Here is a 222,780-nt window from a genome sequence, read left to right as displayed (position 1 = left end):
CACGCTCCCGGTGCTGTGCCTCGGGCTGTTCGCGGCCGTCGCGCCGGTGGCCGCGCGGCGGTTCGGCGCCGAGGTCGCCATCGCCGGTTCGCTGGTGATGATCACGCTTGGGATCGTCCTGCGGGTGGTGCAGTCGCCCGTCTCGCTGTTCGTTGGAACGGTCCTGGCCGGTGCGGGGATCGCGATGGGCAACGTGCTCATGCCGGCGGTCATCAAGCGCGCGTTCCCGTCCCGCGTGGGCTCGCTCACCGGGCTCGCGATGATGCTGATGGCGGCCAGCGGCGCGGTCGCCGCCGGGCTCGCGGTGCCGCTGTCCGAGGCCGGCGACTGGCGGCTCGCCCTCGCGGTCTGGGCCGTCCCCTCGTTGGTCGCCGTGCTCGTGTGGGGTCCGCTCGCGCTTCGCGGCCGCCGGGCCCCGACCGCCCCCGTCTCGGCCCCGCGTGCCGAGGGCTCCCTGCTGCGCTCCCCGACCGCCTGGTTCGTCGCCGCCTTCATGGGGCTGGCGTCGCTGATGTTCTACGTCCTCATGTCGTGGCTGCCGGAGATCATGCAGGACGCCGGGTACCCGCCCGCGGCGGCCGGGATGATGGTCTCCACCATGATGATCGTCGGGATTCCGCTGGGCTTCCTCGTCCCGGTGTTCGCCGCCCGCATCCGCGACCAGCGTCCCCTCGTCGTCGCGGTCGTGGCCACCATGGTCGTCGGCCTCACCGGGCTGCTGCTCGCGCCGTCCGCCGGCTGGACCTGGGTCCTCGTCCTCGGGACCGGCACGGGAAGCGCGTTCCCGCTGGCCTACACCCTCCTCAGCCTGCGGTCCCCCAGCCCGTCCGTGGCGGCGAGCCTGTCCGGCATGGCGCAGACGGGCGGCTATCTCCTCGCCGCGGCCGGTCCGTTCGCGGTCGGCGTCCTGCACGGCGCCACCGGCGGCTGGAACGTTCCCATCGTCCTGCTGCTGGCCCTGGTCGTGCCGGAGGCGCTGTTCGGGCTGCTGGCGGCGCGCCCCGGGTTCGTCCGGCCGTCCCGCCCGCAGCCGCCGCTCGTCGAGGCGAAGGCGCTCACCGCCCCGGTCTCCGCCCGCGCCCGCTGATCAGGTCAGGTCGACGGCGTCCAGGTCGAGGACGCGCGCGTGCAGAACGAGCCGCTGGTGCAGCGCCGCCCGGAGCGCCCGGTGCAGGCCGTCCTCCAGATAGAGCTCGCCCTGCCACTGGACCACATGGGGGAACAGATCGCCGTAGAACGTGGAGTCCTTTGAGAGCAGGGACTGCAGGTCCATCTCCCGCTTGGTGCTGACGAGCTGGTCGAGGCGGACCTGGCGGGGCGGGATCTTGGCCCAGTCCCGGGACGAGAGGCCGTGCTCCGGATAGGGCCTTCCTTCACCTACCGCCTTGAAGATCACCCTTCGAGTCTACGGCGTCGGCACTACCCGGAGAAGGCAACGCAACAACATGCGTCACTCGACTTTCCCGAACCGGTAAAACAGTTACGGCGCAGGTCAACAGGTGCGTGACTAAGTACCGGCCGTCCGTCGACGGGATTCCGGTCGCGTCACGACCGGTGATCGGACCAGGTGTACGCGCCGGGAAGCAGGTCGGCGATCGGGACGGTCCGGAGTGCGTCGTCCGTGCCGATGATGACGCCGATGGACGGGAAATAGTCGAAGAGGACCTGGCGGCAGCGTCCACAAGGCGGCATCACACCACGGTCGCCCGAGCCCACCGCGACGATCGTGTCCAGGTGGTGGGCGCCCATGGCGGCCGCGGTCCCGATGACGGCCAGTTCCGCGCAGGGTCCTCCGGTGAAGTGGTAGACGTTCATCGCGGTGAGGACCCGGCCGTCCCGGGCGCGAGCGGCGGCGGCCACCGTGTGCTCGTCGCCGCGGCTGTGTTCGGCCGCGACACGGGCGGCCGCCTGGACGAGTTCGTGGTCGACGCTCATGCTCTCCTCTGCCGCACCCTGGGGACACCGGTCACCGACATCATCGCCGAGTACAGGGTGGTCGTCGCGGTGATGAACATGCGGTTGTTCTTGGGGCCGCCGAAGGTGATGTTGGAGACCGGCTCGGGGACGCGGATACGGCCGATGAGGGTGGCGTCAGGGTCGTAGCAGTGCACGCCGTCCTCCAGGGCCGCCGCCCAGAGCCGGCCGCCGTCGTCGAAACGGATGTTGTCGAAGCGGGCCCCGTCCCGGGCCTCGGCGAAGACCTCGCCGTCCGAGAGCGTGCCGTCGTCCCGGACGTCGAAGACCCGGATGTGGCCGGCACGGGTGTCGGAGACGTAGAGGCGGCGTTCGTCCAGGGAGAAGACGAGGCCGTTCGGGCCGGCGAAGCCGTCCGCGACGAGGCGGACCGCCCCGGTCACCGGATCGGCCCGGTAGACGTTGCAGGCGCCGATCTCGCTATCGGTGCGGTGGCCCTCGTAGTCGCTGGTGATGCCGAAGTCGGGGTCGGAGAACCAGATCGATCCGTCGGAACGCACGACCGCGTCGTTGGGGCTGTTGAAGCGCCTGCCCTCGTGGCGGTCGGCGATGACGGTGATGCTCCCGTCCGGCTCGGTCCTGGTCACCCGCCGGTTCCCCTGCTCGCAGGTGACCAGCCGGCCCTGCCCGTCGAGGGTGTTGCCGTTGCTGTGGCCGGCCGGGGCGCGGAAGAGCGAGACGGCGCCGGTCACCTCGTCCCAGCGCAGCATGCGGTCATTGGGGATGTCGCTCCAGATGAGCTGCCGCCAGGCGGGGAGGTAGAGCGGGCCCTCGGCCCAGCGGGCGTCCTCGTGGAGGCGTTCGAGGCGCTGGTCGCCGTGGCAGCATCGTCCGGTGCGGAAGCGCTCGTCCAGGACCTCGTATATCCCATATGCTGCTTCCTTGGGCATTGTTCCCCCATGGATGGCTCCTGCTGAACAAGGTTCAACATAGCTCGTCGACGACCGTACGCGATACAGTCTCCTGGTGAAGAACGTGGACGACATCGATCGCCGCCTGCTGGAACTGCTCCAGCAGGACGCCACCCGGTCCTACGCGGCGCTGGGGACCGCCGTCGGCCTGTCGGCCGGGGCCGTCCACGAACGGGTCCGGAAGCTGCGCGAACGCGGCGTCATCCGGCGGACGAGCGTTGACGTCGAGCCGGCGGCGCTGGGGCAGGGGGTCCTGGCCTTCATCATGATCGACGCGTCGACCTGGATGGGGGAACGTGCGGCCGACTTCGCCGCCATCCCGGAGGTCCAGGAGGCCCACGTCGTCGCGGGCAGCGCGTCCGTACTCGTCAAGGTCCGCACGTCGACGACCACGCGGCTGCAGGACGTCCTGCGGCGGCTGTACGACATCCAGGGCGTGAGCGGAACCCGCGCCACAGTCGTCCTAGAGACCTTCTTCGAACGCCCGGTATCGCCCATGGGCCAATGACGGCCCGCGAAGTGACCAGCCGCCACACATGACGGTGGGGGCCCGGAACCGGACCCCCACCGCACGTTCGCCCTAGGCGTCAGCGACTAGCCGTCGCCGAGGGCCTTCTCGGAACCGTCGGTGCCGTTGTCCGAACCGGCGGCGCGCTTGTCACGCCGCCCGGCGAGGAAAACGACGACCGAGCCACAGCAGCAGCCGGTTGCCTGAGCCATGCCGGTGGCGAGATCTCCGCCGTACAGCCCGGCGCCGGCGATGATCAGGAAGATGGCAGTGTCCAGGATGACGACGTAGCGCAGGCTGTGCCCCTTGGACAGGTGCCATTCACCCATCCAGGTGCCGAGGACGGCCAACAGAGCGGCGTAGCAGCCGGTCTGTGCGACGCGGTTCGCGAACTCACCGGTCTCCGGCACGGCTTCGTGCCCGAGGGCAGCCGTGACGGCGAAGGCGAGGCCGCCGAGCAAGCCGCCTCCGCCGATGGCCGCGATGGCCACGCGATTGGTGGAAGATTCCACGGATCTCCTCCGATCTGGTTTTGACCCCCGTTCCTCGTGAACGGGTTCGGAGAAGACCATGCGGACCCACGGCACGACCGCAATGAAGCCGGCGCATCGCGCGGACGACGAGAAGCACCTCGTCCCTTGCCGGGCGAGGGGAGCGTGGCGGCGGTGCCGCGTAGGGTGTGTCGCCCGAAAACCAGGTGCGCGATCAGATCATCCAGAACCGGGTGGCGGTCGGGGACGATCACGAAGACGCCAATCTTCACGCTGAACACTGGGAGAACTAGCCCCAGTTGCAAGCACTTCTGAATAACCAACCCACCTGCGTTAGCAGGAGGGTTGGGTCCTTTCAGTGGTTGCGTCCAGACGACCGCAACCATTCGGCAAGAGATGTGACCTGATTGATTCTTGTTTTCTTAGTCAAGCATCAAGAAACGAGCGAAAGACGCCCAAGCAGGATTGTTGCACTTTCTGGCGAGTCGCGCTGGTGAGGACGACGCGACTGAAAGTCGATGATTGCGGCCGAGCAAGCGGAGTTGGAGCGCGGGGGGCGCAGGTGGCGATCTCGATTCCGCCACCCGGACGTGCAGGCCCGCGTCGTCGCGGGCAGCGCGTCCGTGCTCGTCAAGGTCCGCACGTCGACGACCACGCGGCTGCAGGACGTCCTGCGGCGGTTGTACGACATCCAGGGCGTGAGCGGAACGCGTGCCACGGTCGTCCTGGAGACGTTCTTCGAACGACCGGTGTCGCCCATGGGTCAAATGACAGCGGCCGCCTGGCACGCGACAGGCCGTTGCCCGTGGGCCCATGTCACCCGCTTAGGGCAGTGGGAATGAGTTGAAGGTGATCAACCGCCGAATTAAGAACGGCTCCCGTCAGGGAGCCGTGGACTGTTGCGGGGCAACACCTCGATCAGCTCGAGGTATCACCTCACTTGTCGTTTTTACCCAGGACCTTGTCGGGGTCGAACCCTCCGAGATCCAGCGCTTCCCTCAGCTCCTCCTCGGACGCCTCGTCGCCCTCGGGGTTGTTTCGTAAAAAGAGATTCCTCATTCTAGGAACACCTCCATAATTTAGGACTGCGCAGCAAGTTGTCGCGTGTTGCGCCGTCCGAACCTGTTTGTATAACCGCAATAAAGACGGTCCGTGGGTGCCAGGGAGTGTCAAGCGCGAGCCGAACGCGTTTGTTCTGGTTCGATCCAGCGCGTTTGAGAAGATCGGTGCCTGCGGCCCGAGCCTCCCTCAACCCGGGGCTCTGGGACTCGGCGTGGCGCCCGACGCCATTCGGACCAGCATCCCTTCGGCCGCCCGAAGCGACTCCACCAGGTGGCGCCGCCTGCTGCCTGTTCTGCCTGGTCGGGCTTGGCGGAGGATGCACGATTCGAACTCGCGAGCGCTTGCAAGCAACGCGCTTGCCAGAACTGAGACTACGGAGCGGCCGGTTCTCACTGGTCACGACGTCCGGCCGCTGGATCTGCCCGACGACCGCCGGACGGCCTGCGGCGAGCCGCGGGGCGAGCGATCCGGTTCTGTTCGCGGACGCCGCCACTGACCACGTCCCCGGACTCCAAGCTTGCGGCTCGCCGTAGCGGTGGAAGTCCGGGGCCGGAACCGGTGTGATCATCTTTTCGTCAGAACCGGTATGACCGATATCGATCCGTCGGCCGTTCCGGATTCACCCGACGCCTGGCGCGCCCTCGCCACCGACTGGGCCAAGACCTCAGGCGTCAACTCGCGGCGGTATACGGACCTCATGCAGGGAGCGGCCGCCCACCTGGGTGCCACCCCGGAGGGCCCGCACACCCTGGCGTGGGCGCTGGGCGTCCTCACACTGTCGGCCTGTCTAGAGGGAAGGGCTCTGCCCGATGCGGCACCCGTCGTGGCTGCCCTGACCGCGGCGGCAGAGCGACTGGACGGCGCGCCCTGCAACCACGCCGACCACCCGTATCTGACGGATTTCGACGCCGAAGATCTCACCTGGAAGTTCCGGCCGGAGGAGATGGCCCTGCGGGCAGTGGACGCCGGACCGCCCCTGGACGATCCCGGCCGGTGGAATTGCCCGCGCAATGTCGCCGGGTTCGCGCGGGCGGCGGCCGAGGCGGTGTCCCCCGGCACAGTCGACGACGTCCCTGTTCAGGCCCCCGCGAGTGTCGGGCGGGGCCTGGAGTACCTCTCCGACGTGATCTATGACCACCCCTACGGTGACCCGTACGAGACCCTCGTCGGCGAGGCCCGCGACCTGCTGGAGGCCGCGCGCCGGGACACGCCCGAGCTGCCGGGCCTGGTGGTCACCAACTGCGCGCTGCTCTGGTACGCCGTCTCCGAACGGGTCGACTCCGTCGAGGTCCTGGACGAGATCATCGCCGCCCACGAAGCCGCCGCGCGACGTTGCGAGGAGACTCCGGTGTGCGACCACGCCACCCATCCGGACCTCTCTGACTTCGAGAACTACCGCAGAGACGCCGAACTGATGCTCACCCCCGGAGGACGGCGCGCCTACCGATGGCGGCAACGATCGCTGGGCGGTCTCCCACTGGAAGCCTGGACCTGCCGCCACTACTTCGGCATCGAAGCCGAAATCGCGCTGGACGAGCTCCGCGAAGCCCGCGCGGAGGTGACCGCCGAAGCCGGACAAGCCGACGAAGAGGGTTAGGAGCTCCTGACAGGATGCGCGCAGGTGCCGACCACTCGCACCAGCCGCATCCGAACGCCGGACGGCGATGACCCGCACCTCCGGGCGGCCCGCTATCGCCGTTGGCCCAGTTCGGTTGCTGCGCGGATGCTGGCCTGGGCTTTTCGTCACGCTGGTTCGCTCCGGCCACAGCCAGTGCCGGGCTGGCCGGACAAAGCGCAAGCTCAGTGATGCTTGCGCGCTGGCATACGCGCAAATCAGCGTGATAACAGTTCTATGGCCAGGTTACGGTCACTTGCTCGCCGGGTGTGTCCCGCAGGTGAAACCGGGGTCTGAGAGACTCGGGCCCGTGAAGAGCCCTGGTTGTTCAGGGGCCGCTCTACTGCTGGGCTGCCGAGTGGAATGCCTCAGCAGGGACCAGAGAGAGTCGACTGCGACTAGAAGTACTGAAAAGGGCGGCACCCGTGGGTGCCGCCCTCGACGTGTTGTGCCTGGTGAGGCTGGCGGAGGATGCGAGATTCGAACTCGCGAGCGCTTGCACGCAACCCTTCCAAGTCTGCGGATCTCTGTACGCCCATGATCGGCGGAGTACTCCGCACTCGCTCAAGCCGTAGTCAGCCCCGTGCGGAACCAACCGCCATCCGTGGCCAGACGGCCATGAACGGGCCTGAACGAACCCCGGACGGCGACTAACTGAGACTAGAAGTGAGACTGATCGACGCCCGCTCCCAGCCAGGATGAGCTAAGCCAACGGATTTGCAGTCCCCCGCCGGACTCCCCTGACCTGCCCGCCGCCGTAGCCGCTGACCTGCACCGCCTCGTCCTGCTCGGAACGACGAGTGCACCCGATCATCCGAGGGCAAGCGGATCCGAAGCTCACGGCCACGGCCTGAGCATCGAAAGTCGCGCGGCAGCGATCGCCCCCACCACGCAACCACCTCAACCACGCTGTGGCGATCGTAGGGCGTAACCGTCGCCGTCTGGTCCGCAGCAAGATGAGCGACGTCCGGGCTCGTCCCCCTACGTCTTCTGCCAGGCTTGGCGCCACCCGCCCGCCCACACCCGTCCGGGGTCATCCGTTCCTGTCCGTTAGTACCGCCGTTAGCCGCCGCACCGTTCCATTGGGTGCGCCTTTCGGACGGTGAGGCGCTGGGGCAGGACTGTCCGCGGGGGCGAGTCTCCTGACCGCCGAGGGTCCGGGCGCGGTGAGGCCAGCAGTGAGAGTGCAACGCTCCTGATTCGCCGGACAGTCCAAGCTGAGAGCCGTCCTGCCGTTCACAAGCGGGACACAACAACCAAGAGCCGTTCGGCCGCTCACGGGCCGGACGCAACAAATGAGAGGTATCACGATCATGCCTGAACTGGCGACTGTGACACTGAACCTTTCGAAGCCGACGTGCCGCAAGGACTGGGTCCAGGTCACACTGCGGCCTGGTGTGATCGACGACCAGGCAATTGAAGTGTTCGGCTTCAGTCTGTGCGCTCAGCTGGCCTGCGCCCTCCACGAGGAGACCGGCTGGCCGATGCTAGGGGTCGAAAACCAGTTCTCCACTGGTCGAAGGGCCGTGGGGAGCCGATTCTCAGTGCGTAGCGTTCTTAGGCGGCGACGCCCGGGTGATTACTGGCTCTGGAGTCACGTTGGAGTACAGACCCCGTGTGGCCGGTTCCTGGACATCCAGGGCGCACGCACCTGTGCTGAGGTACAGCGTGAGTGGTCCGCGCTCGAGAATGGCGCACCGAGCCGCACGGTGGTGCTGCCGACCTTCGCCGACCTTCGCCGCTGGACACAACTGCCCTCCGGCACTCCGGACTCGTGGTGGGAGGAGGATTGGGTTTCCGACTTCCATGTTTCCGTGGCCGACGGACTTGCCCCGTTCGCGTCCGTGCTCGTGGACGCTTACCAGGCACAAACGGACGTAGCGGGCTGAAATTGGCCGCCACGCCCCAAGCACGAACTAGAAGCGTCCCTGACCAGGGGACGGTTTCCGAGGAGACGGCCCCCGGTGGGGGGCCGTTCTTATCTTTACTTAGAGCGCGTCCTACGTGGTGATCTGAGTCAGCTTCTTGTAGCAGATCAGGGCTGCAGCGAGGGTCAGGAATGCGGTGAACAGGTGGCCGTGGCGTTCGTAGCGGACGGTCAGGCGGCGATATCCCAGCAACCAGGCGATCGTGCGCTCGATCTTCCACCGGTGTCGCCCGAGCCGTTCAGAGGAGTCGACGCCACGGCGTGCGATACGCGGGACGACGCCTCGTCTGCGGAGCCATTGCCGCAGGTCGGCGGAGTCGTAGGCTTTGTCGGCCCGTGCCTTGGCCGGTCGCCGGCGGCGTGGACCGCGGCGGGAGCGGATGGGCGGGATGGCGATGAACAGCGGCTTGAACGCCTCGATGTCCGCGACGTTGGCGGCCGAGACTCCCACGACAAGCGGCAGGCCCCCGGCATCGGACAGGACGTGGAGTTTGCTGCCCTTCTTGGCGCGATCGACCGGATTGGGGCCGGTCAGTGTGCCCCCTTTTTCGCGCGGACGGCGGCGGCGTCCACGATCGCGCTGCTCCAATCGACCATGCCGCAGCCGCCCAGCTCGTCCAGCACGGCCCGATGCAGCCGAGGCCACAGCCCCGCGGCGGTCCAGGCGGCAAACCGGCGATGCGCCGTCGAACGGGTGACGCCGAACTCACCAGGCAACTGCCGCCAGGTACACCCGCTGGTCAGGACGTACACGATCGCGGTGAACACGAGCCGCTCGTCCAACGACGCCGTCCCACCGCCCTGCGGCCTCGGCGAGAACCCCGGGATCAAGGGCTCGGCGATCTCCCACAACTCATCGGGCACCAACCGACGCGCAAGCTCTGACAACACCACAGTCCGAGATCATCCCGGCTGATCACCCATAAACCACGTAGGACACGCTCTTAACCTGAAACCCTGGTGCTCGGACGCCGACGCTCCGGGATGCTCGTTCGCGCGAACGGGGCGCACCATTCGCGCCGTTCCGGAGTCCGTTCCGGCACAGTGGACGTCTGAACTACGGCATCTCGTCAGTCAGCCGCGCCGATAAGGACTCCCGCCAGCGAGAGGTCCGCCGATGGTTGTCTGTAGGTACTGCGGAAAGCCTCTGCGTCGTTCGTCGTATGCAAGTCTGGCCTTCTGGGTTCATGAGGACGGCGACGTCGCTTGCCATTGGGTTATGGATCACGAGCCTGTACGGGACGAATACCGATCCGGTACAAGCTCCGGAGCCTCAAGCGCCCGTAGAATCCACAGAGCGGCACAGATACGGACTGAGCAGGTAGTCACAGGGCAGTTACCAACATGCCCACTTGCGGAAGGGGCCGTACCCTGGACGGTCATAATTGCGCGTCTGTACTCGGGCAGGTGCGTTAAACAATCCGGGTCTCGTGCCCCCATCCAGGGTGGGGCGCAACCCAAACGAGAGGAGAGCGGCTATGACCCGCATCGACTTCAGCGGATACGGCCTCGACGAGCACGACCTCAAACTCTTCGACGTCGACTACGACATCGTCGTCCGCGAGGGCGAGGTCGCCAACCTTGGCGTCATCAGCTGCAGGATCGCCGTTCTCAACGGCGGCTTTCTGCGGGTGGGGACCGTCTGCGGCGGCGGCCATGTCGTCGTCTTCGACGGCGGTCTCGCCATGGTCGGCGAGGTTCGAGACGGCACCACGGCCCCCAAGGTGATCAGTACGGTCGATGTTCTCGGCCAGGCCAACATCACCACGGTCTGTACCTTTGCCCACGTCCATGTTCGCGAGGAGGGCCGGGGCTTCATCAACGAGGTCTTCGACTATGCCAAGGTCTTCGTTGCCGGCCGGGTCACCGTCGGGAAGGTCTTCGACGAGGGCGGCGTGAGCCTCTGGAAGTCCTCCGGAGGCCACGCCGACATCGGCGAGGTGTCCAAGAGGAGCCACGTCGATGTCATGGAAGGCTGCACGGCCACCATGACCAAGGTCGTCGAGGAGGCCTCGGCGGTAGTCCGCGGTGCAGCCATCATCGGCGAGCTGTCCAGGGACAGCCGCGTGAGGGTGTCCGGGAAGACCACCATCGGCAAGGTCGCCGACCGGAACTCCGTCGTCTGTGAAGGCGGCACGATGGTCACCTTGGTCGGGGCCGCCTAGGACCAGCACCACCACTTCCGGGGATCGACTTTGGTCCCGGGCAGCGGTCAGAACATCCGGTGCGTGCACCGGAGGTAGCGATCGGCCACAACGATCGCTTCCACCTGAGGGCCCGGCAACCACCGGGCCCTTCTCCTTGCCCCACCACCTGAACCACCGAGCATGGGCCGAGACGGGTCATGCGGGTGCGGAAACTCGAAGGAGGAGCCCGAGCGGCTCCCTCAGCGATGGGTGCTCATCTCGGTGGCCTCCATCCTGGTCGCCTTCATCGTCACGATGGCTACCACCGTTGCGGTCGGCGTGCCCGCTGGGCTGGTGGTCTCTTTCGGCCTGCCCAACGTCGTGAAGTGACGTAGTGGGCGCTGGACCTCCTTGCCAGCGCTAGGCATGTGAGGTCGCAAGCACCGGCGCGGGCCAGCTCGCACCGCTGCACTGAGACCAGAAAGCGCTGAGGGCGGGACCATGGGTCCCGCCCTCTCAGCGTTTGGCCTGGTGAGGCTGGCGGAGGATGCGAGATTCGAACTCGCGAGCGCTTGCACGCAACACGCTTTCCAACTGTCCGCATGGCCGTACGGGGACGTTCATGGGGGTTCGCCGAGCAGGTCAGAGGGGGTGTCCGTACGGCGGTGAACGACGGCGACCGGCGGCGTACTGGACAAAGACCAGGACAACGAACAAAGAGAACACCGTCTCACTGTGATCACGGCGCTGACCTACGGCGGAACATCCTCCCTACCCATCCCGCGCGTGCTCCGGTCCCCTCTATGCCCCGTGAACCAGGACTCAGGGCTTGTTACGCCAGCTGGCGCGCGGCTGGAGATGAGCACCCTGCGGCCCCCGTCCACGGCGCCCCCGGTGTGTACTGGTGGAACGCAACCCGAGGATGTAGCGGCCCGTCCGCTCGGCGTGGCTCCCTAGGCCATCTTCCGCGCGAGGGGTGTCCCGCTATTCCGTTAGGTCCGTCTTCTTGGCAGCAGGACCGACTTCGACATCGTGCCCCGCGTCCAACACGTCTCGGTGTTCGCCGAATTTAAGCCCAATATTGCGGACGGCTTTTGCTCGTTGCAGCGCGAAGCGACGGCTTGCGGCACCGAGATGATGCATGCCTTTGTTGCGAGTGGTCTGGCCTGAATGTTGTCGGTACAGCCAAGTGACGCCGTCGAAGTTGTAGCCGTCACACATCTCTGACAGGGCGGCGAACATGGCGATGTCTTCGTCAAACGGAAGGTCGATCCAACCGCCCAGGGCGCGAAGCGGTGTCACTCGGAGCATGAGGCCAGCGCAATGGATTGGCCAATTTGCTCCATGTTCCTCTGCCCACTCGTTCACCATGCCTGCTGCGATTCTCCCGTATGGGAGTGCCGACGGCCATGGGACCCTGCTTCCGTCCGGCATCAGGTCGTCCGCTTGGCCCACTGCCCAATGGATCGTCGAATCCTCAAACTTGGGGATCAGCGATGCCAGGGCGTTGGGCAATAGGATGTCGTCCGAGTCGAGGACTTGCACGAGTTCCCCAGTGGCTCGCGTCAGCGCCCGATTCCGTGTCGAAGCAGCGCCGAGTTGAGCGTCATTCGCTTCGTAGTGGGCATAGGAAATGCCCTTAAAGTGCTCGGCCAGGCATGGGGCCTCCCCGTCTTCCTGGACGATCCACTCAAGCTGCCAGCCTTCGGGAAGCGTCTGCTGCTCGACTCCGCTTATCGTCTCTGCCAGGTACTCGGAACTCGGTGCGTAGGCCGCCGTGATGATGGACACAGTAGGCATTATCGGGGCCTCTCTTCTAGTGGCGATTCGGGGCTGTGCGGCTTGTCCCATCGGCGTAGCTGATGTGCGAAACTGATCTGCGTTCGATCAGCCGGGTAAGTTGAGTCAGATATTTCTACCGTTCTCCCTAGCGTGTCGATGGAGCGACTTCTCAAACATAGAAGTGGCACACCGGGAGGCATGTCCCAGTCTTGGCGCTGACGCGTTGTTGGCTGCATCGCGACGATCGTGTTTTCTAGACGGTCGATCTCGATGCCTACAGTGTACAACTGATGCCAATGCCCGCCCGGCCACGGCTCATTCTCCGGATTGAAGAGTTCCGGATTACCTTCTATCAAGGCCACTGGGATATATGAGGTGCTGGAGAGGGCGAGCTTCTGAGTGTCCTTGAAGACTGTTCTGTAGGATCGTTGCAGGATTTCCGTTCCTGGGTCTATAGAGAACTCTCCGCCGAGGTCAACTCCTGCGGGAACCCTTTCGTAAGAGACGGAAAATTCCGTTTGTTCGATCGGCGTGCCGATCGTCAACTCTGTTGCGCCGACAGCCTCTCGTTCCTCTCGTGGACGAAGGGCGAGGTCTTTTTGCGTTTGCTTGGGAGTGGAGTCGAACGAGATTGCCAGAGACTTCCGCTCGGGCGGCGTTCGTACACGAGCTGGCGCGCCCCGACTGCTGGTGATGCGGCCCTCCTGAAGAAGGACCCCGTACGCCTCCCTCACGGGGCCATCGGAGCAACCCCACCGCTCCCTTAGGACGCGGACTGACGGCAGCCGGTCTCCGGGCTTGAACTCTCCGGCCGCGATGCGTGCTCGGAGATCGTCGGCGATCTGGTGATGGAGCGGGACGACTCCCGCGGTCCGCTCTGAGGTCATGACACCGCACCCTACCAGCGACTTTGCAACTTCGGTAGCGAAGTCTCTTGCGCTCGGCTGCGAAGTCGGTCTATGGTCCTTCCAAGTTCGCTAGCGAAGTACCGAAGTAGCGAAGCACTCGGAAGGCGATTCGACGGGATCGTGCGCCGACGCAGCAGGAACAGCCTCGACTGACGGGTCGAGCGCACTCGAAACCTGAGAACTCCATATGGGTCGCCGCCTCCCCCCGAATAAGGCGGTTTGCGCAGGTCATGACCTGCGCACCTGATCTTTCGATCGCCGAACCCATACGGGGTCCGGGGACGGCTCTGCCCGCCAGGGACGCGAGCCGTCCCTGGGTTCTCTCGTCTCCTGACCCACGGAGAAGCCGTGATCCTTGCAGTCTCTTCCGGACCCGCCGCTTCGGCTCCGGCTCCCGCTCAGGTGGGGGCGACGGGGTTCTACGTCGCGGTGCGGACCGGTGCCCGGGCCCATGCCGCGCTCGCGCTGGGGCCCTATGACAGCCACCGGGCCGCGCGCCTTGAGGTGGACCGTGTCCGCGAGTTCGTCACCGACGGCTGCCGTGAGGCCGGTTGGTGGCTTTACGAGACCACCCGCGTTACCGCTCAGCCCGGTCAGGCGCTGCCGACCGGCACCCTCAACGCCCTGCTGGCCTCTGGCCAGAAGGCCGCCTGACGTTCGGCGACAGCCCCCCGGCCGCAGGCGCCCGCCTGCCGGTCAACGAAGCGCCCACCGATGCAAGGAGATCTCACCATGCCGCAGCCCAAGAAGATCTGGCCGATGTTCATGGCGGTCGCCGGTTTCGCGTACGCGATCAACCACCCGGAGAAGGCCGCCGCGCTGGTCAACAAGGTGATCTACGCGATCACGACGTTCACGGGCTCGCTGGGCTGACGCCCTGTGATGACCGCTCCACCGATCACCGTTCCCTCGCTCACCAACCCCAACGAGGTGCCCGTGTCCCGCTCCCTGACCCCGTTCGCCGCGCTGGCCGATGTGGACCTGCGGGGCAAGCCCACCACCGGTGCGCAGTGCCGGTTCGACCCCGAGTTGCACACCGGCCCGGACGACACCGAGTCGCCGGACGAACGCGCCGCCCGCGAGCTGGTGGCCGCCGAGGTGTGCGAGTCCTGCCCGCTGCGCGCCCAGTGCCTCGACCTGGCGATGCAGATCCGCCCCAAGTGCGGGGTGTGGGCCGGTTTCACCGCAGCCGAACTCGCAACCCTCACCGACCTGTCCGACCTCGACCCGTTCGCCTCCGACCTCGGCGAGGTGGCCTGACATGGCGCTCACCTCGGCCGAGATCGCCGCCGAACTCACCCAGATCACCGACCGCATCGCCGCCTGCTTCGACGAGGCGGCTGACAAGCACACCACCGACCGGCAGCTGACGCTCGAAGACGTCGAACAGCGGCTGTTCGCGCTGATGGACCGCATGAAGGAGCCCACCCGATGATGACCCGTACCCTCACCGCGACCCGGCCCGGGCCGGTGGCCCTGTCGGTCGATCTGCCCGCCGGTGACATCCGCGTCATCACCGACCCTGACCGGATGGTCGCCGAGATCACGGTGACCACCCTCGGCGATGACCCCGCCGTCGATGACGCCGTCCGCGGCGCCTTCCTGCACAACAACGAACCGGCCGGTGAGCTGACCGTCCGGGTTCGCCCGCCCTCAGGTGGCGTCACCATCGTGGGCGGCACCCAGACCGTGATCGGCAACCGCGGCGCCATGGTTGTGCAGTCGTTCGGTGACATCGGCGCCGGGGTGACCGCCAACGGCGCCGTGATCAGCGGCGACGGCATCGTCAGCATCGGTGACCGCGTCGGTGGCCGTGTCGTGGTCAACGGTGTGGAGGTCACCGGCGGCGGGATCGTCGGTGGCCACGTCCAGATCACCGCGCAGCTTCCCGAAGGTTCCTCGGTGGCCGCAGTCACCAGGTCGGCGCCGCTGAGGTGTGAGGGTGAGCTCGCCGCGGTCGCGTTCACCTCGACCTCGGGTGACCTGTCGGCCGGCGGTGTGGCCGCGCTGCGCGCCAAGACCACCTCCGGTGACATCGACGCGGACGTAGTGGACGGCGCCGCGGTGCTGGAGTCGGTGTCGGGTGATGTGCGGCTGGGCCGCGCCGACGACATACGCGCCGCCACCACGTCCGGGCACGTCACAGTGAACGACTTCGGCGGGGACGCCGAGGTGACGACCGTGTCCGGCGGGGTGCGGGTGCACGCCGCCGAGGGCGGCACCATCACCGCCCGATCGATCTCCGGGCACGTCACGGTGACCGCGACCGGCACCGCGCTGGCCGAGGGACTGACCGTCCACGCCACCTCCCGCATCGGCCACGTCACCACCCCCACCGATACCCCGCCCGGTTCCGCGTCCACGTCCCGTGTCCGTCGGCCGCGCCGCACCTCCGGAGGCGCCTGATGCTCGCTTTCTTCGCCCTGTGTCTGCTGGTCGCGGCCCTGGCGGTCGCGCTGATCTGGAGCCGCTGAGATGACCATGTTCGCCGCTGACCCGACCGTGTTCCCGGCCGCGTTCGCCGCGCTGTACGCCGCGCACGAGGTGGGCGACCACTGGTTGCAGACACACGGGCAGGCGTGCGGCAAGGGCGCGCCCGGCTGGCGTGGCCGGATCCTGTGCGCCCGGCACGTGGCCACGCTGACCGCCGTCAAGGCCGCCGCGCTCGCCCTGGCCGCGCTTGTGCTGGGCCTGGCGGTCAACCCCTACGCCGTCACGGTCGCGCTGGCGGTGGACGCGGTCTCGCACTATTGGGCCGACCGGCGCACCACGCTGCTGGCGCTGGCCGACTGGCTGGGCCGCACGGTCCTGCCCGGCAAGGGCGAGTTCGCCCGGCTCGGGGACGGCGCCGCCGCCCCGACCGGCACCGGCGCCTACGCCCTTGACCAGTCCTGGCACGTCGGCTGGCTGTTCGCCGCGGCGCTGCTGTCCTCCCTGGGAGTGAGCTGACCATGAGGAACTACACCCATCCCGACGTGTTCACCATCGGCGTCGCCGAGGGCTGGGCCGACCCGGAGACCGACCCGACCCGTATCGACTGGAAGGCGCGTCAGGCGTCGGCCGCGATCCCGTTCGAGGTGATCGACGGGCGCCCGGTCAACCCGTGTGAGAAGACCGCGGTGCGCTACGGCCGCAACGAGCTGGGGCACTGGGGCGAGGCGCTGGCCGCCGACGCGCTGGTGTCGGTGACCGACCCGGCCGGCCGCCGGTGGATCCTCATGGTGGAGCGCGACGACGGTCACGGCTGGGCACTGCCCGGCGGCCACGTCGACCCCGGCGAGACCCCGACCGCCGCCGCCGTGCGGGAACTGGAGGAAGAGACCGGGCTGGCGCTGCCCGCCTCGTACTGCACGGCCACCACGCCGCGGTACGTGCCCGACCCCCGCGCCTCCGATGAGGCATGGATGGTCACCGTGCTGAGCACGGCCCACCTGGGACGCTTCGACCGCCTGGACTTCCCGCGGGTGGCCGGCGCCGATGACGCCCGCCGCGCGGAGTGGGTACCGGCCTCCTCCTACAACGTCCTTACCGCCGTGCTGACCGAGGTCTACGGCGGCCAGGTGTTCCCCGCGCACGTCGCCATGCTCCGCACGATGCTGGGGGTGGCCTGATGCTCGGCGCTGACCCGATCGTCTTCCCGGCCGCGTTCGCCGCGCTGTACGCCGCGCACGAGGTGGGCGACCACTGGTTGCAGACACACGGGCAGGCGTGCGGCAAGGGCGCGCCCGGCTGGTCCGGCCGGATCCTGTGCGCCCGGCACGTCGCCACCCTGACCGCGCTCAAGGCCGCCGCGCTCACCCTGACCGCGGTGGTTCTGGGGCTGCCGGTCAACCCCTGGACCGTGGCTGCCGCCCTGGGCATCGACGCGGTGTCGCACTACTGGGCCGACCGGCGCACCACGCTGCTGGCGCTGGCCGACTGGCTGGGCCGCACGGTCCTGCCCGGCAAGGGCAAGTTCGCCCGACTCGGGAACGACGCCGCCGCCCCGACCGGCACCGGCGCCTACGCCCTCGATCAGTCCTGGCACATCGGCTGGCTGTTCGCTGCGGCGCTGCTGGCCTCTCTGGGGGTGTCGTAATGAGCACTGGACGGTGGATCCGGTTCGTGGCGTGGTGCCTGCTGATCAGCAACGTCGCGACCATGCTGATCGCCTTCGCCCCGACCGTGGCCGGGGGGCGGTGATGAAGATCCGCCTGACCGGGCGGCCCGCCGAGGTCGACACCGCCGCCGCCCGCATCGCTGGCGTGGTCACGGTGCTGGAGACCTCCCGGCCCTACCCGCGCCGCGGAACCTCGGCGCTGGTCTCGCTCTACCTCGACGTCACCCTCGACGCGCCGCAGACCGGCACGTCCGGCGGTCCCGGCCTGGGAACCGCCTCCACTCACCCGCACGGAAGGAGGTAACCGAACCCAGGAAGAGGCGCCACCGGGGACGGCCATTCCGGACAAGAACAGTGCCGCCCCCGGGGCCTCCTGCCCTCACCAACAGCAAGGACGGAGATCCCATCATGACGCACCTGCGTTTCCTCTGCCACGTGTCGGACGTGGTGACGGCTCAGAACTGCCACTACTGCGGCGGCGCCAAGAAGATCGGCTCCACCAACCGGACGTGCCCGGTGTGCTCGGGCACCGGCAAGTGCCCCGGCGGGAGGTGACCGCGGTGAGCACCTGGAACGAGTGCCCCAAGTGCGGGACCGCCTACGACACCCCGGCCGAGGCCGCGCGCTGCCGGGAGAGTCACTGACATGGCCGCGCAGATATCCGGGTGCTGCGGCGCGCCGGTGAAGGCGACCATGACCAGCGTCCGATGCTCCAAGTGCGAGCGGCGGATCACGCCGCTCCGGCTGATCGACGCTCCCGGGCGGTAGCGATGCCTGCCGCCGCGAGCGTCGCGTTCATGGACCCGGCCGGGGACCGCTGGGGTATCCCGACGTGGTCGTGGGGCCAGGCGCCCGCTCACCTGCTCACCCGGGCACAGCTACGCAAGCGTGGGCTGTGCCCGGGTGGGCAGCCGGTAGCGGGCCAGATCCTTTGGCGCTCACGGCGAATGGCCCGGGACGGATGGATCCGCGCGGCGTACCTGTACGACGTGCGCCTGGCTAAGCCCCGCCGCCCCGCCACCCCCGCCCAACTGCGTGCGCTGGCCAAAGCCTTGGCCGCGCGCCGCACCTGCCCGCGCTGCGGACGCGACGCCGGATACGTCCTGCCCCAACGCATCGGGGCGTGCCTGACCTGCGCGGACCGGTGGGAAATCGACCGCGCCTGACCGAAAGGAATCCCGTGATGAGTACCGCGCAGATGGTGCGGCGCACGGGTGTGCTCCCTTTGCTGGCCGCGCTGCTGCTGGTGCTGGCCGTGGCCGCGCTGCGGCTGGTGTCCCTGACCGCGGTGGTCATCGCCGCCGCTGTTGATGGTGTCGCCGAGTTGGCCACCGACGCGCTGGTGTCGGTGGCCGGGGCGTCCGGGCCGGTGGCCCACGAAAGGAGGTAGACGATGACCGCGCAGGCTTCGACGCCCGACCCCGACGAGGTCGGGCAGGGAATCAACGCCCTAGAGGCGTACCTGGCCGCCCAACAGCCCACCCAGCCGCCCGCCCAGGAGGCGACGGAGACCACCGCGCCGCGGTCCGCCGGACAGACCCGGCGTGTCCGCAAGCTGGCGGGAGAGGTCGACGAGGCGTACCACCTGGCCGCGCTGCAAGAGGACGACACGCCGCTCCTGCTGGACTCGGGCAAGGTCCGCAAGCGCCGCAAGAAGGCGCACGAGGCGGCCCGACTCCACAAGCTCGGGCAAGACCCGGCGATGCGGGCATGGCAGGCCGCGCGGATGCGGCGGCTGCTGGTGGCCGCGGGCATGGTGGCGCTGACGCTGGCGCTCGCTTGGTCGACCGCGGGAGTTCAGGCGTTCGCCGCCGGTGACGCCAAGGCGTGGTCACCCGCGTGGGTGTTCGCGTGGCTGGTGGAGCCGTTCATGTCGCTGGCGCTGCTGACCGTGGTGGGCGCCAAGGCATACCTGGGCACCCGCGGGCAGCCGATCAAGTCCGCCAAGCTCGACCGGATCGAGTACGGGTTCCTGGGCCTGACGCTGACGATGAACGCCTGGCCCTACCTGCCCGGTGTCGCCGACGCCTTCGACCTGTCCCGGCTGGTGCTGCACATCCTTGGGCCGATCGTCGCGGTGGCGGTGGTGACCGCGCTGCCGATCATCCTGGAGGCGTTCGCCCGCCTCGACCATCGCGTTACCGGGCCCCTTACTGCCCCGTCGTACAGCGAAAACACCGGCGCCGACCGGCCCGCCGGTAACCCCCCGAGCCACGGTGTGGACCGGGTCGACGTGGCCGCACTGACCGCCCGCGCCCGGCGCCTGATCGCCTCGGGTGACCTGCCCGCCGCACCATCGGCCAACGCCCTACGCCAAGCCCTGCGGTGCGGGATGGACACCGCCCGGCAGGTCCGCGACGAGCTACGCGGCGGTGTCCGAGATGAGTGACCCCGAACGCCACGACGCCGCACCGGAGCGGGCCGCCCCGCCGCCGAGTTTCGGTGCCGCCTCCTCCTCCCCGCGGTGGGAGGAGGAGGCGGCCGACCCGCTGGTGGTGTGGGTGCGCTGGCACCTGGTGGAACTGGCCGGTGTGGGCGTGCCACTCGGCCTGGCCGTGACGACGACGTGGTGGTTTGTGCTGCTGGCGGCCGGGGTTGCCGCCGTGTGGGCGGCGCAGGAAACCCGCCAAGCCCGCACGCACCGCCAATTGGGCGCGGCCGGAACGACGGCCATCGACGCAAGCAGTGAGGAGACCAAGTGATGGACGACGCCAACGACACGGGCACGACCGGCGCCACTGTGGTGCGGCTGCCGGTGAACAAGCACGACCAGCCCGGGGACTCTGACCAGTCTGGGGAGGCTGGGGCGGTGTCGGGGCGGGTGCTGACCGCCGCCGAGTACGCGCGGATGTTCAGCCAGCGTGAGCAGGCGTTCGCGCGGTGGCGCGGCTACCGCGACGATGCGGTGTGGCTGGCCCGCACGCTGCGGCGGCTGGCCGCCGACGACCGGACCAAGTTCGTCGCCCGTAACGCCTGGTATGTGCCGGTCGGGGCGGGTGTGGTGGTCCGGCGGGTGTGGGAGGCCAAGACCAACTCCCGCTATGAGCGGATGATGCGCGCGGCTGAGGCGGCCGGGGACTTTGAGGCCGTTGCCGACTGGGAGCAGCGTGCCGAGCAGGCCCGGCAGCGTCGTCACCAGCGGGTGATGGACTGGATCACCAATCCCGTCCAGTTCGCCAAGACCGCCGCCGTCAGCGTCGGCACCAGCGTTGGTGCGCTGCTGGGGCTGGGTGTGGCGATGGCGGTGTCTGAGCACGATGCCTCCCAGGTGGGCGACCCGCTGATGGCCGCCGCCGCGGTCGTGCATGGCGCAGCGCTCGCGGTGGAGGCGACGTGGGAACCGGCGGTGGCGGCTGCGCCGTGGCTGACGGTGGCGTGGCTGTGGAACGAGGGGCGGCGCCGCGGCACCGGTGTGCCGGGCTGGCTGGCCGCACCCGCCGAGGAAGGCGCCGACACCCACATGGTGGTCACCGCCGACACCATCGTGCTGGCGTTGCAGCACCTGAAGATCCCCGAGCTGAAGAAGGCGTTCAAGGACGGGTGGGTGCCGACGTTCGACCCGCAGCCTGTGCGCGACGGGCGCGGCTACCACACGGTGTTCACCCTCCCGCTGGGGGTGACCGCCGAAATGGTCGCCGACCTGCGCGCCGTGCTGGCCCGCAACCTGCACCGCGCCGAGATCGAGGTGTGGCCGGCCGACGCCGACAAGACCGGGACCGGCAAGGCCGGATCGGTCGATCTGTGGGTCGCCGACGCCGGAGCCATCTCCCGCAACGCACCCGAATACCCGCTGCTGCACGAGGGCACCGCGGACGTGTTCACCGGCGTCCCGGCCGGGGTATCGCCGCGCGGCGACGCCATCACCGTGCCGGTCGTGGCCAACAACTTCGTCGGCGGCGGGCAGATGGGGCAAGGCAAGTCCAACGCCTGCCGCGTCGTCATGCTCGGTGCCGCGCTGGACCCTTTGGCCCAGCTGGATGTGTTCGTGTTCGCCAACAACGGCGACTTCGACTCCTACGCCCCCCGCCTGGCCCGCTACCGCAAGGGCGTCGACGACGAAACCGCCGCCGCCGCGCTGGCCCGGCTGCACGAGCTGTACGCCGAGGTCGGCCGCCGCGAGAACCGGCTCGCCGAGCTGGGCGCCAAGAAGGTCACCCGGGGCCTGGCCGAGCAGCACCGCGACCTGCGCCCGATCGTGGCGCTGTTCTCCGAATGCCACGAGCTGTTCTCACACCGCGACTTCGGTGAGCAGGCCGCCGAGGTGGCCACCAAGACCGCCAAACGCGCCCGCAAGGCCGCGATCACGCTGATGTTCGACACCCAGTCGTCGCGTAAGGAGGCCATCCCGCCCAAGCTCGTCGAACTCGTGAGCGTGAACGCGTGCTTCTACGTCAAGACCTGGCGGTCCAACGACGGGTTCCTGGGCGACGGTTCGTTCGCCGCCGGGATCCGCGCCACCGAACTGCGCCCCGGCCGCGACCGCGGAACCTCCCTGATCACCGGGGTGTCCGACGCGCCGTTTGAGCTGCTGCGCTGGTACTTCGTCGAAGTCGACGACGACACCGGTTACGACGCCGCCGCCGACGTCATCGCCCGCGCCATGGCCCAGGTCGACCCCGCCACCCCGGTGGAGGCCACCACCGACCCGGTCAAGGTCGAAAACCGTGACCTGCTGGACGACCTCGACGAGGTTCTCGGCACCGAACGCGTCCGCCTCGCCGACGTGCCCGCGCTGCTGCGCGACCTGGCCCCCGCCTGGGGCCCCTACCTCGCCCTGACCGGCGCGCAGCTTCGCGAGCGGCTCACCGAGCTGGGGGTCAAGACCACCAACAAGGGCAACGTCCCCCGCCTTGACCCTGCCGACCTCCGCCGCGTCGTCGCCGAGAAGGCCACCGCCGACCTCGACGACGACGAGTGAGTTAGACGGCCGTCACCCTCCCCAAAGCCCCTCTCAGGGCCCTAGGAGGGGCGGTCGTCTAACCCGCCTAACCCGCCTAACCCGCCTAACTTTCCGCAGGTCACCTGCCAAGTGAGACGCGGGCGGGCGGCAGGTGAGAAAACTAACCCGCCCACCCGCCAACTAACCCCGAAACACCCCGCCGCACAGCGCCGCGGCAGCGACCGCGCAGCGCTGTCACCCACCCTCACCCCGGACCGGGACGCCCCGGCCCTGCCGCCCCATGCCCCGCACGGGAACCACAACGGGAGCACCCATGCCCGAAAGCCGCTGGACCATCCCACCCACCGACCCAGACACCAGCCTGCCGACCGACCGCCCCGCCGACTGGACCGCCACCACCCCCTGGGCGGCGCTGGACGGCCCCGACTGCCCGACCTGCCAGACCAGCAACACCGCATGGGACGGCATCAGCGCCGACTCCCTCGGCGACTGGTGGACCTGCGACCACGACCACCGCTTCCTACTGACCCCCGAAGGCCAGGCCATCCCCGCCGAGGACGCTGCATGACCCCGGTGTTTTTCCTCGGCGCGCACCAACCGCACTGGCTGTGGACCGCACGGTTCCCGCTGTTCGTCTCCCACCGCCAGCTCGCACGCAAGGCCCGGTTGCGGCCCGCGCTGTGCCGGTGGGCGCTGGACTCGGGCGGGTTCACCGAACTGTCCCTGCACGGCCGGTGGACCATCACGCCCGGCCAGTACGCCGAAGCCGCCGCCCGCTACGCCGAACACCTCGGCATGCCCGACTTCCTGTCACAGCAAGACCTGATGTGCGAGCCGTTCATGATCGAGCGGACCGGCCTGAGCGTCCGGGCGCACCAGGAACTCACCGTGTCCAACTTCCTCGACCTTCGGGCACTCGCCCCGCATCTGCCGTGGCTGCCGGTCGTTCAGGGCTGGACGCTGCCGGACTACCTGCGGTGCGTCGAGCTGTACACCTCCGCCGGTGTGGACCTGGCCACTCTGCCGCGCGTCGGGCTGGGCTCAGTCTGCCGGAGACAGTCAACCGCCGAGATCGGCCACATCGTGGCCACCCTCGCCGGACTCGGCCTCAAGCTGCACGGGTTCGGCGTCAAGACCGGCGGCTTGCACCGCTACGGCCACCAACTCGCGTCCGCCGACTCCATGGCATGGAGCTACAACGCCCGCCGACTCCCGCCCCTGCCCGGATGCCGCAGCCACAAGAACTGTGCCAACTGCCTGACCTACGCCACCGGGTGGCGCACCCGCCTCCTGACCGGCCTGGCCGCCCGCGGCCATCAAACCGACCTGTTCGCCCTGCCGACGCTGCACGAGGAGACCGCAGCATGACCACCGGAACAATCCCGGACGCCAGTCACCTGCGCACCGCGCTGGACCTTGCGGCGGCCGGTGTGCCGCCGCTGCCCCTGCGGGCAGGCAAGGTGCCGTTCGGGAACTGCCGCGCGTGCGCGGACGGCGCCTGCGGCGGACGCCCGAACATGAAGATCCCGGGGCCTTGCCAGTGCCCCACCCCCTGCCACGCGTGGGCCGCGGCCACCCTCGACCCGCACGTCCTCACCTCGCCCGCGTGGGCGGCGGCATGGCGGCAGGCCGCAGCGGTCGCCTACCACCCCGGCGGCGCCGGGCTGACCGTGGTCGACCTCGACAACCCGGCCGCCGTCGCATGGGCCCGCGCGACCCTGCCCGCCACCCGCACCGTCCCGACCACGCGCGGACAGCACTGGATCTACCGGGGCGTCACGCAGTCGGCGAACGAGGTGCGGCCCGGCGTCGACCTCAAGTCGCTCATGTCTTACGCGCGGTGGCGCGGCCGGGGAACCGGCACCATGACCGACCTGCCCGCCGCCGTCCGCGAGCTGGCCGCCACCAAGCCCCGCACGGTCTCACCCGCCCAGGCCGCCGCCACCGCGCCCGGCGGGGGCGGGCAGTGCCCTCACCGCACACCCGCCTACCTTGAGCGCGGCATCGCCATGGCAGAGCAGCGCATCACCGACGCCCAAAGCGCGGTCCACACCACCGTGTACCGCACGTTCCTGGCCGTGCTGGCCGCCCACGGCCGGTGCGGCTGCCTCACCGACGCACACATCACCAGGCTGTTCACCGCCGCGCAGGCCAAGGGCGAAACCCCGCGGCACTGCAATGACGCGTGGACCAACGCCCGCACCAGGTTGGGACTGTAGCCATGGCCGACGACGACAAGACACCGGCCCGCCAGGTCATCACCGACTACGCCCAAGCGCACTTCCGGTACTTCCGCACCGCCGACGGGACCGTGTTCGCCCAGCAGAACGGCCACCCCGTGGCGCGTCCGATCCGCTCCCAGGGCACCTCGGGCAGCCACCGCCAGGAACTTATGGTCGGCCTGTTCAACGACGGGTGCGGCACGTTCAGCGGAACCGCCCTCAAAGAAGCACTCGACCTGATCGAGGCGCTCGCGGTGACACAGGACGTCCAGCCCGTCCACATCCGCGTCGCACCCGGATTCGACGGCGCCACCTGGTTGGACCTGGGCCGCAGCGACGGGCAGTCGGTCCGCATCCACCCCACCGGGTGGGACGTCCGCACCCCCGACCCGCAAGAGGTGTGCTGGCGCCGCACCCAACTCACCGGCGAACTTCCCCTGCCGGACACCGACACCAACGGCAAGGGCATCGATCAGCTGCTCAGCCTGTGCAACTTCGCCAACGCCCAGACCGAAAGCCTGGCTATCGCCTGGCTGATCGGCTGCCTGGGCCCGTCGGTGCCCGTGCCGGCGCCCTTCCTCACCGGCCCCCAAGGAGCGGGCAAGTCCACCGGCGGCCGGATGCTCGTGCGGATCATCGAGGGCATGAGCGGGGACCTGCGGCGCCCTCCCAAAGATGAAGAGAACCTGATCGCCGCCGTGGCGGCCGGATGGGTCACCGCGCTGGACAACCTGTCCCACCTGGCCCCCGACCTGTCCGACCTCATGTGCTGCATCGTCACCGGCGCCGAAACCATCAAACGCGGCCTGTACACCGACTTCGATGTGGTCCGCGCCCGCTACCGGCGCCCCTTGCTGCTGACCGGCATCGACGTGGGCGTCATCCGGCCCGACCTCGCCGAACGCCTCCTCCCGCTCCGACTGGAACGCCCCCGTGTCCGCCGCACCGAGGCCGAACTGTGGCGCGACTACGAAGACGCGCTCCCCGCCATCCTCGGGTCCCTGCTCGACCTCACCGTCAAAGTCCGCGCCGCCGAAGCCGACATCCCCACCGACCTGCGCATGGCCGACTTCGCGCACCTGTGCGCCCAACTCGACGCCGCGACCGGACTTCAAGCGCTCAACGCCTACCGCACCAGCCTCGACGACCTCAACGACGACGTCATCGAAGGTGACCTCCTCGCACAAACCGTCCTCAAACACGCCGCCGACCTCACCGACGGCGACCCGACGCGGATGACCTCCACCGAATGGCTACACCGCCTCACTGGCCTCTACAACGGCGACGACTACCGCCCCCTACCCAAGGGCTGGCCCACCACCGGCAAAGTCCTCTCCGACCGCCTAAAACGCCTCCAACCCACCCTTGCCGCGCGCGGCGTCCTGATCGACTGGGGCCGCACCCCAGACAGCCGCTACATCGAAATGACCCGACGCCCCGCCCCACCACCACACCAGCAAGAGCCGATGCTCTGACGGCGTCGGTGGGGCAAGCAAGAAGAGCACCCCGGGCGCGTCGCGCACGGGAGACGGACGGGGTGCTCTTCTTTCAAGCGTTCGCGCCGAGCGCACATCAACAGACACCCCTTCTCTTTTCCTAAGAGAAGGAACGCTGCGTCATCTGCGTCATGCAGGGACGCAAACCGGCCCCTGACCTGCCGCTACAGCGATGACGCAGAACGGCCCCGGCTGCGTCATCTGCGTCATCTGCGTCATCTGGTGACGCAGCCTGCGTCACCAGATGACGCACCCCGAAACCTCTGCGTCACTCAAACCCGCAGGTCAGAGACACAAATGACGCGGGTGACGCGATGACGCAGAAATCCGCACCTAGGAAAGCCTGCCCATCGAAAGGGATCCCTTCATGGACACGGACGACCTCGCCGCCGTTGATTCCACCCTCGTCCTACTCACCGTCGAAGAGGCCGCCCGCCGACTCCGCATCGGCCGGACCACATGCTTCGCACTCATCCGCGCCGGAGAGCTGGAGTCCATCGACGTTGGCCGTCTCCGTCGCGTCCCCGTCGACGCACCAGCCGAATACGTCGCCCGCCGACGCGCGGCCAAACGAGCTGCTTAACGACGCCCGTGGCGGTGGGCTGTCCCGAACAGGACAGCCCACCGCCGCGCGCTCATCCCGACACCAGGAAACAGGAGCGTGCCTGTGGCAGAAAACAAGAAGAAGCGCACCCGCCGCGCCAACGGCGAATCCGCGATCTACTTCGGAAAGGACGGTCGTTGGCACGCCCGGGTGCCGATGGGCTACAAGGACAATGGGGAGCCATACCGCCGCCACGTGACGCGCCCGACACGCGACGAACTGGTTGAGGAAGTCCGGCGGCTTGAGAACGAGCGCGACGCGGGTTCGGCGCGTCAGCCCGGCAAGCCGTGGACAGTTGAGAAATGGCTTTGGCACTGGGTCGAGAACATCGCCAAACCGACCGTCAGCGAGAACACATACGACGGCTACGAGGTCGCCGTCCGCGTGCACCTCGTTCCCGGTATTGGCAAGCATCGCCTTGACCGCTTGCAGCCCGAGCACCTGGAAAGCCTGTACCGCCGAATGCAGGCGAACGGCGAGCGCAAGGCCGGTACAGCTCACCAGGCCCACCGCACCGCCCGAACCGCCCTAGGGGAGGCGGTCCGGCGCGGCTATGCGGCGAAGAACGCCGCCGCGTTGGCAAAGCCGCCACGGATGGAAGAGGACGAATCCGAGGTAGAGCCCTACTCCGTAGAAGAGGTTCAGCGCCTGTTGCTCGAAGCCAACAAGCGCCGAAACAGCGCCCGTTGGATGCTGGCGCTGGCGCTCGGACTGCGTCAGGGCGAGACGCTCGGACTGCGCTGGTCTGACGTCGACCTCGCCAACGAGTACCTCAAACTGCGCCGAAACCGTCTCCGTCCCAGGTACAAGCACGGGTGCCCGGACGCCTCACCCTGCGGCCGGAAGCCGGGGTACTGCCGAGACAAGGTTCAGGTCCGGCGCGAGACCAAGAACACCAAGTCGCGAGCGGGACGACGTGCCGTGCCTCTGCCCGGCCCGCTGGTCTCGATGCTTCGTGCGCATCGTGAGGCCCAAGCGCGCGAACGCAAGGCGGCCGGCAACCTGTGGGCCGAGTCGGACTATGTGTTCACCAAGCCGCTGGGTGGCCCGCTGAGCCCCAACACGGACTACCACGACTGGAAACGGCTGCTGGAAGACGCGGGGGTTCGGAACGCTCGGCTGCACGACGCCCGGCACACGGCCGCCACCGTGCTCATGCTGCTCGGTGTCCCGGACCGCGTCATCGATCAGATCATGGGGTGGGAGCCGGGCACCTCCGCGAGCATGCGTGCGCGGTACCTCCACGTGCCTGACGCCATGCTCAAGGACGTGGCCCGGAAGATCGCCGATGCCATCTGGGGACCACCGGAAACGCTCCCTGTGGACAAAAACCAGGACAACGGGGGCTGAGGACAACAACAAGAGGGCCCGCTGATCTTCAGCGGGCCCTTCGTTTGGCCTGGTGAGGCTGGCGGAGGATGCGAGATTCGAACTCGCGAGCGCTTGCACGCAACACGCTTTCCAAGCGTGCGCCCTAGGCCACTAGGCGAATCCTCCATAGGAGAGCCTACCGGTTCTCGGGGAGTGACCTGACATCAATTACGGCGCGGATGGGGACCGGGCCGTACACGTGAGGAAAGAGCTCGCCACCGGCGGGTTCGTACCGGACGGGCGCGTCCAGGAGGGCCACGTCGATGGTCAGCAGGACCAGGCCGTCTCGGTCGATGCCGGTGTAGAAGCGGCCGAGGACGCCGTCCACCTGGTCCATGTCGGACGAGCAGTGGATGAAGCCCTCCTCGTCCAGCGTCCGGCCCAGGGTCGACATGGTGTACGACACGCCCGTGTCCCGGGCGGATTCCCAGTGGGTTCGTTCGGCGATGTGCAGGAGCGTGCCCTGGGGTGACGGGGACATGAGCCGGAGACTACGCGGGAAGCGTGGCGTTCCGGGGTGGGGGATGCCATAGACTTTGGGCAGACCCCTCGCACGGCGTCACCCTGTGAACCTCCCCAGGGCCGGAAGGCAGCAAGGATAAGCAGGCTCTGGCGGGTGTGCGGGGGGTCCCTTTGGTTTGACGGCGACGATCTGCTTCCGACGCTCTGCTTCTCGAGGGAGGGCGGACCCCCGATGAGTCTGGCTCTGTACCGCAAGTACCGGCCAGCGACGTTCGCCGAGCTGAAGGGGCAGGAACATGTCGCCGAGCCCCTGCAGCAGGCGCTGCGCAACGGCCGGATCAACCACGCGTACCTGTTCAGCGGTCCGCGCGGCTGCGGTAAGACGTCCAGCGCCCGGATCCTCGCCCGCTCGCTGAACTGCGAGCAGGGGCCGACCCCCGACCCGTGCGGCAAGTGCGACTCATGCGTCGCGCTCGGGCCGTCCGGGACGGGGCACATCGACGTGATCGAGATCGACGCCGCCTCCCACGGTGGTGTCGACGACGCCCGCGATCTGCGGGAACGTGCCTTCTTCGCCCCGGTTTCGGCGCGCTTCAAGGTGTACATCATCGACGAGGCGCACATGGTGACCCGGGAGGGCTTCAACGCGCTGCTGAAGCTCGTCGAGGAGCCGCCGCCGCACCTGAAGTTCGTGTTCGCGACGACCGAGCCGGAGAAGGTCATCGGGACGATCCGGTCCCGGACCCACCACTACCCGTTCCGGCTGATTCCGCCGGGTGTGCTGCAGGAGCTCGTCGAGGAGATCCTGCGGAGCGAGGACGTCCCGTACGAGGCGTCGGCGCTGCCGCTGGCCGTCCGGGCCGGGGCCGGTTCCGCGCGCGACACGCTGTCGATCCTGGATCAGCTGCTCGCCGGGTCGGACGAGAAGGGCATCACGTACACGCGGGCCGTCTCGCTCCTCGGATACACCGACTCCGCGCTGCTGGACGAGGTCATCGCGGCCTTCGCGGCCCGGGACGGCGCCGCCGTGTTCGCCGCCGTCGACAGGGTGATCGAGAGCGGCCAGGACCCGCGCCGTTTCACCGCCGACCTGCTGGAACGCATCCGGGACCTGGTGATCCTTTCGAACGTCCCGGAGGCCGCGGGTTCGGGGCTGCTGAACGCCCCGCCGGACGAGCTGGAGCAGATGCGGCGCCAGGCGTCCTCGATGGGCCCCGGGGAGCTGACCCGCGCGGCCGATCTGCTGCACACCGGCCTCACCGAGATGCGCGGCGCCACGTCTCCGCGGCTGCTGCTGGAGCTGATCTGCGCCCGGATCCTCCTGCCGGCCGCGTACGAGGACGAGGCGTCCATGTTCGCCCGCCTCGACCGCCTGGAGCGCCAGGCTGCCGGCGGCGGCCCCGGCGGCGGCCAGGGCGGCGCCGGCGGCGCGGACCGCCTGTCGCAGGCATTCAGTGCCGCACCCCCCGCCGCGCAGCCGGGCCCCGCGCAGCCGGGCCCCGCGAGGGGGGCGTCCGCGCAGGAAACGCCGAGGCAGGAAGCCCCCGCGCAGGGAAGCCCTGGGCAGGCAGAGCGCGATGGCGGTTCTCAATCTCGCGGAGACAACTCCCCGCCCTCCCAGGGGGGCGACCCCACTTCCAGTGTCAACCCCCGCCCCACCACCGCACCATCAGAACAGCGTTCTGTGGATAACCGCGGCGCCACGCCCGCGCCGAGCCCTCCGGCGCCCGCGCCGAGCCCTCCGGCGCCCGCCTCCGGCGGGGGGACGGACTTCGCCACCATCCAGCGGCTCTGGCCGGATGTCGTGGAGGCCGTGAAGCAGAAGAGCCGCGCGACCTGGATGGTCATCATGTCCGGGGTGCAGCCGGTGTCACTCGAGGGCAAGGTCCTCACGCTCGGCTTCGACGCGGAGGGACGCCGTCTGGGCTTCGTCAACGGCGGACGCGACACCGTCCTCCGCGAGGTCTTCAAGGAGCGGATGGGCGTCGACTGGCGGATCGAGACCGTCGTCGGCGGAGCGTCCGGCGGGCCTCCACCGGGGAGGCCGGGCCCTAGCGGTGGGTTCGGTGGGGCGGCCACACCGAACCCGGCCCCGCAACCGCGGCCGCCCGTCCAGCCCCCTGCGCCCAGGGCCGAACCGGTCCCGGAACCGCCGCCCCCGCCGCCGGACGAGCCTCCGCCGCCGCCCGAGCCGCCACCGGTGGACGAGAGCGACGAGGTCGACCCCGAAGGCGACGCGGACGCCGAGGGCACAGAGGCCGAGATGAACGGGATGGCGCTCATCCAGCGCGAGCTCGGCGGCCAGATCATCCGCGAGATCGACAACTCCTGACCTGCCCGGTCCCGGCATGAGCGGGCACGCCGAGGCGACCGTCCGCGGTACCGCCTCCGCCATGCCGCAATCCAGGATCAAATAACCGTTCGATCACGGATCCGGGACGCGGGGAAAGCGATTCGGCCTTCCGGACAAGCAATCGGTAGAGGCCGTGATCGCGCGGCCCGCTCCCGCAGAGAGGACGGCACGTGAAGGCAGGACTCCGTATGGTCATCACCGCCGGTATCGTCACCGCGACGACACTGGCTCCGGCGGCCGCGACGGTCACCGGGGCTTCGGCCGCCGGCAAGGTCACAGTCAAGATCTCCAAGGCCAACGTGGAGTACGCCCGCGTCGAGGTGAAGAACGGGACCGACAAGACCCTCAAGGACGTGGAGGTCGACCTGTGTTACGACGGGGGGCCCTGCAAGAAGCTGAACCGGTGGCTCGACACGATCAAGCCGGGGGACACCGTCGCCTACACCGGCACGTGCACCCGGCACAAGAAGATCTACGGCCTGGTCCAGTACCCCAGTGACCACGGCGAGCACTCGGGCACCATCACCTGCTGAGGCGAACGCGGCAAGCCCCGGCCCACGGCCGGGGCTTGCCGCATGAGTGCCTGCACACGGGAGACACGGTGCAGCGGTCCCCTGGCGAATCGGCACACCGGCGACTGCACTTACGGGAGGGTGTCGCGAACCCGTAGTCTCGTGGGACGGACGTCCGGTGGCTGGCGGAGCGCCAGGAATAGGGCCCTCGGGGGCCGGAAGAGGGAGTGCACCGTGGAACCCGGTGGTCAGCTGAACATGCAGGAACTGCTCCAGCAGGCGCAGGCCATGCAGGAGCAGCTCTTCAACGCGCAGCGTGAGCTCGCGGAGGCCGAGGTGAAGGGCACCGCCGGCGGCGGGCTCGTCACCGCGACGGTCAACGGGCAGGGCGAGGTCACGGGGCTGTCGATCGACCCGAAGGCCATCGACCCCGACGACCCGGCCGACACCGCGGAGACCATCGCCGACCTCGTGCTGGCCGCGATCCGCGACGCCGCCCGCGAGGCGCAGGAGCTCCAGCAGGAGAAGATGGGGCCGCTCGCGCAGGGCCTCGGCGGCGGCATCCCCGGCCTCGGCGGCGGAGGCGGAGCCGGCGGCGGTCTGCCCGGCGGTTTCCCCGGGCTCGGCGGCTGAGCGGGCGACGACTCAGGAAAGGAGGGGTCCGTTGTACGAAGGGGTGGTTCAGAACCTCATCGACGAGCTGGGCAGGCTGCCCGGCGTCGGCCCCAAGAGCGCGCAGCGGATCGCCTTCCACCTCCTCGCCGCCGATCCGGCCGACGTCGAACGCCTCGGCAAGGCGCTCAAGGAGGTCAAGGACAAGGTCCGCTTCTGCAAGACGTGCGGGAACGTCGCGGAAGAAGAGGAATGCCGGATCTGCCGTGACGCGCGCCGCGACCCCCACGTCATCTGCGTGGTGGAGGAGTCCAAGGACGTCGTCGCGATCGAGAAGACCCGCGAGTTCCGCGGCCGCTACCACGTCCTCGGCGGCGCGATCAGCCCGATCGAGGGCGTCGGACCGGACGACCTGCGCATCCGCGAGCTGATGCAGCGCCTCGCGGACGGGACGGTGACCGAGCTGATCCTCGCCACCGACCCCAATCTGGAAGGCGAGGCGACGGCGACGTACCTCGCCCGGCTCGTCAAGCCCATGGGCATCACCGTCACCCGTCTGGCCAGCGGCCTGCCGGTCGGTGGCGATCTTGAGTACGCAGACGAGGTGACGCTTGGCCGCGCATTCGAAGGACGGAGGCTGCTCGATGTCTGACGCCAACAGCCCGCAGGACTGGAACGCCCTCGCCGAACGCGTGGCGTGCCACGTCGACAACTACCTGAACGGACTGGAGGCGGTCGCCCGCGGCGACGGCGGGACGCACACCATCCCGCTCCTCCTCCTCGAAGTGTCGCAGGTCATCCTGGCCGGCGCGCAGCTCGGCGCCAGCGCCGACGTGATCCTTCCGGACAACTGGGAACCCGAGGTCGGCGACGACCCCGACCTCGACTCGATCCGGCAGGGCCTCTGCGAGCGGCTCGAAGCGCTGGACGAGTACGTCGAGGTCTTCGACCCCTACAAGGACACCGAGCCGACCTCGTACCGCCTGTCGGACGACCTCGTGGACGTCGCCAGCGATCTCGTCCACGGGCTCCGCCACTACAACCAGGACCGGCCGCTGGAGGCCCTCTGGTGGTGGCAGTACTCCTACTTCAACCACTGGGGCAACCACGCGGGCGCCGCCCTGCGCGCCCTGCACGCCTTCGTCGCCAACGCCCGTCTGGACGTCTCGACGGAAGTGGCCAGGGCCTAGTCGCCTAACCGGACGCGCCGAAACTCACCGACGCGCCTAACGCCCACGCGACCAGTTCGGCCGCCTTCTCCACGTCCGAGCCGATCTGTCCGCCCGTCTCGGACGCCCACGCGTACTGGCGCAGATCGTCGTCCCAGACGATGGTCGCCTCCTGTCCCCGGTACGCGACGGACAGCACGCCCCGGTCGTCGTCCGGCCGCGTTGCCGACACCTGCGGCGCCCGCCGCCGCAGGGCCGCGTACAGCGAATGAAGCGGCCCCCTGGGCACTCGCGGCAAGTCCTCGAACGCGGCCATCGACTCTCCCATCGGCTCGGTCACGACAGCGGACGCCCGCCAGGCCGGCGCCCGCCGTTACATAGACGCTTTGCCCCGCTTTCGGGTGGTCCACCGAGAAGATCTCATCACACCGCGGCCGTGTCGTCTCCGGCCGTGTCGTCTTCATTCGCGCCGTCTCCGTCCGTGGAAGCGGTGCGGGCGCCGTAGAGGTGGCCTTCGGCGGCGCGGGTGGCCATGACGGCCACATCGCCCACGTCCATCGACGCGAGGGGCTCGATGCCCAGCAGGTAGCGGCAGTAGGCGATGCCGAGGGTCTGGCTCAGCAGGAGGGCGGCGCGCTCGCGGACGTCCGGGTCGTCCGGCAGGGCCTTCCGCAGGGCGGGGACGATCTCCTTGTCGAAGATGGCCTGGACGCGGGCCGCGGCATCGGGGTGGGTGGGCGCCGTGCGCAGCAGGACGGCCTCGGCGGCGTTATCGCCGGCCTCCCAGCGGGCCAGGAACGCCCGCACGTAGGCGGCGGCCGCGTCCCCGGCGTCGCCGAGGTCGGGAACGGCGAGGTCGATGGCCGAGGCGGCGGCGTAGAGGTCGGCCTTGCTGCCGAAGTACCGGATGACCATGGACGGGTCGATGCCGGCGTCCGCGGCGATGGCGCGGATCGTCGCCCGCTCGTAGCCGTCGCCCGCGAACCGCCGCCGGGCCGCACTCAGGATCGCGGTCCTGGTCGCCGCGGAGCGCTCGGTGAAAGCCATGCCCGCCAACATATGCCATCACGCGTTGGCAAACGCCGGTTCGACGGTCTAGAGTCCATCACGTGTTGGCCATCAAACGTTGGCAAACAGGCATTGGTATAGGAGTCGACCATGCAGGCTCTCCCGCAGTCCGCCGACGTGCTCGTCATCGGCGCAGGTCCCGTCGGGTTGTCGCTCGCCACCTCGCTCCGGCAGCACGGTGTGGACGCGGTCCTGCTGGACCGGGCGGCCGAAGGCGCGAACACCTCCCGGGCGGCCGTCGTCCATGCCCGCACGCTGGAAGTGCTGCGCGACATCAAGGTCACCGACGAGCTGATCGAGCGCGGCCTCGTCGTGCCGCGCTTCACCGTCCGTGAACGGGACCGCGTCCTGCTCACCGTCGAGTTCGGCGAGCTGCCGACCGACTTCCCCTACACGCTGCTCGTCCCCCAGAACATCACCGAAGAGATCCTGCTTCGCCGCCTGGAGGCGGTCGGCGGGCAGGTGAACCGGCCCTTCGAGGTGACCGGGCTGACACAGGACGAGGACGGCGTGACGGCCGCTCTCGCCGGTGGCGAGCGGCTCCAGGCCCGCTACGTGGTCGGGGCGGACGGGATGCACAGCATCGTCCGCGAGCACACCGGGATCGCCTTCGAGGGCGACGCCTACCCGGAGTCCTTCGTGCTGGCGGACGTGCACCTGGACTGGGCCGGCGCCGGAGACGAGGTCATGCTGTTCTTCTCCCCGGAAGGCGTGACGGTGGTCGCTCCGCTGCCCGGAGGACGGCACCGCATCGTCGCGACCGTCAACGAGGCCCCCAAGGAGCCGACCGCCGCCGATGTCCAGGCGCTCCTGGACGGCCGGGGCCCGAAGGAGCACCCGGCGGTGGTCCGGGACGTCGTGTGGAGTTCACGCTTCCGCGTCCACCACAGGCTGGCCGCGCACTACCGCTCGGGACGCGTCTTCCTGGCCGGAGACTCCGCCCACGTCCACAGCCCCGCGGGCGGGCAGGGCATGAACACCGGCATCCAGGACGCCCTCGTGCTCGCGGACAAGCTCGCCGCCGTCCTCAACGACGGCGCGCCCGACGGCACGCTGGACGCTTACGAGACGGAACGCCGTCCCATCGCCGAGCACGTCGTCTCCTTCACCGACAAGATGACGCATGTCGCGACGGTCGGCAGCCCGGTCCTCCGCGGCATGCGCAACACCCTGCTGCGCGCTCTCGACTGGGTCCCGGCCGTTCACCGCACGATGGCTATGAACCTCTCCGAACTCTCCACCGACCCCGCCCGGCACCGCTGAGGCGTCCGGTGGCCCGCTAATCCGGTTGCCTCCCGCGGCCGCGGCATCGGACCATGCGGGGGTGCGGTTTTCGATCAACATTCCGAATTTCGGGGACTTCGCGGACCCGCGGACGGTGGCCCGGGTCGCGGCGGCGGCGGAGCAGGCGGGCTGGGACGGGCTGTTCGTCTGGGACCACGTCGTCCATGTGAAGAGCCACCGCAAGGCCTTCGGGGACCCGTGGATGCTGCTCACCGCGGCGGCGCTGGCGACCGACCGGATCAGGCTCGGCACCCTCGTCACCCCGGTCCCGCGGCGGCGGCCGCAGCAGCTCGCCCGCCAGGTCGCGACCCTCGACGTCCTCAGCGGCGGACGGGTGATCTTCGCGGCGGGCCTGGGCGGGCCGGTCGAGGACGAGTACGGAGCCTTCGGGGAGCCCACCGACAAGGCGGTGCTGGCCGAGCGGCTGGACGAGGGGCTCGGCCTGCTCGAACGGTACTGGTCCGGGGAGCCGGTGACGCACCACGGGCGGCACTACCAGGTGGATGACGTGGCGCTGCTGCCCGCCACCGCGCAGCGTCCCCGTCCGCCCGTGTGGGTCGCGGGGTTCTGGCCGAACCGGCGGCCGATGCTCCGGGCCGCCCGCTGGGACGGCGCGGTCCCGCTGTTCGGCCCCGGCTCGCACGGATACGCCCCCGCCGCCGAGGACGTCCGCGACCTGGCCGCCTTCGTGCGGCGGCATCGCGAAGGGGACGGGCCGTTCGAGATCGTGGTGGGCGGTGCCAGCCCCGCCGACGCGCGCGACCTCGTCGGTCCGCTCATGGACGCGGGTGCCACCTGGTGGGACGAGCGCCGCCGCATCGACAGCGTGGAGAACGAGCGGCTCGGACCCGTCCTGCGCCGCATCGAGGAGGGCCCGCCGGCCCTGTGATCATGCCATTGAGCGGGCGTGCCTCGACCGGCACGCCCGCTCAATGGCAGCGCTCACGACGTCAGGTGATCGGCGCCTTCCAGGTCGCCTCCCACGTCTTCGGGCCGACGATGCCGTCGACACTCAGCCCCTTCTCCTTCTGGAAGGCCCTGCAGACCTCCTCCGAGTGGGTGCCGTAGATGCCGTCCACCACGAGGCTCGTCCAGCCGCGCTTGCGCATCTTGTCCTGCCAGGTACGCACGTCGTCACCTTTCATCAAGGTGAGGAATCGACCTGGCCAGGGCGGACCCTGTACGGATTGTTGCTTAGCGCTTTGCTGGGTCTGGGTCATGCCTATCGCCTCCTTGCGGTCGTTGCTCCTTCCTCTGCTCACTCTCCAAAGTGGGGCATCAAGGAAACAACGCCCATGCGGGAAGCGTTCGGCAAAAATCGGGCCGCGTGCCGCCGGGCCTCCGCGAAGCGGAATCGAAATGGTGAAAGTTTCAATTCTTCGTGTTCGCGGGCCGCCCTTCACCGTCCCCGCTCGGCACCGGCACCGGCAGCGGCGCGGAGGCCGTCGCCGTCGCCTCCGCGTTGGCGATCTCCCGCGCCGCCTTCGGATCGGCGGTCCCGTGCACGCCGTCCAGCACCTCCCGGCCCTGCCTGTCCACGAAGTTGGTGAACAGCTCCTGCGAGTAGCCGAGGACGACCGCCCAGGCGATGATCTGGCCCGACGTGTCGAGGGCGCTCAGCCCCGGGATGAACTCGCCGCGCAGGAGAATGATGCCGAGCACGGCCACGATCGCCCCGGTGGGCAGTTTTAGGAGGGCCAGCGCGACGGGGATCCCGAAGGCGGTCGAGGTCCCCCGGACCTTCCGCAGGGCGGCGGCGGCCGCGATGCAGGCCGCCGTCATCCCGGCGATCTCGACGATGACGTAGTCCCCGGGAGAGGCCGTCCGGCCGGCCATCTGCCCCGCCGAGGCACCGGACGGCAGGCTGACGGACCTGCTCGGGCAGACGACACCGAACTCCTGCCGGGAACCGTTGGCGAGCGTGAAGCACAGTGGCACGGCCGACTTCCAGATGGCCCCGAGCACGGCGATGGCGATCGCGAGGCCGAACAGCAGGGCCGTCACCCAGCGCACGAGCCGTGCGAAATTCGCGGCGCGCAGTTTCTCCTTCATCGAGGCCTCTCGCGCGGCGTCGACCGCGTCCAGCACGGTCGACATCGCCTCGGACGACGGCGTGGCATGCCCGGAGGCGCGCGCCCCTATCCATCGGTGGCGACGGCCGTCCGCGGCTTGGGCGGCATGGCTCGCCAGCTGCGCCTGCTGCATGTTCCGCGCCACGTCCTCGGCGGCGATCCTGCGCGTGTCGTTCGCAGGAAGGTGCTGCTTGATGATGGCGAACAGGTCCGGCAGGTGCGGTGCGAGATCCTCGGGAGGAAGCGTCTTCCACCACAAGGTGCGCGCGGAATTGACGTGCATCTGCGCTGCGGACACATGGGACGCTGTCGGGCCCCGCCGATGCACATCGACGTCGATGACGCGGAGCGCGCTGCGCACGGCATGCCGGGCGTTGGACAGGAGTTGTGCGTGCTCGGCGGAACCCGGGTCGGAAGCCCGGGCCTCCAACGCGGCGTCCAATTCCCGGGCGTTCGCGCGAACTCCTTCGCAGAGGACCCAGGAAGCTCGCTCGTGGGTCCATTCGGAGAATCTGGACACGAACGGTATTCGCGATGGCCGGCGCCCCATATGCACAGGTCCCCTCGGTAGGTGACATGCCCGTGCATCGTCTTGCGGCCGGCATCCAGCCTAATTGCGTGCCGGTCCACGCAAATACATCACCTGGTACATTGTCGGCCATTTCGCCTGACGGGATCGCGCGGCGGGCCGGGCGATCCCGTCGCCTCGCACTCCGCGACCGGGCGGCCCGGCGGCCGCCTCCTCCTCACCCTGTGCGACCGGGCGGTAGTTACCTGGTCGTGATCCATGGGCGTGGGCTCGGTAGACTCGTCGTCCGGTACGCCTGACCCCGATCCGAGGAGCGCCCACCCGTGGCTCTTGTCGTGCAGAAGTACGGTGGCTCCTCCGTCGCCGACGCCGAAGGCGTCAAGCGGGTCGCCCAGCGCATCGTCGCGACGAAGAAGGCGGGCAACGACGTGGTCGTCGTGGTCTCCGCCATGGGCGACACGACGGATGACCTCATCGATATGGCCAAGCAGGTCAGTCCCCTGCCGCCGGGCCGTGAGCTGGACATGCTGCTCACCGCGGGCGAGCGGATCTCGATGGCCCTGCTGGCCATGGCCATCGCCAACCTGGGCCATGAGGCCCGCTCGTTCACCGGCTCCCAGGCGGGAGTGATCACCGACGGCTCGCACGGCCGAGCCAAGATCATCGACGTGACGCCGGGACGGATCCGGACCGCTCTGGACGAGGGCTCGATCTGCATCGTGGCCGGGTTCCAGGGCGTCTCGCAGGGTACGAAGGACATCACCACGCTCGGCCGGGGCGGATCCGACACGACGGCCGTCGCGCTCGCGGCGGCGCTGGACGCCGACGTCTGCGAGATCTACTCCGACGTCGACGGGGTCTTCACCGCCGACCCGCGCATCGTGCCCGCCGCGCGCAAGATCCCGAAGATCTCCTACGAGGAGATGCTGGAGATGGCGGCGAGCGGCGCGAAGATCCTGCATCTGCGCTGCGTGGAGTACGCGCGCCGGTACAACATCCCCATCCACGTGCGATCCTCCTTCAGCCAGAAGGAGGGCACGTGGGTCATCGACAGCAGTGAGATCGAGGGACAGGACATGGAGCAGGCGATCATCTCCGGCGTCGCGCACGACCGGAGCGAGGCCAAGATCACCGTGGTGGGGGTCCCGGACAAGGTCGGTGAGGCCGCCACGATCTTCACGGTGCTGTCCGACGCCGAGATCAACATCGACATGATCGTGCAGAACGTGTCGGCGGCGTCCACCGGACGGACCGACATCTCGTTCACGCTGCCGTCCACCGACGGGCAGAGCGCGCTGACCGCACTCAACAAGCTGAAGGAGCGGATCGGGTTCGAGTCGCTCCGCTACGACGACCGCATCGGCAAGGTGTCGCTGATCGGCGCCGGGATGCGGTCGCACCCCGGCGTCACCGCGACGCTGTTCGGCGCGATCGCCGACGCGGGAGTGAACATCGAGATGATCTCCACCTCGGAGATCCGGATCTCGGTCGTCGTCGCCCAGGACGACATCGACACTTCGGTCGCCGCCGCGCACCGCGCGTTCGACCTCGACTCCGACCAGGTCGAGGCCGTCGTCTACGGAGGCACCGGCCGCTGACGTCCCGGAGGGCCGCGCGGGACGTCCCGCGCGGCCTTCTGCGTCGCGGGACGCATTCGCACGTGGCGGGGCGTGGCAGCATCCGTCCGGGAACCGGTCGCGGACCGCGGTAGTTCTGAGGATGTGAGTGCGACGATGGACTCTGCTTCCGGCCTGCCCACCCTCGCGGTCGCCGGCGCGGCCGGGGCGGTCGGATCGGTGCTGCTCGACCTGCTGTCCACCCGCCGGAACCTGTACGGGGAGATCCGGCTCGCCGACTCGGAACGGTCCGCCGGGCGGACGCTCCGGGTGCGCGGTGAGGACGTCGGGGTGTCGGCACTCGCCCCGGAGGTCTTCGAGGGCGCCGACGTGGCGATGTTCGCCGTGCCGGACGCGGTCGCCGCGCAGTGGGCGCCGGTCGCCGCGGCGGGCGGAGCCGTGGTGATCGACGGTTCCCGGGCGTTCCGGACGAGGCCGGACGTCCCGCTCGTCGTCCCCGAGGTCAACCCCGAGCGGGTCCGGGACCGTCCCCGGAGCATCGTCGCGGGCCCCGGCTGCGCGACGCTGTCGATGATCGTGGCGATCGGCGCGCTGCACCGGCGGTACGGGCTGAAGGAGCTGGTGGTCGCGTCCTACCAGGCGGCCTCCGGGGTGGGGCTGGACGGCATCGACACCCTGTACACGCAGCTGGAGAAGGTCGGCGGCGACCGCGCGCTCGGCAACCGGGCGGGCGACATCCGGGGTGTGGTCGGCGAGCTCGGCCCGTTCCCGGCGCCGCTCGCGATGAACGTCGTCCCGTGGACCGGGACGCACGCCGAGGGCGGCTGGACGTCCGACGAGGCCGGCCTCCGGGACGAGACCCGCAAGATCCTCGGGTTGCCCGAGCTGAAGGTGTCGGCGACCTGTGTCCGCGTCCCGGTGCTCGTCGGTCACTCGATGGCCGTGCACGCGGTGTTCGAGGGGCGCACCGGCCGCCGCGAAGCGCAGGACGTGCTCGCCCGGTCGCCCGGTGTCGTCCTGTGCGACAACCCCGAGATGCGCGAGTTCCCGACCCCGTCCGACGTGGCCGGCACCGATCCGACCTGGGCGGGCCGCGTGCGGTGCTCCCCCGACGACCCGCACGCGCTCGACCTGTTCCTATGCGGCGACAACCTCCGCAAGGGCGCGGCCCTCAACACCGTCCAGACGGCCGAACTGATCACCGCGGACCTGACCGGCTGAGCCCTGCGAGGACGGGACGTCGCGCTCGGGCTTTAGGGTGGCATGCGTGACCGAGACGAAGGCCGTGAAGTCCGAGCAGACGCGCGCCATGATCGTCGAGACGGCGCTGCGCCTGTTCCGGGAGCGCGGGTACGAGGCGACGACGATGCGGGCGATCGCCAAGGAGGCGGGCGTCTCGGTCGGCAACGCCTACTACTACTTCGGATCCAAGGAAGAGCTGATCCAGGCGTACTACGACGAGCTGCAGGACGAGCACGTCGCCGCCTGCCGGGCCGTCCTCGGCTCCGAGACCGAGTTCGCGCCCCGGCTGCTGGGCGTTCTGAAGGCGCGGGTCGACACGATGATCCCGTACCACGAGTTCGCCGGGAAGTTCTTCAAGTTCGCCGCGGAGCCGACCAGCCCGCTCAATCCGTTCAGCGCCGAGTCGGGCCCGGCCCGCGACTCCGCGGTGGCGATCTACCGGGAGGTCGTCGAGGGCTCCGACCTCAAGATCGACCGGGAGTTCCGGGCGGAGCTGCCCGAGCTGCTGTGGATCTACTCGATGGGCATCGTCCTGTACTGGGTGCACGACGACTCGCCGGGCTGCCGCAAGACCTACCTCCTCGTCGAGCGGACGGTCCCGCTGGTCAACCGCATGGTGGCGATGTCGCGCATCCCCGGCTTCAAGTCGGTGACCCGCGAGCTCGTCGGGATCATCCGCGAGGTCCGCGCCTGACTCAGCGGAACGTGATGTCCCAGTGGTCCTTCTCGCGGGCGAAGACGGTGCCGTCCGGTGAGCGGTGGAGCCGTGCCCCGTCGCCCCGGACACCGGTGGACGGGTACCGCTCGATCATGCGGTCGACGCAGTCGCCCGTCGCGATGTCGAGCTTGTAGCCGTTCCCGTGGCCGTAGGTGCCGCCCGCGTGACCGTGCTCGGTGCCGCCGGTCACGGTGATCTCGCAGCCGCTCTCCTTGGCGAAGTCGATCAGGCCCTTGATCGTCCCCCACCGGACGCCCTCGAACGACGTGCAGGCCGCGACCGCCCGGTTCGAGCATTGACCGGTCGACCGCCATCCGATCCCGTTCGCGCGCAGCGTGTATTTGGCGAACTGCTGTTCCAGGCGCAGCGACTTCGGTAATTCCGGCGGCTCGTCCCGCGGAGGCGCCACGGATGCGGACGCCACGTTGAGCAGGCGCACCACGCTGGAAGCGGGCGCGGGGCCGGGCGGGCGCGCGTCTCCCATGGAGCTTCGGGCGGCGGATGCGTGCGGGGACGCGGCGGCGAGCATCGCCGCGGCGACGGTAAGGGCCGCGACCATGGCGGCCAGGCGGAAGGCCGGATGATGAGGCAGCGCATGGGCGTGGTGCGGCCGTGGCATGTGAGATCCCCCCGATCGGTGTGTCCGGGGGGCGGGCCGGTCCGTACCGGGCCGGCCTTGCCTGGTGGCTGATCGGAGAGGTGCCCGGGGGTCGATCTTGTAAAACCCCGGGGGACGGGCGAGGTGCGCCCGCCCCCCGGAAAGATCAGGACATGCCGAGGTGTTTGCGGGCGAAACCCATCTCGGCCGCCATCTGGTTGATCCGCTCCTCCACCACCAGGGAGCCGTGGCCCGCGTCGTAGCGGTAGACCTCGTGCGGGTGTCCCTGCTCGTCGAGCCGGGCGAGGTAGTTGTCGATCTGCCGGATGGGGCAGCGCGGGTCGTTCTCCCCCGCCAGGATCAGGACGGGCGCCTTCACCTGCGCGACGTAGGTGATCGGGGACGACTCGCGGTAGCGGTCCGGGACCTCGTCCGGGGAGCCGCCGAACAGGGACCGGTCGAACGCCTGCAGGCCCTCCATCTCGTCCTCGTACGCGGCGACGTAGTCGGCGACGGGGACGGCCGCGACGGCGACGCTCCAGTCGTCCGGCCGGGTGCCGATGCCGAGCAGGGTGAGGAACCCGCCCCACGAGCCGCCGGTGAGGACCAGCCGCGCCGGGTCGGCGAGACCCGACGCCACCGCCCAGTCGCGGACGGCCTTGACGTCCTCCAGTTCGGTGAGGCCGACGCGCTGCTCGATGGCGTCGCGCCACTCGGAGCCGTAGCCGGTCGATCCCCGGTAGTTGACCCGGACGACCGCGAAGCCGTGGTCGATCCAGGCGGCGGCCGTCGGGACGAACGAGTCGTCGTCCTGCGCGGTCGGCCCGCCGTGGACATCGAACACCGTCGGGTAGGGGCGGTCGCCCTCCGGCCTGCTGACCAGGGCGTGGATGCGCCCGCCGGGGCCGTCCACCCACACGTCCTCGACCGGGACGGACGGCGGCGCCGCCGGCCCCGGAGGCGTGAGGACGACCGCGCCGGACGTGGAGCGGATCACCGGCGGCTCGGCGGCGGACGACCAGGAGAACTCGACCGCCCCGTCCGGCCGTACGTCCGCCCCGCCGATCACCCCGCGCGGTGTGTCGATCTTGGTGAGCGAACCGTCCGACAGGTCGTACCGGTAGAGCTCGTCGCGGGCCTCGTGCGAGTGGGAGATCAGCAGCGCCGTCCCGTCCGGGTACCAGTCGGCGCCGATCTCGCCGGGCAGATCGAGGACGATCTCCTGCTCGGTGCCCGCGACCGGGTCCCAGATGAGCATCTCCTCCCGGCCGCGCCGCTCATGGTTGACCAGCAGGCGCGTGTCGCCCTCGACCGGCGCGAACCCGGCGCCGTAGACGCCTTTGCCTGGGCCGTCCCAGAGGTCGGCGACCGTGGAGCCGTCGGGACGCACGACGCGCAACGCCATGTGCCGGCTGTCGCCGTGCTCACTGTGCCCTATCGCGATCAGGGTTTCGTCCCGGGAGAGGGCGGCGACGTGCGCGTCCTCTGCGTGGTGGTAGAGCACGTCTGGGGCCGAACCAGGCCGGCAGAAATGGATCGTGTTTCCCTGGTCGGTCGTTCGTCCGACTACGGCGAGACCACTGCGGCCTAGGGACAGCCCAGACGGATACGACGGTTCCAGTTCGGGAACGGCCGGAACGCTCTGCGTGCCGTCGAACGGGATGCGCTGCCAGACACCGAACTCGTCTCCGTCCGTGTCGGCGAACCACCACACCCATTCACCTGACGGGTCGACGGTCCCCATCCACGTGCCGTTGGGACGTTCCGTCACCTGGCGCTGCGCGCCGGTGTCGCGGTCCCACGTGTAGATCTCCCAGGTCCCGGTCGCGTTCGACCGGTAGATGCTACGGCTCGGGGCGTCACGCGCCCATCGGGGCAGGCTCATCCGGGCAGCCCGGAAACGCGCCTTCCAGCGCTCGTCGTCGACCATGCCCCCAGTATCGCCACCGGCCGGGGTCATCGCGTGGGGCGACTCCGGGCCCGGTCAGACACCGGGGGGCACGGAGCCGTCCGAGGTCTCCCACGTCTCGTTCGGGATGCTCCGGTCGGTCATCGGGCGTTTCGCCTGGTTCAGCGTGCGGTGGACGGCTCGCGCGACGCGTTCGGTCGTCTCCACCCCGTACGCCATGGACGGCGTGTCCCTGGTGAGCACCACGATCATGTAGTCCGCACCGTGTCGGTCGAGATCGTGCCCGTCGAACGCGCCGATGCTGTGCACGCGCCAGTACCGGTTGTGGCGCGGCAGCCAGCCGTTCTTCACATGCCAGGTGATTCCGGTGGGACGCCCTGCCGGAGTACCCCAGCGCTGGGACGGGACGACCTCGTGCATCAGCCCGAGCGCGTACGCGCGGGCCTTGTCCGGCAGCAGGGCGTTGTGGGAGGTGAAGTGTTCGAGCAGCTTGACCTCGTCGTTCGCGGTGATCTGCGTCAGTCCCCAGCGTCCGCCGGGATCGAGCGCCGTGTGGGTCATCCCGGCCCGGTCGAGGAACCGTGCGATGCGGGCCGGGCCGACGGAACGCCACAGGGACGATGCCGCGCCGTTGTCCGACCGGGTGATCATCTTGCGGGCCCGGGATCTCTCGGACGCCGTCAGCGGGCGCCGCTCGTCCGCCGCCTTCCGCAGCAGCGCGGCCAGGATCGTCGCCTTGACGACGCTCGCCGAGTCGTAGTGCCGTCCGCCCGCGACGGCGCAGCGGATGCCGCGCTCGCGGTCGTACACGGCGACCGACTCGACGCCGGCCCGCTCGTCCAGGGACCGCTCGATCCGCGCGCCGAGCCGCTCGGCGATGTGCGGATGCGCGGACGAGGCGCAGGGGCCGTCCGAGGCGGCGGCCTCGGCGGGCACGGTGACCGGCAGGAGAACGAGCGCGAACACGGCGGCGCGGCGTGACATTCCAGTCACGCTAACGATCATGCGGGCCGGGGCGCCGGATCCCTCGCCCGCGATCGGGTCAAACGCGGCTCAGGGTGTGGTCAGCCGGCCGAGGAGCTGGTCGATCTCGGCGCGGACACGCCGGTCCATGGCCCGCGCGAAGCCCGCCTCGACCGTGACCTGGGCGCCGGGACGCAGCCGGGCGAGGGTCTCGGTGAGCTCCCCGAGGTGCCGGTCGCCGACGTCCTGGTCGTCGAGGCGCCCGACGACGTGGGCGGCGATCAGCCGGACGAACATCGCGGCGAGGTCGTCCATGCTGCGCTGGAGCTCCAGGCCGGCCGACAGCACGGCGTCCAGCGGCACTCCCGCCCGGACGAACGTCACCGTCGCGTCCAGCTGGCGGCGGCTCCAGTGGGTGACGCGGTCGCCGTCCACCTCGATGTGGCCGAGGGCGACGGCCCGCTCGACCGACTCCGGGCCGACCTCTCCGGGGAACAGCGCCGCCAGCTCGTCCAGCGTCATCGTCACCGGGATCTCGTTCGAGAACGGCGTCGTGACCGCCTTCTCGACCCCGAGGACGGTGCCGATGTCGCGGCCCTGCTCCCACGCCGACAGCAGCTCGCGGATGCCCTCCAGGGTGTGCCCGCGGTCCAGCAGGTTCCCGATCATGCGGAGACGGGCCAGATGGTCCTCGGAGTAAAGCCCGATGCGTCCCTCGCGGCGCGGCGGGGGCAGCAGCTTGCGTTCCTGGTAGTAGCGCAGCGTCCGGACCGGGACACCGGCGGCCTTGGCGAGTTCGCCGATGCGGTACTCGCGGCCTCCGCCGCCTGGACGGCCGCCCTGTTCCTCCGTCGGCTCTTCGCTCACGGCCGCCAGCATAGTTCGCGCCCGGAACCGGTCACATCCGGTGCCGTCCGGCGGCGGAACGCCATCGCCGCCGCGCACGTCAGACCCAGGTCATCGTCACCAGGTCGCTGACACCCCCTGCCAGAAAGAGGCGAAAGATGCTGAGAACCCGTTCCGTGGCCCTTGCGCTGACCGGCCTGGTCGCCGCGTTCGGGTTGACCGCCTGCGGACAGGACCGGTGGTGCGAGCACGACGCGACCGACACGAAGGTGAGCGACCGCTTCTGCAAGAACAACACGCCCGGCTACGAGTGGGAGTCGGACGGCGGCGGCAGTCACAAGAAGCACTCGAACAAGCACAAGACGAGCAAGAAGTCCAAGACGCGCCACTGACCCCGCGGGGCGGGGCCGGTGACGCGATCGCTAGGTGACGCGCCGGACGATCCTGGTCCGGCGTTGTCGGCGCCGGGGCGTTTCGTTCGCGGCCTGTGACGCCTCGGTGGCCAGCAGGTCGCGAAGCGAACGAGGGACGATGTCCTGGGGCCGGTCGATGAACGGTGAACGCATCTGTTCCTCCTCAGGCGGCCTTGGCCAGGCCGGGGTAGGCGGTGGAAACGCTGGTGAGCGCCCAGCGCATCCGGGCGAGATAGGTCTCCGGGTGGTCGCCCGCCTCCTGGGCGACGACGGCGACGCAGGCGGAGCTGTCTCCGCCGCAGGCTCCGAACCGGTCGTGGATCGCCGTGCGGACCTGCTCGGCGGAGGGGTGGTCGGACTCCTGCAGCCGGGAGGCGAACAGGATCTCGGCGAGTTCGGAGGCGGTCATCGAGGTGAAGCTCGGCGTGTTCGACATGGGGAGTGCCTTCTTCCTGCGGAGGGTCGCTCGTCCCCTTCTCCTAGTACGACTCTGCCCCCCGCGCGATTTCATCGCTATAGGGGAAAACCCCCAACCAGGGTGGAGTAATCCCCCTAGGGGACCCGGGGCATTTCGGAAACAGCCGACAAATCTGGCCTACGCGCCGGTAACATAGCCCCACCGCATCCGCCGGATCGAGGGGGGACGCGCCATGCAGCCCGCTCTGGACCAGTTCCTCACCGACCGAATCGACGAGATCACCGCCGAGGTCGTCGGCGAGATCACCACGTGCGTCCCCGCCTACACGCACCTGCGGCCGGGCGAGATCCTCTCCCTCGTCAGGGACGCCCTCGCCGTCTACACCGGGGCGCTGGAGGCGAGCGCCGTGCTCGCCGCGTTCCGCGACCTCGGCGTCGGCGAGGCCCTCGCCGGGCAGGACGTCCGCCACTTCGAGTCGGCGCTGCGCACCGGCGCCCGCGTGCTCGTCCGCCGGACGGCCGACGCCGCGGCCCGCCTCTACCCGCCCACGAGCGAGTTCATCGCGGTCATGGAGACCGCCTTCACCGCCGAGCACGCCATCGTCGGCGCCGCGGTCGACGCCCACCACCGCGCCGCGCGCCCCGAGGTGACCCGCCGCCTCTACAGCCTCCTCAGCAAGAACTGACCGCCCCGCCGAGGGCGGCGGTGAGGTCGTCCAGGTGTCGCGAGACCGGGCCCAGCGTGATCAGGCCGCTGCCCGCACCGGCCAGTTCGCCGGCCGCCGGGGCCAGCGCGTTGTGCGCGCGCCGCATCATCGGGCGGTCGTTCACGGCGATCGCGGCCTGCGCGGTCAGGCACCACAGGGCCTCGAACAGCAGGTCGCGCGGCGGTTCGGGGACGTTCCGGAGCGCCGCGGCGGCCTCGCCCGGCCGGTCGCGCGCCACCAGCACCAGCGGGTCCGCCCAGGGCCGGTAGGGCCCCCAGTCGTCAGGCTCGACCTGGGCGGGGCACCGGTGCTGGACGCGCAGGCAGAGAAGCGCGAGCGGCAGCAGGCCGTTCTCGACCCCGGGCATGCCGGAGCCCTGCGTGCCCGCGGCGGCGTTCCGGTAGGCGGCCTCCACCTCGGCCATCGGGGCGTCGGCCGCGGCGAGCCGCAGCGCTCGGTACCAGGTCGTGAACACGGCGACCAGCGGACGCTCGTCCCGCTCGGCCAGCCGGTCCGCGGCGGCCGCGTGCTCGTCGGCCCCGGCGAAGTCCGCGAGCGCGCTCCGGGCCTGGAGCCGGACGAGATGCCCGAGGACCTCGTAGGCCGCCAGATCGTTCCGCGCCGACAGCTCCACCAGCTCGGCGCCGATCCGGTCCCTTCGCGACGCCAGACCCGCGCGGTCGAAGGACTGCATGAACACGCCGTTCAGCACGAAGGCCAGGAGGGCCGGATCGTCCAGGCTTCGGGCGATCTGTTCCGCTTCCTTGGCGGCCTCGCGGCCCCGGACGCCGCGCGAACCCCGTGACTCCAGGGCGATCGTGGCCAGCAGCCGCGTCCGCGCGGCCTGGTGCCCGCGCGGCAGCCCGGCCAGGGCCCGCTCGGCCGCCGCGACGACCTGGGCGGCCTGGTGCGGGTCGTCGGACCGGGTCCAGATCGCCGGGACGTCGAACGCGCCGATCACCCGGGCGGTCAGCTCGGCGTCGCCCAGCTCCTCGGCGGCCGTGACCGCCGCCATGCGCTGCTCGCGGGCCGCCGTCAGGCCCCCGCCGCCGGTCAGCGCGAGGTTCCGCAGGATGCCGACCGTCGATTCCAGGCGGGCCCGCGCGCCGGACGCCACGGTGCGGTCGTACGCCTCGGCCGCCTGCGCCCACACTCGCGACGCCGCGTCCTGCCCCTTTTCCAGGTGCTCCGCTTGGCGGAGGATGTCCTTCTCTAGACGGCGCAAGGCCGGGCTGGGGTCCAGCCCCAGTTGCTCCACCAGCAGGCCGCGTGCGCGCTGGAGCACCGCCAGCGCGTCGCCCTGGCGGCCGGTGCGGTAGAGGGCGAGCGCCAGCAGACGCCAGGCGTCCTCGCGCCAGGGATGCTCGGCGACATGCGCTTCCAGATCCGGTATCGCCTCGGCGGCCATGCCGAGCGCCAGCCGCGCCTCGGCCTTCCGCTCGACGGCGCGCAGCCGCAGCTCGGCCAGCCGGGAACGTTCGCCGTCGGCCCACGGCTCGCCGGCGAACTCGGCGTAGGCGGGGCCGCGCCACCAGCCCAGCGCCTCGTCCAGCGTTCCGACCAGTTCGGCGGGTGGACGCGTCGCCGCGACGGCCTGTTCGAAACGCCAGGCGTCCACTCCGTCCGGCCCGGTGCGAAGCGCATACCCCGGCCCTTCGGTGACCAGCACCCGGGGCGGCGTTCTCGGCGGACGGTCGGGCTCCAGGACGCGCCGCAGCGCCGCCACGAAGGTGCGGACGGCCCCGACCGCGTCCGAAGGCGGATCGGCCCACAGATCGTCCACCAGCCTCGACACCGGGACCACGCGCCCGCGCGCGACGATCAGGCGGGCCAGGACGGCGCGGTGCCGCGGGCCCTTCAGGGCGATCGCGTTCCCGGACCCGTCCCAGGCGGTCACCGGCCCCAGCACCCCGAACAGGACCTCCACGGCACCACGGTATAGCGCTCATCGGATGCTCATTCGCGCCCGGCAACCTGAAGCTATGCCGACCATCACCGACTTCGACTACCGCCGGGTGCCCGTCGCCGAGGGCGTGTCGCTCAACGTGGCCACCGGGGGTTCGGGCTCCCCGATCGTCCTCCTGCACGGCTTCCCGCAGACCCACCTGATGTGGCGGCACGTCGCCGCCGACCTTGCCGCCGATCACACGGTCATCGTCCCTGACCTGCGCGGATATGGGGACAGCGACAAACCGTCCGGCGGCTACTCCAAGCGTGTCATGGCGGCCGACATCGTCGCCGCCGCCCGCGCCCTCGGCCACGACCGGTTCGCCCTCGCCGGCCACGACCGCGGCGCGCTCGTCGCCTTCCGCGCCGGGCTCGACCACCCCGCCACGATCACCCACCTGGCCTGCCTGGACGTTCTGCCGACCCTGGACATGTGGGACGTCATGCGCGGCATCACCGCCGCCGTCGGCTTCCACCTGTATCTGATGGCCCAGCCGCCCGGCCTGCCCGAGCAGTTGATCGCCGGGGCGCCGGACGCGTTCTTCGGGCACTTCCTGGACCTGTGGGCGAACGACCCGTCCGCGATCCCGCCGGGCATCCGCACCGCCTACCTGGACGCCTGCCGCGCCGCGATCCCGTCGATCGTCGCCGACTACCGCGCATCCGCCGGTGCCGACGTCGAGCACGACACGATCGACCGCGAGGCCGGGAACCGGCTGCGGATGCCCGTGACCGTCCTGCAGCAGGACTGGGGCGCCGCCCTGGGCTTCGACGCGGCCGCGCTGTGGCGCGCCTGGGCGTCCGACCTCGAACACGAGACCGTCACCTGCGGCCACTTCATGGCGGAAGAGGCGCCGGGGGAGGTGGCGAAGTCCCTCAGAGCCCTCCTGGCCCGTTAGATCGGCGGCCCGCCCCGGATCACCAGGGCGGGCCGCCCTGCGTCGCGGCCCACACCCACACGTAGATGATGAATCCGGTCGTCGCCAGCCCCAGCAGCATCTCCCAGTTGAGCGGCGGCGCCCTTCGTCCACCCCTGCCGGCCATGCCGTCCCCCGTTCGCCCGACAACAGCGTCGATTCGACATGTAGCCGGACGCTCTCCCCCTAATCCCTCCGGGGGGCAAACAAGGTCACCCGAGGTAGTTCTCGAAGCCCTTCACCAGGGATTCGGCCATGCGCTGCCGGAACGCGCCGCTCGCCATCTTGGCCGCGTCACCCGGGTTCTGCATGTTGCCGCACTCGATGAACGCGACCGGCACCGTGGACATGTTCAGCCCGCCCAGGTCACTGCGCGTGTCCAGGCCGTCCTTCCCCACGTAGGTGGAGGATGGGATGCCCGTCCCGGACCGGTACGCGTCACGGATCGCGACGCCCAGCCGGCCGGACGCCGCGACGATCCCGGCGTTCTTGCCCACCGGCTTCGGGACGATCACATGGAAGCCATGCCCGGACGGCGCCGCACCGTCGCCGTGAATCGACAGCGCCGCGTCGGCGTGCAGCCGGTTCCCGATCGCCGCCCGCTCTGTGACGCACGGCCCCACCCCTGTGTCGTTCTTCCGCGTAAGCGTGACCTTGGCGCCCGCGGCCCGCAGCAGCTTCGCCAGCCGGTTGGACACATCCCAGGTGAAGGCGTGCTCGCTGTAACCGTCCGGGGTGCTCGTACCGGTCGTGTTGCACGCCTTGTGGCCGTTCCCGATGAAGACCTGCTTGTTGATCTCGTCCGGATGGGACGCGTTACCGCCGTTGTGACCGGGATCGACCACGATCACCTTCCCGCTCAGCGGCGCCCCCGGAGAACTCGCGCCCTGCGTGACCGGCGGCGGATTACGGCTGGTGGCCGGCGAACCGCCATCGGACGAACCGTCACAGGCGGCCAGCAAGCCCAGGCAGCAGACCACCCCGGCGGCCACCAGACCCGGAAACACCCCCACAGGCCCGCCTCCCCCAGACGACGCCCTCACCCCTAACAGTCTGCACACCCACCCACACCGTTAAACGAGGCCGTCAGGCGCGGAGGTGGGGGAGGTGGCGGTCGAGGCGGCGAGGGAGCCACCAGTTGGCCTCTCCCATCAGGACCATCAGCGCGGGGACGAGGACGAGGCGCACGATCGTCGCGTCGAGGATGACGCTGATCGCCAGGCCCAGGGCGAGCATCTTGACGACGACCGTGGGCGTCGCGGTGAAGGCCAGGAACACCACGGTCATGATCAGGGCGGCGCTGGAGATGACCCGGCCGGTGATGGAGAGCCCCGTGCCGACGGCCTTGGTGTTGTCGTGGGACGACTTCCAGGCCGCCGAGATGCGGGAGAGCAGGAAGATCTCGTAGTCCATGGACAGGCCGAAGACGATCGCGAACATCATCATCGGCACATAGGACTCGATCGGGACGGGTTCGGGCAGGCCCAGCAGCTCGTCCCCCCAGCCCCACTGGAAGACCGCGACGAGCGCGCCGTAGGACGCGCCGGTCGTGAGCAGGTTGAGGGCGACGGCCTTGAGCGGGATCAGCAGGCTCCGGAACACGACCATCAGCAGCAGGAACGCGGCCACGAGCACGATCCCGATGATGATCGGCAGCCGTTCCTTGACGGTGTCGCGGAAGTCGAGCTGGCCCGCGGTGGTGCCGGTGACGTACCCCTTGGCCCCGGTGCCGGCGAGGGCGTCCGGAAGCGTGTGCCCGGTCAGCGTGGAGAACAGGTCGCTGGTGGCCGCGGTCTGCGGGCCGGTCGTGGGGGTGACCGTCGTGATCAGGACGTTCTTGTCCGAAGTGGCCGCGACCGGGGTGAAACTGGCGATCCCCTGGGTGCCCTGGAGGGCGTGGTCGACGTCGTCGGTGATCCGGCCGGTGGACGTGGTGGCGTGGCGGGCGTCGATCACGACGGTGAAGGTCCCGTTCGCGCCCGGCCCGAACCCCTGCCCGCTCCCGTCGGCGATCCAGTCGTAGGCCGTGCGGGTCTTGCTGCCTTTGGGGTCGGCGCCGTCGGCGACGTGGCCGAGCCGCATCGAGAACAGCGGCACGGCGATCAGCACGAGCAGCCCGGCGCCCACGACGAGGAACGGCCACGGCCGGCGCGAGATCAGCATGGCGTACCGGTGCCAGCTGTCGTGCCCGCCGGAGGTCTCGGCGACGGGACGGCGCACGCGGAGCCGGTCGATGTGGCGTCCGGTGAGCGCCAGTACCGCGGGTACCAGCGTCAGCGCCGCGCTGGCCGCCACGGCGACCGCGACGGAGCCGGCGAACCCGAGCTTCCCGATGAAGGTCAGCCCGCAGGCGTACAGGCTGAGCAGTGCCACGGCAACGGTGATCGCCGCGACCAGGACGGCGTGCCCCGCTGATCCCGTGGCTCTCGTGGCCGCCTCCCAGGGCCGGCCGCTGTCGATCAGGTCCTGCCGGAAGCGCGTGGTCAGGAACACCGCGTAGTCGATCCCGACGCCCAGCCCGATCATGATCGCCAGCGTCGGCGCCGAGGTCCCGAACGTCACGAGGCCCGCGATCATGCCGACCACGCCGATGCCCACGCCGACGCCGACCAGCGCGCAGCCCACCGGCACCAGCGCCGCCGCGACGCTGCCGAAGGCGATGAGCAGGATCAGCACGGCCGCGCCGATGCCGATGGATTCGCTGAGGGTCTCGTCGGGAGGCGTCCGGACGACCTGGTCCAGGTCCCCGCCGTAGGCGACCTGGACGCCGTCGGCGCGGGCGGGTTCGGTGGCCTCGTCGAGCCGGCCGGTGTAGCCGTGACCGAGCGTCTTCAGCTGCACGTCGAAGATCACGGTGATCACGGCGGTGCGCCCGTCCGCGCTGGTCACGGGATTCGACGCGCTCACGACGTGCGGCAGGGTCTTCAGGTCGGCGATGGTCGCGCCGACCGCCTGCTCATGGTCGGAGACGGCGCCGGACCCGACATGCAGGACGACCTTCCCGTTCGGCTGCCCGGCCATCGGATCCGCGCTCTGGAGCAGCCCGGCCCCGGTGTTCGACTGCGTCCCGGGCAGGCTGATCTGATCGCTGAAGGTGGCGTCCACGGCCTTCCGCCCGCCCAGCGCCGCCACCAGCAGGACGAGCCAGACCGCGATCACCCACTTCGGATGGCGCGCGCAGAACGCCCCGGCGCGGGCCAGTCCCGTTGCCGAACCGACCGGCGCAGCGGAATGCACGAGACCCCCAGGAAGCGAACACGGCTACTTGCAGTAAAGCCCCAGGGCTCGCCGTCCCGTCCCGCCCAGAGGTCTTATTGGAAGATCGCTGCACGTCCCATGACCTGCGTGAACCCTGGAGCTTCGGCCGGGGTGTCAGCGTCCGGTCGCGGTCCGGACGCGCGGTGCGCCGAGGAGGGTCGCGAGGCGGGGAGCGGTGTCGGCGCCGTCCGCCGCGAGGACGGTCCCGGCGGGATCGGTGACGACGGCGTACGGCGGCCACGGGATGTCGTTGGCGTCGTAGACGTCCGGGTCGATGACGAGCGGCAGCCCGATGCCGTGGGCGGCGAGATGGGCGCGGACCTCGCCGGGGGGCCCCGCGCTCACGAGGACGACGCGCATCCGCTCCGCGGCCTCGGTGAACGCCGGGAGCATGGTGGTGCAGAGACCGCACGCGGGCGAGACGAGCGCGAACAGCGTCGGCCCCTCGGCCGCGGTCATCGTCTCCGGGCCGTCCGCCAGCGCGAAGCGCGTGCCCGGACGCGGACCCGGCGGACCGGAGGTCTCGGCGGGGGTCGGCCGCGCGGGCCGGAACATCCGCGGCATCGCCACGACCAGGGCGAGGGCGAGCACCGACAGGGGAGGCTGGACGGCGGAGAAGCCGGCCGGTCCGGCGACCGCGGCCGCCACCGCCAGGAGCAGCAGCAGCCCGGTCCGCGCGACCTCGGCCGCGCCGACCGCCGCCGGCCGGCGCGCCGAGCCGAAACACCCGCATTCGACGCGCATCCCGCGCCGAAGCACGGAGGCCATGGCGGCCAGGAACGCGGCGAACAGCGCCGCGGCCAGGAGGGCGCCCCAGCGGCGGGTGACGGGCACCGCGAGCAGCAGGACCGCGCCCGTCTCGGCGGCGAGGACCAGGACCGCGGCCGGGACCGCGAGACGGTCCGGCAGGATCCGGTAGCCGGCGACGACCGTCCCGAAACCGCGGACGTCGCGGACCTTGCCCGCCACCGCGGCCGCCAGGACGACGATCAGCACCGGCCAGGCCGCCGCGAGCACGGTCACGGCACCTCCTGCCCGACGCCCGCCTGCCCGATTCCCGCCTGCCCGGCGCCGTCCGCGGGGACCAGGTCGCCGGCGTCCGCTGCGCGCTGGTACGCCGACGCCTGCAGCAGGTACAGATCGGCGTACAGGCCGCCGCGCTCCAGCAGTTCAGCGTGCGTGCCGTGCTCGGCGACGCGGCCGTGGTCGAGGACGTAGATGCGGTCCGCGAAGCGGACGCTGGCGAGGCGATGGGTGATGAGGACCACGGTGCGCCCGTCGGCGTGCCGCCGGATCCGCTCGAACAGCGCGTGCTCGGCGCGGGCGTCCAGCGCCGACGTCGGCTCGTCGAAGATCACCAGGTCGGCGTCCCGGTAGAAGCCGCGGGCGGCGGCGATCCGCTGCCACTGCCCGCCCGACAGGTCGTGACCGCCCCGGAAGCGGCGGTCGAGGAGCGCGTCGTAGCCGTCGGACAGCCCGGCGACCACGCTGTCGGCACCGGCGGCCGCGACCGCGGCCTCGAGCCGGTCCGCCTCGGCGGGACGGCCCATCACGATGTTCTCCCGGACGGTCAGCGGCCACCGGGTGTGGTCCTGGGCGATCACCGAGATCCGCTGCCGAAGCGCCTCGCCGTCGATGCCCGCGAGGTCGGTCCCGTCCCAGTGGATCGTCCCCGCGGCCGGGTTGTACAGGCCCGCGAGCAGCTTGGCCAGCGTCGTCTTGCCCGACCCGTTCTCGCCGACCAGTGCGATGACCTCGCCCCGGGCGACGGTGACGCTCACCTCCGACAGCGCGGGCGCGTCCGCCTCCGGGTAGGTGAACGAGACGCGGTCGGCGGTGAGCCGGTGGAACCCGGCGGGCGGCGCGGCCCCGGCGGGCGGCGGGACGCGGTGCCCGGCCAGCTCGCAGAACTCCAGGTAATCGCCGAAGTAGAGGCCGGCCTCGTACAGCCGGTTGACGCTCTGGACGAGCGCGGTGAGCGACGTCTGCCCCGCCCTGATCGCCAGGACGGCCGCCCCCGCGACCGCCAGCGGGATCACCCCGGCCGACAGCAGGCCGCCGAGCGCGCAGTACGCGGCGACGTTCGCGACGCCGGTGAGCAGGTCCCCCGCCGCCTTGGTGCGGGTCTGGTCGCGGGCGACGTCCAGCTGGACCCGCTGTTCCAGGTCGGCAACCCGGCCGTACTCGCCGAGCAGGAACCCGCGCAGCGTGAACGCCCGCACCTCGGCGGCGGGCAGCCGGCGAACAGCGAGGCGAGCACTTCGGACGTGGCGAGCAGCCCGAACGCGGTGAACACCCCGGCCAGTACGTTGCCGCCGAGTGCGACCGCGGTGTCCCGGCGGTTCGCCCGCCAGGCGAGCCGCAGCGCTGCGCCCACGAGCGCGGGCAACTGCCGGAGCATCGTGCCGAGACCGGCGGAGATCAGGTCCGCGGCGTGGGTCTCCCAGTAGCGGGTCTCCAGGCCGGTCCGGTCGTCGGCGGGCGGGTCCGGCGGGCGGCGCCGCCCGCGCGGCGGCCTCAGCCGCATCCGGACGATCCCCGCCCGGGCGGCCCCGGCCGGGACCATCCGCACTTCATGATCACCGAGCCAAGGTAGGTCATCCGGAATCGGATGTAAATGCCTGAAGGGGGTGACAGATGAGTGGCTGGACAGTGTGCCCGCGGTCTGCTCATAATGCGTCCAGCATGATCATCCGGCGCTCGCCGAGACGGCTCCGCCGGACGGTCGATCGCGGGGAACAACGCCCACCCGGCGCCGTTTCCCGGCTCATGTCCCCCGCCGGCCGCCAACAGCGGCCCAAAGGAAGGAGCCCCACCATGTCCGTGCTCGCGATCGAGCCCCGTGACGCCGGCGTCCTCGATGTCGAAGACCTCGACGTCGAATTCGAGATGGAGCTGATGGAACTGCTCCACGGCCCCCAGGCCTGCGTGGACACCTGCAAGCGGACGGTGTGCTCGGTCTTCCCCTGCTGCCCCTCGATCGTCTGACCCGCCCTTGACGCGGCGCCGGCCCTGCGCCTCGCGGGCGTCGCCGCGCACCGCGCCGAAAAGGCCACCGGCCTGGCCGGTGGCCTTTCTCGGTCATTGTGCAGCGCGCTGAGACCAGGGGAGAACGAATGGCGATATCCCGTCCCGATACTTCGGGCACTCCGGTTCTCGATGTGCTGGAGCGGCTCACGGAAATATCCCATGAGAATGGTAGGGAAATCGTCGCGGACGACACCTGGGTCAGCGTCCACGACCCGCGTTTCGAGACCCCGGCCCAGCGTTGGAAGCTGCACGTCTCGGCACGTCCGGGCACCCTGGCCGCGACCCTCGACCGCGTGCTCCCCGTGCTGTTCGGCACTTCCTGCGACTTCAAGGCGGCGCGCTCCACGGACGTCCTCGGCGACCTGAACTCGGGCGACGGCGACGCGGGCGCGGTCGGGAAGGCCGTCACCGTCTACCCGGCGCAGGACGAGGTCGCCGCCCTCGGGCACGCCCTGGCCGAAGCGCTCGCCGGGCTGGCCGGGCCGCGCATCGTCAGCGACCGGCGGGTCCGCCGCGACGCGCCGGTCTACTACCGGTACGCCCCGTTCCTGCCGCAGTACAAGGTGGATGAGAACGGCGATTTCGCCTTGGTCGTCGTCGGCCCGGACGGTGAGACCCTGCCCGGCGCGGCGGGCGTCGAGTACACCTGCCCGCCCTGGGCGTCCGACCCGTTCCGCCGCCCGTCTCCCGGCGCCGCCGGTGGGCCCACTGGCGGGGCGGCCCAAGGCGGCCGGCTGATCGGCGGGCGCTACCGGGTCACGACCGGGGTGATGCGCGGACCGCGTGGCAACGTCTACCGGGCCGAGGCCCCCGACGGGCGGCCGGTCGTGGTGAAGGAGGCCCGTGCCTACGTCGGCGAGCGCGCCGACGGCTTCGACCTGCGCATGTACCTCCGCAACGAGTTGCGCGTCCTGCGCGCGCTGACCGGGGTCCAGGGCGTGCCGGAGCCGCTCGACCACTTCCGGCACGGCGAGGACGAGTACCTGGCCATGACCGACGCGGGGTCCACCGACCTCAACCGCCATGTCGCCGAGACCGGCGCGTTCACCGGCGACGGTGCGGCACCCGGACGCGACCTGGCCGTTCTGGCGTCCGGGATCCTGGAGGTCCTGGACGCGGTGCACGCGCGCGGCGTGGTCGTCCGCGACCTGTCCCCCAAGAACATCGTGCTCGGCGAGGACGGCCGCTGCACGCTCATCGACTTCGGCACCAGCAGGTACGAGGACCTGCAGATGCCAGGCTGGAGCCGCGGCTTCAGCGTCCCGGACCAGCGGACCGGGCGCCCGTCCACCCCGGCCGACGACTACTTCTCCCTCGGCGCGACGCTCTTCTACGCCGCCACCGGGCTGAATCCCGTCATCGTCGACCCCGATCCGGTGCGCGGCGTGGAGCGGACGCTCCAGTGCCTCTCCCGGATCTTCCCCGGCGGGGGGACGGGCACGATCGCGCTACTGCCCGGCCTGTTCAGCCTGGACCCGGCGGAGCGGACGTCCGCCGCCGCCGAGATCAGGACCGGCCGGGCCGCACCTCCACCGGCCTGCGCCGCGCCCCCGGTGCGCCTGACCGGTGACCTGCTGTCGGCGGCGCTCACCCACACGACCCGCGAGGTCGTCCGGTACGCGGAACGCCTGATGGAGGGCCCGGCCGATGCCCGGCGGTCCGCGCCACCGGTCACCAACGTCTACAGCGGCTCCGCGGGCTTGGGCATGGAGTTGCTCCAGCACCCGGAGGCCCACGCGATGGGCACCGACCTCGCGCGCTGGACGGCGGCGTGCCTGCCGCCCGCGAACCTCCCGCCGTCGCTGTACTTCGGCCTCACCGGAACCGCCGTCTTCCTGGCCGCTGCCGGCGCCGACTCGGCCCTTGAGCCCGTCCTGCTCACCGGGGACGAGCGCGCCGACCAGGCGCACGGCCTCGCGGGCATCGGCACCGGACACCTGATCCTCGCGTCCCTCGATCCTGAGGGGGACCACCTGGCGACGGCCACGAGGTGCGCGCGCCGCCTGCTCGCCGGTGACGTCACCGAGCCGGAGGCCCTGCCCGAGAAGCTCCTGGCCCTCGAACCGTCCGGTACCGGGCTCGATGTCGACACCGCCTACGCGCACGGGGACGCCGGCGTCGCCGACTTCCTCCTCGCCCACCACCTGACCACGGGCGACGCCGAAACGGGCGAGGCCGCGCGGGAGCGTTTCGCCGCGGTGGCCAAGGCGGCCGAGAGCTTGGTCAGCGAACTGGCCTCCCCGTCGGGCCGGCCGATGGGCGCGTCCTGGTGCCAGGGCATGTCGGGCGTGGCGACCGCTCTGCTGCACGCGGGCCTGGCTTACGACGACGCCTGTCTCGACCTGGCCGCCCGGACCGCCCACGCCTGCACGCTCGTAGCACCCCGCGCCTGGGTCACCTCCCAGTGCTGCGGCCTCGCCGGCATAGGCGAGGCCCTGATCGACGTGGCCCAGGCGACGGGCGACGACGCCTACTGGCGCCAGGCGGAGGAAACGGCCGAGCTGATGCTGATCCGCGCCGGCGGTCCCCACGACCGCCCGATCTTCCCGGGCAACGACCTGGACGGCCAAGCCTTCAGCTGGGGGACGGGGACCGCGGGCGTCCTGTCATTCCTGCGCCGCCTGAACGACCGCACCGCCCCCCGGCTGTGGACACCCTCCCTGTTCAGCGGCGGGCTGCGTCGAGGATGACGGCGTCGGGCTCGGACGCGAACGTCAAGCCTTGCCGGTGGCGGGGCTGCGCTGGAGCTGCCTCCGCGACGTGATGCCGAGCTTGCCGAAGGTCTTGCGCAGGTGCCACTCGACGGTGCGCGGGCTGATGAAGAGCCGGGCCCCGATCTCGGGGTTGGTCAGGCCCTCGCGGACGAGCCGGACGATCTGCGCCTCCTGAGGGGTGAGCTCGCTGCCGGCCTCGTCGGCGCGTTTGCGGATGTGCTCGCCGGTGGCCAGCAGCTCCTGCTCGGCCCGCCGGGCGAAGGCGTTCATGCCCATGGCGGTGAACGACCCGTGGGCGATGCGCAGCTGCTCGCGGGCGGCCCGCTGGCGGCGCGCGCGGCGCAGCCATTCGCCGTAGAGGAGATGGGCCCGGGCCAGTTCACCGCCGACACCGGCGCGGCCGAGGAGCTCGATCGCGTCACGGTGGTGGCCCTCCGCAGCCGTGCCGGTGCTCATGAGGGCCTGCGAGCGCGCCTGGATGCCGAGCGCCCAGTCCGTGCCGGCCGGGAGCGTCGCCTCGGTGAGCCGCTGGAGGGCGACGGCGGCGCGCTCGGGTGTGCCGCTCCGGGCCGCCGCCTCGATGTACTCCGCCAGCGCCCAGGGCGCGTTCCCCACCTCCACCGGACGATCGTCACCGGCCTCGGGGATGGTGGCCAGTGCCTCCTCGTAGCGGCCGAGGGCGTTGCACAGCAGGGCGGTGGCGAACGCGCTGATGCCCAGCCCGTTCCCCTCGCCCCGGCGGGTCGCCTCCGCGGCGACGCTCCGCCGCAGCGCGGCGCCTTCGTCCTCGCGGCCCCGCCAGGCGGTCAGCAGCAGGGCGGCGTACGGCGGCACGGGGGTCCCGATCGCCTCGGAGATCGTCGTGATCTCTTCGACCAGCGTCTCGGCGGCGTCCAGATCGCCGGCGAACACGTCCACGGAGACCTGCTGGGTCAGCGCGAGCGGGAGCGCGCTGACCTGCCCGGACTCCCTGGCGAGCCGGACGTGCCGGGCGGCGGTCACCCGCCAGGCCTCGTGATCCCACAGCGCCGCGGCCGTCACCCCGGCCAGCCAGAGCCAGCGCAGCCCGTCCTCCTCGGACAGGTCCGGGCCGCGGAAGACGCGCACCGCGGACTTCAGCGCCGGCACGCCGGCGGCGTAGCCCTCGGTGATCCGCAGCGCCAGGCCGTCGAGCAGCAGGTCGGCCGGGCGCGGCTCGTCCGGGGGCGGCGCGGACCGCGCGGCCTCGGCCGCCTCGACCTCCCCGGCGTCGCCCATCACACCGGCGAAGAGCGCCGCGCTGATCGCCTCCAGATACGTTTCGCGCGCCAGCGCCGGATCCCGCGGCGCGAGCCGCCGGGCCGCGTCAAGTAGGAGACGCGGGGCCTCGCGGCCGCGGCCCACGGTGAACGCGATCTGGGCGCGCAGCAGCTCGACCTGCGCGCGCCGGCTCTGGTCGAGGGGGCCCGCCTCCGCGATCGACAGCAGCCGCAGCGCGGTGTCGGGCGACCCGGCCTGGTGCGTCGCCCGCGCGGCGGCCAGCGCACGCTGCTGCCGCCGGACGTGGTCGGGGGTCAGCTCCGCCGAGCGCGCCAGGAACGCCGCCGCCGCGGCCACTCCGCCGCGCGAGCGCGCACGTCCGGCCGAGCGCTCCAGCTCCGCCGCGATGTCCTCGTCCGGGGTCCGCGCGCCCTGAGCCGCGTGCCAGGCGCGCCGGTCGGGATCGGTCTCCGGGTCGATGACCTCGGCGAGCACGCGATGCGTGGCGCACCGGTCGTCGGGCGACGCCGCCCAGTACACGGCGGCGCGCACCAGCGGATGGTGGAACCGCACCTGGTCGCCGATCTCGACGAGCCCGGCCGAGACGGCGGGCGCGTCCGCCCCCACGCCGATCCCCAGCCGGTCGGCGGCACGCCACATCAGGACCGGTTCACCGGCCGGCTCCGCCGCCGCGACCAGCAGCAGCCGGCGCGTCTCCGGCGGCAGCCCGGCCACCCTCCGGCGGTAGATCTCCTCGATCCGGCCGGCGAGCGTACGCCCGCCCGGCACGCGGAAGCCGCCGGCGATGTCCGCCGGCGTCGTCTCCTTCGGCAGTTCCAGCAGGGCCAGCGGGTTGCCGCGGGTCTCGGCGACGAACCGGTCGAGAACCCGCTCGTCCCACCGGCCCGGGAGGGCGGTGCGGACGAGTTCCCGCGCGTCCTCGTCCGGCAGGCCCCCGACCGGCATCTCCGGAAGCCCGGTCATCTCCGGCGTGTCCTCCGACACCCGGGTCGCGAAGACGATGGCCACCGACTCCGCGTCCAGCCTCCGGGCCGCGAACGCCAGCGCCTGCACCGACGCCTGGTCGAGCCACTGCACGTCGTCCACGAGGCAGACGAGCGGACGGTCCCGCGCCGTCTCGGCGAGCAGGCCCAGGATGGCCAGGCCGACGAGGAAGCGGTCGGGCGCCCGGCCGGAACTCAGCCCGAGCGCCGCGCGCAGCGCCTCCTGCTGGGGCGCGGGGAGGGCGGGAAGCCGGTCCGACAGCGGCGTGCAGAGCCGGTGCAGGCCGGCGAAGGCCAGTTCCGTCTCGGACTGCACCCCGGTGATCCGCATCGTCCGGAAGCCCCGCGCCCGCTCGGCCAGGTACTCCAGCAGGGCGGTCTTGCCCATGCCGGGCTCGCCCCGCACCACCAGCGCGCGGCTCTCACCGCCGCGGACGGCCTCCAGCAGGCCGTCCAGCGTCGCGCACTCGCCGTGTCGGCCTCGCAACAACTGCCACCACCGCCACCCGGTAGTCACCGACATACCCTGCGCGATGGGTGCATTCCCCCCGATCACGCCTGCATCGTCAGCCTACGAGACGGTGACGTGGTCCACCTCAACGAGATGGCCCGGGGCCCGGGCCAGACCCCGTGACCCGGCCAGTGACTCACCCTGGTTTCCTTCGCGCCTCCACCGGCGAGGGTGGTCGGTATCGGCCTCGAAGCCGAGATCGGAGGGGAGATCACGCTCATGAGCAGGAACATCCTGGAACCCGCCGCGCAGGAGTTCGCCGACGCGGCGGCCGAACCGCCGTTCCTCTACGAACTGGGTACGGAGGGCGCCCGCAAGGTCCTGGACGACATCCAGGCCGCCCCCGTCGACATGCCCGACGTGGATGAGAAGTGGATCACCGTACCGGCCGCCGCCGGCGACGTACGGGTGCGGATCGTCAAGGCCGCCGGGACATCCGGCGTCCTGCCCGTCGTCCTGTACGTCCACGGGGGCGGATGGGTGCTCGGCGACGCCGGAACGCATGACCGGCTCGTCCGCGAACTCGCCGTCGGCGCGCGGGCCGCGGTCGCGTTCGTCGAATACGACCGCTCGCCCGAGGCCCGCTACCCGGTCGCGATCGAGCAGGCGTACGCCACCGCGCAGTGGATCATCCGGAACGGGCCCGCGGAAGGGCTCGACGCGTCCCGCATGGCGATCGCCGGCGACTCGGTCGGCGGCAACATGACCGCCGCCCTGACCATCCTCGCCAAACGGCGCGGAGACGTGACGTTCGTGCACCAGTCGCTGTACTACCCGGTCACCGACGCCGCCCAGGACACCGCCAGCTACCGCGAGTTCGCCGACGGCCCGCACCTGACGGCCAAGGCCATGGCCTGGTTCTGGGACGCCTACACGACCGACCCGGAACAGCGCGCGGAGGCCACCGCGTCGCCGCTGCGCGCCACCCTGGACGACCTGGCCGGCCTGCCGCCCGCCCTCGTCATCGTCGACGAGAACGACGTGCTGCGCGACGAGGGCGAGGCCTACGCCCGGCGGCTCACCGAGGCCGGCGTCCCGACCACCAGCGTCCGCTACAACGGCACCCTGCACGACTTCATGATGCTCAACCCGGTCCGCGGCACCGACGCCGCGAGGGCCGCCACCGCCCAGGCCGTCCAGGTCCTGGCCGACGTCCTGAACACCCGGCCGGCCCGCTGACCGAGCGGACGGCCCACCTCTCGGCAACCCGCATGCCGGGTACGGCATGAGAAGAATCCCGCTGGAGCCGTCACAGGTGGGAGGACCACCCGGTCCCTTCCCGTGACGGCACCCGCATGACCTGGCGAAAGAAAGGCACGCACATGAAGATCGTTGTCATCGGCGGCACCGGCCTGATCGGGTCGAAGGTCGTCGCGAACCTCGCCGAGCACGGCCACGAGGCGGTCGCCGCGGCACCGAACACCGGGGTCAACACCCTCACGGGCGAAGGACTCGCGGAGGTCCTGACCGGCGCGTCGGTCGTGGTCGACGTGTCGAACTCCCCGTCGTTCGAGGACGCCGCCGTCCTGAAGTTCTTCGAGACCTCGACCGGCAACCTGCTGGCCGCGGAGGAGAAGGCGGGCGTCGGGCACCACGTCGCACTGTCGATCGTGGGGGTCGAGCGGCCGCCGGAGCGCGGCTACTTCCGCGCGAAGATCGCCCAGGAGGCCCTGATCGAGAAGTCGCCGATCCCGTACTCGATCGTCCACGCGACGCAGTTCTTCGAGTTCACCAGGGCCATCGCCGACGAGGCCACCGCCGACGGCAAGGTCCGGATGGCGCCGGTGTTCTACCAGCCCATGGCCAGCGACGACGTGGCCGAGCAGGTCGCCAAGGCCGCGGCCGGGTCGCCGCTCAACGGCCGGATCGAGACCGCCGGGCCCGAGCGGTTCCGGATGGACGAGTTCTTCCGCGACGCACTGGCGTTCTGGGACGACCCGCGCGAAGTCGTCACGGACCCGACGGCGCACTACTTCGGGGCCGGGCTGGAGGAGCAGAGCCTGATCCCCCTCGGCGACGCCGTCCTCGGGAAGATCCACTACAGCACCTGGCCCGGCCGGATCCCGCCCGCGAAGTAGCGGCCGCGGCCCGCTGGAGGTCGTCGTCCGGAGCCCGCTCGTTTCGCGGGCTCCGGGCGGCAACCACCGGACCGACCGCGCGTACGCCCTGACGGCTCGCCGGAGCGCGCTTCACCTGGCTGTTCTCCGCCATCGAGAGATCTCGACCCGGCTGATCCACGCGGTCAGCCGAACCACGCAGGGAGAGAAGATGAACAAGCCCCCCGATGACGACTTCGAGATCGAGATGGAGATCGAGGTCGAGGCGGAGATCACCATGGTCGAGTCGAGCCGGGCGGAGGAGGCCACGGACCGGCCGGTGTCCGAATGGCTCTTCGACCCGGTGGACGCCGAACGCGACGAGGTCGGCCTCCGCAACCTCCTCGGCGCCGTCGAGGCACTGGAAGAGGACCGCGCTCTTGGCGGCGCCGACGAGAAGAACCCTTGATGAACCGTTCCGCACGGATCACCACGCTCGACGGCCTTCGCGAACATTTGCAGTGGGCGATCGAACTGGAACACGCGACGTTGCCGCCGTACCTGTGCGCGCTCTATTCGCTGGATCCGGAACGCAACCCCGACGCTGTGGAGGTGGTGGGTGGTGTGTTCATCGAGGAGATGCTGCATCTGGCGCTGGCTGCGAACCTGCTGAACGCGGTCGGCGGACGTCCGGTGCTGGACGCCCCGCAGATGCTGCCGCCGCACCCCCGGCCACTGCCGCACGGCGACCGCTCGCTGGAGTTGTCGCTGCTTCCGTTCGGCGCGGAGGCGATCGAGATGTTCCTGCGGCTGGAGCGGCCGACGCCGCCCGGCGCCCCGGCGGAAGGTGACGACTACGAGACGATCGGGCAGTTCTACGCCGCCATCGAAGACGGAATGCGCCACCTGTGCGCCTCGCTCGGCGAGGAGGAAGTGTTCAGCGGCGACCCGGCCCGCCAGCTGCACGCGGGGCATTTCCAGCACAGCGGCGGCCGCCTGGTCGCGGTCGACGACCTGGACACGGCCCTGGCCGCGCTGGAGGAGATCGTCGAACAGGGCGAGGGCATGGGCCGTGGCGAGGTGTGGGACGGGGACCACGACGTCCACCACCCCGACCGCGAAGAGGTCGCGCACTACTACCGGTTCGAGGAGCTCAGGTCGGGACGGCGGTACAGACCCGGCGACACGGGCCGGTCCGGGCCAACCGGCGAGACGATCGGCGTGGACTTCGACGGCGTCCAGCCGATGCGGCACAACCCGCGCCTGGACGACCACCCGCCCGGCAGCGAGATCCGCACGGCCCAGGAGGAGTTCAACCACACCTACTGCGCCGTGCTGCACCTGCTGGAGCAGGCGTTCAACGGCAGCCCCCGGCTTCTGTCCGTCGCGACCGGCACCATGTACGCGCTCAAGGCCCAAGCCCAAGCCCTGATGGGGATGCCTGATGGGGACGGTCAGACCGCCGGTCCCACGTTCGAGTACGTACCACCCGAGCTGCGCCGGTGGAGCATCGGCGACCAGCAGCGGATCGTCGTCCTGGCCGATGGGCCGTACGTGGTGTACGGGCGGGTACCGCTTCGCCGCAAACACAAGATCGTCTCCGACACGGGCCATGCGCTGACCTGGCAGACCGGCGACGCCGTGGAGACCGAGGACACCTACGCACTGTGCCGCTGCGGCCGGTCAAGCTCGAAACCGTTCTGCGACGGCACCCACGCCGTGGTCGGGTTCGACGGGACCGAGGCCGCACCTGGGCAGCCGTACGCAGAGTTGCAGCACGTCCACGACGGGGTGGGCATCTCCGCCCAGCGGGTCGGTGAGCTGTGCATCCACGCCGCCTTCTGCATCGGGCGCACCCGGCCGATCGCCGCGATGCTGGCCGATACCGACGACAGCGATGTGCGTTCCAACATCATGGGCCGTATCGACCACTGCCCCTCGGGCTCTTACAGCTACGCCCTGGAGCGCGGCGAGGAGACGATCGAGGCCGACCTGCCGCCGGCCATCTCGGTCCTGGAAGAGGAGAACGGTCTGGCCAGCGCGCTGTGGGTCACCGGCGGCGTGGCGGTCCTGCGCGCGGACGGCGAGCCGCTGGAGACCCGCAACCGGATGACGCTGTGCCGCTGCGGCCACTCGTCCGGCAAACCCCTCTGCGACGGCACCCACCGGAAGATCGACTTCCGGGAGTAGGGACTTCCATGAGCCAGACCCCGCCACCAGGCCGGATCCGAATCCGGATGACCGCGCGCCCGATCGACGAGCCGCACCGGACCGCAAGCCCGCTGGAGTTGCTGTTCGACCTGACGTTCGTGGTCGCCGTCGCGGCGGTCACCGCGCAGCTCGCCCACGACATCGCCGACGGCCACGGCGTGGACGGGCTCGTCCCGTTCCTCCAGGTCTTCTTCGCGATCTGGTGGGCCTGGATGAACTTCACCTGGTTCGCCTCGTCCTACGACACCGACGACGTCCTCTACCGGCTGCTGACCATGGTGCAGATGGCGGGCGTCCTGGTGCTCGCCGCCGGCGTCCCGGCTGCGGCCGACCACCTGGACTACAGGGCCGTCACATTCGGCTACATGATCATGCGGATCGGCCTGGTCGGCCACTGGTTGCGGGCGTGCGCCGAGGACCCGGCCCGCCGCCGCACCGCCCTGCGCTACGCCGTCGGCGTCTCCGCCCTCCAGGTGCTGTGGCTGCTTCGTCTCCTGTTCACCGAGACGGGTGCCATGCCCTCGTCCGCCCAGGTCCCGGTCTTCGTGGCACTGGCCGCGCTGGAACTCGCGGTGCCCTTGTGGGCGGAACGAACCGCGCGGACCACATGGCACCCGCACCACATCGCCGAACGCTACGGCCTCTTCACCCTCATCCTGCTCGGCGAAAGCGTCCTCGCCGCCACCAGAGGCGTGTCAGGAGCGCTCGAAGAATCCGAGATCAGCAGTCCCTTCATCATCATCGCCGTATCGGGCCTGGTCATACTCTTCGCCATCTGGTGGCTCTACTTCCTGGTCCCTGCCGGCCAAGGACTGAGCGACCGCCGCCACCTCTCCTACCTGTGGGGATACGGCCACTACGGAATCTTCGCGGGCTTGGCCGCCCTAGGCGCCGGCCTAGAGGTAGCGGTCGAACAGACGGGACACCACATCGAGGCATCCCCAACAGCGATCTGCTACGCCGTAGCGATTCCGGTCAGCGTGGTCCTAGCCCTCCTCTGGCTGGTCCACGCGCCCATAGTCACCGAACGCCACATCCGTCCCACCGCCCAACTGGTCGCCGTAACCGCGGTCCTCCTGACCCCGCTGGCAGCCGCCCAAACGGGGGTGGCCGCAGTACTCGCCACAATCGCCACAGCTTGCGTCCTGCTAACCGCCACCACCCTCACCCTCCAGTGATCCAAATGTGTCCCGCGTCCAGCTCCGCCTCAAGGGGGCGAGGGTACGCGCGACGTCCGCGAAGGCGCGGACCCGTGCGTTCTCATGGGAGGTCCACCAGATGAGCCCGAGCGGCACCGGTGGTAGGTCACGGATTGGCAGGAACACGATCCCGTCGTTTCCGAGGCCTTGCATCGTCGCAGTAGGCAGCACCACAAGGCCCCGGGCGATGAGGCTGGCCACCTCGCCCGCGGTGCGCACTGGCGTCGGGTGCACCTGGACGGCGCGCCCAGAGGGAGTCCGCGCCGGGATCATCGCTCGTCGGAGGCGGTCCGCCAAGCCCTGGTAGTCGAAGTTCGGCACCGGATGGTCGGCGAGCACCTCGACCGACACACTCCGCTCGCGGGCGAGCGGATGATCGGCGGCGACGGCCAGCAATCGTGGGTACCGGGCGATCTCGGGACCGATGGTGAGGCCGGGATGGTCGAGGACGAGCCAGCACACCAGCACGTCGATCGCGCCGGACCGCAGCGGGGCGAACGAATCGGAGAGAGTCACCTCCCGCAGCGAAACGCTGCAGTCGGGACGCGCCCGCTCGAACGCCACGATCACCTGATCGAGGGCGGGCCCGGCCGTCGTCGCCGCGAAACCGAGGCGCAGCACCCCGGCCGGGGAGCGGGCGGCGGTACGAGCGTCTGCCAACGCCGTGTTCAGCTGCTCGTAGGCGGGAGCAAGCCGTTCGCGCAACCCCGCGCCGACGGGGGTCAGGGTGACCCTCCGGCTGGTGCGCTCGAACAGCGTGCCTCCGATCTCGCACTCCAGGGCGGCGATGAGACGGCTGATCCTCGGCTGGTACACGTACAGGCGCTCGGCCGTCCGCCCGAAGTGCAGTTCCTCGCAGAGGACCAGGAACGCCTCGATCTGAGCGAGCTCCAACCCGATCGCCCCTCTCTGCGGCCTTTCTCGTGCATCGATGCGCTCGGGTGTCGTGCCATGGTCGCCGCTGGCGGGCGGGGTGCTCACAGGCAAGTACCACCGCTCCGATCTGGAAAGCAGCTCCGCCGGGGGAGGCCGGTCCAGCCGTAAGGAGGTCGCCGCGGGGAACAGGTTCCTCACCGCGCGAGCACTGGACATCGCCGCGGTCGTGAAGGACATCGCCGCCGAGATCGGCACCACGCCCTCCCGGGTCGCTCTCGCCTGGACGCTGATCAATCCTGCCGTCGTGGCGTCACTCGTGGGCGCTCGAACCCTCGCTCAACTCGACGACAACCTCGGATCGCTCCAGGTCGAGCTCACCCCTGAGCAGCGGGCACGGCTGGCGGAGGCCAGCGCCGTCGATCTGGGCTTCCCCCACGAAACCCTCCGCCGACTCAGCTCTTCGCGTTAGCGGAAGGCGCCGCCATGGACATCGGCATCGGTCTCCCGTCCACCATCCCCGGCATTCCCGGGCGGCTGATCCTCGACTGGGCCGCCGCGGCCGAGCAGGCCGGCTTCTCGACCCTGGCGACCATCGACCGTGTCGTCTACCCCAATCTCGAGACGGTGCCGACCCTGGCCGCCGCGGCGGCCGTGACCGAGCGGATCGGTCTGACGACCGCGGTCCTCATCGCCCCGTTCAGGGGCAACGGCGCGCTGCTGGCCAAGCAGTTGGCCACGGTGGACACCATCTCCGGCGGCCGGCTGCGCGTGGGTGTCGCAGTAGGCCCGCGCGAAGACGACTACGCGCGACGGGATCGTCGTTCCCGGGACCGGGGACGCATCTTGGATCAGCAACTCGCCGAACTGCGCGCGGTCTGGGCCCAGCGGCCCCGGGGCCATGCCGTACCGATCGGACCGGCTCCGGTGCGGCCGGGCGGTCCACCACTGTTCATCGGTGGCAATGTCGCCGCGACGTTCCGGCGGATCGCCGAGTTCGGCACCGGCTGGATCTTCGGAGGCGGCGGTCCCGAGCCGTTCGCGGCGGGCGCGGACCAGGTCGGCCGGGCTTGGCGCGAGGCGGGCCGCGCTGGAGAACCCCGCCTGGTCGTCAACGCCTACGTCAGTCTCGGGCCCGACGCCGAGTACCACGCCCGGCGCTACCTCGGCGACTACTACGGCTTCACCGGCGACTTCGCCGAGCAGATCGTGGCCGGTGCGCTCACCTCGCCGAAGGCCGTCACCGACGTGATGACCGCCTACGAAGACGCGGGCTGCGACGAAATGATCCTCTTCCCCTGCAACCCGGACCTCGCGCAGATCTCACTCATCGTCGAAGCCGCCCGCGCCGACCGGCACAGGAAGACGCCCTAGAAGACTGCTGAAGATCTTGGGTTCTGGCCCGGCGGCGTGAGCGGCGGGGCCAGACTCCTGTTGTGGCGATGGGGGAATGGGCCGGGGAGCCGATCGGACCGGATGTGTGGGAGACCTGCCGGGATCTGATCCCGGCAGGGAGCATGTTTGCGTTCTTGGCCGAGCACCGCGAGGCACTGTTCCCGGCGGCGATGTTCGACGACATGTATCCCTCGGCCAACGGCCGCCCCAGCATGCCTCCGCAGATCCTGGCCACAACGATCACTTTGCAGTCCCTGCACGGTCTGTCCGACTTCGAGACGGTCCAGGAACTGCGCTGTGACCTGCGCTTGAAGGCCGCTTGCGGGCTCGGCCTGCACGACACGGCGTTCGATGCGTCGCTGTTGACCTACTTTCGCCGGCGACTGGCCCGCTCCGCCCGCCCCAACCGGGTGTTCGAGACGGTCCAGGAGGTCGTGAAGGCCACCGGCGTGCTCAAACGCAGGCACCGCCGGGCGCTGGATTCCACCGTGCTGGACGACGCCGTCGCCACCCAGGACACCGTGACCCAGCTGATCTCCGCCATCCGCGCCGTGATCGGTGAAGTTCCCGGCGCCGACGCGATCGCAGCCCTGCAGTGCACCGCGCATGACTACGGCGACCCGGGCAAGCCCCGCATCGCCTGGAACGATCAGCAGGCCCGGGCCGATCTGGTGGACGCCCTGGTCGGCGACGCGCTCCGGCTGCTGGGTCACCTGCCCGACCAGCAACTGGGCGAGAAGGCCGCCAACGCGGTCGGGCTGCTGGCCCTGGTCGCCGGGCAGGACGTCGAGCCCGCCGACGACTCCGACGGCCGGGACGGCCGCTGGCGCATCACCCGCGCCACCGCCCCGGACCGGGTCGTGTCCACCGTCGACCCCGATGCCCGGCACGTCCACAAGACCCGCAGCCACTACCAGGACGGCTACAAGGCCCATCTGGCCATTGAGCCCGAGACCGGCCTGTTCACCGCCGTCGCCCTCACCCCCGGCAGCGGCAGCGAGCACCATGAGGCGACCGTCGCCCTCGATCTGCTCGCCGACCAGGACGAACCGGTGGAGGTGTTCGGCGACACCGCCTACTCCACCGGCCCCACCCACCAGGCACTGCAGGAGCAGGGACATCGGCTGTTCTGCAAGCCCGCCCCGCTGAAGACCGCCGTCCCCGGCGGGTTCAGCCTCGACGACTTCGCCATCGACACCGCGCGCGGCATGGTGACCTGCCCGGCCGACCGCACCGTCCCCCTGTCGAAACCATCAGGGCAGAAGATGCAGCGCAAAGCATTCTTCACCGACCAGTGCACCGGCTGCCGGTTACGCCCGCGATGCACCACCGCCAAAGCCGGACGGATCATCACCATCCGTCCGCACCACGACCTGCTGGCCGCCGCCCGCCACCAGGCCGCAACCGACCCCGACTGGCAGGCCGCCTACCGGCGGTGGAGACCACCCGTCGAACGCGCCGTCGCCTGGCTCGTCGCCCACGGCAACCGGCGACTACGCCACATCGGCACGATCAAGAACAACGCCTGGCTCCACACCCGCGCCGCAGCCCTCAACCTGCGAACCCTCATCAACCTCGGACTCGACCACAACGGAGACACCTGGCACATCCGGGCCACCACCTGACGCCGGTAGCCGGCACCACACCAAGATCTTCAGCAGTCTTCTAGGGGCCGCGGCAGGGCGGTTTCCGTGTAGGCAGCGAGACAGGCGGCATCGTCCAGGCGTCGTTTTCGCGGGGTCGGCGGTAGAGCAGGACTGGGGCCGGTGAAGCCCACGCCGCGGGCGATTCGGTGAGAGGATGACCCTTCTCGTCAGCAAAGGAGAAGTGCAGCCCATGTCCCGTTGGCCGCAGCTCAGCCCGTCCGAACAACAGGAAAAGCTCGACCAGATCACTGCGCAGGTGGTGCCGACCCTGCCGGACGGCTGGCAGCGCCTGGTGGTGCGCGTCCAGATGATCGGTAAGCACAGCGAAATGTCGTCCGGTGTGCTGATGCCCGACCGCTCAACACGCGGTTGGAGCTTCCCGCCGGAGGTCTGGCGTCAGTTCATGCAACTTCGCAAGGGCATGTACTCCGAGGGCGCAGGGAGTTGGGTGGGGTTCGAGTACATCATCGACCTGCCCGGCAGATTCACGATCAGCTATAACCGTGATGCCGAACCGACCTTCGAGGCCGCGCCGACCGCAGAGGATTTCGCCCTTGAGAACCGCCGGTTCCCGCGCTCAGAAGACACCATGCCCGACTGGTTCCGGCGGGGCCTGAAAGACGCAGGATAAAATCCACCCCTCCTCGGGCGGACAACGGTCCTCGCCCGTTCATGGGTCAGGGCCTGGTGTGCGACTGGCATGGGGCCGCGGTCTTCCCTCTTCGCTAACACCGTTGGAAGCTGTCGCCGACAAGACGTTGTGACAGGCAGATTCACGCGGATGAGGCTCCGGCTCGCGGGACCCCGGGCCGGGCGTGTCCAACTGTTGAACACTGCCGCCGTGCGGTACCGCCTGGCAGTGCAGGACGGCGGGCCTGGAAACCCGTCCGATGAACGTCTGTCCTCCGGGCTTGCTCGCTGGGCTAGGGACCAAGGGGCCACGAGGCGGTATCGGCCGCCCGATGGCGGTGTCAGCCGCGCCATGTGGCATAGAGGCGGTTGGCCCAGATGAGCCGGTCGTCGCCAACGTTTGCCAGGAAGTCGGCGCTGTCGTGCTGGAGAGAGCTCGTGGCGTCGTCGGCGGTCATGCCGGTAAAACGAAGAAGTGCGAAGGCGAACATCCCGGTCCGCTGAATCCCTGCCGAGCAGTGGAGCAGGATGTGGCCCCCGTCGCGCAGTATGGCGGCCATTTGCATCAGAGACGCGCCGAAATGCACGTCATGCTCGGGTGGTGGTGGATCGGCATGGGGCAGCGGCATGGGCGTGGACGAGCCGGCGGGCAAGGCGGAGAATGGTCGGATCGTCGATCTGGGCGATGTCGTGGAAGCGGTGTGCGACGAGCTCGCTTGCGTCGAGACGGATGGCGTTGGGCTGGTCATTTGTAAAGGTGCCGCCGTTGTAGAGGAAGAGGGCCTCGTCGCCTGCGGCCGGTGGAGCGCCCGTCGGCCAGATCAGGACCGGCGCCCACGGGGCAATTGCAGCTCCAGCCCGTCAAGGAGGGCTTGAAGGCCGGACTCGAAGGTCCTGTCGGGAGCGGCGGCGTAATCGGCCGCCGCCGGCGTATCGAGGCGGGCGCGCAAGCGCGGGTACCGCATGGCGATCTCCCTGGCGTCGGCCATGGCGTCCTGGAGCCGCTTCTGGGCGCCGTCGTCCTTGTCGAGCCGGCGCGCGAGTGAGGCGGTCGCTGCGGCACCGGCCGCGTCCCCGAGGACGTAGGTGAAGACGGCGCCCGCCGCCTGATCGGCCTGGTCACCGGTGAAGCCTGCCGCCTCGTAGACAGCCAGGCTGTGGTCGTCGTGACGTGCCTTGCCTTCGCCGTACAGGACGTAGGCGGCGAAGGCCTGCACCAGCCAGGTGTGCCGGGTGAACATCCGATGCAGGTCGGTGGCCATGGTGGTGGCCGCGACCCGCCAGCCGACCAGCCCCAGGTCGGGCAGCGTGAGCTCGCTCCATATCTGATCGGCCGCGAGCAGGACGAGGTTGTCCTTGCTCTTCACGTGCCAGTACATGGCCGTGGCGGCCGAATCGAGCCGTTTCCCCAGGGCGCGCATGTTCAGCCCTTCAAGGCCCTCGTCGTCTAGGAGCGCGATGGCGGCGCGAACGATCTGGTCCCGGCTGAGGGTGTCGCGAGGCATGCCCTGACCCTACGCAGGCACTTGCACAAAGTTCAAGGATGCTCTTGCGCTTAGTTCAAGAGGCGCTTATCGTCGTCTGCATCCGCACTTGAACTTAGTACAAGTCGAAGGGAAGCCCATGAACGTCCTCGCCGCCGTCATGCAGCTGCTGGTCGCCGTCGCCTTCGTCAGCATCCCGGTGGTCCGCCACCGCTACGGCCCCGCCGCGAAGGCCGCCGCAGAGGCCGAACTGCGCCGGCAGAACGTCCGCCCGCAGGTTCTGGAGGAGAACAGGCTCCGGTTCGACGCCGGCGGCCACGAAACCGCGGCCCCGGCGACCGTCGCGGCGATCATGACCGTGACCGCCGCCCTGAACCTCGCCGGCGCCGACCTGGCCCAGCTGATGACCTGGATCTTCTCCTCGCTCGTCCTCGTGATGAACGCGGGGATCGTCTACAGCAACCTCACCGCGGTCAAGTCCGTGCAGGCCGCCTTCCGCCGCAAAGGCGACCCGGAGCTGGCCCGCGTCGAAGTCGCCCCGTTCCTCAAGGCCGCCGGAGACGCCTTCCCGCGCTGGGTGCGACTCCAGACCTACCTCCGCAACACCACCGTCTTCGCCGGCTCCACCATCGCCCTGCTCGCCGTAACCCTGACCGGAAACTGACGAGGTCAGCCGGGCAGGTAGGGACTGTCCACTTCAGAGCCCGATACAGGCACTCAACCCCCGAGGAACGCCGATGTCGTGGAAGCCGGCACTGTCAGTGGGTGCGGCTAAGGTGCCCGCCATGATCTTGGTGACGGGCGGAAGCGGAACCGTAGGCTCGGCACTTGTGGAGACGCTGTGCGCGGCCGGGCATCCGGTCCGGGCCGCGTACCACGCGCAGCGCGACGTCGATCGTGCGGCCGCGGCCGGCCGGGACGCCGTCCGGATCGATCTGGGCGAGCCCGCGACGCTCCCGCCGGCGCTGCAAGACGTCGAGGCGGTGTTCCTGGTCGGCGCGATGGGCCGTGACCAGACACGCCAAGAACTCAACCTGATCGAGGCCGCGGCCGTTGCGGGCATTCCCCAGGTCGTCAAGCTGTCGGTCTGGCGGGCCGACGAGGAACTGACGCCGATCGCCCGCCTCCACCGACCCGCGGAGTCGGCGCTCCAGGCCTCCGGCCTGGGCTACACGTTCCTGCGGCCGAACTTCTACATGCAGAATTTCACCCGGCAGTTCGCCGCTTCGATCAGGACGACCGGCCAGTTCACCCAACCCCGCGCCGATGCCCCCATCAGCTTCGTCGATGTCCGCGATATCGCCCGGGTCGCCGCCCACGTGCTCACCACCGACGGCCATGAGGGCCGCGTCTACACCCTCACGGGCCCTGAGGCACTCACCTACGACACCGCCGCCGAGGTGCTCTCACGTGTCCTGGACAGACCGGTCCGCTTCGTCGGGCTTTCCGATGCCGACGCCCGGGCCGCCATGCTCGGACGCGGCCTGCCCGAGTACTACGCCGACGCTCTGATCGAGGTGAGCCGCGCGTACCGGGATGGCGGCGCGGAGACCGTCACCACGACCGTCCGCGATCTCACCGACCGCGAGCCGACGACCTTCGAGCAATTCCTCCGCGACCACCGCACCGCCTTCACCTGAGGCTGGATTCACTCGGCGCCCCGAAGTCGCGCCAGGCCGAGGGCGTGCGTCCACGGGCTCGTTTGAACGCCACGCTGAACGCGAACGGATCCTGGTAACCGACCTGACGGGCCACCTCGGCGACGGTCTGCCGGGTGTCGCGGAGCAGGTCGGCGGCGAGGGTCATGCGCCAGTCGGTGAGATAACCGAGCGGCGGACGGCCGACCAGGGCAGCGAAGCGCTGGGCGAAGGCGGCGCGGGACATGCCGACCTCGCCGGCCAGCGAGGCGACTGTCCATCGGTGGCCGGGATTCCCGTGCAGAAGGCGCAGCGCCGCACCAATCGCCGGGTCGGTCAGCGCCCGGTACCAGGCGGGCGGCGCCGCCTCCGGTCTGGTGCACCATGCCCGCAACGCGATCACGAGAACCAGATCCAAGAGCCGGGCGAGCACCGCGTCCTGGCCCGGCTCGTCGCGGGCCGCCTCGGCGGAGAGCAGATCCAGGGCGGCCCGGGTACGTGGCCCCGAGGGCACGACCGCCAGCGGCGGAAGCAGGTCCAGCAGGCGGAAGGCCACGTCGCCGTGCAACTCGTACACGCCACGGAGCAGGACGGTGGCCCCGGACAGGCCGTCGCCGTACGTGCGGGGGGCCAGCATCGCGTGAGGATCCGCCGATGCGCCGGAGGGAAGGTATTTGCGCCCCTCGCGGATCACGAACTGGGGTGTGGTCGCCGGGTCGTCCGCAATCGTGTACCCGCCGGGAGCGGTGATGAGGGCGATGTCACCCGCCGCAAGGCGCACGGGAGCGGAATCCCCGAGCCAGGCCCAGGCGTGGCCGCCCAGCGTGGCCGCGACCGTGAGCGGCGGCGCGTCGGCGTACGTCATCCCCCACGGTGGTCGCTGGATCAGCTGCCTGACCAGAGCGTTCTGAGCACGGGCTCGATGCAGCAGGTCCGTCAGCACGTCCACACGGTCACTCTAGACGATCACAAAGGCATCCCAGATGTTCACCCATGGATCGTCCAGGTACCGGCGCGGTTGGCTGTACGGCATGACGAAATCCATTGCAGTGTTCGGAACCGGCCCAGGTGTGGGTCAGGCCATCGCCCACCGATACGGAAAGGAAGGGTATGAAGTCGTCCTGGTCGCCCGCCGTCAGGGTCCCTTGGACCTGCTCGCCCGGGATCTGTCCGCCCAGGGCATCACTGCCCATGTGATCAACGCCGACCTCGACCAGACCGACGACGTACCGGCGCTCGTCGAGCGGATCCGAGCGTGCGTCGGGGACCCCACGGCCCTCTACTACGGCCCGGCGCCGACCGACCTGGCGTTCGTTCCCGCCGTCGATCTCACCCCGGAGGTGCTTCAGGACCGCATGCCGATCACGATGTACACGCTCTTGGCCCTGGTCCGGGAGTTCCTCCCCGCCATGGTCGAGCGGGGCGACGGCGCAATCCTCAGCGCTCAGGGGGCGGCCGCCGTCCACGGCCGGCCGAATATGAGCGGCTGGCCCACGATCCTGGCCGCACAGCGGAACTACCTCCAGTCGCTCGCGGCCGAGGTCGCCGACAAGGGCGTCTACGTCGGCATGCTCTACATCGGCGCCCGCATCCTGGGCACCCCGTTCGAGGAGGACTACCAGCGGCGCCAGGCCCAGGGCGAACCCGTGCCCGACATGGCCGCCGCCGACCCCGCCGAACTGGCCGACACCCTCTGGAACATGCACGCCGAGCGGAACAGGCACGAAACCCTCGTCCCCGCCGGACTCCTTGATCGATCAGCTTTCTAACCGGCGACGAACGGGGTGTGGCAGATGGCCTCCAGTGCCAACATCGCCGCACTGGCCGAACTGTTCCGCTGCACCCCGACGGCGTCGATGGTTGTGTGTGGTCAGTTGCGGTTGCTGCCGGGATAGCAGGGGGGCGCTCGGCGAAGTCGGCCGCCTGCGGTGGCCAGTCGATCGCGAACCCTTTGGCCTCGATGACGTGGGCCGTCGCCCGACGGACCCGGCGTGCTTGAACTCGATCACCGGAATGTGTTCAAGGAAGCGGGCCGAAGTGCCGGTGGCAGAACTCGCGGTAGTTGCGGGCGCTGAGGATGAACCAGCGGACGGGCGATGTCGCCCAGTGGGCCCGCAGCCGATCTCCAGGTTCTCGCCCCCAATTCTCCATCGTTCCCAGGTGTGGGGATCTTGTCCCCGGCCTGGCCTTCGTGGTGGGAATGGGTAACGGGAATCGAATTGACCCGTGATCACCCTGGCTGATTGCACGACCGGCGAAATAGCGGCCCGTGGAAGGGGGGCGCAGGTCAGCGGAGTTCACCGGCAGCGTCCCGGACGACCTTGTCGACGTCCTTCGAGCTCACGTCGAGCTCCCTTGCGACGTGCTTCTCGGCCTTCAGCGCGGCCTTGTCCATGGCCTGCAACAGCTTGCTCTCGCCGATAATGACCAGCGCGGCCTGCCCAGCGTCGATGATCTCCCCGAACTCCTTGACGTCCGCGCGGGACATGCCGCGCCACAAGTGGCCGCTCACCCCGCCCACGGCGGCGCCGACCGCGGTACCAGCGATGATCGCGGGCGGGAACAGGATGCCGACCAGCGCGCCGACGGCGGCGCCTCCCCACGCACCGTGCCGGGTGGCCGTCTCGTCCTTGTTCACGTGTACCTTGCCCGCGTCGTCCTTCGAGACCACGGCGGCGTCATAAGTGCCGATCGCGCCGGCCGCGTGAAGGTCCTTGACGACGTCGTAGTCCGCCCGCGCCACAGCCTCGCTGGGATAGGTGCCGACGTAGATGAATACCGCATCTGGCTTCGCCATGTCGTATCTCCTGTTCTCACCACATCCGGATGGACGCGGCGGCGAGCGAAGAGCCGGATTATGAGGACCGTTTCGGCAGGTACGCTGTCGGCGGCCCGCGATCAGGCTGTCTTGACGATCAGTGCCAGGATGCGCGCTGGCGGTGTTGCCGTGCTTCACCTCCCACGGGTGAAGCCCACCCGGCCTGCGGCGGCCGAGCATTGCCAAGCCCTTCGGACACCTCGCCGTGGGCCAACCATCCGCGCTCTACATGCAGGATCTACCTCCGCGACTCTGCTGGCCGCCATGGACATGCGTCCGCGACTGGCCATACGCATCCGGCGCCACGCTCAAATTGACGTCGCCACCGCGGCGTCCGCCTCAAGCAGCGGAGGAACTGGTCGGCTTACCGAGGACAAGCCAGCAGGTTCACCCTGGCAAGGCCAGATCGCCGGATAGATGGCCACCTCGCGGCGTGCCGCCTCTGACTTGAATCAGGGTGAACTGGTGTCGGGCACGATCGACCAGCACGACCCAGGTCTGCCCACGGTTGAGGTGACGTGCGGTGGCTTGAAGGAACCGGCGGTCACATCGCGGGGCGGGAGCCGGGGACGGAGCTTCAGTTGTGACGCTATGGGGTGTGCCTCGGATGCACGTCAGCTGGCGTGGCGTTCTCACGATCATTTGAGGTCTGTTGCCCAGGGCAAGGCTTCGCCTAGCCTCAGGTGACTATGTCCTTTGAACGTCAACCGTCCCTATTTGGGACTGTGCCTCCCGATACCGAGCTGTCACGCGTAGCAGCGAAACTCCTCACCCTTGATCCCGATGGTGTCCGCATAGCAGCGGTGATCCGGAGGACGTACGACATGCTCCTCGACGGCCAGCACACCGGCCGGTACAAGTGGTGCCAGCTTCACAAGACTGAGAAGACTCACTTCGGCACCCTCATCGAGATCAACCTGCAACGAGAGTTCGGCTTCGCCGATGGTCAGGCCATGGACTTCGCGATCTGCGGTATCGACGTCGACTGCAAGTTCTCCCAGGATAAGGCCAGGTGGATGATCCCGCCTGAGGCGATTGGTCACCTCCTCCTGGGACTGTGGGCCAGCGACGATCAAGGTAAGTGGTCAGCCGGGCTCGTCAGGGCTCGTGAGGAACACTTGAGCTCCTCCAAGGGCAACCGCGACCTCAAGCGCGGCCTCTCGGCGGGTGGACGCAGTGCAACCCGCTGGGTCTTCGACGAGAAACCCCTACCAGAGAACGTGCTGCTGCGGCTCCCGCCGCCACAGGTGGAAAGGATCTTCCACTGTTCTCGGTACGGTACGAAGCGAGTCGACATGTTGTTCCGGTTGGCTCAGAGACGCCGGGTCAGCCGAGCCGTGATCGCAACGGTCGCACAGCAGGATGATTACATGAAGCGTGTACGTGGCAACGGAGGGTCGCGTAGCAGCCTGCGCCCGGAGGGGATTGTGATCCTCGGCCAGTACAGCAGCCATGCTTCAATCGCCCAAGACCTGGGGCTTCCAGTTCCCGGCCGGGGAGAGTTCGTCAGCGTCCGGCTCGCCCATCACGAGGATCACCATGGCGACGTACCTTCAATCCTGCTGGATGGAGGGCGATGGGTCGTCGCGCATCCGGACGATCCCCCCGAGCTTGCGCCGACACTCCCCGATATTCGCAAGACTCCTGGCACTGAGGAAGGATGAGGCTCAGGCGACCTGTGCCTTGCCGCCTGCGATCATCAGAGACGGCTTGCCTGTCTCTTCGCTCCCCGCAGATTGTCAGCCCCTCGCTGTAGCGTCATGTCTACGCTCCGTGGAGGTTGGTCCGACAGCTTCCAGTACCGCCTCAATAGCCGCAGGGAGGGGCAAATGCTCCCACAATCGCACGACTCGCCATCCAGCCGCTTCCAGTGCGGCATCCGCAGCCCTGTCGCGCTCAACGTTCCGGCGCAGCTTGGGCGTCCAATACCACTCGTTGCTGGTCGGCTCCCTTCCATGTTCGGGGCATACATGCCAGAAGCAGCCATCGACGAACACTGCGACTTTGCGAGCAGTGAAGACGATGTCCGGGCGGACTCGGACTCCACCGGGCAAATCAAGCCGGAAATCCTTACGGTAGCGATAGCCGAGAGCATAGAGAGCCTTGCGAAGCGTGATCTCGGGCTTGGTGTCCGAGCGGCGGTTGGCCTTCATGTTCCGGGAGCGGCCTTCGTTCGCGGGGCGCGGGTAGAGCCCTGCAGCCCACGCTGCCTGCCGTCGGTCGTTGCCGTCGCCGGCAGGCACGGATCCGCTGTCGCTCAATCGATTCGCTCCGCAAGGTAGGTCATGGTTGAAACTACTATCCATGACTCACGCCCCGCCGTGCACACCACACCAGGAGGCCATAGTGTCGGATCTTGAAGTCGTTGAGATCTGCGCGGGGGCTGGAGGCCAGGCGCTCGGACTGGAGCTAGCGGGCTTCAGCCACCGCCTGGCCATCGAACTGGACGATAACGCCGCCAACACACTCGCCAAGAACCTCGAAGAGCGCAAGGGTCTTCTCCCCGAGACCATCGTCCAGCGGGGCGATGTGGCCGATCCCGAGGTATGGAAGCCTTCCAACCATCAAGGCGTAGCGCTACTGGCTGGTGGTGTGCCCTGTCCGCCCTTCAGCATCGCGGGCAAGCAGCTTGGCGCCGCTGACGAACGTGATCTGTTCGCCTGGGCCGTCGAACAGGTGGAGCTCATGGAGCCCCAGGCACTGTTGCTAGAGAACGTCCGCGGCCTGAGTCTGCGCCGGTTTGCTGGCTACCGTCAGCACGTCTTGGACCGCCTGCAGGAGTTTGGCTACGTCGCTGAGTGGCGGCTTCTACATGCATCAGACTTCGGTGTACCCCAGTTGCGGCCTCGGTTCGTTCTGATTGCTCTCAAGGAGGAGTACGCCCCCTTTTTCCACTGGCCTGAGCCGAGTGGAAACGCCCCCACTGTGGGAGAAGCCCTCCTGGATCTGATGGCCGCCAACGGCTGGGAAGGCGCGGATGAGTGGGCACGGAAGGCGAACAAAATTGCTCCCACTATTGTCGGCGGCTCCAAGAAGCACGGGGGTGCTGATCTCGGCCCTACACGCGCGAAACGTGCCTGGGCTGAACTCGGAGTCGACGCCATGGGCGTAGCCAACGATGCTCCGATGCCGGGCGACACCTTCGAGGTTGGCCCCAAGCTGACCTGTGAGATGGTCGCACGGCTTCAGGGATGGAGTGACGGGAGAGAATGGGAGTTCACCGGGCGAAAAACGTCTCGCTACAGGCAGATCGGTAACGCATTCCCGCCTCCTGTCGCCGAAGCTGTCGGTACATCGATCATTCTGGCACTAACACAGGAAGGCGACCCCGCTGCACCCCCTCCAAGGGAAGAAGACCCCATCTACCGGGTCCTGCGCGACGACAAGGGCTTTGTCACCGTTGCCCGACTCATGCGGGCAGCGAACGGCGCCGGACTCTCTCTAGATGATGCTGAGCTCGAGCATCGCATCGCTTTGCTCAGTAGCGACTTCGAGATCGAGGTCCTGGAAAAAGCCACCACGGTTGCCTACCGGCTTGGCCAGTTCAAGGCTTTTACTGGCCAGGCGGACCATGACCGCCACGAACGATTCCTGAAGCTCCGGGCCAAGATCAGCTAATGCGAGCTGATCAACTGGGCGACCCTCAATCTAGAGGCACCTTGGAAGGAAGACGATCAGCCGCCCTCGCAAGAGCCCGGCCTGCTATCGTCCGGCACCCGGCCGGGGTGATGCTGCGGACATGATGCTGGGCGACGGGTACGTGCTTCACAGAGATCGTAAAGATGGCACCGGAGGTCGGGTCGCGATCTTCGCCATCGGCCCCGACGCTCGGAGCCTGATCGAGTACTCGAACGTCATCTTCGGTAGCGTCCGGGACGGCGGATCTCTGGACGCACAGGTTGCCGGAACCGCCTGCGCCACGTTCGCCTCCCAACAGAGGCCAGGCATTCACCGCTGGTCTGAGAGCTTGCTGCCTGATTCTCCAGGCTGCGGTGGCCGGGATGAGCTGGTCCGGCTCCAGCAGTATCAGGTCGGCTTCGCCGATTCGCCGTTCGAACTCCTACAGGCTGAGGCGCTGTACAACGGCTGTGTTGGCACATCGAGTAGCGGTTCGCCGATCTCACCGAGGCTGCTCGCGCACCTGTCCCTGGGCAAGCTCGCGGCCAACGCCGCTGAGGTACCTGGCCTGCCTTCCCCGCGACCTGCTGCACGCTCGCAGGGGTTCCGGCCTGAGCACTCGACGCATACCGCACGTGGCGGGCCCCTGCGCCGCAACATGATCGCCGATCACAGTCGGCATTACCGGGCACGGATGGGGAACCTGATTTTGTACCTGGCGAGCACCCCTGTCACCCCCCTGGTTGGTCTTCCAGAAGTTCACCCGCCTCCGGCCGTAGTGCGGACTGAACGGCTCGCCCCCCGTCATCGTTGACCCATCGTGTGGCATGGCAACCTGCCCCGCCACACGACCCGCTGCGAAACCCGAGGGTAAGCGCCACGAGACAGAACAAAACGCCCAAATTTAGCACTATCCGTACATCAGCCCCGGAAGTCACACGGCGGGTTCAGGCTCAGCATCCACAGTGCTGCTTCTGCCGCGGTACGTGCACCTACCGATGACTTCCGTTGAAACTTCTTGACCGCGTGGTGGTCAGAGCGGGAGGCTTTCCCCTGACAGGATGGGGATTCACGTGACTGATCGGGCAAGCAGTCAGCCGCCGTTGTTGCTGGAGCGGTATCAGGCGTGGCTCGAGCCGGACGGCACGGGGGCTGCGGCAAAGCTTCAGCCCTTCCTTACCAGCGGGCTCATAGTGCTCGACACGAATGTTCTGCTCGACCTCTACCGGTACACGCCACAGGCCCGGGGCCAGATCCTCGACGCCCTGCAACTGGTCTCCTCCCGGCTCTGGCTACCTCACCAGGTTGGCCTGGAATTCGTCAGAGGCCGGTGGGGAGTCGTAGCAGACCGTACTGACCAGCTCCGCAGAGCTAAGTCGCATCTCGACCCTCACTTCCGGGAGGCGTGGAGGAACGTCCAGCAAGCGCTCAGACGCGTGCATGCCCTTCTCGGCAGGTTCGCCGCGGACGAGTCCGGTCAGGCTGAGCTAGATAAGTTGATCAATGCATCTGGATTCGATGAGCTGATCAGGCCGTGGCGGGGGGCGCTCGGGGAGCATATAGACGCGCTGAAGAACGCTCAGGACGTCATGCTCAACGACATCGTCTCGGGCACCGACCCAATTCTCCCCCAGGTAGCAGCGCTGTACGGTGATCGCGTCGGCCCCCAGCCAGCCGAGGAGGAGATCCAGCAGCTCGTGGAGCACGCTGTGGGATACCGCTACCCGAACAAGATCCCTCCAGGCTTCAGGGATATGAGCAAGGACACTCCGCTTCTCGCCGCAGGCGACTATCTCCTCTGGGAGCAAGTAATTGCTCACGTGGGTCGCTCGGCGACGCAGGAGCGGGTTCTCATTGTCTCCGGCGACGTAAAGGACGATTGGTATGAACCGCGCGGAATAGAATCAGGCTCGCCGAGGCCGTGGCCCTCCCTAATTCAGGAGTTCCGCAGCCGCACCCGTACCGACTTGCTCGTGGTGGAGAGCAAGTCGTTCTTCCAGGGAGTCGCCGAGGTCCTGGACGCAAAGATCACCGCCAGCACGGTCGAGGAGATTAGCCGTACCACTGAGGCCCGAGATGAGGCGAAGGACGAGTTCGAAGGGCCTGTGACAGCCGAGGACGCGGCTGCTCTGCCACCCCCGGAGGGGACGGCCCTTGCCGCATACAGGGCCGCTCACCTCTCCAGCTCCGTGATCAGGGACGCCGTCACCAGCAGCAGCTACCGCATGTTCCAGTGGTGGCTGATCGGTGCTACCGAGGAGTTCGGCCTTCGCAAACGCGGCCCAGGCGAGCCGCCGGTGGACCTGGTCGCCCTCTCCGCAGACAGGCTGCCTCCAGCTCCTGACTGGATTCTGGCCAATGTGCTGCGTCATGGAGAGGTTCCGACGCCCAGCACAACCTGGATCGCACCGTGGATGGTGCAGGTCATCGAGATGTCCCCGAGGGCGGATCGTGCGTCGGTCCTGCGGCTTGCCCGCCGGCAACTGGTCAACAGAGCCGAAGGAGATCCTTCAGTGGGCGAGTAGACAACTTTAGTATCGAAATAGGGGACAGCTCGGCTACCGAGTAGGACAATTTCCGCAGCGCCGCATCCTCACGCCTTCACCTCAAGGACCCCTCAGATGGCCCACAAGCTGCTTGACATTACGCCAACACCCGAAGTCTTGTTCGCGCTCACCCGCACACCAATCACCCCTCTCGATGCACTGAGCGAGCTCATCGACAACGCCATCGACTCATTTCGGGCGGCTGAGATCGCTGGAACGCCGTCCCCCGTACGCCACGTGGTAATCGAAGTGCCCGGCCCTAGCCAGGTCGAGCGCGGTGAGGGGTGCATCCGAGTTCGTGACACCGGCCTGGGCCTGACGAGCGACCAAATCGCCAACGCGATGCGCGCCGGCTACACCTCGAAGAATCATTTCGATACCCTCGGCCTCTTCGGCATGGGTTTTAACATCGCCACCGGAAAGATTGGCCGGACAACTCAAGTAATCTCCGCGCGGGCCGAGGACGACCACGCTATCCGCGTTACGCTCGACCTTCCTGAACTGGTGCGCAGCCGCGCCTTCGAGGTGAAGGCCGAAGAGATCAGTAAGCCGGCAGGGCTCGAGCACGGCACCGTCGTGGAAGTGCGGGGGTGGTGGCCTAAGGGAGACGCCAACCACGGTTTCATTCGCGAGGTCGCGCGGATTACGAAAAAGACGCTCCGTGAGCGAGTCGGCCGACGGTACGCGACGATCTTGCGTGGCGCCTCCGATCAGGACGTACGGATTACTCTCAACGGTGAGGCATGCCGTGCCTTTGAGCATTGTGTCTGGGACGAGAGCCGTTTTGTCGAGCGTGCGTCTTATGGGCGCATCCCAGCTTTTATCTCTGTCGAGGAGGAAGTCGGGCGCTCCCACCGCTGCCTCCACGACGGTGTGGACTTCCGCGGCGCAGAGGTTTGCCCCCGGTGCCATCGTTCGGAAAGCCGCGAGATCATCCAGCGCGTGCATGGCTGGGTAGGCATCCAGCGATTCGACGACAAGGACAGGTTCGGGATCGATCTCATCCGCAATGGCCGTGCGATCCGGGCGAACGAGAAGGAGGCATTCTTTGTCTACCAGGACCCCACGACGGGTATAAGTGAGCGCGAGTACCCGGTAGATGGGCAGTACGGGCGCATCGTTGGCGAAATACATTTGGATCACGTTCCCGTAGACTTTCAGAAGCAAAACTTCCAAACTAGCAGTCAGGAGTGGCTCGACGCCCTCGAGCTTCTCCGAGGAAAGTCGCTGCTCCCTAGTAAATGGTCCGACGGAGAACAGAACGCAACCCCAGTAGCCAGACTATTCTCCGGCTACCGGAAGGTGCGCAATTTTGGGCGCGCCGACATGTATATGGGCGTGTATAACAGCGCCAAGGGCAAAGGTGCTAGAATCTCGCGCGAGATCGAAAAGCAGTTTTACGAGCGTTTCTTGGATCGTGAGCCTGGGTACTATGACGATGCCCGCTGGTGGGACTTGGTAGAGACGGCTAACGAACCTCCTATCGAAGAACTTCCCGAATGCCCGTCATGTGCTTTTCAGAACATTAAGACCGCCGAATCCTGTCAAGGGTGCGGAGAAGTTCTTATCGGCAGGTCTTGCTTGAACTCCGACTGTGGCCGCAGAATCCTCCGCTCCGCGGAAACCTGTCCGCACTGCGGTACCGAACAGAATCCAGAAGTCCAGTTCCCCTGGAAGTGTGCGTTCTGTCAAGCCGACAACAAGCCTGGTGAGGAGCGATGCGGCACTTGCGGCAGCCCTGAAGGAACCCCTCATCCTGCCTCGTCTGAGGTCCTTCGTGAGCGATCCGATGAGTTGACTGCGCTCGGCGCGTCATCGCTTATAGTGACCCTGAGTAGTGGGAAAACTACCACACCAATCGACATTGCCGTACGCGGTGTTTACCAGCCCATCATCGCTGCCTACGGTCACCCGCCAGTGCCGTTGGTGACCGAGATCAAACCTAGCTTTCTTACGCTGTTTATGGATCTTTCCCATGCAGTGTTCGCCAGCAGCGGACTGCGTCCTGAGTACCTGATCGCTTCCGAAGCAGCTCAATACCTCTACCAACTCCACCCAGAGCTGCACGGGAAGCCGGGCCATACCGTTACCGCGCTGACCACCGACCTGCTGATGCAAGGTTGGGGCGACGCGGTTACTGACAATCCAGAAACCGTGCGCGAGGAGATCCGGCAGCTGTTCGACGACATCACAGGGAGAATCCTGGACATCCCCGAAGCCCGTGACTTCTATGATGAGCTTTCGGAAGCGGATCAGATGACCATGGCTCAGGAGATGGTTAGTGCGGGAGTCGACCTGGCAGAGCTCGGCAGCCTCAAGACCGGCGGTTACCTGAAATACTGTTCCCGCGGTGTCATCGCCAACTTCTTCGGCAAGCACCCGCCCCCCTGGTTCGGTGGCCGAGTTTGGACTGACGCTTGGCCCAGTGAAACAGAGCTGGGCATGGTTATCGCCGCCAAGCTTCAGGACGAACTGGGCCTCAAGTACCTCAGCTGCCTCCAGGACTGCGCCTCCTACCTACGTTACGAGCGTCCCGAACAGCTCCTGGTCGTCCGTGCCCGCGCTGCTGTCGAGTTCCTCACCAGCAAGCTGTCATGACCGTCGCTCACCGCTTCGTCAACGATCTTCTTATCGCCGACAGCAGCTGGCAGGGGTTCGAACGAACGATCGAGCGTCTTCTCATCACCCGAGGCTATGAGGCAGTCCAACGGGTTGGCGCCTCTGGTGACGGCGGAGCCGATGTGATTGCGACCTTGAACGGGCAGCGCTGGCTGTTTCAAGTAAAGCGCTGGCGGTATCCCGTCGGCCCCAGCGTGGTAGCTGAAACGCTAGCCGCCTGCCGTCGCTATGACGCCGCCATTCCTGTTATCGTCGGCTTAAATGGCTTTGAGGCATCGGTGCATTCGCAGCGCAACCAACTCGCTGCTAGTGGCATACCTCTGCAACTATGGGACCGGCGTGTTCTTGCCAAGCAAGCTGCCTTGGTTCCCAATGAGCCCCTGTCCCAGCGTTCCCCCGACCAATTTTCACTGCGCGCTTACCAGGCACAGGCCGTTGATCGGATTATGAACGAGCATCTGGCCGGTAGCCGTAGCGCCCTCGTCGTGCTTGCCACTGGGTTGGGCAAGACTTTTGTCGCCGCTGAATTCTATCAGCGTTATGCCAAACTTAGGCCGAAATCCAAGACCCTGGTATTAGCCCATCGCAATGAGTTAGTATACCAACTCGAGCGAGCTTTCTGGCCGATGCTCCCGGCCGACGCGGCGACCGGTGTGTGGAATGGATTCGAACGCCCCGGCCATGACGCTCTGGCCGGTCTGGATGTCGTCTTTGCTTGCGTCGACAGCGTCGCTAGCGCCGTCAACTCCGGCCGTGAGCTTCCGGGGTTCGGCCTCGTCTTCGTGGACGAATGCCACCACTTGGGCACAACGGCCTATGACACGGTGCTCTCCGACTTGTCGGCAGGTGATGGCGGTGCATTCCTCGTCGGGATGACCGCGACCCCTTGGCGGCCGGACGGTAAGGCACTGAGCAGGTGGTTCGACTCGCCGGTCGTCGACATCGACCTCATCCGCGGTCTGCGCGAAGGGTATCTGTCCAACGTCGATTACCGCATGTACACCGACAATATCAACTGGGAAGCGCTCGCCCAGGGCATTTTGAGGGAGGGGCCGACCCTCTCTCCGAGAGGAATCAATCGGACGCTGTTCATCGAGGAATGGGACGATGCCGTCGTTACACGCCTCGCCGAGGCGTGGCGTGAACAGCCGAAGCCACGGGGGATCGTCTTCTGCGGCACCATCGATCACGCTGAACGGATAGCAGCCAGGATCAACGCTCTCGGCTTTACCCGGGCCGAGGTGATCGCGTCCAAGACCAGCAGCGGTAAGCCCATGGACATCCCTAGCCGGAGCCGCATCCTTTGGGATTTTGCTGATGGCCGGACCGGCCTTCTATGCGCCGTCGACATCCTCAACGAAGGTGTGGACGTCCCTGACGTCAACATCGTGGTCTTCCAGAGGGTCACTCACAGCCGCCGCATCTTTGTCCAGCAGCTCGGACGAGGGCTCCGCCTTGCACCGGGCAAGGAACGAGTCCTCGTCCTGGACTTCGTATCTGACATCCGGCGCTTTGCCGCAGGCCTTGACCTGCAGGATCAGCTGCCTGCTAACGACACTCTCGGTCCCCGCGTCCGCCTTGGAAGCAAGGTCACCTTCATGCATGCCACATCTACGGACCAGCCCGCCGCTGACTTCTTGCGGGAGTGGCTCGGTGACGTAGCGGCTGCACAAGATGCAGGAGAAGATTCTCACGTTCTCCGGTATCCTCCGGGAATGACCCAAGGTAGGTGAGATTCGGGGGGTTACCGTGACACCGCTGAACGACTGGAACAGGCTGAAGCCCGACGCTGAGCTCGCCGTCCAGGAGCTTCACACGCAGCTCAGCTCCAGCCGGTCACCCCAGGACTTGATTGACTCCTATCTGTATGCCAAGCGGCTTCTCGCCGAAGCTATGCAGGCGTTCGTCCGTATCGATCTTGACGGACGGAATGAGACGTTCCACGACCTGCGGGCTCGCCTCCAGAAGGAGATGCTTGACCGCTACAGCAACCTGCTGCCTGACCGCTACCTGAAGCTTCCTTACGGCACTCGCGTCCACGAGGAGCTGTTCACTCTGCTTCTTCAGCGCCTCGGGCAGCCTGTGCAAGCTGCATTCCTTCGCATAGTGACCGCCGACTCCGTTCATGCCGAGCGTCGTATCCGCGAGCTCCGCGAGCTGGGCATCGACATCCGCACATCGAAGGAAAACGGCTACGACTTCTACATGCTCGGCAGCCTGAACATCGACGTGAGCTTTCTTTCTACCATCGTCGGAAACAAGATCAAGAAGGACAAGTCTCTCGAAGAGACTGAGCGGAAGGAATACCTGGAGGCTGTTGGGTACTCCAAGTAACTTTCGCAGGTCCGAACGGCAATCTCGCCGCCCACCTAGCCGCGAGCTGTGCGTCGCCGAGGTAGCCCTATAGTGGATGCTTCCCCAGACACTAATTAGGTCATAACAGGAGCGACGCTGCCCTTCTTGGACGAACGACCGTCTTTTCATGGTTCCTCCCCCTGTCGCAGCAGAGGGACACGAGTGCTTGTTGAGGGCAGGGCCTTCTGTGCAGCTCACCGTCGGTCGAAGGCTCCAGCCTTGATCCGGTGCCTGAGCCTCCGCCAGGCCGGACCTTCGAGGATGAGCTTCGAACCTTCCGGATCCTTGGAGTCCCGCATGGCCACGTAACCGCCGACGCCTGCTAGCTCGACGCGCTGATCGGTCGTCTGCTGGCTGTGACTGCTCTTTAGGGTTAGCCAAGCTGACCGGTTAAGATCTCGAGACGCGACTGTAGCGGGCAAGGTGGCGACTTCCACGCAGTTCTCACCGCTGGTGCTGTAGGAGGAGCGACGCCATGCAAGGCGGGGACCCTCACCCATCCGTGATCTCCCTTGCAGCACGTTCGATGCGTGCTTCCGACTCGTCCGAAGACATGGCCATTTCGGATAGTTCGTCGAAGACCACCCTACGACGGCCGACGTCGTCTTCGGACTCCAGGTAGATGTCACCACCAGGGGTCTCCAGGTAGGCGATGTCTGGGTCGATGCCGACTTCGAAGGTCAGGACGACGAAACCGCCATTTAGTCCGGGATGACGTCCGCGATCGAACGGGAGCACCCGCAGTTCCACGTGTGGACGGCGGGAGTCGGTGAGCAAGGAGTCGAACTGGGCTCGCATGGTCTCGGCACTGCCCATCCTGCGATGCAGGATTGCCTCGTCGAGGACGACGTGAAGCTCGGGTGCGTTGGGCCGACTCAGGATCGATCGCCTCGTCATGCGTGCAGCGACACGGCGCTCGGCCTCCGCAGCGTCAGAGGTGAATGCCATCACGACCTCCCGCGCATAGTCGGGTGTCTGGAGCAGACCAGGGACCACCTGCGGTTGCCACTCGCGGATCTGGGACGCCTCGTCCTCGAGCGAGAGGTATGTGCCGGCGAAGATGTCGCGGTAGGCCGTCCACCAGCCGCGCTTCCACGCGTCCTTGGCGAGTTGCAGCAGTGCATCGCGTTGGGGGCTGGTGACGCCGTAGAGATCCATGGCCGCGTTGAGGTCGTTGCCGCTGGCCTTGGTGAGAGCCCGCTCGATCCGCATGACCTTCTGGCGACTCCAGGCCAGCCTTTGGGCGACGTCCTCCGGCCGCAGGCCGGCATGTTCGCGCAGTTCACGTAGCTCTCTTGCAAGCCGACGGCCGCGAACTGTTGGACTGTGTGGCTGCACCATGAGCGGCAGTCTGCCCGCCTCGTCCGGTTGGGAGCAGGACCTTACGGCAACTCCTTAAGTGAAAACTTCAAAGTCATTGTGATCATGAACTGTACAGAGTCACTATGGCACGGCAACGCACTGCGATCGATGGATCACGGTGAGAGAGAAGGCGGCGAGGCGGCCTGCGCCCACGGCTGGCCAGCTCGACAGAGCTGGTCGGGACGAAGCGGAGGGACTGCTGCGTCGGCCTAGAATCGCGCGGCCGGGCCATGGATTGGAGCCCCTGCCCGGCCGCGCGTCCTCACCCTCGAAAGGGAGGTACAGATGAGGATAGCTTCGAGGGCGGTGGCTCCGCCCTCCCCGAAGGGCGCTGAGGGTCCCTCACACGTCGTCGGGAAGTCCGGCCAGAGCGAACCGTTCGTCAGAACGAACTCAGACGGGACCCTGGCATTTCCCGTGCCGCCGAAAACCCACCGGGTCACGGACGACGGGGCGAGCACAGAATCGGACAGAGACGGTCGTGTGTGGCGAGTCGAGGTGCCCGGAGCGGCCGAGGCGATACCTCTACTGCGTCGATGGGTGCACCTGCTACTGGACGACGAGCTGGCCGAGGCATTCGAGCTGATTGTCAGTGAGTACGGCACGAATGCGCTGTGGCACACGGCCAGCAGCCGACCCGACGGCCGGATCAGGGCAGAGCTCAGGATCAGCAGTCAGCAGACGTGCCTCACGGTCCTGGACGATGGCCCCGCTCCTGCTCGGAGCGATCGGAGCGCAGATCCGGCAGAGCACGGACGCGGATTGCTCCTGGTGGACGCATACGCCGATGAGACCGGCCAGTACGACGGCGCCGACGGCCACGCCATCTGGGCACTGATCAGACGCTGAGACCAGGACGCGCGCCGCATTCACGTGACGCGCGTCCTTCGCCGACCATCCTGGCCGACTCGTCGTGCGGGCGGTGACCGTCCCCCCCGGTTTCACCGTCCGCACGACATTTCAACAGGCCGTCTTGGCCATCCATCACCTGACGAGTGTGCTCGCCGCGCGCTTGCGTGGAGGTGACGTAGTGACTCTTCAAGATCCTTTCGCCCGGCCCGGCGGAATTCCCTACCGGCTGACCGCCGAGTGTCGTAACAGTCTGGTGGTGGAGAACGACCTCGACCTGGCCGTCGCATGGCTGCAGCGACGGTATCCAGACCTATGCCTTTGGCGGGGCGAGTACACCGGCTCTATCTGGGCCCTGCTGCCCGGTCAGCTAATTGAGGCAAAGAACGCCATCGATCTCGCCCGCCGTATCGACGCGATATTCGAGCGCCCAACCTTCCGGGACGCCAGAGACTGCCACGTCCAGCAGGAAAAGGCGCCCCCTCGCACACCCGACGGGGCCTGGCACGGCCTAGGTCGGCAGCCACCTCTTGCAGCCGGTCGGCTCCCGCCCACGGACACAGCGACGAGCCGCCGACGCGACGGCCTTCTCGGCCGTCTACTCGCCGGTTGTCGCCGCATCCTGCTGAGAGAAGCACGATTGGTGGCCCAAGTGCGCTGAGGCGGTACCGAACTTCGTCGAGCACTCGACCAGGACTCCCCCAACAGGACCGGTGAGACCCAACGCCGCTCTCAGCTATGCGAAGCGCTGCCATTGCGGACGGCGAGGGACCAGTCCGCCGTTCTTCCGGCATGCCGCACACGAAGCTCGGCGACCGTCAGCGAATCCTGGAAGACCTGGATCCCCATCGGGGACCGCGGCGACAGATACCCCCTAGAGGTGAGTTCACTGCCCCTGTCCCGTTGCTGCTGCTTCAGGGGTCTACACGCGGTGCGCTTGCGTTATGAGGGTGCTCACGTGGTCCGGGGTCGGAGATGGCTCTAGGTGGGACGTGATCTTCACGAAGCCGTGGGTGCGGAGGATGGTCGTCCAAGCGTCGGGTTCGTAGGACCAGCGGTAGAGCCACACTTGGGGGCCGGTGAGTCCGGCGCCATAGATGCCTTGGATGCCGTAGGAGCCGGGGACGGCCGGGGCGTGGGAGAAGACCAGCTTGCCGCCAGGGTTTAGGCGGGCGTGGATGAGCGGAAGCAGGTCGTCGGGGTTAGTGAACCAGACCGCGCCCCAGATGGAGTAGATGGCATCCCAGCGCTGGTCCGTGGCGGTGAGATAGTCGATGACGTCGGCGTGTTCGAAGCGGGCTGAGGGAAGGTGGCCCCAGCGGCTCCTGGCGCGTTGGCACTGGGTCTCAGAGATGTCGATCCCGGTGGCGGTGATGCCCTTGGTTGCCAGGGCCGCTACGGCGTCGCCTCGGCCTGAGCCGAGTTCTAGGGCGGTGAGCGGGTCGCCGAGCAGTTCGTCGCTTGGACCGTGACCGGGGTACTGCGTCCAGCCGAAGGCGTTCTTGAGGGCCTCTTCTGGCGCTTCGTCCGTGACGCCCTCGGCGTAGTGATCCCAGTAGCTGGTGCGGTCGTTGACGCTGGTCGGCATCTGTGGGCCCCTCAGGAGTGGGTGGTGGGACCCGTGTCACGGTAGCTGCGGAGCGGGAAGAACACTGCTAATTGCGTCTTCAAGATGCGGCAAGGGGCCGACGCCTCTGCGGCGCCGGCCCCTCCGTGGGATGTGGTCAGTGGCAGTTGCTGCCGGGGTAGCAGGGGGTGCACTTGGCGAAGTCGGCCTCCCACAGCGGCCAGTCGATCGCGAACCCGTTGGCCTCGATGATGTGGGCCGTCCGCTCGACGGAACCGTCGTGCTTGAACTCGATCGCCGGGATGTGCTCCAGGAAGCGGCCGAAGTGCCGGTCGCAGAACTCGCGGTAGTTGCGGGTGTCGAGGATGAATCCGTGGACGGCGGTGTCGACCAGCGGGCCGCAGCCGATCTCCAGGTTCTCGCCCCACTTCTCCATCGCGGTGATGAGGTAGGCGACGGCCTGCCCGTACAGACGTTCGGCCATCACGGTGTCGAAGGGGTGGTCGCGGACGAGGAGGGCGATCTGCCGCCCCCACACTTGCGGGTCGACGTATGACTTGGGGTCTCTGGGCTTGGTGCCCGTCCGGTTGACGTCCTGAACGGTTCCGGTGGTCATGGTGGGCCTCCTGGAGCGAGTGACCTGCCGTGAGTTCGGCGGTCTTGGCATCACTGTCGGCCGGTTTGGGTGACGTGAGGAGGCCGGCGTGCAGGTCGTGGACGCGGTGTGCATCTTCTGCACACCCTCTGGGACACGGCCGGGTGTTCGGCTTACGGTCGAAGGTTGAGGTTAGGGAATGCCGCAGCGGGCGGCCAGGCCTCGGAGTTCTGGGGACGTTCGGCCGGAGACCAGGAGGCTGGTTACCTGGTCGCGGACGGCCTGGCGGGAGTGCGTTTCTTGAGGGGCCGCGCGTTCTGCGTGCAGGAGTGCCTGTAGGCACTGGTCACGGCGTCCCCACATCCCATACGCGCGGGCGATGTCGGTGAAGTAGCGGGCTCGACGTTCGAGTGTCGGTAGAGACCGAGGCGTGAGCTTACGGGCGGCTGCGATCGCGGCAGCGGGGTCGCCCGCGGCGTACTCGGCGGAGATGAGATGGAGTTGGACCGCGGTGGAACTGAAGCCTCCACCGTGGTCGCGTAGGAGCACCCCTCTGCCGAGTTGTGCTGCGGTCGCTGCTGCTTGTTCTGTCAGCTGTCGCATGCCGGAACGGTCACCAGCGTGGGCGGCGGTGTACGCGGCTGACATCACCAAAAGGCCGCGCTCGGCGGTGAGTGTGGAGTCATGGCCTCGGAGCATCTCGCCTTCGGCCATGTCCAGTGCGATCTGCGTCGCTTGGGCGTGCCATCCCGCGCGGCGAGCCAGCACGGCGAGGTTACGTGCTGCTTCGCCGGCCGCCAGTGGGCTGCCGGACGTGGCAGCGAAGGTCTGGGCTCGGTCGGCTGCGATCCAGCCAAGCTGATCGTCCAGCTTGATCATGATTCTCGTGACGAGGTTGTACGTTTCGGCAAGGACGGGGGAAGCTGTTTCTCCTGCAGAGCGTCCGCTGGAGATCAGACGGGGCAGGGCGTCCGCGAGTCGGTTGTACTGGCAGTCGTCGTAGTCACGGATCGCCGCTCTGAGTGCGGGGCGGAGTTGGTGCGGCGGTGTGGGACAGCCCGGGTGGCCGGTTCCGAGCATGGCGTCGCGGACACGAGCCAGTAGGAAGGCTCGCGTATTGGCTTCGGGGCCGGCCGCTGCCACGACGGCGGCACGGGCCGGTGCGCTAGCGGCGGCAGCCGTGACCGCGAGGCCGGTCAACAGTTGGCGGCGCCGCACATCGTCCTCCGCAGGTGGGTGGATCGTCACCGTAGCGGTGATGCCCAGTGCGGTCGGAGTGATCTCTAGAACTTCGGCGAGGCGGCGGAGGGTGGATAAGTCGTCCAGAGCCTGGGCGCCGGTCTCCAGGCGGGAGATGGTGGAGCGGGAGCAGTGGAGGCATTCGGCAAGGTCGCCCTGTGTCCAGCCGCGGGCGACTCTGGCAGACCGGACGAGCATGCCGAGGCTCGGGCTCATGGTTGCCCCCGGATCAGAGGAACGAGCTCGGGAGAGTTATGCCCGCCGAGGGGCTAGTCCCAGCCATGGTGAGGTGACCGTGGCTGGGACGGTTGCATCCGTCCGGGCCGTGTTGGGTGGCTCGCTGGTGGTGTCGCGAGAGTGTGGACGGAGGTCCGGGTTTGAACGGTGGAGGGACGAGGCGGTTGTCTCTCGGTGCTGGTGGGGGACGGACGGTGTCCGTGGGTGGCGGCAGGGTTCGCGGACGAATGGCGGACAAAAGATCTTGAGGCCGGTCTCCCTAAGGGAGATCCGGCCTCTGACCTGCATCTTTGTGTCGGGGTGGCGGGATTTGAACCCACGACCTCTTCGTCCCGAACGAAGCGCGCTGCCAAGCTGCGCTACACCCCGGTGGTGGCTGCCCGGGAGGTCGTACGTTCTCCCGGCGCCTAGTCCACCTTAGCGGATGCCGGGGGGTGCTGCGTCCCTATTTACGGGCTGTGAAGCCGGTCACGGCGCCGGAGCGGGTGAGGTCTATGTCGGTCAGGCCGGCCGCCGTCAGCCAGGATTCCAGGTCGGTCATTGTGCCTGGGTTGCCGAAGCTGCCTTGGCGTTGGAGGACGCGGATCAGCGGGTCGCGGCCAGCGCCTCGGACGATGGTCGTGCCGCGGAGGGTGCCGCCGGGGCGTAGGACGCGGGCCAGTTCGCCGATGGCCGCGGCCGGGTCCGGGAGGCAGTGGAGGCCGTTGTAGGTGAGGCAGGCGTCGAAGGTGGAGGGGCCGAAGGGGAGGGCGTAGATGTCTGCCTGGAGGAGGGTGTTCGTTTTGCGGCGGGCCCGCTTGAGCATTGTGCCGGAGAGGTCGGCGGCCACGTGGCGGGGGTTCTTGTCGACGGCTATGCCGCCGCCGCAGGGGATGTCGAGGGTGAGGGCGGACGGGTCCTGGGCGGCGATCGACTGGCGTAGGTGGTCTATGTCGTAGTTCCAGAGGAGGCGCGCCGCTATGCGGGAGACGACGGGGCTCTGGACGGCGCGGTCGTAGTAGGTGGCGGAGAGGCGGTCGGTCTTCCAGTTCACCGGCGGGGGACGAGGGTCAGGAGGGACGCCTCGGGCGGGCAGCAGAAGCGCATGGGGGCCTTCGGGGACGTGCCCAGGCCGGCGGAGACGTGCAGCCACGAGCTGCGGTGCCGGTGGAGGCCCTTCACGCGGGGGCGGTCGATGCCGCAGTTGGTGGCCAGGGCGCCGTAGAAGGGGACGCATACCTGGCCGCCGTGGGTGTGGCCGGCGAGGAGGAGGTCGTAGCCGTCGGCGGTGAAGCGGTCGAGGTTGCGCGGTTCGGGTGAGTGCATGACGCCGAGGTGGACGTCGGCCTGGGGGTCGACCGGGCCGGCGATCTTGTCATAGCGGTCGCGGCTGATGTGGGAGTCGTCGATGCCGCCGAACTCGATGTCCAGTTCGCCCACCTTGAGGCGGCCGATGCGGTTGTTGAGGTCGAGCCAGCCGGCGGCCTGGAGGGACGAGCCGAGCTCGCGGTACGGGAGGTCGGGCTCGCGGCGGCGACGGTCGTAGTCGGACTTGCTCGTCCGCCAGATGTAGCGAAGGGGGTTCTTGAGGACCGGGGAGTACAGGTCGTTGGAGCCGTAGACGAAGACGCCGGGACGGTCGAGGAGGGGGCCGAGGGCGTCCAGGAAGGGGCCGATGGCGTCGCGGTGGGAGATGGTGTCACCGGTGTTGACGACCAGGTCGGGTTCGAGGGCGTCCAGGGAGCGGACCCAGTGGATCAGGCGGGACCGGCCGGGGGTGAGGTGGGCGTCGGAGATGTGCAGGATCTTCACCGGGGGGCGGCCGGGCGGCAGCACCGGCACGTCGAAGCGGCGGAGGCGGAACCAGTTCCGCTCGATCACCGAGGCGTACCCGAAGGTCGCGGCGCCCGCGCCCAGCAGTCCCAGGGGCACGGCGTAGATCTTTCGCACGGCTCTCCCTTCTGAGAGGTCCATGCTTTCAGAGATGTGCACCGCGCGGTAATCCTGATGAGGCAGAAGGTGCCGGAAGGGCATGATGTGAGCATGACCTTGAAGGAGAAGCTGGAGACCGATCTCTCGACCGCGATGAAGGCGCGCGACGAGGTGCGCACCCGCACCCTGCGGATGGCGCTGACGGCGGTGAAGACCGAGGAGGTCGCCGGCAAGCAGTCACGTGAGCTGTCCGACGACGATGTCGTGAAGGTGCTCACCCGGGAGGCGAAGAAGCGCCGCGAGGCCGCGACCGCGTTCGGTGACGCGGGACGCGAGGAGCAGGCGCAGGCCGAGCGGGACGAGGGCGCGGTGCTGGACGAGTACCTTCCCGCGCAGCTGACCGACGAGGAGCTGACGGCGCTGGTGGCGGACGCCATCGCCGAGTCGGGCGCGACGGGGCCGCGCGCGATGGGGCAGGTCATGAAGTCGGTGAACCCGAAGGTTGCCGGGCGTGCCGAGGGCGGCCGCGTCGCCGCCGAGGTGAAGCGCCAGCTCGCGCAGTGAGGCGGACGCAAGTGAAAGGGCCCGGCGTGATGCCGGGCCCTTTTCGCGTCAGTTGCCCCAGGGCGGTGTCTGGTTGTTCGGACGCCCGTGTCCACCGTCGGGTTTCTTCCCGCTGCTCACGTACAGGATGACGGTGCTGCCGGGCGGGACCTCGGTGCCCGCGTCCGGCGAGGAGGACACGACCGTCCCCCTCGGTTGGTCGGAGTCGACCGAGCCGGACGCCACCTTCACCTTCAGGTCGGCGCCCCTGAGCTTGGCGGTGGCGGCGGCGATCGTGTCGCCCTTCACCTCCGGGACGCGGGTGGTGTCGCCGAAGTCGCGGGACGGAGTCTGGAAGCCGGGCGCGGGCTTGCCGGACAGCGCGTTGCGCATGGACTGCTGCCACATCCCGCCGGGGATGTCCGCGCCGTAGACGCCGTAGACCTTGTACTGCCAGGGGCCTCGGAAGTCCCAGTAGGAGGTGGCGGCAGCGAGGTTCGGGGTGAAGCCGGCGAAAACCGCGCAGGTGAACTCTTCACAGGTGCCGGTCTTGCCGGCGGCGGGACGGCCGATGCCGCGTCCGGCCGCGGTGCCCTGGGTCAGGACGCCCTGCAGGATCGAGTTGACCTTGTCGGCGACGGCCTGGTCGACGGCCTGGTGGCAGTCCTGCTTGGGCAGCTTGAGCTTCTTGCCCTCGGGGTCGACCACCTCCGTCACCGAGATGGGGGCGCAGTACTTGCCGCGGGCGGCGAACCCGGCGTACGCGGCGGCGAGGTGCACCATGTCGATGTCGTTGACGCCGAGGACCTGGGACGGGAGCGGCAGCAGCGGGTTGCCGTTGGCCTGCTTCATCCCGAACTTCTCGGCCATCTTGACGGCGTTGCAGACGCCGACGCGCTTCTCCAGGACGGCGTAGAAGGTGTTGACCGAGTGCCAGGTGCCGGTCTTGAGGTTGAAGTTGCCCTTCTCGCTGTCGCCGGCGTTGGACAGGGTCCAGGGGCCGCCGCCGAGCATGCCGTTGTCGACCTTCTTGCCCTGGTACATCCCGGTGTAGCGGCACGACTGGAAGCCGCCGACCGTGGTCGTCTGCGGCGAGTTGATCGTCGTGCTGACCGGAATGCCCTGGTCGAGGGCGGCGGCGAGGGTGAAGACCTTGAACGTCGAGCCCGCCGAGACTCCGTTGCCGCCGCCGTGCCTGGAGTCTGCGGGAAGGTTGATCGTCGTCCGGCCCTTGCCGGGGCCGAACCGCTTGCTCAGCCCGATCGCGCGGACCTTGCCGGTGCCGGGCTCGACCATCGCCTCGGCGCCGACGCGGTTGCCGCCGGGGGCGACGGTGCCGCGCAGCGCCCTGTCGACGGAGTGCTGGTCCTCCATGTCGAGCGTGGTGCGGATGGTGTAGCCGCCCCGGTTCAGCTTGTTGACGATGTTCTCCTGCTGCTTCGGCTTGAGCTCCCAGTACTTGCCGTCAGACAGGATGTTGAGCATGTCGTACTTCACGTACTCGCAGAAGTACGGCGCCTTGCTCGACTCGCAGCCGCCGACCGGGTCGGTGCGGTTGAGTTCGATCGGCTTGGCGGCCTCGGTGTCCGCCTGCGCCTTGCTGATGTGCCCGAGCTGCGCCATCCGGTAGAGGACGACGTCGCGCCGCTTGCGCGCGTCGATCGGGTTGCGGATGGGGTCGTAGGCCGTGGGGTTCTGGGTGATGCCGGCCAGCAGCGCGGCCTGGCCGAGCTTCAGTTTGTTCGCGGGGATGCTGAAGTACCGCTTGGACGCCGCCTGGACGCCGTACGCACCGGCGCTGAAGTAGGCGACGTTCATGTAGCCCTCGAGGATCTGGTCCTTCGTCATCCGCTGCTCGATGTCGAGGGCGAAGCGGAGCTCGCGGAGCTTGCGTCCGACCGTGGGCGCGGTGGCCTCGCGGTACTCCTGCTCCGTCTTGGCGCTGTCGACCAGGAGGTTCTTGACGTACTGCTGGGTGAGGGTGGAGCCGCCCTGCGTCGACTCGGACTCGACGTTGGACGCCATCGCGCGGATGGTGCCCTTGAGGTCGAGCGCGCCGTGCTCGTAGAACCGGGAGTCCTCGATGTCGACCATCGCCTGGCGCATGATGGGGTTGACCTGGTCGAGCCGGACGGACTCGCGGTACTTGTCGAAGAACGTGGCGACCTGCTTGCCGTTCCCGTCGTACATCACCGTCTTCTCGGACGGTGGTGTCGTCTTGAGCTGGCTGTCCATGTCCTCGAAGTTGTTCGCTGCGTCACGGGCGGTGAGCCCGGCGCTGCCGACCGCGGGCAGGGCGATCAGCGCGACGATGAGGCCCGCCACCACGCCGGCCCCGAGGAGCCTGAAGAGTGTGGAGGCGGCCTTGACCCGATCCGTATTCGCAACGCGCACGGGGTCTAGGGTACGCGGGACGAGCAGTGCATTAGGGACAGGTCCCCCGGGCCTGCGCTTTCCGGGCCCGGTGATCAGGAAGTTCGTCCGTTATGCCCTCATGATGGCAACCTGCTCCGTGTCTGGCGCGTCAACTACAGGTAACTAGTCCGTTCCGGCGGTATGGCCCCGGTGGGCTATATCGAGAATGGGCCCATCGGGGGCTGTTGAAACGTCTCCCGCTTCCGTAAGTTCTTCCCCACGGCTTTCGTTTGGCGGCCTGACGTCCGCGCCCGTCCGGCCAAGGAGCGCAAATCGACACAGACCCTAGGGGAGTGGGGCCAAGATGTGGATCACGGATTGGACCGCCCGCGCCGCCTGCCGTAACGCGGATCCGGACGCCCTGTTCGTACAGGGAGCGGCGCAGAACCGGGCCAAGATGATCTGCCGCGGTTGCCCGGTGCGTACAGAGTGTCTCGCCGACGCTCTCGACAACCGGATCGAGTTCGGCGTCTGGGGCGGGATGACCGAGCGTGAGCGCCGTGCGCTGCTGCGGCGGCGACCGGACGTGCGATCGTGGCGCGAGCTGCTGGAGACCGCGAAGGACGAGTACGAGCGGTCGGTCGAGGTTGACGACGAAGAAGAGGAACTCGTCGCCAGTTGACCCGATGGGCCGAACGGCCCGTCCGGCAGAGGTACAGCACAGACCAATAAGAAGCGTGTCGCAGGCCCGTACCGCCTTTCCCGGTACGGGCCTCGGTCGCGTCCTGTGCGTCGCGGTTGATCGCCGCACCGCCCGGACTCGGCGGCACGGCTGATCGTCGGTCCCGCCCGCCGTCCGCCGTGCGGCTGATCGGCTCACGTCACCGCCTTCCGCGGCGCGCTGATCGACTGCGTCATCACGCTCCGTGTGGTCAATGATCGTCCCCGTGAGGGCGCGCCGCGCGTGCTCGGTGCCGCTGACCCGCACGACCTCGACCCGTCCGGCGCGAATGTGATCCCGTGGTGCGGGCGCACACGAGCCAGAACCGCGGCCGCCGGTTTCGCGTTCGTCCGATCAACGCCGTGTGAAAGCATTCCCGCAGGTCAAGGCGCAGCAAGGGCAGCCTTGGCGATGCCAAGGACGTGGTCAGCGCGTTGTGCGGGTCAGGCTGCCGTCGGGGACGAGGTGGGGGCGGCCAGGTCTTCGCCGACCTGGCGCAGGCCCTCCAGGTCGTGAACGTCCTCCGCCTGGGCGGGGACCGCAGTGACCGGGACGGTCGGGTGCGTGGACGCGAAGTGGTCGCGGAGGCGTTCCTCGCGGGCGGCCAGCTGCATCCGGTCGGTGTGCATGCGAAGCAGGGCGGCGGTCAGCGTGTGCTCACCGCGCTCCTCCAGCGTCTCGGCGGCGGCCTGGCTGCGGGCGGCGGACACCGTGTCGTCCGCGGATTCGTGGACGCGGTTGACCACGAGCCCGGCGAGCGGCATGCGCTCCTCGGCGAGACGCTCGACGAAGTACGACGCCTCGCGGAGCGCGTCCGGCTCGGGCGCGGCGACGACGAGGAACGCGGTGCCCGGGGTCTGCAGCAGCCTGAAGGTCTTCTCGGCGCGCTCGCGGAACCCGCCGAACATCGTGTCGAACGCGGCGACGAAGGTCTGCACGTCCCGCAGCAGCTGGACGCCGAGGACCTTGTTGATGACGCCCGTGAACATGCCGAACCCGGCGCTGATCACCTTCACGCCGAAGCGGCCGCCCGTCTTGGCCGGGGCCGCGAGGATCTTCATGAAGCGGCCGTCCAGGAAGCGGCCCATCCGCTCGGGTGCGTCCAGGAAGTCCAGCGCGTTGCGGGACGGCGGGGTGTCGACGACGATCAGGTCCCAGGCGCCGGAGCGGTGCAGCTGCCCGAGCTTCTCCATCGCCATGTACTCCTGCGTGCCCGACAGGCTGGACGACAGCGACTGGTAGAAGGGGTTGGCGAGGATCTGCTTCGCCCGGTCCGGGTCGGCGTGCGCCTCGACGATCTCGTCGAAGGTCCGCTTCATGTCGAGCATCATGGCGTGCAGCTCGCCGTCGCCGTCGACCTCGATCTTGCGCGGGTTGTTGTCCAGCTCGGACAGGCCCATCGACTGGGCGAGCCGGCGCGCCGGGTCCACGGTGAGGACGACCACGTCCCGTCCCCGTTCGGCGGCGCGGACACCGAGCGCCGCCGCCGTGGTCGTCTTGCCGACGCCGCCCGAACCGCAGCACACGATGATCTTCGTGCGGGGGTCGTCGAGCAGCCCGTCGACGTCCAGTGCCGGAGGGTTCTTGCCCGTCGGGCTCATCGCTTCACCTCCGCCGTCTGGTGGACGGCCACGTCGTCCCAGAGCCCGTGGTCACCATCGGGCGCGACCCAGGAAACGCCGGGCGCGCTGAGCGACACCCAGGACACGCCGCGGCCCGGCCGACCGGGCGCGCTTCGCACATCGGCCGGGACGTCGAGGGGGCGGGGAGCGGGCTGAGGGATCATGCGGCGCCTTGGGTGCGGAGGGCGGCGGCGAGGTCGTAGAGGCCGGCGAGGTCCATGCCGTCCGAGAGGAGCGGGAGGGTGTAGCGGGGGCGGTCGATCGACTCCAGGCGTTCCTTCTCGCGGCGCTGGAGGGCGGTGCGGCGGGCGTGGTCGGCGGCCTCGGCGGCGAGGACGGCGGCGATCGACTCGGCGTCGTGCTCAAGGCCGGCGGCCTTCACGCCGCGGAGGATCTCGTCGGCGTCCAGGGTGCCCGCGGCGGCCGCGGCGAGGTCGTCCTCGGCGAGGACGGGCGGGTGCTCCATGTTGACGATGACGCCGCCGATCGGGAGCCCGACCTCGGTGAGGTCGCGGATGCCGTCCATCGTCTCCTGGACGGGCATCTCCTCCAGGAGTGTGACGAAATGCACGGCGGTCTCGGGGCTGCGGACGACCTTCATCACGGTGTCGGCGTGGTTCCGGACGGGGCCGACCTTGGCGAGACCGGAGACCTCGTCGTTGACGTTCAGGAACTTCGTGATGCGGCCGGTGGGCGGAGCGTCCATCACGACGGCGTCGTAGATGAAGGAGCCGTCCTTCTTCCGGCGGCGCACCGACTCGGACGTCTTGCCGGTGAGGATGACGTCGCGCAGGCCGGGCGCGATGGTGGTGACGAAGTCGACGATGCCGAGCTTGGTCATCGCCTTACCGGCGCGCTTGAGGTTGTAGAACATTTCGAGGTACTCGATGAGCGCCTCTTCGGTGTCGATGGCGAGCGCGTAGACGTCCCCGCCGCCGGGGGCGACGGCGACACGGCGTTCCTCGTACGGGAGGGGCGGGCAGTCGAAGAGCTGGGCGATGCCCTGGCGCCCCTCGACCTCGACGAGCAGGACCTTGCGGCCTCCGGCGGCCAGGGCAAGGGCGAGGGCGGCCGCGACGGTCGTCTTGCCCGTGCCGCCCTTCCCGGTGACCACATGGAGGCGTACGCCGTCCCAGTCGGTGTCTCTCGCGCTCACCCGATCGACCATATCGTTCACTCGGCAAACACTTGAGAGGGCCGCGGCCCTCATGCAAGTGATCCCTGACACGGTTCCGCCGCCCGGACGTTGTCATCCGGCCTGCCCGCGCGGTTAGCTGGAAAACGCGAACCGTTCTCCGGACGGTTCCGTCTGAATCTCACAGGTTCAGAAGCCCGCCGGAGCTCCGGGGGCGCGCGCTCCCGATGCCCCGGCACTCCACGCGAGAGAGGTGCCCGTGATGGAAGCGGTGGCGCTCGTCATCCTGCTCATCATCATCGTTGGCGGACTGATCGCCCTGTCCTCGTCGATCCGCATCGTCCAGCAGTTCGAGAACGGGATCGTGTTCCGGTTCGGGCAGGTCCAGCGGGACGGGCAGCTGCGTCCCGGCGCGGTGCGCAGGCCCGGCCTGACGATGATCCTGCCGATCATCGAGCGCATGCAGAAGGTCAGCCAGCAGACGATCACCATGGGGGTGCCCGCGCAGGACGGCATCACCCAGGACAACGTGAGCGTCCGTGTCGACGCCGTCGTCTACTTCCGGGTGGTCGACCCGGTGAAGGCGATCGTGAACGTCCACAACTACGGATACGCGGTCTCCCAGGTGGCGCAGACGTCGCTGCGGTCGGTCATCGGGCAGGCCGACATGCAGGAGCTGCTCGGCGAGCGCGAGAAGATCAACATGCGGCTGCGGGCGATCATCGACGAGATCACCGAGGGTCCGTGGGGCGTCCTGATCGAGCGGGTCGAGATCAAGGACGTGTCGCTGCCCGAGGGCATGAAGCGGTCGATGGCCCGGCAGGCGGAGGCGGAGCGGGAGCGCCGCGCCCGCATCATCACCGCGGACGGCGAGTTCCAGGCGTCCAAGCGGCTCGCCGCCGCCGCGGAGATCATGTCGCAGGACCCGGCGGCCCTCCAGCTGCGCCTGCTGCAGACGGTCGTGGAGGTCTCCGCCGAGAAGAACAGCACGCTGGTCATGCCGCTGCCGGTCGAGATCCTGCGGTTCTTCGAGCGCGCCGCGGGCGGGGCGGCGCGGTCCCAGGAGAGCGAGGAGGGCAGGCTCGGCCTCGCGGAGCGGCTTGCGAAGGCCGAGGAGGAGCTGGCGAAGGCGGCCGAGCAGCCGTCCACCCTGGAGTCGGCCGAGGACGTCCCGCCGGTCATCGGGCTGGACGAGCCTAAGCCGCACGGCGGATCGGCGGTGTCCGCGCCACAGGACGACCAGCAGCGCGGCATCGCCGGCGGGACCCCGGAGAACCCGGACGGCAGGGGCAAGGGCAACCGGCCCCCGCCCAACTGAACCGACCACTGACGACGGGCCGCCCCTCCAGGAGGGACGACCCGTCGTGGTCTCCCGGGACACGACTTTCAGTTCGCCGCCGGTAGTGGTGCCGTCTCGGGTGCCGTCAGGCGGCGGACGCCGGGAACGGCGGCCGTGCCCAGGCATGAGGCGGCGACCAGGACGGCAGCGGTCCAGAGTGGCACGGACGCGTTCCAGACGGATGCGGCCCATGGAGCGAGCGCGTAGCCGAGCGGCGCCGCGGCCAGTGACAGCAGCCAGTCGTAGGACGTCACCCGGGCCAGCGCCCGCGGCGGGATGCTCATCTGGACGACGGTCTCCCACGTCGGGTTGAGGACGCCGAGCCCGGTCAGCGCCAGCCCGTACGCGCCGATGACCAGGGGCGCGGGCGCCGCGAGGGCCAGCAGGGCGAGGGGCAGCGCGAGGGTGGCGAGGCCCACGTTCGCGACGAGCACGGGACGGCGGGGACGGACGCGGGACGCGAGCAGCGCACCGGCGACGAGTCCGATGGCACCCACCTGTACGGTCGCGATCCACGTCCCCTCGCCGCCGAGCCGCTCGACGGCGAGGGCCGGTCCGAGCGTGAGGAGGACGGCGGAGGCGCCGTTCCAGACGCCGTGCGCGATCAGGCTCGTCCAGTACCAGTCGCGTGAGCGGACCTCCGACCAGCCCTCCGCCAGGTCCTCGCGCAGCGAGCGCCGGGGGATCGGAACGTGCCGGACGCGTGTCACGGCGAGGAGCGCGGCGCTCGCGGCGAACGAGGCGGAGTCGAGCAGGAACGTCCACCCGGGGCCGACGGTCAGCACGAACGTTCCGGCGAGGGCCGGCCCGGCGAGCCGGGCGGCACCGTTCGCCGCGCTCATCAATGAGTTGGCCCGGTGCAGCCCGGACGGTTCCACGGTGCCGGCGACCAGCGGCGAGACGGTGGGCGTCTGGAACGCCGAGGCCGTACCGCCGATCGCCTGGGCGGCGGCGAGATGCCAGAGCCGCGGCTCGCCGCCCAGGAGTTCGAACGCGGCGAACAGTTGGGCCCCGGCGCTGACGAGGTCGGTGGCCAGCGCGGTGCGGCGTGCGCTGAACCGGTCCGCGACGACGCCGCCGATCGGCAGCAGGAGCAGGCGCGGCACCATCGCGCAGCCGAGCACGAGGGCCAGCGCGGAGGTGGAGCCCGTCGCGCGCAGGACGGCGAGCGCGAGCGCGGCGGGGACGGCGGCGTCGCCGGTCATGGACAGGACACGTGCGCCGAACAGCAACCGGAAGTCCCGGCCGCGCAAGGGGCTGGTCATGTTCCGCAATATAGTTCGCTACAGAATTATTCTTCAACGAGTTATTCTTCGGCGAACCAACTTGGCTGGATACGATCGCTCGCATGGGTGACAGGGACCGGACGGACGACCATGTGGCGCGGTGGACGCCGATCCTGCCCGATCTCGATCCGGACACCGAGGGCGCCGTGACCCGAATGGTGCATTTCGTCCAGCACATCAGGCACGTCCGCGAGCAACTCCTCGCCGCCTCCGGCCTGCAGCGGCATGAGTACGACACGCTGCACGCGCTCGCCGGACGGGGCGGGACCGCCGCACCCACGCAGCTCGCCGGTGATCTCGGCATGCCGCCGAACTCGATCACCGGGCGGCTGGACGCGCTGGAGCGCCGCGGCTTCGTCCGCCGGTCGCCGTCCGCCACCGACCGCCGCCGGGTCGTCGTCCAACTCACCCCCGCGGGACGCTCCGCCTGGCGGGACGCGCTGGACGGCGTCGGCGTCGAGGAGGACCGCCTGCTCGGCGCACTGGACCCCGAGGAGCGCCGCACGCTGTCCGACCTCCTGCGCCGCGTCATGCTCCGCGTCGAACAGAAGGCCCCGTAGCAGGCGCATCATCACCGAAAGGGAAGAGCGCGGGCGGATCCATGGGACCGCCCGCGCTCAGTGTGTGTTCCACCCGGCCCCTGGTGATCAGGGCCGGACGGTTACCCGGCCGGTGGCCGAGTCGCGACCGCGAACACGTTCTGCCCGAAGGGCAGGGACTTGCAGTCGAGGCGGCGGCTCAGCGGCACGACCGTGCGGTCGTACAGCCTCACCAGCCGCGGATCGGCGAACTCCTTGGGGGGACGGATCAGGTTGAAGAGCCCACCCAAGAGGTTGATGGGACGGCTGAATTCCACGTCCAGGCCGCCTTCCCAAAGGCTCTCCCACAGAGTCTCCGGCGCGTAACGCAACAGGCGGTTGGCCCGGACCTCGTCGAACTCGCTGAGCAGCTTCGGGAACGCCGCCTCCCACACGACGAACCGGCCACGTGGCTGGGTGACCTTGGTCAGTGCGCGGACGGCCCCCACGTCGTTGCTCATGTACCCGAGGACGTTGACCATGATCACGGTGTCCACAGGCTGGATGTCGGGCACACCCGGCAGCTCCAGGCGCAGGACCTCGGCGCCTCGGAAGTGTCGGAAGCGTCGCTCCAGGTGATCGACCCAGTTCTGGTCCCGGTCGGTCAGCACCAGGCGTTCGAGCCCGGCACCCTTCAGCCGGACGAGCCGGTCGGCGAACTCACCCGTCTGTTCGCCGACGATGAGCACCGAGCGGTCGACGTACGGCAGCGCCATCGCGACCTGGTAGTCGCGGTACCGATCGGCGTCACCGCTGGGCGTCCACGACAGGATCTCCTCCGGGGTGAGACCTTCGCCGCCGTCGCCGTCACCGGCGGTCGGCTTGACGATCTCCCGCTTCTGGACGAACGGCCCGAGAGGGTCCGGCAGTAGCGCTAAGGGCATGATCATCCTCCGTTTCGTTTGGGTACAGCTCAACCTGGGCGATTCACCCGGTTGAGCTGCACGGTTTCACTACTGACAGTCGGCGTTCGATCTTCGGCCGCAAGTGCCGGGACCATGACCGCCGCTCCGGTCGATCGTGCTGGTGCGTAGGGTCAGGGCAGTAGGACCAGGCGGCCGCGTAGGGCTTCTGCCTCCAGGCGCTCGTGGGCCTTGACGGCCTCTGCGAGGGGGAGGGCGTCGGCGACGCGTGGGGTGAGGTGGCCCTTGTCCACGAGGGTGCTGAGGTGGGCCAGTTGCGCGGCGTCGGCGCGTATCCACACGTTGTGGACGGTGATGCCCCGCAGCGGGACGGGCGTGGCCGGGCCGCCGCTGACCGCCACGAAGGCGCCCGCGTTCCGGACGGCGTCGAGCGCGGTCACCGAGAGCAACGCCGCGTCCAGGGCGCCGTCCACGCCGCCGGGGACGAGTGAGCGGACCGCGTCGCCCAGATGCACGCCGCGTGGCACGAACATCTCCGCGCCTAGCCCCCGGACCAGGGCCTCGTCCGAGGCGGAGGCCGCGGCCACGACATGGAGGCCGCGGTGGGCGGCGAGTTCCACCGCGTAGCCGCCGACGGCGCCCGCGGCCCCGGTGACCAGGAGTGTGCCGCCGGGCGGGAGGTCGAGAAGGTCGAGGGCCTGCAGGGCGGTCAGGCCGTTGAGCGGGATCGTCGAAGCCTCGGCCGGTGTGACCGACCGCGGGGCGGGGGCCACCGCGTCCGCGTCGAGGACGACGGCCTCCGCGTAGGTGCCGAGGGGGACGTCGAGCCGGTCCTTGAGGCCGATGACCTCGTCGCCGGCGGCGAACCGCGACATGCCGGCCCCGGCCGCGTCCACGGTGCCCGCGACGTCCCAGCCGATGCCGACCGCCGGGCGGGAGCCGAACGGGGGCATGAGGCCCGCGTCGGCCAGCACGCCCGAGCGGGTCACGGCGTCGACCGGATTGACCGCCGCGGCCGCCACGGCGATCCGCACCTGGCCCGGTCCGGGGACGGGGACCGGGACGTCGGAGGCCTCAAGGGCGCCGGGCCCGCCGGGTGTCTTCACAATGATCGCGCGCATGTCAGAACTGTCGTCGGAACAGCGGCGAGCCGGAAGAGGTTACTCCGGAGTGCGTTCGGTACCCGGAGGTGAGGCCGCAGCATGGCCACGATGACCGCGGCCCAGCGCCGCGAGAAGGAGAAGGCGGCGTTCGACGCCTACATGGACGCGTGCCCCACGCATCAGCTGATGGGCATCATCGGCAACAAGTGGAGCATGATGGTGCTCTCGGACCTGGCCCATGGGGCGCGCCGATACGCCGAGGTCGGCAAGGCTCTCCCAGGCGTCAGCGCGAAGATGCTCACGCAGACGCTCCGTTCCCTGGAACGGGACGGCTTCGTGGCGCGCACCGTGACTCCGTCCGTGCCGGTCCAGGTCGAGTACACGCTCACGCTGCTCGGTGAGCGGATCGTCCCTCTGCTCACCTCCGTGCAGGAGTGGGCCAACCGTCACATGGGTGAGGTCCAGGCCGCGCGTGACCAGTACGACGCGCAGTCAGGGTGAGCGGTCGCTGCGCAAGATCGTGAGCGGGATGGCCAGAAGCCGGGACGGTGTCAGCCCGAACGTGTCGTGAAAGGCGCTGCTCAGGTGGGACGGGCTGGAGAAGCCCGACTCGGCCGCCGCCCTGGTGAGATCGTGTCCCGCATCGAGTGATTCGGCCGCGCGCAGCATCCTCGACCAGAGCCGGTAGCGGCGGAAGCTCGTCCCGGTCTGCGCTTTGAAGAGATGCAGGAAGCGCGACACCGACAGGCCCGCCTCGGCGGCTAGAACTGCCGCGGTGACGGTGGAGGCGGGGTTCCGCAAGAGCCGTCGGGTGGCCTCATGGATTCGCTGGTCGAATGCCGTTCCCGACGAAGCCGGTGCCGCCTTGGTCAGCCACGACGCACCGTCAGAAAGACGCAGCAGGTCCTTCTCCGCTCGGTGGGTATGGCTCAGAGCGCCGTTCCTCGCTGTCATCTGGGCGCGGCAGGCATCCGCATAGGACGAGGCCGGGTCGAGGTAGCAGAAGGCCATTCGCCCGCCTTGCGCGTCCAGCCGGTGAAGGAGCCGCGGCGGAATCAGAACGCTCCGCGCTGCCACGGACGTCCGGCCGGGGACTTCCACAAGGACCGGAGCGTCAATGCCGACGGCCAGACAGGAAACCGATCCGGAGTGGACGCCGAGGTCCAGGGACGGGCCCGCGTAGAGCGCCTGGCCCGGCCACAGCCAAAGCGTGGCCGCGGCATCGGAGCACGTTCTTGAAAGCGGCTGCACGGAGAGTCGGCCCATCCTTCCGGTGAACGAACTCGGAGACTAACCGGAGGTCAGGCCCATGCCCACCACAGTGATAGCCGTTGTCGCGGTGTTCTTCCTAGGGATGGGCGTCTACGGCCTCGCCGCCCCTGCCGCGTTGATCCGGCCGTTCGGGGTGGTTCTCTCGTCAGGAGAGGCCCGCACCGAGGTTCGCGCCGTATACGGAGGGTTCGGCGTGGCAATGGCGGGTCTCCTCGCCGCGGCGGCGGCCGACGTGCACGAAATACGGCAGGGAGCCGTTCTCGCCGTGGCGCTCGCACTCGCCGGTATGGCGGTCGGGCGCCTCGTCGGACGGGTCGCCGACCGGTCGAACGGCTTCTATCCGATCTGGTTCTACTTCTGGGTCGAGACCCTGGGCGCGGGCGCACTTCTGGCCGTGCTCTGAGCGGTGGGTTCGAAGGGGGTCCGGGCGGGCCGATCGCTAGGGTGAGGGCCATGAAGAAGTGGGAGTACGCGACCGTTCCGCTGCTGGTGCACGCGACCAAGCAGATCCTCGATAACTGGGGCCAGGACGGGTGGGAGCTCGTCACCGTCCTGCCGGGGCCGAACCCGGAGAACCTCGTGGCTTACTTCAAGCGCGAAGTCCAGTCGTAGCACCGACCCCAGAGAGGGAGCAGTCATGAGCACGCCCGAAGAGCGGATCCGGGAACTGGGGATCGAGCTGCCGGAGGTCGTCCCGCCGGTCGCGTCGTACGTGCCGACGGCGCGGACGGGATCGCTCGTCTACACCGCCGGGCAGATCCCGCTGGTCAAGGGCGAGCTGGGCGTCACCGGGAAGGTCGGTGCCGAGGTCGGCGCCGAGGAGGCGGCGAGGCAGGCGCGCATCTGCGCGCTGAACGCGGTCGCGGCGCTGAAGGCGGAGGTCGGCGAGCTGTCGCGGGTCGTCCGGATCGTGAAGGTCGTCGGGTTCGTCGCCAGCGCTCCGGACTTCCACGGCCAGCCCCAGGTGATCAATGGGGCGAGCGACCTGCTGAGCGAGGTGTTCGGGGACGCGGGCAAGCACGCCCGCAGCGCCGTGGGCGTCGCCGTCCTGCCCCGCGACGTGCCGGTCGAGGTGGAGCTGATCGCCGAGGTCTCTTGACGGAATGCCATTCGGTATGTCCGAATGGGCCGCCATGAGGATCACCAACGGGCTCAAGCTGCCGGCGTCGTTCCTGGACCAGGTCGAGGCCGTCCAGGACGGCCGCGCCGAGCCCGCGCCGGCGAAGCACGCGGCGACCGTGGTCGTGCTGCGCGACCACGCCAGGCACGGGCTGCAGGCGTTCATGCTGCGCCGCGTCCGGTCGATGGCGTTCGCCCCCGGCGCCTACGTGTTCCCCGGCGGATCGGTCGACCCGCGCGACGGGGAGGCGGCGCTGGCGTGGTCCGGCCCGTCCCCCGCCGAGTGGGGCGCCGCGTTCAAGGCGGACGAGACGCTGGCCCGCGAGCTGGTCTGCGCGGCCGTCAGGGAGATGTTCGAGGAGACGCTCGTCCTGCTCGCCGGCCCGACCGGTGAGACGGTCGTGGACGACACGCGCGGGGACGACTGGGAGGCCGACCGGCAGGCACTGCTGGACCGTTCCCAGTCGTTCGGCGGGTTCCTCGACCGGCGCGGCCTCGTGCTGCGCTCGGACCTGCTGCGCCCGTGGGCGCACTGGATCACCCCGAAGATCGAGCCGAAGCGCTACGACACCCGCTTCTTCGTCGCCGCCATGCCGGGCGGGCAGCGGGCCAGGGACGTCAGCACCGAGGCCGACCAGGTCGCCTGGGTGCGCCCGGCGGAGGCGGCCGAGCGGGTGGCGGCCGGCGAGTGGACGATGCTCCCGCCGACCATCGCGACGCTCGCCGAGCTCGCCGAGTTCGACACGGTGGCGGACGTGCTGGCCGCGCCGCGCGAGATCGTCGTCTACGAGCCCGTCGCGGAGATCATCGACGGTGACCCGTATCTCGTCCTGCCGGAGAGCGTCGCGCGGCACTATCCGCAGGGGTGAGGCCGTGCGCCGCCGGATGCCGCTGAACCAGTCCCTCATGTGGCGGCTGGCGGGCACGTCCGCGCTGCGGCGGCTGGAGCGTCTCGGCTGGAACCCGGCCCGTCACCCGGATCGGGCCTCGGGCAGGATGGGGGATATGACGGAGATCGACGGGATGGGTACCGACCGGGCGACCTGCGTGCTCGCCCCGAACCCGTCCGCCATGACCCTGGACGGCACCAACACCTGGATCATCGCCGAGCCCGGATCCGATCAGGCCGTCATCGTCGATCCCGGCCCGAAGGACGGCACGCACCTCCGGCGCGTCCTGGACACCGTCGAGGCCCGGGGACGGCGGGTCGGCCTCGTCCTGCTGACGCACGGCCACCCGGACCACTCCGCCGGGGCCGGAAAGTTCGCCAAGCTGGCCGGCGGAGTCAATGTGCGGGCGCTCGACCCCAGGCACCGGCTCGGCGACGAGGGGCTCTGCGAAGGGGACGTCGTCACCACCGGCGGGCTGGAGCTGCGGATCATGGAGACGCCGGGCCACAGCGACGACTCGCTGACGTTCTGGCTTCCGGCGGACGGCGCCGTCCTCACCGGCGACACCGTCCTCGGGTACGGGACGACCGTCCTGGAGGGGAGGCTGGGCGACTACCTCGGCTCGCTCGACCGGCTCCGGAAGTTCTCGGCCGACGTGGAGGCCGCGACGATCCTCCCCGGCCACGGGCCCAAGCTGGACGACCCCATCGCCGTCCTCGACCACTACATCGACCATCGCCGCGAGCGGCTCGCCCAGGTCGAGGCCGCCGTAGCCGCGGGCGCGCGCACGGCACGCGAGGTCGTCGAACGCGTCTACGCCGACGTCGACAAGTCCCTTTGGCCCGCGGCCGAATGGTCCGTCCAGTCCCAGCTGGACTATCTCAACGAGCGGTGACCCTTACTTCGAGCGCTTGCGCAGGCGTTCGATGTCGAGGATGACGACGGCGCGGGCCTCGATGCGCAGCCAGTTGCGCTGGGCGAAGTCGGCGAGGGCCTTGTTGACGGTCTCCCGGGAGGCGCCGACGAGCTGGGCCAGTTCCTCCTGGGTGAGGTCGTGGTGCACGTGGAGGCCCGCCTCGGACGGCTGGCCGAACCGCTCCGCCAGGTCGAGCAGCGCCTTGGCGACCCGTCCTGGGACGTCGGTGAAGACGAGGTCGGCCATCACGTCGTTGGTCTTGCGGAGCCGCTGCGCCAGCGCGCGGAGCAGCTGGACGGCGACCTCGGGGTGGCCGGTGAGCCAGGGCCGCAGGTCGTCATGGCCGAGCCCGGCGAGACGGCACTCGGTGACCGCGATGGCGCTCGCCGTGCGGGGGCGCGGGTCGAACAGCGACAGCTCGCCGAACATCTCGCTCGGGCCGAGCACGCTCAGCAGGTTCTCCCGGCCGTCCGGGGCCGTCCGGGTCAGCTTGATCTTGCCCTCCAGGACGACGTACAGCCGGTCCCCGGTCTCGCCCTCGTTGAACAGGGTCTGGCCGCGGGCGAGCCGCACCTCGGTCACGTTGGCGCGCAGCGCCTTGGCGCCCTGCTCGTCGAGTGCCTCGAAGAGCGGGGCTCTGCTCAGAACGTCCACGTCGCGATCGGTCACGCTTCTCCTCCTCGAACACCTACAACCTAGTGTGACGTACGTCCCACCGCGTACGTGAAGGCAGGGTCACGGCGCGCCGAAACGCGGGACCGGGTCTGGCGTCCCGTGAACGGGTCCGGTCCCGTTCGCCCAGTGTACGGACCATCGGGTGAATGCCATCACACCGGTCTCATCACCTGTTACCGGACGACCTCGGCGGGGTAGCAAGCGGTGCCTTACCCTGATCGGATGACCGAACCGCGCCGGCTTCCCAGAGGGCGTCACGCGCTGTCCCGTTCGGAGGTCGACCGGGTGCACCGCGACCGTCTCTGCGGGGCGATGGCGGCGGCCATGGCGGAAAAGGGATATGTGGCAACGTCCGTAGAGGACGTGCTGAAACGCGCCCGGGTGTCGCGGCAGAGCTTCTACGGGCTGTTCTCGTCCAAGCTCGACTGCTTCATGGCCGCGTTCGACCAGGCGAGCGAGTTCCTCCGCCTCCACCTGCAGGACACCATCCGGCAGGCCGCCGTCGGCGACGCGGCGGAAAGATTCGAGCGAGCGTTCACCACCTACCTGGAGACGCTGGCGCTGGACCCCGGGTACGCACGGCTGTTCCTGGTGGAGGTCTACGCCGCCGGGCCGGAGGCCATCCGGCGGCGCACCGAGGTGCAGCACGTCCTGGCGGAGGGCCTCGCGGACCTCATGGGCGTGACGGGGGAGACGGCCCGGTTCGCGTGCCAGATCGTGGTGTCGGCGGTGAGCACGATGGTGACGCCCGCCGTCGCGGAGGGCGACATGGAGGCCCTGCGGGCGGTCGGGCCCCCGGTCATCGAGCACATGCGGCTCCTATTGCGATCGGGTGTCCTGGACGGCTGACGCCGGCCACTGGGCGGTCGGGTCTGCGCGCCGAATACGGTTCTGGCCGTCAGTGATCAGGGTCCGGCTGTGGCGTGGTCAGCTCGACCTGCTCGTTCCTGGCGATGTCCAGGATGTCGCGGAGCCCGCGCTGGACCGCGTGGTCGACGACGGGTTGCACGACCATCCGGATCGGCAGAACACCGCCGACCCACCACGGAGCGGCGATCCGCCTGGAACGGCGTGCGATTCCACGTTCCAGGGCGTCGATGCCCACGCGCAATGGTGTGACGCCTGAGCCGAAGCTGTTCTTTGGTGCCGCACGCATCAGGGCGGACGCCGCCTCGGTGCCGAACCCCCGTCGTGTCATGTCGGTGTCGAGTTCTGCGAAGTAGGCGACACCGGCCTTGGCGCCCCAAGGGCGCAGCTCGGCCCGCAGTGTGTTGCCCAATGCCTCTACCGCGGCCTTGGACGCGCTGTAGGCGCCGAGCAGAGGCGCTTGGACGGCCGCCGCCAGCGACGACACGGCCAGCGCATAGCCGCGCTCATGGCTGATGTGGGGTCCGGCCGCGCGGAGCGTGTTGTGGACGCCCAGAACATTCACCCGCAGGCTCTGCTCCAGGACGGACGGGTCGCCCGCTATGACCGGCATCTGCGCGGCCACCCCGGCGTTGGCCACGATCACGTCCAGCCCGCCCAGTCCCCGGACGGCGCTGTTCACGACCTCCTCGACCCTGGCGCGGTCGGTCACGTCGCACGTCCACCAGGGCGCCGCCCCGCACGTCTCGGCGACGACGGCGAGCCGCTCGGGTTCCAGGCCGGCGAGGGCCACCCGCGCGCCGCGTTCGTGGAGCCGGCCGGCGAGCGCCGCGCCGATCCCCCGCGCGGCCCCTGTGATCAGCACGCGCCGCCCGGTGAGGGTCGCCGCCCACCGCGCGGAGTCACGCATCATGCGCCGACCCTAACAATAAGGAACAGGCCTGTATTTTTGACATTCTGGCCGATCCGTGCCATCCGGCGGCGAACGGGTCCCGGCCGGCCCGCTCGTCCCGCCAGAGGGTGCCGACAAGGCTCTAGGCTTGCCGGTATGGCGACGGAGGCGTCCCCGAAGGCGCGGGCTCGGAAGTGGAAGGACGAGACACGCCTGGGGCTGGTGCGGCGGGCGCGCCGGATCAACCGCATCCTGGCCGAGACGTACCCGGACGCCCACTGCGAGCTGAACTTCGGCACCCCGTTCCAGCTCCTCGTGGCGACCGTGCTGTCGGCGCAGACGACCGACGTGCGGGTCAACCTGACCACTCCCGCGCTGTTCGCCAAGTACCCGACTCCCGAGGACCTGGCCGCCGCCGACCCCGAGGACGTCGAGGCCATCCTGAAACCCACCGGGTTCTTCCGCGCCAAGACGAAGTCGGTCATGGGGCTGTCCGCCGCACTGCGCGACCAGTTCGGCGGTGAGGTCCCAGGGCGTCTCGAAGACCTCGTCAAGCTGCCCGGGGTCGGACGTAAGACGGCCAACGTCGTCCTGGGGAACGCGTTCGACGTCCCCGGAATCACCGTCGACACCCACTTCGGCCGTCTGGCCCGGAGATTCGCCTGGACGACCGAAGACGACCCCGTGAAGGTCGAACAGGAGATCGGCGAGCTCATCCCGCGCAAGGACTGGACGATGCTGTCCCACAGGCTGATCTGGCACGGGCGCCGCATCTGCCATGCCCGCCGCCCGGCCTGCGGGGCGTGCCCGCTCGCGCGGCTGTGCCCGTCCTTCGGCGAGGGGCCGACGGACGAGGAGACCGCCCGCAAGCTCGTCAAGCCCGGCCCCTTCTCGTGAGGCGGCCGGGAAGGAAAGAGGCGGTCCGGGAGTTGGGACCCACGTGACCGACACCACCCCCGACACACCCGCCTGGCTCGACCGCTTCCTCGTGGAGGGGCCGAGGATGCCGGTCCCGCCCATGTTCCGGCCCGCCCCCGCCGCTCGTGCCGCCGCCGTCCTGATCCTGTTCGGCGAGGGACCGGACGGTCCGGACGTCCTGCTCACCGAGCGCGCCGCCACGCTGAACAACCACGCCGGGCAGCCCGCGTTCCCCGGCGGCCGCATCGACCCCGAGGACGACGGTGCCGTGGGGGCGGCGCTGCGCGAGGCGTGGGAGGAGGCCGGCGTCGAGCCGTCCGGCGTGGACGTCCTCTGCACGCTGCCGGAGCTGTACCTGTCGCGCAGCGAGCACCGGGTCACGCCCGTCGCCGGCTGGTGGCGGGAGCCGTCGGAGATCGCGCCCGGCCATCCGGGGGAGGTCGCGACGGTCGCGCGCGTCCCGCTCGGCGAGCTGGTCGATCCGGAGAACCGGGTCATGGTGCGGCACCCGTCCGGGTTCAGGCTCGGTCCCGCCTTCCATGTCCGGGACATGCTCGTGTGGGGGTTCACCGCGGCGCTGCTGATCCAGGTTCTGGACGCCGGCGGCTGGAACCGGCCGTGGGACATGTCCCGCGTCGAGGACCTGCCCGAGGACGTCCTGGATCTCGCCTCCCGCGGATGAGAAACCCGTTCGTTCCCGAAAAAGGCCTCCCCTGCCGCCGAGCCGGCGGACGAGCCGCAGGTCAGGTGCCTGTTCGCAGTGTGTACGGCGATGGTCACGGTCGCGTGTCACACCTGACGGCTACCCGGCGCATCCGAATCTGGTACATCGAGGGGACGTGAACCGGCGGCGCGGCACAGTACGGTGAAGCGGTGCTGGGCGACCACGTTCTCGACGTCATCCTGCTCGTGCTCGTCGTGCTGTTCGGAGTCTCGGGCTACCGGCAGGGCTTCATCGTGAGCCTGCTGAGCTTCGTCGGCTTCGTCGGCGGCGGTGTCATCGGGGTGCTGATCGCACCGCCGATCGCCGAGGCGGCGGTGGACGGCGCGGCGCAGCAGGCGCTGCTCGCCATCGTGATCGCGTTCCTGACCGCCACCCTCGGACAGCTGGTCGCCTCGTCCCTCGGCGCCGTGCTGCGCAACCGGGTGACCGGCATGAACGCCCGCACCGCCGACGCGGTCGGCGGCACCTTCGTCAGCGCGCTGTCGCTGCTGATCGTCGCCTGGTTCTTCGGCAGCCTGGTCGCCAACTCCGAGTTCAAGCCCGTCCGGACGCAGGTCAAGGGCTCCTCGGTCATCAACGGCATCAACGACGTGATGCCGACGCAGGCGCAGACGTGGTTCACCTCGTTCCAGGGGTTCGTGAAGAGCAGCGAGTTCCCGCAGGTATTCAACGGCCTGGGCGGCGAGTCGGTGGTGCAGGTGCCGCCGCCGGACGAGTCCGTGCTGAACACCCGGGGGCTGCGGGCCGCAAAGAACAGCATCGTGAAGGTGGTCAGCACGGCGCCGCAGTGCCAGCGCCGCATCGAGGGCACCGGGTTCGTGTTCGCGCCGCAGCACATCATGACCAACGCGCACGTCGTCGCCGGCGCGCGCGGCTCGTCGGTCGTCATGTCGATCAACGGCAACAGCAACCGGGGACGGGTCGTGCTGTACGACCCCAAGCGGGACATCGCCGTCCTGTACGTGCCGAACCTGCGGGCGCCGGCGCTGCAGTTCGCCAAAGAGGCCCGTGTGCGGGACGACGCGATCATCGCAGGGTTCCCGAAGAACCAGCCGTTCACGCCGGGGGCCGCCCGCATCCGCGCCCGGCAGACGGCGCGCGGCCCGGACATCTACCACTCCGGCCAGGTCACCCGCGAGATCTACGCGATCCGCGGCAAGGTCGAGCCGGGCAACTCGGGCGGTCCGCTGCTGACCACGGACGGCCGCGTCTACGGGGTCATCTTCGCGGCGGCCCTGGACACGGCCTCCACCGGCTACGCGCTCACCTCGGAAGAGGTCGCGCCGGACGCGCGCGCGGGCGCGAACGCCACTGAACCGGTCTCGACGCAGAACTGCTCTGACTAAGAGGCCGCGCTGAGGCAGGTGGGCGTGAACCCCCGCCAGGCCAGTGTCGGCGCTGGCTAGTTCGCTGTGAGGCGGAGGGAGATGGGGCCGTCCTCGGGGTGCTTGGCCAGGCCCCGGGCGCGCTGGACGATTCCTTCGACGTCGATGCCGTGCAGTGGGGCGTCCTGGTACGGGACGAGGCGGTCGGCGGCGCGGCTGAGGAGGGCATCGGCGCCGCGTGCGTTTCCCCGGCGGAGGTGGGTCATCCCTACGGCGACCTGGGCCAGACCCCGCCACAGTTCCCGTTCGGGCTCTGGCGCCGCCTTCCAGACCGCTTCCAGTACTTCGTGGGCGTGGAACGGGCGGTCGGCGTCCAAAAGACGTTGTGCCTCGGCCAGGGCTTCCTCTGGGGGCATGTCGAGGTCGTCCGGCATCGTCGGTATGCCGGTGGTGCCATGCGGCAGCGGACGTCCGTACGCGTCGCGTGGTCGTGCGTTGCGTGGGCGTCCAGACTCGTCTCGATCCCGCATGCCTCCACGGTACGCGTGGGCTTCAGCGTTCGGGCTCCGGGTCGGCGAGCCAGCCGAGCAGCTGGGCGTCGAACGCTCGCGGACGTTCCTGGTGGGGGAAATGCCCCGCGCCCTCGATGAGCTTCCAGCGGTAGGCGGCCGTCACGTAGCGGCCAGAGCCCTGAGCACTGGCGGGGAGCGTGCACGTGTCCAGCGCACCGTGCAGTTGAAGTGTCGGTGCCTGGATGGGGGCGCGCATGCGGTGCGCGTAGCGGATGCCGTCCGGACGGGCCAGCGACCGGATGAGCCAGCGGTGGTACTCCAGCGCGCTGTGGGCGGCCCCAGGGATCTGCACCGCCTTCCTCACCAACCGCTCTGTGTGCTCGTCCGGCCAGCCGGGGCCGGACCAGTCGTGCAGCAGCTTCCCGGCAAGAGCCGCGTCGTCGCGGACCAGGCGCTTTTCGGGCCACATCGGAAGCTGGAAGCCGAACGTGTGACGGGCCGCCCATCCCTGTCCCCGCGGGTCGCCGGCGATGGCCTGCCGCAGCCGCAGCGGATGCGGGGCGCTCACCACCGCCAGCCGCTGGACGGTCTTCGGGTGGTAGACCGCCGTCGTCCAGGCGAGCAGCCCGCCCCAGTCGTGCCCGACGACGATCGCGTTGGCCTCGCCCAGGGCGCGGACCAGCCCGGCGGCGTCTCCGGCCAGCGTGACCAGGTCGTAGCCGCGCGGAGGCTTGTCGCTGCCGCCGTAACCGCGCAGGTCGACGGCCGCCGCACGGTAGCCCGCGGCGGCCAGCGAGACGAGCTGGTGGTGCCATGACCACCAGAACTCGGGGAAGCCGTGCAGCAGCAGGACGAGCGGCCCCTCACCGGCCTCGGCGACGTGGAAGCGCGTCCCGCCGGCACTGACCTGACGGTGCGTCCACGGGCCGTCGACCTCGATCAGCGACGCGTCGTGCCCGGACATGGCGTCGGTCAGCCCGTCAGCTCGGGGGTGTCGGAGTCACCGCGGCGGCGGAGGGCGGACAGATCGTCCTTCAGCGTCTTCCGGGTGCGCTTCGCGCCCTCGATCTTGCCCATCCGCCACTTGCCGAACAGGACCAGCAGGCCCGCGAGAAGCCCGTACACGGCCGCCACGATGAGGAACGCGGCCCAGTGCCAGATGCCGAGCCCGACCAGGCCGTAGGCGAAGGCGATCGACAGCAGGATGACGATGAGCCCGCCGATCAGGCCGGCGGCACTGAACGACGCACCGCCGATCGCGGCCTTCTTGGCGTCGGCCTTCAGCTCCAGCTTGGCCAGGTCCATCTCCGCCCTGATCAGGTTGGAGATGTTGCTCGACGCCAGTGCGACCAGTTCGCCGACGGACTTGTCCTCGACGCGCTCGCCCGGTACTGCCTCGGACATATCGCTTTTCTCCTTAGCCCGGGCGCGCGCGCAGACGCACCCTTCTCCGGAAGACGACGGCGGCGGCCGCCGAGGCGAGAACGCTCGCGATCAGGACCGCAGTCGTCACTCTCTCGAATTGTGACGGGTCGGTATAGGCCAAACCGCCGATCAGCAGCGAAACGGTGAAACCCACCCCGGCGAGCAGCGCGACTCCCGCGATCTCATGCCAGTGCAATTCCTCCCCGAGCGTCGCCAGGCCGAGCCGGACGGCCGCCCAGGCGCCGCCGAAGACCCCCAAGAACTTACCGATCACGAGCCCGGCGATCACGCCGAGGGCCACCCGGTCGGTGAACACGGCACCCAGCTGGGATGCGCCGAGCCCCACACCGGCCGACACGAACGCGAACACCGGCACGGCCACGCCCGCGGAGAAGGGCCGCAGTGCATGGTCGGCTCGTTCGGCGTTCGTCGGCCGTCCGTCCGGCGTCTCCTTGGGGCTGGTGAGCATACCGAGCGCCACACCCGCGACCGTGGCGTGGATCCCGCTCCGCTGAAGGCAGTACCAGGCCAGGACGGCGAGAGGCACGTACACCCATGGCGTGCGGACGCGTTTGTACTGGAGGAGCCCGTACACACTGATCAGGACTACGCAGAGCCCTAGCGGCGTCCAGTGCAGGGTGTCGGTGTAGAAGAGCGCGATGATGGTGATGGCTATCAGGTCGTCGACCACGGCCAGGGTCAGAAGGAAGGCGCGCAGAGGCGGCGGGCACGAGGTGAACGTCACGGCGAGCACCGCCAGCGCGAATGCGATGTCGGTCGCCGTCGGCACCGCCCACCCGCTGGACGCCCCCGGCTCGCCAGCGCTCACCGCCAGGAAGATCAGCGCCGGCGTCACCACCCCGGCGAAGGCCGCGATCACCGGCAACGCCGCGTCCCGCGGATTGCGCAGCTCGCCGTGCGTCAGCTCCTCGCGCAACTCCAGGCCGGCGATGAAGAAGAAGACCGCCAGCAATGCGCTCGACGCCCAGTGCTGCACGTCCATGTGCCCGAGGTGGAGCCAGTGCGGGCTGATCTCGAACGTCTGGAGGCTCTTGTACTGGTGGGCCCAGGGCGTGTTGGCCCACACCAGCGCGGCGATCGCCGCGAGCAGCATCACCACACCGCCGATCGTCTCCGTGCGGAGGGCACTGGCGACCTGCGCGCCGTAGCGGACGGTGGGGCGGAACGGCCACGTTGCGGCAACGCGGCGTTTCACGGTCGGGCGCGCCATGGAGAACCTCTGGGAAAGTGGCGGACGGTCGGGCAAGGCCACGCCCCGCACTGACTACGGGACGTTCCTGCCGACCAGACTTCCCGGCGCACCTGTGACGATTTTACCGTGCACCCCAGGAACACCGGCCCGGCGTTCCTGGGGTGCAGACGACGCGATGGGGATCAGTCTTCGGATTTGGCGCTGGGCAGCTTCTCGGAGATGAGGTCCATCACCGTGCTGTCGGCGAGCGTGGTGACGTCGCCGATGCTGCGGTTCTCGGCGACGTCGCGCAGCAACCGTCGCATGATCTTGCCGGAGCGGGTCTTCGGCAGCTCCGGAACGATCATGATCTGGCGGGGCTTGGCGATCGGCCCGAGCGTCTTCGTGACGTGGTCGCGCAGCTCCCGCAGGAAGTCCTCGCCCTCCACGTCTCCGTCGGCGTCGCCGCGCGGGATGACGAACGCGACGATGGCCTGCCCGGTGACCGGGTCCGTCGCGCCGACGACCGCCGACTCGGCGACCTTCGGGTGCGCGACCAGCGCCGACTCCACCTCCGTCGTGGAGATGTTGTGGCCGGACACGAGCATGACGTCGTCCACGCGGCCGAGCAGCCACATGTCGCCGTCCTCGTCCTTCTTGGCGCCGTCGCCCGCGAAGTACAGGCCTTCGAAACGCGACCAGTACGTCTTGATGTACCGCTCGTCGTCCCCCCAGATCGTGCGGAGCATGGCCGGCCACGGCTCCCTGAGCACCATGAACCCTCCGCCGCCGTCCGGCACCGACTGGGCCTGGTCGTCCACCACGTCCGCGACGATTCCGGGCAGCGGGCGCATCGCCGCGCCCGGCTTGCCGGCCGTGACCCCGGGCAGCGGGCTGATCATGATCGCGCCGGTCTCGGTCTGCCACCAGGTGTCGACGACCGGGGTGCGGTTGCCGCCGATCTTGTCGCGGTACCAGACGTACGCCTCGGGGTTGATCGGCTCGCCGACCGATCCCAGGACGCGCAGGGACGACAGGTCGTACTGCGCGGGGATGTCGTCGCCCCACTTCATGAACGTGCGGATCGCCGTGGGCGCGGTGTAGAAGACGGACACCTTGTACTTCTGGATGACGTCCCACCAACGTCCCTTGTCGGGGGTGTCGGGGGTGCCCTCGTAGATGACGCTGGTCGCGCCGTTGGCGAGCGGCCCGTACACGATGTAGGAGTGACCGGTGACCCAGCCGATGTCGGCCGAGCACCAGTAGACGTCCTTCTCCGGCTTCAGGTCGAACACCGCCCAGTGCGTGTACGCGCACTGGGTCAGGTAGCCGCCGGAGGTGTGCAGGATGCCCTTCGGCTTACCCGTCGTCCCGGACGTGTACAGGATGTACAGCGGGTGCTCGGAATCCATGGGCTCGGCGGTGTGCTGGTCGCTCTGCCGTTCGACGAGGTCGTGCCACCACACGTCACGGTCGTTCTCGGCGACCTCTTCGCCGGTGCGGCGCACCACGAGGACGTTCTCGATCGTCGGCGTCTGGGCGACCGCCTCGTCCACGATGCCCTTCAGGTCGGAAGGCTTGCCGCGCCGGAACCCGCCGTCCGCGGTGATGACGAGCTTGGCCTCCGCGTCGTCGATGCGGGTGCGGAGCGCCTCGGACGAGAAGCCGCCGAAAACGACCGAGTGGGTCGCGCCGATGCGCGCGCACGCCAGCATCGAGATCGGCAGTTCGGGGATCATCGGCAGGTAGATCGCGACCCGGTCGCCCTTACGCACGCCCAGTTCGAGCAACGCGTTGGCGGCCTTGTTCACCTCGCTCTGGAGGTCGGCGTAGGTGAGGGTACGGGAATCGCCCGGTTCACCCTCCCAGTGGTAGGCGACCCTGTCCCCCAGTCCGACTTCCACATGGCGGTCGACACAGTTGTAGGCGACGTTCAACTCGCCGCCCACGAACCATTTGGCGAACGGGGGGTTGCTCCAGTCCAGGACGTCGTCCCAGCGCTTCGTCCAGGTGAGCCTGTCCGCTTGCTCCGCCCAGAAGCCCAGGCGGTCTTCCGCGGCCTGCTCGTAGGCGTCCGCCTTGACGTTGGCCTCGGCGGCGAGGTCTGCGGGCGGGGAGAACCGGCGCGTCTCCTGCAGAAGGTTCGACAGTGTTTCTTGGCTCTGACTCAACGCGAGCTCCTTGCTAGGTGATGCGGGGGTCGCCCGGTATCCCCACTCCACCAGGAAGGTCCCGGTCCCACAAGGCCGCAATCCCGGGTGTCGAGGATGAACGCGACCGGCGCGCCCGTCTCCGGATGTGTTGTGCGAGGCCCAACACGACAGACCTTCCCAGATCTGACATGCGGGAACCGTCTCCGTTTTACGCCTTCGCGGGCCGTTGCGCGAGCGCCGAAGAGGACCGCATAGGGTCGGGCCGTGACCGATGCCCTTGCTGATGTAGCGAATCTGCCCGGCGTCGCCGACGCCGTCGACGAGGCGCGAAAGGCCGTCGACCGGCTGCTCGGCCACCGCGTCCTGCGGCGGCGCAGCGCCGAGGTGTCCACGGAGTCGGCGCTGCGCGGGGCCCGGGCGTCCGCCGTGCTGGACGGCGCTTCGGTCACGCTGGAGGAGCTGCGGACGACGGAGCACCCGTCCGACCCCGTCGTGCAGGGGGCTCTGCGTGTGTCGGCCGAGCTGGGGACGCTGACCGAGGTCTGGCGTAACGCGCCGCGGCAGGCGCTGGCGCGTCTGCATGTGCTCGCCGGGGCGGACGCGGTCGACAGCGCCGATCTGGGACGTCCGCGCTCCGGCGATGCCGCCGTCAAGGACGTCCTGGGTCTTGGTGAGCCGCCTTCGCCGTCGGAGGTGTCTGCTCGCCTTGACGCCCTCAGCGGGCTGCTGACCGAGCCGACCAAGGCACCCGCCCTGGTGGTCTCGTCGATCGTGCACGGCGAACTGCTGGCTCTGCGTCCGTTCGGCTGGGGGGACGGTGTCGTCGCGCGCGCCGCCGAGCGCCTCACCCTGGTCGCCCGTGGCCTCGACCCCAAGTCGCTCGTCGCGCCTGAGGTCGGGCACCTCGAACTCTTCGACGACTACGGCGAAGCCATTCGCGGCTACGCGTCCGGTACGCAGGAGAGCGTCGCGCGGTGGATCGTTCACTGTTCGTCCGCCGTGGCCGCCGCCGCGCGTGATTCGCAGGCCATCTGCGAAGCGTTCATGCGGGGCTGATGCTGTCGGTGCAGGGGGCCATGCTGTTGGCATGGCCGATCGCATGCACGGACGACCCGTGGCGCCGACGGAGACCACGATCTCGTCGGCGAACTGGGATTCGCGTGACCTGACGGGTGAGAACCACGAAAACGTCCTGTTCGTGGACGTGGACATGACCGAGGCCAGTGGCACCGGTGCCACGTTCAGGGACTGCACGTTCCGGGGTGTGCGTTTCAACGCGTCCAGTCACACGGACGCCGCGTTCCTGAACTGCACCTTCGTCCGATGCGCCTTTTTCGACGCCGCCTTCACGGGGTGCAAGCTCGTTGGCAGCCTGTTCGACGGCTGTACGCACGACCTCCTGAAGGTCAAGGGCGGCGACTGGTCGTTCACAGGCCTGCCGGGGGCCGACCTGCGTCGTGCGTCTTTCGTCGACGTGCGCATGCGCGAGGCCGACCTGACCGGTGCGAGGTGCGCCGGCGCTGAGCTGCGCCGCATCGACCTGTCGGGCGCGTCACTCCACAAAGCCGACTTCTCCGGCTGCGATCTGCGCGGAAGCGACCTCTCGGCGGTCGACCCGTTCACGGTCGAGCTGAGGGGTGCGGTGATCGATCCGTACCAGGCGGTGGTGCTGGCGACGACGCTGGGCCTCGACGTCCGCGAGTAGGCGATCCACGGACTGGGCAACCTGCTGGTGACGCAAGCGAGCGGCGCCCCGCTCCGGGACGCCGCCGCCAAGCACGTCACACCGGGTTACCAAGCGTGCACCTCAAATTCGTCGGATCGGGTCAAGCCCGTCTCGACGCGCCTCCCGCGGCTGGTCGCGCGTGGGTGCCCGGGTGCCGTGCTCGGACCTTTGGTCCGTACGACCTGTCTACGCCTCATTTGCCCTGTTGACAAGCCCCGATTGGGAAAACGCGCGGCATCGGCGGGTGCGGCGGCGGGCGAGGCGCCGGTGTCCACTGTGGTCAAGGTGGGATATTTAGGGCTATCCGTAACCTCGTCCGATATGCGAAATTGATCACTCAACGTGAGCGTTTCCTTTTGGACGCCGATCTCGCATGCGGCCGGAAAGATCTTTAGTTCTGCTGTACGCTCCCACTCCCGTCCCTATGCACTCCGTGTGCGCAGGAACGGGCGCCCTGTCGCGGGCGGGGCGGCGCCTTCCAGGCACCGCCCAGGCGGAACGTCGCGGCCAGGTGAGAAAAATCGTCACCTGACGGGCGAGTTTGCCGCTCGACGGAACTCTCGACGATCGGGCAGCATATGTTGTATCCGCCTAGACTGGAGTTGGTGAGTTTGCTTCTCCCATAGAGCGAACTTACTTACGGCTTAGCCCGAACTCCCTGAGACTTTCTGGGAAAGCGGGCCGGCTCTACCCCCCCGGAGCCGGCCGCCCGGCGACCCCCGCTCTCCCCCCCGGCGGGGGTCGCCCAAACGTGAAGCGGCCGGGCGGTGGCGCCCGCGGTGAACCCCCCGCGCCACCGCCCCGGCCCTTCCGACCGCCCTCGATGCGGCGTGAGGGCGGAAGTTATCCACAGTTGAGGGAATGTCCTCGCGCTCGTCACCGCGGGCCGCAAGGTGGGTGTCTCCGAACGTCGAAGGAGCATCCGATGAACCTCGCGGCACTGATCGTCACGGGCGACTCCGCCCTCGCCGACGGCCTGCTTCGCCTGGCGGCCGCCGCCGACGCACACGCCGAGGTCGCCTACGGCGCCGATGAGGCGAGACCCGCCTGGACGTGGCCGGCCCTGATCCTGGTCGGCGCCGACGTCGCCGCGGACGTCGCGTCCGCCGGCCTCCAGCGCCGTCCCGGCGTCGTCCTCGTCACCGCCGACGGCGCCACGGCCGAGGCGTACCGGCTGGCGGTGGAAGCGGGCGCACAGGATGTCGCCGCGCTGCCCGACCACGAAGACTGGCTGATCAACGCGTTCGCCGCCGCCTGCGAACCCGAGGGCGGCTGGGCCACCACCCTCTGCGTCGTCGGCGCGCGCGGCGGCGCCGGAGCCAGCGTCCTCACGACGGCGCTGGGACTCGCGTCGGCGAGGCAGGGCCTGCGCACCCTCCTCGTGGACGCCGACCCGTTCGGCGGAGGCATCGACCTCATCCTCGGGTTGGAGTCGCACGAGGGCGTCCGCTGGCATGACCTCGCCGAACGCCGCGGCCGCCTCAGCACCGCCACCCTCCGCGAGACACTGCCCCGCGCAGGTGACCTGTCCGTCCTGTCCTGGCGGCGCGGTGAACCGGTCCCGGTCTCCGAGGCGGCCGTCCGGGCGCTGTTCGACGCCGCCGTCCGCGGGTTCGACCTGGTCATCGTGGACGTCCCCCGCTACCCGGGGGACGTCGGCCGCGCGGCCCTGCGCTCCGCCGACGTGACGCTCCTGCTCGTCCCGGCCGAGGTCCGCGCCACCGTGGCGGCCGACGGCCTCGCCGCCGCCCTCCGCCGCGACACCGCCGACCTGCGCCTCGTCGTCCAGGGCCCAGCCCCGGGCGGCCTCACGCCGGACGCGGTGGCGGCCGCCCTCGACCTGCCGTCCGCCGGCACCTTCGACCGCGACCGCCGCCTCCCCGTCGCCATGGACGAGGGCGACCTCGAACGCGCATGCCGCCGCGGCCCCCTGACCGACTTCTGCACCGCCGTCCTAGCCGACCTGGCCCTCCAGCCCTACGCCTACCGAGAGGCCGCCTGATGCGCACGGTGAGTGGAGTGCGGGCGTCTCGGGAGGCGCTCCCCTCACGGGAACGGTACGGCCGGACAGGGGGACGGCGTGAGCGGGCTCTCTGACGCGGTACGGGATCGGCTCGCCCACAGCGGCGGCGAAGCGACGACGGGCCGGGTCGCCGCGGCGTTGCGTGCGGAAGAACGGCTCCTCGGCGACCGCGAGGTGCTGTCCCTGGCGGACGAGTTACGCGCCGAGTTCGTGGGCGCCGGGCCACTGGAGCCGCTCCTGCGTTCCCCTGACGTCACAGACGTCCTCGTGAACGGCGCGGACGAGGTCTGGATCGACACGGGCTCCGGTCTCGTCCGCACCTCGGTGCGCTTCCCGGACGAGGCGGCCGTCCGCCGCCTGGCCCAGCGCCTCACGGCGGCCGCCGGCCGCCGTCTCGACGACGCCTCCCCGTACGCGGACGCCCGCCTGCCGGGCGGGGTGCGGCTGCACGCCGTCCTGCCGCCGGTGGCCGCGACCGGCACCTGCCTGTCCCTCCGGCTCCCCCGGCGCCGCGCCTTCACGCTGGACGAGCTGGTCGCCGAGCGCACCGTCCCGCCAGAGGGCGCCGAACTGCTCGCGGCGCTGATCGAGTCCCGAGCGGCCTTCCTGGTCACCGGCGGTACCGGATCGGGTAAGACGACCTTGCTGAGCGGCTTGCTGTCCCTGGTGGACCCGGCTGAGCGTCTGCTTCTCGTCGAGGACTCGGCCGAGCTGAAACCGTCCCATCCCCACGTGGTGCGATTGGAGGCCCGCCCGCCCAACATGGAGGGCGCCGGGGGCGTGACCTTGAACGACCTCGTCCGCCAGGCGCTCCGCATGCGCCCTGACCGATTGGTCGTAGGCGAGGTGAGGGGCTCGGAAGTAGTTATTCTTCTGCAAGCGCTCAACACGGGACACGAAGGCGGCTGCGGCACCCTTCACGCCAATAGCGCCGCGGACGTCCCCGCGCGACTCGAAGCGCTGGCCTGCGCGGCGGGCCTGACCCGGGAGGCCGTGCACAGCCAGCTGGCCGCCGCCCTGGACATCGTCGTCCACCTGGTCCGGGATCCGGGCGGAGGCCGTCGCCGCGTCGCCGAGATCTGCCTGCTCCGGCGTGCTCCCGACGGACTGGTCGGGGTCGTCCCGGCCGTCTCGTTCACCGCGTCCGGCGAGGTCGTCCCGGCCCCGGGCGCGGAGGCCCTCGCGGCCCGGCTGCGAGGCAGCCCGTGATCACCACACTCGCCGCCCTCTGCGCCGCGGCCGCCGTCTGGACGCTCCTGACGCCCCCTCCGGCAGCCCATCGCCTGGGCCGTCTGACCACCCGTCCGCCCACGGAGCCGCTCCGCTCCTTGCGCGCGAGAGCCGAGGCCTTTCAGGAACGCCGGAGGCGTCCCCACCGCCGCCGGACCTCCGTCATCGAACTCTGCGACGCCATGGCCGCCGAACTGTCCGCCGGCCGGACACCCGACGAGGCGTTCATCGCGGCTGCGGCCGTCCTCGACCCGCACGTGTCGGAGGAACTGCTCAGCCTGCCCCGTCCGCCCCCCGACCACCTGGAGGAGGTCGCCACGCGGCCGGGCGGGGAGGGGCTCCGCCTCCTGGCGGCCTGCTGGCGCGTCGGGTCCGAACGCGGCGGTACCCTCGCCACCGTCCTGGACGGCCTGGCCGGCGCCTTGCGTGACGAAGAGGCCCAACGCCAGGACGTGTCCGTCCAACTGGCCGGTCCTCGCGCGACCGCCCGCCTGCTGGCCGCGTTGCCTCTCCTGGGTCTCGCCATGGCGGCGGCCCTGGGCGCCCGCCCCATCCCGTTCCTGTGCGGCACGGTCCCCGGCCTCGCCGCCCTGACCACAGGCGTCCTCCTTAATGTGGCCGGCCTCTACTGGACCCGTCACCTGGCCCGATCCGCCGAATCACCCCGCTGACCGCACCGGTTGCCGCGGTTGCACGCAGGACCGAGAGGACTTCGGAAGGCGACCGAAGCAGGAAGGAGACGAAGTGACGACAGTGCTGACGGCCATGCTCTGCGCAGCGGCATCAGCCTTCCTCCTCCCACGGGGGACGAACCCCGCCGCGCAGAGGTTGGCCGTCCAGTTCCGAGGGAGGCACGCGGCTCCGCGACCGAGGCACTCATGGGTCAAGGGCAGTACCGATCGGGGAGGGACGGCGAGTCATATGGACACGGCGAAGGAGCGAGCCGGTCCGGCACAGGCGACCCGACGCGATGTCCTCCTCCAGAGGACGGCGGCGGGCATGGCAGGTGTGCTGTGCATGGTGACGGTGGGCGGACCGACCGGCGGCGTGGTCGGCGTCCTGGCCGCGGTGGCCGTCTGGTGGTCCTTCAGCCGCATCGGAAGCGGGGAGCGCCGCCGCAGACAGGCACGGCTCATCGCCGACCTTCCCGTCGCGGTGGATCTCCTCGCCGCCTGTCTGCGCGGCGGCGCCCCCTGGCACGAGGCGGTCCTGGCGGTCGCGGACGCGGTGGGCGGCCCGCTCGGGGACGAGCTTCGGGCGGTTTCCGTCCAGATCCGCTTGGGGGCGGATCCAGCGGACGCCTGGCTCGCCCTCGCGAAGGAGCCGATGCTCGCGCCCCTGGCCCGGGCGGCCGTCAGGGCGGCGTCCACGGGCGCGTCACTCGCCCCGTCCCTCAGCCGCCTCGCACGCGACCAGCGCCGGGTCGCACGCTCGGCCGCCGCCGCCAGAGCCCGGTCGGCGGGCATCCGTGCACTCGCCCCGCTCGGCCTGTGCTTCCTGCCCGCCTTCGTGCTGCTCGGCGTCGTCCCCGCCATCGCCGGCATCGCCTCGACAATCCTCTTGCCCTGGTGAACCGGCTTTCCACAAAGGGCTGGTGATCTCGGTCCGATGTCCCCTGAGGCAGAACGATCGGCGGGACCGGAATCCCTGCAGCGCGAGGGAGCTCAAGATTGCGATGATGGGTGGGTGAACGAGAGCCCAGGGGCGCGGTTGCCGGTCATCCTCGGCATCGACGACCTGCGTCCCCTGCCAGGTGCCACACGGATCGCCCGCACCAGTCAGGAGGGCGTCCTGCTCCTTGAGGAGCATCGCGACCACGAGATCGACGAACTCTGGCTCGACCACGATCTGGGCGGCGACGACAGCATCATGCCGGTCGTGTCCCTGCTGGAAGAGGCAGCCTTCGAGGGCCGCCCCTTCAAGATCGGCATGATCTTCGTCCACAGCGCCAATCCAAGCGGCGCGGAGACCGTAGTCCGAGTGCTGAAGCGTTGGGACTACCCAGTTCGGCGGGCAACCGCCTAAAGCCCGCGAACGGCAAGGCCAACGGGCTGCTCCACCCAGCGATGTTGCAACGACCCGTGGAATCCACCGGCCCGAGTCGGCACCACTCGACGATCTTGGACGGTAGTTTCGCGAGATGCCTGCGCATTCGGCGATGTTGAGCAGTGAAGTGCCTTCCTCGTCCCGGGTCATGGATTTCACACTGGTCGAGGCCGCGACCGGGCCGCTCGTGGTCTGCGCCGATTCCGGCTACGGAGGAGTGTGGACCTGGGACCCGCTGCGGGATGTGTGGCAGGAGCGGCAGCTCACCTTCGCCTGCGCCGGGGACACATTGGCCGCCCAGTATCCCGATGCCGAGAACGACATCCATTCGGTGGCGGCGGTCGTATCCGGCGGACGCGTGGTCCTGGCGGCGGGGGGCGACGAACAGGGCTTTGCCTTCTGGGACCTGGACAGCGGCGAGCTGATCCGGGGAGCACGTTTCGACGATCCCTACCTCGCGGCCATCAAGGAGGTGCGTGGGGATGGTCCGCCAATGTTCGTGACCGCCACGCAGTGCGCGGACGAGATTCTGGTGTGGGGCCCCTCCGCGGATGAACCTGTGGAGCTGCCCAACGAGATCGGCCGCATCGCGTGCCTCACGGCCTCACACGGTCATGGCTTCTCGCTGGCGGCGGCGGGCGGGATGGACGAGGGGGTGGCCGTGTGGGATCTGCCGTTGGGCGCGGAATTGGGGTCGTTCGACACCGACGAGAAGGGCGTGCCGGCCGTCTCGCTGGCGCGGCTTACAGGTGACCCGATCGTGGTGGCAGGGGTCGAGGACGAGATCCTTGTGTGGGGCTTGACCGACGAGCACGGGGACGACCCCGTTCAGGACCCGCTGACCGGTCATGAGGATGCCGTCGTCGCCCTGGACACGGCCGTGATCGGCGACCGTGTCCTGGCAGTGAGCGGGGGTGACGACGCAACGGTGCGCCTTTGGGACCTGGCGACCGGCGCACAACTCGGCGATCCACTGATCGGCCATCGCGGAAGCGTCGAGACGGTCCGGACTGCTGTCCTCGACGGCCGCCTTGTCGCCCTGAGCGCAGGCCGGGACGGCCGCATCAACATCTGGGACCTTCAAGCCATAGCGCGGTAGCGGGCACCACGATCCACCCCACGCTTCTTGCGCAGGCGCTCCCCGGCCACACCGATCACCTCACCACCACCACGCCGCCCCCACCGACGACTTGCCCGGCCTAGCCCCGTTCGCCGCAGGTCTGGACGGGAACCTGGACGTGGTGCTCCACCTCCTGACCACGCTCTGGAGTTCAGGCCCGCGCGAAGGGGGGCGTCGACCACATCAAGAATGATCAAAGGCCGGATGTTCGGGCGCGTCGGTCTGCCGCCGCTGCGCGCCGCTCAGCGCCTGTCGGCCAGGCTGGTCAGCCGCGGTGAGAACGCCGGCCCGCGAGTGGTGGTTCAGGCTGGTGCCGTCGTCAGGTTCAGTGCCGCGACGAATTCGGAGAAGGTCGGCGTGACCACGCGCCAGCCCAAGGGCCATCGGTCGCGTTGGTGCAGGTCACCCCCCAACCCGCCCCGTCGGCGACCACCGGGGGTCTTCGACGTCGGTGCGGTAGTCCAGCGCGATGTTGAGGGTGTCTGTGTGGTGGGCGCCGCCGATCAGGAACGCCAGGTCGAGGTCGAGCCAGGGCAACTGGACAGACCCGGCTCCAGCGCTTCCTCGAGCCACATGGAAGAGCCGTCCCAGCTCCTCTTCCTCGGTCGCGCGATCGAGGTCGCTCGTTTCCTCTGGTATCTGGTCAATTGTGGGCATAAGGACCTTCTGTGGCTCATCCGCCCACGGCATGCTCCTGTCGAGCGCCTGCTCGCGGGGATCGCGCCAACGTCCATCGTTCAGCAATCTCCAGCAGCAGGGGCGGCAGGGGAAGTCCCCGGAAGCTCCTCGGCGCTTCAGGGCTCGGCTGGTCCACGAAGCGCATCATGCCAACCCAATGCCCGGATACGTCACGGAACGTGGGCCAGGTTCCGGAAACAACGCGTAGAACCGGGAACCGCGCGTAGAACCAGCCTGTTCGCGCCCTGCCGGGCGGTGCTGAATCCCGGATGGTTATCCACAGAACGGCGTTCACCTGTCGCCCGGACTGCCCTCACAGCAGCCTTGCAGAGAACCACGAGCGAAGGGAGTTCTCGATGAGGGCGATGAAGATGGTGGTGCGGCGATGGTCCGGGACGTGCAGAGATCGCGGGATGTCCACCGCCGAATACGCGGTCGGCACGATCGCCGCGGCGGCCTTCGCCGGCCTGCTGTTCAAGATCGTGACCAGCTCGCAGGTCAGATCGCTGCTCTTACAGATCATCGAGAAGGCCCTCAAGCTGGCCGGCTGAGGGACCGCGGGATGGCCACGGCGGAGATCGCCGTGGCCCTCCCCGCCCTGGTGCTGATCACCGCGATGGCGCTCTGGGGCGTGACGGTCGCCTCCGTCCAGCTCACCTGCACTGACGCCGCCCGAACCGGCGCCCGCGCGGCGGCCAGAGGCGAATCGCTCGCCGCAGTACGCGATCTCGTGGTGAAGGCCGTGCCGCAGGGGTCGAGCGTCCGGGTCCGTCGTGACGAGGCCGTCGTCTATGTGGACGTCTCCGCCCCTGTCCGGCCTCCCGCAGCGATCGGCTTGCCGCCTCTGACCGTCCACGCCCACGTCGCCGCGCCTACAGAACCAGGAGCCCCGCCCGACACCCCTTGAGCGTCCCCTCCCAGATTCGCCATCAAGACCGGGCGGAACCGTTCGAGCAGTGGCGGACACGTGGCGCCACATCACCACCATCAAGGTCCAGCCGCAACGCATCGACCGGCAAGCAGGATCACCGCTGGCCGCCTTGGAAACTGCGGCCAGGACCGTGCGCGACCCACAGGGCCGGTATGTGCGCGGGTTGTGGCCTGGCCGCTGGGATCCGTGCCGCCTTGCGGTCTGTAATGCGTCGTTCTTGATGGAAGGCGGTGGGATTTTGGTGCCTGTCGATCTGCGACGGCGGGTTTGCTGTGGCCTCTCGGGGGCGCGTCTGTGGAGGTCGTGAGGTCGTGAGGTCGTGCGGCAGTGGTGGTTGTGGAGCCGCGACAGGTGATTCGTCGGTCTGTAGTGGGGTGGATGGTCGTGCGGGGGTTCGGGGCGGATCGGGGGTCGGGGACGGTTTGGGTGGTGGCCTTCTCCGCGGTCATCTGGGTGGTCGGAGTCGCGGCGATCATGGTGGGCGGGGTGCGCGGCGCGCGGCATCGGGGGGACGCCGCTGCCGATATGGCGGCGCTCGCGGGGGCGGCGCGGGTCGCGGACGGGGGCGGGGCCGCGTGCGAGAGGGCGAAGAAGATCGCGGTCGAGTCCGGGGCGCGGTTGTCACGGTGCCGGGTGCGGGGAGACGAGGTCGAGGTCTCGGTGACCGTCGAACTCAAGGTGCCGATGGGGATGGGTGCCATGCGAGTCGTGTCACGGGCCAGGGCTGGCCCTGTGGGACGGGTCGGCGTAACCTGGCGCGACAAGCCTCGTTGCACTGAGTGTCAATAGGTGGGAGGGCCGCGGAGAATGAAAACACGTTCCTCTTTGTCATCCTCCTGTGACTTTTGCTACCTGGTGGTACGTTACGCTGCCGTAAGCCCGTAGTTATCACCGGACGCGGTGTCCCCGCGAGGCCCTCCGCGGGACGGGACGAGCAGGCGCTGTCGAAGGGATTGAGGCCGTGACCATGCTTCGCAGGATCGGTGCAGTCGCGCTCGCGGCGCCCCTTGCGATGAGCTTCCCGGTACTCGCCGCCCTGCCCGCGCAGGCCGCCTCGACCAGCGTCATCACCCCGGCGGACGGCGCGGTCGTCACCAGCGGTTCCGAGCTGACCGCCAAGGCGCACTTCGACTTCGCGATCAGCATGCAGCTCCGGGTGGACGGCCCCGGGATAGGTGACACGTTCCTCCAGGAGAAGGGCCTCTCCGGGGACATGTCCGGAACCTTCTCGATCAGCCGGAACGGCCGCTACAAGGTCTATCTGAAGGGCAAGCAGACCGGCAACGTCTACGACTCCAACAGCTTCACCGTGCGCATCGCGCCGGCGGCCCCCACGGGCGTGACCGCGGCCGCGTCCGGCGGGAAGCTCGTCGTGAAGTGGAACCGCGGACTTGAGGACGACCTCACCGGCTACACCCTCGCGGGCTCGGGCGTGAAGTCCAAGTCCGGTTCGCTGAACTCGCTCTGCCAGGGGACGAGCTGCTCCACCACCTTGTCGTTGACCCGGTCCACCGGCGTGGTCTCCGTGGGCGTCCGGGCGAAGCGTTCCACGGGCACCGGTGGGTCGCTGTACTCCGGCACCTCTTCGGCCACCGCGTCGCTGGGCGGCGGGTCGGGGTCGGTCCCGGGCGGCTCGGTGCCGTCCCTCCCCTCCGGGTCACAGGTTCCGGGCACCGGGACACCGCTGACTCCGTTCAACAATGACTCGCCGGTCACCCTGCCATCCGTCCAGCCGGACGGTGCGACGCCCGGGTTCACCTACCCCGCGCCGCAGATCGCCACCGACTCGCCGAGGGCTCAGAACGTCGCGGCGACCGACCGGCTCCAGTGGGGCAAGAGCGTGGGCATCGCGATGGTGCTGCTGATCGTCGCCGCGCATCTCGGAACCTGGACGCGGCGGCTGCGCGTCGCCCAGGCGGGGACGAGCACGAAGGGCATGGCGGCCCGCATCGCGCGCGGCGGCACCGGCCGGAAGCGGGTCAAGAACGCACGCGAGCAGATCGCCCGCGCCGAGGCGCGCGCCAAGACCGCCCCGGTCGTCGCGGCCGGAGCCAAGAAGGCGCGGCCGTCCAAGAGCGCCGGCGGCACCGCGGTCATCGATCCGCAGGGGCAGAGGACAAGGGCGGGACGCCGTCCGGCGACCCTCGGCAAGCGTTCCAGCGGCGTGAACGTCCGCATCGCCAAGCCCGCCGCCGCCGGCACCAAGCCAAAGCGCGGCGGCCGCCGCCGTAAGTGATCGCGCCGTCGCCTCCGTCGTGCCGCTACGCCAAGGCTGTTGCTCTTGTGAGCCACTCTCAGCCACATGATGGTGGGTCGCCTCCACCCCGCCCTGAGGAACCGCATTGTCGGCCGTGTCTCGCCGCTGCGCCGAGGCTGTTGCCCTTGGGCACCAGTTTCTGCGACGTGGCGGTGGTCGCCTCCGCACCGTCCTGAGGATCCGTGTTGTCGGCTGCGTTTCGCCGCATGAGGGGTCGAGATACGTGATGTCGGCATGGCCACATGGAGTCTCGACACTCTCTCCACAGGAACTCCAAAAGCGCGCAATTGGCTGTGGCCATGAGTGAGCCGGACAACCTGTCACGTCCTGATCCGATCGTCTATCTCGACCAGGTCGCCGCGAGCGCACCGGGTCGTGCCTATAAGCGGCACGCGCTGGAGCTGCTGGACCTCAAGCCGGGGCATACCGTCCTCGACATCGGATGCGGACCGGGGACGGACTTCGCCGCGATGGCGGCGGCCGTCACGCCGAACGGAAGGGTCATCGGCGTCGACCGGGATCCGGCGATGATCGTGGAGGCTCGTGTCCGTTCGGCGGGCCGGCCCTTGGTCGACATTCGCCCTGGCGACATTCACGCGCTGCCGCTGGACGACGGCAGTGTCGATCGGGCCCGCACCGACCGCGTGCTGCAGCATGCAGCCGACCCGTCCCGGGTGCTGGAGGAGTTTCGCCGGGTGGCCCGTCCCGGTGGACGGATCGTCATGGCCGAACCTGACTGGGACGGCCTGCTGATCGACTCCCCGGATCCGGCCATCAGCCGCGGGCCGACCCGCCTCATCACCACGGAGATCGTCCGCAACGCGACCATCGGACGCCGCCTTGCGCGGCTGTGCTTGGAAGCGGGCCTCAGCGTGCGGTCCGTGGTGACCGCCGCGCCGGTGTTCCAAGACTTCGACACCGCTGATCAGCTCTTTGGGCTGCGCCGCAACGTCGCCCGAGCGATCGACGCCGGTCACCTCGACGGCGGTGCCCGGGAATGGATCGAGGAGGCCGGCTCCCGGCCGTTCCTCGCCACGGCTCTGCTGTTCCTAGTGACGGCCGAAGCACCGACCTGAGCGCCCTGCTGCTCCGCCGCGACCGCGCGAGAATGATCGACGGGGGATGCGACACATCGCCGCAGACCTGGAAGGGCCCTAATGCCCGCGACGCCCACCCAGGCCGACGCAACCGATCGAGACACCGCCCACGACACGCCGATTCGGTTCCGGTCCGCCCCTCAGAGTCAGCCTGCGCCTGGCCAACTCCGACCCCCGCCACGCCACGCATGTGACGCCACGCATGTCCCCACGCCACGCATGTCACCTCGCGTACGTCATGCCACGCACGCCCCCTAAGCCACGCACGCCCGCTAAGCCACGCACGCACGTCTCGCTACGCCACGCACGTCTCGCCACGCCCGCCTGCCACGCCTGCCACGCGCGTCTGCTACGCGCGTCTGCTACGCGCGTCTGCTACGCGCACCTGCCGCGCACGCCTCGTCACGCACGCCTCGTCACGCACGCGCCGTCACGCATGCCGCGCGGGTCCGATCCACGGGGTTCCCTGGTCGGGGGCGGTCACGCTGATGGCCGGGTGCCTCGTCCGCCGGGCTCGCGGTCGAAGATCTTCTGGTCGTGTCACAGGCGGTGGGGCTGTCTCGTCTCGGGTCCCGACGACACACACCCTTCTATGGCGAGGAGCCGACATGAGCGAGCAGAGCACACACCAGAAGGTCGCGCTGGTCACCGGGGCGAACAAGGGGATCGGCCGCGGAGCCGCCGAGCAACTCGCCGAGCTGGGCATGACGGTCTTCATCGGCGCCAGGGACCCGCGGCGCGGTGCGGAGGCTGCCGAGGCGCTGCGCGCGGCCGGCGGCGACGTGCACGCGGTCACCCTTGACGTCACCGACCCGGCCACCGTCGGGGAGGCGGCGCAGCGGATCGAGGAGCGATCCGGCCACCTCGACGTGCTGATCAACAACGCCGGCATCACCGGCTCGGGGCAGGTCTCCCCTCAGGACGCGCACGATCAGATCCCCAGTTCCGTCGACCTGGACATGGTCCGGGCCGTGTTCGAGACGAACGTCCTCGGCGTGATCGCGGTGACCAATGCCATGCTGCCGCTGTTGCGCCGGTCGTCGGCGCCGCGCATCGTCAACGTCAGCAGTCACGCCGGGTCACTGACCCTCACCAGCGACCCGGACGGCCCCTTCACCGCCCTGCTCCCGTCGGCGGCGTACACGCCGTCCAAGAGCGCGCTGAACGCGCTGACCGTGCAGTACGCCAATGAGCTGCGGAAGGACGGCATCCTCGTGAACGCCGTCGCCCCCGGCTATGTCGACACGGACAGCAACAACCACACCGGATTCCTCACGGTCGCGCAGGGCGCCGCGGTCCTGGTGCGCCTGGCCACACTCGGTGTGGACGGCCCGACCGCCGGATTCTTCAGCGAGGAGGGCCCGCTGCCCTGGTGATGGTGGCCTCTCGGCCACGGCAGACGGACGGCGTGAACGGTCTCCGCGCGGCCCCTGGTGGGCGGGGGCCGCACTTGCGACGGTCACGACGGCGCCGGCGGCTAGGCCCCGGATGCGGCCCGACGCTGGCGGCGCACACGCGATCGGGCGGCCGGCGGCGCTCGCGGGCGGCGGTCCACTGGTCAGGAACGGCGGCCACTGTCTCCGGGACCTCGGGCGCCACCGCTCTCCGGCGGCAGGGGCGAGTGGCGACCACCGGTCTTCGAGATCTTGGCGGGCTTCGGGCGGCCGCCAGCCTCCGGGACGGCGGCCACCATCCTCCGGCGGCAGGCGGCAGGCGTCCTCGGAGAGTGGCCACCACCGGTCTCAGGGGGCCGTCGGTCTCCGGCTGCGGGACGAACTGCGGTCACCGGTCTCTGGGTGCCCGGCGGCGGCCTGCGGTGTTCGGGCGGTGGGCGTCTGCCTTTGGGCGGTGGGCGTCTGCCTTTGGGCGGTGGGCGGTGGGCGGGGCAGGGGTGGGGCGGTTTTCGCTCATCTTGTTCGGGTCGGGTGTCACAGATGGGCGGGCCGTCTCGTCTCGGGTGTCGGAGACAGGTTCTGACCAGGAAGGTGATGGTTATGCGGGTGTTCGTGGCAGGTGGGAGCGGGGTTCTCGGGCGGCGGCTGGTGCCGTTGCTGGTGGAGCGTGGTCACGAGGTGACGGCCACGACGACGGGCGCGGGCAAGCTGGAATCGCTGGCGCGGCTGGGCGCCGAGGCCGTGGTGATGGACGGGCTGGACGCGGAGTCGGTCGGTGAGGCGGTGGCCAAGGCCCGGCCGGACGTGATCGTGCACCAGATGACCGCGATTTCGGAGGCGCACGCCGGCAAGGCCGACATGAAGCACATGGATCGCTGGTTCGCCGGGACCAACCGGCTGCGCACCGAGGGGACGGACCACCTGCTGGCCGCGGCCGAGGCGACCGGCGTGAACGGCTTCGTCGCGCAGGGCTATGCCTCCTGGAACGGTATTCGCGAGGGCGGCTGGGTGAAGACCGAGGAGGACCGGCTGGACCCGATGACGGGGACGCCGGCGGAGCCCGGGATGGCGGCGCTCGGCCACGTCGAGGATGTGGTCGGCAAGGCGGGCGGTGCGGTCCTGCGGTACGGCTGGTTCTACGGGCCGGGCGCCACCGAGGGGCTCGTCGAGCCCGTTCGCAAGCGGCAGTTCCCCGTCGTCGGGGGCGGCGCGGGCCACTGCTCGTGGGTGCATCTCGACGACGCGGCGAGCGCGACCGTCCTGGCCGTGGAGCAGCGGGCGGAGGGGGTGTTCAACATCGTCGACGACGAGCCGGCCCCGGCGAGCGAGTGGCTGCCCTATCTCGCCGGGTGCGCGGGGGCGAAGCGGCCGATGCGGGTCCCCGCGTGGCTGGCCCGGCCCCTGGCCGGGGACGTGGCGGTGACGATGATGACCGAGGGGCGCGGCTTCTCCAACGCCAAGGCCAAGGCCGAGCTCGGCTGGCGGCTGCGGCACCCCTCGTGGCGGCAGGGCTTCAAGGAGGAACCGGCGTGAGCCGGGTCGAGGAGTTCGAGGAGCTGCGGCCGCTGCTGTTCTCGATCGCCTACCGGCTCCTCGGCAGCGTGAGCGAGGCCGAGGACGCGGTCCAGGAGACGTGGCTGCGCTACGAGAACTCCCCGACCCGGCCCGCCTCGGCCAAGGCGTTCCTGTCGGCCACGGTGAGCCGGATCTCGATCGACGTGCTGCGCTCGGCCCGCGTCCGGCGGGAGCGGTACGTGGGGCCGTGGTTCCCCGAGCCGCTGCTCGCCGACCCCTACGAGGACCCGCAGCGCTCGGCGGAGCTGGCCGATTCGCTGTCGATGGCAGCCCTGCTGCTGCTCGAACGGCTCAGCCCGCTGGAACGCGCGGTGTTCGTGCTGCGGGAGGTGTTCGCCTTCGGCTTCCCCGAGATCGCCTCCGCCGTGGGACGTTCGGAGGCCGCATGCCGCCAGCTCACGGTGCGGGCGCGCCGCCACATGGACGCGGGCCGGCCCCGGTTCGAGGCCGGCCGGGCCGAGCGCGAGAAGCTCGCCGGGCGGTTCCTCGACGCCTTCCGGGACGGGGACGTCGACGGGCTGACCGGGCTGCTGGCCGCCGACGTCGAGATGATCGGCGACGGGGGCGGCAAGGCCCCGCAGTGGGCCGACCGTTTCATCGGCGCCGGGCACGTGGCGCGGGTGCTCGCCGCGTTCGTCCCGATGTTCGCCCACATTGGGGCGGAGGTGGAGCCGCACCGGCTGAACGGCCAGCCGGGCGCGATCTTCCGCGACCGGGACGGCAAGGTCCTCAGCACCTGGACGTTCGACATCCTCGACGGCCGGATCCAGACGATCCGCACAGTGAACAACCCCGACAAACTCGGGCATGTGGGTCCGGTGGCCGACGCCTGGGCGGCCCTCCGCGAAGCGAACCGGGCCCGCCCGCGCACAAGCTGACCACAAGAGCCACCCCGCCCGCAACGGTGGTTGTTTGTGCTGGTCGGTGGGGGTGGGCGTACCGTGGAGCCATGGTCGGGCGGGTGTGCCGGCCTGGCGCCGGCTGCACGCTGCTGCGGGCTCTCGCACGCGGTGTGGGCGTGGTCTGCCCGGAAAGGCGTATTGCCGGGGCCGCTCTTCCAACGCACCCGGGCCGTGAGGGGGGCCGCGGCAGAGGGGTTCCGCCCGACCCGGGGGCGGATTGATGGGGGAGTTGCGGGCCCGGCTGCTCGGCGGGGTGGACTTGCGGGTCGACGGAGAGCCGCTTCCGCCGCTCGAGTCCGCGCGGGTCGAGTCGTTGCTGGCGTATCTGCTGCTCCACCGGGACGCGCCCCAGCTGCGCCAGCGGCTGGCGTTTCTCTTGTGGCCGGATTCGACGGACGCGCAGGCCCGCACCAATCTGCGCAAGGTCTTGCACCATCTGCGCCGCTCGCTGCCGGACATCGACCGCTTCATCGACATCGGGCCGCGGACGCTGAGGTGGCGGGAGGACGCGCCGCTGTGGCTGGACGTCGACCAGTTCGAGCGGGCGCTCGCCGGCGGGCGGCTCGAAGAGGCGGTGAACATCTACGGCGGCGAGCTGCTGGAGGGCGGCTACGACGAGTGGCTCGCCGACGAGCGTGAGCGGCTCACGAGGCTGCACATGGAGGCGCTCGCGGAGCTCGCGCGCCGGCACGAGCGTGAGCGGCGCTGGACGGAGGCCGTCCGGTGCGCCGAACGGCTGGTCGCCTGTGATCCGCTGCGGGAGGAGAGCCACCGGCTGCTGATCCGCCTGTGCCGTGCGGGCGGCGACCGGGTGCGGGCGCTGCGGGCGTTCCATGTCTGCGCCACGACGCTGGAGAGGGAGCTCGGCGTGGAGCCGTCCCCGGAGACGCGGGGGATGTACGAGGCGCTTCTCGCCGAGGCGGGTCCGATCGAGGAGGTCTCGCAGATCCGCGGCACTCCGTTCGTCGGACGGGCCGACGAGTGGGCCGAGCTGGCGGACCTGTGGCGGTCGGCGGCGGCCGGGCGCGCCCAGCTGGTGCTCGTCAGCGGCGAGGCGGGGGTCGGCAAGACCCGCCTGGTGGACGAGCTGCGCGTGCGCGTGAACGCGACCGCCGTCGAGGCGAGGGCCTATCCGGCGGAGGGGACGATCGCCTATGGCGTCGTGACGGCGTGGCTGCGAGCCCGGCCGGTGCGGAGGCTGGACCGCAGGCGGCTGACCGAGCTGTCCCGGCTCCTCCCCGAGCTGGGCACCGAGGTGGCGCCGCCCGAGCCGCTGCCGGAGCCGGAGCTGCGCCGGCGCCTCTACAGGGCTGTCGGCCGGGCGCTGTCACCGGCGGGCGCGCCGCTGCTGTTGATCGTGGACGACGCCCAGTGGTCGGACGCGCAGTCGCTCCGGCTGATCCACTACCTCGTCCGGGTGGCGCCGTCCGCCCGGCTGCTCGTCGCCGTCACCGCGCGCAGGGAGGATCTCGACGCCGGCCACCCGCTCGGCGCGCTGATCGAGTCGCTGCGGGCGCTGGAGCGGTTCACCGAGATCGAGCTCGGCCGCTTCGGCCGGGCGGAGACGGCGCTGCTCGCCGAACGCATCACGGGAACCCCGCTGGACGCGGACGAACTGCGTCGCCTGTACGGCTACAGCGAGGGCAATCCGCTGTTCCTCGTGGAGGCGTTGCGGGCGGACGCCCCGGCGGACACCCCGAAGGTGCAGGCGGTCATCGCCGGACGGCTGGCGCGGCTGTCGAAGCCGGCCGCGGAGCTCGCCGGCATCGCGGCGACGGTGGGCCGCGCGTTCACCGCGAACGTCGCGGCCGCGGCGAGCGGGCTCGACGAGCGGACGTTCGTCGCCGCGCTGGACGAGCTGTGGCGCCGCGGGATCATCCGCGCGCACGGTCCCAGCGCCTACGACTTCAGCCACGGCCGGATCCGGGACGCCGCCTACGCCGCGCTCGGCCCGCCCCGCCAGCGGCAGGTCCACCTCGCGGTCGCGCGGGCGCTGGAGGAGTGCGGCGGCGCGGCGGCGGCGCTCGCGCCGCATTACGAGAAGGCCGGCGCGACTGCCGAGGCGGTCCGCTGGCACGAGCGGGCGGCGCAGGACGCGCAGTGGCTGCACGCGCACGCCGACGCGGCCCGGGCGCTGGAGCGGGCGGTGGCCCTCGCGGACGGGCTGCCCCCCGGCCCCGGCACGGCCGGAGTCCAGCTGCGGCTGCTGACGGCGCTGCCGGCGCCGCTCGTGGCGTGCGAGGGGTACGGATCGGAGCGGATGGCGCGGGTGCACGCGAAGGCGCTGCGGCTCGCCGACCGGCTCGGCAGCGAGCCGGAGCCGCCGCTCGTGTGGTCGCTGGCGCTGGCCGCGCTGACCCGCGGCGAATGGGCGCCGGCGCACGACTTCGGCGAGCGGCTGCGGGTCCGCGCCGAACGCGACGGCGACGAGGTCCTGTGGGTCGAGGCCGACTACATCCGCGGCATCGCCGCCTACTGGTCCGGGGACCTGGAGGAGGCCCGCCTCCATTTCGCCGAGGCGATGCGGCGGTTCCGCCCCGCCCGGCGGCGGGCGCACGTGCTGCGCTACGGGCAGGACACGGAGCTGATCGTCCGGCTGCGGCTCGCCCACGCGCTGTGGCTCCTCGGGCGCGGCGCCGAGGCGGACCGCGAACGCGACGCCGCCCTGGCGGCCGCGCAAGGGTCCACGCACGCCTACAGCCGGGCGGTCACCTGGCTGTGGGCGGCCATCGACGCCATGGACCGCCGGGACTCCGTGCAGTTCCGCCGCCATGTGCGGGGGCTGGAGGCCTACCTGGCCGACGACGCTCCACGCCATGTGCGGGTGCCCATGGAGCTGTTCGGCGGATATCTCGACGTGCTCGCCGGACGGACGTCCGCCGGCCTGGCCCGCCTCCGCCGTTCCCGCGACCAGGTCGTCCAGGGGGAGGCGCCCGCGCCAGGGCTGCCCGGCGTCGCGACCCGGCTGCTGCTGGAGGGATACGCCCTGGCGGCGGAACCGGCCCCCGGGCTGGTCCTGGCGGACGAGGCCCTCGGGATGGGCCGCGGCGCCCGGCTGTGGGAGGCCGAGGTCCGGCGCCTGCGGGCGACGTTCCTCGCCGCGCTCGGCAAGCCGAACGGCGAGGTGGACGCGGAGCTGCGGCTGGCCCTGACCGCCGCGCGACGCCAGGGGCAGCGCGCGTTCGAGCAGCGGGTGCGCGGAACGCTCGCGGAGCGGATGCGGGGAACGCTCGCGGAACGGGCCCTCCGCCACGATCGTGCCATCTGACGACCGAAGGAGGAGCAATGGGCATGATCGACCCGGTGGACGCCCTGCGCGGCGGGTTCTCCGGCACGGTGCTCCTGCCCGCCCAGCCCGGATACGAGGAGGCGCGCAGCGTCTACAACGGGATGGTCGACCGCCGTCCCGCGGTGATCGCCAGGTGCGCCGACGCGGCCGACGTGGCCGCGGCGGTCGACACCGCCCGCGACCACGGCCTCATCGTGGCGGTCCGCTGCGGAGGACACGGCGTCGCCGGCCTCGCGACCTGCGACGACGGCATGCTGATCGACCTGGGCGGACTCAAGACGATCACGGTCGACGCGGAGACGATGACGGCCCGGGCGGGCGGCGGCGTCCTGTGGGGCGAGTACGACGCGGCGACCCAGGCGTTCGGGCTGCACAGCCCCGGCGGGCGCGTGACCACGACCGGCATCGGAGGGTTCACCACCGGCGGCGGCTACGGCTGGTCGTCGTCCAAGTACGGGCTGGCCTGCGACAACCTCCTCTCCGCCGAGATGGTGCTCGCCGACGGGAGCATCGTCCGGGCGAGCGAGGACGAGCACGCCGAGCTGTTCTGGGGCATCCGCGGCGGCGGCGGGAACTTCGGCGTCGTCACCGAGTTCGAGTTCCGGCTGCGTCCGCTCGGCCCGACCGTCCTCGCCGGGCTGATGGCCTTCCCGGTCGAGCGCGCCGAGGAGGCGCTGCGCGGCTGGCGCGACTGCGCCGACGCCGCGCCCGACGAACTGTCCACCGCCTTCGCCATCATCACGGCGCCGCCGGAGCCGTTCGTCCCGCCGGAGCTGGTCGGCAAGCCCGTGGCGGGCGTGCTCGCGCTCTACGTCGGCCGGCCGGAACGCGGTGAGGACGCGGTGCGGCCGCTCCGGGAACTCGGCCCGGCCATCGACCTCGTAGCGCCGATGCCCTACACCGACTTCCAGGCGATCATCGACCCGGCGTGCCCGCCCGGCCAGCGCAACTACTGGCGCGGCGAGTACATGCGCGAGCTGGGCGACGACGCGATCGACGTCTACCTCGACCACGCCATCGACCTGGCCGGACGCGGGGCGCCGCTCAGCCAGATGATCATCTTCCGGCTCGGTCAGGGCGTCGCGAAGGTGCCGGACGAGGCGACCGCCTTCTCCCACCGCGACGCCGGCTACCTCTTCCACCCGATCTCGGTGTGGTCGGACCCGGCCGACGACACCGCCCTGATCGCCGCCAACCGCGCCTTCGCGGCGGCCATGCGCCCGTTCAGCACGGGTGCGTCCTACCTCAACTTCACGCTGGAGGGGGACCGTGTCCGCGACGCGTTCGGCGAGGAGAAGTACGCGCGCCTGGTCGCGCTCAAGGACACGTACGACCCGGCCAACCTGTTCCGGCTCAACCACAACATCCGGCCGACGCATCCGGCGGAGCCCGCCCTCGCCTAGCCGCGGATGATCGGGAAGGGCTGGCCACCGGTTTGGGCAGGGTCTAGGCTGCCATGCCGAGTCTGACCGACCGGATCGTCCGGCAATGTGGCCTGTCGTCCGAGACCTCGGCCGCGTCCCGCCCGGGGCGGAAGGGCCGGATGGAGAGGAGACCCTCCGCATGATCTTCCTGGGGCTGATCGTCGCGCTCGCCGCCATCGTGGCCGGTGTCGCCGTGGTGCTGGACAACACGGGCTCCGCCCAGATGACCGTGTTCGGGGACGAGGTTCCGGGCATCACAGCGGAGTGGCAGGTCTTCCTGACCGGGTCCGTGGTCGCCATCGTCCTCATGGCGGGCGTGATGGTCGCGACGCTGGGTTTCCGGCGGGCGATGAACATGCGGCGGGAGCTGAGGGATCTGCGGGACGAGCACGAGGAGTCCCTGCAGACGCTTGAGCTGGAGCGGCGGAAGCTGCAGCAGGCTCTGGCCCAGGCCCGCCGCGGGATGGACGACCAGGCCTCGGTCCCCGCCCAGCGCGGGGTCCCCGGCTGACGGCATCGCCCGGCCCGCGCGGCGAGGGCCGCCCGCGGTCATTCAGGGGCCTGGTCCAGGAGGACGGCCAGCAGGTCAAGGGCACCGCGCTTGTCCAAGGGGTCGTTGCCGTTGCCGCATTTGGGGGACTGGATGCACGACGGGCAGCCCGAGTCGCACTCACAGGACGCGATGGCGTCACGGGTCGCACGTAGCCAGGAGGCGGCGTCGGCGTAGCCGCGCTCGGCGAAGCCCGCGCCGCCCTCATGGCCGTCGTAGACGAACACGGTGAGGAGCCCGGTGTCGGGGTGGACGGCCGTGGAGACGCCGCCGATGTCCCAGCGGTCGCACGTGGCGAACAGAGGGAGCAGACCGATCGAGGCGTGTTCGGCGGCGTGGGCGGCGCCCGCCAGGTCGAGGTCGTCCAGATGCGAGATCTGCGCGTCTGAGAGCGTCCACCACACGGCGCGCGTGCGCAGGGTGCGGGGCGGGAGGTCGAGCGGCTTCTCGCCGAGCATCTCCCCCGTCTGCAGGCGGCGCATCTGGTACGCGACCACCTGGCGGGTGACTTCGACCGTTCCGAAGCACAGCGTGGCCTCGCCCCAGGAGATGGAGCGGAGCCGTTCGACGATGCCGATGTCGGTCACGTCGCGGGCGGTCGTCGAGTAGTCGGGGTCGGCCGCTTCCACGAGCGCGACGGAGTCGTCCAGGTCGAGGGTCTGGACGATGAACGACTCGCCTTGGTGGATGTAGACGGCGCCGTCATGGACGGTGGTGTGCGCGGAGGCTTCGTCCACGGTGCCGAGCAGGCGTCCGGTGGACAGCTCCACCACCTGGATGGGCACTCCGCCCGCCCCTCGGATGTCGGCCAGGTCGGCGGCCCTGTCGCGGCGCGTCCAGTACCAGCCGGCGGGACGGCGGCGCAGGAACCCGCGGCGTACCAGATCGGGCAGCAGATCGGCGGTCGCGGGCCCGAACAGCGGGAGATCGTCCTCGGTGAGCGGCAGCTCGGACGCCGCCGCGCACAGGTGCGGTTCGAGGACGTACGGGTTGTCGGGGTCGAGCACGGTGGCCTCGACCGGCGTCCCGAAGATCGCCTCCGGATGGTGGACGAGGAACGTGTCGAGCGGGTCGTCGCGGGCCACCAGGACCGACAGCGCCGCCTGCCCGGAACGTCCGGCGCGTCCCGCCTGCTGCCACAGGGACGCACGGGTCCCCGGCCACCCGCAGACCAGGACGGCGTCGAGGCCGGAGACGTCCACGCCGAGTTCCAGGGCGTTGGTGCTCGCCAACCCGACGATCGAACGCGAGCGCAGGGCGGCTTCCAGGGCGCGTCGTTCCTCGGGCAGATAACCGGCACGGTAGGCGGCGACCTGCTCGGTCAGTTCAGGCGCTGCCTCGTGCAGAGCGCGCTTGGCGCCGAGTGCCACCGACTCCGCACCGCGCCGGGACCGGACGAACGCAAGCGTCTGGACGCCCTCGACGACAAGGTCGGCCAAAAGGTCACCGGCCTCGGCGGTGGCGGTACGGCGAACGGGAGCGCCATGCTCACCGCGCAGTTCCGTCAGCGGCGGCTCCCACAACGCGAACGTGGCGGGCCCGCGCGGCGAGGCATCGTCATCGACCGCGACGACGTCCAGCCCGGTGAGACGGGACGCGGCGACTGCGGGCGACGACGCGGTGGCCGAAGCCAGAATGAACGTGGGAGACGCGTGGTACCGCGCGCACAGCCGGCGCAGGCGCCGCAGAACGTGCGCGACATGGGACCCGAAGACGCCCCGGTAGCCGTGGGCCTCGTCGACGACCACGTACCGGAGACGACGCAGGAACGACGACCAGCGGGCATGAACGGGCAGGATCGACCGGTGCAGCATGTCGGGGTTGGTCAGCACGTAGTTGGCGTGCTGGCGGACCCACGTCCGCTCGTCCTGCGGCGTGTCGCCGTCGTAGGTCGCGGCGCGCACCCGCGTGAGGCGCAGGGAACGGAGCGCGCGGAGCTGGTCGGCGGCCAGCGCCTTGGTCGGCGACAGGTAGAGGACCGTCCCCTCGCGGCGCGGATCGTCGTCCCCCGCGTAGATCGCCTCGACGCACGGCAGCAGGTAGGCCAGGGACTTGCCGGACGCGGTCCCTGTGGCGATGATCACAGAGCGTCCGGCGCGGGCGTGCTCGGCGGCGGCGGCCTGGTGTTCCCACGGGGCCTCGATGCCGGCCGCGGCGAGCCGCTCCAGCAGCAGCGGCGGCGACCAGTCCGGCCACCCGGTCCGGCGGCCCCGACGTGCGGGAACGCTCTCGACATGGGTGATGCGATCGCGCCGCGCGGGGTCGGCGAGCAGCCGGTCCAGGGGAGTTGAAGATCTTTGGGCGCCCATCAGGTTTTCAGTTTGCCAGCCGGGGCAAAACTACGGGAACGCCCCGGCGCCGGAGGGCTGATACCCCCTGCCCTGGCCATGAGATGAGCAGGTCAGACGGGACGGCGCGAACTTTCGCCCGGGTGGGCGAATACGTGCGTACACGACGCCGGAGCGTGGTTGAATCACGGCGAAGTCTCGGTGCACGGCCGCCGCCCCGGCGGTCCGGACGTCGGGATCGGATAGTGCTGCACGGCGCGTGGAGGATCTGTGGACCTGAAGGTGAACGACTACACCACCGACGATGGCCTCACCGTCATCAACGTGGAGGGCGAGATCGACGTCTACACGGCGCCGAAGCTTCGCGAGAAGCTCATCGACCTGGTCAACAAGGGCAAGTTCCACCTGCTCGTGGACATGGAGAAGGTGGAGTTCCTCGACTCCACCGGGCTCGGCGTCCTCGTCGGCGGGCTGAAGCGGGTGCGCGCCCACGACGGCTCGCTGGAACTGGTGTGCACCCAGGAGCGCATCCTCAAGATCTTCCGGATCACGGGGCTGACCAAGGTCTTCGGCATCCACGACTCGATCGCCGAGGCCGAGGAGAAGCGCAAGGGCGCCAAGTAGGCGGCCCGCGGACTGAGATGTCGACCGTTGAACTCTCCTTCAGCGCGCTGCCCGTCCACGTGCGGACCGCCCGGCTGATCGTGACCGCCGTCGCCCGTCGCAGCGGGGTCGCCGAGACCCTGCTGGACGAGGTCAGGCTCGCGGTCGGTGAGGCGTGCTCGCGGGCCGTGGAGGCGCATCGCCTGCACTGCCCGGACGAACCCGTCCACCTCGAACTGCGGGGCGCCGAGCGCCGCTTCGAGGTGACCGTCAGCGACACCGTCCCCGGTGACGACACGGCTGGGGGGCTCCCGGCGGCCCCGGACGCGGAGGACTTCGAGTACGGCCTCGGCGAGGGCACCGCCGAACTGGGTCTGGCCGTCATCGCCGGGCTCGCCGACGACGTGGAGATCGCCGCCACGCCGAAGGGGGTCCAGATACGGATGAGCTGGCCGGCCGAAGCCGAGGCGACCATCTGACGCGCACGTCCCTCACTCGCGGCCGAAGGCCCCGCCCACTCCGGGCGGGGCCTTCGGCGTGTCGCCCTGTCCGCGGGCGCGCGGTGGCCCCCGCGGTGGGGCCGGTGGGACGGGTGGTGCCCGTGTTGTGAGATTCTCTGATGATCATCAGTGGTCGATCCCGATTTGGGGCTGGACATATTCCGTGTTAATGCCTAGCTTGAATGTGGACGCCGGTGCTCGCGCCGATGCGTCATTAGGCCGTGCGCCGGTCGGGGTGACCGTGAGGTAATAGACGACTCACCCGGGTTGACCTGGGTCGATGTCGCTTCGCCGGGCTAATAGGTCAAATTCCGGCGTATCGTCCGTTGCATTTCGGCGACATCTTCATCAAGGGCGTCGCGGCCTTAACAATCGACTTGCGCGTGCGTAGACTCCCGGCACCCGCGCTGCCGTGCGAGGCGTTCGAAATCATGACTCGCGGGGTACGCGGTAAAGATCGTCTTTTGTGGCGGTCGAGACGCATTGCCCCTGTCGAGGAGGACGGATGTCCGGGTTTTCCCTGTCAAGCCCGGCCAGCGCAGAAGTGGATCTCGGCGGCGGCGACCTTTCCCTGGTCGTCGTCGTAGCCGTGGTCGCGCTGCTCGCACTGGCCGTCGCCGCGGGTCTCGTCCGCGATGTCCTGGCCGCAGGCCAGGGCACCGCGAAGATGCAAGAGATCTCGCGAGCGGTACAGGTGGGCGCCAGCGCCTACCTGAAACGCCAGTTCCGAACGGTCGCGGTCTTCGTGGTCCTGATTCCGCTCGTTCTGCTGCTCCTGCCCGCCGACTCGACGAGTGAGCGGATCGGGCGGTCCGTCTTCTTCGTCATCGGGGCGCTCTTCTCCGCCGTCACCGGTTTCACCGGCATGTGGCTGGCCGTCCGGGGCAACGTCCGGGTCGCCGCCGCCGCCCGCGAAGAGGGTGGCGAGAAGACGGCGATGCGGATCGCCTTCCGCACCGGCGGCGTCGCGGGCATGTTCACCGTCGGCCTCGGCCTGTTCGGCGCCGCCGTCGTCGTCCTCGCCTACCAGGGCGACGCGCCGAAGGTCCTGGAGGGCTTCGGCTTCGGCGCCGCGCTGCTCGCCATGTTCATGCGTGTCGGCGGCGGTATCTTCACCAAGGCCGCCGACGTCGGCGCCGACCTCGTCGGCAAGGTCGAGCAGGGCATCCCCGAGGACGACCCGCGCAACGCGGCGACGATCGCCGACAACGTGGGCGACAACGTCGGCGACTGCGCCGGCATGGCCGCCGACCTGTTCGAGTCGTACGCGGTCACGCTCGTCGCGGCGCTGATCCTCGGCACCGCGGCGTTCGGCACTGAGGGCCTGGTCTTCCCGCTGATCGTGCCGATGATCGGCGTGATCACCGCGGTGATCGGGATCTTCGCGGTGGCGCCCCGCTCCGGCGACCGCTCCGGGATGACCGCGATCAACCGGGGCTTCTTCATCTCCGCGGGGATCTCGGCCGTCCTCGTCGCGGTCGCCGCGTTCGTGTACCTGCCCTCGTCGTTCGCCGACCTGAACGGTGTCACCGACAAGGAGATCGCGGGCCTGGACGCCGACCCGCGCTGGGTGGCGCTCGGCGCCGTCATCATCGGCATCGTGCTGGCGAGCGTGATCCAGTTGCTCACCGGCTACTTCACCGAGACCAACCGCAAGCCGGTGAAGGAGGTCACCGGCAGCGCCCGGACGGGCCCCGCGACCGTCATCCTGTCCGGCATCTCGCTCGGCCTGGAGTCGGCCGTCTACACCGCGCTCGTGATCGGCGCCGCCGTGTACGGGGCGTTCCTGCTCGGCTTCGGCAACACCACCGTCGCGCTCTTCGCGGTGGCGATGGCCGGCACCGGGCTGCTCACCACCGTCGGCGTGATCGTCTCGATGGACACCTTCGGTCCCGTCTCCGACAACGCCCAGGGCATCGCCGAGATGTCCGGGGACGTCAAGGGCGAGGCCGCGGCCGTGCTGGAGCGGCTGGACGCGGTCGGCAACACCACCAAGGCGATCACCAAGGGCATCGCGATCGCGACCGCGGTGCTCGCCGCGACCGCGCTGTTCGGCTCGTTCCGCACGACGGTGATCGACGCGTTGGGCGACGCCTCGCAGAGCGCCAAGGACGCGATCGGCGACGAGTTCCTCAACTTCAACCTGTCGATCGCCAGCCCGAACGTCCTGATCGGGCTGATCGTCGGCGCGGCCGTGGTGTTCCTGTTCTCCGGCCTCGCGATCATGGCGGTCGGCCGCGCGGCGGGCCGGGTCGTGGTGGAGGTGCGCGACCAGTTCCGCACCAAGCCCGGGATCATGGACTACACCGAGAAGCCCGACTACGACCGCGTCGTGGACATCTGCACCCGGGACGCGCAGCGCGAACTCGCCACCCCCGGGCTGCTGGCGATCATGACGCCCATCGCGGTCGGCTTCGCCTTCGGGTACGCGCCGCTCGGCGCCTACCTGGGCGGCGCCATCGCGGCGGGCGTGCTGATGGCGGTGTTCCTGTCCAACTCGGGCGGCGCCTGGGACAACGCCAAGAAGCTCGTCGAGGAGGGCCACCTCGGCGGTAAGGGCAGCGAGGCGCACGAGGCGACCATCATCGGCGACACCGTCGGCGACCCGTTCAAGGACACCGCCGGCCCGGCGATCAACCCGCTGATCAAGGTGATGAACCTGGTCGCGCTGCTGGTCGCGCCCGCGGTGGTGACCTACGCGGGCAACACCGCGCTGCGCGTCGGGGTGACCGTGCTGTCCGTCGCGGTCATCGTCGCGGCCATCGTGATCTCCAAGCGGCGCGCCGACCCGATCGGGGAGGCGCCGGCGCCGGCCGTCGAGAGCGGCACGCCGGACGCGGCGGCCGAGAGCGGCGAGGCCGAGGGCGGCGCCATCGAGGAGGGCGCACCCGAGGAGGACGCACCCGAGCAGGCGGCCGTCGGCGCCGAGGCGAACGGGGCCAAGGCCGAGTCCGGCAGTGAGGAGGAGTCGTCCGCCGGCAAGGCATGACCGTTCCGGCATGAGGGGCCGGTGGCGACGCGCCACCGGCCCCTCCCGCGTTTCCAGGGGTCCTGTCCCGACCTCGCGGGACCGGTCATACGCTGTACGTGCGCGCTGGGCCGGTCCAGCGCGGATCCAGGTGGGACGAACTCGGGAGGCGGCCGTGGCGAGCAGCGGCAGCGGCAAGCCGGCGATGTCGGGCGCCAAGGGCTTCGCGCTCGTGGTCGGCGGGATGTTCGGCGTCATGGCCGTGCTGTGGGGGATCGCCATCCTCGTGTCGCCCTGAGCGCCCTAAGGTCGACACCATGCCGACGCTCATCGTGCTCCGCCACGCCAAGGCCGTCGCCGGCCTCGGAATGCTCGACTTCGACCGCCCGCTCAACGACCGCGGGCGCCGGGACGCCGCGGCCGCAGGTGAGTGGCTGCGCGCCAACGACCTCGTCCCCGACCACGTGCTGTGCTCTACGGCCGCGCGGACCAGGGAGACCCTCGCCCGGCTGGAGCTCGACGCCGAGGTGAGCTTCGAAGGCGCCATCTACGACAACGAGCCCGAAGGGCTGCTCGCGCTCGTCGGCGAGGCGCCGGACGAGGCCGGGCGGCTCCTGCTCGTCGGGCACAACCCGTCCGTGCACCAGCTCGTCCACGACCTGACCGGGCAGGCCCCGGACGCCTTCCCCACCTGCGCCCTCGCCGTGATCGAGCTGCCGGGCGCCTGGACGGACGTCCGGCCGGGGCTCGGCACGCTCCGCACCGTCCACACCCCGAAGGACTGACCGGTCACGGACGCGGCTCGGCGGCCTCCAGCGACGCCTCGATGACCGTGCCGACGTCGCGGCGCAGCGCCCGGACCGTGTAGCGGGTGCCGGAGACCTGCAGGAGGGCGTGCCGGAGCGGGGTGGGCTCGTCCCGGCCGACGCCCGCCTTGATCTCGGCGCGGCGCCGCCGGGTGAGCGTCGACAGGTGGGAGTCGAGGTCGGCGAGCTCCTCCTTGAGCTCCTCGGCGGGGGTGTCGGCCTCCGGGTCGCGCTCCCCGGGCTCCTCCAGCAGGCCCGCCGCCTCCTCCAGCTGGTCGGCGAGGCGGTCGAGGATCTCGGGGATCGGCCCGGTGTCCACGGCCTTCTCCCGGGACAGCTTCGCGGCCGCGATCAGATGGTCGCGGGTGCGGTGCGCGGCGGCCACGGACCGGCGCAGCTCGTCGATCAGCTCGATGTCGGGCAGCCGCTCGTGCCCGAGCCGGGCCCGGGTCTCGGCGACGGCCTCCGCCGCCCGCTCCGCCGCCACGATCCTGTCGTGCGGCAGCCGGACGCGTTCCCCGGAGAGGACGTCCGCCGTCGTCCGGACGAGGCCGGCGTGCGTGCGCAGGAGCCGCTCCAGCTGGACGGGCAGGCGTTCGAGATGCCCGGCGGGCCACAGCAGCCGGACGGCGAGGAACGACATCAGCGCCCCGGCGAACGTCAGCCCGATCCGCTCGCCGGCGGTGCGCCAGTCGGCGGGCGTGGAGAAGTCGAGCAGCATCATCGCGAGCGGCGTCCCGAACAGCGCCCAGTAGGCGAAGTTCACCGACCGCATCGCGAACCCGGCGACCGCGAAACCGAAAACGATCAGCGCCACGACGGTCTGCCCCGGCGCGAGGGTGAGGATCACCGCGGCGACGGCGGACCCGGCCGCGGTGCCGCCGACGCGCTGGACGAGCCGCTCGACGGTCTCGCCATAGGTGGCCCGCAGGCTGAGCACCGCGGTGATCGTCATCCAGTGCCCGTGCGAGAAACCGAGCGCGGCCGACAGCGCCATCGACACCGCCGCCGTCACGAACACCCGGGACGCCTGCCGGAACGTCGGGGAGCGCGTGCGGACGGCGCGGCGCAGCCGGTCCCAGACCGGCATCGGGTCCAGCGTGTCCGGCATCCGCGGCGGGGCGAGCCCGATGCGCAGCCCGCCCGCGACGACGCGGCGCGTGGACGCGACCTCGCCGGCGATACGGTCGATGGAGCGGCGCACCTGGGCGATCAGCGCGACCGCGACGAGGTCCTCGTCGCCGGCGAGCCCGGCCCGCCTGATCTGCTCGACGGTGCGTCCCATCCGCCGGACGGCGGCGGACTCCTCCCGCCCGAGCGGCGCCTCGCCCGCCGTCGCGATCGCCCCGGCCAGCAACCGCAGCCGCGCGGCGAGCGCCGAGATCGCGGTCTGCGTGTCCAGCCGCCACTCGCGGTCCGGCGGATAGTTCTTCGCCGCCTCCAGGACGGCCTGGAGCGTCACCGTCTCGTGCAGGACGCGCCCGAGGGCGTCGATGAGCCGCTCGGGCCGCGTCGGGTCGCCGCGCCCGCGTCCGGCCCGGTACAGCGCGTAGGTGGCGCGGGCGGCCGTCAGCGACTCCGACGCCGCCCGCCGCTTGGCCTCCCAGTCGGGGATGCGGGTGACCGCCATCAGGTCGGGGTTCGTCAGCTCGACGGCGTCGAGCACCTCGGCGTCGTGCGCCCCCACGTCCTCCGCCACCGCGTCCAGCGCCTCGGCGACCGCGTCGGCGGACTCGCTCAGCGCCTCCCGCAGCGGACGCAGCCGGCGCGCGGGCCAGGGCGCGAGCAGCAGCCCGGCGGTGAGCAGCCCGCCGAGCAGCTCCAGCGCGCCGACGTGCAGGACGTCCGCCGACGGCGGCCGGACGGCGCTCAGCAGCACCGCCAGCCCCGCCGTCGCCCCGATCCGCGGCACCGCGACCCCGAGCGCGACCAGCGGCGGCACCACGATCACGGTCGGCCACAGATGCCCGCTGAGCAGCCCGCCCACGCCCGCGCCGACCGCGACGATCACCACGCCGGCGGTGAGATCCCGCGCCCGCGCCCCGTAGGGCCCCTCAGGCGCCCGCAGCGCGACGAGATAGGCCCCGAGCGCGATCATCGACCCCTGCGCCGCGTGCCCGCTCAACGCCCCCACGAGCATGGGAACGGCCATCGCGACGGCGGCGGCGACCCCGTAGAAGGGTGCGGCCTGCCCATGCACCTTGGCATAGGCCGCCCGCACCCGCTGAAGCATGATCTAGATCTACCCGAACGCCTCGTGAACCGGAACCTCAGCGGACGCCACAGGTCGTGCGGCCGCAGGTCGCTCTGCGACCGGAGGCCGCACGACCTGCCGAGCCGGGCGACCGCAGCGCCATGTCATGAACCTGCACGGTCACGGTGACCTCAGCCGTGGCGTGAGGATCGACCGGCTCGTGACGGGGGTTCCAGGGGGTCGCCGCTCCCCTGGGAGAAATCGCCCCCCTGGGGGTCGAGAGCGTCGGCGGCTTCGACCTCTTCGCGGGAGATGCCGAGGAGGAAGACGATGGTGTCGAGGTAGGGGACGTTGACGGCGGTGTCGGCGGCCTGGCGGACGACGGGCTTGGCGTTGTAGGCGATGCCGAGGCCGGCGGCCTGGAGCATGTCGAGGTCGTTGGCGCCGTCGCCGATCGCCACGGTCTGGCTGACCGGGATGCGGGCCTCGCGGGCGAAGCGTTCGAGGGCGGCGGCCTTGCCGGCGCGGTCGATGACCTGGCCGGTGACGCGGCCGGTGAGCTTGCCGTTCTGGATCTCCAGCGTGTTCGCGGCGGAGTAGTCGATGCCGAGGTCGTCGACGAGGGCGTCGGTGACCTGGGTGAAGCCGCCGCTGACGATGGCGAACTTGTAGTCGAGGCGCTTGAGGGTGCGGACCAGCGTGCGGGCGCCGGCGGCGAGCCGCAGCTTGCCGCGGACGTCGTCGATGGCGGAGGCGTCCAGCCCGGCGAGGAGGGCGACCCGCTCGCGCAGGGAGCCCTCGAAGTCGAGTTCGCCGCGCATGGCGGCCTCGGTGACCTTGGCGACCTCGTCCAGGCAGCCGGCGTGCTCGGCGAGCAGCTCGATGACCTCGCCCTGGATGAGGGTGGAGTCGACGTCCATGACGATCAGCCGCTTGGCGCGCCGGTGCAGGCCGCTCTGCTGGACGGCGACGTCGACCTGCTGCTCGGCGGCCTCGGCGGTGAGCGCGGCGCGCAGCGCGTCCGGGTCGGCGCCGGAGACGTCCATCTCGATGCAGGTGACGGGGTTCTGCGCGAGCCGCTCGATGCGGTCGATGTTGGCGCCGTGCGCGGAGATCAGCCCGGCGATCCCGGCCATGGCGGCGGGCTTCAGCGGGTGGCCGAGGACGGTGACGTGCAGCCGCCCCGTGCGCTTCGGCATCCGCTTGTTGCGCCCGGTCGACAGCTCGATCTCCATGTCGAGGTCGTTCGCGACGCGTTCGGCGGCGTTCCAGACCCGGCCGATGTCGGCGCCCTCGGTGTAGTCGAGCAGGACGCCGAGGACGAGCCGGCCGCGGATCACGACCTGCTCCACGTCGGCGACCGTCAGCGGGAACTGGGCGAGTGTCCGGAAGAGACGCGAGGTCACGCCGGGGCGGTCGCGTCCGGTGAGCGTGATGAGCAGCGTGCGCTGTGCTGACCCGTCCATACTGGTCACCACGGTACCGGCCGCGCCATCCGCCCCGTCGGGCAGGTCCAGCATGCAAGACGCTAGCCGCTGACGATCAGGTTCGCGTCGCCGAACTCGTGCCAGAGGTAGCCCTCTGCCAGGGCGGCTTCGTAGGTCGCGACGAGGAGGTCGTGGCCCGCTATCGCGGTGAGCATCATCAGGTGGGACGACTTGGGCTCGTGGAGGCCGGTGAGGAGGCCGTCCACGGCCCGGACGCCGCTCTCGTGGGTCACGATGTGCTCGGTCCAGCCGGAGGACGCCCGGACGTGTCCCGAGGCGTCCACGGACGTCTCCAGGGCGCGGACGGCGGTGGTGCCGACGGCGATCACCCGCCGCCCCCGCGACCGGACGTGCTCGACCAGCGCCGCCGTCGCCTCGGGGACCTCGTAACGCTCGGCGTACGGGGGCTCGTGGGCCTCGGGGGACGCGACGCCCGTGTGCAAGGTGATCGGGGTGATCAGGACGCCCCGCGCCACCAGCCGGGTCACGAGCTCGGGCGTGAAGGGGCGGGCTGCGCTCGGCATCTCCGCGCTGCCGGTCGAGCGGTCGTGGGCGAAGGCGGTCTGGTAGGCGGAGGCGGGCCAGTCGCGGCGGACGTACCCGTACCGGATCGGCACCCCGTGGCGCCGCAGATAGGGGACGACGTCGGTGCTCAGCCTGGCCTGCCACAACCTGCCGGAGTGGCGTCCCACGAGCGTGAGGGTGGCGCCGCCGGGCATCGGGATCCACTCGCCGGGACAGCCGCCGGCGTAGGGCCGGCTGGCCTTGCCGGCGAGGCGGCGCAACTCGACGAGCCACAGCCGGTCGTCCGCGCCGGGTACGGGGGTGGAGAAGTGCACGCTGATCCGGTCGAGCCGGACGGCGGCGGGCAGCGTGGCCGAGGTGTTGACGACCAGCAGGTCCCCCGGGTCGAGCAGGGCGGGCAGGTCGCGGAACCCGTGGTGGGCGATCTCGCCGGTGGCGCGCCGTCCGACGAGGAGCCGGACTCCGTCGCGGGTCCGGCCGCGCGCTTCGGGCGGCTCGTGGGCCTCCAGGGCGGGAGGGAGGGTGAAGTCGACGGTCATGTCCGGACCTCCAGCCGGAGCGCGGCGATCACACCGAACGCGGCGATGGCGGCGAACAGCGCCCCGGCGACGGCGAGCCCGGCGTCCAGCCGGGCGGTGCCGAAGCCGGTGACCAGCGCGCCCGCGACCCCCACCACGAGGGAGGAGCCGAGCGTGTCGGAGATCTGCAGCGCGGACGAGTTGACGCCCTGCTCGTCCTCGGCCGACAGGTCGAGGAGCAGGACGGAGAGGCTGCCGATGGAGAAGCCCATCCCGGCGCCGCCGATGATCCATGCGGGGGCGGCGAGCCATCCGGAGAACTGCAGGGCGATGGTGGCGAGGACGATCCCGGCGGTGACGAGCACGGCGCCGAGGAGCGCGTAGAACTCGCGGGGCCGTTCGGACCGGCCCTGGATCTGGGACGCCGCCGACCAGCCGAGGCCGCCCACCGTGAGGACGATCCCCGCCTGCGCGGCGCTGAAGTGGTGGAGCCGGGTCAGTGCCAGCGGGATGAACACGTCGGCGCCGAAGAACGCGCCCGACAGCAGGCCCCGGACGAGGATGACGCTCGGCAGCCCGCGGCGGAGCCGGAGCGTCCCGGCGGGCACGAGCCGGGGCAGCCCGAACGCGAGCCCGGCGAGGCCCGCGAGAGCCGCCGGGACGATCGTCCAGCCCGTCCCGTCGAGGCCGTAGAGGAGGATCGCGGCGCCGGCGGCCACGGCGACGGCGGCCAGGTGGCGCGATCCGGGCGTCGCCGGCGCCGGCTCCGCCGGCTTGATGCCGCGCAGTGCGGGCACCAGCAGCAGCGTCGGCGGGACCACCAGCGGGACGAGCCCGAGGAACACCCACCGCCACCCGATGTGCTCGGCCACGACGCCGCCGACCGCGGGGCCGATCAGCGACGGCAGCACCCACGCCGCGGACAGCGCCGCGAACACCCGCGACCGGAGCTCCTCGGGGTAGACGCGGGCGATCACCACGTACATCGCGACCATCGCGACGCCCGTACCGAGTCCCTGCACGGCGCGCCCCGCGACGAACAGCCACATGGACGGCGCCGCGCCCGCGACCACCAGCCCGGCGACGAACGTGCCCAGGCCGATCGCGAACGGCCGGGACGGCCCGGACCGGTCGACCCAGCCGCCCGCCAGCACCGTGGACAGCAGGCTCGTGATCAGGGTGGCGCTGAATCCCCACGCGTACAGCGACAGGCCGTCGAGGTCGTCCGCCACCGCCGGCATCACGGTGCCCACGGACATGCTCTCGAACGCCAGCAGCGTGACGACGAGGACGATCCCGAGCGTCGCGCCCCGGAGTCCGGCGCCCAGCACGCCCCGCGCGGGCACGACCTGATCGGGCTCCAGGACGGTCGTCATCGCGCGCCCGCCAAATGGGACGCCTGGTACCGCCCGCTCGGCAGGCGGCCGGCGATGAGGCGGCGGAACGCGGCGGCGGCCTCCTCCGGCGGCGGCGCGGCGTCGGCGTCCTCACCTGCGGCGCGCAGCATCGCGGTGTTCATCTCGCCCGGATCCGCCCACCACACCGCCACGTCCGGCTCCTCCGCGGCGAGGACGTTCGACAGCTGCTCCAGCGCCGCCTTGGACGTCCCGTAACCGCCCCACGTCTCGTAGTTCTCCACGGCCGCGTCCGACGTGATGTTGAGGATCGCGCCCCGCCGCTCCCGCAGACCCGGCAGGACCGCCTGGATCAGCGCGAGCGGCGCCAGGACGTTGGTCGCGAACGTGGCCGCGAGGGCGTCCACCGGAAGCGCGGCGAGCCTGGGCATCGGCGTCGGGCCGAGCGTGCTCGCGTTGTTGACGAGCAGGTCGAGCCCGCCGGGGACAGCGCGGGCGAGATCGGCCCGGTGCGCGGGATCGGCGACGTCCCCGGCGATCGCCGTCGCGCCGGTCTCTGCGGCGACCGCCGACAGCGCGGCCTGCTCCCGGGCGTCGATGACGAGGTTCCAGCCGTCCTGCGCGAGGCCGCGGGCCAGCGCCCGTCCGAGCCCCCGGGAGGCCCCTGTGATCAGTGCCGTCTTCATGCTCACGACGCTAGGAATCGGCGCGTCCCGCGGCATCGGCCGACGGGTCCTCTGCCCGGTCGTCAGATGGTCCTAGGACCTGTGTCCCCCCACGGGGGAGCGGACACCGCGGGCGTGTACTCCCGGCGGCTGATTCGAGAAGACGCGCCCAGAGAGTACGGTCTTCACATGTGAGCACCGGAGGGCGCTCGCAGGGGCGACGAAAGGCCGGGATGGACACGGGCGACGGCTGCCGAGGCGACCAGGGCGCGACCCTGCACGCCGTCAGCTCCGCCGTGCTCGCGGTGACCCGGCACCTGTCCGTGCACGAGGTGCTCCAGGTGATCGTCCGGGCGGCCGCGCAGCTGCTGGACGCCCGGTACGCGGCGCTCGGCGTGCCCGACGACGAGGGCTCCTTCGCGGAGTTCGTCGTCGAGGGCGTCTCGGACGAGGAGTGGGAGCGGATCGGCCCGCTGCCCCGCCAGCACGGCATGCTCGCCGCGATGCTGCACGGCGCCACGGCCAAGCGCCTCGGCGACATCCGCAAGGAGCCGGAGTTCGAGGGCTGGCCGGTCGCGCATCCCGTCCTGAAGGACTTCCTCGGCGTGCCGATCCGCGACGGCGAGGACGTCCTCGGCATCATCTTCCTGGCCAACAAGCGGCGTCCCGGCGGCTTCACCCAGGACGACGAGGACCTGCTCTCCCTGTTCGCCGCGCACGCCGCGATCGCCATCACGAACGCCCGCCTGTACGAGCACAACCGCGAGCTGACGGTCGTCGCCGAACGCAACCGGCTGGCCCGCGAACTGCACGACGCCGTCGCGCAGAAGCTGTTCTCGCTGCGGCTGACGGCGCGCACCGCGTCCGCGCTGGCCGAGCGCGACCCGGTCCGGACCGTCCGGGAGCTGGAGCAGGTGGAGCGGCTGGCCGCCGAGGCGCTCGCCGAGCTGCGCGCCGTGATCTTCGAGCTGCGTCCGGCGGACCTCGCGGACGGCCTGGTCGCGTCGCTGCGCAAGCACGTCGAGGTCCTCGACCGGGCGCACGAGACCAGCGTGCGCATCTCCGCCGACGAGGCGGTCGTCCTGCCGGAGGAACACGAGACCGTCGCGTTCCGCATCACGCAGGAGGCGCTCTACAACGCGCTGCGACACGCCGGTGCGCGGTCCGTGGAGGTGCGCCTCGGCACCGAGGACGCCCGGGCCGTGCTGGAGGTCGCCGACGACGGCGCGGGCTTCGACGCGTCCGACACCGAGCCGCAGGGCGGGCTCGGTCTCGCCTCCATGCGCGACCGGGCGTACTCGATCGGCGGCGAACTCACGATCGACGCCGCGCCTGGGAAGGGCACGACCGTCCGGCTGGAGGTGCCGCTGTGAGCCCGCGGCCGGTGCCGATCAAGGTGCTGATCGCCGACGACCACCCGGTCGTCCGGCAGGGGCTGCGCACGTTCCTCGGCATCCAGGACGACATCGAGGTCGTCGGCGAGGCCGAGGACGGCACGTCGGCCGTGACACTGGCCGAATCCCTGGAGCCCGATATCGTGCTCATGGACCTCAAGATGCCGGGCGCCGACGGCCTGACCGCGCTGACGGAGCTGCGGGCTCGTGGGGTGCGGGCACGGGTTCTCGTCCTGACCAGTGTGACGGAACGCGGGCACGTGCTGCCGGCCGTCCAGGCGGGGGCGGCCGGGTACCTCTACAAGGACGTCGACCCGGCGGCGCTCGTGCAGGCGATCCGGGCGGTCCACGACGGGCACGTGCTGTTCGCGCCCGACGCGGCCGAGGCGATGCTGCGCGACGGGACGGCGGGCGGCGCCGGAGGCGAAGACCGCGGCCTCGCCGCGCTGACCGAACGGGAACGGGAGGTGCTCGTGCACATCGCGCGGGGAAGGTCCAACCGGGAGATCGCCCGCGCCCTCGTGGTGTCCGAGAAGACGGTCAAGACGCACGTCAGTAATCTGCTCATGAAACTGGGAGTCCAGGATCGGACGCAGGCGGCGCTGTACGCGGTCCGGCATGGTGTGGGAACGTCCGGCGCGTCCGGGGAAACCGGGGGGACCACCGCCCGCGGCTGATATACCTCCTCAGAGAAATTGGTATGAACGTAGCAATCAGGTACGCAGCAGGCAGCGACATCGGGTGCAACCGGGAGAACAACGAGGACTCCGGGTACGCCGGTGCACGGTTGATCGCGGTCGCGGACGGCATGGGCGGCTATGCGGGCGGCGAGGTCGCGAGCTCGACCGTCATCGGCTCCATGCGCTCGCTGGACGCCGACGCCCCTCAGGACGATCTCGTCGACATCCTGGGCCGTGCGGTGGCCGAGGCCAACGAGAAGCTCCGCATCGTCCGGGAGGAACGTCCCGACCTGAGCCGGATGGGCACCACGCTCACCGCCATGCTCTGGTCCGGCGAGTCCGTCGCGCTGGCGCACGTCGGCGACTCGCGCGGCTACCTGCTGCGCGACGGCGAGCTGTTCCAGATGACCCAGGACCACACGATGGACGAGCTGCTCAAGGCCGAGGCAGAGCAGGCCGGCCAGCAGGCCGATCCCGCCGAGACGTCCCGGCTTTCGCACGTCCTCTACCGGGTCCTGGACGGGCGTGAGGACCGCGAGCCCGACCTCCGCCTGCGCGAGGCCCGCCTCGGCGACCGCTACCTGCTGTGCTCCGACGGGCTGAGCGGCCCGGTCGACGCGCAGAAGATCTACGAGGTGCTGTCCGCGGAGGCCGACCCGCAGCGGGCCGTCGACCGGCTGATCGAGCTGGCCAGGGAGAACGGCGGCCCGGACAACATCACCGCGGTCGTCGCCGACGTCGTCGAGTCCGAGCACATCACCGGCGACGAGGGGCCCCTCGTCGTGGGCGCCGCCGCGCAGAGCTGACGCTCCCCCTTACCCGGCGCGGCCTTCCGCCCGCGCCGGCGTCCCGGCGCCGAGCCCGGTGCCGTCCTGCCGGTGCCGCCTGCCGACGGGTCCCGCAAGGTCGCCAGGCCCCGCCACAGCGGCGATCCGGCCGATTCATTCATGCCGGTAACGCTAAAGAGTGCTCATGTAGCTGGCGATTTGTCCTACTCTTGCCCCTGAGGTGGTGTCACCGAGCGCAGAGTAACGGTCCCATAGCGTATTGTTGCCTGCACTTGACCCACTTCAGGGTGCACCCGGTATACGGGTCACTCAGCTGTTTGTCATCGAGGCGGAGGATTCGTTGGGGGGAGCGCCCGGGGCGGCGGCCGCCGGCGCACCGGAAGGTGTGCTCGGCGGAATCGTCAGCCGGACCCTCACCGCAGCGCGGCACGGCCCCCTGGGCGCGGTGCTGCGTGTCGCGGCGATGGCCGTCGCGGCCATCGGCGTGTCATGGATCCATCGCGTGAACGACCCCGGCGTGCTCTGTCCCATGCGGGCGCTCACCGGAATCCCGTGCCCGCTGTGCGGGGGCACGACCGTGTTCATCGAGCTCGGCTCGGGCCGTCCAGGCCCCGCCGTCCTCGCGAACCCGGTCGCGCTCACCGGCGCCGTCGCCGTCGCCGCCGCACCGCTGGGCCTGGGTGGACGGTGGTGGGCACTCCAGCCGAAGACCCGTGCCTGGATGCTCGGCACCGCCCTCGTCGGGTCGGAGCTGTGGCAGCTCGTCCGGTTCGGTGTTCTGCGGGTTTGAGCCGCGGTCGATCCTCGGTCAGACTTGCGGAGCCCACCGGGTCCGGCGGGCGTCACATAACCACAGGGTCAATCAATAAGGAGCAAGTGTGGGTAACCCCTACGACCCGTACGGTCAGCAGCCGGGCTACGGGCAGCAACAGCCCGGGTACGGCCAGCAGCCCCCTGCCCAGCCCGGCTACGGCCAGCCTCCCGCGCAGCCCGGCTACGGCCAGCAGCCCCCTGCCCAGCCGGGCTACGGCCAGCCTCCGGCGCAGCCGGGCTATGGCCAGCCTCCGGCGCAGCCGGGCTACGGTCAGCAGCCTCCCGCGCAGCCGGGCTACGGCCAGCAGCCTCCCGCCCAGCCGGGCTACGGCCAGGAGGTCCACCACCACCACTACGGCTCGACCGGCCAGCTGGCCGAGTGGGGCTCGCGTGCCGGTGGCACCATCATCGACGGACTCATCATCGGCGCCCCGGTGACCGTCCTCTACATCCTGATGATCATCCTGTCCAGCTCGGGCAGCAGCGGCGCGGCGCTGTTCGGCCTCCTGCTGATGCTGATCGGCGCGATCATCTCCTTCGCGGGCAGCCTGTGGGTCTGCTACCAGGAGGGCACGACCGGCCAGTCCATCGGCAAGCGGCAGATGGGCATCCGCCTCGTCAGCGCGCAGACCGGCCAGCCGATCGGCTTCGGCATGGCGTTCGTCCGCCGGATCGCGCACGCCGCGGACAACTTCGCGTGCTACATCGGCTGGCTCTGGCCGCTGTGGGACGAGCGCAAGCAGACGTTCGCCGACAAGATCTGCAACACCATCGTGGTCCGCGCCTGATCACCGGTCCACGAGAGCGGGGCGTCCCTTCCGGGGGGCGCCCCGCTTCGTCATGGGACGGACCTTCCCGGTCGCGGAACGAGGTGTGGCCCTCCCGACGTGCGGAAGGGCCACAGATGAGAAGACCGCCGCGAGGCGGCCTCCGCTCACTTGCGCGTGATCTTCACCGCCGGGAAGGTGAGGGGTTCGTCACCTTCGCCCGTCGCGAGGAACTCCTCGCGAGTTTCGTAGGTCCGGACCGTCGCGCCGGGGGACGAGGCAGCGGCCCGTGCCTCGACCTCTTCACGATTGCCGCCGTGAATGTAGCGGGTTCCATCCTGTAGGAGGGGCACCTGCGAGGTCTGGAGCACACGGGCACGCGGCTCGGGGTCGCCCTGGTTGCTGGCCATCGGCTCTCTCTTTCTGGACGACTACGTCGTCCGGCTCGGTTTGTGACTGCCCTACGGGCTGGACAGTCCGGAGAGCACCGAGCCATGCACGAGCGCCAGGTCGCGGCTCCGCTCAGGGGACCGGGTCGAACGCGCTGTTGCACGCGGCGACCAGGGCGCGGCGGACGGCGGCGTCCAGCAGCCGCAGGGCCTCACCTCGGCGCCTCATCTGGTCGGCGCTGAGGCCACGGTCGTCCATCTGCCGGGCAAGGTCCACGACGAGGGACAGCCGCCCGGCGAGCGCGGCGACGCGGTGCGCGCGGGGCGGGTATCCGGGGGCGAGCGGGTGGTCGCCGCGGTCCGGGTCGCGCAGGTCGACGAGCGCGTCCGCGATCTCGGGCGGGGCGCCGGCGAAGTCGTCCACGGTCAGCAGGGCCTCCGTGGCGTCCCGCATCGCGAGCGTGAGCCGCCGGTCCGCCTCGGCGAGGGACGGGACGTCCGGGGGAGCCGGCGACGCCTCGTGCGTCGTCCAGCGGACGCCGACATAGGACGAGCCGCGCCGGTCCACGGAGGGGACGAGCCCCATCGCCCGGCCGTCGAGCACGGCGACCACGGCCGCGCCCGCCTCGATCGCCGCGCCGTTGAAGCCCGGCGGCCCGGTCAGCCCGAGCGGGTCGCCGGGCTCGGGCAGGGCCGGTCGCAGCGCCGCCATTCCCCCGACGCGCAGGTCGCCGAGGCCGCGGCGCAGCGTCACCTCCGCGGGCTCGCCGCCGATGATCTGCGGGCCCGCGCTCTTCTCGATCTCGTCGACCGCCTCGTCCAGGCCGACGTGGCCCGTCAGCCAGGCATTGCCCCAGGCGGCCAGAGCGATCGCGACGGCCCTGCTCATTCGTTCGTGCTCATTCCCGGTCTCGGACAGTGCGCATTGGGCATGCGATCCACGATAAGCGCTCGGATCGCGTGCGCCATCGGACGTAAGGGACCTCTCGCGTCCCCGAGGTGTCCCGGGGCCGCCGTTCCGGTGGGGAGCCGGGGGCCCACGTCCGCACTGGATCGCATAGGTTCTTTCCTGATGGCGGCGGCACGGGCCACCGGATGGGAGACGAAGGCGCGCATGGCAGGCGAGGTGCTTCAGCTCCGCGGAGTCGGGGTCAGGCGCAGCGGGGCGGACCTGCTGCGCGACGTCACATGGACGGTGAACGAAGGCGACCGGTGGGTCATCGTCGGCCCGAACGGTGCCGGCAAGACCACGTTGCTGCAGGTCGCCGCCGCCATGCTGCATCCCACCGAGGGCGGCGTCGAGATCCTGGAGGAGGAGATCGGCCGCACCGACGTGTTCGAGCTGCGTCCCCGCATCGGCCTCGCCAGCTCGTCCGTCGCGGAGAAGGTCCCGTCCGGCGAGACGGTCATCGACCTGGTGCTGACGGCCTCCTACGCGATCCTCGGACGCTGGCAGGAGGAGTACGACTCGACCGACGTGGGCCGCGCCGTCGCGCTGCTGGAGGCCCTCGGCTGCGCCGACCTGATCCGGCGCACGTTCAGCACGCTGTCGGAGGGCGAGCGCAAGCGCGTCCAGATCGCCCGCGCCCTCATGCCGGACCCGGAACTCCTGCTGCTGGACGAGCCCGCCGCCGGCCTCGACCTCGGCGGCCGCGAGGACCTCGTCGCCCGCCTCGCGGCCCTCGCCGACGACCCGACCGCTCCCACCATGGCGATGGTCACGCACCATGTGGAGGAGGTCCCCGAGGGCTTCACCCACGCGCTGCTCCTCCGCGGCGGCCAGATCGTCGCGCAGGGCAAGGTGGACGAGGTCTTCACGCAGGAGCACCTGTCCGCCACCTTCGGCATCCCCCTCACCGTCGACCGCCAGAACGGCCGCTGGTACGCCCGCTCCACCCGCTGACCCGTCGACTGAGCGCTAGCGAAGGAGCGGGTCAGCTGCTCTTGCCGGGAGGTCTGGGGGGTCGTCCCCAGAATGGCGCTGACCGGACCCCCATGCGCGGCGTGAGCTGCGGTCTCCCTACGATGTGCGCCGTTGGGAACTCGTAGCGCTGGGATGGGACGCATTTGAATCTGCTGGACGCGGCCGCCGTCTTCGCGGCCGGAGTGGCCGCCGGAGGCATCAACACGGTCGTCGGGTCCGGCTCCCTGATCACCTTCCCGACCCTGGTCGCGCTCGGCTACCCGCCCGTGGTGGCGAACGTGTCGAACAACATCGGGCTCGTCCCGGGCGGCGCGACGGGCGCGTACGGCTACCGCAAGGAACTGGAGGGGCAGCGCGGGCGGCTTGCGCGGCTCGCCACCGCCTCCTGCCTCGGCTCGGTGATCGGCGCCCTCCTCCTGCTCGGCCTCCCCGCCAAGGCGTTCAACGTCATCGTGGTCGCGCTGATCGCCATCGCGCTGGTCCTGGTGGTCGTGCAGCCGCGCCTGCAGAAGTGGATGGTGCGCCGCCGGGAGGGCGAGCACCGGCCGCACGGCGGACCGCTGCTGTGGACGGGGGTCCTGTTCACCGGCATGTACGGCGGCTACTTCGGCGCCGCGCAGGGCATCATCCTCATCGCGCTGCTCGGCATCATGCTGGACGACGACCTGCAGCGCCTCAACGCCGGCAAGAACGTCCTGTCGGCCGTCGTGAACGGCACCGCGGCGATCCTGTTCACCCTCACGTGGCTGTTCGGCGGCACCGGGATCGACTGGTGGGTCGTCCTGCTCATCGCCGCCGGGTCCACCTGCGGCGGCATGATCGGCGCCTCCGTCGGCCGCCGCATCCCGCCCATGGTCCTGCGCGGCGTCATCGTCGTCGTCGGCCTCGTCGCGATCGTGAACCTGGTGTTCTAAGCGTCGTCCCCGTGGCCCGGCTCCGTGGGGTGCTCCACCAGGGCCAGGACGCGGCTGGCCATGAAGCGGGCCGTGCGGACCGCGGTGCCCGTGCGGGTGACCTCGCTGACCTCCACGACGCCGCGCCGGGACGCGATCTCCACCCGGCGTCCCGCGCGGCTCGCCGCGACCTCGTACGTCCGTGTCCCGTCGCCGCCGGCGTCCACCACGATCTCGACCCAGTCGCCCTTCATCCCCGCAACCCCTCAGTCGATCGAACGTATATTCGAATTGTACCCCGAACGACCGATTTTGAATCACGGCACAGCGCACGAATCCCCTGGTCCTGGGGCTAGACGGGCCGGACCTGGAGGATGCCCTCTTCGGTGACGCGGGCTTCGAAGGACGGCTGGCGGGCGGTGGCGGGGCCGTGGACGACGGCGCCGTCGGCGACGCGGAAGGTGCTGCCGTGCCAGGGGCAGACGACGCAGGTGTCCGCGTTGTCGTCGGTGATGACGCGGCCCTGGTGGAGCGGCCCGGCGAGGTGGCTGCAGCGGTCGGCGAGCACGTGCACCTCGTCGCCGTTGCGCAGGACGAACAGGCTGATGTAGCCGAGCCGCCGGGTGACGGGCCAGCCGTCGGGCAGCTCCTCGGCGGCGCACAGGTCGTGCCAGCCGAGCGGGACGAGGTGGGCGAGCTGGTCGGCGTGGCTGGCCCCCGCGGCCTGCCGGAAGGCGAGATGCCCGCCGAGGTAGGCGCCGGCGACGAGCGCGCTGAGGCCGGCGAAGCCGAGGGCGCGTCCCGCGGCGTCCCGTCCCTGGTAGCGGGCCACGAGGGACGCCGAGTACAGCATGCTCGCGGTGGCCGTCCCGGCCGCGTGGACGAGGCCGACGCGCTGCTGCTCGCGGTGCAGGGACGACCAGTCGGCGATGCCGGTGAGGACGGTCGGCACGGCCCCGGCGAGCCCGGCGGCGACGAGGGCCTGCGAGGCGCGGCGCGTGCCGGGCATGAGGTCCAGCAGGGCGGCGGAGACCCACATGCCGATGGGCAGGTCGGTGAGGGGCGCGTGGGCCGGGTGGCCGATCGGGACGCCGTGGAGGGTGTCCTTGACGGGGCCGGGCCGCAGCGTGCGCTGCACGGCGGTGGAGAGCACGCGGATGGTGCGGTCGAGGCCGCTGGCGTGCTCCAGCCCCTCGGTGGCGTCGGCCAGCCGCGCGGTGGCCTGGGATTGGGAACCGCGCCGGAATATGTTGTTCACCCGTCGGTTCATGTCCCTCCTCCGCGTATGTACTGGGACGCCTGTTGAGACACTAGTCTTCCGCGTTCACCTGCGGCCAGTCATACGTACCTGATGCCGGGAGGGGCTAAACAACGGCGGTCAGCGGGCGGCCTCCAGGGTGACGGGGACCCCGTTGAACACCGCGTTGCCGGACAGGGGGTCGATGTCCTGCTCGTCGGTGACGGCGTTGACGTTCACTCCGGCGTGCCGGCTCGCGACCTCGGTACGGGTTCCGGGACGGTCGTGGCCCCACCCGTGCGGCAGGCTGACCACTCCCGTCATGATCGTGTCGGTGGGTTCGGCGACGGCCTCGACGGTGCCCGTCCGGGAGGTGACGCGGACGGTGTCGCCGGCGGCGATGCCGAGACGCCCGGCGTCGGCCGGGTTGAGCTGCAGGGTGCAGGTGTTCGAGCCGCGCACCAGTTCGGGGACGTTGTGCAGCCAGCTGTTGTTGGAGCGCAGGTGGCGGCGTCCGATCAGCACCATTCCGCCCGGGTCGCCGGCGTTCAGCGCGGAGTGCAGGCGGTCGACGTCGGCGGCGAACGTGGACGGGCACAGCTCCACGCGGCCGGAGGTGGTGCAGAGGACCTCGTCCAGGCGCGGCTTGAGGGCGCCGAGGTCGAGGCCGTGCGGGTGCTCGGTGCGCAGGCGTGGGAGGGAGAGCCCGACATAATCGGCACCGGAGGTGCCGCGGGGGGCGTGGGGGGTCGTCCCCCCTCGAACGGCAGGGTCGGCGCCGAAGCCGTCGCCGTAGGGGCCGAGGCGCAGCATCATGTCGAGCCGCTGCTCGGTGAGCGTGCCGGCGTCGAGCATCTTGCGCAGTTCGTCCGGCTCGCGGCCGTGCACCGGGGAGCCCGGGAGCGCGACGGCCTTCTCCAGCGTCGACCTGATGATCATCTCGTCCAGCGCGGCCGGGTCGCCGTCCGCGCCGGAGGCGATCATGGCGAGCCGGCCGAGGACGACGGCCTCGCTCGGGCGGCCGTCCGGCAGCGGGACGACCGGCGGCGAGTAGCGCGCGTAGTCGCGGACGGCGAGGCCGGTCAGCGCGATGTCGTAGTGCGGCGTCTGCGCGGGGCGCGGCGGCGGCAGGATCACGCTCGCGTGCCGGGTCGTCTCGTTCAGGTAGGGGTCGACGCTCACCATGAACTCCAGGCCGGCGAGCGCGCGGTCGAGCCGGGTGGCGTTCGGGGCGGACAGCGCCGGGTTCCCGCCGATCGTGATCAGCGCTCTGACCTGGCCCTCGCCGGGCGTCTCGATCTCGTCCGCCAGCGTCGCGACGGGCAGCTCCCCGTTGACCTCGGGCAGGCCGCGGGCGCGGCTGCGCCACCGTCCGGTCGTGAACGGCTTCTTGCGGCGGTACACGGGCGCGTGCGCGGGACGCGGGAACATCGCCCCGCCGGGACGGTCGAGGTTCCCCGTGAGGACGTTCAGGACGTCCACGAGCCAGCTGTTCAGCGTCCCGTACGCCTGCGTGCACGTCCCGATCCGGCCGTAGACGGCGGCGCGCTCGGCGGCGGCGAGCTCACGGGCCGTCCGCCGGGTCGTCTCGGCCGGGATGCCCGTGACCGCGGCCACACGCTCCGGAGGGAAGTCGACGGCGAGGGCCCGCAGGTCGTCCAGGCCGTTGACGCGCCCGGCCAGGTGCTCGGCGGAGGCGACCAGGTCCTCGGCGAACAGGGTGTGCACGAGCGCCATGAGGAGGAACGCGTCCGCCCCGGGGCGGATGAACAGGTGCTCGTCGGCGAGGGCGGCCGTCCGCGTCCGGCGCGGGTCGACGACCGTGACCTTCCCGCCGCGCGCCCGGATCGCCTTGAGCCGTCCGGGGAAGTCGGGCGCGGACGCCAGGCTGCCGTTCGACTCCAGCGGGTTCGCGCCCAGCATGAGCAGATGCCCGGTCCGGTCGAGGTCGGGCACGGGGATCGCGAGGGGATCGCCGAACATGTGCCCGCACGCGACGTGCTTCGGCATCTGGTCGGCGGTGCTCGCCGTGAACAGGTTGCGGGTGCCGAGCGCCTTCACGATCGCGGCGGCGTACAGCGGCCCGGCGATCGAGTGGGCGGTCGGGTTGCCGATGTAGACGGCGACGGAGTCGCGTCCGTGCCGCGCGATGACGTCGGCCAGCCCCTGGCCGACCACCGCGAACGCCTCGTCCCACCCGGCCTTCTCGCCCCTGACGAGCGGCTCCGCCAGCCGGTCGGGATCGCCGTCGAGGCTCCCGAGCGTCGCGCCCTTGGGGCAGATGAAGCCCTTGCTGAACGGGTCCTTCGCGTCGCCGCGGACACGCGTCACGGCGCCCGCCTCGTCCAGGGTCAGTTCGAGCCCGCACAGGGCCTCGCAGAGCGGACAGGTGCGGAAGGCCGTGCGGTCGCCCATCGAGACACTCCTTGTGAACGGGACCGTTTCCATCATGGCCCGTCCGCGCAGGCGACGCCATCGGGCATGGCCGTCCCGGCGATTTCGGAGTTACTTTGGGAGATAGAGGACTTTCGGCAGCCGCTAGGGAGCTGCTATGGAGCCGTGGGTCGCCTGGTTGCTGGTCGCCGCGCTGCTCGGGATCGCCGAGCTGCTCACGGTGACGTTCGCGCTCGGCCTGCTGGCCGTCGCCGCGCTCGCCGCCGGCCTGGTCGGGGCTCTCGGCCTGCCGCTCGCCGTCCAGGCGGCCGTGTTCGCGGTCGGCTCGATCGCGGGCCTCGCCATCGTGCGCCCCATCGCGACCCGGCACATCCGGCAGCCGCCGGCGCTGCGCTCCGGCACGGCCGCCCTGGTCGGACGGGAGGCGTTCACCCTCACCGAGGTGACCCGGCGCGGCGGGCGCGCCCGCATCGGCGGCGAGGAGTGGACGGCCCGCCCCTACGACCCGGACCTCGTCATCCCGGCCGGCGCGACCGCCGACGTCCTCGCCATCGAAGGGGCCACCGCCCTGCTCTATCCGGTCTCGTCCGGAACGGATGAGGAGCCACCATGACCGACATTGCCATTGCCCTGCTCGTCATCGTGGTCGCGGGGGTGATCGTCCTGGCCACCGGGGTGATGCGGACCGTGTGGATCATTCCGCAGGCGCGGGCCCGCAACGTCGAGCGCCTCGGCCGCTACCACCGCACCCTCGAACCCGGCATCAGCTTCGTCGTCCCGTTCGTCGACCGCGTGAAGGCGCTCATCGACCTGCGCGAGCAGGTGGTGTCGTTCAAGAAGCAGCCGGTCATCACCGAGGACAACGTCGTCGTCCACATCGACACGGTGCTGTTCTTCCAGGTCACCGACCCGCGCGCCGCCGACTACGAGATCGTCAACTACATCAAGGCGATCGAGCAGCTCACCGCGACCACCCTGCGCAACGTCATCGGCACCCTCGACCTGGAGGCCACCCTGACGTCCCGCGACCGGATCAACACGGCGCTGCGCGGCGTGCTGGACGACGCGTCCGGCAAATGGGGCATCCGCGTCACCCGGGTGGAGATCAAGGCGATCGAGCCGCCGCCGTCCATCAAGGACGCGATGGAGAAGCAGATGCGCGCCGAGCGGGAGAAGCGCGCCGCGATCCTGACCGCCGAGGGCGCCCGCGCCTCCAAGATCCTCACCGCCGAGGGCGAGAAGCAGTCGGCGATCCTCAAGGCGGAGGGCGGCAGGCGCGCCGCGATCCTGGAGGCCGAGGGCCAGTCCAAGGCGATCGAGACGGTCTTCGGCGCGATCCACGCCGCCGACCCGGACCCGAAGCTCCTCGCCTACCAGTACCTCCAGACCCTCCCGAAACTCGCCGAGGGCCAGGGCAGCACCTTCTGGGTCATCCCAAGCGAGGTGACGACCGCCCTACAGGCCGTCTCCCAAGCGTTCGGCGGCTCCTTGGACGAGGCCAAGTCCGCCCTCGAAAAGGCCGCCCGCAAACCCGAGTCCACCGATCCGCAGCAACTGTCCCAGCCGGACGGCCCTTTCGAACTGACCCCCGGCGTCAAGCACAACGGCCAGGAGGACCCCGTCGACCGCGCCTGATCTCAGCCCACTCCCGTTCTGCGGTGCCGCCCGGCCCAGGATCAGCCGGTGAACGGGGGTGCGGCCTTGAAGGCGGGGTGGAGTTCGATGGTGGGCGCCACCGCGGTCATGAGGCGGCGGGCACGGGACAGGGGATGCTGCGGGAAGTGGGCGTCCCAGCCAGGGTCTTCGGAGTGGTTGCGTGGTAGACCGCCCTGCACCTCCGGGGCGTAGGGGTGCTGCGCCCACCAGCGCATCATCTCCTGCATGTCCCGGCCCTGCCCGTACTGGGACATGAAGTGGTTGAGAGCCGTGCTGTCGCGCATGCCGGTGACACCCTGCTCCAGGCACTGGGCCTTGAGGACCAGGCTCCGGTCGGCCCGCGGGACGGTGAAGCTCCCGATGTAGGCCACACCGCTCGGACGGTCGGGCAGCGGCAACTTGATGATCTGCCGGATGGCCGGCAGCCCGTCCAGCGTGATCACGTCCAGCTCGATCAGCCCGCCGCCGCCCTCGGCCGTCTTCGCGACGGTGCGGCCGCGGAGCAGGTCGAGCTGCTCCAGCGGCGCCGGCAGGTCCGGCGGGAGGTCGAACCCGTAGAGGCCGAGGGTGTCGCCGTCCGCGTTGCGGAAGGCGCCGGGCTGGATCTGCTCCCAGCCGGTCTGATCGAAGCGAAGCGACATAACGGTGCACATTACCGGCCCTGCGGTGCCCCTCGGCGGGACGGTGGGAGCGGCACGTGGCATGCTTGGCCGATCCGAACCCAGAAGGTCCACGGGGGGCCGGACGGAGGCTAGGCGATGGGCATGCGGGGGAAGACGGCCGTGGTCATGGCCGGGGTGGCGCTGGCCGCCGCGGCGTGCGGCTCCGGTGACTCCGGTGCGAAGGGGGCGACACCACCGCCCTCCGCGAAGCCGGGAGGCGCCGGTGGGAAGCAGCCGACGAAGGCCGCCAAGGAGCCGATCCTGATCGCGTTCGGCGGCGACACGCACTTCGAGGGCCAGCTGCGGGGTCGGCTGGCGCAGCCTTCCACCGCGCTCGGGCCGGTCGCGAAGCAGTTGCGCGCGGCGGACCTCGCCATGGTCAACCTGGAGACGGCCATCACCACCGGCGGGACGCCCGCGCCCGGCAAGGAGTTCGCCTTCCGTGCGCCGCCGTCGGCCTTCAAGGCGCTGAAGGCGGCCGGTGTGGACGTCGCCTCCATGGCCAACAACCACGGCATGGACTACATGGAGGGCGGCCTACGTGACTCCTTGGCCGCCATCAAGCGCAGCGGGTTCCCGGTTGTCGGGATCGGGAAGAACGCCGACGCCGCGTACCGGCCGTACCGCGTCACCGTAAAGGGCAACAAGGTCGCCATCGTCGGCGCCACCCAGGTACTGGACGACAACCTGATCCAGGCGTGGACGGCCACCGATACCAAGGGCGGCCTGGCGTCTGCCAAGAACATCCCGCGGATGGTGCAGGCGGTGAAGGAGGCGCGCCAGGGCTCGGACGTCGTCATCGTCCACCTGCACTGGGGCGAGGAGCTGAAGTCGTGCCCGCTCTCCCGTCAGCAGGAACTCGCCAAGGCGCTCGTCGCGGCGGGCGCTGACATCGTCGTCGGGGGTCATGCGCATATTCCCCTGGGCGGCGGATACATGAACGGCTCGTACGTCCACTACGGCATGGGCAACTTCGTCTTCTACTCCGCCAGCGGCCCGACGGCGAAGTCCGGGGTCCTGTACCTGAAGGTGGAGAACGGCAAGGTCACCAAGGACAAGTGGAACCCGGCCCTGATCTCCGGCGGTCTTCCCGTCCCGATGAAGGGGGCCGCGGCCAAGACCGAGGTCAAGCGGTGGAACGGCCTGCGTTCCTGCACGGGTCTGAGCGCGCGACCGTCCTGAGCTGGAAGATCTGGTGGGCTGATGCGAGACCGGCGGGTGAGGTCGGGCGAGATCGGGTTGGCCGTGCGGGTGCGCGGCGAGGAGAACCGGCCGACGGTCGTCCTCGTCCACGGCTACCCCGACACGAGCGCCATGTGGGACGAGGTCGCCGGGCGGCTCGCCGGGCGGTTCCGCGTCGTCGTCTACGACGTGCGCGGCGCCGGCGCGTCCAGCAGCCCGTCCGACCCGCTGGACTACCGGCTGGACGCGCTCATGGGCGATCTGGAGGCCGTCCTGGACGGTGTGGGCGCCGATGAGCCCGTCCATCTGGTGGGCCACGACTGGGGCTCGGTGCAGGGCTGGGAGGCCGTCATCGGCGACCGGCTGCGCGGCCGCATCGCCTCGTTCACCTCGATCTCCGGACCGGACCGGCGGCACATGGCCCGCTGGGCCCGGGCCGCCGTCCGGTCCGGCCCGCGCGGCGTCGCCGAGGTGCTCGGGCAGGCGCGGCGCAGCTTCTACATGCCGGTCCTGATGACGCCCCGGGTCGGTGAGGTCGCCGCCCGCGTGCTCGCCGCGGGCTTCGGACGGGTGATGCGGCTGCGCGAGGGCGCCGAGCCGCGCTCAGGCCACCCGGCGGACACGCTCGCCGCAGACGCCCGCAATGGGCTCGGCCTGTACCGCGCCAACATGCGGCGTCGTTCGGGCACCGCAGGGGATGGGCGGACGGACATACCTGTCCAGCTCATCGTTCCCGTGAAGGACCGCTACGGCTCGCAGTCACTGCTGTTGTCCGCGCGTGGACCGGTCCCGCGTCTGTACGTGCGGCGCGCCCCAGCCGGGCATTGGGTGGCGCGTAGCCACCCGGAACTCATAGCCCGCTGGATCAGCGAGTTCGCAGAGCACATCGATGGCGGACCGGAAACACCTGGCCTGGCCCACGCGCGCGCGGCGGGAGCGCCCGTGGAACGGCTCCATCGCTGACTCAGGTTCGCTTCAGCGTCTGTGTGGGTGTCTCACCGAATCGCTGCCGGTAGTGGGCGGCGAAACGGCTCATGTGGAGGTATCCGGCGGCCTCGGCGACATCCGTGATCGTGCGGGGCCCTGGCCGGGCCACGGAGAGTGCGGCACGGGCGTGGTCGAGCCGTATGCCGCGCAAGAGCTGGGTGGGTGTCAGGCCCCATTCGTCCTGGCAGATGGCCTGTAGTTGCCGTACCCCGACGCCCACTGCCACCGCGATGTCGGTGACGCCGATCGGACGGTGGTGGTGTGCCTGGACCCACTCCCGGATGATCCCGGCCAGATGATGCGGGATTTTGCGGTGGGGCTCGGCGAGGGTCTCCACACCGGTGTGCGGCAGGCCAAGGAGGATGGACGTGAGCAACGCCTCCTCCAGGGTGCGCTCTGCGAGCGGGTGAAGCCCGCCGTGCTCGGTCGCGTGGTCGAGGACGTCGCACACGTAGCGCCACGTCCGTTCGACGATCGACGGCGAAGTGATGGCCGGCTTGTCGACGTTGTGGAAGCGCAAGGGCGCGGTGTAGTCGCGGCCGAGGTGATCGGCGAGATGGTCGGCGAGACGGCCCGTGCTCGTGGCGATGACCAGGCAGCCCAGCGTCGGATGCGGCCTCATCCGCATCGCCTCGTCATGGGACAGGACGAGGCTTCCTCCGGCGGTCTCCCGGTTCTTCGTGGCCCGGTACTCGACGCCCATGGGCGCGATCGGGGCGCACATGGCGAAGTGCCCTTCCGTCGGCGGCGTGTCCACGATGACCCCGCCGCCCCCGTACCGCACCCACACCAGGTTGACCGCGCCCACATTGAGGGCGTTGACGAGACCGTCCAGCGGGATGTCCGGCTTACACGCCTGGAGGTCGTGACCGACGGCGAAGGGTTCGACCGTGTCGTGCAGGACATCGATGTCGGTGCTGGCGACCCGCTGGTGGGCGGACAGGGGCGGTGCGATCTCGAGAGAAGTCATGGTCCTTATGGCGAAGCCGGTTCCTGACGGTCGATGGACAGAACGCCCCGGGCGCGCAGCCGCGGCATGACCTCGGCGGCGAAGTAGCCCAGTTCATCAGCGTAATTGAGGAATGACAGAGCGATACCGTCGAATCCGGCACGGGCGAACTCCGCGATGCCGTCGGCCACGTCGTCGGGGTCGCCGACCAGCGGGCAGCTGCCGTGCCCGGCCGCGAACCTGTCCCGGAACACCTGCAGCATCTCCGGCGTGAACGACTGCGCGTGCAGCCCCTGCAGCCGCATCACCTCGTCGACGGCGGGCCAGTCGGCGTGCTCGTCGGCGTAGTAGCGCAGGAAGTCCTCGGCCTCGGTCCTCGTCGGGCGGCACACCACGTGGCCGAGCGTGAAGACACCGACCGTCCGGCCGTGGGACTCGGCCTCGGCGCGGATGGCCTTCACGATCTCCGCCCCGTCCTCGGGCCCGGCGGCGACGGTGAACGCCCGGTCGGCGTTGCGCGCGGCGAACGAGCGTCCCTGGGTGGAGGACCCGGCGTTGATGACGGGGAGGCTGTGCCCGTTGTACGGCTTGGGCCTGCCCACCACGTGCTTGAGCTGGAAGAACCGACCGTCATGGTCGAACGGCTCGTCGGTCGACCAGATGCGCTTGACGACGTCCCACCATTCCTGCGCGAGCCCGTAACGCGTGTCGTGGTCGTTGGGCAGGGTGAGGCCGAACATCTCGTACTCGGGAGCGTGCCAACCCGCGACGATGTTCAGCCCGATCCGCCCCTTGCTGAGATGGTCGGCGGTCGCGAGCTGCTTGGCCGCGACGACGGGGTGGTGGAACGCGGTGTGGACGGTGCTGAACACGCGGATGCGGCTGGTGGCCGCCAGAAGCCCGGACGCCCACACGAGCGGGTCGAGGGCGCTTCTGTGGAAGTCGGTGTCGGGGCCCCAGTCCGTCCAGCGCGCGACCGGGAGAAGGAAGTCGATGCCCGCCTCGTCCGCGAGCCGGGCGAGCCGCAGGTTGTTGTCCCAGGTGGCGTGCCATCTCTCCGGAGCGGTCGTGATCGCGAGCCCCGATTCGGTGTTCGGGGAGAACAAGCCAAGCTGGAATCCCATGCCGACCCCTTTTCGTTACGGCCGTGTCCGGCATTGCCCGCCCAGTATCGGAAGCCGCAGGACGGCGGGCAATGGCCGAAAATAGCCATGTCAGACCGGGATGGCGCCGAGCGCGAGCCGGTCGAAAGGCCCCGGCCCATTAGGGCGGTGGTCGTCGGTCGTCGCGTACACGACGACCTGCGCCGGATGTCGGCGCTGCTCACGGGCATGCAGCGCCAATTCCTGGACGACTTCGGCGAGATGGGCCCCGCAGGAATCGAGCCCCCCGTCCCGCGGGCCGTTCGCCGCTTCGAGCCGCACATGGAAGCACGACGACCGACCGCAGCGCGGTATCGAACAGGCTCGCAAGGATATGCCTCCGTGGCGGGGGGGACGAAGCTCCAATGATGACCCATTCGGCGCCGCTCTTCAACGCGGACGAGATAGTCCATCGCGCACACCGGCTAGTGTCGCGACCATCCGGGCGGCGACGGCGACGTAGGGTGGCGGGCATGCAGGCCCGCGTCCTCACCTTCAACACGCTGTTCAAGGGCGAAACCCGGGCGCGCATGGGCGTCCTGGCCGAACTCATCGAGAAGGCGGACTATGACGTCGTCTGCCTCCAGGAGGTCATTTCGCCGCGCGTCCTGGCCCTGCTGCGCCGGACGGCGGCGTCGTATCCGCACATCGCCCATGTTCCGAGGTTCCCGCTCGTCCGCGGCGGCCTGGTGACCCTCTCCCGCCATCCGGTGACCCGGCGCCACTTCGAGCCGTTCGCGCTTGTCCGCCCGGCCCGTCCCGAATGGCTGCTGAGCAAGGGCGCCCTGTTCACCCGGATCCGTCTGCCCGGCGGGTTCCTCACGGTGGTGAACACGCATCTTTCGGCGAACATGGACATGGACTGGTCCCCGTCCAACGCTTATACGAAGGTGGAGGAATCCGAGCTCCGCGGGCTGGCGAACGCCGTCAACAGAATCGATCGGGCGGAACCGCTGGTGGCCATGGGCGACTTCAATGTCCCGCGCGACTCGGACTACTTTCAGAGGTTCGTGTCCGCCACGGGCCTGCGGGACGCGTTGGCGGGCGACAACGAACCGACCTATCGGCCCGAGTACGCGGACATCGGCGCCATTGACCAGCTCGTCGTCAGGCCGGGCCTTGAGGCGACGACACGCCTGGTCTTCAAAGAGGAGGTCCGCCTCCCCACCGGCCGCTCGGCCGTCCTGTCCGACCACTACGGCATAGAGGCGACCCTCACCGCCTGAGGTTTCACGCTTTGCGGGCCACCGCCGTCCAGCCGGCGTTGGTGATGTATTCGCCGCCGTACGGACGCCATTTGTGCAGGGGGACGACGCCCGGCTCGACAATGGTCAGGCCGTCCAAGAGGGCGGTCACCTGGTCGCGGGTCCGGGCGACCAGGGGCGCGCTCGCCGACTGGGACCGGTAGGTCTCGCCGACCTGCTCGTTGCGCAGCTCCTCCGCCGCCGCGTGCGACAGGATGACGAAGCTGCCGTCCGGCAGCGCGTCGGTGAAACGCCGGACGAGCGACGCCGGGTCCTCCGCGTCCGAGAGGAAGTGCAGGACGGCGACGAACAGCACGCACACCGGGCGCCGGAGGTCGATCAGCCGGTGCACCTGCGGGTCGTCCAGCACCTTGTCCGGGTCGCGCACGTCGGCGTGGACGATGCCGGTCCGCTGGTCTGTGGCGACCAGTGCCCGCGCATGGACGACCACCATCGGATCGTTGTCCACGTACACGACACGGGCTTCCGGATGCTCCTCGCGGGCGATCTGGTGGACGTTTCCCTGCGTGGGCAGCCCGGTGCCGATGTCGAGGTACTGGTCGATTCCGCATCCGGCGACGTAGCGGACGGCACGCTGGAGGAACGCGCGGTTGGCGCGGGCGACGCCCTCCACCGTGGGCAGCGCCTTCACCACTTCCTCGGCCGCGACACGGTCGCTCGCGTAGTTGTCCTTGCCGCCCAGGAAGTAGTCGTACATCCGGGCCACACTCGGCGTGGTCGTGTCCACGCCGGGCATGGACGAGGCCTCTCCGGAATCCGTCATCCCGTCCGCCACGCCTTCCGTAACCGGTTCAAACCATGATCATTCAGTCTACGACGGGGCCTGGGAGCGCAGAACTCGATGGCCGGAGGCGGGCGTTAGGCTGCCGATATGTGTGACACGGCTGACGGGGAGGCGCAGGCGTCGATGCCGCGCCCGGCACCTGGGGCGGCGGTCGATCCCGTCGCGCTGGAGCCGGTGGACGAGGTCGAGATCGTCACCCTGGTGGACAACGTCTACGACGCCCTGCTGGGCGACGACGAGCGCACCCGCCGGGCCGGGTTCGGCGCCGGGGTGGTGACGGCGCCGCAGTTCGAGGAGGGCCGCACCTTCGCCGGGATGATCGCCGAGCACGGGTTCTCCGCGCTGGTCACGGTGCGTCGCGCGGGCCGTTCCGCCACGCTGCTGTTCGACACCGGCCTGTCGCCCGACGCGATGGTCACCAACGCCGCGAGGCTGGGGATCGACCTCGGCGACATCCAGGGCGTCGTGCTCAGCCACGGCCACTTCGATCACGCCGGAGGGCTGTCCGGCCTGGCGGGCCGGCGCGGCGTCCGGTCGCTGCCGATGGTGCTGCACCCGCTGGTGTGGACCAGGCGCAGGCTCGCGGTCCCCGGCCGAGAGGTGGAGGAACTGCCGACGCTCAGCAGGCGGGCGCTGGACGGGGAGGGCTTCGAGGTCATCGAGCGCCGCGAGCCCTCGCTCCTGCTGGACGGCAGCGTTCTGATCACCGGCGAGGTGGACCGCACCACGGAGTTCGAGCACGGCATGCCGCCCCCGCACCAGGCGTGGACCGGGTCCGGATGGGAGCACGACCCGCTCGTGCTCGACGACCAGGCGCTCGTCGTGAACGTCCGGGGCCGGGGCCTGGTCGTGCTGACCGGCTGCGGTCACTCGGGTGCGGTCAACATCGTCCGGCACGCGCGGCGGCTGACGGGAGTGGACCGGCTGCACGCGCTCGTCGGCGGGTTCCATCTGGGCGGCCCGGCCTTCGAACCGGTCATTCCGCCCACCGTCGCCGCCCTGACCGAGCTCGCGCCGAGCCTCGTCGTCCCGGGGCACTGCACGGGCTGGCGCGCCCAGCACGCCCTGGCCGCCACCCTGCCCGACGCCTGGGTGCAGGGCAGCAGCGGCACCGCCTACCGGCTGACCGCCGCGGCGTAGAGACCGGTCAGCCCAGGGCGTGGCCGGTGGTGGCGTCGATGTGGGACGGCACCGCCTCGTGCCGGTCGCCCACGCTCAGCGTGCCGGCCGGCTCGAACATCAGGATGGACGCGCCGGTGGGCGAGGACGGCCTGTGCTCGGTCCCCCGCGGGACGACGAACACCGATCCCGCGGGCAGCGTGACCGTCCGCTCCCCTCCGGAGTCGCGCAGGGCGATGGACAACTCGCCGTCGATCACCAGGAAGAACTCGTCGGTGTCGTCGTGGGCGTGCCACACGTGGTCGCCCTCGACCTTGGCGATCCGGACGTCGTAGTCGTTCACCCGGGTGACGACCCGCGGGCTCCACAGCGCGGTGAAGGAGGCCAGCGCGTCGCGCAGTTCGATCGGTTCGTCGCTCATGGCCCTACCCTGCCGTTCCGCCGCACGGCCTGGTCAGTGCTAGGAATTGCATATGTCGCAAGGATCCTCGCACCGGGTGGTGATGATCGTCGACACCGGCTCGAACCCGTTCGAGCTCGGGGTGGCGACCGAGCTGTTCGGCCTGCGCCGTCCCGAGCTGGGCCGGAGGTGGTACGACTTCGCGCTCTGCGCGGCGGGCGGCCGCGCGGACATGCACGCCGGGTTCTTCACCATGTCCGGCGTCGCCGGCCTGGACGCGGTCGACCGCGCGGACACCGTGATCGTGCCCAACCGTCCCGACCCGGAGGCCGGCCCGGCGCCGGCCGTCCTGGCGGCGGTGGAGCGCGCGGCCGGACGCGGCGCCCGGCTGGTCGGGCTCTGCACCGGCGCGTTCACCCTGGCCGCCGCGGGCGTCCTCGACGGGCGCCGGGCCACCACGCACTGGCGCTGGGCCGAGCGGTTCCGGTCATGCTTCCCGGAGGTGACGCTCGAACCGGACGTCCTCTTCGTGGACGACGGCGACGTGCTGACGTCCGCCGGCAGCGCGGCCGCCCTCGACCTCGGCCTGCACCTCATCCGCCGCGACCACGGCGCCGAGATCGCGAATGCGGTGAGCCGGCGCCTGGTGTTCGCCGTCCACCGGGAGGGCGGGCAGCGGCAGTTCATCGAGCGTCCCGTGCCCGACGTCCCGGACGCGTCGCTGGCGCCTCTCCTCGGCTGGGCGCGGGAGCGGCTGGACCGGCCGCTGAGCGTCGCCGGCCTGGCGTCCCGCGCGGCCGTCAGCCCCGCGACCCTGCACCGGCGCTTCCAGGCCGAACTCGGCACCACCCCGCTCGCCTGGCTCACCGCCGAGCGCGTGGCGGTGGCCTGCGCCCTCCTCGAACGAGGCGAGCCCAGGCTGGACGTGGTCGCCCGGGCCAGCGGCCTCGGCACCACGGCCAACCTCCGCACCCAGTTGCGGCGCCGGACGGGCCTCAGCCCCTCCGCCTACCGGGCACGGTTCGCCCGCGCCTCCGGCTGACCCGCCGGGTCGGGGGCGTCATGTCATGACGGTTTGCGGGCCTCGATCAGGGTGCGGGCCGAGTGGGCGACGAAGGGGCCGTCGCGCCGGATCCGGTCGTGCAGTTCGCGCAGGCGGGAGCGGTGGGCGTCCACCGTGAAGCCGGGCACTATCCAGATCACCTTGCGCAGGAAGTAGACGACCGCGCCGATGTCGGAGAACTCCATGCGGAGGCGTTCGGAGCGCAGGTCCGCGATGTCCAGGCCTGCGGCCCGGGCGTCGGCGCTCTCGGCGTCGGGGCGGCGTTTCCGGCGGGCCTCGGGTTGCGGGCCGAGGAAGTACTCGGTCAGCTCGAAAACGCTCGCTGGGCCGACGTGCTGGGCGAAATAGGTGCCGCCCGGGGCGAGGACGCGGGCGATCTCCGTCCAATGGACGGTGGCGGGATGGCGGCTGATGACCAGGTCGAACGCCTCGTCGGCGAAGGGGAGCGGCGGTTCGTCGGGGTCGGCGACGACGACGGCTCCCCGGGGGTGGAGGAGGCGGGCGGCCTTCTCGATGTTCGGCGGCCAGGATTCCGTGGCCGCCATCGTGGGCGGGAATTCGGCCGCCCCTGCGAGCACCTCCCCGCCACCGGTCTGGATGTCGAGGGCCGCCCAGGCCCGGGCGAGCCGTTCGCTCATCAGGCGCTGGTATCCCCAGGAGGGGCGCTGTTCGGTCGCGCGGCCGTCCAGCCAGGAGAAGTCCCAGCCGGCGACGGGCGCGGACTCGGCCTCGGCGACCAGTTCCTCGAACGTCATCCCTGGATTCCGAACATGGGAAGGCACGGGGAGAGCCCTTCGATCGTGACGGGGACGGTGCGGTGGCGTTCCCAGTCGGCCCGGGTGAGGCGCAGCCGGCGTTCGACGGTCATGGCCCCGCGGACGACGTGGCGGTACACGCCGTTGGGCTGATAGCCGAGCTTGCGTGAGACCGCATGCGAGGCGTGGCTCTCCTCGAACGCGGCGGAGAGGGCCTCATCGGCGCCGAGGCCGGTGAACGCGAGGTGGAGGGCGGCGGCTCGCATTTCGGTGCCGATCCCCCGCCCCTGGTGGCGGAGGCCGAGCCAGGAACCGGTGTCGACCTGGCGGAGGACGGCGAAATCGCGCGCCCTCACCGTCTGCTGGCCGGCGACCTCGCCGGCGTGGAGCACGGTCAGGTCGAGTTCCCAGTCGTCCGGTGTCCATTGTGCGAGCGTCTGCCAATGATGCTGGACGACGCCCCGGGCGACCTCGGCGGCCGGACGGTCCGTCCACGGCACCGCGAACGGCATCGTGCCGGGAGTGTGGATTCCCTCGGCGGCGGCGTCGGCCAGGGCGGCGAGTTCCTCGGGCGCGGGCAGCCGCAGTTCGAGCCGGGGTGTCGTCAGCCGTAGGCCGAGCAGCGGGAAATGGTCGACCAGCATCCCCTCACCATGGCGTCTCCGGCGGCGTGCGGCATCTTGTTTTCCGTGCCCCGGTCAGCCGTTGCCGCCCCAGTACGGGCCGCCGTATCGCATGAGGACCGCCTCGATCTCTTTGCGAGAGCCCTTGAGCCGGTGGACGGGCACGACGATGATCCAGCCCGTCTTCCTTTCCAGGTAGCAGAGCGGTGTGCGCGGCCCTCGGGGAGACGGATAGCCGGTACCGGCCGCGGGGGACACGCAGACCGACCACCCGGCGGGCGAATCCGCGCGGCGCATCACCACGCGGGCGATCCCGTGCCACGGGTAACGGACGCGCCGGCCACCGTACTGAACCTGGACGCCGTTCCGGCTGACTTCCAGTTCGCACGGTCTCAGCAGTTGCTTGACGAGCGGGACGATCCACAGCGCCGGGACTCGGGCGAGCCAGAAGGCGATCGCAAAGAGGCTCGCATGGACGAGCGCGACCATGGGGCTGCCGCTCAAGTCCCCTGAGTTGGTCGCACTGACCACAACGAGCAGGCCGAGGCCGAGCCCGAGCAAAAGGCGAAGGGAATGCCCCACGAGCGCGAGTGCCACGGGTGCGATGTTGCCTTTGAACAGCACGGGGGGCAGTTGGTGGGGGATGGGCGGATCGGGCTGCCCTACCGTGCCGGGACCCAGCGGTTCCGGTGAAACGGCCGTCCACCCAGAGGTTCCGGATCCGGGGCCGGTTCCAGGGCCGGTTCCAGGGCCGGTTCCAGGGCCGGTTCCACCGGTTCCGGAGATGGGGCCGGGCCCGGGAATGGTACCGGTTCCGGGAACGGGATACCGGGTCAGCATGTCTTGGACGGGTTGCGGAAGCCAAGCGCTGTTCTGCCCGGCCGTGGCCAGAGTTTCCAGCAGTTCCGCCGGTTTCGGCCGTGCCGCGGGATCCTTCGCGAGACAGCCCGCCGCGATCTCGTGCAGCGGGGCGGGCAGGCCGTCCAGCACGGGCTCCTTGTGGACCACACGGTAGGTCAGCGCATCCGACGGCCCTTCGCCGAAAGGCCGGACCCCCATGACGAATGCGAGGACGGCGCCGAGGGCGAACACGTCGCAGGCCGGGGTGACCGAACCGTCCGAGATCAGCTCGGGCGCCATGAAACCGGGTGTTCCGGCGTGGGTGGTGACACCGGAGGCGTCGACGGCGCGGGCGATGCCGAAATCGATGACGCGCGGGCCGTCGGCGGCGACCAGGACGTTGGAGGGTTTGAGGTCGCGATGCACGACGCCGACCTGGTGAATGGCCTCCAGTGCCTCCGCCAGTCCGGCCCCCAGCACGAGGGCCGACTTCAACGGAAACGGTCCGTGCTCGGCGATCGCGGAGGCGAGCGACGGCCCGGGAACATATGCCGTGACCAGCCACGGGATATCCGCGTCCGGATCCGCGTCCACGACGGGCGCGGTGTGGAAACCGCCGACCTGGCGTGCCGCCTCCACCTCGCGTTTGAAACGCCGCCGGAACTCGGCGTCGGCGGCGAATCCCGCGTGCACCAGTTTGACGGCCACCGGCCGGCCGCCGGGGGACGAGCCGAGGAACACCTGCCCCATTCCGCCCGCACCCAGCCGGGCCGACAGCGCGTAGCGGCCGACCGTACGAGGATCCCCAGGTCGCAGTTCGTCCACGGCAGCGCCTCGTCTTCCGTTGTTCGGTTCTCCGCCCGCACAGACCAGATGATCTCTAGATTCAATCGGACGGGTACGACACGCGGTAGGTCACAGGACGCAGAAACGCCGCCCGTTCACGGGCGGTTTCCCGGCCGCCGGGATTGCCTCCTGAAAGGGCGCGGGAACCGGTTGCTTTACGGGCCGGCCGGATCAACGCGTGCCGGGGCCGGTCAGCCGGGAATCGATTTCGCAGAGCAGTTTCAATGCCGCCTCGTCGTCCGTCCGGGCGAAGGCGGCGCCGACCGCCTCGGCCGCCGCGCCGCCGGTCAGCCAGTCGACGACCTGGCGGTACGGGCGGGACGAGACGTCCCAGAACGCGTTGCTCAGCCGCGGACGGCCGCGCGGCCAGGACAGGCCCTGCACGACGAACTCGTGCAGTTGCCTTATGGACGGCTCGGACGGCAGCCGCCCCCATTCGTCGAGGTAGCCAGGTATGTCGGCCTCCGCGGCGGCCAAAGCGCAGATGGCCGTGTCCACAGAGGGACGCGACGGGAAACTCTCCAGAGTCCGCGTCCAGAACTCGGCGAAGAATGCGGCGATGGCGTCGCGCTGCCCCCAGGACGTCCATCCCGCCTGGCCGAACTTGGCGAAGACGATCTCCACGTCCGGCCAGCCGAAGGCGTCCGCGGCGGCGAGTTCCAGGAGACGCGGCGCGAAGTAGCGGAGGTCCTCCGGGCCGCCCCAGGTGTTCAGCACCTTGGCCGCGTACCGGGACAACTCGTCGGCGCTGAGGTCGCGCGGAAGGCGCCGAAGCAATGCACACCCCTCGGCGGGGTCGACGCAGCACGGGCATCCGTCCACCGAGGAGGGGCGCGGGACGTGCGCGAACGCCGCGTACAGGTCCATGGCGGCGCCTAACGGGCAGTGGTGCGGAACTCAGTGATGGTGAGCTTCTGCTTGGGCTCGCCGTCAGTGGAGCCGTTCTCCACGCCTCCCTTGGCAACGGTGTCCACGATGTCCATGCCGGACGTGACCCGTCCGAAGACCGTGTAGGTGGAGTCCAGGACCTTCGTGTCCCCGTAGAGGATGAAGAACTGGCTGCCGTTCGTGTTCGGGCCCGCGTTGGCCATGGCCACGGTCCCCCGGGTGTAGCGCGCGGAGCTCAGGCTCTCGTCGGCGAACTGGTAGGCGGGGCCGCCCCTCCCGGTCCCGCTCGGATCGCCGCACTGGACGACCTTGAGCGTCGAGTCCGTCGTGAGCCGGTGGCAGGAGGTGCGGTCGTAGAACTTCCGGCCCGCCAGGTAGGCCAGAGAGTTCACCGTGCACGGCGCCTTTCCGGCGTCGAGGGACACGTCGAGGACCCCGAGGTTGGTCTTGATGGTGGCCTGGGACGGGCTCGGCGTCGGCGGCGTGGGCGGCGGCGTCCCGACGTCCTTGACGGTCTCGCTGGTCGAGGGCACGTATCGGCAGGGACCGGAGGCCGTCGACTGCGCGACCGGAGTGCCGCCCCCGTCGCGGCCCTTGTCGCCCGCGTTCTTCTCGCCGCTGTTCACGAGCAGGGCCGCGGTGACGAGCGCGCCGGCCAGCAGAAGGGCGCCCGCGGCGGCGCCGACGATCAGCAGGGGGCGGCCGTTCCGTCCGCGGTCCGGTGGACCGCCCGGGTACGGGAACCCCGGCGAAGGCGGCACGCCGGGAGGAAACGCGCCGGGTGGAAACGTGCCGGGCGCGGTGCCGTGCGGTACGACGGGAACCGTCCCGGCCTCGGGCGGTGTCCATGCCCCGGGCACTGGTGCGGGCAGTGCTCGTGCGGCGGCGGACGTGCCCTCCGCGAGCAGGTTCGCGTTGGGGCCCAGGCCGAGCAGCCGCTGGAGTACCTGGAGCGCGGTCGGGCGTCCCGCCGGGTCCTTGGCGAGGCATGACGCGACGAGCGCGCGGAGGTCCCCGGTGAGCGCGCCCAGCTCCGGCTCCCCGTACAGGACCCGCTGCATGATGGCCGGCACCGTGTCGTTGCCGAACGGCGGCACGCCGTTGGCGGCGAACGCCATCGTGCAACCCCACGCGAACATGTCCAGCGGCGCGCCGCCGGGCGCGCCGGCGATCTGTTCCGGCGCCATGTAGGCAGGGGTGCCGACGGCTCCGGTCAGCGTCGCGGACGTCGCCTCGAGCGGCCGCGCGACCCCGAAGTCGATCACTTTCGGCCCGTCCGGGCCGAGCAGCACGTTGGCCGGTTTGAAGTCGCGGTGCACGACGTCCGCCTCGTGGATCGCGGCGAGCGCGGTGGCGGTGCCGATGGCGAGCCTGACCAGTTCCGCGGGGGAGGCGACGCCGTTCCCGGTGATCTGGTCACGCAGCGACGGCCCGTCGATGTACTCGCTGACGATGTACGGCGTGTCGCCGTCGGCCTCCGCCGCGAGGACGCGGGCGGTGCAGAACGGGGCGACGCGCCTGGCCGCGGACAGTTCGCGTTCGAAGAGGGTGCGGGCTCTGTCGTCCCGTCCGACGTCGGCGTGCAGGAGCTTCGCCGCGACCCGCTGCCCGGTGTCGGACTCGCCCAGGAAGACGATGCCCTGGGCGCCCTCGCCGATCCGGGCCGTCAGCCGGAACCCGCCGAGCTCGGGGGGATCGGTGGCGCGCAGCGGACGGGTCTCCGGCATTCAGAACCTCCACGACGATGCGGAGAAAGCAGACTATCCGCGCCCGCCGGGCGCCCCTCCGGGACGCGCCGGGCGCGCGACCCGGCCGATGCGGGGGGCTGAGCGGGTTTCATGAACCGCCCGCGTGCTCCTTGAGTTCCAGGTCGATGAAGGCGCCGATCATCGCCCGCCACACCGTCTCGGCGACGCCGGGTGCGAGCCCGGTCGCCGCGGCCCGGCGGCGGGCGAGCGCGACGACCCGCTCCACCCGGTCGGGCGCGCGGACGTCCTGCTCGTCGGCCTTGAAGGCGGCGGCCGTCTTCACGAGCCCCTGCCGTTCGGCCAGCAATCGGACCAGCCGCTCATCGATCTCGTCGATCCGTGCCCGTACATCCGCGAGCGATTCCGGGGTTTCCATGCGCCCAAGCATGCCGGTCATCCGACGCGAGGGCGGTCCGGTCACGGGGAGGCGCCCACGCGCAGCAGCAGGTTCAGGAGTGCGGCCCGTTCGCCTTCGGAGAGCGGGGAGAACAGCTCGGTCAGGACCTCGTCGGCGATGTGCTGCCCAGCTTCGAGGATCTTCTCGCCGGCGGGTGTCAGGCGGTGTTCCCTGCTGCGCCGGAGGCCGGGGCGCCGGTCGATGAGACCTTGGGCGGCCAGTCGTCCGGCGAGCGCCCCGAACGCCTGCTCGCTCTGGAACGTCTCCGCGGCGAGCGCCCGGGCGGACGCTCCAGGGGCGCGGCTGATCGCGCGCAACGCGTCCCACTGCGCGAGCGTCGTGCCGGCGCCGGCGAGCCTGCTGTCGAGCGCGCGGTGCTGCCGGTAACGGGCCTGTCTGACCGCTCGTGCGAGAACCTGCACTTCAACGGGCATGCCACAAGAATAGAAGCGGTCGCGCGTCGTGCTCGGGAGCGACGCCTACACCGGGTTTCTGGACGACGCTATGAGATCGCGGTACCAGCCGTAGGACTTCTTCGGCGTGCGCTTCTGCGTCTCGTAGTCGACGTGGACGAGGCCGAACCGCGGGTGGTAGCCCTCCGACCATTCGAAGTTGTCCAGGAGCGACCAGGTGAAGTAGCCGCGGATGTCGACGCCCTCGTCGATGGCCGTGCGCATGGCCTTGATGTGGGCGTCCAGGAACTCGATGCGGGACGAGTCGTCCACGACGCCGTCCGGGCCGGCCTCGTCGGCGAACGAGCATCCGTTCTCGGTGATGTAGAGCGGCGGCAGGTCGTAGCGGGAGTCGAGCGTCCGGAGCAGGGACAGCAGGGCGTCCGGGACGATCGGCCAGCCCATCCCGGTCGTCGGGTACTCGGTGATGTCCACGATGTCGAAGGGGAGCGGCCCCTCCGCCGGAGTCGTCAGCCGTGTCGGGTTGTAGTAGTTCACGCCGAGGAAGTCGATGGGCGAGGCGATGACCGGCAGGTCCTCGGGACGCACGAACGGCGCGTCCCCCATGAGGTCCGGGTAGCGGCCGAGCAGGACGGGGTCGGTGAACAGCCGGTTCATGAACGCGTCGAAGGCGTCCGCGGCCGGCTGGTCGCCGGGGGACGCGGCCCAGGCCGGGGAGTAGTGGTTCGTCAGGCCGACCTGGCGGGCACCGCGGCTGCGCAGGGCGTTGACGGCGAGGCCGTGGCCGAGGAGCTGGTGGTGCGCGGTGGGAAGCGCGTCGAGCAGGAGCGCCTGGCCAGGGGCGTAGACGCCGAACGCGTAGCCGTAGGCCATGACGACCACGGGCTCGTTCAGGGTTATCCACATTTCCACGCGGTCCGCGAGCCGCTCGGCGGCCAGGTAGGAGAATTCGGCGAACCGGTAGGCGGTGTCGCGTTCCATCCAGCCGCCGGCGTCTTCGAGCGGTTGCGGGAGGTCCCAGTGGTAGAGGGTGGCGGCGGGGGTGATGCCGGCGTCGAGCAGCCCGTCCACCAGACGGTCGTAGAAGTCGAGGCCCTTCGGGTTCACCGGGCCGTTCCCGGACGGCTGTACGCGCGGCCACGCGATCGAGAACCGGTACGCGTCGACGCCGAGGCCGGCCATCAGAGCGACGTCCTCCGGCCAGCGGTGATAGTGATCACAGGCGATGTCGCCGGTGTGGCCGTCCCGGACGCGCCCGGGCGTGTGGGAGAAGACGTCCCAGGTGGACGGTCCCCGCCCGTCCTCCTTGACGGCGCCCTCGATCTGGTAGGCGGCGGTGGCGACGCCCCAGCGGAAGCCTTCCGGAAGCCCCATCGCGGTTCCCCTCCCCGGCATGCCCTGCAGGAATGCGAATAGCCTTCGGATATTAGTGCCGGGGTGGTGCGCGCGGAAGACTCCCATGACTCCGGGGTGGTGAACGGCGTGCTGAGCATGCCCGGCACGGGCCTGTTCGGGGGACAATGGCGGGGTGACCGACATCCGTACCCCGCTCCGCCGCCGTCCCGCCCAGCGCCGCAGTGCCGAACGCGTGCAGCGGATGCTCGACGCCTGCGCGGACATTCTGGACGAGGACGGCTACGACGGCCTCACCACCACGCGCATCGCCCAGCGCGCGGAGGTGGCGATCGGTTCGGTGTACCAGTTCTTCCCCGACAAGCGCGCGGTCGCGCAGGCGCTCGCGCTGCGCAACCTGGAGGAGTTCGGCGACCGGATCTCGGCCCGGCTCGCCGAGGGCGGGTTCGGCGACTGGTCCGACACGGTCGGCGCGATCATCGAGATCTTCGTGGAGATGCACCGGACCGTCCCCGGCTTCAAGGTGCTGCGCTTCGGCGACGTCGCCGACGTCAACCTGCTCGACTCCGACGCCGACAACAACGCGGTGGTCGCCGACCGGCTCCGCACGATGATCGTGGAGACGTTCGGCGTCCAGGACACCCCCGGCCTCGCCACCGCCCTGGCCATCTCGGTCGAGGCCGGCGACGCCGTCCTGAAGATGGCGTTCCGCCGCAGCCCGGAGGGCGATCCCGAGATCGTCGCCGAGGCCGAGCGCCTGATCCACGGCTACCTGGCCGCGCACATTCAGGAGTCCTGAGGCGGAACCCGTCCCGCACCGCGCGCTTCCCTGGCCGCGCGCCGGCCCGCCGGTGACCCGTTCCCGGCCGACGGCCTGCGGGAAACGGCGGATGACGGGGGTTCGCTGTGGCAGACTCCCTCCGCAAACCGACACAGAACGGGTGAGTTCGCTGGACGAAGAGAGACTCCAGGCGCAGCACAGGCTGCTGATCCGGCAGCGGGTGCGCCTGATGGTGAACCAGTACGAGGTGCACGCCGAGGGGCCGGGCGGCCAGGAGGGCGAGCTGCTCGCCTTCGCACAGCAGAAGCGGCTGGCGTTCAAGGAGCAGGTCACCCTGTACTCGGACGACTCCAAGACGCGTCCGATCCTCGGGTTCAAGGCGCGCAAGCGCATCGACCTCGCGTCGGCCTATGACATCACGGACGCGCACGGGCAGCCGATCGGCATGTTCCGCAAGGACTTCAAGAAGTCGCTGCTCGCCTCGACCTGGCATCTGGAGCAGCCGGGCCTCGGCGTGACGACGGGCAGCGAGCGCAACAAGTTCGTGGCGGTGCTGCGGCGGATCTGGCAGTTCATCCCTTACGTGGAGAACCTGCCGTTCGCCTGGCCGTACCACTTCGACTTCCATGCCGGCGACCAGGTGGTCTTCTCCGTCGAGAAGAAGTTCGGGTTCCGCGACCGCTACGTCGTCGAGATCAACGACCCGCGCCTCGACCGCCGCCTGGTCGTCGCCCAAGCCGTCGGCTTGGACGCCCTCCAGTCCCGCTAGGCGGGTTCCGGCGTCTCTCTGGTCTCGGCGCGCTTTACATGTTACGAAGGTATGTAAAGCCGTGGGCGGAGCACATCCGCGTCGCGATCGCGCGGCGTCACCCCTGGAGGAGGATCCCCGTGAGTTCCTACGACCTCTACTCCACGCCGGTCCCGACCGAGACGTGGAACGTACCGATGGCGGGCGACACCCGCTTCACCTGGGAGTACGACGACGGACGCGACCGGCTGCTGAGCCTGTACCAGAAGGGCAAGGACAAGCAGTGGGACGCGCAGAAGCGCATCGACTGGGACATTGACGTCGATCCGATCAACGTCGCCGGCCTGCCGGACAACTTCAACCCGCTGTTCGGGTCCGACATCTGGGAGAAGATGTCGCAGAAGGAGCGGGACGAGTTCGGCCGGCACCAGGGCTCGTGGCTGTTCAGCCAGTTCCTGCACGGCGAGCAGGGTGCGCTGAACGTGTCGGCGCGCATCGTCCAGTCCGTCCCGGACCTGGACTCGAAGTTCTACGCCGCCACCCAGACCATGGACGAGGCGCGGCACGTCGAGCTGTACACGAAGTTCGTGCACGAGAAGATCGGCATGTACTACCCGATCAACCAGGACCTGGCGAAGCTGCTCGCCGAGTCCCTGGAGGACAGCCGCTGGGACCTGCCGTACCTCGGCATGCAGGTCCTCATCGAGGGGCTCGCCCTCGCCGCGTTCGGGCTCTACCGCGACATGTCGACGAACCCGCTGGTCAAGCAGCTGCTCGCGTACGTCATGCAGGACGAGGCGCGGCACGTCGCGTTCGGGCGGCTCGCGCTCAAGGACTACTACGCCGAGCTCACCGACAAGGAGCGGGCCGAGCGCGAGGAGTTCGTCGTCGAGGGCTGCTACCTGATGCGCGACCGTTTCAAGGGACGCGAGATCTTCGAGCAGCTCGACATGCCGGTCGACAAGTGCATGGAATTCGTCGACAACTCCGACATGTACACCCTCTATCAGTCCCTGCTGTTCAGCCGGATCGTTCCCTGCGTCCGGGACGTGGGGCTCTGGGGTGACAAGGTACAGGCCGCCTACCAGGACATGGGCGTCCTCGACAACGCCAAGGCCGACCTCGAGGCCCTGATGAAGCAGGACGAGGACATCGCCGAGAAGGTCGACGAGGAGCGCTACGCGGCCGAGCTCGCCGCCCGCCAGAAGGAGGTCGACCAGGCCATCTCCCTCGGCTCGGCCGAGTAACCGCGGGCCAGGTCAGGCGGGGGCGTCCTTCGGGGCGCCCCCGCTTCATGCTTTGTCGGACCTTGTCGCAATTTCCCTTTCCGGGCGGTCGCCGCCTTCACGTAGATCTTTATTGTCTTCGGTGATTGATTCTCGAATTGGCGGCGCGTGCGGTACCGGCGTGTACTAACGTCCCCGCTCGACGGTGCGCCGGATGAGCATGCCGCGCGGGCGCACAATCACACGCGCAGGGTCAATCCCAAAAACCCCGGGGGGAAAGAATGAATCGATCCGCCAAAAGCCTGCTGAGCCTTTCCGTCCTCGCTCCGGTCGTCGCGGCGCTCGCCGTGGCGGCCGCACCGGCGAACGCGGTGCCGGGCCCGTCCACCTCGCTCCTCTACGACACCACCGCGGCCGCCGCCCCTGTCACGAGGACGCTCCCGGCCCGCGTCACCGGCACGGCCGGCCAGACCGTCGAGACGGGCACCGGCGTCGTCGACGGCGTCATCCGCAAGGTCCCGGCGTCCTCCGCCGGGCATGGCCTTCCGGCGGCGTCCAAGCTCCGCGCCGAGCGCGCCGGGTGCAAGCTGAACCCGGACACGCGGCTGCCGGCCGTCGGCAAGGCCCCGATCGGCGGCCTTCCGAAGGGCGACTGCCTCGGCGTGACACGGCGCCTCGACAGCGACCCGGGGTCGGTGCTGCCCGTCCGGCCCGGCAAGGCCGGCGGGGCGCTGCTGGGGCACGCCGGCAAGGTCGGCAAGGCGGTGCCCGGCGGCAAGATCGGCCAGCTCACCGGGGCGCGGCCGGGCCTCCCGGTCGCCCGCCGGGCGGAGATGCCGGTGAGCATGGCCCTCCCGGGCCCGACCGGCGGGCTGCCGAACGTCCCGTCCCCGCTCGGCGGTGGCCCCCTCGGGCTGCCGGTCGGCTCGCTCGTCCCGGCGACCGGACGGTACGCCGCTCCGGAGCCGTCCCGCGACGTGCTCGGCCAGGCCAACGTCACCGTGAACAAGGTCGGTGCCGGGCTCGGCAAGACCGGGGACGGGGTGGGCAGCGTCGTGGACGTGCTGAAGGCCAAGAACCGCCTCGCCAGGTCGGCGGACGGCCCGCTGTCCATGCCCGGCGCCCCCGGGCTCGGCCTCCCGGCGCTGCCGGGTATCGGCTGACACGGGGTCTCTCGTCCCACGTCACGGGGCGTTCCGGCGGAAGCGGTCTTCCACCGGAACGCCCCGTTCCGTTTGGTCGTGAGCATTTGTTATCTGCCCGAGATACGCGTTCTATGGCAGGTAAAGACGATCTTGAAAAGCGGTCACCCAGCGAAGTTGATCAGCTTCGCACGGCAAAGGCTCGGGTGACAAAGCCCACAAACCAGGGCCCTGCGGCTTGATTCACGCGGATCACAACGTACGGTCAAGGACTTGTGCGGCATCTGAGAGATCGAAAAGTGAAGATGCCTTTCCAGCCGCACCTGCCGGACGCCGGACCGCGACGACGCGGGCGCGCCTGAGAGAGCGGCGCGGAGGCGGGCTGAGAAGCCCGCGGGCGGCGGGGGATTCGGGGACGACCGACGTCGCCCGACCGCGCCGCGAGAACGGCGGTATGCCACGCCGGGCGTCCGGGGTCCTGTCCCCTAACAAAGGACTCCTCTGTGGGTAGCCCTGTCAGGCGTCTTCTTCGCGTACGCCTACGAACCATCCTGATCGTCTCCGGCGCCGCCGTCGCCGTCCTGGCAGTGGGCGCGTTCGCCCTGGCGGGCGCGGACGGACCCGCGAAATCGGCGCGGGCGGCGCAGTCCACGCCGCAGACCCCCGACCCGCTGGCGGACCGGCCGGACGGCGACCCGCGGGTGAGCCGGGGCAAGCCCCGCTCACCGGAGCCGTCGCCTTCGAAGACCCCCGGAAAGAAGCCGGCGAAGCCCGACGCGACCGCCGCGCAGGTGGCGAAGCCCGCTAAGAAGAAGCAGTACAAGGTCGTGAAGTCGGGTTCCTGCCAGGCCTCCTACTACTCGGAGGGGCAGATGACCGCCAGCGGTGAGCCGTTCGATCCCAGCGAGCTGACGGCGGCGCACAAGACGCTGCCGATGGGCTCGAAGGTCCGCGTGACCAACAAGAACAACGGCCGTTCGGTCATCGTCCGCATCAACGACCGCGGCCCGTACGCGGGCGGACGCTGCCTGGACCTGTCCAGGGCCGCCATGGAGAAGGTCGGCGGCACCGGCGCGGGCATCATCCCCGTCCGGTACGAGGTGCTGTCCCGCCGCTGATCCCCGCGGTTCCCTCACCCGCCCGGCGGGCGCCGGAGCGTGCCCGCCGGGCGATCAGGACCGGTGGCCGACGCCGGCGCCCGTCCGCGGCGGGGCGGTTTCCTGCCCGCCCGGCGACCAGGACCCGTGCCGCGTGTCCACCGGCTGGGTGACGCCCGCCTCGGAATGCGGGACGCCGGCCGGGTCGGCGGTTTCCCGTGGAACATCCACGGGTTGCGTGGCGCCGGCAGCGGCCTCCGCGCGCGTGTCCCGGGGTGCCTGATCGGCGAGGTGGTCGCGGAACCAGTCGGTGAGGACGCCGTCCACCCGGACCGCCTCGGTGATCGGCGGGCGGGGCTCGGTGCCCGGTTCGGCGGCCAGCGCGTGGCCCATGCGGAACGTGGCGGACTCCACCGAGCCACCGTGCCTGCGCAGCTGGTCGCGGAGCGCCGTGATCTCCCGGGTGGGGACGACACGGTCCTTGGCCCCGCCGATGAGCAGGGCCGGGACGTGCCGTCCGGCGATGTCCGCGGCGTGGGAGCCGAGGTCGAGCCGTTCGGCCAGCGCGAGGGCCTGGTCCGTCCAGGCGCGTTCGCGGCCGGACCGCTTCTCCACCGCGCGTGCGGCCCGCGACGGCGCGACGACGGGCGCCACGAGCGCGACCGTGCTCACCGGCACGGCACCCTGTGCCACGGCCAGCAGCGCGGCGGCTCCGCCGGCGCTGAAGCCGGCCAGCCCGACCGGCCCGTCCGGGATCGAGAGGTCGCGGCGGATCTCCGCGAGCGCGTCCGGTAGCCGCCGGGCGGCGTTCTCCACGGCCACGCAGTACGCCTCGATGTTCTCGGTTTCCAGGATCGCGCCCGAGCCGAGACCGCCGGGCGAGCGTCCGGGCAGGTCGAGGTAGACGCGCCACACCGGCACGCCCGTCATCGGGATCGCCGCCGCGAGCGCGGTCGCGGTGCGGGGCGGGTCGAACCCTGGCCAGGCCACGATCAGCCGGGTCGGGCCGGACGCGGACGCGTCGACCGCGGTCGGCGGCAGCGCGACGTACGCGTCGCCTGCTGCGGTGCCATGGACGGGGCGGTTCGTATGCTCGCCGCTCATATCGATACGTCAGCTCCTGCGATGCTCGACGGGCCATGCCGGTCGGTGCCGGGGGAGGCGGCGCTCCTCCCGAACGTCCCATGCTTCCAGCGAACACCGGGCAACACGCCGTGAATCGCCGCACGTTGCCCAGGAGAGTGATGAAGAACTCACTTGTGGTAACCCAGATCGCACGTTAAGGGAAGGAAGCCTCGGCGATCATTCCGGCGCCGGTTCGGGCGCCGCGGCTGTGACACGGGCCTCATGCCCGGTTCGAGGGAACAAATCCGACACCCGTCACGTCCTAGACATACGTGGGCGCCGCGGGGGCGCGCCCTCACGACATCTGGATGAGGAGTACTGGTGGACAGGAAGCGCAGTGCGGCCGCCGCCGGGCAGGCTTGGCAGATCTACCGCGAGACGCTGGAGCCCGAAGCCCCCGGGCTCTGGGAGCGTATTCGCGCCGTTCCCCGGATGCTCAAGTCGGTCCTCCGCGGGCAGTACAAGGGCATGTCCTTCGGGACGCTCGGACTGCTCGCCCTAGGCCTCGTCTACATCATCTCCCCGATCGACGCCATCCCCGACGTGATCCCCATCGCGGGCCTCGCCGACGACACCGGACTCGCCTTCTGGCTTGCCGCCGTCCTCGTCAAGTCCGCGGGCGACTTCGTCACCTGGGAGCGCGGCGGACGCCCCACCGTCATCGTCGGCGAACCGGTCGACTAGACCTCCCGCCAAGGGCGAGACCACCCTGTGGTCTCGCCCTTTTCATGTCGTCGGGCCCAGTTCCTTGGCGAAGCGCTCCGCTGCGTCCCGCATGATGGGGACGACGTTGGGAACGGCCTCGTGCGTCATGCGTCCAGACGGACCCGAGACGGAAATCGCCGTCAGCGTCGGCGCGCCTTGCAGCGCCACCGCGACGCAGCGGACACCGATCTCCTGCTCCTCGTCGTCCAGCGCGTAACCCTGTTGGCGAATCTTCCCGAGTTCTTTCAGCAACGCCTCTGGGTCGGTGATGGTCTTGGGTGTGTGCGCGTCCATACCCGTCCGGGCGAGGATCTCCCTGACGCGGTGGTCGGACAGTTGCGACAGGAGCGCCTTCCCCACGCCCGTGCAATGGGGCTGGACGCGCCGTCCCACCTCGGTGAACATGCGCATCGAGTGCTTGGACGGCGCCTGCGCGACGTACACGGCCTCGTCGCCTTCGAGGACGGCCATGTTGGCCGTCTCGCCGACCTCGTCCACCAGCCGGGCCAGCACCGGACGCGCCCATGTGCCCAGCAGGCGGCTCGCGCCCTCGCCGAGTCTGATGAGCCGCGGCCCCAAGGCGTAGCGCTTGGACGGCTCCTGACGCACGTAGCCCTGGTTCACCAGCGTCCGCATGAGCCGGTAGATCGTCGGCATCGGCAGCCCGGAGACCTCCGTCAGCTCCGACAGCGCCATCTCGCCCCCCGCGTCCGCCAGATGCTCCAGCAGATCGAACGCACGCTCCAGCGACCGAACGGCCTCCGCCACCCCGTGTCTCCTCTCCCCTGCAACCCACCCGATTCTACGGAGAATTGATTTCGCTATGCGAAAGACAGCGAGTTGCCAGAGTGATGCACGTTACTCGCGTGGATGACCTGGCAATAACTGTCTGTGCCCGGCGCCACGTCGCCGCCCCCTGGCAGCCGTAAGGAAACGCTAGGGGGATCGAGTGCGAGAGGGGCGCCGAAGAAGACGCTGGGGCGCGACCGCGGCGAGTGGTGCGCTGGCCGTGCCGCTGATGGTGACGAGCCCAGCCGCCCAAGCCGTACCGGACGGACACCCGTCGGCGGTCCGCTTACTCATGGACACGGCGACCCACGGTGCCACGACCCTCGGACAGGACTACGCACTCGCGTACACGGTCCGTCTGCGGGCCCAAGGCGGCGTCGCGCATCAGGTCGCGTTGCGCCTCACTGCCGAGCGTCCACTCTCTTGGACGAACCACTCACCGGAGTGCTCAGAAACCGAAACCCGCCGCGAACTGCGCTGCGCCCTAGGCGACGTCAGTGCGGACCCCCGTGCGCGGACGGGCACTGTACGCATCCCTGCGTCGATGGTGTCGGGACCGTCCGCGAGACCCTTGGCCATCGTCGCCGTGGCGGACGCCTCCAATGCCCCCGGCCGGTCGACCCGAGCGGTGTTCGACTTCTCCGGAACCGCCCCGGACCCCCGCAAGGACCACCCTGCCGCTACACCCCGGCCCTCCGGGGCCGAACCCGGCAAGCACCCCAGCGTCCAAGGCCGCCCCGCCCCCCGGCCGTCCGGTCCGAAGCCGAGCCCGAGCGGCAAACCCACCGGCTGCGCAGGAAACACGGGGGCGCCGTGTCCTGCGGTCCAGCCATCTGGAGAGAAGCCGACCGCAGGCCCCCAGCCGGGCGGGGCGGGCAAGCCCAGGTCGTCTGGGGTTAGGCCGAGCCCGGGTGGTTGTCATGGGCCTTGCTCCAGCGGAACGCCGGAAGCGAGCACCCAGCCCAGCGTGAGCGGCAAACCCACCGGCTGCGCAGGAACCAATGGCGGGTGTCCTGCGGTCCAGCCGTCCGGGGGGAAGCCGACCGCAGGCCCCCAGCCGGGCGGGGGCGGCAAGCCCAGGTCGTCTGGCGTGAGGCCGAGCCCCGGGGGTTGTTCTGGGCCTTGCCCGAGCGGAAAGCCGGGAGGGCCCACTCAGCCTGGCGGGGGCGGCGAACCCACCGACTGCGCAGGAACCAATGGCGGGTGTCCTGCCGTCCAGCCGTCCGGGGGGAAGCCGACCGCAGGCCCCCAGCCGGGCGGGGCCGGCAAGCCCAGGTCGTCTGGGGTTAGGCCGAGCCCGGGTGGTTGTCATGGGCCTTGCTCCAGCGGAACGCCGGGAGGGGGCACTCAGTCAGGCGGGGGCGGTAAACCCAACGACTGCGGAGGAAACAGGGGCGGGCCGTGTCCTGCGGTCCAGCCGTCTGAGGGAAAGCCGAGCGCGGGTTCCCAGCCAGGTGGTGGTAGCGCGTCTTCGCACTGTGCGCCCGGGTGGTCGTGTTCGCCGGTTCCGTGGTCCGGCGGTGGGACGCCGCGAGGGGACGGCCCGGCGCCCTGCGATGGTGCGGGCTGCCCGGATGAGGCCGCTCCGGGCGATGGAGTGCCCAGCGTCCCCGAAATGCCGGACGCGCCGGAGCCGTCGATGCCCGCGCCGTCGGTTCCGGGGCCGGACGCGGTGGTGCTGCCGCCGTTGACCGCTCCGTCGCAGACGCAGGCAGCCGGTGGGGAGAGCCAGATGACCCTGATGTCCCCGGCCGGGATGGAAGAAGGGGACGAGACGGACTGGGCGGCCGTCGTCGGCGTGGCGCTCGTGGCCGAGATCGGGTTGCTGTGGGCCGCCGCGTGCATCGCGCTGTGGCGGCGCCGGATCGCGCTCGGCCGCGCCAGGTCCGGCACGCCCGAGGACTGGACGGGGTGACGTCGGCGCAGGGGCCGGGACGACGCGAACGGTGGTGTGCCGGTTCCGGACAACCGAATCGGCGGTTGAGTGTCCCGGTACCACCCCAAATGGGGTCCGGTGTCAGTAAGCTGACCGCCTGGCGGTAAACACTGTCGTGACGGACAGGGGATCCGGTATGTCAGACGCGACGCTGCAGTGCCCGAAGTGCGAGTCGAAGCTCGACACCCATGAACGCCGCGGGGTCGTGATCGAGGAATGTCCGGGGTGCAAGGGCGTGTTTCTCGATCGCGGCGAGTTGGAACAGCTGATCGACGCCGAGAGTCGTTACCTGGCGGAGCTTCCGGACGAGGTGAACCCCGAGACGACCTATCAGGGACGGCATCGCCGGGGCATCGTGCAACAGATCTTCTCGTAGCCCCGGGCACGGTCGGTGACCAGCCGGATCCCCAGATGTAAAGGGGAAATTCCTCTTGTCACGGCGGTGACAAACAGCGCTTTGGCGAATGTGACCGCGAGCTAATATCGCGCACTGACTACCATCCGGTAGCTTGACGATCATCGCTGGTCGCCAGGGGCGTCCGGACACGGTCGTCCGGCAGGCGCGGCGCACCTCGGCCGGCGGCGTCACCCCCTCACGGCGCCGCACCCGGCCCGGCTCCTCGGGAGATGATCAATGGCTTTGGGCTCGCTGCTTCCCGAACTCCTGCCCGGCGGCTCCGGCCGGACTCCGCTGATCGAGCGGATCGCGAGGTGGGCGAGGGAGAAGCCGGACGCCCCGGCCTTCACCTTCGTCGACTACTCGGCGGACCCGTCCGGCGCGCACCGCACGCTGAGCTGGGCCGAGGCGGACCGGCGCGCCCGGGCCACCGCCGTGACGCTCCGGCAGGTCACCGGGCCCGGGGAGCGGGCCGCGCTGCTGCTGCCGCAGACGCTCGAATACATGATGACCATGCTCGGCGCCCTGTACTCGCACGTCATCGCGGTGCCGCTGTTCTCGCCGGACCTGCCCGGGCACGCTGACCGGCTGATCGGCGCCTACGCCGACGCCGAACCCGCGGTGATCGTCACGACGCGGAACGCGCTGCCGCACGTGGAGAAGTTCCTCGCCGACCACGACGTCCCGCGGCCGAAGGAGGTCGTGTTCGCCGAGGAGATCGACCTATCCCTGGCGGACCGGTGGGAGGACGAGCCGATCGCCTTCGACGACGTCGCCTACCTGCAGTACACGTCGGGGTCGACGCGCCGCCCGGCCGGAGTGGAGATCACCCACGGGAACGTGACGGCGAACGCCGCGCAGTTGTGGGCCGGGTGGGCGCCCGAGAAGCCGGATCCCGAACTGGTGAGCTGGCTGCCGCTGTTCCACGACATGGGCCTGATCGCGACGATGGCGCTGCCGCTGGTGCGCGGCGACCACGCGATCTACACCGATCCCGTCTCGTTCATCATGAACCCGATGCGGTGGCTTCAGCTGATCGCGGAGCGCCCGGGCAAGAACGTGTACACCGCGGGGCCGAACTTCGCCTACGAGTACGTCGCGTCCATGGCCTCACCGGAGAAGGTCGCCGGCCTGGACCTGTCCGGGCTGACGACGTGCCTGAACGGGGCCGAGCCGATCCGGACGGCGACGCTGTCCACCTTCGCGGACGCGCTCGCCCCGGCCGGGCTGCGGCCGGGCGCGCAGGCCCCGGGATACGGACTGGCCGAGGCGACGGTGTTCGTCACCGCGGCGGCGGAGGACGTCCCGCCGAAGGTCATCTCCGTCGACCGGGACGCGCTCGCCCAGGGCGACCTGCGGCTCCGCGACAAGGACGGCGAGGGGACCAGCGCCCTGGTGTCGTGCGGGCGCCCGTCCGGGCAGATCGTCGCGATCGTCGACCCCGAGACGTGCGCCGAGCAGCCGGACGGGAGGGTCGGCGAGATCTGGGTGCACGGCCCCAATACGGCACTCGGCTACTGGCGCAACTCCGAGCGCAGCCAGGACACGTTCGGCGGCGAACTGTCCGAGCCTGGGGAGTTGCCGTCCGGACCTTGGATGAAGTCCGGTGACTACGGTGTCGTCCACGGCGGCGAGTTGTACGTCACGGGCCGCATCAAGGATCTCGTCATCGTGGACGGCCGCAACCACTATCCGCAGGACATCGAGGTCACCACCCAGGAGGCGCACCCGGCGATCCGTCCCGAATACGTTGCCGCCTTCGCGCTCACGGGGGAGGAGACCGAGCGCCTGGTCGTGGTCGCCGAACGCAACCGTCGTGTTCCTCTCGGACGTCTGGACGTGGACGAGGTGGAGTCGGCCGTGCGTGGAGCCATCAACGTCGAGCACGAGATGAGCGTCCACGACTTCGTCTTGATCGAACCGGGTGGCGTCTCCCGGACGTCCAGCGGAAAGATCGCACGCGCGGCGACTCGGCAGCGCTATCTGGACGGGGACCTGGCAACGACCACGGCCCGCCTGGCGTCTCGTAAGTGACCACGGAAGAGCGGTCACCGGGAGCAAGGGAGCTCCCAGGAGGCCGTGGCGAAACAGGAGGATCATGCTTTCGGGGCTGGGGCGTCTCATCCACCGGCGACGCTGGACCAGCCTTGTCCTGATCCTGGTCATGACCGTGGTCGCGGGCGCCTGGGGACTGGGCGTGTTCTCCAAGTTCAAGGAGGGCGGCTTCGAGGACCCGGACGCGTCGTCGACACTCGTCGCCAAGCTGGGCGCGACCTACTTCGGCAGCACCAACCCCGACGTTCTCGTTCTCTATACGAGCGACACCCTGACGGTGGACGACCCGCGCTACGAGTCCGCTGTCGTCACGACCATCGCGCGCCTGCCCAAGGACCAGGTCGAGGAGATCATCTCGTACTGGTCGTTCGACGGTAAGGCCGCGCACTCGTTCGCGTCCCACGACCGGCGCTCCACGTTCGTCGCGATAAAACTGCGCGGCAAGGACGGTGCGGCCCAGATAGAGAACTACCACGCCATCAAGGACCGCCTGGCGGTGCCAGGGCTGCGCGTCCAGTACGGCGGCAACATTCCGCTGGGTGAGGAGTTCGGCAAGCAGGTCGTCACCGACATCGTCCGTGCGGAGACCATCACCGCGCTGCCCCTGCTCATCTTGCTCGTCATCCTGTTCGGTGCCTTGACGGCGTCGTTCCTGCCGATGGCCGTGGCCGCGTTCTCGATGATCGGCGGACTGGCCGTCCTCCATGTGGTGACGTATGCCGCCGATGTGACGTCGTTCGCCCTAGAGGTCGTCACCATGATGGGTGTCGGTCTCGCGATCGACTACTCGCTCTTCATCATCAGCCGCTTCCGGGAAGAGCTACAGCGCGGCATGGCCGCGCAAGGACTGCCCCAGGGCAAACCGTGGAAAGGGGAAGCCGACAAGGCTGCGCGCAAGGCCGCGAAGAACGCGCACAGGACGGCGCTCAAGCCCGTTCGTGAGGCGGCTCTGGCCGCGACCATGGCGACCGCGGGCCGCACCATCATGGTCAGCGGCATCACCGTATCGGCCGCTCTCGCCGGGCTTCTTCTGTTCCCGCAGATGTTCCTCAGGACGATCGGGCTCGCCGGAATAGCCACCGTCATGGTGGCCGTGTTCGGAGCCACGGTCTTGTTGCCGACTCTCCTGGCGCTCCTAGGGCCGCGCGTCGAATTCGGACGGATGCCGTGGCGGCGTCCCACATCCAAGCGCGCGCAGCGAGACCCGGACAGCGGCTTCTGGTACAGGCTCGGCCACAGCGTGATGAAGCATCCGCTGCCGTACTTCGCCGTCGTGCTCGTCATCCTTGCCGTGATGTTCGGGCCGTTCCTGAACGTCCAGTTCGGCAGCGTGGACGCCCGCGTCCTGCCCAAGGACAGCCCGACGCGCGCCGTGGTCGAGACGGTCAAGAAGGACTTCCCCAACGGGTCCGCCGAACCCATCGACGTCGTCGTGTCGGGCGACCTCATCCCGCGCGACTGGACGCCCTCGGGAAAGGGCGATCCCATCCCGCCCTACCTGGAACAGTTCAGGAAGCGCCTGGCAGCCCTCCCAGGTGTCACCGAAGCCCAGTACACGGGCTATTCGGGTTCCTATGGGGGCGTGCGCATCTCCGTCACGCACAAGTACGAGCCGATGGACCAGCACGCCCAGGACCTCGTCACGAAGATCCGCGGGATGAGCCTGTCCAAGGACGGCTACCCGATGCACATCGACGTCGGCGGCAGCACGGCCGCGCAGATGGACCTGATGTCGAGCCTGATGAAGTCCCTGCCCAAGATGGCGCTCGTCGTCGGGATCGCCACGTTCATCCTGCTGTTCATGTTCTTCGGGTCGATCGTCCTGCCGTTGAAGGCGATCGTCATGAACGTCCTGTCGATCGGCGCCTCGTTCGGCGCGATCGTGTGGGGCTTCCAGTACGGGCACCTCGCCGGGCTGCTGGACTTCACTCCGACCGGCGGCGTCGAGGCCACGAGCATGATCCTCATCCTGGCGGTCGTGTTCGGCCTGTCCATGGACTACGAGGTCTTCCTGCTCAGCCGCATCCGCGAGGAATGGGACCTCACCCACGACAACCGTGTCGCCGTCGCGTCCGGCATGCAGCACACGGGCGGCATCATCACCAGCGCCGCGCTGCTGTTCCTCCTGGTCATCGCCGCTTTCAGCATGGCGGGAATCACGGTCGTGAAGCTGATCGGCGTCGGCATGTTCGTCGCGGTCGTCGTGGACGCCGCGCTCGTCCGCTCCCTCCTCGTCCCGGCCACGATGCGCTTCATGGGCGCGGCCAACTGGTGGCTCCCGGGCTTCCTCGCGGGCCTGCACGCCCGCATGGACCTCCGCGAACGCGCCGTCCTGGCGCCGTCAGGCGGCGCCGTGGCCCCACCCCGCCTTCCGGACGAGCAACCCTTCCCCTACGCCCTCCACTGGGAAGAGGCGGGCACCACGAGGTCGCAGGCCAGGCCCGCCTCCCAGGCGAACGCGGTCGAGCAGGCGCCGTGGGCGCCGTGGGCGGACGGTCCGCCGCGACCGAGGCCGCCGCTCGCCTCGCACACGAGGCGAGTGGTCGTCCCCAACCCGGACGGTTCAGGGTGGCACTGGGGCGAAGAGGACAGCCCCGCCTGACGCGGTCATGGCCTCTGCCGGCCGGTCACGCGAGCTTGCTCTCGATCCAGTCGACGCCGAAGTCCACCACGTCGGACGCCTCGAACAGGTGGCTCGTGGCGGCGCCGACCTTCCCCTGCCGTCCATGCCCGGCATCGATCATGTCGCGGGTGATGGCCTCGAAGGGGTCCTGCCCCTCCGGCACGACCGGGCTGTAGTCGAAAGCGCCGTCCTCGGAGTCGATGTCGTGAAAATGCCGCCAGACGCGGTCGCCGTTCACGGTGATGGGTTGTTCGTAGTCGACGAATCGCTTCCCCGGCGCCTTGGCGAGTGCCTCCGCGTGGTGCAGGAGGGTGAGGGTGTCCAACGGCGCCCCCAGCAGAAGGACCCGGCCGCCCATGGCGGTGAGACGGGCAAGGGGGCTGCCGGGACCGTGCGGGTCGTCCCAGGGGTGGTCGTCCATCAGGGAGTGCGCCGCCGGACCGAGGGCGGCGAAGCTGGCGTCGGGGTGGCGGCTGCGTACCGCGCCCGGCCGCCGTCGCAGCGCCTCGGGCAGCCGGCCGTTGTCGTGGTCGCCCTCACTGAGCCGCGGATCGAAGGCGGGATGCTCGGCGCGCACGGCGGCCTGCCATTCCGCGGGCCAGTCGCCGAAGTCGTAGGGCAGGGCGTCGTTCCAGCCGCAGGTGACCATCAGGGTGCCGCTGTCGCCGACGGTGTCCCGCAGCGCATCAATGACCGTCTGAGGGCCGCCGGCGACGTATCCCAGCGACGACATCCGGGTGTGGAACATCACGATGTCCCCGCCGGCCAGGCCGAGCCCGGACAGGCCGCGGACGAGTCCGCGGCGGGTGACCGGCCCGTCGGAGCGTTCGAGGAGGTCGAGCTCATCCATGATCGAAAGGTATGCGCATTCAGGGGAGCGAGTCGATGATCCGCAGCGCATTCCGCACGCCGTCCTCGTCCCGGATGAGCCACCCTAGTTCGCCCGCCCGGTCGGCCATCGCCTGATCCCGGACGGCCCGCCGGATCTTCCGGGCGAGCCGGGGCACCGTCATCGCCCGGAACGGCAACGGGGCGGGCCCCGCGCCCAGCGCCGCGACCCGCTCGCCCCAGTACGGCTGGTCACCGAAGAACGGGCACACCACCGTCGGCACCCCGGCCCGCAGCCCGGCCGCGGTCGTGCCGGCGCCCCCGTGATGCACGACGGCCGCCATTCGCGGGAACAGCCACGAATGCGGGACGTCCTGGACGGCGAAGACACGGTCGTCCGAACTCGCCGGGTCACCCTGGACAACGCCGCGGACGCCCGCGAGCTTCAGTGCCGCCCGCACGACCATCCCGGTCATCTCGGCGTCCTTCGGCACCATGCTTCCGAACCCGACGTACACCGGTGCGGGGCCTGCCGCCAGAAACTCCGCGAGCTCCCCGGGAGGCCGCCAATCAGGCTCATCGAGAAACCAGTAACCGGTCATGTTCACATTGGCGGCCCAATCCCGGGGCCTCGGAACGACCGCCGGACTGAAGCACGCCAGTACCGGGCCACCGGCCGCCCGCTCGCCCCGCAACGGCAGCCTCCGCAGCCCCAGCGACTCCTCCCGCCAGGGGTTGATGAAAGGGCGGGACAACTGCCACGCGATCTGATCGATCGCGCGGAAGCTGGCCCGATTCGCCCACGGACCGAGCAGCCGCGCCTGCGGAACGAACGGATGCGGAAACGCGCCGGTCGGCTCGCTCGGCTGAAAATGAATCAGCGCCCAGGGAACGCCGAGGTGCTCACCAATGTGCCGGGGAAGGAAACCGAGGGTGGGCCCGATGATCAGATCGGCGCCCTTGCAGGCGTCGGAACATTCCGCCAATAGCCGTTCGGCCATCGGCCCGATTATCCGCCGGAACCCGCCAAGGAACTTCACCGGATTCCGGCCGCCGGCCAGCAACTCCTGCCCGGCATCCGATTCGAGTATCTCCGCCGGATCCGCCGTCAGCGGCGCGAGTTCCAGCCCCGCCGCCGCGGCCATCGGCGAGTACCGCGCACTCGCCACCAGCCGCACATCGTCGCCCCGCGCCCGCAGCGCCCGTCCGAGCGCGACGCAGGGCTGTATGTCCCCCCGCGACCCCGCCGCGAAGATCACGATTCGGCTCACGTCGTCTCCTACCAGGCGTCGTTGCGGGGGGCGGTGTGGGGCTCCTCCGCCGAACGTTCCTCCGGAACATAGGGCTCGTACCACCCGTCCGGAGGCGCGGGCCGCTCCAGCTCGCCATCGACGTCGTCATCTGCCTTGGGGGGTGCCGGGGGTGTGGACGGGGGAGCCGGCCAGAGGGTCGGCAGGGACTCCGCTGGGCCGGTGGTCCAGGTGGCGGCGTCCTCGGGCGGCTTGGGGTCGGTGTCGGTCCACCAGTGCGGGCCCGGGGTGGAGGTCGGCATGGGGTCGTCCTCCCAGGTGAGGGGGAGCGGGAAGGGCTCGTTGAGCGGTGCGGCGCCGGTCACGGTGGCCGGTGCGGCGAGGGCCGGGACGGGGTCGCGGGGCGCCGCGGCAGGGCCCGGGCGGCGTGCCGGCTCCTCGGTGACGAGAGGGGACGACCTGCCGTGCTTCGGGCCCATCCAGCCGCGCCGGCTGGGCAGGGTGAAGCCGCTGATCAGGCCGCCGATGAGGACGAGGGCGGCGCCGAGGACGAGGCCGGAGGCGGTGCCGCCGCGGAACGTCTCCAGTTCCGCGGCGCTCGCGCCCTCGCCCGGGACGTGGTGGATGAGGAGGCCGAGGATCGCGATGCCGAACGCGCCCGAGGCTTCGCGGATCACGTTGATGATGCCGCTCGCGACGCCCGCCTGGTCTTCCGGGACGGCCTTCAGGACGTACATGACGAGCGGCATGCCCATCGCGGCGCCGACACCGACGATGAGGACGCCGGGCATGAGGTCGGCGTACTGGTCGCCCTGCTGGATGGTGGAGAACAGGAACATGCCGAAGGCCATCAGGGCGAGACCGCCGCCGATCGCCGGACGGGGGCCGAGTTTGGCGGCCAGCCAGAACGCGACCGGCGTCATCACCATGATGGCGATCGACGGGGGCAGCATCACCAGGCCCGCCTTGGGGGGCGAGAAGCCGAGGAAGCGCTGCAGGAACGTCGCCGAGTAGAAGATCATCCCGTTGAAGCCGATGCCGTAGAGCATCTGGGAGAGCAGCCCGCCCGCGAACACCCGGTTGCGGAAGAACCGGAGGTTGATCATCGGGTCCGGGGCCCAGCTCTCCACCAGGACGAAGCAGGTCAGCGCGATGGCGGCCAGCACGAACACGCTGATCACGGACGGGTCGGCCCAGCCGTGCTTGTTCCCCGACTCCAGCCCGTAGGTGAACGCGAACAGCATGGTGGCGGAGATGAGCACGCCCGGCAGGTCGACGCGGGCGTCGCGGTTGTCGCCCTTGCCGGTGAGGACGACGAGGCCGAGCAGGACGACCAGGACGCCCGGCACGATGTTGATCAGGAAGATCCAGCCCCAGTCCCACTGCTGGACGATGAACCCGCCGATGGTGGGGCCGAGGGCGGTGGCGCTGGAGGCGGCGCCGACCCAGACGATCGTGCCGAGGGAACGCTGCTTGTCGGTGCGTCCGACGGTGACCATGACCTGCGTCGCGGGCAGCGCGAGGGCCGCGCCGGCGCCCTGCGCGACGCGGGCGAGGATGAGGGTCGCGGAGTCGGGGGCGAGACCGCAGACGGCGGACGCGGCGGTGAAGACGACCATCCCGGACACGAAGGTGACGCGGCAGCCGTAGACGTCGGTGAGCCGCCCGCCCGCGACCATCAGGCAGGAGAACATCAGGATGTAGCCGGTCGCGACCCAGTCCTTGGCGGAGTTGGACATGCCGAGGTCGCTCATGATGGTGGGCAGCGCGTTCGCGACCACCGTGTTGTCCATGGTGATCATGAATGCGCTGACGGCCACCACCGCCAGCGCCCATCGGTATCGGCCGCGGGTCAACAGTCCGTGCGGCGTGAACTCCCGCACCGCCCGCGGGAAATCCGCCGCTTCCCCCTAATAACAGTCGTCGCTATTGTTACTATTGGTTCGCATCTCGTTACTCAGCCCTGACTCCGGGCCGGGGTACACCGACTATCCCATCACGCCACATTGGCTACTGCAGAGTCTTGTCATCACCGTGACAAGACGTGTGCGAGAAAAGTGGTCTGGATGCGCATCGTGAGCAGGTCGGCGTAAGACAAAGTGGTCCCTCCGCTCGATGAACGATCCCGGTTTCATGGGGGGAACCCACCGCATGCAGAGCAACGATCGTTCCGGGGCCGCGCGGGAGAACGCGCAGGACGAGACTCGGATCAGCGAGGATTCGATCCGCCGGCACCTGATCGAGCAGATCGCGCGCCGCTCCGGTTCCGCCGCCGCCGGGATCGACCCCGACCGGCCGCTGGAGGAGTTCGGGCTGGCCTCCCGGGACGCGGTCGCGATCGCCGGCGAGCTCGAGCAGATGCTGGGACGGGCCCTCCCGGCCACCCTCGTCTGGGAGCACCCGACGATCAACAAGCTCTCCGTGGCGCTGACGCGCGGGGACGGCCCGGCCGAGGCACCGCCGGAACCGGTCGTGAAGCAGGCCGCGCACGACGAGCCGATCGCCGTCGTCGGCATCGGGCTCCGCTTTCCCGGCGGCGACCGCGACCTGACCGGTCCCGCCGGCTACTGGCGATTCCTGACCGGACGCGGCGACGCGATCCGCGAAGTGCCGGACGGCCGCTGGGCCCCGTTCGACGACGGTTCCCCAGAGGTCGCCGACCTCCTCGACAAGACGACGAGGCTCGGCGGTTTCCTGGACGACATCGCCGAGTTCGACGCGCAGTTCTTCGGCATCACCCCGCGTGAGGCCGCGGTGATGGATCCGCAGCAGCGGCTCGTCCTCGAAGTGGCGTGGGAGGCGTTCGAGCACGCGGGCATCGGCCCGGCGTCGCTGCGCGGCAGCCGCACCGGCGTCTTCGTCGGCGTGTCCGCGCCGGAGTACGCCGCGTTCACCGCGGCCGACCTGGCGTCCCTCGAACCGTTCACCGCGACGGGCGCGTCGCTCAGCATCATCGCGAACCGGCTGTCGTACCTGCTCGACCTGCGCGGGCCCAGCATGATCGTCGACACCGCGTGCTCGTCGTCGCTGGTCTCCACCCACCTCGCCGTCCAGGCGCTGCGCGCCGGTGAGGCCGACGTGGCGCTGGCCGGCGGCGTGAACCTGCTGCTGTCGCCGACCGTCACCATGACGTTCGACCTTGCCGGCGGGACGGCGGCGGACGGGCGCTGCAAGGCGTTCGACGCGTCCGCCGACGGCATGGTCCGCGCGGAGGGCTGCGGCGCCGTCGTCCTGAAGCGCCTGCCGGACGCGATACGCGACGGCGACCGGGTGCTCGCCGTCATCCGCGGTTCGGGCGTCAACTCCGACGGGCGGTCGAACGGCCTCGTCGCCCCCAACTCCGACGCGCAGCGCGCCCTCCTGCGGGACGTGTACGCGACCGCGGGCATCGCCACGCGAGAGGTCGACTACGTCGAAGCCCACGGGACGGGGACGTTCCTCGGCGACCCGATCGAAGCCAAGGCGGTCGGCGAGATCCTCGGTGCGGGACGCGAACCCGAGGATCCGCTACTGCTCGGCTCCGCGAAGTCCAATCTCGGGCACATGGAGTCTGCGGCGGGCATGGCCGGGCTCATCAAGAGCGTCCTCGCGCTGCATCACAAAGTCATCCCGCCCAGCGCGCACTACAAGGAACCCAACCCGCACATCCCCTTCGATGAACTGCGCCTAGCAGTTGTCGCGGAGGAGACACCGTGGCCTGATCGGGGCCATCCCGCGCGTGCCGGCGTGTCCGGGTTCGGTTTCGGTGGGACGAACGCACACGTCCTTTTGGAAGAGGCTCCTGCGCAGGACATGACCGCCCATCCGGCCGTCGTCCGGACGTTCCCGCTGTCCGACACCAGCGACGACCGCGTCCGCGACCACGCGGCCCTCCTGGCCGGCTGGCTGCCGGCTCAGGACGAAAAGCTCGCCGACGTCGCACGGACCCTGCACCGGCGTGCCGGCCGTGGGCGAGCCCGCGCCGCCGTCGCCGCCAGGGACCGTGCAGGTCTCATCGACGGACTCGTGGCCCTCGCCGAGGGGCGCCCCCACCCCGGCGTAGTGACGGGCACGGCGCTCGGCGCTCCCGGGCGTCCCGTGTGGGTCTTCTCCGGCTACGGGGCACAGCGCGCGGGCATGGCACGGCGCCTCCTGGAGGAGGAGCCCGCGTTCGCCGAGGCCATCGACGACCTGGACGGACTGTTCGCCGAGGAGGGCGGCCCCGGCCTGTGGGCGCTCCTCGAAGAGGGCCGCAAGCCGGACGGCCCGGCCGACACGATGCCGGTGCTGTTCGCCGTCCAGATCGGCCTCGCCCGCACGTGGAAGGCGTACGGCGTCACGCCCGGCGCGGTGATCGGGCACTCGATGGGCGAGGTCGCGGCGGCCGTCGTCGCCGGCGCGCTCACCCTGGAGGACGGCGTCCGCGTCATCTGCCGCCGGTCCCGCCTGCTGACGCGGCTGGTCGGCGGTGGCGCCATGGCCGTCGTCGGCGCGTCCGCCGACGAGGTCGCGCGCCTGTCGGACGGCCTCCCCGAGGTGTACGCGGCCGTCCACTCCTCGCCGAAGCAGACCGTCGTCACCGGCGACGCCGGCCAGGTCGCCGAGATCGTCGAGCGCGCCGAGGGCGAGGGCCGCCTTGCCCGGATGGTCCAGGCCGAGGGCGCGGGCCACTCCCCCCAGGTCGACCCGCTCCTCCCCGACCTGCGCGAACTCCTCGCCGAGGTCGGTGCCGACCGCGGCGTCCCGCTCGCCGACGGCATCAGGCTCTACACGACGGCCCTCGACGACCCCCGGGCCCTCCTCGATGCCGAGCCGGATCTGGGCGTCGCGTACTGGGCCGCGAACCTGCGGAACGCGGTGCGGCTCACGGACGCCGTGGCGGCCGCCGCCGAAGACGGGTTCCGCACGTTCGTCGAGGTCAACGCGCACCCGATCCTCGCCCACGCCATCGGCGAGACCCTCGACGGGACGGGCGCGCTCGTCACCCACACGCTGAAGCGGGCGCCGAAGGGCCAGGAGACCGACGACACGCTGACGTTCCACGCGCAGCTCGCCACCCTCGCCGCGCACGGCCACGCGACCGCCGCGCCCGCCGACGGGCGGATCATCGACGTCCCGCAGTCGCCGTGGCGCCACGAACGCCACTGGGTGGACGCGCGGGCGCGCACGGCGGCCAAGCGCGACGAGCATCCGCTGCTCGGCGCGCATGTGGAACTGCCGGGTGAGGACCGCCACGCCTGGCGCGTGGACGTGGGCCTCACGGCACAGCCGTGGCTGGGCGGCCTGACCGTCCACGGCCTGCCCGCGCTGCCGGTCGCGGCGTTCGCGGAGATGGCGGTCGCCGCCGGGGCGACCGTGCTGGGCACCGAGGACGTCCGCGTCAACAGCCTGTGGATGGAGCAGCCGCTCGCCCCCGCCGGCCACACGACGGTGACCACGACGTTCACCGAGGCGGAGGAGCGGGTGGAGGTCCACGGCCTGACGCCGGCGGGCGCGTGGGTGCGGCTCGCCAGCGCGGACGTCGGCGTGGACCATCGCGCCCCCGCCGCACCTGGGCCCGGCGCCGCCACCGAGGTCGCCGCGGCCGAACGCGGCAGCCGCCACTACCGCCTGCACCCCGAGGTGTTCGACCGCTGCCTTTCCGTCCTGTCGGACGAGGCGGCGGCCGGCGACGGCGGCGTCTGGCTCGCCGAGACGATCGGAAGCCTCCGCGTGTACGGACCGACCCATCGCGGCGGCCACGTCCAGGCGAAGGTCGTGCGGGACGAGGACGGCGTGACGGGCTCTGTCACGCTCCTAGCGGCGGACGGCCAGATCCTCGCCGAAGCAACCGGCATCGTGCTCCGCAAAGTCGAACGTCACGACGTCCCCGTCCCTCTTACCGACAAACTCGTCGAACTCGTCTGGGACGAGACCCCTCTCCACAACATCGCGGCCGAAGATCCCTCGGGGGAGCCCTGGCTCGTGCTCTCCGAGGAGGGCGACGCGCTCGCCGCCGCCACGGCCGCCGAGCTTGAGCGGCGCGGGAAGAGGGTCGTCCGGCACCGAGTGATGGACCGGCCGCCGGATGAGCACCCCACCATGGACGAGCCGGTCGAGGGCGTTGTGCTCGTGCCGTCGGCCGACCTCGTCGATGAGGAACTCGTCCTCACCGTCGCAGGTGTGAGCCGTTCACTCCCGGACGGGCCCCGCTTCTACGTGGCGACCCGCGCCGCCGTGCCGCTCGAAGGGGAGGGTCTGCCGGGCCACGGCTTCGTCAGCGCGCTCACACGTGTGCTTGCCTTCGAACGGACCGTCCAGCGCGCCACGCATGTGGATGTCGACCGTCCAGCGGATCTCGTCGCCGAACTCCTCAGCAACGACGACGCGCGAGAGGTCGCGTGGCGTGGCGGCAAGCGGCACGTGGCGCGGCTCGCGCAGGCCGTGCTGCCCGAGTCGGAGGCGAAGAGGAAGCGGATCGTCCGGCGTGGCGGGGCGTATGTGATCACCGGCGGGTACGGCGGGATCGGGCTGGTCACCGCACGGCTGCTGGCCGAACGAGGAGCCGGGCGGATCGTCCTGTCCGGGCGCGGCGGTCCGGACGCCGACGCCGAGAAGGTGATCGCCCGGCTCCGCGAGGACGGCGTGGACGTCGGCGTCGTGCTCGGCGACATCGCCCGTCCCGGCACCGCCGAGCGGCTCGTCAGGGTCGCGCAGGAGGGCGGCACCAGGCTGTGCGGCGTGGTGCACGGCGCCGGCGCGATCGACGACCGGCTGATCGCCGACCTCGGGCCGGACGATCTCCACAGGGTGTGGACGGCGAAGGTCGAGGGCGCGCGGCGGCTCAGCGAGGCCACCTGGGACTCCGATCTCGACTGGCTCGTCATGCACTCGTCGGCCGCCGCGCTGCTCGGCTCGCCCGGCCAGGCCGCCTACGCAGCCGCGAACGCCGCGGTCGACGCGCTGATGGCGTACCGGCGCGCGAACGGGCGCCCCGGGACCAGCATCAACTGGGGCACCTGGTCACAGGTCGGCGGAGCCACCGGAACGTCGGTCACCGTCATCGACCCGCTCAGCCCGGCGGAGGGCGCCGAGGCGCTCGAAGCGCTGCTCGTCCACGACATGCCGGCGACGGGCGTGCTGCGCTTCGACCCGGCCACGGCGGTCGGGCTGTTCCCCGAGATCCGGAACATGCCGTACTTCGCCGCGCTGACCGAGGCCGCGGACGAGCGGCGGGACGACACCGGCTGGCCGGGCGTGGAGGCGCTCGCGGACCTCGACCCGGCGACCGCCAGGAAGATGATCGGCGCGCAGGTCAGGCACCGGATAGCGGCCGTCCTCGGGTTCGACCCGCAGCGCCTCGACCCGGCCGTCCCGCTCACCGACCTCGGCCTCGACTCGCTCGTCGCCGTGCGGATCAAGAGCGGCGTCGAGCACGACCTCGGGTTGACCGTCCCGGCGTCCGTCCTGCTCCAGGGTGCCAGCGTGAACGCGTTCGAGGAGTGGGCGGCCGGCGAGCTCGGCCTGGCGGACGCCTCCGCACCCGCGGCGGTTTCGAATGCCGAGTCCGGATATGTCATGCCGCGCGATGCCGCCGAGCGCCTCGCCGTCCGCATCTTCGAGGACGTCCTGGGTCTCGACCGCGTCGGTGTCACCGCCGACTTCTTCGCGGACCTCGGCGGGCAGGAGCACCAGGCCGACCGGATCGTCGCCACGGTCGCGCGGGAACTGGGCGAGGTCACCCGGGGCGAGCTGTTCGAGGTGCCGACGGCGGAGAACGTCGCCGAGTTCATCCGGGCGGCCGGCGAGGAGGCGGCGCGGCGGACCGTCCGCCCGCTGAAACCGTCCGGGGACCGGCGGCCGATCTTCATCGCGCATCCGGCCGGCGGCACCACGGCCTGCTACCGCCGGCTGATCGACCTGCTCGGCGACGACCAGCCGGTGTACGGGCTGGAGCGGTTCGAGGACGCGCCGTCCGTCGAGGAGCGCGCCGCCCGGTACGTCCGGCATCTGGTGGAGGAGCAGCCCGCGGGCGCGTTCCGGCTCGGCGGCTGGTCGTTCGGCGGCGTCCTCGCCTACGAGACCGCCCGGCAGCTGGCGGCGGCCGGACGCGAGGTCGAGTTCGTCGCGCTGTTCGACGCCGGCCTCCCGCTCGCGGTGGACGACGAGTCCGACACCCTCGCCCGCCGCTTCTCCGCGTTCGCCGACTACATCAACGAGACGTACGGCCTGGACGTCACCCTCACCTACGAGGAGCTGTCCGGGCTGGACGAGCAATCGCAGTTCGCGCTGGTCATGGAAAGGGCCGCCCCGCTCGTGGACCACATCCCCCCGGCGGCCCTCACCCACCAGCTGACGTCCCACCAGGACACCCGTTCCCTGGAGGCGTACCGGCCCGAGCCGTACGGCGGACGAGTCATCCTCTACCACGCGCCCGAGGAGACCCCCTGGGCCGTCCGGGATGCCCGCTACGCGCTTGACGGGACCAACGGCTTCGGCGCTCTCTGCTCCGACCTGGAGATCGTCACGATCCCCGGCGCACACCACCTCAACCTGCTCGATCCACCCGGTGTGGAGGTCCTCGCCGCGCACCTGGAGGCCCGGTTGTCGGGACGGCGGGAGCGCGACGCCGTCCCCACGCTCGACGCGGCCCGCTGACGGCCGCCCCCCGAACCCCGTCGTTCCACGGAGGACACCCATGGCCCACCCCGGCTCGTCCAACGCCCTGCTCGACGCCGTACGCTCCGGCGCGAGCGGCCCCGAGCTGCAGGACATCGACCTGCCGACCCGTTTCCGCGCCGCGTTCACCCGCAAGGACGAGGTCGGCATCTTCGAGGGTCAGGCCGACAAGGACGTGCGGCGCTCGATGCACGTCGGCGAGGTCGAGATGCCCGAGCTGGCCCCCGACGAGTGCGTGGTCGCGGTGATGTCCGCCGCGATCAACTTCAACACCGTCTGGTCGGCGATCTTCGAGCCGATCCCGACGTTCGCGTTCCTGGAGAAGTTCGGCCGGCAGGGCTGGCACGGCGCGCGGCACGACCTGCCGTACCACATCCTCGGTTCGGACGGCGCGGGCGTCGTCGTCCGCACCGGCAGCGGCGTGAAGAGCTGGAAGGCCGGCGACAAGGTCGTCCTCTCCCCGTCCTACGTGGACGAGGAGGACCACGGCTCCTACGACGACGGCATGATGTCGGAGACCCAGCTCGCGTGGGGTTTCGAGACGAACTTCGGGTCGCTCGGCGAGTACTGCATCGTGAAGGCGAACCAGCTGATCCGCAAGCCCGCGCACCTGACGTGGGAGGAGGCCGGCTCCACCACGCTCTGCGCCGCGACCGCCTACCGGATGCTCGTCGGTCCCCACGGTGCCCGGATGAAGCAGGGGGACGTCGTCCTGATCTGGGGCGCGACCGGCGGGCTCGGCTCGTTCGCGACGCAGCTCGTCAGGAACGGCGGCGGCATCCCGGTCGCCGTCGTCTCGTCGGAGGAGAAGGCGGAGATCGTCCGGGCCCAGGGCTGCGAGCACGTCATCAACCGCAACGAGCTGGACCTCGGTGAGCAGGGCCTCCGGCACCCCAAGGCCGGGCGGATGCTGGGCGAGGCGATCCGCCGGCTCGCCGGCGAGGACCCCGGCATCGTTTTCGAGTACCTCGGCCGCGAGACGTTCGGCGCGTCGGTCTACGTCGCCAAGCGCGGCGGCAAGATCGTCACCTGCGGCTCGTCCACCGGCTACAAGCACGAGTACGACAACCGGTTCCTGTGGATGCGGCTGAAGAGCATCATCGGCTCGCACGGCTTCAACTACCACGAGGCCGTCGAGATCAACCGGCTGATCGGCCTCGGCATGATCCACCCGACGCTGTCGAGGGTCTTCCCGCTGGACGAGGCCGGGGACGCCACCCGCGCCGTCCAGACGAACCAGCACATCGGCAAGGTCGCCGTCCTCTGCGGCGCCACCGGGGAGGGCCAGGGCGTGGACGACCCGGCCCTGCGCGAGAAGATCGGCGAGGAGAGGTTCAACCTCTACCGCCGCTGACGTTCCGCTCCGCTGACGGGCCCTGGACCTCCAGGGCCCGTTCGCGTTTCAGCGCGTTCTCAAGGAACGTCGGCTCATGTGGGCAGCGGCCGGTCATGGACGACGTGTTTCATCACGAGCGTGGAGTTCAGCCGCTGCACACCGGGCAGCGCGCACAGCACGTCGTCCTCCAGCTCCTGATACGCGGTCAGGTCGGCCGTGACGATGCGCAGCAGATAGTCGGGATCGCCGAACAGCCGCTGCGCCTGCACCACCTCGGGCACCCGGGCCACCGCCGCCTCGAAACCGAGCAGCGTTTCGCGGTCCTCCTGCCGCATGGTGACGAACACGAGCGCCTGGAACGTCAGGCCGAGTGCGGCGGCGTCCACGATCGCGCGGTATCCCTGGATCGCCCCGCTGCGTTCCAGCTCCCTCAACCGGCGATGGCACGGCGAGACGCTCAGCCCCACCCGCGCCGCCAGGTCCGTGACCGTCAACCTGCCGTCCTCCTGGAGCACAGCAAGGATTTTGCGGTCAATGGCGTCCATGTAGCAGATCTTCGCACAGAATCGCTCGAACAGGGCAAATGTTGAAACCATTTCCTGTCCGATCGAACGTACTCTCCCGGTAACAGCCGATATCCGGGGAGAACTGGCATGGCAGCGGGCTCGGTGTTCGCCTTCTGGGCGGTCGCGCTTCTGCTCATCGTCGTCCCGGGCGCGGACTGGGCCTTCACCATCGGCGCCGGCCTGCGAGGCGACTCCGTCGTTCCCGCCGTGGGCGGTCTCGTCGTCGGCTACGCCGCGATCGCCCTGATCGTCGCCGCCGGCGTCGGCGCCGCGGTCGCCGGGTCACCGTCGGTCCTGACCGGCCTCACCGTCGTCGGCGGCCTTTACCTCATGTGGCACGGCGCGACGAGCTTCGCCCGTCCCTCCGCCCCTGATCCTCAGGCCGAGCCGGGCACCGGCTGGAGCACCTTCCTGCGCGGCGTCGGCGTCAGCGGCCTCAACCCCAAGGGGCTGCTGATCTTCGTCGCGCTGCTGCCCCAGTTCACCGACCCGGACGACCGCTGGCCGATGTCCGCGCAGCTGGGCGTCCTCGGCCTGACCTTCGTGACCACCTGCGCCGGGTTCTACCTCTGCCTGGGCACCCTGACCCGCACCGTGCTGAACGCACGCCCCGGCACCGCGCGCCTGATCAGCCGCCTCTCCGGAGCCGCGATGACCGCCATAGGCGCCTGGCTGCTCATCGAACACACCCTGCCCTGACTCGCGGTGCATCCCGGGGCCGGGCCGTGACGGCAGAACGCCCGCCCGTCCACAGGGTGCGGACGGGCGGGCGTTCTCTGTGCGGTCAGGAGCCGATGAGCCTGGCGTAGACGATCAGGTTGTCGGTGTAGTGGCCCACCTTCGCGTCGAAGGCGCCCCCGCAGGTCACGAGCCGGAGGGACGCGTAGTCCAGGTCTTCGCCGAAGACCTTCCTGTGGGGGAAGGCGTCCTTGTCGACCCGCTGCGCCGTCTGCACGGCGAAAGCGGCGGTGGAGCCGTCCTTGCGGCTGACCTGGATCCTGTCGCCCGGCCGCAGTTCCTTCAGCCGGTAGAAGACGGCGGCCTTCTTGTCGGCGTCGACATGGCCGAGGATGACCGCCGGGCCCACCTCGCCCGGCGTGACGCCCTCCTTGTACCAGCCGGCCAGGTTCGGCCGGCTCAGCGGCGGCTCCTCGATGCGCCCGTCGGGCCGCAGCCCGATCTGGCCGACCGGAGCCGACACGCCGATCTTCGGAATGGTGATCTCGGTGGGCAGGGAGTGGGACAGCGGCGAGGTGTTCGACGCGGCCGTGGTGCCGCTCGGGGTGCCGCTCGGGGTGGTCCCGCTCGCCACGGGCTTCGGCGTGTCCGAGGACGAGGCGGGGGCGCCGCCGTCTCCTCCGCAGCCGCCGAACAGCAGACCGGTGAGCAGCGCGCCGGTCGCCGCGGTCAGGACGCGGCGACCGGCGGCCGATGCTGGGAACTCAGGCAACTACGACCGCACCGTCCTACGCCGGAGCGCGACCGCGCCCAGGCCGGCGGCCATCAGCGCGCCCCAGGCCCCCGCGAGCAGCGGCGCGGAGGAGCCGCCCGGCTGCCGGTACATGCTGCCGTCACCGGTGTTGATCGGCCCGGTGGGGATCTTCGGCGTCGTGGGCGTCATGTTGTTGCCGCCCTTTTCGGGGCTGGTGCTGAACTTGACCGACCCCAAGCCCTTGCAGACCACCGTGGCGGTCGTCGGGTCCGGCAGGTTGCCGCGGAACGTGCCGGTCGCCGTCCAGGTGCTCTTGCCGATCTTCTTCACCGGCAGCGGGTTCTGGGTGTAACCGTTGCTCGTGATGGACACCGTGCTCGGGCAGGTCACCGTGAAGGTCGTCTTCAGGCCGGGGGCGACGCGGCGGCTGGACAGCTTCACCTTGTCGTAGCCGAACTTGAACGTCGGCTTCGGCGTCGTGGGGGGCGCCGTCGGCTCGTCGTCGCCCGGGCTGACCGCGACCCAGTGCGGCTGCTCCTGCCCGGACTTCTTCATGCACTTCAGCAGCGTGCCGTCTTCGGCCTTGGCGGTCGTGCCGAGTTCGGCCTTCTTGCAGAACTGACCGGCCTTGGGCGGGGCATCGGGGGTCGCGAGTGCGGGGCCCGCCATCCCGAGCACCATGGATCCCGCGGCGATCGCCGCCGCTGTCAGCCGAGTTGCGCGCATTGCCTTTCTCCTCTGATCGGGAACTCTCCATGCCTCCCGGGCGAAGGCCGCACTGGCGATGGCGGGGGATGCCGCGCTTCGGCGCGCGACTGACATGCGGGTGCGCTCGTGGTCCGAGACCCGGTGGGACGGATGAGAATGACGCGCCCGAAGCTTAGCGAGACTCCATTGCGACACAACCCTAAATGTGGGAAAACATAGGTCGAATGACCGGGTTCGGACATCTATAGGGATGTCGTAAACCTTTTCCGAGTTCGGGCGACCTTCACCTTCAGAGAACGTCCGAGGAATGCCGTGCGATCCGCCGCCCCAAGTTGCGCGGCCGCCTAAAGGCTGCACGGTAGGCGATTGAACCGCATGCGCGAGGTGCGTGCGGTGACCCATACGAGAGCAAGGAGGCGACGTGGCCACACACGTTCGCAAACGCAGGCTAGGCAAGTGGTGGGTCCTTGAGAAGGGCACCGAACCGCTGGTGAAGATCTTTGCTTGCGGACTACGCTCCTGGCCAAAACGGCACATTGGGAGCACCTCATCGACGCCGACCAGCGTGGGTCGTCCGCCTTGTTCCAGTCCTCCGCCCTGCCCGACTGGCGTCCGGTGCTGGCCTCGGCCGCCGACCGTTTCAAGGAGGGGCTGTCGGAAGGGCCAGTGCCCCTGCCGCTCATCGAGGCGCTCCTGGAGGAGCAACGTATCGAGTGCCTCAAGCACCTGGCGTCCAACAGGGACAGCGTCGGCGACGACCTAGACCTGCAGGCCCGCATCGCCGCGACCGGTCATCCGGATGTGGCGCGCGCCATCATCTTCGGCAGGCCCAACCTTCCCGACACGAACTGGTGGCCGCTGCGCGGCTGCCGCGAGGTGCTGGCCGCCGCCCGGCCGCACGAGGACTGGACGAAACCGGCAGGCGTCCTCGCACACCTCGGGCTCGGTCGAACGCGCCGGCGCCGCGCCCTGGTGGTGTGTCCGGTGGGACGATCCGCGCGCACGACGCTCATCGACATCGCCTCCGAGCTCACCCGCGCCGAGCAGTTGCGCGGGCTGCTCACCGTCCACGACCACGACGGTGGCCTGATGAGGCTGGGCCATCTCAACCAGAACAAGTTCCGTCCGGAGGTCTCCGAGGTCCTGCGCACCGTCCTGGCGAACGGCGACGCCGCCGCGTTGCGCGAGGCGGTGACCGTCGCTGAGGGCAGTGAAGGCCTCATCGAGGAACTCTACGAGAACGAGGCGCAGTACGACCCCCTGGAAATCCATCTCGACATGGTGGGACTGCGCGACCGCATCGACTGGGATGCGCTCCGGCGCGCGCACGCGGACCGCCCGTTCGGGAAGTACGCACTGAAGGCCCTGGCGACGCGCTCCGACTTCCCCGAGGCACTACGCCCGCCCCCGCTTCCGGCGAAGATCCTCGTCAAAGACGAGACCGGCCTGCCCGCCCTGGTCAGCAAGCACCTCGGCGATAGCGTCGGCGCCTGGCGTGAGGCTCGCAAGCGCCTTCCCCGTTTCAACGGGGACGTCGCCGACATGCTCGCCGAGGTCGGCGAGGCCGCCAAGGCTCCGGGAAGCGGGAAGGCGGCGGCCCAGTGGCCCGGCGCGGGCGAACTGCCCGCCTGGGACCGCGTCGCCTCCGTCTCGGGAACACGGGCGAAGTTCGTGGCCCTGCTGGACGCCGCGGCCGTCGAGACGCATCTGGTCCTGCTGAGGCACCTGGACGACCGCACGGTCGGTGATCTGTTCGGCCAGGCCACATGGCGCGCCGAATGGCTCGATTTCGCGATGAAGGCCAAGCAGAAGCGCTACCGGCTCGCGCTGGCGCAGCGGCCGTCGCTGACTTCTGAGGCCGTCGAGGTGTTGATGAGCCGAAACGATCCGGCCGTCAACGCCCGGCTGTTCCTGCGGACCGGCGCGACGGGCCCGCAGCGGGAACGGCTGCTGTCGGGACGGCTGAGCAAGGACCTGGTCGAGCGGCTGATGGAGCGCGACGGCGGGTTCCGCGCACGCGACGCGATCAGCTGCTCCAACGTGCGGCTGCAACGACGCATCCTGTCCCACGTCCGCGTGCGCGGCGTCACCCCGCAGCTCCGGCTGCTGCTCAACCTGTGGGAACGCGGCGGCCCCCAGGCGGTTCGCGACCTGCTCGACAACGAGCCGAAGGGGGTGACCTTCTCCCGCAACGTCATCCGCCGCGAGGTTCGCAAGCCCGTCACGAAACTGCTGGCCCAGCAGGACGCCGTCGCGGCGCTGGAGGAACTGCGCGCCACCGTCGCCGCCGGCGAGACCGCCGAGGCCCAGATCGCCGGACTGCGAACGCAGGGCACGCATCCCGCGGCGGAGGTGTTCCGTGAGGCGCACCTGTGGCACTGGGACGAGATCATCGCCGAACACCGGCGCAGGCCGTTCGGCCCCACCGTACTGATCGGCCTGGCCGAGATTCCCGAGTGCCCGCAGGAGATCCGCGACGAGGCCGACCGGCGGCGGTGGCGCTGGATCGAGTCCACCGGCTCCACGGTCGGGGGCGAGACCGCCCGGGAGATCCTCGACGGCAACAGCGCAGGTCCGTGGCTGTCCCGCGCGGTCCGCGCGGGTGCGGTGACCTGGGAGCAGGTGGTCACGCTCGCGCGCCCGGCCGACGCGGCGCTCGCCGCCATGACCGGCCCGGAAGCGCGGGCGACCCTCGCCCCGCTGGTACGCGACCACCTCGACCCCGTCCGTGAGTCATGGGTCCTCGTGCTGCGCATGCTCCCGGGCTTCACCGGAACCGTCACCGAACTCCTCCACACGGCCGCCGCCGCGACAGCCCACCACCCCCAGACGGCCGTAGGCAGAGGGAGAAGCCGGCGCCCGTAGCCGGCGGGATCGGCACCGTGGACGAGCGCAAGCAGCGCCACGAGATCAGGTGACGGTGGAGCGGGCTCCATGTTGCGCGGTCGTGCCTGCTCGGCACGGTAGGCCCCTGAGTAGCGCGCACCCGTATGCGCGCCCAAACAGGGAGAATCCCAATGATGCATTTCGCTCGCAGGCCCATCGACACCGAAAAGGTGGCCATCATCGCCCTGGGCGTCGTAAGTGTCGCCCTCGCCGGTGTCGTCATCGCCAAGGTCTGCGCCGCCATCGTGGACGACGGCAGCTCCAGCGCCGACGAGCTCGTCGTCAAGCTCGTCGTCGCCTTGCTCATCTGCGCTGCTGTCGGCGCCATGATCTCGGCCGTGCGCGGCGTGATCGTCCGCGCGGTCCTCGGCTACCGCTTCGGCTTCCTCGACCTCGTGGTCGCGGCTGTCACCGGTGTGGTCGGGGCCGTCATCGGCGGGCTCATCGGCTCCGCCCATGACATCGTCCTCGACCATGACGCCGGCATTCTCTTCGGCGGGCTGATCGGTTTCCTCGCCGGTTTGTTCGTCGCCATCGGCAGCCTCGCGGTCAGCCGGGGCGAGTAACTCATACGCAGGGGCCCATGCGTACCGCCGGGTCCCTGTACGTCTTTCACGGGCCTTATGCGGGCAGGGCGAGGGTGTGGAGGCCGGCTCGGATGCGCTCTGGGGCCACATCGCGTGCGGTGACGA

General features: G+C 70.2%; 219 protein-coding genes, 2 tRNA genes and 1 other RNA gene (2 of these 222 cut by a window edge). 131 read left to right on the top strand and 91 right to left on the bottom strand.

All coding sequences use genetic code 11. The annotated features are described in order from the left end of the window. Positions 1–1,087: the 3' portion of a CynX/NimT family MFS transporter gene (locus ACQPXG_RS45640; RefSeq protein ID WP_433465384.1), read on the top strand. 167 nt of this gene lie to the left of the window's left edge; only the last 1,087 of its 1,254 coding nucleotides appear in the window; its start codon lies beyond the left edge, outside the window; its stop codon occupies positions 1,085–1,087. Here ACQPXG_RS45640 and ACQPXG_RS45635 read toward each other — a convergent pair whose 3' ends face one another. The 3 genes from ACQPXG_RS45635 to ACQPXG_RS45625 all read right to left on the bottom strand — a co-directional run bounded on the left by ACQPXG_RS45635 (position 1,088) and on the right by ACQPXG_RS45625 (position 2,864). After that, positions 1,088–1,396: a type II toxin-antitoxin system VapB family antitoxin gene (locus tag ACQPXG_RS45635; protein WP_433465383.1), complete on the bottom strand. Its 309-nt coding sequence runs from the start codon at positions 1,394–1,396 to the stop codon at positions 1,088–1,090. Positions 1,397–1,545: 149 nt separating this feature from the next. Beyond that, a complete protein-coding gene (locus ACQPXG_RS45630) occupies positions 1,546–1,935 on the bottom strand; it encodes a hypothetical protein (RefSeq protein ID WP_433465382.1) in 390 nt (129 codons plus the stop codon). Then, entirely contained in the window at positions 1,932–2,864 is a 933-nt protein-coding gene (locus ACQPXG_RS45625; RefSeq protein ID WP_433465381.1) for an SMP-30/gluconolactonase/LRE family protein, read from the bottom strand. Before ACQPXG_RS45625 ends, ACQPXG_RS45630 begins: the two co-directional genes overlap by 4 nt. Before the next feature lie 76 nt (positions 2,865–2,940). Between ACQPXG_RS45625 and ACQPXG_RS45620 the strand changes: the two genes are divergently transcribed. Beyond that, positions 2,941–3,393 carry an Lrp/AsnC family transcriptional regulator gene (locus ACQPXG_RS45620; protein ID WP_433465380.1) on the top strand — a complete coding sequence of 151 codons (453 nt, stop codon included), beginning with the start codon at positions 2,941–2,943 and terminating at the stop codon, positions 3,391–3,393. Positions 3,394–3,479: 86 nt separating this feature from the next. Here ACQPXG_RS45620 and ACQPXG_RS45615 read toward each other — a convergent pair whose 3' ends face one another. Next, the gene (locus tag ACQPXG_RS45615) at positions 3,480–3,905 is read right to left on the bottom strand and encodes a hypothetical protein (protein ID WP_433465379.1); all 426 of its coding nucleotides are present in this window, start codon (positions 3,903–3,905) and stop codon (positions 3,480–3,482) included. A 569-nt stretch (positions 3,906–4,474) separates the two neighbouring features. On the opposite strand from ACQPXG_RS45615, the gene ACQPXG_RS45610 reads away from it, so the two are divergent. After that, positions 4,475–4,726 (top strand): Lrp/AsnC ligand binding domain-containing protein, encoded by a 252-nt coding sequence (locus ACQPXG_RS45610; RefSeq protein WP_433465378.1) that lies wholly within the window; start codon positions 4,475–4,477, stop codon positions 4,724–4,726. A 94-nt stretch (positions 4,727–4,820) separates the two neighbouring features. Here ACQPXG_RS45610 and ACQPXG_RS45605 read toward each other — a convergent pair whose 3' ends face one another. Then, a complete protein-coding gene (locus tag ACQPXG_RS45605) occupies positions 4,821–4,943 on the bottom strand; it encodes a hypothetical protein (protein ID WP_433465377.1) in 123 nt (40 codons plus the stop codon). Between the two features lie 589 nt (positions 4,944–5,532). On the opposite strand from ACQPXG_RS45605, the gene ACQPXG_RS45600 reads away from it, so the two are divergent. Continuing rightward, positions 5,533–6,543 (top strand): hypothetical protein, encoded by a 1,011-nt coding sequence (locus ACQPXG_RS45600; protein ID WP_433465376.1) that lies wholly within the window; start codon positions 5,533–5,535, stop codon positions 6,541–6,543. 1,331 nt (positions 6,544–7,874) lie between these two features. Next, positions 7,875–8,450 (top strand): hypothetical protein, encoded by a 576-nt coding sequence (locus tag ACQPXG_RS45595; protein WP_433465375.1) that lies wholly within the window; start codon positions 7,875–7,877, stop codon positions 8,448–8,450. 111 nt (positions 8,451–8,561) lie between these two features. On the opposite strand, the gene ACQPXG_RS45590 is transcribed toward ACQPXG_RS45595, so the two are convergent. Then, a protein-coding gene (locus tag ACQPXG_RS45590) for an IS5 family transposase (protein ID WP_433470170.1) occupies positions 8,562–9,379 on the bottom strand; the annotation gives its coding sequence in 2 pieces (ribosomal slippage) (positions 8,562–9,029 and positions 9,032–9,379; 816 coding nt in all). Between the two features lie 587 nt (positions 9,380–9,966). On the opposite strand from ACQPXG_RS45590, the gene ACQPXG_RS45585 reads away from it, so the two are divergent. After that, positions 9,967–10,653, top strand: coding sequence for a hypothetical protein (locus ACQPXG_RS45585; protein WP_433465374.1), 687 nt, complete (start codon positions 9,967–9,969; stop codon positions 10,651–10,653). Between the two features lie 945 nt (positions 10,654–11,598). On the opposite strand, the gene ACQPXG_RS45580 is transcribed toward ACQPXG_RS45585, so the two are convergent. Both ACQPXG_RS45580 and ACQPXG_RS45575 read right to left on the bottom strand, forming a co-directional pair. Continuing rightward, positions 11,599–12,405, bottom strand: a complete 807-nt coding sequence (locus tag ACQPXG_RS45580; protein WP_433465373.1) for a glycosyltransferase family 2 protein — start codon at positions 12,403–12,405, stop codon at positions 11,599–11,601. 8 nt (positions 12,406–12,413) lie between these two features. Continuing rightward, positions 12,414–13,283, bottom strand: a complete 870-nt coding sequence (locus tag ACQPXG_RS45575; protein WP_433465372.1) for a GntR family transcriptional regulator — start codon at positions 13,281–13,283, stop codon at positions 12,414–12,416. Between the two features lie 423 nt (positions 13,284–13,706). Here ACQPXG_RS45575 and ACQPXG_RS45570 point away from each other — a divergent pair, with 423 nt between their 5' ends. From ACQPXG_RS45570 to ACQPXG_RS45465, 22 genes are all read left to right on the top strand, one after another. Beyond that, complete coding sequence (locus ACQPXG_RS45570) at positions 13,707–13,958, top strand: hypothetical protein (protein WP_433465371.1); 252 nt, start codon at positions 13,707–13,709, stop codon at positions 13,956–13,958. A 78-nt stretch (positions 13,959–14,036) separates the two neighbouring features. Next, positions 14,037–14,177 carry a hypothetical protein gene (locus ACQPXG_RS45565; protein WP_433465370.1) on the top strand — a complete coding sequence of 47 codons (141 nt, stop codon included), beginning with the start codon at positions 14,037–14,039 and terminating at the stop codon, positions 14,175–14,177. A 9-nt stretch (positions 14,178–14,186) separates the two neighbouring features. Continuing rightward, complete coding sequence (locus ACQPXG_RS45560; RefSeq protein WP_433465369.1) at positions 14,187–14,564, top strand: WhiB family transcriptional regulator; 378 nt, start codon at positions 14,187–14,189, stop codon at positions 14,562–14,564. Between the two features lies 1 nt (position 14,565). Then, positions 14,566–14,739: a hypothetical protein gene (locus ACQPXG_RS45555; RefSeq protein WP_433465368.1), complete on the top strand. Its 174-nt coding sequence runs from the start codon at positions 14,566–14,568 to the stop codon at positions 14,737–14,739. Continuing rightward, positions 14,736–15,710 (top strand): DUF4097 family beta strand repeat-containing protein, encoded by a 975-nt coding sequence (locus ACQPXG_RS45550; protein WP_433465367.1) that lies wholly within the window; start codon positions 14,736–14,738, stop codon positions 15,708–15,710. Before ACQPXG_RS45555 ends, ACQPXG_RS45550 begins: the two co-directional genes overlap by 4 nt. Positions 15,711–15,779: 69 nt before the next feature. Next, positions 15,780–16,253 carry a transcriptional regulator gene (locus ACQPXG_RS45545; RefSeq protein WP_433465366.1) on the top strand — a complete coding sequence of 158 codons (474 nt, stop codon included), beginning with the start codon at positions 15,780–15,782 and terminating at the stop codon, positions 16,251–16,253. Positions 16,254–16,255: 2 nt separating this feature from the next. After that, on the top strand, positions 16,256–16,915 hold the full coding sequence (locus tag ACQPXG_RS45540) for an NUDIX domain-containing protein (protein ID WP_433465365.1): 660 nt from the start codon (positions 16,256–16,258) through the stop codon (positions 16,913–16,915). After that, entirely contained in the window at positions 16,915–17,382 is a 468-nt protein-coding gene (locus ACQPXG_RS45535; protein WP_433465364.1) for a transcriptional regulator, read from the top strand. The genes ACQPXG_RS45540 and ACQPXG_RS45535 overlap by 1 nt, the downstream gene beginning before the upstream one ends. Before the next feature lie 103 nt (positions 17,383–17,485). After that, entirely contained in the window at positions 17,486–17,707 is a 222-nt protein-coding gene (locus ACQPXG_RS45530; protein WP_433465363.1) for a hypothetical protein, read from the top strand. Between the two features lie 104 nt (positions 17,708–17,811). Further along, the gene (locus ACQPXG_RS45525; protein ID WP_433465362.1) at positions 17,812–17,958 is read left to right on the top strand and encodes a hypothetical protein; all 147 of its coding nucleotides are present in this window, start codon (positions 17,812–17,814) and stop codon (positions 17,956–17,958) included. A 90-nt stretch (positions 17,959–18,048) separates the two neighbouring features. Continuing rightward, positions 18,049–18,171 carry a hypothetical protein gene (locus ACQPXG_RS45520; protein WP_433465361.1) on the top strand — a complete coding sequence of 41 codons (123 nt, stop codon included), beginning with the start codon at positions 18,049–18,051 and terminating at the stop codon, positions 18,169–18,171. A 2-nt stretch (positions 18,172–18,173) separates the two neighbouring features. Then, positions 18,174–18,569 carry an RRQRL motif-containing zinc-binding protein gene (locus ACQPXG_RS45515; protein WP_433465360.1) on the top strand — a complete coding sequence of 132 codons (396 nt, stop codon included), beginning with the start codon at positions 18,174–18,176 and terminating at the stop codon, positions 18,567–18,569. Between the two features lie 17 nt (positions 18,570–18,586). Beyond that, a complete protein-coding gene (locus ACQPXG_RS45510) occupies positions 18,587–18,793 on the top strand; it encodes a hypothetical protein (protein WP_433465359.1) in 207 nt (68 codons plus the stop codon). A 3-nt stretch (positions 18,794–18,796) separates the two neighbouring features. Further along, positions 18,797–19,792: a hypothetical protein gene (locus ACQPXG_RS45505; protein WP_433465358.1), complete on the top strand. Its 996-nt coding sequence runs from the start codon at positions 18,797–18,799 to the stop codon at positions 19,790–19,792. Next, on the top strand, positions 19,785–20,105 hold the full coding sequence (locus ACQPXG_RS45500; protein WP_433465357.1) for a hypothetical protein: 321 nt from the start codon (positions 19,785–19,787) through the stop codon (positions 20,103–20,105). The genes ACQPXG_RS45505 and ACQPXG_RS45500 overlap by 8 nt, the downstream gene beginning before the upstream one ends. Further along, the gene (locus ACQPXG_RS45495) at positions 20,105–22,321 is read left to right on the top strand and encodes a hypothetical protein (protein ID WP_433465356.1); all 2,217 of its coding nucleotides are present in this window, start codon (positions 20,105–20,107) and stop codon (positions 22,319–22,321) included. The genes ACQPXG_RS45500 and ACQPXG_RS45495 overlap by 1 nt, the downstream gene beginning before the upstream one ends. A gap of 295 nt (positions 22,322–22,616) precedes the next feature. Then, positions 22,617–22,871, top strand: a complete 255-nt coding sequence (locus ACQPXG_RS45490; RefSeq protein ID WP_433465355.1) for a hypothetical protein — start codon at positions 22,617–22,619, stop codon at positions 22,869–22,871. Next, positions 22,868–23,671: a DUF7221 family queuine tRNA-ribosyltransferase-like protein gene (locus ACQPXG_RS45485; RefSeq protein ID WP_433465354.1), complete on the top strand. Its 804-nt coding sequence runs from the start codon at positions 22,868–22,870 to the stop codon at positions 23,669–23,671. The genes ACQPXG_RS45490 and ACQPXG_RS45485 overlap by 4 nt, the downstream gene beginning before the upstream one ends. Further along, positions 23,668–24,522: a hypothetical protein gene (locus ACQPXG_RS45480; RefSeq protein WP_433465353.1), complete on the top strand. Its 855-nt coding sequence runs from the start codon at positions 23,668–23,670 to the stop codon at positions 24,520–24,522. Before ACQPXG_RS45485 ends, ACQPXG_RS45480 begins: the two co-directional genes overlap by 4 nt. Before the next feature lie 2 nt (positions 24,523–24,524). Next, on the top strand, positions 24,525–26,000 hold the full coding sequence (locus tag ACQPXG_RS45475) for a hypothetical protein (RefSeq protein WP_433465352.1): 1,476 nt from the start codon (positions 24,525–24,527) through the stop codon (positions 25,998–26,000). A 388-nt stretch (positions 26,001–26,388) separates the two neighbouring features. After that, positions 26,389–26,604, top strand: coding sequence for an excisionase family DNA-binding protein (locus ACQPXG_RS45470; protein ID WP_433465351.1), 216 nt, complete (start codon positions 26,389–26,391; stop codon positions 26,602–26,604). Between the two features lie 84 nt (positions 26,605–26,688). Next, positions 26,689–27,975 carry a tyrosine-type recombinase/integrase gene (locus ACQPXG_RS45465; protein WP_433465350.1) on the top strand — a complete coding sequence of 429 codons (1,287 nt, stop codon included), beginning with the start codon at positions 26,689–26,691 and terminating at the stop codon, positions 27,973–27,975. 59 nt (positions 27,976–28,034) lie between these two features. Here the strand turns inward: ACQPXG_RS45465 and ACQPXG_RS45460 are convergent. Together ACQPXG_RS45460 and ACQPXG_RS45455 are read right to left on the bottom strand one after the other, a co-directional pair. Beyond that, positions 28,035–28,122 (bottom strand) — tRNA-Ser (locus ACQPXG_RS45460). A gap of 10 nt (positions 28,123–28,132) precedes the next feature. Next, on the bottom strand, positions 28,133–28,477 hold the full coding sequence (locus ACQPXG_RS45455) for a DUF952 domain-containing protein (protein ID WP_433465349.1): 345 nt from the start codon (positions 28,475–28,477) through the stop codon (positions 28,133–28,135). 59 nt (positions 28,478–28,536) lie between these two features. Between ACQPXG_RS45455 and ffs the strand changes: the two genes are divergently transcribed. The 6 genes from ffs to ACQPXG_RS45425 all read left to right on the top strand — a co-directional run bounded on the left by ffs (position 28,537) and on the right by ACQPXG_RS45425 (position 33,125). Next, positions 28,537–28,632, top strand: an RNA gene (gene ffs, locus ACQPXG_RS45450) — signal recognition particle sRNA small type. A 58-nt stretch (positions 28,633–28,690) separates the two neighbouring features. After that, a complete protein-coding gene (locus ACQPXG_RS45445; protein ID WP_433465348.1) occupies positions 28,691–30,790 on the top strand; it encodes a DNA polymerase III subunit gamma and tau in 2,100 nt (699 codons plus the stop codon). Between the two features lie 191 nt (positions 30,791–30,981). Next, positions 30,982–31,344 carry a hypothetical protein gene (locus ACQPXG_RS45440; protein ID WP_433465347.1) on the top strand — a complete coding sequence of 121 codons (363 nt, stop codon included), beginning with the start codon at positions 30,982–30,984 and terminating at the stop codon, positions 31,342–31,344. Positions 31,345–31,557: 213 nt separating this feature from the next. Then, entirely contained in the window at positions 31,558–31,956 is a 399-nt protein-coding gene (locus ACQPXG_RS45435; protein WP_433465346.1) for a YbaB/EbfC family nucleoid-associated protein, read from the top strand. Positions 31,957–31,987: 31 nt separating this feature from the next. Beyond that, the gene (recR, locus tag ACQPXG_RS45430) at positions 31,988–32,587 is read left to right on the top strand and encodes a recombination mediator RecR (protein WP_433465345.1); all 600 of its coding nucleotides are present in this window, start codon (positions 31,988–31,990) and stop codon (positions 32,585–32,587) included. Further along, positions 32,580–33,125 carry a DUF5063 domain-containing protein gene (locus ACQPXG_RS45425; protein ID WP_433465344.1) on the top strand — a complete coding sequence of 182 codons (546 nt, stop codon included), beginning with the start codon at positions 32,580–32,582 and terminating at the stop codon, positions 33,123–33,125. The genes recR and ACQPXG_RS45425 overlap by 8 nt, the downstream gene beginning before the upstream one ends. 4 nt (positions 33,126–33,129) lie before the next feature. On the opposite strand, the gene ACQPXG_RS45420 is transcribed toward ACQPXG_RS45425, so the two are convergent. Together ACQPXG_RS45420 and ACQPXG_RS45415 are read right to left on the bottom strand one after the other, a co-directional pair. Then, a complete protein-coding gene (locus tag ACQPXG_RS45420; protein WP_433465343.1) occupies positions 33,130–33,420 on the bottom strand; it encodes a hypothetical protein in 291 nt (96 codons plus the stop codon). A 107-nt stretch (positions 33,421–33,527) separates the two neighbouring features. After that, on the bottom strand, positions 33,528–34,151 hold the full coding sequence (locus ACQPXG_RS45415) for a TetR family transcriptional regulator (protein WP_433465342.1): 624 nt from the start codon (positions 34,149–34,151) through the stop codon (positions 33,528–33,530). A 111-nt stretch (positions 34,152–34,262) separates the two neighbouring features. Between ACQPXG_RS45415 and ACQPXG_RS45410 the strand changes: the two genes are divergently transcribed. Both ACQPXG_RS45410 and ACQPXG_RS45405 read left to right on the top strand, forming a co-directional pair. Next, complete coding sequence (locus tag ACQPXG_RS45410; protein WP_433465341.1) at positions 34,263–35,435, top strand: FAD-dependent monooxygenase; 1,173 nt, start codon at positions 34,263–34,265, stop codon at positions 35,433–35,435. 61 nt (positions 35,436–35,496) lie between these two features. After that, positions 35,497–36,345 (top strand): LLM class flavin-dependent oxidoreductase, encoded by an 849-nt coding sequence (locus tag ACQPXG_RS45405; protein WP_433465340.1) that lies wholly within the window; start codon positions 35,497–35,499, stop codon positions 36,343–36,345. Positions 36,346–36,406: 61 nt separating this feature from the next. On the opposite strand, the gene ACQPXG_RS45400 is transcribed toward ACQPXG_RS45405, so the two are convergent. After that, positions 36,407–36,586, bottom strand: a complete 180-nt coding sequence (locus ACQPXG_RS45400) for a peptidoglycan-binding domain-containing protein (protein WP_433465339.1) — start codon at positions 36,584–36,586, stop codon at positions 36,407–36,409. Between the two features lie 241 nt (positions 36,587–36,827). Further along, a complete protein-coding gene (locus ACQPXG_RS45395; RefSeq protein WP_433465338.1) occupies positions 36,828–37,970 on the bottom strand; it encodes a hypothetical protein in 1,143 nt (380 codons plus the stop codon). A 410-nt stretch (positions 37,971–38,380) separates the two neighbouring features. Between ACQPXG_RS45395 and ACQPXG_RS45390 the strand changes: the two genes are divergently transcribed. The 3 genes from ACQPXG_RS45390 (at position 38,381) to ACQPXG_RS45380 (ending at position 41,570) form a co-directional block, all read left to right on the top strand. Then, entirely contained in the window at positions 38,381–39,655 is a 1,275-nt protein-coding gene (locus ACQPXG_RS45390; protein WP_433465337.1) for an aspartate kinase, read from the top strand. 135 nt (positions 39,656–39,790) lie between these two features. Further along, a complete protein-coding gene (locus ACQPXG_RS45385; RefSeq protein ID WP_433465336.1) occupies positions 39,791–40,855 on the top strand; it encodes an aspartate-semialdehyde dehydrogenase in 1,065 nt (354 codons plus the stop codon). Between the two features lie 46 nt (positions 40,856–40,901). After that, positions 40,902–41,570 carry a TetR/AcrR family transcriptional regulator gene (locus tag ACQPXG_RS45380; RefSeq protein WP_433465335.1) on the top strand — a complete coding sequence of 223 codons (669 nt, stop codon included), beginning with the start codon at positions 40,902–40,904 and terminating at the stop codon, positions 41,568–41,570. Position 41,571: 1 nt separating this feature from the next. Here ACQPXG_RS45380 and ACQPXG_RS45375 read toward each other — a convergent pair whose 3' ends face one another. The 4 genes from ACQPXG_RS45375 to ACQPXG_RS45360 all read right to left on the bottom strand — a co-directional run bounded on the left by ACQPXG_RS45375 (position 41,572) and on the right by ACQPXG_RS45360 (position 45,931). Next, the gene (locus tag ACQPXG_RS45375) at positions 41,572–42,213 is read right to left on the bottom strand and encodes a hypothetical protein (RefSeq protein ID WP_433465334.1); all 642 of its coding nucleotides are present in this window, start codon (positions 42,211–42,213) and stop codon (positions 41,572–41,574) included. 145 nt (positions 42,214–42,358) lie between these two features. Beyond that, positions 42,359–44,122 (bottom strand): prolyl oligopeptidase family serine peptidase, encoded by a 1,764-nt coding sequence (locus tag ACQPXG_RS45370; protein ID WP_433465333.1) that lies wholly within the window; start codon positions 44,120–44,122, stop codon positions 42,359–42,361. A 54-nt stretch (positions 44,123–44,176) separates the two neighbouring features. After that, entirely contained in the window at positions 44,177–45,085 is a 909-nt protein-coding gene (locus ACQPXG_RS45365; RefSeq protein WP_433465332.1) for a serine hydrolase, read from the bottom strand. Positions 45,086–45,154: 69 nt separating this feature from the next. After that, entirely contained in the window at positions 45,155–45,931 is a 777-nt protein-coding gene (locus ACQPXG_RS45360) for a MerR family transcriptional regulator (RefSeq protein ID WP_433465331.1), read from the bottom strand. A gap of 137 nt (positions 45,932–46,068) precedes the next feature. Between ACQPXG_RS45360 and ACQPXG_RS45355 the strand changes: the two genes are divergently transcribed. Continuing rightward, positions 46,069–46,302 carry a hypothetical protein gene (locus ACQPXG_RS45355; protein WP_433465330.1) on the top strand — a complete coding sequence of 78 codons (234 nt, stop codon included), beginning with the start codon at positions 46,069–46,071 and terminating at the stop codon, positions 46,300–46,302. A gap of 30 nt (positions 46,303–46,332) precedes the next feature. Here ACQPXG_RS45355 and ACQPXG_RS45350 read toward each other — a convergent pair whose 3' ends face one another. Both ACQPXG_RS45350 and ACQPXG_RS45345 read right to left on the bottom strand, forming a co-directional pair. Next, complete coding sequence (locus tag ACQPXG_RS45350; RefSeq protein WP_433465329.1) at positions 46,333–46,476, bottom strand: hypothetical protein; 144 nt, start codon at positions 46,474–46,476, stop codon at positions 46,333–46,335. A 10-nt stretch (positions 46,477–46,486) separates the two neighbouring features. Next, entirely contained in the window at positions 46,487–46,759 is a 273-nt protein-coding gene (locus tag ACQPXG_RS45345) for a hypothetical protein (RefSeq protein WP_433465328.1), read from the bottom strand. 214 nt (positions 46,760–46,973) lie between these two features. On the opposite strand from ACQPXG_RS45345, the gene ACQPXG_RS45340 reads away from it, so the two are divergent. Beyond that, on the top strand, positions 46,974–47,426 hold the full coding sequence (locus tag ACQPXG_RS45340) for a hypothetical protein (RefSeq protein WP_433465327.1): 453 nt from the start codon (positions 46,974–46,976) through the stop codon (positions 47,424–47,426). Here ACQPXG_RS45340 and ACQPXG_RS45335 read toward each other — a convergent pair. Continuing rightward, the gene (locus ACQPXG_RS45335; protein WP_433465326.1) at positions 47,413–49,374 is read right to left on the bottom strand and encodes a BTAD domain-containing putative transcriptional regulator; all 1,962 of its coding nucleotides are present in this window, start codon (positions 49,372–49,374) and stop codon (positions 47,413–47,415) included. The genes ACQPXG_RS45340 and ACQPXG_RS45335 overlap by 14 nt on opposite strands. Positions 49,375–49,429: 55 nt before the next feature. Here ACQPXG_RS45335 and ACQPXG_RS45330 point away from each other — a divergent pair, with 55 nt between their 5' ends. Further along, a complete protein-coding gene (locus ACQPXG_RS45330) occupies positions 49,430–50,293 on the top strand; it encodes an alpha/beta fold hydrolase (RefSeq protein ID WP_433465325.1) in 864 nt (287 codons plus the stop codon). A gap of 19 nt (positions 50,294–50,312) precedes the next feature. Here the strand turns inward: ACQPXG_RS45330 and ACQPXG_RS45325 are convergent, their stop codons facing one another. From ACQPXG_RS45325 to ACQPXG_RS45300, 6 genes are all read right to left on the bottom strand, one after another. Continuing rightward, positions 50,313–50,438 carry a hypothetical protein gene (locus tag ACQPXG_RS45325; RefSeq protein WP_433465324.1) on the bottom strand — a complete coding sequence of 42 codons (126 nt, stop codon included), beginning with the start codon at positions 50,436–50,438 and terminating at the stop codon, positions 50,313–50,315. 85 nt (positions 50,439–50,523) lie between these two features. Continuing rightward, positions 50,524–51,156, bottom strand: a complete 633-nt coding sequence (locus ACQPXG_RS45320) for an N-acetylmuramoyl-L-alanine amidase (protein ID WP_433465323.1) — start codon at positions 51,154–51,156, stop codon at positions 50,524–50,526. Positions 51,157–51,397: 241 nt separating this feature from the next. Next, positions 51,398–53,548, bottom strand: coding sequence for an MMPL family transporter (locus tag ACQPXG_RS45315; protein ID WP_433465322.1), 2,151 nt, complete (start codon positions 53,546–53,548; stop codon positions 51,398–51,400). A gap of 135 nt (positions 53,549–53,683) precedes the next feature. Continuing rightward, positions 53,684–54,592 carry a MauE/DoxX family redox-associated membrane protein gene (locus ACQPXG_RS45310; protein WP_433465321.1) on the bottom strand — a complete coding sequence of 303 codons (909 nt, stop codon included), beginning with the start codon at positions 54,590–54,592 and terminating at the stop codon, positions 53,684–53,686. Further along, complete coding sequence (locus ACQPXG_RS45305; protein ID WP_433470169.1) at positions 54,589–55,350, bottom strand: ATP-binding cassette domain-containing protein; 762 nt, start codon at positions 55,348–55,350, stop codon at positions 54,589–54,591. Before ACQPXG_RS45305 ends, ACQPXG_RS45310 begins: the two co-directional genes overlap by 4 nt. Before the next feature lie 254 nt (positions 55,351–55,604). Then, positions 55,605–56,135 (bottom strand): hypothetical protein, encoded by a 531-nt coding sequence (locus tag ACQPXG_RS45300; RefSeq protein ID WP_433465320.1) that lies wholly within the window; start codon positions 56,133–56,135, stop codon positions 55,605–55,607. A 251-nt stretch (positions 56,136–56,386) separates the two neighbouring features. Between ACQPXG_RS45300 and ACQPXG_RS45295 the strand changes: the two genes are divergently transcribed. Together ACQPXG_RS45295 and lanL are read left to right on the top strand one after the other, a co-directional pair. Then, positions 56,387–56,557 (top strand): SflA family class IV lanthipeptide, encoded by a 171-nt coding sequence (locus tag ACQPXG_RS45295; RefSeq protein WP_433465319.1) that lies wholly within the window; start codon positions 56,387–56,389, stop codon positions 56,555–56,557. A gap of 128 nt (positions 56,558–56,685) precedes the next feature. Further along, positions 56,686–59,289, top strand: a complete 2,604-nt coding sequence (gene lanL / locus ACQPXG_RS45290) for a class IV lanthionine synthetase LanL (protein ID WP_433465318.1) — start codon at positions 56,686–56,688, stop codon at positions 59,287–59,289. Between the two features lie 24 nt (positions 59,290–59,313). Here lanL and ACQPXG_RS45285 read toward each other — a convergent pair whose 3' ends face one another. Then, complete coding sequence (locus tag ACQPXG_RS45285; protein ID WP_433465317.1) at positions 59,314–62,043, bottom strand: helix-turn-helix transcriptional regulator; 2,730 nt, start codon at positions 62,041–62,043, stop codon at positions 59,314–59,316. A gap of 243 nt (positions 62,044–62,286) precedes the next feature. On the opposite strand from ACQPXG_RS45285, the gene ACQPXG_RS45280 reads away from it, so the two are divergent. The 5 genes from ACQPXG_RS45280 (at position 62,287) to ACQPXG_RS45260 (ending at position 67,492) form a co-directional block, all read left to right on the top strand. Then, positions 62,287–63,246: an alpha/beta hydrolase gene (locus ACQPXG_RS45280; RefSeq protein ID WP_433465316.1), complete on the top strand. Its 960-nt coding sequence runs from the start codon at positions 62,287–62,289 to the stop codon at positions 63,244–63,246. 143 nt (positions 63,247–63,389) lie between these two features. Beyond that, complete coding sequence (locus ACQPXG_RS45275; RefSeq protein WP_433465315.1) at positions 63,390–64,145, top strand: SDR family oxidoreductase; 756 nt, start codon at positions 63,390–63,392, stop codon at positions 64,143–64,145. Between the two features lie 190 nt (positions 64,146–64,335). Continuing rightward, complete coding sequence (locus tag ACQPXG_RS45270; RefSeq protein ID WP_433465314.1) at positions 64,336–64,572, top strand: hypothetical protein; 237 nt, start codon at positions 64,336–64,338, stop codon at positions 64,570–64,572. Next, positions 64,572–66,293 carry a ferritin-like domain-containing protein gene (locus ACQPXG_RS45265; protein ID WP_433465313.1) on the top strand — a complete coding sequence of 574 codons (1,722 nt, stop codon included), beginning with the start codon at positions 64,572–64,574 and terminating at the stop codon, positions 66,291–66,293. The genes ACQPXG_RS45270 and ACQPXG_RS45265 overlap by 1 nt, the downstream gene beginning before the upstream one ends. 8 nt (positions 66,294–66,301) lie before the next feature. Then, positions 66,302–67,492, top strand: a complete 1,191-nt coding sequence (locus ACQPXG_RS45260; protein WP_433465312.1) for a low temperature requirement protein A — start codon at positions 66,302–66,304, stop codon at positions 67,490–67,492. On the opposite strand, the gene ACQPXG_RS45255 is transcribed toward ACQPXG_RS45260, so the two are convergent. Then, a complete protein-coding gene (locus ACQPXG_RS45255; RefSeq protein WP_433465311.1) occupies positions 67,463–68,407 on the bottom strand; it encodes a LysR substrate-binding domain-containing protein in 945 nt (314 codons plus the stop codon). The two genes, ACQPXG_RS45260 and ACQPXG_RS45255, sit on opposite strands and share 30 nt — an antisense overlap. A gap of 37 nt (positions 68,408–68,444) precedes the next feature. Between ACQPXG_RS45255 and ACQPXG_RS45250 the strand changes: the two genes are divergently transcribed. The 4 genes from ACQPXG_RS45250 to ACQPXG_RS45235 all read left to right on the top strand — a co-directional run bounded on the left by ACQPXG_RS45250 (position 68,445) and on the right by ACQPXG_RS45235 (position 72,058). Then, positions 68,445–68,858: an aldo/keto reductase gene (locus ACQPXG_RS45250; protein WP_433465310.1), complete on the top strand. Its 414-nt coding sequence runs from the start codon at positions 68,445–68,447 to the stop codon at positions 68,856–68,858. Between the two features lie 14 nt (positions 68,859–68,872). Next, a complete protein-coding gene (locus ACQPXG_RS45245; protein WP_433465309.1) occupies positions 68,873–69,760 on the top strand; it encodes an LLM class flavin-dependent oxidoreductase in 888 nt (295 codons plus the stop codon). A gap of 68 nt (positions 69,761–69,828) precedes the next feature. Then, positions 69,829–71,406: an IS1182 family transposase gene (locus ACQPXG_RS45240; protein ID WP_433470168.1), complete on the top strand. Its 1,578-nt coding sequence runs from the start codon at positions 69,829–69,831 to the stop codon at positions 71,404–71,406. 175 nt (positions 71,407–71,581) lie between these two features. After that, a complete protein-coding gene (locus tag ACQPXG_RS45235; protein ID WP_433465308.1) occupies positions 71,582–72,058 on the top strand; it encodes a hypothetical protein in 477 nt (158 codons plus the stop codon). A gap of 340 nt (positions 72,059–72,398) precedes the next feature. On the opposite strand, the gene ACQPXG_RS45230 is transcribed toward ACQPXG_RS45235, so the two are convergent. Together ACQPXG_RS45230 and ACQPXG_RS45225 are read right to left on the bottom strand one after the other, a co-directional pair. Further along, positions 72,399–72,686, bottom strand: coding sequence for a tyrosine-protein phosphatase (locus tag ACQPXG_RS45230; protein ID WP_433465307.1), 288 nt, complete (start codon positions 72,684–72,686; stop codon positions 72,399–72,401). Between the two features lie 192 nt (positions 72,687–72,878). Then, entirely contained in the window at positions 72,879–73,562 is a 684-nt protein-coding gene (locus ACQPXG_RS45225; protein ID WP_433465306.1) for a TetR/AcrR family transcriptional regulator, read from the bottom strand. 118 nt (positions 73,563–73,680) lie between these two features. On the opposite strand from ACQPXG_RS45225, the gene ACQPXG_RS45220 reads away from it, so the two are divergent. Continuing rightward, a complete protein-coding gene (locus ACQPXG_RS45220; protein WP_433465305.1) occupies positions 73,681–74,205 on the top strand; it encodes a hypothetical protein in 525 nt (174 codons plus the stop codon). A gap of 121 nt (positions 74,206–74,326) precedes the next feature. Then, positions 74,327–75,181 carry an SDR family oxidoreductase gene (locus ACQPXG_RS45215; protein WP_433465304.1) on the top strand — a complete coding sequence of 285 codons (855 nt, stop codon included), beginning with the start codon at positions 74,327–74,329 and terminating at the stop codon, positions 75,179–75,181. Here the strand turns inward: ACQPXG_RS45215 and ACQPXG_RS45210 are convergent. After that, positions 75,174–76,127, bottom strand: a complete 954-nt coding sequence (locus tag ACQPXG_RS45210; protein WP_433465303.1) for an AraC family transcriptional regulator — start codon at positions 76,125–76,127, stop codon at positions 75,174–75,176. The two genes, ACQPXG_RS45215 and ACQPXG_RS45210, sit on opposite strands and share 8 nt — an antisense overlap. 82 nt (positions 76,128–76,209) lie before the next feature. On the opposite strand from ACQPXG_RS45210, the gene ACQPXG_RS45205 reads away from it, so the two are divergent. Further along, entirely contained in the window at positions 76,210–76,947 is a 738-nt protein-coding gene (locus ACQPXG_RS45205; RefSeq protein WP_433465302.1) for an SDR family NAD(P)-dependent oxidoreductase, read from the top strand. Between the two features lie 518 nt (positions 76,948–77,465). On the opposite strand, the gene ACQPXG_RS45200 is transcribed toward ACQPXG_RS45205, so the two are convergent. Beyond that, positions 77,466–77,975, bottom strand: coding sequence for a DUF1269 domain-containing protein (locus ACQPXG_RS45200; protein WP_433465301.1), 510 nt, complete (start codon positions 77,973–77,975; stop codon positions 77,466–77,468). A 710-nt stretch (positions 77,976–78,685) separates the two neighbouring features. Here ACQPXG_RS45200 and ACQPXG_RS45195 point away from each other — a divergent pair. Next, entirely contained in the window at positions 78,686–79,660 is a 975-nt protein-coding gene (locus ACQPXG_RS45195) for a NaeI family type II restriction endonuclease (RefSeq protein WP_433465300.1), read from the top strand. 75 nt (positions 79,661–79,735) lie between these two features. Here the strand turns inward: ACQPXG_RS45195 and ACQPXG_RS45190 are convergent, their stop codons facing one another. Then, positions 79,736–80,302, bottom strand: a complete 567-nt coding sequence (locus ACQPXG_RS45190; protein ID WP_433465299.1) for a very short patch repair endonuclease — start codon at positions 80,300–80,302, stop codon at positions 79,736–79,738. A 40-nt stretch (positions 80,303–80,342) separates the two neighbouring features. Between ACQPXG_RS45190 and ACQPXG_RS45185 the strand changes: the two genes are divergently transcribed. The 6 genes from ACQPXG_RS45185 (at position 80,343) to ACQPXG_RS45160 (ending at position 89,113) form a co-directional block, all read left to right on the top strand. Beyond that, positions 80,343–81,614: a DNA cytosine methyltransferase gene (locus ACQPXG_RS45185; protein ID WP_433465298.1), complete on the top strand. Its 1,272-nt coding sequence runs from the start codon at positions 80,343–80,345 to the stop codon at positions 81,612–81,614. Between the two features lie 121 nt (positions 81,615–81,735). Continuing rightward, a complete protein-coding gene (locus ACQPXG_RS45180) occupies positions 81,736–82,428 on the top strand; it encodes a hypothetical protein (protein ID WP_433465297.1) in 693 nt (230 codons plus the stop codon). A gap of 247 nt (positions 82,429–82,675) precedes the next feature. Further along, a complete protein-coding gene (locus ACQPXG_RS45175; protein WP_433465296.1) occupies positions 82,676–84,139 on the top strand; it encodes a PIN-like domain-containing protein in 1,464 nt (487 codons plus the stop codon). Positions 84,140–84,235: 96 nt separating this feature from the next. Beyond that, on the top strand, positions 84,236–86,758 hold the full coding sequence (locus tag ACQPXG_RS45170) for an ATP-binding protein (protein ID WP_433465295.1): 2,523 nt from the start codon (positions 84,236–84,238) through the stop codon (positions 86,756–86,758). Beyond that, a complete protein-coding gene (locus tag ACQPXG_RS45165; protein ID WP_433465294.1) occupies positions 86,755–88,512 on the top strand; it encodes a DEAD/DEAH box helicase family protein in 1,758 nt (585 codons plus the stop codon). Before ACQPXG_RS45170 ends, ACQPXG_RS45165 begins: the two co-directional genes overlap by 4 nt. A 16-nt stretch (positions 88,513–88,528) precedes the next feature. Further along, on the top strand, positions 88,529–89,113 hold the full coding sequence (locus ACQPXG_RS45160) for a hypothetical protein (RefSeq protein ID WP_433465293.1): 585 nt from the start codon (positions 88,529–88,531) through the stop codon (positions 89,111–89,113). 215 nt (positions 89,114–89,328) lie between these two features. Here ACQPXG_RS45160 and ACQPXG_RS45155 read toward each other — a convergent pair whose 3' ends face one another. Together ACQPXG_RS45155 and ACQPXG_RS45150 are read right to left on the bottom strand one after the other, a co-directional pair. Further along, positions 89,329–89,634, bottom strand: a complete 306-nt coding sequence (locus tag ACQPXG_RS45155) for a DUF397 domain-containing protein (RefSeq protein WP_433465292.1) — start codon at positions 89,632–89,634, stop codon at positions 89,329–89,331. Next, entirely contained in the window at positions 89,627–90,475 is an 849-nt protein-coding gene (locus ACQPXG_RS45150) for a helix-turn-helix domain-containing protein (protein ID WP_433465291.1), read from the bottom strand. The genes ACQPXG_RS45155 and ACQPXG_RS45150 overlap by 8 nt, the downstream gene beginning before the upstream one ends. 306 nt (positions 90,476–90,781) lie before the next feature. Between ACQPXG_RS45150 and ACQPXG_RS45145 the strand changes: the two genes are divergently transcribed. Beyond that, positions 90,782–91,345 carry an ATP-binding protein gene (locus ACQPXG_RS45145; RefSeq protein ID WP_433465290.1) on the top strand — a complete coding sequence of 188 codons (564 nt, stop codon included), beginning with the start codon at positions 90,782–90,784 and terminating at the stop codon, positions 91,343–91,345. 922 nt (positions 91,346–92,267) lie between these two features. Here ACQPXG_RS45145 and ACQPXG_RS45140 read toward each other — a convergent pair. The 6 genes from ACQPXG_RS45140 to ACQPXG_RS45115 all read right to left on the bottom strand — a co-directional run bounded on the left by ACQPXG_RS45140 (position 92,268) and on the right by ACQPXG_RS45115 (position 96,912). Further along, complete coding sequence (locus ACQPXG_RS45140; RefSeq protein ID WP_433465289.1) at positions 92,268–92,933, bottom strand: class I SAM-dependent methyltransferase; 666 nt, start codon at positions 92,931–92,933, stop codon at positions 92,268–92,270. Between the two features lie 136 nt (positions 92,934–93,069). After that, entirely contained in the window at positions 93,070–93,528 is a 459-nt protein-coding gene (locus ACQPXG_RS45135) for a glycine-rich domain-containing protein (protein ID WP_433465288.1), read from the bottom strand. A 171-nt stretch (positions 93,529–93,699) separates the two neighbouring features. Beyond that, a complete protein-coding gene (locus ACQPXG_RS45130) occupies positions 93,700–94,962 on the bottom strand; it encodes a helix-turn-helix transcriptional regulator (RefSeq protein ID WP_433465287.1) in 1,263 nt (420 codons plus the stop codon). A gap of 316 nt (positions 94,963–95,278) precedes the next feature. Next, positions 95,279–95,352 (bottom strand) — tRNA-Pro (locus ACQPXG_RS45125). Between the two features lie 76 nt (positions 95,353–95,428). Beyond that, positions 95,429–96,016 (bottom strand): class I SAM-dependent methyltransferase, encoded by a 588-nt coding sequence (locus ACQPXG_RS45120; RefSeq protein WP_433465286.1) that lies wholly within the window; start codon positions 96,014–96,016, stop codon positions 95,429–95,431. Further along, positions 96,013–96,912: a metallophosphoesterase gene (locus tag ACQPXG_RS45115; protein ID WP_433465285.1), complete on the bottom strand. Its 900-nt coding sequence runs from the start codon at positions 96,910–96,912 to the stop codon at positions 96,013–96,015. Before ACQPXG_RS45115 ends, ACQPXG_RS45120 begins: the two co-directional genes overlap by 4 nt. A 93-nt stretch (positions 96,913–97,005) precedes the next feature. On the opposite strand from ACQPXG_RS45115, the gene ACQPXG_RS45110 reads away from it, so the two are divergent. Further along, positions 97,006–97,458: a GatB/YqeY domain-containing protein gene (locus ACQPXG_RS45110; protein WP_433465284.1), complete on the top strand. Its 453-nt coding sequence runs from the start codon at positions 97,006–97,008 to the stop codon at positions 97,456–97,458. Positions 97,459–97,506: 48 nt separating this feature from the next. Here the strand turns inward: ACQPXG_RS45110 and ACQPXG_RS45105 are convergent, their stop codons facing one another. Next, positions 97,507–99,831: a penicillin-binding protein gene (locus tag ACQPXG_RS45105; protein ID WP_433465283.1), complete on the bottom strand. Its 2,325-nt coding sequence runs from the start codon at positions 99,829–99,831 to the stop codon at positions 97,507–97,509. A 325-nt stretch (positions 99,832–100,156) separates the two neighbouring features. Between ACQPXG_RS45105 and ACQPXG_RS45100 the strand changes: the two genes are divergently transcribed. Then, a complete protein-coding gene (locus tag ACQPXG_RS45100; RefSeq protein WP_433465282.1) occupies positions 100,157–100,474 on the top strand; it encodes a WhiB family transcriptional regulator in 318 nt (105 codons plus the stop codon). Between the two features lie 482 nt (positions 100,475–100,956). Here the strand turns inward: ACQPXG_RS45100 and ACQPXG_RS45095 are convergent, their stop codons facing one another. Both ACQPXG_RS45095 and ACQPXG_RS45090 read right to left on the bottom strand, forming a co-directional pair. Then, the gene (locus ACQPXG_RS45095) at positions 100,957–102,114 is read right to left on the bottom strand and encodes an ArsA family ATPase (RefSeq protein WP_433465281.1); all 1,158 of its coding nucleotides are present in this window, start codon (positions 102,112–102,114) and stop codon (positions 100,957–100,959) included. A 181-nt stretch (positions 102,115–102,295) separates the two neighbouring features. Continuing rightward, positions 102,296–103,291, bottom strand: coding sequence for an ArsA-related P-loop ATPase (locus tag ACQPXG_RS45090; protein ID WP_433465280.1), 996 nt, complete (start codon positions 103,289–103,291; stop codon positions 102,296–102,298). Between the two features lie 241 nt (positions 103,292–103,532). Here ACQPXG_RS45090 and ACQPXG_RS45085 point away from each other — a divergent pair, with 241 nt between their 5' ends. Beyond that, the gene (locus ACQPXG_RS45085; RefSeq protein WP_433465279.1) at positions 103,533–104,588 is read left to right on the top strand and encodes an SPFH domain-containing protein; all 1,056 of its coding nucleotides are present in this window, start codon (positions 103,533–103,535) and stop codon (positions 104,586–104,588) included. Between the two features lie 68 nt (positions 104,589–104,656). On the opposite strand, the gene ACQPXG_RS45080 is transcribed toward ACQPXG_RS45085, so the two are convergent. Continuing rightward, positions 104,657–105,874 (bottom strand): MFS transporter, encoded by a 1,218-nt coding sequence (locus ACQPXG_RS45080; RefSeq protein WP_433465278.1) that lies wholly within the window; start codon positions 105,872–105,874, stop codon positions 104,657–104,659. Positions 105,875–105,957: 83 nt separating this feature from the next. Here ACQPXG_RS45080 and ACQPXG_RS45075 point away from each other — a divergent pair, with 83 nt between their 5' ends. After that, positions 105,958–106,455 (top strand): MarR family winged helix-turn-helix transcriptional regulator, encoded by a 498-nt coding sequence (locus ACQPXG_RS45075; RefSeq protein WP_433465277.1) that lies wholly within the window; start codon positions 105,958–105,960, stop codon positions 106,453–106,455. Between the two features lie 101 nt (positions 106,456–106,556). Here ACQPXG_RS45075 and ACQPXG_RS45070 read toward each other — a convergent pair whose 3' ends face one another. After that, positions 106,557–107,357: a hypothetical protein gene (locus tag ACQPXG_RS45070; protein WP_433465276.1), complete on the bottom strand. Its 801-nt coding sequence runs from the start codon at positions 107,355–107,357 to the stop codon at positions 106,557–106,559. 152 nt (positions 107,358–107,509) lie between these two features. Then, positions 107,510–108,457: an NADP-dependent oxidoreductase gene (locus ACQPXG_RS45065; RefSeq protein ID WP_433465275.1), complete on the bottom strand. Its 948-nt coding sequence runs from the start codon at positions 108,455–108,457 to the stop codon at positions 107,510–107,512. An 81-nt stretch (positions 108,458–108,538) separates the two neighbouring features. On the opposite strand from ACQPXG_RS45065, the gene ACQPXG_RS45060 reads away from it, so the two are divergent. Then, a complete protein-coding gene (locus ACQPXG_RS45060; RefSeq protein ID WP_433465274.1) occupies positions 108,539–108,940 on the top strand; it encodes a winged helix-turn-helix transcriptional regulator in 402 nt (133 codons plus the stop codon). Here ACQPXG_RS45060 and ACQPXG_RS45055 read toward each other — a convergent pair. Beyond that, entirely contained in the window at positions 108,932–109,450 is a 519-nt protein-coding gene (locus ACQPXG_RS45055) for a helix-turn-helix domain-containing protein (RefSeq protein ID WP_433465273.1), read from the bottom strand. The genes ACQPXG_RS45060 and ACQPXG_RS45055 overlap by 9 nt on opposite strands. Before the next feature lie 298 nt (positions 109,451–109,748). On the opposite strand from ACQPXG_RS45055, the gene ACQPXG_RS45050 reads away from it, so the two are divergent. From ACQPXG_RS45050 to ACQPXG_RS45030, 5 genes are read left to right on the top strand one after another with little or no spacing between them, the layout of a single operon-like run. Next, positions 109,749–110,114, top strand: a complete 366-nt coding sequence (locus ACQPXG_RS45050; protein WP_433465272.1) for a DUF4345 family protein — start codon at positions 109,749–109,751, stop codon at positions 110,112–110,114. 50 nt (positions 110,115–110,164) lie between these two features. Next, positions 110,165–110,323, top strand: coding sequence for a DUF4177 domain-containing protein (locus ACQPXG_RS45045; protein ID WP_021591512.1), 159 nt, complete (start codon positions 110,165–110,167; stop codon positions 110,321–110,323). A gap of 25 nt (positions 110,324–110,348) precedes the next feature. After that, on the top strand, positions 110,349–110,810 hold the full coding sequence (locus ACQPXG_RS45040; protein ID WP_433465271.1) for a RidA family protein: 462 nt from the start codon (positions 110,349–110,351) through the stop codon (positions 110,808–110,810). Between the two features lie 34 nt (positions 110,811–110,844). Beyond that, positions 110,845–111,699, top strand: coding sequence for an NUDIX hydrolase (locus tag ACQPXG_RS45035; protein WP_433465270.1), 855 nt, complete (start codon positions 110,845–110,847; stop codon positions 111,697–111,699). A gap of 4 nt (positions 111,700–111,703) precedes the next feature. Continuing rightward, positions 111,704–112,615, top strand: a complete 912-nt coding sequence (locus tag ACQPXG_RS45030; protein ID WP_433465269.1) for an MBL fold metallo-hydrolase — start codon at positions 111,704–111,706, stop codon at positions 112,613–112,615. A gap of 3 nt (positions 112,616–112,618) precedes the next feature. Here the strand turns inward: ACQPXG_RS45030 and ACQPXG_RS45025 are convergent, their stop codons facing one another. Then, positions 112,619–113,305: a Crp/Fnr family transcriptional regulator gene (locus ACQPXG_RS45025; protein WP_067483689.1), complete on the bottom strand. Its 687-nt coding sequence runs from the start codon at positions 113,303–113,305 to the stop codon at positions 112,619–112,621. Positions 113,306–113,533: 228 nt separating this feature from the next. Here ACQPXG_RS45025 and ACQPXG_RS45020 point away from each other — a divergent pair, with 228 nt between their 5' ends. Beyond that, positions 113,534–114,160, top strand: a complete 627-nt coding sequence (locus ACQPXG_RS45020; RefSeq protein ID WP_433465268.1) for a TetR/AcrR family transcriptional regulator — start codon at positions 113,534–113,536, stop codon at positions 114,158–114,160. A 49-nt stretch (positions 114,161–114,209) separates the two neighbouring features. Here ACQPXG_RS45020 and ACQPXG_RS45015 read toward each other — a convergent pair whose 3' ends face one another. After that, positions 114,210–115,091, bottom strand: coding sequence for an SDR family NAD(P)-dependent oxidoreductase (locus tag ACQPXG_RS45015; protein ID WP_433465267.1), 882 nt, complete (start codon positions 115,089–115,091; stop codon positions 114,210–114,212). Between the two features lie 135 nt (positions 115,092–115,226). On the opposite strand from ACQPXG_RS45015, the gene nth reads away from it, so the two are divergent. The 3 genes from nth to ACQPXG_RS45000 all read left to right on the top strand — a co-directional run bounded on the left by nth (position 115,227) and on the right by ACQPXG_RS45000 (position 118,058). After that, a complete protein-coding gene (gene nth / locus ACQPXG_RS45010; protein WP_433465266.1) occupies positions 115,227–115,967 on the top strand; it encodes an endonuclease III in 741 nt (246 codons plus the stop codon). A 43-nt stretch (positions 115,968–116,010) separates the two neighbouring features. Then, positions 116,011–116,670: an NUDIX hydrolase gene (locus ACQPXG_RS45005; protein WP_433465265.1), complete on the top strand. Its 660-nt coding sequence runs from the start codon at positions 116,011–116,013 to the stop codon at positions 116,668–116,670. A 191-nt stretch (positions 116,671–116,861) separates the two neighbouring features. Then, positions 116,862–118,058 (top strand): MarP family serine protease, encoded by a 1,197-nt coding sequence (locus ACQPXG_RS45000; protein ID WP_433465264.1) that lies wholly within the window; start codon positions 116,862–116,864, stop codon positions 118,056–118,058. A gap of 56 nt (positions 118,059–118,114) precedes the next feature. On the opposite strand, the gene ACQPXG_RS44995 is transcribed toward ACQPXG_RS45000, so the two are convergent. The 5 genes from ACQPXG_RS44995 to acs all read right to left on the bottom strand — a co-directional run bounded on the left by ACQPXG_RS44995 (position 118,115) and on the right by acs (position 123,337). Next, complete coding sequence (locus ACQPXG_RS44995; RefSeq protein ID WP_433465263.1) at positions 118,115–118,567, bottom strand: DUF309 domain-containing protein; 453 nt, start codon at positions 118,565–118,567, stop codon at positions 118,115–118,117. 22 nt (positions 118,568–118,589) lie between these two features. Further along, on the bottom strand, positions 118,590–119,513 hold the full coding sequence (locus tag ACQPXG_RS44990) for an alpha/beta fold hydrolase (protein ID WP_433465262.1): 924 nt from the start codon (positions 119,511–119,513) through the stop codon (positions 118,590–118,592). 8 nt (positions 119,514–119,521) lie between these two features. Continuing rightward, positions 119,522–119,953 (bottom strand): phage holin family protein, encoded by a 432-nt coding sequence (locus tag ACQPXG_RS44985; protein ID WP_433465261.1) that lies wholly within the window; start codon positions 119,951–119,953, stop codon positions 119,522–119,524. Positions 119,954–119,966: 13 nt separating this feature from the next. Next, on the bottom strand, positions 119,967–121,205 hold the full coding sequence (gene nhaA, locus ACQPXG_RS44980) for a Na+/H+ antiporter NhaA (RefSeq protein ID WP_433465260.1): 1,239 nt from the start codon (positions 121,203–121,205) through the stop codon (positions 119,967–119,969). A gap of 164 nt (positions 121,206–121,369) precedes the next feature. Continuing rightward, positions 121,370–123,337 (bottom strand): acetate--CoA ligase, encoded by a 1,968-nt coding sequence (acs, locus tag ACQPXG_RS44975; protein ID WP_433465259.1) that lies wholly within the window; start codon positions 123,335–123,337, stop codon positions 121,370–121,372. Positions 123,338–123,583: 246 nt separating this feature from the next. On the opposite strand from acs, the gene ACQPXG_RS44970 reads away from it, so the two are divergent. The 8 genes from ACQPXG_RS44970 to ACQPXG_RS44935 all read left to right on the top strand — a co-directional run bounded on the left by ACQPXG_RS44970 (position 123,584) and on the right by ACQPXG_RS44935 (position 131,443). Further along, complete coding sequence (locus tag ACQPXG_RS44970) at positions 123,584–124,375, top strand: Fic family protein (protein WP_433465258.1); 792 nt, start codon at positions 123,584–123,586, stop codon at positions 124,373–124,375. A gap of 31 nt (positions 124,376–124,406) precedes the next feature. After that, complete coding sequence (locus ACQPXG_RS44965; RefSeq protein ID WP_433465257.1) at positions 124,407–125,024, top strand: pentapeptide repeat-containing protein; 618 nt, start codon at positions 124,407–124,409, stop codon at positions 125,022–125,024. Between the two features lie 946 nt (positions 125,025–125,970). Next, the gene (gene ssd, locus ACQPXG_RS44960; protein WP_433465256.1) at positions 125,971–127,047 is read left to right on the top strand and encodes a septum site-determining protein Ssd; all 1,077 of its coding nucleotides are present in this window, start codon (positions 125,971–125,973) and stop codon (positions 127,045–127,047) included. Between the two features lie 78 nt (positions 127,048–127,125). Further along, positions 127,126–128,277 carry a TadA family conjugal transfer-associated ATPase gene (locus ACQPXG_RS44955; protein ID WP_433465255.1) on the top strand — a complete coding sequence of 384 codons (1,152 nt, stop codon included), beginning with the start codon at positions 127,126–127,128 and terminating at the stop codon, positions 128,275–128,277. Further along, on the top strand, positions 128,274–128,969 hold the full coding sequence (locus ACQPXG_RS44950) for a type II secretion system F family protein (protein ID WP_433465254.1): 696 nt from the start codon (positions 128,274–128,276) through the stop codon (positions 128,967–128,969). The genes ACQPXG_RS44955 and ACQPXG_RS44950 overlap by 4 nt, the downstream gene beginning before the upstream one ends. Positions 128,970–129,297: 328 nt before the next feature. Continuing rightward, positions 129,298–129,870 (top strand): type II secretion system F family protein, encoded by a 573-nt coding sequence (locus ACQPXG_RS44945; RefSeq protein ID WP_433465253.1) that lies wholly within the window; start codon positions 129,298–129,300, stop codon positions 129,868–129,870. Between the two features lie 114 nt (positions 129,871–129,984). Further along, the gene (locus tag ACQPXG_RS44940) at positions 129,985–130,323 is read left to right on the top strand and encodes a cyclic-phosphate processing receiver domain-containing protein (RefSeq protein ID WP_433465252.1); all 339 of its coding nucleotides are present in this window, start codon (positions 129,985–129,987) and stop codon (positions 130,321–130,323) included. Positions 130,324–130,492: 169 nt separating this feature from the next. Next, positions 130,493–131,443, top strand: a complete 951-nt coding sequence (locus ACQPXG_RS44935; RefSeq protein ID WP_433465251.1) for a hypothetical protein — start codon at positions 130,493–130,495, stop codon at positions 131,441–131,443. A gap of 423 nt (positions 131,444–131,866) precedes the next feature. Here ACQPXG_RS44935 and ACQPXG_RS44930 read toward each other — a convergent pair whose 3' ends face one another. Next, positions 131,867–132,121 carry a hypothetical protein gene (locus ACQPXG_RS44930; RefSeq protein WP_433465250.1) on the bottom strand — a complete coding sequence of 85 codons (255 nt, stop codon included), beginning with the start codon at positions 132,119–132,121 and terminating at the stop codon, positions 131,867–131,869. Positions 132,122–132,498: 377 nt separating this feature from the next. Between ACQPXG_RS44930 and ACQPXG_RS44925 the strand changes: the two genes are divergently transcribed. The 11 genes from ACQPXG_RS44925 (at position 132,499) to ACQPXG_RS44875 (ending at position 145,522) form a co-directional block, all read left to right on the top strand. Then, entirely contained in the window at positions 132,499–132,693 is a 195-nt protein-coding gene (locus ACQPXG_RS44925) for a DUF4244 domain-containing protein (protein WP_433465249.1), read from the top strand. Positions 132,694–132,704: 11 nt separating this feature from the next. Then, entirely contained in the window at positions 132,705–133,049 is a 345-nt protein-coding gene (locus ACQPXG_RS44920) for a TadE family type IV pilus minor pilin (protein ID WP_433465248.1), read from the top strand. Positions 133,050–133,451: 402 nt separating this feature from the next. Beyond that, complete coding sequence (locus ACQPXG_RS44915; RefSeq protein WP_433465247.1) at positions 133,452–133,862, top strand: Rv3654c family TadE-like protein; 411 nt, start codon at positions 133,452–133,454, stop codon at positions 133,860–133,862. A gap of 178 nt (positions 133,863–134,040) precedes the next feature. Next, entirely contained in the window at positions 134,041–135,309 is a 1,269-nt protein-coding gene (locus tag ACQPXG_RS44910) for a hypothetical protein (RefSeq protein ID WP_433465246.1), read from the top strand. 320 nt (positions 135,310–135,629) lie between these two features. Beyond that, positions 135,630–136,406, top strand: coding sequence for a methyltransferase domain-containing protein (locus tag ACQPXG_RS44905; protein WP_433465245.1), 777 nt, complete (start codon positions 135,630–135,632; stop codon positions 136,404–136,406). 629 nt (positions 136,407–137,035) lie between these two features. Continuing rightward, positions 137,036–137,803 carry an SDR family NAD(P)-dependent oxidoreductase gene (locus tag ACQPXG_RS44900; RefSeq protein WP_433465244.1) on the top strand — a complete coding sequence of 256 codons (768 nt, stop codon included), beginning with the start codon at positions 137,036–137,038 and terminating at the stop codon, positions 137,801–137,803. Between the two features lie 618 nt (positions 137,804–138,421). Further along, positions 138,422–139,354, top strand: a complete 933-nt coding sequence (locus ACQPXG_RS44895; protein ID WP_433465243.1) for an NAD-dependent epimerase/dehydratase family protein — start codon at positions 138,422–138,424, stop codon at positions 139,352–139,354. After that, positions 139,351–140,274, top strand: coding sequence for an RNA polymerase sigma-70 factor (locus tag ACQPXG_RS44890; protein WP_433465242.1), 924 nt, complete (start codon positions 139,351–139,353; stop codon positions 140,272–140,274). Before ACQPXG_RS44895 ends, ACQPXG_RS44890 begins: the two co-directional genes overlap by 4 nt. 244 nt (positions 140,275–140,518) lie before the next feature. Next, entirely contained in the window at positions 140,519–143,566 is a 3,048-nt protein-coding gene (locus ACQPXG_RS44885) for an ATP-binding protein (RefSeq protein ID WP_433465241.1), read from the top strand. A 17-nt stretch (positions 143,567–143,583) separates the two neighbouring features. Beyond that, entirely contained in the window at positions 143,584–144,990 is a 1,407-nt protein-coding gene (locus ACQPXG_RS44880; protein ID WP_433465240.1) for an FAD-binding oxidoreductase, read from the top strand. Positions 144,991–145,150: 160 nt separating this feature from the next. Continuing rightward, on the top strand, positions 145,151–145,522 hold the full coding sequence (locus ACQPXG_RS44875) for a hypothetical protein (RefSeq protein ID WP_433465239.1): 372 nt from the start codon (positions 145,151–145,153) through the stop codon (positions 145,520–145,522). Positions 145,523–145,560: 38 nt separating this feature from the next. On the opposite strand, the gene ACQPXG_RS44870 is transcribed toward ACQPXG_RS44875, so the two are convergent. After that, positions 145,561–147,870, bottom strand: a complete 2,310-nt coding sequence (locus ACQPXG_RS44870) for a DEAD/DEAH box helicase (RefSeq protein WP_433465238.1) — start codon at positions 147,868–147,870, stop codon at positions 145,561–145,563. A gap of 249 nt (positions 147,871–148,119) precedes the next feature. Here ACQPXG_RS44870 and ACQPXG_RS44865 point away from each other — a divergent pair, with 249 nt between their 5' ends. From ACQPXG_RS44865 to ACQPXG_RS44845, 5 genes are all read left to right on the top strand, one after another. Continuing rightward, positions 148,120–148,473 carry an STAS domain-containing protein gene (locus tag ACQPXG_RS44865; RefSeq protein WP_021597910.1) on the top strand — a complete coding sequence of 118 codons (354 nt, stop codon included), beginning with the start codon at positions 148,120–148,122 and terminating at the stop codon, positions 148,471–148,473. Positions 148,474–148,490: 17 nt separating this feature from the next. After that, positions 148,491–148,931, top strand: a complete 441-nt coding sequence (locus tag ACQPXG_RS44860) for an ATP-binding protein (RefSeq protein WP_433465237.1) — start codon at positions 148,491–148,493, stop codon at positions 148,929–148,931. A gap of 526 nt (positions 148,932–149,457) precedes the next feature. Further along, positions 149,458–151,941, top strand: a complete 2,484-nt coding sequence (locus ACQPXG_RS44855; protein ID WP_433465236.1) for a sodium-translocating pyrophosphatase — start codon at positions 149,458–149,460, stop codon at positions 151,939–151,941. A 154-nt stretch (positions 151,942–152,095) separates the two neighbouring features. After that, complete coding sequence (locus ACQPXG_RS44850; RefSeq protein ID WP_433465235.1) at positions 152,096–152,218, top strand: hypothetical protein; 123 nt, start codon at positions 152,096–152,098, stop codon at positions 152,216–152,218. 19 nt (positions 152,219–152,237) lie between these two features. Next, entirely contained in the window at positions 152,238–152,705 is a 468-nt protein-coding gene (locus ACQPXG_RS44845) for a SixA phosphatase family protein (protein ID WP_433465234.1), read from the top strand. Between the two features lie 4 nt (positions 152,706–152,709). Here the strand turns inward: ACQPXG_RS44845 and ACQPXG_RS44840 are convergent, their stop codons facing one another. From ACQPXG_RS44840 to ACQPXG_RS44820, 5 genes are all read right to left on the bottom strand, one after another. Next, positions 152,710–154,959 carry an FUSC family protein gene (locus ACQPXG_RS44840; protein ID WP_433465233.1) on the bottom strand — a complete coding sequence of 750 codons (2,250 nt, stop codon included), beginning with the start codon at positions 154,957–154,959 and terminating at the stop codon, positions 152,710–152,712. A gap of 152 nt (positions 154,960–155,111) precedes the next feature. Next, the gene (serB, locus tag ACQPXG_RS44835) at positions 155,112–156,386 is read right to left on the bottom strand and encodes a phosphoserine phosphatase SerB (protein ID WP_433465232.1); all 1,275 of its coding nucleotides are present in this window, start codon (positions 156,384–156,386) and stop codon (positions 155,112–155,114) included. A 62-nt stretch (positions 156,387–156,448) separates the two neighbouring features. Continuing rightward, positions 156,449–157,471: an S-adenosylmethionine:tRNA ribosyltransferase-isomerase gene (locus ACQPXG_RS44830; protein ID WP_433465231.1), complete on the bottom strand. Its 1,023-nt coding sequence runs from the start codon at positions 157,469–157,471 to the stop codon at positions 156,449–156,451. Beyond that, a complete protein-coding gene (locus ACQPXG_RS44825; protein WP_433465230.1) occupies positions 157,468–158,826 on the bottom strand; it encodes an MFS transporter in 1,359 nt (452 codons plus the stop codon). Before ACQPXG_RS44825 ends, ACQPXG_RS44830 begins: the two co-directional genes overlap by 4 nt. Next, on the bottom strand, positions 158,823–159,491 hold the full coding sequence (locus ACQPXG_RS44820) for an SDR family NAD(P)-dependent oxidoreductase (protein ID WP_433465229.1): 669 nt from the start codon (positions 159,489–159,491) through the stop codon (positions 158,823–158,825). Before ACQPXG_RS44820 ends, ACQPXG_RS44825 begins: the two co-directional genes overlap by 4 nt. Positions 159,492–159,661: 170 nt before the next feature. Here ACQPXG_RS44820 and ACQPXG_RS44815 point away from each other — a divergent pair, with 170 nt between their 5' ends. From ACQPXG_RS44815 to ACQPXG_RS44795, 5 genes are all read left to right on the top strand, one after another. Further along, on the top strand, positions 159,662–160,843 hold the full coding sequence (locus tag ACQPXG_RS44815) for a GAF domain-containing sensor histidine kinase (protein WP_433465228.1): 1,182 nt from the start codon (positions 159,662–159,664) through the stop codon (positions 160,841–160,843). After that, a complete protein-coding gene (locus tag ACQPXG_RS44810) occupies positions 160,840–161,541 on the top strand; it encodes a response regulator (protein ID WP_433465227.1) in 702 nt (233 codons plus the stop codon). The genes ACQPXG_RS44815 and ACQPXG_RS44810 overlap by 4 nt, the downstream gene beginning before the upstream one ends. A 23-nt stretch (positions 161,542–161,564) precedes the next feature. Beyond that, positions 161,565–162,350, top strand: a complete 786-nt coding sequence (locus tag ACQPXG_RS44805) for a PP2C family protein-serine/threonine phosphatase (protein ID WP_433465226.1) — start codon at positions 161,565–161,567, stop codon at positions 162,348–162,350. Between the two features lie 322 nt (positions 162,351–162,672). Then, positions 162,673–163,122 (top strand): DUF2752 domain-containing protein, encoded by a 450-nt coding sequence (locus tag ACQPXG_RS44800; RefSeq protein WP_433465225.1) that lies wholly within the window; start codon positions 162,673–162,675, stop codon positions 163,120–163,122. Between the two features lie 88 nt (positions 163,123–163,210). After that, a complete protein-coding gene (locus ACQPXG_RS44795; protein WP_433465224.1) occupies positions 163,211–163,933 on the top strand; it encodes an RDD family protein in 723 nt (240 codons plus the stop codon). 146 nt (positions 163,934–164,079) lie between these two features. Here ACQPXG_RS44795 and ACQPXG_RS44790 read toward each other — a convergent pair whose 3' ends face one another. Further along, on the bottom strand, positions 164,080–164,322 hold the full coding sequence (locus tag ACQPXG_RS44790) for a hypothetical protein (protein WP_433465223.1): 243 nt from the start codon (positions 164,320–164,322) through the stop codon (positions 164,080–164,082). Positions 164,323–164,434: 112 nt separating this feature from the next. After that, positions 164,435–165,190 (bottom strand): hypothetical protein, encoded by a 756-nt coding sequence (locus ACQPXG_RS44785; RefSeq protein ID WP_433465222.1) that lies wholly within the window; start codon positions 165,188–165,190, stop codon positions 164,435–164,437. A gap of 225 nt (positions 165,191–165,415) precedes the next feature. Here ACQPXG_RS44785 and ACQPXG_RS44780 point away from each other — a divergent pair, with 225 nt between their 5' ends. Then, on the top strand, positions 165,416–166,204 hold the full coding sequence (locus ACQPXG_RS44780) for an ABC transporter ATP-binding protein (RefSeq protein ID WP_433470167.1): 789 nt from the start codon (positions 165,416–165,418) through the stop codon (positions 166,202–166,204). A 164-nt stretch (positions 166,205–166,368) separates the two neighbouring features. After that, positions 166,369–167,139: a sulfite exporter TauE/SafE family protein gene (locus ACQPXG_RS44775; RefSeq protein WP_433465221.1), complete on the top strand. Its 771-nt coding sequence runs from the start codon at positions 166,369–166,371 to the stop codon at positions 167,137–167,139. On the opposite strand, the gene ACQPXG_RS44770 is transcribed toward ACQPXG_RS44775, so the two are convergent. The 3 genes from ACQPXG_RS44770 to ACQPXG_RS44760 all read right to left on the bottom strand — a co-directional run bounded on the left by ACQPXG_RS44770 (position 167,136) and on the right by ACQPXG_RS44760 (position 170,770). Continuing rightward, the gene (locus ACQPXG_RS44770; RefSeq protein ID WP_433465220.1) at positions 167,136–167,372 is read right to left on the bottom strand and encodes a hypothetical protein; all 237 of its coding nucleotides are present in this window, start codon (positions 167,370–167,372) and stop codon (positions 167,136–167,138) included. The genes ACQPXG_RS44775 and ACQPXG_RS44770 overlap by 4 nt on opposite strands. A 98-nt stretch (positions 167,373–167,470) precedes the next feature. Beyond that, positions 167,471–168,388 (bottom strand): Rieske 2Fe-2S domain-containing protein, encoded by a 918-nt coding sequence (locus ACQPXG_RS44765; protein ID WP_433465219.1) that lies wholly within the window; start codon positions 168,386–168,388, stop codon positions 167,471–167,473. Between the two features lie 108 nt (positions 168,389–168,496). After that, a complete protein-coding gene (locus ACQPXG_RS44760) occupies positions 168,497–170,770 on the bottom strand; it encodes a molybdopterin oxidoreductase family protein (RefSeq protein ID WP_433465218.1) in 2,274 nt (757 codons plus the stop codon). A 136-nt stretch (positions 170,771–170,906) separates the two neighbouring features. Between ACQPXG_RS44760 and ACQPXG_RS44755 the strand changes: the two genes are divergently transcribed. Both ACQPXG_RS44755 and ACQPXG_RS44750 read left to right on the top strand, forming a co-directional pair. Beyond that, entirely contained in the window at positions 170,907–171,362 is a 456-nt protein-coding gene (locus tag ACQPXG_RS44755; protein WP_433465217.1) for an NfeD family protein, read from the top strand. Continuing rightward, complete coding sequence (locus ACQPXG_RS44750; RefSeq protein ID WP_433465216.1) at positions 171,359–172,384, top strand: SPFH domain-containing protein; 1,026 nt, start codon at positions 171,359–171,361, stop codon at positions 172,382–172,384. Before ACQPXG_RS44755 ends, ACQPXG_RS44750 begins: the two co-directional genes overlap by 4 nt. A 41-nt stretch (positions 172,385–172,425) precedes the next feature. On the opposite strand, the gene ACQPXG_RS44745 is transcribed toward ACQPXG_RS44750, so the two are convergent. After that, the gene (locus ACQPXG_RS44745) at positions 172,426–173,046 is read right to left on the bottom strand and encodes a hypothetical protein (RefSeq protein ID WP_433465215.1); all 621 of its coding nucleotides are present in this window, start codon (positions 173,044–173,046) and stop codon (positions 172,426–172,428) included. Between the two features lie 123 nt (positions 173,047–173,169). On the opposite strand from ACQPXG_RS44745, the gene ACQPXG_RS44740 reads away from it, so the two are divergent. Both ACQPXG_RS44740 and ACQPXG_RS44735 read left to right on the top strand, forming a co-directional pair. Then, positions 173,170–174,249 (top strand): CapA family protein, encoded by a 1,080-nt coding sequence (locus ACQPXG_RS44740; RefSeq protein ID WP_433465214.1) that lies wholly within the window; start codon positions 173,170–173,172, stop codon positions 174,247–174,249. Between the two features lie 21 nt (positions 174,250–174,270). Beyond that, positions 174,271–175,212, top strand: a complete 942-nt coding sequence (locus ACQPXG_RS44735; protein ID WP_433465213.1) for an alpha/beta fold hydrolase — start codon at positions 174,271–174,273, stop codon at positions 175,210–175,212. Between the two features lies 1 nt (position 175,213). On the opposite strand, the gene ACQPXG_RS44730 is transcribed toward ACQPXG_RS44735, so the two are convergent. The 3 genes from ACQPXG_RS44730 to ACQPXG_RS44720 all read right to left on the bottom strand — a co-directional run bounded on the left by ACQPXG_RS44730 (position 175,214) and on the right by ACQPXG_RS44720 (position 177,609). Then, positions 175,214–176,206 carry an AraC family transcriptional regulator gene (locus tag ACQPXG_RS44730; protein WP_433465212.1) on the bottom strand — a complete coding sequence of 331 codons (993 nt, stop codon included), beginning with the start codon at positions 176,204–176,206 and terminating at the stop codon, positions 175,214–175,216. Positions 176,207–176,211: 5 nt separating this feature from the next. Continuing rightward, entirely contained in the window at positions 176,212–177,309 is a 1,098-nt protein-coding gene (locus ACQPXG_RS44725; protein ID WP_433465211.1) for an LLM class flavin-dependent oxidoreductase, read from the bottom strand. 90 nt (positions 177,310–177,399) lie between these two features. After that, positions 177,400–177,609: a hypothetical protein gene (locus ACQPXG_RS44720; protein WP_433465210.1), complete on the bottom strand. Its 210-nt coding sequence runs from the start codon at positions 177,607–177,609 to the stop codon at positions 177,400–177,402. 191 nt (positions 177,610–177,800) lie between these two features. Here ACQPXG_RS44720 and ACQPXG_RS44715 point away from each other — a divergent pair, with 191 nt between their 5' ends. Further along, positions 177,801–178,553 (top strand): endonuclease/exonuclease/phosphatase family protein, encoded by a 753-nt coding sequence (locus ACQPXG_RS44715; protein ID WP_433465209.1) that lies wholly within the window; start codon positions 177,801–177,803, stop codon positions 178,551–178,553. 4 nt (positions 178,554–178,557) lie between these two features. On the opposite strand, the gene ACQPXG_RS44710 is transcribed toward ACQPXG_RS44715, so the two are convergent. Then, positions 178,558–179,355, bottom strand: a complete 798-nt coding sequence (locus tag ACQPXG_RS44710; protein WP_433465208.1) for an SAM-dependent methyltransferase — start codon at positions 179,353–179,355, stop codon at positions 178,558–178,560. Between the two features lie 108 nt (positions 179,356–179,463). Here ACQPXG_RS44710 and ACQPXG_RS44705 point away from each other — a divergent pair, with 108 nt between their 5' ends. Next, the gene (locus ACQPXG_RS44705; protein ID WP_433465207.1) at positions 179,464–180,516 is read left to right on the top strand and encodes an MBL fold metallo-hydrolase; all 1,053 of its coding nucleotides are present in this window, start codon (positions 179,464–179,466) and stop codon (positions 180,514–180,516) included. Positions 180,517–180,523: 7 nt separating this feature from the next. Here the strand turns inward: ACQPXG_RS44705 and ACQPXG_RS44700 are convergent, their stop codons facing one another. Next, on the bottom strand, positions 180,524–180,916 hold the full coding sequence (locus ACQPXG_RS44700; protein ID WP_433465206.1) for a cupin domain-containing protein: 393 nt from the start codon (positions 180,914–180,916) through the stop codon (positions 180,524–180,526). Between the two features lie 52 nt (positions 180,917–180,968). On the opposite strand from ACQPXG_RS44700, the gene ACQPXG_RS44695 reads away from it, so the two are divergent. Continuing rightward, positions 180,969–181,937 (top strand): helix-turn-helix domain-containing protein, encoded by a 969-nt coding sequence (locus ACQPXG_RS44695; RefSeq protein ID WP_433465205.1) that lies wholly within the window; start codon positions 180,969–180,971, stop codon positions 181,935–181,937. 23 nt (positions 181,938–181,960) lie between these two features. Here the strand turns inward: ACQPXG_RS44695 and ACQPXG_RS44690 are convergent, their stop codons facing one another. The 8 genes from ACQPXG_RS44690 to ACQPXG_RS44655 form a co-directional block, all read right to left on the bottom strand. Further along, a complete protein-coding gene (locus ACQPXG_RS44690) occupies positions 181,961–182,713 on the bottom strand; it encodes a class I SAM-dependent methyltransferase (protein ID WP_433465204.1) in 753 nt (250 codons plus the stop codon). Continuing rightward, positions 182,710–183,357, bottom strand: a complete 648-nt coding sequence (locus ACQPXG_RS44685; protein WP_433465203.1) for a GNAT family N-acetyltransferase — start codon at positions 183,355–183,357, stop codon at positions 182,710–182,712. Before ACQPXG_RS44685 ends, ACQPXG_RS44690 begins: the two co-directional genes overlap by 4 nt. 54 nt (positions 183,358–183,411) lie before the next feature. Beyond that, a complete protein-coding gene (locus tag ACQPXG_RS44680; RefSeq protein WP_433465202.1) occupies positions 183,412–185,001 on the bottom strand; it encodes a serine/threonine-protein kinase in 1,590 nt (529 codons plus the stop codon). A gap of 192 nt (positions 185,002–185,193) precedes the next feature. Continuing rightward, positions 185,194–185,889, bottom strand: a complete 696-nt coding sequence (locus ACQPXG_RS44675; protein WP_433465201.1) for a hypothetical protein — start codon at positions 185,887–185,889, stop codon at positions 185,194–185,196. Positions 185,890–185,897: 8 nt separating this feature from the next. Next, a complete protein-coding gene (locus ACQPXG_RS44670; protein ID WP_433465200.1) occupies positions 185,898–187,637 on the bottom strand; it encodes a protein kinase domain-containing protein in 1,740 nt (579 codons plus the stop codon). A 109-nt stretch (positions 187,638–187,746) separates the two neighbouring features. Further along, positions 187,747–188,034, bottom strand: a complete 288-nt coding sequence (locus ACQPXG_RS44665; protein ID WP_433465199.1) for a chorismate mutase — start codon at positions 188,032–188,034, stop codon at positions 187,747–187,749. Positions 188,035–188,075: 41 nt separating this feature from the next. Then, complete coding sequence (locus ACQPXG_RS44660) at positions 188,076–188,489, bottom strand: MarR family winged helix-turn-helix transcriptional regulator (protein WP_433465198.1); 414 nt, start codon at positions 188,487–188,489, stop codon at positions 188,076–188,078. 45 nt (positions 188,490–188,534) lie between these two features. Then, on the bottom strand, positions 188,535–189,842 hold the full coding sequence (locus ACQPXG_RS44655; protein ID WP_433465197.1) for a GH1 family beta-glucosidase: 1,308 nt from the start codon (positions 189,840–189,842) through the stop codon (positions 188,535–188,537). A 154-nt stretch (positions 189,843–189,996) separates the two neighbouring features. On the opposite strand from ACQPXG_RS44655, the gene ACQPXG_RS44650 reads away from it, so the two are divergent. From ACQPXG_RS44650 to ACQPXG_RS44630, 5 genes are all read left to right on the top strand, one after another. Next, positions 189,997–190,620, top strand: a complete 624-nt coding sequence (locus ACQPXG_RS44650; RefSeq protein WP_433465196.1) for a TetR family transcriptional regulator — start codon at positions 189,997–189,999, stop codon at positions 190,618–190,620. 142 nt (positions 190,621–190,762) lie between these two features. Further along, a complete protein-coding gene (locus ACQPXG_RS44645) occupies positions 190,763–191,371 on the top strand; it encodes a hypothetical protein (protein ID WP_433465195.1) in 609 nt (202 codons plus the stop codon). A gap of 119 nt (positions 191,372–191,490) precedes the next feature. Further along, entirely contained in the window at positions 191,491–192,597 is a 1,107-nt protein-coding gene (locus ACQPXG_RS44640; RefSeq protein ID WP_433465194.1) for a ferritin-like domain-containing protein, read from the top strand. A 260-nt stretch (positions 192,598–192,857) separates the two neighbouring features. Beyond that, complete coding sequence (locus ACQPXG_RS44635) at positions 192,858–193,739, top strand: hypothetical protein (protein WP_433465193.1); 882 nt, start codon at positions 192,858–192,860, stop codon at positions 193,737–193,739. Between the two features lie 482 nt (positions 193,740–194,221). Then, positions 194,222–194,836, top strand: coding sequence for a septal ring lytic transglycosylase RlpA family protein (locus ACQPXG_RS44630; protein ID WP_433465192.1), 615 nt, complete (start codon positions 194,222–194,224; stop codon positions 194,834–194,836). A gap of 54 nt (positions 194,837–194,890) precedes the next feature. Here the strand turns inward: ACQPXG_RS44630 and ACQPXG_RS44625 are convergent, their stop codons facing one another. Then, complete coding sequence (locus tag ACQPXG_RS44625; protein WP_433465191.1) at positions 194,891–195,919, bottom strand: hypothetical protein; 1,029 nt, start codon at positions 195,917–195,919, stop codon at positions 194,891–194,893. 342 nt (positions 195,920–196,261) lie between these two features. On the opposite strand from ACQPXG_RS44625, the gene ACQPXG_RS44620 reads away from it, so the two are divergent. Further along, a complete protein-coding gene (locus tag ACQPXG_RS44620; protein ID WP_433465190.1) occupies positions 196,262–196,624 on the top strand; it encodes a YkvA family protein in 363 nt (120 codons plus the stop codon). Between the two features lie 42 nt (positions 196,625–196,666). Here the strand turns inward: ACQPXG_RS44620 and ACQPXG_RS44615 are convergent, their stop codons facing one another. After that, positions 196,667–197,413, bottom strand: coding sequence for an IclR family transcriptional regulator (locus ACQPXG_RS44615; RefSeq protein ID WP_433465189.1), 747 nt, complete (start codon positions 197,411–197,413; stop codon positions 196,667–196,669). Positions 197,414–199,049: 1,636 nt separating this feature from the next. On the opposite strand from ACQPXG_RS44615, the gene ACQPXG_RS44610 reads away from it, so the two are divergent. The 4 genes from ACQPXG_RS44610 (at position 199,050) to ACQPXG_RS44595 (ending at position 204,424) form a co-directional block, all read left to right on the top strand. Continuing rightward, positions 199,050–199,349, top strand: coding sequence for a hypothetical protein (locus ACQPXG_RS44610; protein WP_433465188.1), 300 nt, complete (start codon positions 199,050–199,052; stop codon positions 199,347–199,349). A 157-nt stretch (positions 199,350–199,506) separates the two neighbouring features. After that, the gene (locus ACQPXG_RS44605; protein WP_433465187.1) at positions 199,507–199,746 is read left to right on the top strand and encodes a zf-TFIIB domain-containing protein; all 240 of its coding nucleotides are present in this window, start codon (positions 199,507–199,509) and stop codon (positions 199,744–199,746) included. A 258-nt stretch (positions 199,747–200,004) separates the two neighbouring features. Next, the gene (locus tag ACQPXG_RS44600; RefSeq protein ID WP_433465186.1) at positions 200,005–201,801 is read left to right on the top strand and encodes a fatty acyl-AMP ligase; all 1,797 of its coding nucleotides are present in this window, start codon (positions 200,005–200,007) and stop codon (positions 201,799–201,801) included. 64 nt (positions 201,802–201,865) lie between these two features. Next, complete coding sequence (locus tag ACQPXG_RS44595; protein WP_433465185.1) at positions 201,866–204,424, top strand: MMPL family transporter; 2,559 nt, start codon at positions 201,866–201,868, stop codon at positions 204,422–204,424. A gap of 25 nt (positions 204,425–204,449) precedes the next feature. On the opposite strand, the gene aac(3) is transcribed toward ACQPXG_RS44595, so the two are convergent. From aac(3) to ACQPXG_RS44580, 3 genes are read right to left on the bottom strand one after another with little or no spacing between them, the layout of a single operon-like run. Beyond that, positions 204,450–205,295 carry an aminoglycoside 3-N-acetyltransferase gene (aac(3), locus tag ACQPXG_RS44590; protein ID WP_433465184.1) on the bottom strand — a complete coding sequence of 282 codons (846 nt, stop codon included), beginning with the start codon at positions 205,293–205,295 and terminating at the stop codon, positions 204,450–204,452. 19 nt (positions 205,296–205,314) lie between these two features. Further along, positions 205,315–206,544, bottom strand: a complete 1,230-nt coding sequence (locus ACQPXG_RS44585; RefSeq protein ID WP_433465183.1) for a glycosyltransferase — start codon at positions 206,542–206,544, stop codon at positions 205,315–205,317. A gap of 8 nt (positions 206,545–206,552) precedes the next feature. After that, on the bottom strand, positions 206,553–208,316 hold the full coding sequence (locus tag ACQPXG_RS44580) for a DHA2 family efflux MFS transporter permease subunit (RefSeq protein WP_433465182.1): 1,764 nt from the start codon (positions 208,314–208,316) through the stop codon (positions 206,553–206,555). 358 nt (positions 208,317–208,674) lie between these two features. Between ACQPXG_RS44580 and ACQPXG_RS44575 the strand changes: the two genes are divergently transcribed. Together ACQPXG_RS44575 and ccrA are read left to right on the top strand one after the other, a co-directional pair. After that, a complete protein-coding gene (locus ACQPXG_RS44575) occupies positions 208,675–215,139 on the top strand; it encodes an SDR family NAD(P)-dependent oxidoreductase (protein ID WP_433465181.1) in 6,465 nt (2,154 codons plus the stop codon). Positions 215,140–215,179: 40 nt separating this feature from the next. Beyond that, positions 215,180–216,514, top strand: a complete 1,335-nt coding sequence (gene ccrA, locus ACQPXG_RS44570) for a crotonyl-CoA carboxylase/reductase (RefSeq protein ID WP_433465180.1) — start codon at positions 215,180–215,182, stop codon at positions 216,512–216,514. Positions 216,515–216,588: 74 nt separating this feature from the next. Here the strand turns inward: ccrA and ACQPXG_RS44565 are convergent, their stop codons facing one another. Then, a complete protein-coding gene (locus tag ACQPXG_RS44565) occupies positions 216,589–217,041 on the bottom strand; it encodes an Lrp/AsnC family transcriptional regulator (protein ID WP_433465179.1) in 453 nt (150 codons plus the stop codon). Positions 217,042–217,149: 108 nt separating this feature from the next. On the opposite strand from ACQPXG_RS44565, the gene ACQPXG_RS44560 reads away from it, so the two are divergent. Further along, positions 217,150–217,761, top strand: coding sequence for a LysE family translocator (locus ACQPXG_RS44560; protein WP_433465178.1), 612 nt, complete (start codon positions 217,150–217,152; stop codon positions 217,759–217,761). 85 nt (positions 217,762–217,846) lie between these two features. Here the strand turns inward: ACQPXG_RS44560 and ACQPXG_RS44555 are convergent, their stop codons facing one another. Beyond that, entirely contained in the window at positions 217,847–218,512 is a 666-nt protein-coding gene (locus tag ACQPXG_RS44555; RefSeq protein ID WP_433465177.1) for a class F sortase, read from the bottom strand. Continuing rightward, positions 218,513–219,220 carry a hypothetical protein gene (locus tag ACQPXG_RS44550; protein WP_433465176.1) on the bottom strand — a complete coding sequence of 236 codons (708 nt, stop codon included), beginning with the start codon at positions 219,218–219,220 and terminating at the stop codon, positions 218,513–218,515. 486 nt (positions 219,221–219,706) lie between these two features. Here ACQPXG_RS44550 and ACQPXG_RS44545 point away from each other — a divergent pair, with 486 nt between their 5' ends. Together ACQPXG_RS44545 and ACQPXG_RS44540 are read left to right on the top strand one after the other, a co-directional pair. Beyond that, positions 219,707–222,067 (top strand): hypothetical protein, encoded by a 2,361-nt coding sequence (locus ACQPXG_RS44545; protein WP_433465175.1) that lies wholly within the window; start codon positions 219,707–219,709, stop codon positions 222,065–222,067. Between the two features lie 152 nt (positions 222,068–222,219). After that, a complete protein-coding gene (locus ACQPXG_RS44540) occupies positions 222,220–222,654 on the top strand; it encodes a hypothetical protein (RefSeq protein WP_433465174.1) in 435 nt (144 codons plus the stop codon). A gap of 55 nt (positions 222,655–222,709) precedes the next feature. Here the strand turns inward: ACQPXG_RS44540 and ACQPXG_RS44535 are convergent, their stop codons facing one another. Next, positions 222,710–222,780, bottom strand: the 3' end of a protein-coding gene (locus tag ACQPXG_RS44535) for a TetR/AcrR family transcriptional regulator (RefSeq protein ID WP_433465173.1). The gene runs 493 nt beyond the window's last position; the window shows 71 of its 564 coding nt (coding positions 494–564); its start codon lies beyond the right edge, outside the window; its stop codon occupies positions 222,710–222,712.

Source organism: Spirillospora sp. CA-128828, assembly GCF_050945415.1.
Taxonomy (GTDB): Bacteria; Actinomycetota; Actinomycetes; order Streptosporangiales; family Streptosporangiaceae; genus Spirillospora.
This window is presented reverse-complemented; position numbering and strand designations above follow the sequence as displayed.

What these genes read in the sequence shown, in the direction of transcription:
- ACQPXG_RS45630 (WP_433465382.1), bottom strand. Translation starts at nt 1,935, where the DNA reads ATGAGCGTCGACCACGAACTCGTCCAGGCGGCCGCCCGTGTCGCGGCC.
- ACQPXG_RS45625 (WP_433465381.1), bottom strand. Translation starts at nt 2,864, where the DNA reads ATGCCCAAGGAAGCAGCATATGGGATATACGAGGTCCTGGACGAGCGC.
- ACQPXG_RS45605 (WP_433465377.1), bottom strand. Translation starts at nt 4,943, where the DNA reads ATGAGGAATCTCTTTTTACGAAACAACCCCGAGGGCGACGAGGCGTCC.
- ACQPXG_RS45600 (WP_433465376.1), top strand. Translation starts at nt 5,533, where the DNA reads ATGACCGATATCGATCCGTCGGCCGTTCCGGATTCACCCGACGCCTGG.
- ACQPXG_RS45595 (WP_433465375.1), top strand. Translation starts at nt 7,875, where the DNA reads ATGCCTGAACTGGCGACTGTGACACTGAACCTTTCGAAGCCGACGTGC.
- ACQPXG_RS45585 (WP_433465374.1), top strand. Translation starts at nt 9,967, where the DNA reads ATGACCCGCATCGACTTCAGCGGATACGGCCTCGACGAGCACGACCTC.
- ACQPXG_RS45575 (WP_433465372.1), bottom strand. Translation starts at nt 13,283, where the DNA reads ATGACCTCAGAGCGGACCGCGGGAGTCGTCCCGCTCCATCACCAGATC.
- ACQPXG_RS45565 (WP_433465370.1), top strand. Translation starts at nt 14,037, where the DNA reads ATGCCGCAGCCCAAGAAGATCTGGCCGATGTTCATGGCGGTCGCCGGT.
- ACQPXG_RS45560 (WP_433465369.1), top strand. Translation starts at nt 14,187, where the DNA reads ATGACCGCTCCACCGATCACCGTTCCCTCGCTCACCAACCCCAACGAG.
- ACQPXG_RS45555 (WP_433465368.1), top strand. Translation starts at nt 14,566, where the DNA reads ATGGCGCTCACCTCGGCCGAGATCGCCGCCGAACTCACCCAGATCACC.
- ACQPXG_RS45550 (WP_433465367.1), top strand. Translation starts at nt 14,736, where the DNA reads ATGATGACCCGTACCCTCACCGCGACCCGGCCCGGGCCGGTGGCCCTG.
- ACQPXG_RS45545 (WP_433465366.1), top strand. Translation starts at nt 15,780, where the DNA reads ATGACCATGTTCGCCGCTGACCCGACCGTGTTCCCGGCCGCGTTCGCC.
- ACQPXG_RS45540 (WP_433465365.1), top strand. Translation starts at nt 16,256, where the DNA reads ATGAGGAACTACACCCATCCCGACGTGTTCACCATCGGCGTCGCCGAG.
- ACQPXG_RS45535 (WP_433465364.1), top strand. Translation starts at nt 16,915, where the DNA reads ATGCTCGGCGCTGACCCGATCGTCTTCCCGGCCGCGTTCGCCGCGCTG.
- ACQPXG_RS45530 (WP_433465363.1), top strand. Translation starts at nt 17,486, where the DNA reads ATGAAGATCCGCCTGACCGGGCGGCCCGCCGAGGTCGACACCGCCGCC.
- ACQPXG_RS45525 (WP_433465362.1), top strand. Translation starts at nt 17,812, where the DNA reads ATGACGCACCTGCGTTTCCTCTGCCACGTGTCGGACGTGGTGACGGCT.
- ACQPXG_RS45520 (WP_433465361.1), top strand. Translation starts at nt 18,049, where the DNA reads ATGGCCGCGCAGATATCCGGGTGCTGCGGCGCGCCGGTGAAGGCGACC.
- ACQPXG_RS45515 (WP_433465360.1), top strand. Translation starts at nt 18,174, where the DNA reads ATGCCTGCCGCCGCGAGCGTCGCGTTCATGGACCCGGCCGGGGACCGC.
- ACQPXG_RS45510 (WP_433465359.1), top strand. Translation starts at nt 18,587, where the DNA reads ATGAGTACCGCGCAGATGGTGCGGCGCACGGGTGTGCTCCCTTTGCTG.
- ACQPXG_RS45505 (WP_433465358.1), top strand. Translation starts at nt 18,797, where the DNA reads ATGACCGCGCAGGCTTCGACGCCCGACCCCGACGAGGTCGGGCAGGGA.
- ACQPXG_RS45500 (WP_433465357.1), top strand. Translation starts at nt 19,785, where the DNA reads ATGAGTGACCCCGAACGCCACGACGCCGCACCGGAGCGGGCCGCCCCG.
- ACQPXG_RS45495 (WP_433465356.1), top strand. Translation starts at nt 20,105, where the DNA reads ATGGACGACGCCAACGACACGGGCACGACCGGCGCCACTGTGGTGCGG.
- ACQPXG_RS45490 (WP_433465355.1), top strand. Translation starts at nt 22,617, where the DNA reads ATGCCCGAAAGCCGCTGGACCATCCCACCCACCGACCCAGACACCAGC.
- ACQPXG_RS45485 (WP_433465354.1), top strand. Translation starts at nt 22,868, where the DNA reads ATGACCCCGGTGTTTTTCCTCGGCGCGCACCAACCGCACTGGCTGTGG.
- ACQPXG_RS45480 (WP_433465353.1), top strand. Translation starts at nt 23,668, where the DNA reads ATGACCACCGGAACAATCCCGGACGCCAGTCACCTGCGCACCGCGCTG.
- ACQPXG_RS45475 (WP_433465352.1), top strand. Translation starts at nt 24,525, where the DNA reads ATGGCCGACGACGACAAGACACCGGCCCGCCAGGTCATCACCGACTAC.
- ACQPXG_RS45470 (WP_433465351.1), top strand. Translation starts at nt 26,389, where the DNA reads ATGGACACGGACGACCTCGCCGCCGTTGATTCCACCCTCGTCCTACTC.
- ACQPXG_RS45455 (WP_433465349.1), bottom strand. Translation starts at nt 28,477, where the DNA reads ATGTCCCCGTCACCCCAGGGCACGCTCCTGCACATCGCCGAACGAACC.
- ACQPXG_RS45445 (WP_433465348.1), top strand. Translation starts at nt 28,691, where the DNA reads ATGAGTCTGGCTCTGTACCGCAAGTACCGGCCAGCGACGTTCGCCGAG.
- ACQPXG_RS45425 (WP_433465344.1), top strand. Translation starts at nt 32,580, where the DNA reads ATGTCTGACGCCAACAGCCCGCAGGACTGGAACGCCCTCGCCGAACGC.
- ACQPXG_RS45420 (WP_433465343.1), bottom strand. Translation starts at nt 33,420, where the DNA reads ATGGCCGCGTTCGAGGACTTGCCGCGAGTGCCCAGGGGGCCGCTTCAT.
- ACQPXG_RS45415 (WP_433465342.1), bottom strand. Translation starts at nt 34,151, where the DNA reads ATGGCTTTCACCGAGCGCTCCGCGGCGACCAGGACCGCGATCCTGAGT.
- ACQPXG_RS45410 (WP_433465341.1), top strand. Translation starts at nt 34,263, where the DNA reads ATGCAGGCTCTCCCGCAGTCCGCCGACGTGCTCGTCATCGGCGCAGGT.
- ACQPXG_RS45385 (WP_433465336.1), top strand. Translation starts at nt 39,791, where the DNA reads ATGGACTCTGCTTCCGGCCTGCCCACCCTCGCGGTCGCCGGCGCGGCC.
- ACQPXG_RS45375 (WP_433465334.1), bottom strand. Translation starts at nt 42,213, where the DNA reads ATGCCACGGCCGCACCACGCCCATGCGCTGCCTCATCATCCGGCCTTC.
- ACQPXG_RS45370 (WP_433465333.1), bottom strand. Translation starts at nt 44,122, where the DNA reads ATGGTCGACGACGAGCGCTGGAAGGCGCGTTTCCGGGCTGCCCGGATG.
- ACQPXG_RS45365 (WP_433465332.1), bottom strand. Translation starts at nt 45,085, where the DNA reads ATGTCACGCCGCGCCGCCGTGTTCGCGCTCGTTCTCCTGCCGGTCACC.
- ACQPXG_RS45355 (WP_433465330.1), top strand. Translation starts at nt 46,069, where the DNA reads ATGCTGAGAACCCGTTCCGTGGCCCTTGCGCTGACCGGCCTGGTCGCC.
- ACQPXG_RS45350 (WP_433465329.1), bottom strand. Translation starts at nt 46,476, where the DNA reads ATGCGTTCACCGTTCATCGACCGGCCCCAGGACATCGTCCCTCGTTCG.
- ACQPXG_RS45345 (WP_433465328.1), bottom strand. Translation starts at nt 46,759, where the DNA reads ATGTCGAACACGCCGAGCTTCACCTCGATGACCGCCTCCGAACTCGCC.
- ACQPXG_RS45340 (WP_433465327.1), top strand. Translation starts at nt 46,974, where the DNA reads ATGCAGCCCGCTCTGGACCAGTTCCTCACCGACCGAATCGACGAGATC.
- ACQPXG_RS45330 (WP_433465325.1), top strand. Translation starts at nt 49,430, where the DNA reads ATGCCGACCATCACCGACTTCGACTACCGCCGGGTGCCCGTCGCCGAG.
- ACQPXG_RS45325 (WP_433465324.1), bottom strand. Translation starts at nt 50,438, where the DNA reads ATGGCCGGCAGGGGTGGACGAAGGGCGCCGCCGCTCAACTGGGAGATG.
- ACQPXG_RS45300 (WP_433465320.1), bottom strand. Translation starts at nt 56,135, where the DNA reads ATGGTCCCGGCCGGGGCCGCCCGGGCGGGGATCGTCCGGATGCGGCTG.
- ACQPXG_RS45295 (WP_433465319.1), top strand. Translation starts at nt 56,387, where the DNA reads ATGTCCGTGCTCGCGATCGAGCCCCGTGACGCCGGCGTCCTCGATGTC.
- lanL (WP_433465318.1), top strand. Translation starts at nt 56,686, where the DNA reads ATGGCGATATCCCGTCCCGATACTTCGGGCACTCCGGTTCTCGATGTG.
- ACQPXG_RS45280 (WP_433465316.1), top strand. Translation starts at nt 62,287, where the DNA reads ATGAGCAGGAACATCCTGGAACCCGCCGCGCAGGAGTTCGCCGACGCG.
- ACQPXG_RS45275 (WP_433465315.1), top strand. Translation starts at nt 63,390, where the DNA reads ATGAAGATCGTTGTCATCGGCGGCACCGGCCTGATCGGGTCGAAGGTC.
- ACQPXG_RS45270 (WP_433465314.1), top strand. Translation starts at nt 64,336, where the DNA reads ATGAACAAGCCCCCCGATGACGACTTCGAGATCGAGATGGAGATCGAG.
- ACQPXG_RS45265 (WP_433465313.1), top strand. Translation starts at nt 64,572, where the DNA reads ATGAACCGTTCCGCACGGATCACCACGCTCGACGGCCTTCGCGAACAT.
- ACQPXG_RS45260 (WP_433465312.1), top strand. Translation starts at nt 66,302, where the DNA reads ATGAGCCAGACCCCGCCACCAGGCCGGATCCGAATCCGGATGACCGCG.
- ACQPXG_RS45250 (WP_433465310.1), top strand. Translation starts at nt 68,445, where the DNA reads ATGCGCTCGGGTGTCGTGCCATGGTCGCCGCTGGCGGGCGGGGTGCTC.
- ACQPXG_RS45245 (WP_433465309.1), top strand. Translation starts at nt 68,873, where the DNA reads ATGGACATCGGCATCGGTCTCCCGTCCACCATCCCCGGCATTCCCGGG.
- ACQPXG_RS45240 (WP_433470168.1), top strand. Translation starts at nt 69,829, where the DNA reads ATGGGGGAATGGGCCGGGGAGCCGATCGGACCGGATGTGTGGGAGACC.
- ACQPXG_RS45235 (WP_433465308.1), top strand. Translation starts at nt 71,582, where the DNA reads ATGACCCTTCTCGTCAGCAAAGGAGAAGTGCAGCCCATGTCCCGTTGG.
- ACQPXG_RS45230 (WP_433465307.1), bottom strand. Translation starts at nt 72,686, where the DNA reads ATGCCGCTGCCCCATGCCGATCCACCACCACCCGAGCATGACGTGCAT.
- ACQPXG_RS45225 (WP_433465306.1), bottom strand. Translation starts at nt 73,562, where the DNA reads ATGCCTCGCGACACCCTCAGCCGGGACCAGATCGTTCGCGCCGCCATC.
- ACQPXG_RS45220 (WP_433465305.1), top strand. Translation starts at nt 73,681, where the DNA reads ATGAACGTCCTCGCCGCCGTCATGCAGCTGCTGGTCGCCGTCGCCTTC.
- ACQPXG_RS45215 (WP_433465304.1), top strand. Translation starts at nt 74,327, where the DNA reads ATGATCTTGGTGACGGGCGGAAGCGGAACCGTAGGCTCGGCACTTGTG.
- ACQPXG_RS45205 (WP_433465302.1), top strand. Translation starts at nt 76,210, where the DNA reads ATGACGAAATCCATTGCAGTGTTCGGAACCGGCCCAGGTGTGGGTCAG.
- ACQPXG_RS45200 (WP_433465301.1), bottom strand. Translation starts at nt 77,975, where the DNA reads ATGGCGAAGCCAGATGCGGTATTCATCTACGTCGGCACCTATCCCAGC.
- ACQPXG_RS45195 (WP_433465300.1), top strand. Translation starts at nt 78,686, where the DNA reads ATGTCCTTTGAACGTCAACCGTCCCTATTTGGGACTGTGCCTCCCGAT.
- ACQPXG_RS45190 (WP_433465299.1), bottom strand. Translation starts at nt 80,302, where the DNA reads ATGGATAGTAGTTTCAACCATGACCTACCTTGCGGAGCGAATCGATTG.
- ACQPXG_RS45180 (WP_433465297.1), top strand. Translation starts at nt 81,736, where the DNA reads ATGATGCTGGGCGACGGGTACGTGCTTCACAGAGATCGTAAAGATGGC.
- ACQPXG_RS45175 (WP_433465296.1), top strand. Translation starts at nt 82,676, where the DNA reads ATGGGGATTCACGTGACTGATCGGGCAAGCAGTCAGCCGCCGTTGTTG.
- ACQPXG_RS45170 (WP_433465295.1), top strand. Translation starts at nt 84,236, where the DNA reads ATGGCCCACAAGCTGCTTGACATTACGCCAACACCCGAAGTCTTGTTC.
- ACQPXG_RS45165 (WP_433465294.1), top strand. Translation starts at nt 86,755, where the DNA reads ATGACCGTCGCTCACCGCTTCGTCAACGATCTTCTTATCGCCGACAGC.
- ACQPXG_RS45155 (WP_433465292.1), bottom strand. Translation starts at nt 89,634, where the DNA reads ATGGGTGAGGGTCCCCGCCTTGCATGGCGTCGCTCCTCCTACAGCACC.
- ACQPXG_RS45150 (WP_433465291.1), bottom strand. Translation starts at nt 90,475, where the DNA reads ATGGTGCAGCCACACAGTCCAACAGTTCGCGGCCGTCGGCTTGCAAGA.
- ACQPXG_RS45145 (WP_433465290.1), top strand. Translation starts at nt 90,782, where the DNA reads ATGAGGATAGCTTCGAGGGCGGTGGCTCCGCCCTCCCCGAAGGGCGCT.
- ACQPXG_RS45140 (WP_433465289.1), bottom strand. Translation starts at nt 92,933, where the DNA reads ATGCCGACCAGCGTCAACGACCGCACCAGCTACTGGGATCACTACGCC.
- ACQPXG_RS45135 (WP_433465288.1), bottom strand. Translation starts at nt 93,528, where the DNA reads ATGACCACCGGAACCGTTCAGGACGTCAACCGGACGGGCACCAAGCCC.
- ACQPXG_RS45130 (WP_433465287.1), bottom strand. Translation starts at nt 94,962, where the DNA reads ATGAGCCCGAGCCTCGGCATGCTCGTCCGGTCTGCCAGAGTCGCCCGC.
- ACQPXG_RS45110 (WP_433465284.1), top strand. Translation starts at nt 97,006, where the DNA reads ATGACCTTGAAGGAGAAGCTGGAGACCGATCTCTCGACCGCGATGAAG.
- ACQPXG_RS45100 (WP_433465282.1), top strand. Translation starts at nt 100,157, where the DNA reads ATGTGGATCACGGATTGGACCGCCCGCGCCGCCTGCCGTAACGCGGAT.
- ACQPXG_RS45095 (WP_433465281.1), bottom strand. Translation starts at nt 102,114, where the DNA reads ATGAGCCCGACGGGCAAGAACCCTCCGGCACTGGACGTCGACGGGCTG.
- ACQPXG_RS45085 (WP_433465279.1), top strand. Translation starts at nt 103,533, where the DNA reads ATGGAAGCGGTGGCGCTCGTCATCCTGCTCATCATCATCGTTGGCGGA.
- ACQPXG_RS45080 (WP_433465278.1), bottom strand. Translation starts at nt 105,874, where the DNA reads ATGACCAGCCCCTTGCGCGGCCGGGACTTCCGGTTGCTGTTCGGCGCA.
- ACQPXG_RS45075 (WP_433465277.1), top strand. Translation starts at nt 105,958, where the DNA reads ATGGGTGACAGGGACCGGACGGACGACCATGTGGCGCGGTGGACGCCG.
- ACQPXG_RS45070 (WP_433465276.1), bottom strand. Translation starts at nt 107,357, where the DNA reads ATGCCCTTAGCGCTACTGCCGGACCCTCTCGGGCCGTTCGTCCAGAAG.
- ACQPXG_RS45065 (WP_433465275.1), bottom strand. Translation starts at nt 108,457, where the DNA reads ATGCGCGCGATCATTGTGAAGACACCCGGCGGGCCCGGCGCCCTTGAG.
- ACQPXG_RS45060 (WP_433465274.1), top strand. Translation starts at nt 108,539, where the DNA reads ATGGCCACGATGACCGCGGCCCAGCGCCGCGAGAAGGAGAAGGCGGCG.
- ACQPXG_RS45055 (WP_433465273.1), bottom strand. Translation starts at nt 109,450, where the DNA reads ATGGCCTTCTGCTACCTCGACCCGGCCTCGTCCTATGCGGATGCCTGC.
- ACQPXG_RS45050 (WP_433465272.1), top strand. Translation starts at nt 109,749, where the DNA reads ATGCCCACCACAGTGATAGCCGTTGTCGCGGTGTTCTTCCTAGGGATG.
- ACQPXG_RS45045 (WP_021591512.1), top strand. Translation starts at nt 110,165, where the DNA reads ATGAAGAAGTGGGAGTACGCGACCGTTCCGCTGCTGGTGCACGCGACC.
- ACQPXG_RS45040 (WP_433465271.1), top strand. Translation starts at nt 110,349, where the DNA reads ATGAGCACGCCCGAAGAGCGGATCCGGGAACTGGGGATCGAGCTGCCG.
- ACQPXG_RS45035 (WP_433465270.1), top strand. Translation starts at nt 110,845, where the DNA reads ATGAGGATCACCAACGGGCTCAAGCTGCCGGCGTCGTTCCTGGACCAG.
- ACQPXG_RS45020 (WP_433465268.1), top strand. Translation starts at nt 113,534, where the DNA reads ATGACCGAACCGCGCCGGCTTCCCAGAGGGCGTCACGCGCTGTCCCGT.
- ACQPXG_RS45015 (WP_433465267.1), bottom strand. Translation starts at nt 115,091, where the DNA reads ATGATGCGTGACTCCGCGCGGTGGGCGGCGACCCTCACCGGGCGGCGC.
- nth (WP_433465266.1), top strand. Translation starts at nt 115,227, where the DNA reads ATGGCGACGGAGGCGTCCCCGAAGGCGCGGGCTCGGAAGTGGAAGGAC.
- ACQPXG_RS44995 (WP_433465263.1), bottom strand. Translation starts at nt 118,567, where the DNA reads ATGCGGGATCGAGACGAGTCTGGACGCCCACGCAACGCACGACCACGC.
- ACQPXG_RS44990 (WP_433465262.1), bottom strand. Translation starts at nt 119,513, where the DNA reads ATGTCCGGGCACGACGCGTCGCTGATCGAGGTCGACGGCCCGTGGACG.
- ACQPXG_RS44985 (WP_433465261.1), bottom strand. Translation starts at nt 119,953, where the DNA reads ATGTCCGAGGCAGTACCGGGCGAGCGCGTCGAGGACAAGTCCGTCGGC.
- nhaA (WP_433465260.1), bottom strand. Translation starts at nt 121,205, where the DNA reads ATGGCGCGCCCGACCGTGAAACGCCGCGTTGCCGCAACGTGGCCGTTC.
- ACQPXG_RS44965 (WP_433465257.1), top strand. Translation starts at nt 124,407, where the DNA reads ATGGCCGATCGCATGCACGGACGACCCGTGGCGCCGACGGAGACCACG.
- ssd (WP_433465256.1), top strand. Translation starts at nt 125,971, where the DNA reads ATGAACCTCGCGGCACTGATCGTCACGGGCGACTCCGCCCTCGCCGAC.
- ACQPXG_RS44945 (WP_433465253.1), top strand. Translation starts at nt 129,298, where the DNA reads ATGGCAGGTGTGCTGTGCATGGTGACGGTGGGCGGACCGACCGGCGGC.
- ACQPXG_RS44935 (WP_433465251.1), top strand. Translation starts at nt 130,493, where the DNA reads ATGGATTTCACACTGGTCGAGGCCGCGACCGGGCCGCTCGTGGTCTGC.
- ACQPXG_RS44930 (WP_433465250.1), bottom strand. Translation starts at nt 132,121, where the DNA reads ATGCCCACAATTGACCAGATACCAGAGGAAACGAGCGACCTCGATCGC.
- ACQPXG_RS44925 (WP_433465249.1), top strand. Translation starts at nt 132,499, where the DNA reads ATGAGGGCGATGAAGATGGTGGTGCGGCGATGGTCCGGGACGTGCAGA.
- ACQPXG_RS44920 (WP_433465248.1), top strand. Translation starts at nt 132,705, where the DNA reads ATGGCCACGGCGGAGATCGCCGTGGCCCTCCCCGCCCTGGTGCTGATC.
- ACQPXG_RS44915 (WP_433465247.1), top strand. Translation starts at nt 133,452, where the DNA reads ATGGTCGTGCGGGGGTTCGGGGCGGATCGGGGGTCGGGGACGGTTTGG.
- ACQPXG_RS44910 (WP_433465246.1), top strand. Translation starts at nt 134,041, where the DNA reads ATGCTTCGCAGGATCGGTGCAGTCGCGCTCGCGGCGCCCCTTGCGATG.
- ACQPXG_RS44905 (WP_433465245.1), top strand. Translation starts at nt 135,630, where the DNA reads ATGAGTGAGCCGGACAACCTGTCACGTCCTGATCCGATCGTCTATCTC.
- ACQPXG_RS44900 (WP_433465244.1), top strand. Translation starts at nt 137,036, where the DNA reads ATGAGCGAGCAGAGCACACACCAGAAGGTCGCGCTGGTCACCGGGGCG.
- ACQPXG_RS44895 (WP_433465243.1), top strand. Translation starts at nt 138,422, where the DNA reads ATGCGGGTGTTCGTGGCAGGTGGGAGCGGGGTTCTCGGGCGGCGGCTG.
- ACQPXG_RS44885 (WP_433465241.1), top strand. Translation starts at nt 140,519, where the DNA reads ATGGGGGAGTTGCGGGCCCGGCTGCTCGGCGGGGTGGACTTGCGGGTC.
- ACQPXG_RS44880 (WP_433465240.1), top strand. Translation starts at nt 143,584, where the DNA reads ATGGGCATGATCGACCCGGTGGACGCCCTGCGCGGCGGGTTCTCCGGC.
- ACQPXG_RS44875 (WP_433465239.1), top strand. Translation starts at nt 145,151, where the DNA reads ATGATCTTCCTGGGGCTGATCGTCGCGCTCGCCGCCATCGTGGCCGGT.
- ACQPXG_RS44870 (WP_433465238.1), bottom strand. Translation starts at nt 147,870, where the DNA reads ATGGGCGCCCAAAGATCTTCAACTCCCCTGGACCGGCTGCTCGCCGAC.
- ACQPXG_RS44860 (WP_433465237.1), top strand. Translation starts at nt 148,491, where the DNA reads ATGTCGACCGTTGAACTCTCCTTCAGCGCGCTGCCCGTCCACGTGCGG.
- ACQPXG_RS44855 (WP_433465236.1), top strand. Translation starts at nt 149,458, where the DNA reads ATGTCCGGGTTTTCCCTGTCAAGCCCGGCCAGCGCAGAAGTGGATCTC.
- ACQPXG_RS44845 (WP_433465234.1), top strand. Translation starts at nt 152,238, where the DNA reads ATGCCGACGCTCATCGTGCTCCGCCACGCCAAGGCCGTCGCCGGCCTC.
- ACQPXG_RS44840 (WP_433465233.1), bottom strand. Translation starts at nt 154,959, where the DNA reads ATGCTTCAGCGGGTGCGGGCGGCCTATGCCAAGGTGCATGGGCAGGCC.
- serB (WP_433465232.1), bottom strand. Translation starts at nt 156,386, where the DNA reads ATGGACGGGTCAGCACAGCGCACGCTGCTCATCACGCTCACCGGACGC.
- ACQPXG_RS44830 (WP_433465231.1), bottom strand. Translation starts at nt 157,471, where the DNA reads ATGACCGTCGACTTCACCCTCCCTCCCGCCCTGGAGGCCCACGAGCCG.
- ACQPXG_RS44825 (WP_433465230.1), bottom strand. Translation starts at nt 158,826, where the DNA reads ATGACGACCGTCCTGGAGCCCGATCAGGTCGTGCCCGCGCGGGGCGTG.
- ACQPXG_RS44820 (WP_433465229.1), bottom strand. Translation starts at nt 159,491, where the DNA reads ATGAAGACGGCACTGATCACAGGGGCCTCCCGGGGGCTCGGACGGGCG.
- ACQPXG_RS44805 (WP_433465226.1), top strand. Translation starts at nt 161,565, where the DNA reads ATGAACGTAGCAATCAGGTACGCAGCAGGCAGCGACATCGGGTGCAAC.
- ACQPXG_RS44790 (WP_433465223.1), bottom strand. Translation starts at nt 164,322, where the DNA reads ATGGCCAGCAACCAGGGCGACCCCGAGCCGCGTGCCCGTGTGCTCCAG.
- ACQPXG_RS44785 (WP_433465222.1), bottom strand. Translation starts at nt 165,190, where the DNA reads ATGAGCAGGGCCGTCGCGATCGCTCTGGCCGCCTGGGGCAATGCCTGG.
- ACQPXG_RS44780 (WP_433470167.1), top strand. Translation starts at nt 165,416, where the DNA reads ATGGCAGGCGAGGTGCTTCAGCTCCGCGGAGTCGGGGTCAGGCGCAGC.
- ACQPXG_RS44770 (WP_433465220.1), bottom strand. Translation starts at nt 167,372, where the DNA reads ATGAAGGGCGACTGGGTCGAGATCGTGGTGGACGCCGGCGGCGACGGG.
- ACQPXG_RS44765 (WP_433465219.1), bottom strand. Translation starts at nt 168,388, where the DNA reads ATGAACCGACGGGTGAACAACATATTCCGGCGCGGTTCCCAATCCCAG.
- ACQPXG_RS44760 (WP_433465218.1), bottom strand. Translation starts at nt 170,770, where the DNA reads ATGGGCGACCGCACGGCCTTCCGCACCTGTCCGCTCTGCGAGGCCCTG.
- ACQPXG_RS44755 (WP_433465217.1), top strand. Translation starts at nt 170,907, where the DNA reads ATGGAGCCGTGGGTCGCCTGGTTGCTGGTCGCCGCGCTGCTCGGGATC.
- ACQPXG_RS44750 (WP_433465216.1), top strand. Translation starts at nt 171,359, where the DNA reads ATGACCGACATTGCCATTGCCCTGCTCGTCATCGTGGTCGCGGGGGTG.
- ACQPXG_RS44745 (WP_433465215.1), bottom strand. Translation starts at nt 173,046, where the DNA reads ATGTCGCTTCGCTTCGATCAGACCGGCTGGGAGCAGATCCAGCCCGGC.
- ACQPXG_RS44740 (WP_433465214.1), top strand. Translation starts at nt 173,170, where the DNA reads ATGCGGGGGAAGACGGCCGTGGTCATGGCCGGGGTGGCGCTGGCCGCC.
- ACQPXG_RS44735 (WP_433465213.1), top strand. Translation starts at nt 174,271, where the DNA reads ATGCGAGACCGGCGGGTGAGGTCGGGCGAGATCGGGTTGGCCGTGCGG.
- ACQPXG_RS44730 (WP_433465212.1), bottom strand. Translation starts at nt 176,206, where the DNA reads ATGACTTCTCTCGAGATCGCACCGCCCCTGTCCGCCCACCAGCGGGTC.
- ACQPXG_RS44725 (WP_433465211.1), bottom strand. Translation starts at nt 177,309, where the DNA reads ATGGGATTCCAGCTTGGCTTGTTCTCCCCGAACACCGAATCGGGGCTC.
- ACQPXG_RS44715 (WP_433465209.1), top strand. Translation starts at nt 177,801, where the DNA reads ATGCAGGCCCGCGTCCTCACCTTCAACACGCTGTTCAAGGGCGAAACC.
- ACQPXG_RS44710 (WP_433465208.1), bottom strand. Translation starts at nt 179,355, where the DNA reads ATGACGGATTCCGGAGAGGCCTCGTCCATGCCCGGCGTGGACACGACC.
- ACQPXG_RS44705 (WP_433465207.1), top strand. Translation starts at nt 179,464, where the DNA reads ATGTGTGACACGGCTGACGGGGAGGCGCAGGCGTCGATGCCGCGCCCG.
- ACQPXG_RS44700 (WP_433465206.1), bottom strand. Translation starts at nt 180,916, where the DNA reads ATGAGCGACGAACCGATCGAACTGCGCGACGCGCTGGCCTCCTTCACC.
- ACQPXG_RS44695 (WP_433465205.1), top strand. Translation starts at nt 180,969, where the DNA reads ATGTCGCAAGGATCCTCGCACCGGGTGGTGATGATCGTCGACACCGGC.
- ACQPXG_RS44690 (WP_433465204.1), bottom strand. Translation starts at nt 182,713, where the DNA reads ATGACGTTCGAGGAACTGGTCGCCGAGGCCGAGTCCGCGCCCGTCGCC.
- ACQPXG_RS44685 (WP_433465203.1), bottom strand. Translation starts at nt 183,357, where the DNA reads ATGCTGGTCGACCATTTCCCGCTGCTCGGCCTACGGCTGACGACACCC.
- ACQPXG_RS44675 (WP_433465201.1), bottom strand. Translation starts at nt 185,889, where the DNA reads ATGGACCTGTACGCGGCGTTCGCGCACGTCCCGCGCCCCTCCTCGGTG.
- ACQPXG_RS44670 (WP_433465200.1), bottom strand. Translation starts at nt 187,637, where the DNA reads ATGCCGGAGACCCGTCCGCTGCGCGCCACCGATCCCCCCGAGCTCGGC.
- ACQPXG_RS44665 (WP_433465199.1), bottom strand. Translation starts at nt 188,034, where the DNA reads ATGGAAACCCCGGAATCGCTCGCGGATGTACGGGCACGGATCGACGAG.
- ACQPXG_RS44660 (WP_433465198.1), bottom strand. Translation starts at nt 188,489, where the DNA reads ATGCCCGTTGAAGTGCAGGTTCTCGCACGAGCGGTCAGACAGGCCCGT.
- ACQPXG_RS44655 (WP_433465197.1), bottom strand. Translation starts at nt 189,842, where the DNA reads ATGGGGCTTCCGGAAGGCTTCCGCTGGGGCGTCGCCACCGCCGCCTAC.
- ACQPXG_RS44635 (WP_433465193.1), top strand. Translation starts at nt 192,858, where the DNA reads ATGAATCGATCCGCCAAAAGCCTGCTGAGCCTTTCCGTCCTCGCTCCG.
- ACQPXG_RS44625 (WP_433465191.1), bottom strand. Translation starts at nt 195,919, where the DNA reads ATGAGCGGCGAGCATACGAACCGCCCCGTCCATGGCACCGCAGCAGGC.
- ACQPXG_RS44610 (WP_433465188.1), top strand. Translation starts at nt 199,050, where the DNA reads ATGCCGGACGCGCCGGAGCCGTCGATGCCCGCGCCGTCGGTTCCGGGG.
- ACQPXG_RS44605 (WP_433465187.1), top strand. Translation starts at nt 199,507, where the DNA reads ATGTCAGACGCGACGCTGCAGTGCCCGAAGTGCGAGTCGAAGCTCGAC.
- ACQPXG_RS44600 (WP_433465186.1), top strand. Translation starts at nt 200,005, where the DNA reads ATGGCTTTGGGCTCGCTGCTTCCCGAACTCCTGCCCGGCGGCTCCGGC.
- ACQPXG_RS44595 (WP_433465185.1), top strand. Translation starts at nt 201,866, where the DNA reads ATGCTTTCGGGGCTGGGGCGTCTCATCCACCGGCGACGCTGGACCAGC.
- ACQPXG_RS44580 (WP_433465182.1), bottom strand. Translation starts at nt 208,316, where the DNA reads ATGGACAACACGGTGGTCGCGAACGCGCTGCCCACCATCATGAGCGAC.
- ACQPXG_RS44575 (WP_433465181.1), top strand. Translation starts at nt 208,675, where the DNA reads ATGCAGAGCAACGATCGTTCCGGGGCCGCGCGGGAGAACGCGCAGGAC.
- ccrA (WP_433465180.1), top strand. Translation starts at nt 215,180, where the DNA reads ATGGCCCACCCCGGCTCGTCCAACGCCCTGCTCGACGCCGTACGCTCC.
- ACQPXG_RS44565 (WP_433465179.1), bottom strand. Translation starts at nt 217,041, where the DNA reads ATGGACGCCATTGACCGCAAAATCCTTGCTGTGCTCCAGGAGGACGGC.
- ACQPXG_RS44560 (WP_433465178.1), top strand. Translation starts at nt 217,150, where the DNA reads ATGGCAGCGGGCTCGGTGTTCGCCTTCTGGGCGGTCGCGCTTCTGCTC.
- ACQPXG_RS44550 (WP_433465176.1), bottom strand. Translation starts at nt 219,220, where the DNA reads ATGCGCGCAACTCGGCTGACAGCGGCGGCGATCGCCGCGGGATCCATG.
- ACQPXG_RS44540 (WP_433465174.1), top strand. Translation starts at nt 222,220, where the DNA reads ATGATGCATTTCGCTCGCAGGCCCATCGACACCGAAAAGGTGGCCATC.